At 47.8% G+C, this 197,741-nt stretch carries 182 protein-coding genes, 2 tRNA genes and 2 pseudogenes (1 of these 186 only partly in view); 71 read left to right on the top strand and 115 right to left on the bottom strand.

Annotated elements, in window-relative coordinates; genetic code table 11:
- The 19 genes from flhB to BFC18_RS18555 all read right to left on the bottom strand — a co-directional run.
- Nucleotides 1-329, bottom strand: partial view of a flagellar biosynthesis protein FlhB gene (gene flhB / locus BFC18_RS18465; RefSeq protein WP_070127025.1) — the beginning only. 796 nt of this gene lie to the left of the window's left edge; only the first 329 of its 1,125 coding nucleotides appear in the window; it begins with the start codon at nucleotides 327-329; its stop codon lies beyond the left edge, outside the window.
- Nucleotides 330-340: 11 nt separating this feature from the next.
- Entirely contained in the window at nucleotides 341-1,123 is a 783-nt protein-coding gene (gene fliR, locus BFC18_RS18470; protein WP_083273211.1) for a flagellar biosynthetic protein FliR, read from the bottom strand.
- Between the two features lie 13 nt (nucleotides 1,124-1,136).
- Nucleotides 1,137-1,406, bottom strand: coding sequence for a flagellar biosynthesis protein FliQ (gene fliQ, locus BFC18_RS18475; protein WP_070127026.1), 270 nt, complete (start codon nucleotides 1,404-1,406; stop codon nucleotides 1,137-1,139).
- Nucleotides 1,407-1,415: 9 nt separating this feature from the next.
- Nucleotides 1,416-2,153 carry a flagellar type III secretion system pore protein FliP gene (gene fliP / locus BFC18_RS18480; protein WP_139139056.1) on the bottom strand — a complete coding sequence of 246 codons (738 nt, stop codon included), beginning with the start codon at nucleotides 2,151-2,153 and terminating at the stop codon, nucleotides 1,416-1,418.
- Between the two features lie 13 nt (nucleotides 2,154-2,166).
- Nucleotides 2,167-2,487: a flagellar biosynthetic protein FliO gene (fliO, locus tag BFC18_RS18485; RefSeq protein WP_342670049.1), complete on the bottom strand. Its 321-nt coding sequence runs from the start codon at nucleotides 2,485-2,487 to the stop codon at nucleotides 2,167-2,169.
- 124 nt (nucleotides 2,488-2,611) lie between these two features.
- Entirely contained in the window at nucleotides 2,612-3,019 is a 408-nt protein-coding gene (gene fliN, locus BFC18_RS18490) for a flagellar motor switch protein FliN (RefSeq protein WP_070127028.1), read from the bottom strand.
- A gap of 28 nt (nucleotides 3,020-3,047) precedes the next feature.
- Nucleotides 3,048-4,106, bottom strand: a complete 1,059-nt coding sequence (gene fliM / locus BFC18_RS18495; protein ID WP_070127029.1) for a flagellar motor switch protein FliM — start codon at nucleotides 4,104-4,106, stop codon at nucleotides 3,048-3,050.
- A 12-nt stretch (nucleotides 4,107-4,118) separates the two neighbouring features.
- Nucleotides 4,119-4,679 (bottom strand): flagellar basal body-associated protein FliL, encoded by a 561-nt coding sequence (gene fliL, locus BFC18_RS18500; RefSeq protein WP_070127030.1) that lies wholly within the window; start codon nucleotides 4,677-4,679, stop codon nucleotides 4,119-4,121.
- Nucleotides 4,680-4,764: 85 nt separating this feature from the next.
- On the bottom strand, nucleotides 4,765-6,672 hold the full coding sequence (locus BFC18_RS18505; RefSeq protein WP_070127031.1) for a flagellar hook-length control protein FliK: 1,908 nt from the start codon (nucleotides 6,670-6,672) through the stop codon (nucleotides 4,765-4,767).
- A 137-nt stretch (nucleotides 6,673-6,809) separates the two neighbouring features.
- On the bottom strand, nucleotides 6,810-7,259 hold the full coding sequence (fliJ, locus tag BFC18_RS18510) for a flagellar export protein FliJ (RefSeq protein ID WP_070127032.1): 450 nt from the start codon (nucleotides 7,257-7,259) through the stop codon (nucleotides 6,810-6,812).
- 5 nt (nucleotides 7,260-7,264) lie between these two features.
- Nucleotides 7,265-8,599, bottom strand: a complete 1,335-nt coding sequence (gene fliI, locus BFC18_RS18515) for a flagellar protein export ATPase FliI (RefSeq protein ID WP_070127033.1) — start codon at nucleotides 8,597-8,599, stop codon at nucleotides 7,265-7,267.
- Nucleotides 8,592-9,374 (bottom strand): flagellar assembly protein FliH, encoded by a 783-nt coding sequence (gene fliH, locus BFC18_RS18520; protein WP_070127034.1) that lies wholly within the window; start codon nucleotides 9,372-9,374, stop codon nucleotides 8,592-8,594. Before fliH ends, fliI begins: the two co-directional genes overlap by 8 nt.
- Before the next feature lie 14 nt (nucleotides 9,375-9,388).
- Entirely contained in the window at nucleotides 9,389-10,420 is a 1,032-nt protein-coding gene (gene fliG / locus BFC18_RS18525) for a flagellar motor switch protein FliG (RefSeq protein WP_070127035.1), read from the bottom strand.
- Between the two features lie 11 nt (nucleotides 10,421-10,431).
- Complete coding sequence (gene fliF / locus BFC18_RS18530; protein ID WP_070127036.1) at nucleotides 10,432-12,135, bottom strand: flagellar basal-body MS-ring/collar protein FliF; 1,704 nt, start codon at nucleotides 12,133-12,135, stop codon at nucleotides 10,432-10,434.
- A 14-nt stretch (nucleotides 12,136-12,149) separates the two neighbouring features.
- Nucleotides 12,150-12,485, bottom strand: coding sequence for a flagellar hook-basal body complex protein FliE (gene fliE / locus BFC18_RS18535; RefSeq protein ID WP_070127037.1), 336 nt, complete (start codon nucleotides 12,483-12,485; stop codon nucleotides 12,150-12,152).
- Between the two features lie 217 nt (nucleotides 12,486-12,702).
- On the bottom strand, nucleotides 12,703-14,049 hold the full coding sequence (locus BFC18_RS18540; protein WP_070127038.1) for a sigma-54-dependent transcriptional regulator: 1,347 nt from the start codon (nucleotides 14,047-14,049) through the stop codon (nucleotides 12,703-12,705).
- Nucleotides 14,046-15,191: a sensor histidine kinase gene (locus tag BFC18_RS18545; protein ID WP_070127039.1), complete on the bottom strand. Its 1,146-nt coding sequence runs from the start codon at nucleotides 15,189-15,191 to the stop codon at nucleotides 14,046-14,048. The genes BFC18_RS18540 and BFC18_RS18545 overlap by 4 nt, the downstream gene beginning before the upstream one ends.
- Before the next feature lie 116 nt (nucleotides 15,192-15,307).
- Nucleotides 15,308-16,789: a sigma-54 dependent transcriptional regulator gene (locus BFC18_RS18550; RefSeq protein WP_070127040.1), complete on the bottom strand. Its 1,482-nt coding sequence runs from the start codon at nucleotides 16,787-16,789 to the stop codon at nucleotides 15,308-15,310.
- A gap of 158 nt (nucleotides 16,790-16,947) precedes the next feature.
- Entirely contained in the window at nucleotides 16,948-17,751 is an 804-nt protein-coding gene (locus BFC18_RS18555; protein WP_070127041.1) for a flagellin, read from the bottom strand.
- A 257-nt stretch (nucleotides 17,752-18,008) separates the two neighbouring features.
- Between BFC18_RS18555 and BFC18_RS18560 the strand changes: the two genes are divergently transcribed.
- The 11 genes from BFC18_RS18560 to BFC18_RS18610 all read left to right on the top strand — a co-directional run bounded on the left by BFC18_RS18560 (nucleotide 18,009) and on the right by BFC18_RS18610 (nucleotide 28,143).
- The gene (locus BFC18_RS18560; RefSeq protein WP_070127042.1) at nucleotides 18,009-18,464 is read left to right on the top strand and encodes an adenylyltransferase/cytidyltransferase family protein; all 456 of its coding nucleotides are present in this window, start codon (nucleotides 18,009-18,011) and stop codon (nucleotides 18,462-18,464) included.
- Nucleotides 18,465-18,599: 135 nt separating this feature from the next.
- Nucleotides 18,600-19,601: a UDP-N-acetylglucosamine 4,6-dehydratase (inverting) gene (gene pseB / locus BFC18_RS18565; protein ID WP_070127043.1), complete on the top strand. Its 1,002-nt coding sequence runs from the start codon at nucleotides 18,600-18,602 to the stop codon at nucleotides 19,599-19,601.
- Nucleotides 19,598-20,767 (top strand): UDP-4-amino-4,6-dideoxy-N-acetyl-beta-L-altrosamine transaminase, encoded by a 1,170-nt coding sequence (gene pseC, locus BFC18_RS18570; protein WP_070127044.1) that lies wholly within the window; start codon nucleotides 19,598-19,600, stop codon nucleotides 20,765-20,767. Before pseB ends, pseC begins: the two co-directional genes overlap by 4 nt.
- Before the next feature lie 55 nt (nucleotides 20,768-20,822).
- A complete protein-coding gene (pseF, locus tag BFC18_RS18575) occupies nucleotides 20,823-21,524 on the top strand; it encodes a pseudaminic acid cytidylyltransferase (RefSeq protein WP_070127045.1) in 702 nt (233 codons plus the stop codon).
- On the top strand, nucleotides 21,525-22,616 hold the full coding sequence (gene pseG / locus BFC18_RS18580; protein WP_070127046.1) for a UDP-2,4-diacetamido-2,4,6-trideoxy-beta-L-altropyranose hydrolase: 1,092 nt from the start codon (nucleotides 21,525-21,527) through the stop codon (nucleotides 22,614-22,616).
- A gap of 17 nt (nucleotides 22,617-22,633) precedes the next feature.
- Nucleotides 22,634-23,683 carry a pseudaminic acid synthase gene (pseI, locus tag BFC18_RS18585; RefSeq protein WP_070127047.1) on the top strand — a complete coding sequence of 350 codons (1,050 nt, stop codon included), beginning with the start codon at nucleotides 22,634-22,636 and terminating at the stop codon, nucleotides 23,681-23,683.
- The gene (gene pseH, locus BFC18_RS18590; RefSeq protein WP_070127048.1) at nucleotides 23,684-24,337 is read left to right on the top strand and encodes a UDP-4-amino-4,6-dideoxy-N-acetyl-beta-L-altrosamine N-acetyltransferase; all 654 of its coding nucleotides are present in this window, start codon (nucleotides 23,684-23,686) and stop codon (nucleotides 24,335-24,337) included.
- Complete coding sequence (locus tag BFC18_RS18595) at nucleotides 24,330-24,590, top strand: acyl carrier protein (RefSeq protein ID WP_070127049.1); 261 nt, start codon at nucleotides 24,330-24,332, stop codon at nucleotides 24,588-24,590. Before pseH ends, BFC18_RS18595 begins: the two co-directional genes overlap by 8 nt.
- On the top strand, nucleotides 24,583-25,884 hold the full coding sequence (locus BFC18_RS18600; RefSeq protein ID WP_070127050.1) for an AMP-binding protein: 1,302 nt from the start codon (nucleotides 24,583-24,585) through the stop codon (nucleotides 25,882-25,884). Before BFC18_RS18595 ends, BFC18_RS18600 begins: the two co-directional genes overlap by 8 nt.
- A gap of 60 nt (nucleotides 25,885-25,944) precedes the next feature.
- Nucleotides 25,945-26,688: an SDR family NAD(P)-dependent oxidoreductase gene (locus BFC18_RS18605; RefSeq protein WP_070127051.1), complete on the top strand. Its 744-nt coding sequence runs from the start codon at nucleotides 25,945-25,947 to the stop codon at nucleotides 26,686-26,688.
- Between the two features lie 6 nt (nucleotides 26,689-26,694).
- Nucleotides 26,695-28,143: a CDP-glycerol glycerophosphotransferase family protein gene (locus BFC18_RS18610; RefSeq protein ID WP_070127052.1), complete on the top strand. Its 1,449-nt coding sequence runs from the start codon at nucleotides 26,695-26,697 to the stop codon at nucleotides 28,141-28,143.
- A 53-nt stretch (nucleotides 28,144-28,196) separates the two neighbouring features.
- On the opposite strand, the gene BFC18_RS18615 is transcribed toward BFC18_RS18610, so the two are convergent.
- The 15 genes from BFC18_RS18615 to BFC18_RS18685 form a co-directional block, all read right to left on the bottom strand.
- Nucleotides 28,197-29,075: a GSCFA domain-containing protein gene (locus BFC18_RS18615; RefSeq protein ID WP_070127053.1), complete on the bottom strand. Its 879-nt coding sequence runs from the start codon at nucleotides 29,073-29,075 to the stop codon at nucleotides 28,197-28,199.
- Between the two features lie 74 nt (nucleotides 29,076-29,149).
- Nucleotides 29,150-29,902, bottom strand: a complete 753-nt coding sequence (locus tag BFC18_RS18620) for an acylneuraminate cytidylyltransferase family protein (RefSeq protein WP_083273183.1) — start codon at nucleotides 29,900-29,902, stop codon at nucleotides 29,150-29,152.
- Entirely contained in the window at nucleotides 29,859-30,737 is an 879-nt protein-coding gene (locus BFC18_RS18625; RefSeq protein WP_070127055.1) for a sugar phosphate isomerase/epimerase family protein, read from the bottom strand. Before BFC18_RS18625 ends, BFC18_RS18620 begins: the two co-directional genes overlap by 44 nt.
- Entirely contained in the window at nucleotides 30,734-31,354 is a 621-nt protein-coding gene (locus tag BFC18_RS18630) for a NeuD/PglB/VioB family sugar acetyltransferase (RefSeq protein ID WP_070127056.1), read from the bottom strand. Before BFC18_RS18630 ends, BFC18_RS18625 begins: the two co-directional genes overlap by 4 nt.
- Nucleotides 31,347-32,396 carry an N-acetylneuraminate synthase family protein gene (locus BFC18_RS18635; RefSeq protein ID WP_070127057.1) on the bottom strand — a complete coding sequence of 350 codons (1,050 nt, stop codon included), beginning with the start codon at nucleotides 32,394-32,396 and terminating at the stop codon, nucleotides 31,347-31,349. Before BFC18_RS18635 ends, BFC18_RS18630 begins: the two co-directional genes overlap by 8 nt.
- Nucleotides 32,397-32,399: 3 nt before the next feature.
- Nucleotides 32,400-33,515 (bottom strand): DegT/DnrJ/EryC1/StrS family aminotransferase, encoded by a 1,116-nt coding sequence (locus BFC18_RS18640; protein WP_070127058.1) that lies wholly within the window; start codon nucleotides 33,513-33,515, stop codon nucleotides 32,400-32,402.
- Nucleotides 33,508-34,635, bottom strand: a complete 1,128-nt coding sequence (gene gmd, locus BFC18_RS18645; RefSeq protein WP_070127059.1) for a GDP-mannose 4,6-dehydratase — start codon at nucleotides 34,633-34,635, stop codon at nucleotides 33,508-33,510. Before gmd ends, BFC18_RS18640 begins: the two co-directional genes overlap by 8 nt.
- A gap of 11 nt (nucleotides 34,636-34,646) precedes the next feature.
- Complete coding sequence (locus tag BFC18_RS18650) at nucleotides 34,647-35,723, bottom strand: hypothetical protein (protein ID WP_070127060.1); 1,077 nt, start codon at nucleotides 35,721-35,723, stop codon at nucleotides 34,647-34,649.
- 108 nt (nucleotides 35,724-35,831) lie between these two features.
- Complete coding sequence (locus tag BFC18_RS18655) at nucleotides 35,832-36,782, bottom strand: stealth family protein (RefSeq protein ID WP_070127061.1); 951 nt, start codon at nucleotides 36,780-36,782, stop codon at nucleotides 35,832-35,834.
- Between the two features lie 39 nt (nucleotides 36,783-36,821).
- Nucleotides 36,822-40,193, bottom strand: a complete 3,372-nt coding sequence (locus tag BFC18_RS18660; protein ID WP_070127062.1) for a motility associated factor glycosyltransferase family protein — start codon at nucleotides 40,191-40,193, stop codon at nucleotides 36,822-36,824.
- Between the two features lie 2 nt (nucleotides 40,194-40,195).
- Complete coding sequence (locus BFC18_RS21960; protein ID WP_245680432.1) at nucleotides 40,196-40,345, bottom strand: hypothetical protein; 150 nt, start codon at nucleotides 40,343-40,345, stop codon at nucleotides 40,196-40,198.
- A gap of 161 nt (nucleotides 40,346-40,506) precedes the next feature.
- A complete protein-coding gene (gene fliS, locus BFC18_RS18670; RefSeq protein WP_070127064.1) occupies nucleotides 40,507-40,935 on the bottom strand; it encodes a flagellar export chaperone FliS in 429 nt (142 codons plus the stop codon).
- 22 nt (nucleotides 40,936-40,957) lie between these two features.
- Nucleotides 40,958-42,388, bottom strand: a complete 1,431-nt coding sequence (gene fliD / locus BFC18_RS18675) for a flagellar filament capping protein FliD (RefSeq protein WP_070127065.1) — start codon at nucleotides 42,386-42,388, stop codon at nucleotides 40,958-40,960.
- Between the two features lie 12 nt (nucleotides 42,389-42,400).
- Complete coding sequence (locus BFC18_RS18680; RefSeq protein ID WP_070127066.1) at nucleotides 42,401-42,880, bottom strand: flagellar protein FlaG; 480 nt, start codon at nucleotides 42,878-42,880, stop codon at nucleotides 42,401-42,403.
- A gap of 91 nt (nucleotides 42,881-42,971) precedes the next feature.
- A complete protein-coding gene (locus tag BFC18_RS18685; protein ID WP_070127067.1) occupies nucleotides 42,972-43,811 on the bottom strand; it encodes a flagellin N-terminal helical domain-containing protein in 840 nt (279 codons plus the stop codon).
- Between the two features lie 375 nt (nucleotides 43,812-44,186).
- On the opposite strand from BFC18_RS18685, the pseudogene BFC18_RS22195 reads away from it, so the two are divergent.
- A pseudogene (locus BFC18_RS22195) lies at nucleotides 44,187-44,261 on the top strand (hypothetical protein); the annotation flags it as partial.
- A 231-nt stretch (nucleotides 44,262-44,492) separates the two neighbouring features.
- Here BFC18_RS22195 and BFC18_RS18690 read toward each other — a convergent pair.
- Both BFC18_RS18690 and BFC18_RS18695 read right to left on the bottom strand, forming a co-directional pair.
- On the bottom strand, nucleotides 44,493-45,338 hold the full coding sequence (locus tag BFC18_RS18690; protein WP_070127068.1) for a flagellin N-terminal helical domain-containing protein: 846 nt from the start codon (nucleotides 45,336-45,338) through the stop codon (nucleotides 44,493-44,495).
- Nucleotides 45,339-46,306: 968 nt separating this feature from the next.
- Complete coding sequence (locus BFC18_RS18695) at nucleotides 46,307-47,158, bottom strand: flagellin N-terminal helical domain-containing protein (RefSeq protein ID WP_070127069.1); 852 nt, start codon at nucleotides 47,156-47,158, stop codon at nucleotides 46,307-46,309.
- Nucleotides 47,159-47,385: 227 nt separating this feature from the next.
- Here BFC18_RS18695 and BFC18_RS18700 point away from each other — a divergent pair, with 227 nt between their 5' ends.
- A complete protein-coding gene (locus BFC18_RS18700; protein ID WP_070127070.1) occupies nucleotides 47,386-48,357 on the top strand; it encodes a hypothetical protein in 972 nt (323 codons plus the stop codon).
- Here the strand turns inward: BFC18_RS18700 and flgL are convergent.
- From flgL to BFC18_RS18765, 13 genes are all read right to left on the bottom strand, one after another.
- Entirely contained in the window at nucleotides 48,334-49,563 is a 1,230-nt protein-coding gene (flgL, locus tag BFC18_RS18705) for a flagellar hook-associated protein FlgL (RefSeq protein ID WP_070127071.1), read from the bottom strand. The two genes, BFC18_RS18700 and flgL, sit on opposite strands and share 24 nt — an antisense overlap.
- Before the next feature lie 8 nt (nucleotides 49,564-49,571).
- The gene (flgK, locus tag BFC18_RS18710; RefSeq protein WP_070127072.1) at nucleotides 49,572-51,695 is read right to left on the bottom strand and encodes a flagellar hook-associated protein FlgK; all 2,124 of its coding nucleotides are present in this window, start codon (nucleotides 51,693-51,695) and stop codon (nucleotides 49,572-49,574) included.
- Nucleotides 51,696-51,713: 18 nt separating this feature from the next.
- Nucleotides 51,714-52,667, bottom strand: a complete 954-nt coding sequence (flgJ, locus tag BFC18_RS18715) for a flagellar assembly peptidoglycan hydrolase FlgJ (protein WP_070127073.1) — start codon at nucleotides 52,665-52,667, stop codon at nucleotides 51,714-51,716.
- The gene (locus BFC18_RS18720; protein WP_070127074.1) at nucleotides 52,667-53,779 is read right to left on the bottom strand and encodes a flagellar basal body P-ring protein FlgI; all 1,113 of its coding nucleotides are present in this window, start codon (nucleotides 53,777-53,779) and stop codon (nucleotides 52,667-52,669) included. Before BFC18_RS18720 ends, flgJ begins: the two co-directional genes overlap by 1 nt.
- Before the next feature lie 11 nt (nucleotides 53,780-53,790).
- Entirely contained in the window at nucleotides 53,791-54,471 is a 681-nt protein-coding gene (gene flgH / locus BFC18_RS18725) for a flagellar basal body L-ring protein FlgH (RefSeq protein WP_070127075.1), read from the bottom strand.
- 11 nt (nucleotides 54,472-54,482) lie between these two features.
- Entirely contained in the window at nucleotides 54,483-55,271 is a 789-nt protein-coding gene (flgG, locus tag BFC18_RS18730) for a flagellar basal-body rod protein FlgG (protein WP_070127076.1), read from the bottom strand.
- Nucleotides 55,272-55,318: 47 nt separating this feature from the next.
- The gene (locus tag BFC18_RS18735; protein WP_070127077.1) at nucleotides 55,319-56,062 is read right to left on the bottom strand and encodes a flagellar basal body rod protein FlgF; all 744 of its coding nucleotides are present in this window, start codon (nucleotides 56,060-56,062) and stop codon (nucleotides 55,319-55,321) included.
- A gap of 130 nt (nucleotides 56,063-56,192) precedes the next feature.
- Nucleotides 56,193-57,578, bottom strand: coding sequence for a flagellar hook protein FlgE (gene flgE / locus BFC18_RS18740; RefSeq protein ID WP_070127078.1), 1,386 nt, complete (start codon nucleotides 57,576-57,578; stop codon nucleotides 56,193-56,195).
- 14 nt (nucleotides 57,579-57,592) lie between these two features.
- Nucleotides 57,593-58,282, bottom strand: a complete 690-nt coding sequence (locus tag BFC18_RS18745; RefSeq protein ID WP_070127079.1) for a flagellar hook assembly protein FlgD — start codon at nucleotides 58,280-58,282, stop codon at nucleotides 57,593-57,595.
- Nucleotides 58,283-58,306: 24 nt separating this feature from the next.
- Nucleotides 58,307-58,729, bottom strand: coding sequence for a flagellar basal body rod protein FlgC (gene flgC, locus BFC18_RS18750; protein ID WP_070127081.1), 423 nt, complete (start codon nucleotides 58,727-58,729; stop codon nucleotides 58,307-58,309).
- On the bottom strand, nucleotides 58,729-59,136 hold the full coding sequence (gene flgB / locus BFC18_RS18755) for a flagellar basal body rod protein FlgB (RefSeq protein WP_070127082.1): 408 nt from the start codon (nucleotides 59,134-59,136) through the stop codon (nucleotides 58,729-58,731). The genes flgC and flgB overlap by 1 nt, the downstream gene beginning before the upstream one ends.
- A 95-nt stretch (nucleotides 59,137-59,231) precedes the next feature.
- Nucleotides 59,232-60,065 (bottom strand): CheR family methyltransferase, encoded by an 834-nt coding sequence (locus tag BFC18_RS18760; protein WP_070127084.1) that lies wholly within the window; start codon nucleotides 60,063-60,065, stop codon nucleotides 59,232-59,234.
- Nucleotides 60,066-60,083: 18 nt separating this feature from the next.
- Nucleotides 60,084-61,004, bottom strand: coding sequence for a chemotaxis protein CheV (locus BFC18_RS18765; protein ID WP_070127085.1), 921 nt, complete (start codon nucleotides 61,002-61,004; stop codon nucleotides 60,084-60,086).
- Between the two features lie 145 nt (nucleotides 61,005-61,149).
- On the opposite strand from BFC18_RS18765, the gene flgA reads away from it, so the two are divergent.
- The 3 genes from flgA to flgN all read left to right on the top strand — a co-directional run bounded on the left by flgA (nucleotide 61,150) and on the right by flgN (nucleotide 62,786).
- Nucleotides 61,150-61,905, top strand: a complete 756-nt coding sequence (gene flgA, locus BFC18_RS18770) for a flagellar basal body P-ring formation chaperone FlgA (protein WP_245680433.1) — start codon at nucleotides 61,150-61,152, stop codon at nucleotides 61,903-61,905.
- Nucleotides 61,906-62,008: 103 nt separating this feature from the next.
- Nucleotides 62,009-62,344: a flagellar biosynthesis anti-sigma factor FlgM gene (flgM, locus tag BFC18_RS18775; RefSeq protein WP_070127087.1), complete on the top strand. Its 336-nt coding sequence runs from the start codon at nucleotides 62,009-62,011 to the stop codon at nucleotides 62,342-62,344.
- Nucleotides 62,345-62,354: 10 nt separating this feature from the next.
- Nucleotides 62,355-62,786, top strand: coding sequence for a flagellar protein FlgN (flgN, locus tag BFC18_RS18780; RefSeq protein WP_070127089.1), 432 nt, complete (start codon nucleotides 62,355-62,357; stop codon nucleotides 62,784-62,786).
- A 106-nt stretch (nucleotides 62,787-62,892) separates the two neighbouring features.
- On the opposite strand, the gene BFC18_RS18785 is transcribed toward flgN, so the two are convergent.
- Nucleotides 62,893-63,369 carry an LPP20 family lipoprotein gene (locus BFC18_RS18785; RefSeq protein ID WP_070127091.1) on the bottom strand — a complete coding sequence of 159 codons (477 nt, stop codon included), beginning with the start codon at nucleotides 63,367-63,369 and terminating at the stop codon, nucleotides 62,893-62,895.
- A 226-nt stretch (nucleotides 63,370-63,595) separates the two neighbouring features.
- Between BFC18_RS18785 and BFC18_RS18790 the strand changes: the two genes are divergently transcribed.
- The 4 genes from BFC18_RS18790 to smrA all read left to right on the top strand — a co-directional run bounded on the left by BFC18_RS18790 (nucleotide 63,596) and on the right by smrA (nucleotide 68,217).
- Nucleotides 63,596-64,762: a flagellar assembly protein T N-terminal domain-containing protein gene (locus BFC18_RS18790; RefSeq protein WP_083273184.1), complete on the top strand. Its 1,167-nt coding sequence runs from the start codon at nucleotides 63,596-63,598 to the stop codon at nucleotides 64,760-64,762.
- Nucleotides 64,763-64,880: 118 nt separating this feature from the next.
- Nucleotides 64,881-64,955 (top strand) — tRNA-Arg (locus tag BFC18_RS18795).
- Nucleotides 64,956-65,106: 151 nt separating this feature from the next.
- Nucleotides 65,107-67,425 (top strand): acyl-CoA dehydrogenase, encoded by a 2,319-nt coding sequence (locus BFC18_RS18800; RefSeq protein WP_070127092.1) that lies wholly within the window; start codon nucleotides 65,107-65,109, stop codon nucleotides 67,423-67,425.
- Between the two features lie 204 nt (nucleotides 67,426-67,629).
- Nucleotides 67,630-68,217: a DNA endonuclease SmrA gene (gene smrA / locus BFC18_RS18805; protein ID WP_070127093.1), complete on the top strand. Its 588-nt coding sequence runs from the start codon at nucleotides 67,630-67,632 to the stop codon at nucleotides 68,215-68,217.
- 169 nt (nucleotides 68,218-68,386) lie between these two features.
- On the opposite strand, the gene BFC18_RS21770 is transcribed toward smrA, so the two are convergent.
- Both BFC18_RS21770 and purL read right to left on the bottom strand, forming a co-directional pair.
- Entirely contained in the window at nucleotides 68,387-68,524 is a 138-nt protein-coding gene (locus tag BFC18_RS21770) for a hypothetical protein (protein ID WP_170826628.1), read from the bottom strand.
- 1,076 nt (nucleotides 68,525-69,600) lie between these two features.
- Nucleotides 69,601-73,497, bottom strand: a complete 3,897-nt coding sequence (purL, locus tag BFC18_RS18810) for a phosphoribosylformylglycinamidine synthase (protein WP_070127095.1) — start codon at nucleotides 73,495-73,497, stop codon at nucleotides 69,601-69,603.
- Nucleotides 73,498-73,667: 170 nt separating this feature from the next.
- On the opposite strand from purL, the gene BFC18_RS18815 reads away from it, so the two are divergent.
- Together BFC18_RS18815 and BFC18_RS21775 are read left to right on the top strand one after the other, a co-directional pair.
- A complete protein-coding gene (locus BFC18_RS18815; RefSeq protein WP_070127096.1) occupies nucleotides 73,668-74,687 on the top strand; it encodes a membrane-bound lytic murein transglycosylase MltF in 1,020 nt (339 codons plus the stop codon).
- A gap of 207 nt (nucleotides 74,688-74,894) precedes the next feature.
- Entirely contained in the window at nucleotides 74,895-75,047 is a 153-nt protein-coding gene (locus BFC18_RS21775; protein WP_170826629.1) for a hypothetical protein, read from the top strand.
- Nucleotides 75,048-75,049: 2 nt separating this feature from the next.
- Here the strand turns inward: BFC18_RS21775 and tadA are convergent, their stop codons facing one another.
- On the bottom strand, nucleotides 75,050-75,604 hold the full coding sequence (gene tadA / locus BFC18_RS18820) for a tRNA adenosine(34) deaminase TadA (protein WP_070127097.1): 555 nt from the start codon (nucleotides 75,602-75,604) through the stop codon (nucleotides 75,050-75,052).
- 290 nt (nucleotides 75,605-75,894) lie between these two features.
- On the opposite strand from tadA, the gene BFC18_RS18825 reads away from it, so the two are divergent.
- On the top strand, nucleotides 75,895-76,128 hold the full coding sequence (locus BFC18_RS18825; RefSeq protein ID WP_070127099.1) for a hypothetical protein: 234 nt from the start codon (nucleotides 75,895-75,897) through the stop codon (nucleotides 76,126-76,128).
- A gap of 89 nt (nucleotides 76,129-76,217) precedes the next feature.
- Here the strand turns inward: BFC18_RS18825 and BFC18_RS18830 are convergent, their stop codons facing one another.
- A complete protein-coding gene (locus BFC18_RS18830; RefSeq protein ID WP_070127543.1) occupies nucleotides 76,218-78,155 on the bottom strand; it encodes a monovalent cation:proton antiporter family protein in 1,938 nt (645 codons plus the stop codon).
- Between the two features lie 230 nt (nucleotides 78,156-78,385).
- Here BFC18_RS18830 and BFC18_RS18835 point away from each other — a divergent pair, with 230 nt between their 5' ends.
- A complete protein-coding gene (locus BFC18_RS18835; protein WP_070127101.1) occupies nucleotides 78,386-79,291 on the top strand; it encodes a GGDEF domain-containing protein in 906 nt (301 codons plus the stop codon).
- A gap of 48 nt (nucleotides 79,292-79,339) precedes the next feature.
- Here the strand turns inward: BFC18_RS18835 and tilS are convergent, their stop codons facing one another.
- The 17 genes from tilS to rpsB form a co-directional block, all read right to left on the bottom strand.
- Nucleotides 79,340-80,671 (bottom strand): tRNA lysidine(34) synthetase TilS, encoded by a 1,332-nt coding sequence (tilS, locus tag BFC18_RS18840; RefSeq protein ID WP_070127103.1) that lies wholly within the window; start codon nucleotides 80,669-80,671, stop codon nucleotides 79,340-79,342.
- Between the two features lie 28 nt (nucleotides 80,672-80,699).
- Entirely contained in the window at nucleotides 80,700-81,656 is a 957-nt protein-coding gene (gene accA, locus BFC18_RS18845) for an acetyl-CoA carboxylase carboxyl transferase subunit alpha (RefSeq protein ID WP_070127105.1), read from the bottom strand.
- A gap of 33 nt (nucleotides 81,657-81,689) precedes the next feature.
- Nucleotides 81,690-85,154: a DNA polymerase III subunit alpha gene (dnaE, locus tag BFC18_RS18850; RefSeq protein WP_083273185.1), complete on the bottom strand. Its 3,465-nt coding sequence runs from the start codon at nucleotides 85,152-85,154 to the stop codon at nucleotides 81,690-81,692.
- Nucleotides 85,155-85,165: 11 nt separating this feature from the next.
- Nucleotides 85,166-85,741, bottom strand: coding sequence for a ribonuclease HII (gene rnhB, locus BFC18_RS18855; protein ID WP_070127108.1), 576 nt, complete (start codon nucleotides 85,739-85,741; stop codon nucleotides 85,166-85,168).
- Nucleotides 85,734-86,888 carry a lipid-A-disaccharide synthase gene (lpxB, locus tag BFC18_RS18860; RefSeq protein WP_070127110.1) on the bottom strand — a complete coding sequence of 385 codons (1,155 nt, stop codon included), beginning with the start codon at nucleotides 86,886-86,888 and terminating at the stop codon, nucleotides 85,734-85,736. Before lpxB ends, rnhB begins: the two co-directional genes overlap by 8 nt.
- Nucleotides 86,889-87,659 carry an acyl-ACP--UDP-N-acetylglucosamine O-acyltransferase gene (lpxA, locus tag BFC18_RS18865; protein ID WP_070127111.1) on the bottom strand — a complete coding sequence of 257 codons (771 nt, stop codon included), beginning with the start codon at nucleotides 87,657-87,659 and terminating at the stop codon, nucleotides 86,889-86,891.
- A gap of 1 nt (nucleotide 87,660) precedes the next feature.
- A complete protein-coding gene (fabZ, locus tag BFC18_RS18870; RefSeq protein ID WP_070127112.1) occupies nucleotides 87,661-88,110 on the bottom strand; it encodes a 3-hydroxyacyl-ACP dehydratase FabZ in 450 nt (149 codons plus the stop codon).
- Between the two features lie 195 nt (nucleotides 88,111-88,305).
- Nucleotides 88,306-88,821 carry an OmpH family outer membrane protein gene (locus BFC18_RS18875; protein WP_083273186.1) on the bottom strand — a complete coding sequence of 172 codons (516 nt, stop codon included), beginning with the start codon at nucleotides 88,819-88,821 and terminating at the stop codon, nucleotides 88,306-88,308.
- 50 nt (nucleotides 88,822-88,871) lie between these two features.
- A complete protein-coding gene (gene bamA, locus BFC18_RS18880) occupies nucleotides 88,872-91,349 on the bottom strand; it encodes an outer membrane protein assembly factor BamA (RefSeq protein ID WP_070127114.1) in 2,478 nt (825 codons plus the stop codon).
- A 91-nt stretch (nucleotides 91,350-91,440) separates the two neighbouring features.
- Nucleotides 91,441-92,796 (bottom strand): sigma E protease regulator RseP, encoded by a 1,356-nt coding sequence (gene rseP, locus BFC18_RS18885; RefSeq protein WP_070127115.1) that lies wholly within the window; start codon nucleotides 92,794-92,796, stop codon nucleotides 91,441-91,443.
- Entirely contained in the window at nucleotides 92,796-93,977 is a 1,182-nt protein-coding gene (ispC, locus tag BFC18_RS18890) for a 1-deoxy-D-xylulose-5-phosphate reductoisomerase (protein WP_070127116.1), read from the bottom strand. Before ispC ends, rseP begins: the two co-directional genes overlap by 1 nt.
- Nucleotides 93,977-94,840 carry a phosphatidate cytidylyltransferase gene (locus BFC18_RS18895; RefSeq protein WP_070127117.1) on the bottom strand — a complete coding sequence of 288 codons (864 nt, stop codon included), beginning with the start codon at nucleotides 94,838-94,840 and terminating at the stop codon, nucleotides 93,977-93,979. The genes ispC and BFC18_RS18895 overlap by 1 nt, the downstream gene beginning before the upstream one ends.
- 58 nt (nucleotides 94,841-94,898) lie before the next feature.
- A complete protein-coding gene (gene uppS, locus BFC18_RS18900; protein WP_070127547.1) occupies nucleotides 94,899-95,618 on the bottom strand; it encodes a polyprenyl diphosphate synthase in 720 nt (239 codons plus the stop codon).
- Between the two features lie 63 nt (nucleotides 95,619-95,681).
- Nucleotides 95,682-96,239, bottom strand: a complete 558-nt coding sequence (frr, locus tag BFC18_RS18905; protein ID WP_070127119.1) for a ribosome recycling factor — start codon at nucleotides 96,237-96,239, stop codon at nucleotides 95,682-95,684.
- Between the two features lie 16 nt (nucleotides 96,240-96,255).
- Nucleotides 96,256-96,996 carry a UMP kinase gene (pyrH, locus tag BFC18_RS18910; RefSeq protein ID WP_070127121.1) on the bottom strand — a complete coding sequence of 247 codons (741 nt, stop codon included), beginning with the start codon at nucleotides 96,994-96,996 and terminating at the stop codon, nucleotides 96,256-96,258.
- 195 nt (nucleotides 96,997-97,191) lie between these two features.
- Complete coding sequence (tsf, locus tag BFC18_RS18915; RefSeq protein ID WP_070127122.1) at nucleotides 97,192-98,064, bottom strand: translation elongation factor Ts; 873 nt, start codon at nucleotides 98,062-98,064, stop codon at nucleotides 97,192-97,194.
- Nucleotides 98,065-98,191: 127 nt separating this feature from the next.
- The gene (rpsB, locus tag BFC18_RS18920) at nucleotides 98,192-98,923 is read right to left on the bottom strand and encodes a 30S ribosomal protein S2 (RefSeq protein WP_070127124.1); all 732 of its coding nucleotides are present in this window, start codon (nucleotides 98,921-98,923) and stop codon (nucleotides 98,192-98,194) included.
- 364 nt (nucleotides 98,924-99,287) lie between these two features.
- Here rpsB and map point away from each other — a divergent pair, with 364 nt between their 5' ends.
- The 3 genes from map to dapD all read left to right on the top strand — a co-directional run bounded on the left by map (nucleotide 99,288) and on the right by dapD (nucleotide 103,739).
- Nucleotides 99,288-100,082 (top strand): type I methionyl aminopeptidase, encoded by a 795-nt coding sequence (map, locus tag BFC18_RS18925; protein WP_070127549.1) that lies wholly within the window; start codon nucleotides 99,288-99,290, stop codon nucleotides 100,080-100,082.
- 184 nt (nucleotides 100,083-100,266) lie between these two features.
- Entirely contained in the window at nucleotides 100,267-102,918 is a 2,652-nt protein-coding gene (gene glnD, locus BFC18_RS18930) for a [protein-PII] uridylyltransferase (RefSeq protein ID WP_070127125.1), read from the top strand.
- Nucleotides 102,915-103,739 (top strand): 2,3,4,5-tetrahydropyridine-2,6-dicarboxylate N-succinyltransferase, encoded by an 825-nt coding sequence (gene dapD, locus BFC18_RS18935; protein WP_070127127.1) that lies wholly within the window; start codon nucleotides 102,915-102,917, stop codon nucleotides 103,737-103,739. Before glnD ends, dapD begins: the two co-directional genes overlap by 4 nt.
- A gap of 77 nt (nucleotides 103,740-103,816) precedes the next feature.
- Here the strand turns inward: dapD and BFC18_RS18940 are convergent, their stop codons facing one another.
- From BFC18_RS18940 to BFC18_RS21660, 3 genes are read right to left on the bottom strand one after another with little or no spacing between them, the layout of a single operon-like run.
- Nucleotides 103,817-104,269, bottom strand: a complete 453-nt coding sequence (locus BFC18_RS18940) for a flavodoxin domain-containing protein (RefSeq protein ID WP_070127129.1) — start codon at nucleotides 104,267-104,269, stop codon at nucleotides 103,817-103,819.
- 21 nt (nucleotides 104,270-104,290) lie between these two features.
- Entirely contained in the window at nucleotides 104,291-105,052 is a 762-nt protein-coding gene (locus BFC18_RS18945) for a pseudouridine synthase (RefSeq protein WP_070127131.1), read from the bottom strand.
- The gene (locus BFC18_RS21660; RefSeq protein WP_070127133.1) at nucleotides 105,042-105,356 is read right to left on the bottom strand and encodes a YqcC family protein; all 315 of its coding nucleotides are present in this window, start codon (nucleotides 105,354-105,356) and stop codon (nucleotides 105,042-105,044) included. The genes BFC18_RS18945 and BFC18_RS21660 overlap by 11 nt, the downstream gene beginning before the upstream one ends.
- A gap of 150 nt (nucleotides 105,357-105,506) precedes the next feature.
- On the opposite strand from BFC18_RS21660, the gene BFC18_RS18955 reads away from it, so the two are divergent.
- From BFC18_RS18955 to BFC18_RS18970, 3 genes are all read left to right on the top strand, one after another.
- Entirely contained in the window at nucleotides 105,507-106,559 is a 1,053-nt protein-coding gene (locus BFC18_RS18955; protein WP_070127134.1) for a DUF3549 family protein, read from the top strand.
- Nucleotides 106,560-106,561: 2 nt separating this feature from the next.
- The gene (locus BFC18_RS18960; protein WP_070127135.1) at nucleotides 106,562-106,864 is read left to right on the top strand and encodes a DUF3301 domain-containing protein; all 303 of its coding nucleotides are present in this window, start codon (nucleotides 106,562-106,564) and stop codon (nucleotides 106,862-106,864) included.
- A 901-nt stretch (nucleotides 106,865-107,765) separates the two neighbouring features.
- The gene (locus BFC18_RS18970; RefSeq protein ID WP_070127138.1) at nucleotides 107,766-109,025 is read left to right on the top strand and encodes a DEAD/DEAH box helicase; all 1,260 of its coding nucleotides are present in this window, start codon (nucleotides 107,766-107,768) and stop codon (nucleotides 109,023-109,025) included.
- A 4-nt stretch (nucleotides 109,026-109,029) separates the two neighbouring features.
- Here BFC18_RS18970 and BFC18_RS18975 read toward each other — a convergent pair whose 3' ends face one another.
- Complete coding sequence (locus BFC18_RS18975) at nucleotides 109,030-109,677, bottom strand: GNAT family N-acetyltransferase (protein ID WP_070127139.1); 648 nt, start codon at nucleotides 109,675-109,677, stop codon at nucleotides 109,030-109,032.
- Nucleotides 109,678-109,821: 144 nt separating this feature from the next.
- The gene (locus BFC18_RS18980) at nucleotides 109,822-110,181 is read right to left on the bottom strand and encodes a DUF3192 domain-containing protein (protein ID WP_070127141.1); all 360 of its coding nucleotides are present in this window, start codon (nucleotides 110,179-110,181) and stop codon (nucleotides 109,822-109,824) included.
- Between the two features lie 216 nt (nucleotides 110,182-110,397).
- Here BFC18_RS18980 and BFC18_RS18985 point away from each other — a divergent pair, with 216 nt between their 5' ends.
- Nucleotides 110,398-110,682 carry a hypothetical protein gene (locus tag BFC18_RS18985; protein WP_070127143.1) on the top strand — a complete coding sequence of 95 codons (285 nt, stop codon included), beginning with the start codon at nucleotides 110,398-110,400 and terminating at the stop codon, nucleotides 110,680-110,682.
- Here BFC18_RS18985 and syd read toward each other — a convergent pair whose 3' ends face one another.
- Complete coding sequence (gene syd, locus BFC18_RS18990; protein WP_070127145.1) at nucleotides 110,683-111,231, bottom strand: SecY-interacting protein; 549 nt, start codon at nucleotides 111,229-111,231, stop codon at nucleotides 110,683-110,685. It lies immediately after the preceding gene.
- A 110-nt stretch (nucleotides 111,232-111,341) separates the two neighbouring features.
- Between syd and queF the strand changes: the two genes are divergently transcribed.
- The 7 genes from queF to BFC18_RS19025 all read left to right on the top strand — a co-directional run bounded on the left by queF (nucleotide 111,342) and on the right by BFC18_RS19025 (nucleotide 118,930).
- On the top strand, nucleotides 111,342-112,181 hold the full coding sequence (gene queF / locus BFC18_RS18995; protein ID WP_070127147.1) for an NADPH-dependent 7-cyano-7-deazaguanine reductase QueF: 840 nt from the start codon (nucleotides 111,342-111,344) through the stop codon (nucleotides 112,179-112,181).
- A 28-nt stretch (nucleotides 112,182-112,209) separates the two neighbouring features.
- Nucleotides 112,210-113,718 (top strand): GGDEF domain-containing protein, encoded by a 1,509-nt coding sequence (locus tag BFC18_RS19000; RefSeq protein WP_070127149.1) that lies wholly within the window; start codon nucleotides 112,210-112,212, stop codon nucleotides 113,716-113,718.
- A 9-nt stretch (nucleotides 113,719-113,727) separates the two neighbouring features.
- A complete protein-coding gene (gene ppnN, locus BFC18_RS19005; RefSeq protein ID WP_070127151.1) occupies nucleotides 113,728-115,086 on the top strand; it encodes a nucleotide 5'-monophosphate nucleosidase PpnN in 1,359 nt (452 codons plus the stop codon).
- Nucleotides 115,087-115,176: 90 nt separating this feature from the next.
- Nucleotides 115,177-115,551: a DUF3192 domain-containing protein gene (locus tag BFC18_RS19010; RefSeq protein WP_070127153.1), complete on the top strand. Its 375-nt coding sequence runs from the start codon at nucleotides 115,177-115,179 to the stop codon at nucleotides 115,549-115,551.
- Nucleotides 115,552-115,561: 10 nt separating this feature from the next.
- Entirely contained in the window at nucleotides 115,562-117,181 is a 1,620-nt protein-coding gene (locus BFC18_RS19015) for an HDOD domain-containing protein (protein ID WP_070127155.1), read from the top strand.
- 225 nt (nucleotides 117,182-117,406) lie between these two features.
- Nucleotides 117,407-118,414: an isocitrate dehydrogenase gene (locus BFC18_RS19020; protein ID WP_070127157.1), complete on the top strand. Its 1,008-nt coding sequence runs from the start codon at nucleotides 117,407-117,409 to the stop codon at nucleotides 118,412-118,414.
- Nucleotides 118,415-118,609: 195 nt separating this feature from the next.
- Nucleotides 118,610-118,930, top strand: coding sequence for a ComEA family DNA-binding protein (locus BFC18_RS19025; RefSeq protein ID WP_070127159.1), 321 nt, complete (start codon nucleotides 118,610-118,612; stop codon nucleotides 118,928-118,930).
- A gap of 64 nt (nucleotides 118,931-118,994) precedes the next feature.
- On the opposite strand, the gene galU is transcribed toward BFC18_RS19025, so the two are convergent.
- The 4 genes from galU to wecA all read right to left on the bottom strand — a co-directional run bounded on the left by galU (nucleotide 118,995) and on the right by wecA (nucleotide 123,354).
- Entirely contained in the window at nucleotides 118,995-119,888 is an 894-nt protein-coding gene (gene galU, locus BFC18_RS19030) for a UTP--glucose-1-phosphate uridylyltransferase GalU (RefSeq protein WP_070127161.1), read from the bottom strand.
- 557 nt (nucleotides 119,889-120,445) lie between these two features.
- On the bottom strand, nucleotides 120,446-121,303 hold the full coding sequence (locus BFC18_RS19035) for a glycosyltransferase family 2 protein (protein WP_070127162.1): 858 nt from the start codon (nucleotides 121,301-121,303) through the stop codon (nucleotides 120,446-120,448).
- Nucleotides 121,300-122,190, bottom strand: a complete 891-nt coding sequence (locus BFC18_RS19040; protein WP_342670050.1) for a glycosyltransferase — start codon at nucleotides 122,188-122,190, stop codon at nucleotides 121,300-121,302. The genes BFC18_RS19035 and BFC18_RS19040 overlap by 4 nt, the downstream gene beginning before the upstream one ends.
- An 87-nt stretch (nucleotides 122,191-122,277) precedes the next feature.
- Entirely contained in the window at nucleotides 122,278-123,354 is a 1,077-nt protein-coding gene (gene wecA, locus BFC18_RS19045) for a UDP-N-acetylglucosamine--undecaprenyl-phosphate N-acetylglucosaminephosphotransferase (protein ID WP_070127163.1), read from the bottom strand.
- 387 nt (nucleotides 123,355-123,741) lie between these two features.
- On the opposite strand from wecA, the gene BFC18_RS19050 reads away from it, so the two are divergent.
- The 8 genes from BFC18_RS19050 to galE all read left to right on the top strand — a co-directional run bounded on the left by BFC18_RS19050 (nucleotide 123,742) and on the right by galE (nucleotide 131,616).
- Nucleotides 123,742-124,095, top strand: coding sequence for a hypothetical protein (locus BFC18_RS19050; RefSeq protein ID WP_070127165.1), 354 nt, complete (start codon nucleotides 123,742-123,744; stop codon nucleotides 124,093-124,095).
- 13 nt (nucleotides 124,096-124,108) lie between these two features.
- Nucleotides 124,109-125,950 carry a polysaccharide biosynthesis/export family protein gene (locus BFC18_RS19055; RefSeq protein ID WP_245680434.1) on the top strand — a complete coding sequence of 614 codons (1,842 nt, stop codon included), beginning with the start codon at nucleotides 124,109-124,111 and terminating at the stop codon, nucleotides 125,948-125,950.
- Nucleotides 125,950-126,732 (top strand): ABC transporter permease, encoded by a 783-nt coding sequence (locus BFC18_RS19060; RefSeq protein WP_070127167.1) that lies wholly within the window; start codon nucleotides 125,950-125,952, stop codon nucleotides 126,730-126,732. The genes BFC18_RS19055 and BFC18_RS19060 overlap by 1 nt, the downstream gene beginning before the upstream one ends.
- Entirely contained in the window at nucleotides 126,729-127,382 is a 654-nt protein-coding gene (locus BFC18_RS19065; RefSeq protein ID WP_070127169.1) for an ABC transporter ATP-binding protein, read from the top strand. The genes BFC18_RS19060 and BFC18_RS19065 overlap by 4 nt, the downstream gene beginning before the upstream one ends.
- A 17-nt stretch (nucleotides 127,383-127,399) precedes the next feature.
- Nucleotides 127,400-128,506: a KpsE/RkpR family capsule polysaccharide export protein gene (locus BFC18_RS19070; RefSeq protein ID WP_245680435.1), complete on the top strand. Its 1,107-nt coding sequence runs from the start codon at nucleotides 127,400-127,402 to the stop codon at nucleotides 128,504-128,506.
- 207 nt (nucleotides 128,507-128,713) lie between these two features.
- Nucleotides 128,714-130,219, top strand: a complete 1,506-nt coding sequence (locus tag BFC18_RS19075; protein WP_083273213.1) for a peptide MFS transporter — start codon at nucleotides 128,714-128,716, stop codon at nucleotides 130,217-130,219.
- A 78-nt stretch (nucleotides 130,220-130,297) separates the two neighbouring features.
- A complete protein-coding gene (locus BFC18_RS21965) occupies nucleotides 130,298-130,600 on the top strand; it encodes a DUF6170 family protein (RefSeq protein WP_070127173.1) in 303 nt (100 codons plus the stop codon).
- The gene (gene galE / locus BFC18_RS19085) at nucleotides 130,597-131,616 is read left to right on the top strand and encodes a UDP-glucose 4-epimerase GalE (RefSeq protein WP_070127174.1); all 1,020 of its coding nucleotides are present in this window, start codon (nucleotides 130,597-130,599) and stop codon (nucleotides 131,614-131,616) included. The genes BFC18_RS21965 and galE overlap by 4 nt, the downstream gene beginning before the upstream one ends.
- A 103-nt stretch (nucleotides 131,617-131,719) precedes the next feature.
- Here the strand turns inward: galE and BFC18_RS19090 are convergent, their stop codons facing one another.
- Genes BFC18_RS19090 through ccmA form a run of 10 tightly spaced genes read right to left on the bottom strand, consistent with a single transcriptional unit; the run spans nucleotide 131,720 to nucleotide 139,562 of the window.
- Nucleotides 131,720-132,541, bottom strand: coding sequence for an MlaA family lipoprotein (locus tag BFC18_RS19090; RefSeq protein WP_070127555.1), 822 nt, complete (start codon nucleotides 132,539-132,541; stop codon nucleotides 131,720-131,722).
- Between the two features lie 5 nt (nucleotides 132,542-132,546).
- Nucleotides 132,547-133,797, bottom strand: a complete 1,251-nt coding sequence (gene ccmI / locus BFC18_RS19095) for a c-type cytochrome biogenesis protein CcmI (protein ID WP_070127176.1) — start codon at nucleotides 133,795-133,797, stop codon at nucleotides 132,547-132,549.
- Nucleotides 133,794-134,237 carry a cytochrome c-type biogenesis protein gene (locus BFC18_RS19100; protein ID WP_070127177.1) on the bottom strand — a complete coding sequence of 148 codons (444 nt, stop codon included), beginning with the start codon at nucleotides 134,235-134,237 and terminating at the stop codon, nucleotides 133,794-133,796. The genes ccmI and BFC18_RS19100 overlap by 4 nt, the downstream gene beginning before the upstream one ends.
- Nucleotides 134,237-134,839: a redoxin family protein gene (locus BFC18_RS19105; protein WP_070127180.1), complete on the bottom strand. Its 603-nt coding sequence runs from the start codon at nucleotides 134,837-134,839 to the stop codon at nucleotides 134,237-134,239. The genes BFC18_RS19100 and BFC18_RS19105 overlap by 1 nt, the downstream gene beginning before the upstream one ends.
- A complete protein-coding gene (locus tag BFC18_RS19110; protein ID WP_070127182.1) occupies nucleotides 134,836-136,833 on the bottom strand; it encodes a heme lyase CcmF/NrfE family subunit in 1,998 nt (665 codons plus the stop codon). Before BFC18_RS19110 ends, BFC18_RS19105 begins: the two co-directional genes overlap by 4 nt.
- Nucleotides 136,834-136,835: 2 nt before the next feature.
- On the bottom strand, nucleotides 136,836-137,300 hold the full coding sequence (ccmE, locus tag BFC18_RS19115) for a cytochrome c maturation protein CcmE (protein WP_070127183.1): 465 nt from the start codon (nucleotides 137,298-137,300) through the stop codon (nucleotides 136,836-136,838).
- Nucleotide 137,301: 1 nt separating this feature from the next.
- Nucleotides 137,302-137,532, bottom strand: coding sequence for a heme exporter protein CcmD (gene ccmD / locus BFC18_RS19120; protein WP_070127186.1), 231 nt, complete (start codon nucleotides 137,530-137,532; stop codon nucleotides 137,302-137,304).
- Nucleotides 137,522-138,277: a heme ABC transporter permease gene (locus BFC18_RS19125; RefSeq protein WP_070127188.1), complete on the bottom strand. Its 756-nt coding sequence runs from the start codon at nucleotides 138,275-138,277 to the stop codon at nucleotides 137,522-137,524. Before BFC18_RS19125 ends, ccmD begins: the two co-directional genes overlap by 11 nt.
- Nucleotides 138,277-138,933 (bottom strand): heme exporter protein CcmB, encoded by a 657-nt coding sequence (gene ccmB, locus BFC18_RS19130; RefSeq protein ID WP_139139058.1) that lies wholly within the window; start codon nucleotides 138,931-138,933, stop codon nucleotides 138,277-138,279. Before ccmB ends, BFC18_RS19125 begins: the two co-directional genes overlap by 1 nt.
- A gap of 8 nt (nucleotides 138,934-138,941) precedes the next feature.
- A complete protein-coding gene (ccmA, locus tag BFC18_RS19135; protein ID WP_245680436.1) occupies nucleotides 138,942-139,562 on the bottom strand; it encodes a cytochrome c biogenesis heme-transporting ATPase CcmA in 621 nt (206 codons plus the stop codon).
- Between the two features lie 196 nt (nucleotides 139,563-139,758).
- On the opposite strand from ccmA, the gene fliK reads away from it, so the two are divergent.
- On the top strand, nucleotides 139,759-141,852 hold the full coding sequence (fliK, locus tag BFC18_RS19140; RefSeq protein ID WP_070127193.1) for a flagellar hook-length control protein FliK: 2,094 nt from the start codon (nucleotides 139,759-139,761) through the stop codon (nucleotides 141,850-141,852).
- Between the two features lie 12 nt (nucleotides 141,853-141,864).
- Nucleotides 141,865-142,173, top strand: a complete 309-nt coding sequence (locus tag BFC18_RS19145) for an EscU/YscU/HrcU family type III secretion system export apparatus switch protein (protein WP_070127194.1) — start codon at nucleotides 141,865-141,867, stop codon at nucleotides 142,171-142,173.
- A 188-nt stretch (nucleotides 142,174-142,361) separates the two neighbouring features.
- Here the strand turns inward: BFC18_RS19145 and recA are convergent, their stop codons facing one another.
- Both recA and BFC18_RS19155 read right to left on the bottom strand, forming a co-directional pair.
- A complete protein-coding gene (gene recA / locus BFC18_RS19150; protein WP_070127195.1) occupies nucleotides 142,362-143,399 on the bottom strand; it encodes a recombinase RecA in 1,038 nt (345 codons plus the stop codon).
- A gap of 208 nt (nucleotides 143,400-143,607) precedes the next feature.
- Nucleotides 143,608-144,123, bottom strand: coding sequence for a CinA family protein (locus BFC18_RS19155; protein ID WP_070127196.1), 516 nt, complete (start codon nucleotides 144,121-144,123; stop codon nucleotides 143,608-143,610).
- 427 nt (nucleotides 144,124-144,550) lie between these two features.
- Here BFC18_RS19155 and mutS point away from each other — a divergent pair, with 427 nt between their 5' ends.
- The 9 genes from mutS to BFC18_RS19200 all read left to right on the top strand — a co-directional run bounded on the left by mutS (nucleotide 144,551) and on the right by BFC18_RS19200 (nucleotide 157,257).
- Nucleotides 144,551-147,103, top strand: a complete 2,553-nt coding sequence (gene mutS / locus BFC18_RS19160) for a DNA mismatch repair protein MutS (protein WP_070127557.1) — start codon at nucleotides 144,551-144,553, stop codon at nucleotides 147,101-147,103.
- A 152-nt stretch (nucleotides 147,104-147,255) separates the two neighbouring features.
- Nucleotides 147,256-148,887: a CTP synthase gene (locus BFC18_RS19165; RefSeq protein ID WP_070127198.1), complete on the top strand. Its 1,632-nt coding sequence runs from the start codon at nucleotides 147,256-147,258 to the stop codon at nucleotides 148,885-148,887.
- A gap of 59 nt (nucleotides 148,888-148,946) precedes the next feature.
- Complete coding sequence (eno, locus tag BFC18_RS19170) at nucleotides 148,947-150,239, top strand: phosphopyruvate hydratase (protein WP_070127199.1); 1,293 nt, start codon at nucleotides 148,947-148,949, stop codon at nucleotides 150,237-150,239.
- Between the two features lie 79 nt (nucleotides 150,240-150,318).
- Nucleotides 150,319-150,978, top strand: coding sequence for a hypothetical protein (locus BFC18_RS19175; protein ID WP_070127201.1), 660 nt, complete (start codon nucleotides 150,319-150,321; stop codon nucleotides 150,976-150,978).
- Between the two features lie 268 nt (nucleotides 150,979-151,246).
- Nucleotides 151,247-152,806: a 2-isopropylmalate synthase gene (gene leuA, locus BFC18_RS19180; RefSeq protein ID WP_070127203.1), complete on the top strand. Its 1,560-nt coding sequence runs from the start codon at nucleotides 151,247-151,249 to the stop codon at nucleotides 152,804-152,806.
- A gap of 1 nt (nucleotide 152,807) precedes the next feature.
- Nucleotides 152,808-153,905, top strand: a complete 1,098-nt coding sequence (gene leuB / locus BFC18_RS19185) for a 3-isopropylmalate dehydrogenase (protein WP_070127204.1) — start codon at nucleotides 152,808-152,810, stop codon at nucleotides 153,903-153,905.
- 8 nt (nucleotides 153,906-153,913) lie between these two features.
- Nucleotides 153,914-155,314 carry a 3-isopropylmalate dehydratase large subunit gene (leuC, locus tag BFC18_RS19190; protein WP_070127206.1) on the top strand — a complete coding sequence of 467 codons (1,401 nt, stop codon included), beginning with the start codon at nucleotides 153,914-153,916 and terminating at the stop codon, nucleotides 155,312-155,314.
- A gap of 3 nt (nucleotides 155,315-155,317) precedes the next feature.
- Nucleotides 155,318-155,920, top strand: a complete 603-nt coding sequence (leuD, locus tag BFC18_RS19195) for a 3-isopropylmalate dehydratase small subunit (protein WP_070127208.1) — start codon at nucleotides 155,318-155,320, stop codon at nucleotides 155,918-155,920.
- Nucleotides 155,921-156,078: 158 nt separating this feature from the next.
- A complete protein-coding gene (locus BFC18_RS19200; RefSeq protein ID WP_070127209.1) occupies nucleotides 156,079-157,257 on the top strand; it encodes a cyclic di-GMP phosphodiesterase in 1,179 nt (392 codons plus the stop codon).
- A 208-nt stretch (nucleotides 157,258-157,465) separates the two neighbouring features.
- On the opposite strand, the gene BFC18_RS19205 is transcribed toward BFC18_RS19200, so the two are convergent.
- Together BFC18_RS19205 and BFC18_RS19210 are read right to left on the bottom strand one after the other, a co-directional pair.
- Nucleotides 157,466-158,599, bottom strand: coding sequence for a general secretion pathway protein GspB (locus BFC18_RS19205; RefSeq protein WP_070127211.1), 1,134 nt, complete (start codon nucleotides 158,597-158,599; stop codon nucleotides 157,466-157,468).
- Nucleotides 158,592-159,503: an ExeA family protein gene (locus BFC18_RS19210; RefSeq protein ID WP_070127213.1), complete on the bottom strand. Its 912-nt coding sequence runs from the start codon at nucleotides 159,501-159,503 to the stop codon at nucleotides 158,592-158,594. Before BFC18_RS19210 ends, BFC18_RS19205 begins: the two co-directional genes overlap by 8 nt.
- A gap of 136 nt (nucleotides 159,504-159,639) precedes the next feature.
- Between BFC18_RS19210 and BFC18_RS19215 the strand changes: the two genes are divergently transcribed.
- From BFC18_RS19215 to hemW, 5 genes are all read left to right on the top strand, one after another.
- On the top strand, nucleotides 159,640-160,752 hold the full coding sequence (locus tag BFC18_RS19215; RefSeq protein WP_070127214.1) for a tRNA nucleotidyltransferase/poly(A) polymerase-related protein: 1,113 nt from the start codon (nucleotides 159,640-159,642) through the stop codon (nucleotides 160,750-160,752).
- Between the two features lie 61 nt (nucleotides 160,753-160,813).
- The gene (locus BFC18_RS19220; protein WP_070127216.1) at nucleotides 160,814-162,766 is read left to right on the top strand and encodes a RecQ family ATP-dependent DNA helicase; all 1,953 of its coding nucleotides are present in this window, start codon (nucleotides 160,814-160,816) and stop codon (nucleotides 162,764-162,766) included.
- 66 nt (nucleotides 162,767-162,832) lie between these two features.
- Entirely contained in the window at nucleotides 162,833-164,041 is a 1,209-nt protein-coding gene (srmB, locus tag BFC18_RS19225; protein ID WP_070127218.1) for an ATP-dependent RNA helicase SrmB, read from the top strand.
- Nucleotides 164,042-164,064: 23 nt separating this feature from the next.
- Nucleotides 164,065-164,667, top strand: coding sequence for an RdgB/HAM1 family non-canonical purine NTP pyrophosphatase (rdgB, locus tag BFC18_RS19230; RefSeq protein ID WP_070127219.1), 603 nt, complete (start codon nucleotides 164,065-164,067; stop codon nucleotides 164,665-164,667).
- Nucleotides 164,660-165,799 (top strand): radical SAM family heme chaperone HemW, encoded by a 1,140-nt coding sequence (gene hemW, locus BFC18_RS19235; RefSeq protein WP_070127221.1) that lies wholly within the window; start codon nucleotides 164,660-164,662, stop codon nucleotides 165,797-165,799. Before rdgB ends, hemW begins: the two co-directional genes overlap by 8 nt.
- Nucleotides 165,800-165,853: 54 nt before the next feature.
- Here the strand turns inward: hemW and BFC18_RS19240 are convergent, their stop codons facing one another.
- The 7 genes from BFC18_RS19240 to BFC18_RS19270 all read right to left on the bottom strand — a co-directional run bounded on the left by BFC18_RS19240 (nucleotide 165,854) and on the right by BFC18_RS19270 (nucleotide 171,823).
- Nucleotides 165,854-166,648, bottom strand: coding sequence for a DUF2884 family protein (locus BFC18_RS19240; RefSeq protein WP_245680437.1), 795 nt, complete (start codon nucleotides 166,646-166,648; stop codon nucleotides 165,854-165,856).
- Nucleotides 166,649-166,743: 95 nt separating this feature from the next.
- Entirely contained in the window at nucleotides 166,744-167,250 is a 507-nt protein-coding gene (locus BFC18_RS21665) for an Lcl C-terminal domain-containing protein (RefSeq protein WP_070127223.1), read from the bottom strand.
- 3 nt (nucleotides 167,251-167,253) lie between these two features.
- Nucleotides 167,254-168,969: an Lcl C-terminal domain-containing protein gene (locus tag BFC18_RS19250; RefSeq protein ID WP_070127225.1), complete on the bottom strand. Its 1,716-nt coding sequence runs from the start codon at nucleotides 168,967-168,969 to the stop codon at nucleotides 167,254-167,256.
- Between the two features lie 68 nt (nucleotides 168,970-169,037).
- On the bottom strand, nucleotides 169,038-169,511 hold the full coding sequence (locus BFC18_RS19255) for a PAS domain-containing protein (protein WP_070127226.1): 474 nt from the start codon (nucleotides 169,509-169,511) through the stop codon (nucleotides 169,038-169,040).
- On the bottom strand, nucleotides 169,511-170,503 hold the full coding sequence (locus BFC18_RS19260) for a response regulator (protein ID WP_070127227.1): 993 nt from the start codon (nucleotides 170,501-170,503) through the stop codon (nucleotides 169,511-169,513). The genes BFC18_RS19255 and BFC18_RS19260 overlap by 1 nt, the downstream gene beginning before the upstream one ends.
- A 199-nt stretch (nucleotides 170,504-170,702) precedes the next feature.
- The gene (locus BFC18_RS19265) at nucleotides 170,703-171,452 is read right to left on the bottom strand and encodes an LrgB family protein (protein ID WP_245680438.1); all 750 of its coding nucleotides are present in this window, start codon (nucleotides 171,450-171,452) and stop codon (nucleotides 170,703-170,705) included.
- Complete coding sequence (locus tag BFC18_RS19270) at nucleotides 171,449-171,823, bottom strand: CidA/LrgA family protein (RefSeq protein ID WP_070127230.1); 375 nt, start codon at nucleotides 171,821-171,823, stop codon at nucleotides 171,449-171,451. The genes BFC18_RS19265 and BFC18_RS19270 overlap by 4 nt, the downstream gene beginning before the upstream one ends.
- Before the next feature lie 365 nt (nucleotides 171,824-172,188).
- Here BFC18_RS19270 and BFC18_RS19275 point away from each other — a divergent pair, with 365 nt between their 5' ends.
- The gene (locus tag BFC18_RS19275) at nucleotides 172,189-172,659 is read left to right on the top strand and encodes a hypothetical protein (RefSeq protein WP_139139052.1); all 471 of its coding nucleotides are present in this window, start codon (nucleotides 172,189-172,191) and stop codon (nucleotides 172,657-172,659) included.
- Here BFC18_RS19275 and BFC18_RS19280 read toward each other — a convergent pair whose 3' ends face one another.
- From BFC18_RS19280 to BFC18_RS19295, 4 genes are all read right to left on the bottom strand, one after another.
- Nucleotides 172,660-172,989, bottom strand: coding sequence for a hypothetical protein (locus BFC18_RS19280; RefSeq protein WP_070127233.1), 330 nt, complete (start codon nucleotides 172,987-172,989; stop codon nucleotides 172,660-172,662).
- Nucleotides 172,990-173,096: 107 nt separating this feature from the next.
- Nucleotides 173,097-173,909 (bottom strand): MbnP family protein, encoded by an 813-nt coding sequence (locus tag BFC18_RS19285; RefSeq protein WP_083273190.1) that lies wholly within the window; start codon nucleotides 173,907-173,909, stop codon nucleotides 173,097-173,099.
- 232 nt (nucleotides 173,910-174,141) lie between these two features.
- A complete protein-coding gene (locus tag BFC18_RS19290) occupies nucleotides 174,142-176,406 on the bottom strand; it encodes a xanthine dehydrogenase family protein molybdopterin-binding subunit (RefSeq protein WP_070127236.1) in 2,265 nt (754 codons plus the stop codon).
- Nucleotides 176,407-176,417: 11 nt separating this feature from the next.
- Nucleotides 176,418-176,873: a (2Fe-2S)-binding protein gene (locus tag BFC18_RS19295; protein ID WP_070127238.1), complete on the bottom strand. Its 456-nt coding sequence runs from the start codon at nucleotides 176,871-176,873 to the stop codon at nucleotides 176,418-176,420.
- 343 nt (nucleotides 176,874-177,216) lie between these two features.
- Here BFC18_RS19295 and BFC18_RS19300 point away from each other — a divergent pair, with 343 nt between their 5' ends.
- Nucleotides 177,217-178,263, top strand: coding sequence for an NAD(P)-dependent alcohol dehydrogenase (locus BFC18_RS19300; RefSeq protein ID WP_070127239.1), 1,047 nt, complete (start codon nucleotides 177,217-177,219; stop codon nucleotides 178,261-178,263).
- A 162-nt stretch (nucleotides 178,264-178,425) separates the two neighbouring features.
- Here the strand turns inward: BFC18_RS19300 and BFC18_RS19305 are convergent, their stop codons facing one another.
- The 4 genes from BFC18_RS19305 to BFC18_RS19320 all read right to left on the bottom strand — a co-directional run bounded on the left by BFC18_RS19305 (nucleotide 178,426) and on the right by BFC18_RS19320 (nucleotide 184,334).
- Nucleotides 178,426-178,971 carry a flavodoxin family protein gene (locus BFC18_RS19305; RefSeq protein ID WP_211481051.1) on the bottom strand — a complete coding sequence of 182 codons (546 nt, stop codon included), beginning with the start codon at nucleotides 178,969-178,971 and terminating at the stop codon, nucleotides 178,426-178,428.
- A 103-nt stretch (nucleotides 178,972-179,074) separates the two neighbouring features.
- The gene (locus BFC18_RS19310; RefSeq protein WP_070127243.1) at nucleotides 179,075-179,980 is read right to left on the bottom strand and encodes a LysR family transcriptional regulator; all 906 of its coding nucleotides are present in this window, start codon (nucleotides 179,978-179,980) and stop codon (nucleotides 179,075-179,077) included.
- A gap of 11 nt (nucleotides 179,981-179,991) precedes the next feature.
- Nucleotides 179,992-181,161: an efflux RND transporter periplasmic adaptor subunit gene (locus tag BFC18_RS19315; RefSeq protein ID WP_070127245.1), complete on the bottom strand. Its 1,170-nt coding sequence runs from the start codon at nucleotides 181,159-181,161 to the stop codon at nucleotides 179,992-179,994.
- Between the two features lie 2 nt (nucleotides 181,162-181,163).
- Nucleotides 181,164-184,334 carry an efflux RND transporter permease subunit gene (locus BFC18_RS19320; protein WP_070127246.1) on the bottom strand — a complete coding sequence of 1,057 codons (3,171 nt, stop codon included), beginning with the start codon at nucleotides 184,332-184,334 and terminating at the stop codon, nucleotides 181,164-181,166.
- Nucleotides 184,335-184,630: 296 nt separating this feature from the next.
- Here BFC18_RS19320 and BFC18_RS19325 point away from each other — a divergent pair.
- From BFC18_RS19325 to BFC18_RS19340, 4 genes are all read left to right on the top strand, one after another.
- A tRNA-Ile gene (locus BFC18_RS19325) sits at nucleotides 184,631-184,707 on the top strand.
- Between the two features lie 265 nt (nucleotides 184,708-184,972).
- Entirely contained in the window at nucleotides 184,973-186,163 is a 1,191-nt protein-coding gene (locus BFC18_RS19330; protein ID WP_070127247.1) for a cytochrome b/b6 domain-containing protein, read from the top strand.
- An 82-nt stretch (nucleotides 186,164-186,245) separates the two neighbouring features.
- Nucleotides 186,246-187,133 (top strand): LysR family transcriptional regulator, encoded by an 888-nt coding sequence (locus BFC18_RS19335; protein ID WP_070127248.1) that lies wholly within the window; start codon nucleotides 186,246-186,248, stop codon nucleotides 187,131-187,133.
- 128 nt (nucleotides 187,134-187,261) lie between these two features.
- On the top strand, nucleotides 187,262-187,975 hold the full coding sequence (locus BFC18_RS19340) for a 3-keto-alpha-glucoside-1,2-lyase-like domain-containing protein (protein WP_070127250.1): 714 nt from the start codon (nucleotides 187,262-187,264) through the stop codon (nucleotides 187,973-187,975).
- Between the two features lie 82 nt (nucleotides 187,976-188,057).
- On the opposite strand, the gene BFC18_RS19345 is transcribed toward BFC18_RS19340, so the two are convergent.
- From BFC18_RS19345 to BFC18_RS21780, 3 genes are all read right to left on the bottom strand, one after another.
- A complete protein-coding gene (locus tag BFC18_RS19345) occupies nucleotides 188,058-188,825 on the bottom strand; it encodes a methyltransferase domain-containing protein (RefSeq protein ID WP_070127252.1) in 768 nt (255 codons plus the stop codon).
- Nucleotides 188,826-189,033: 208 nt separating this feature from the next.
- Complete coding sequence (locus tag BFC18_RS19350) at nucleotides 189,034-189,927, bottom strand: alpha/beta fold hydrolase (RefSeq protein ID WP_070127254.1); 894 nt, start codon at nucleotides 189,925-189,927, stop codon at nucleotides 189,034-189,036.
- A 129-nt stretch (nucleotides 189,928-190,056) separates the two neighbouring features.
- Nucleotides 190,057-190,218, bottom strand: a complete 162-nt coding sequence (locus BFC18_RS21780; RefSeq protein ID WP_170826630.1) for a hypothetical protein — start codon at nucleotides 190,216-190,218, stop codon at nucleotides 190,057-190,059.
- 182 nt (nucleotides 190,219-190,400) lie between these two features.
- Between BFC18_RS21780 and BFC18_RS19355 the strand changes: the two genes are divergently transcribed.
- Entirely contained in the window at nucleotides 190,401-191,801 is a 1,401-nt protein-coding gene (locus BFC18_RS19355; protein WP_070127255.1) for an aminotransferase-like domain-containing protein, read from the top strand.
- A 13-nt stretch (nucleotides 191,802-191,814) separates the two neighbouring features.
- Here BFC18_RS19355 and BFC18_RS19360 read toward each other — a convergent pair whose 3' ends face one another.
- Together BFC18_RS19360 and BFC18_RS19365 are read right to left on the bottom strand one after the other, a co-directional pair.
- Nucleotides 191,815-193,896 carry a bifunctional diguanylate cyclase/phosphodiesterase gene (locus tag BFC18_RS19360; RefSeq protein WP_070127257.1) on the bottom strand — a complete coding sequence of 694 codons (2,082 nt, stop codon included), beginning with the start codon at nucleotides 193,894-193,896 and terminating at the stop codon, nucleotides 191,815-191,817.
- A gap of 162 nt (nucleotides 193,897-194,058) precedes the next feature.
- Nucleotides 194,059-194,976, bottom strand: a complete 918-nt coding sequence (locus tag BFC18_RS19365) for a LysR family transcriptional regulator (RefSeq protein WP_070127259.1) — start codon at nucleotides 194,974-194,976, stop codon at nucleotides 194,059-194,061.
- Between the two features lie 150 nt (nucleotides 194,977-195,126).
- Between BFC18_RS19365 and BFC18_RS19370 the strand changes: the two genes are divergently transcribed.
- Both BFC18_RS19370 and BFC18_RS21785 read left to right on the top strand, forming a co-directional pair.
- Nucleotides 195,127-196,020, top strand: coding sequence for an MBL fold metallo-hydrolase (locus tag BFC18_RS19370; RefSeq protein WP_070127261.1), 894 nt, complete (start codon nucleotides 195,127-195,129; stop codon nucleotides 196,018-196,020).
- Between the two features lie 303 nt (nucleotides 196,021-196,323).
- Nucleotides 196,324-197,741 (top strand): annotated as a pseudogene (locus BFC18_RS21785) (hypothetical protein); the annotation flags it as partial.

Here is a 197,741-nt window from a genome sequence, read left to right on the forward strand (position 1 = left end):
CCTAGTGCGATTGAACCGTATATTCCCGCAGCCATGGCTACAATCATGTACAGCAACACCGGCCCTGCCACTGCAGAAAACCCCTGTGCCCAGGCATTAAACATGTGAGTCATGTCGTAGGTTTCATCGCGGGACAGCGTAAACATATCTTCCATCATGCCGAAGATTGCTTTCGCAATGGTGCCGCCAAGCAATAAAAACATGATGCCACTGGCCACCAGCACCAATGCCGTAGAGAGTTCTCTCGATCGGGCGAGCTGCCCTTTTTTTCGCGCGTCTTCGAGGCGTTTGCTCGTGGGGTCTTCTGTTTTATCCTGTTGATCAGCCATGGCTTACCTCATCAAGTGGGACAAATCAGCAGCAACTCACACATAAACTGCTGTGCTCGCTGCCATTGTGTGGCGAAATGGGAAACAAAGTTCTCTAACGTAACCCAGATAATAATTAACCCGGTTATCTGAGCAATAGAGAAACCAATACTAAAAATATTCAACTGTGGCGCAGCTTTGGTCATAACACCAAAGGCCAAGTTCACTATCAGTAGCGACACAATTGGGGCTAAGGAAAGCGTTACCGCGGAAACAAACATCCAACTTGCCCACTCGGCGATGTCCCGGAACTGGGCTGCGGTCCACCAGGCTTCACCGATGGGAAAAGCATCGAAGCTGGTTGTAATCATTTGAATCATTGCCAGGTGGCCATCTAAGGTCCAGAACAGCAAGGTTGCAAGAACAAGATAAAACTGACCCACGGCCGGAACATTAATACCGTTCACCGGGTCGACTATCGATGCAAAACCAAGCCCGGTCTGCATTGCCACTATCTGGCCTGCCAGCACGAAGGTATTTAATACCATCATGGAAATGAAGCCGATGGCGACACCAATAATAATTTGCTGAATAACTTCAACAATGGCGCCCACCCCAACTAAGTTGTCGAATGGAACAGGTTTTATAACTGGCATAATCACTAAGGTAAGAAACAGCGCGAGCAATGTTCTCACCGTCACCGGGATCGATTGAGCACTTAGACCAATCATCGCAGCAAACAGACCACTGATGCGCATAAAAGGCAGCATCAGGTCGGCCAAAAACTCATTGATGGTATTGAGATCGACGTTCACTAACGGAGCCTGCTTATCCCACAACCTGCGGGATTTGCTCAACCATATGGAAGGTAAAATCCATCAGTTGCTCCACTAACCAATTCCCGCCCCAAGCCAGCGCCAACAACGTGACGATAAGACGGGGCAAGAAACTCATGGTTTGTTCGTTAATGGAGGTTGCTGCCTGGAATACGGCAACAATCAAACCCACAATCATGCTAGGTACGATAACCGCGGAAACCAGCAGAATTACCATAAACATGGATTCCCGCAATATTTGTACAAACACCTCTGGTGACATAGTGCTCTCCTAGACGCCCATACCAAAACTGGTGGCTAGCGTACCGAAAATCAGGTTCCAGCCGTCTACCAACACAAACAACATCAACTTGAAGGGCAATGAAACGATCATCGGCGATAGCATCATCATACCCATTGCCATCAATATTGAGGCGACAACCAAATCGATGATCAAAAACGGAATGAACAGCATGAAACCAATCTGAAAGGCAGTTTTTAACTCACTGGTGATAAAAGAAGGGATGAGGATAGTAAGCGGCACATCTGCAGGTTCATCATACTTCCCTTCGTCACCGGCAATGCGAACAAATGTTTCTAAGTCTTTCACCCGGGTCTGCGACAACATAAACGCCCGCATAGGCTCGGCGGCTTCTTCTAGCGCCTGACGGGAAGTCATTGCTTCGTTTAAATAAGGTTGAAGTGCGCGTTCATTCACTTCTTCAAATACCGGCGTCATGATGAACATAGATAAAAACAAGCTCACGCCAATCAGGATTTGGTTGGAAGGCGCCTGTTGTAAGCCGATAGCCTGACGTAAGATAGACAACACCACAATGATGCGGGTGAATGAAGTCATCATCATAATGAACGCAGGGATGAGGCTCAGCGCAGACATGATAAACAGTGCCTGCAGTGTCATTGAGTAATCTTGCGAACCATCCGGATTACTGGTGACGGTAACGGCAGAAATGCCCTGTTGCGCCATTACCGGTAGGCTAAACAACATAAAAACGGGAAGCATCAGCATCAATAAGCGGTGTTTATTGTTTTTCATTGTCCGCTCCTTTTACGCCGGGGTTAATGGTGCCCGCCATAGCTTTGATCAGTTTTTGCTTAAAATCGGCACCACCGGTTTCATTGCTGTTATTGGTTTCCAGAGGCGTTTCAAGTTTGCTCAAATGGTTAATGTTGGTGGCTGTCACCCCAATGAGATGCTGCTCTTCCCCAACCTGAATAACAATAATACGCTCTCGCGTACCGGCTACCATGCTGGCCACCACTTTCATCTGACCACTACTGGCATGGGTGACATTAAACCGGCGCATCAGCCAGGCTAAAGAAAAAATAATGCCGACCACCACGAGAAGTGATCCGAAAATTGACAGTACAGAAACAGGATTGGAAAAAGATTGGGTGCCTTCGGCACGGGTTGTGAAGCTAAATAACAGGGGCAGCAGAAACCAACCCCCTGTTTTAGAAAGCGTTTTAGCGAAGCTTTTTGATTCTCTCGATCTGACTGATAACATCCGTTAACCGAATACCAAATTTGTCGTTGACTACTACTACTTCACCATGAGCAATCAACGTGCCATTTACCAGAACATCCAGTGGTTCCCCGGCAACCCGGTCTAATTCCACCACTGACCCCTGGTTCAATTGTAGCAGGTTCCGGATACTGATTTGGCTGCGCCCCACTTCCATGGAAATGGTCACAGGAATATCCAGAATGGTATCCAGTTTCTTTTTCTCTTCCTGCGTGATGGGGGCGTCGTCGGTTAGTTCATCTAATTCGGCAACCTGAACGTCCTCGCCACCTTCACCTTCGGCCGCTTCCGCATCGGCCTGCTCGGCCATAGCCGCAGCCCAGTCGTCCATTCCGTCATTATCACTCATGACAATACCCCTTTAACTAAGATCATAACTACAGATCTTCTTCAAGTACTTGTAGCTCAGCGTCGTTATCAATAACGCGCCCACCACGGGTTAATAATTGCAGTTCCGATTTCACCGACGTAGGCCGGGCGATTTTATCGGAAATTTTCAGTGCCAACGCATCACGGGAGCGACCCAGCTTCGCGCGAAACGTCGGTAAATCCTCAATAAGCACAGTAATGTGCTCCGGCATTTCTACCGGAATAATATCACCGGGCTTAAATTCCATTATCTGTCGAAGCGGTACATCCACGTCCAGCATGTGCGTGGTAAGCGCGACCTTCACATCCAGAATTTCATCCCTAAGTGCCTTACTCCACCGTAAATCGGTATCTTCCTTATCGCTTTGAACACCGGCGTCTAACAATTCCCGAATCGGCTCTAACATAGAATACGGGAGTGATACGTGAAAATCGCCACCGCCGCCATCAAGCTCAATATGGAAAGAACTGATCACCACCACTTCGGTCGGACTCACAATGTTAGCCATGGCCGGATTCACTTCTGAATCGAGGTATTCAAAGGAAACGTCCATAACGGGCGCCCAGGCTTCTTTGTAATCTTCGAAGATGATTTTCAGTAGCATCTGAATAATACGACGCTCTGTAGGCGTAAACTCACGACCCTCAATTTTGGCGTGATAACGACCATCACCACCGAAAAAGTTATCTACCAGAATAAAGACCAGACGCGCTTCCATGGTGATAAGTCCGGTTCCCTTAAGTGGGCGGAATCGCACCATATTCAAACTGGTGGGTACAAACAACGTGTGAATGTACTCACCAAATTTAATCATTTGAATACCGTTGATGGAAACTTCAGCAGACCGGCGCATCATGTTAAACAAGCTCACCCGCAAGTGCCTTGCAAAGCGCTCGTTCACAATTTCCAGCGTCGGCATCCGCCCCCGTACAATGCGATCCTGCGAGGAAAAGTCATATTCCAGCGCAGATCGGTCGGAGGGAGCGTCCGAGACTTCTTCTTCTTCGACATCATCGACGCCATGTAACAGCGCGTCGATTTCGTCTTGTGATAATAAATCGCTCACTGAGATTACCCGTTATTGCATCACGAAACCTGTGAACAATACCTGTTCGACCACTTCTGTTCCGGTATATTCCTTCATCGCGGACTGTACTTCTTCCAACGCTTTCTCGCGAAGTTCAATTTTCCCTGCTTCGGTGACCAGATCATCGGCGTTGCTGCTACTGAATACCTGCAACAGTCGGCCCTGAATGAGCGGCATATTCACTTTTGCCGTTTCTTCGTTGTCTGACCCACGTACCAAAAGCTGAATCTTTATCTGCACGGTGCGCTCGCGCCCACTGCCGGGAATATGAAACAGCAGTGGTTGTGGCATGGCAACATAAAGCGCAGTGCCTATTTCGGCGCCAGCACTGCCTGCACCTGCATCGGTGGCTTCGGCTTCAGCCTCTTCGCCACCTTCCGCGGCCGCTTCGCCTTCAACGCCTTCTTCTGCCACGGGTTCATCACCTGCAAACAAAAAGAAATACGCGCCTGCGCCGCCACCAAGTAACACCACTACGATGATGATAATGAGCATTAACTTACTCTTTTTACCACCACCCTCTTCTTCAATTTGTAACTCTTCATCAGCCATTGAAACAACCTCATCAATCAGAATGGCAAGTATTATGGGACTTTAACTGTAATTGGCAAGACGCTTCGCGTATGCGCAATTACGGTTAAGCATAGTCGTCTATTCCACCTTGCGCCTGTCGGGTCAAAGATTGTTCAACCACTTGAGTTTCTTCTTCGCCACCGCCAGCAAACTGACCATTGCCGCCATTACCTGAGCCTTCACTGCCCTGCTTATTCGCTTCACCCTGTTGCTGTTGGTTAACGAATGACTCTCCCAGACTGATGCCCTGCTCGGCCAGCATTTCGCGTAAGCGCGGCTCCGCTTGTGCCAATGCGTCCCGGGCCTGCGGAGATTGCACAACGAAATTGACTGATGCCGAATCGCCGCTCACATTAACCCTCACCTGCATACTGCCAAGTTCAGGCGGATCTAAGCGAATTTCTGCCATTGAATTTCTGGCATTCACCATCCAACGTACTTTCTCAGCCAGTTGTTGCTGACCTTCAGGTTGATGAATGTTCACCGCTTTGTCGGCATCGGCGGGCTGTTGAAGTACACGCTCCGCTTTCACTTGCTGAATATCAGCAAGGGCATTGTCTGCTCGGGTCTGCGCTCCCGCCATGATAGTGGGGTTCCCCGCGCCCGCCACTTGGGTGGCCGCATTCACCAGTAATGATAATTGCTGCATTTCGCCGGCGATGCGTTGTTCAATGTTGTCATCGGGTAAAATATCCGCCCCATCAATCACATCAGCAATCATGGCCTCTAGCGTTTGTGCGGGCTCCACGCCAGCATCAAGTTTGGTTTGATACTGCTTAACAGCATCCATCACGCCCTGTTTTACCTCAGCCTTTTGCGTTTCATTGCTACTGTCGGGCAAGAGCGCCACGACTTTATCTGCCAACGATTCCGCTACCAGTGTTTTAGTGGTGTCTTCGGTTACCGCCAGATTTTTCATCAAATCGTTTGCCGGCACCAAGGGTAATGCGGCGCTGCCGTCATCAGTTGTGTTTTTATCTGCTTCTTTGTCGCTCGGCTGCTGTTCTGTGTTGTCACCAAGTTCACTTTTTATCAGTGATACCAGTAGCTCTGCGTCGGTGACGATGATGTCTGCTTCAGCAGAAGTCTCGCCGTTAGCAAGACTTTCAGCAATGCGGTTTAGATCTTTGCTGCCATTTTTTGAAAGGCTTGCAAGCAGTGAGGCCGCCATTTTCATTACATCTTCAGTAACAACGTCGTCGGCCTTGCCCGGCTGCTCGCCGTCTTCTTCACTGGCCATGAGCTTTTTCACGGCTTCATTCAACGCTTCAACCAAGGCGGCTAATTCGGCGTTTTTATCTGTACTTTCAGTATTTTCGGCGTCAGTCTGAACTGTGCCTTTTAAACTCGCGATAAGTGCTTCGAGGTCGGTATCCGGCGAGACAACATCGGTGGTCAAGGCTGAGTCATCAACAATAACGTCGCCCTCGCCAGAAGCATCTATTACGATGTCTTGCTCAGACGCGGTTTCGTCACCACTGTTAAGCTTGCGGATGGCATCAACAAAGGCCAACCAGTCAGGCTGTATGTCGATATCAGGTTGGATGTCTGCCGTGTTCTCCTCAATTGCCGCTTCACCCTGAGCCAACAAGGCGTCATCGAGCTCGGTGTCGACATCCGCTGCATTTTCGCCATTATTCGCATTGCCACTACTTTGGGTTTTCTTGGTAGTGACATCATTGGCTGACTGTTCAGACTGCGACTGCGCTTCATTGCCTTCACCACGGCGAGATTGCTCATCCACCTTTTTCTCAACCGGTGTGTCACGTTTAACCGAACGATCAACCGTAATGTCATCTGCGTTTTTTTCCCGAGGCTTATTGTCACGCACAGGTGGGGATTGAGTCGCTTGCGTAAATACCTCTTCAAAAGCCTGATTTTGGCCTGAAGCATCTGCACTTGCCGTCGATGATTCTATATCAACTGGCAGAGCGGCAATATCTGAACGTTGCGTGGCAACTTGTTGCATCATAATCTCAATCCTCTTCCCGCAGACTGTGTGTTTTCGTCAAAAAACAGTAAATTGGGTGGGTTATTTTTCGTCACTGATAAGACTATTCAAATCCTGTTCCAATTGTTGAATTACTATGAACTTTACTTGAAAAATTGTTAGTAACCTGACTTGGACAACTGATTTCTATAGAATTTTTGTGACGCGAACTCATCACTCATGATTTGTTCCAGGCGAGATTCTTTTTGACGGGCTTCAAGGGCTTTTTTATCGATTAACATATCCACGGCTTTCCGACGCTTTTGCTGTTCCAGCCAGGCACGTTTACGCTGATCGGCCACCACAGTAGCTTGAGAGATAAGGTTCATTTGCTGTTGGCAGGCTTTATCCAGCTTACCTACAAACGAAAGGTGTTGATGATACGCTTTCGCACCCACACCACTCTTGCCTGTGGCCTGAATTTGACGCAGATAATCCAACCGATATTGCTGCAGGCTACTTAACTTTTGGCGTTGCTGGGTAACATGCTGCTGCGCGAGCTGAAATTGCTGCGCCGCCTTCTGTTCCTTCTCTAGTTCAAACTTAGCGACTAAATCAAGTTGACTCATGGCTGTTACCCTTTACCTAACCCACCTGCCAAGGCAGTCATGCCCTGAAGGCACTCACTGTAAGGCAAAATATTCTTCATGCCTTGCTGCAGGAAAGCGTTAATTGCAGGTTCGGCACGAATGGCCAAATCGATACGCGGATCTGAACCTTTGGCATACGCACCAATGGAAATGAGATCACGGTTTTGCTTGTACATTGAGTAAACCTGACGAATACGTCTGGCTTGCTCTACATGTTCGTCGCTGGTTACCATGGGCATTACCCGGCTGATAGAGGCTTCAATATCAATCGCGGGATAGTGACCACTATCGGCTAACGAACGTGACAATACAACGTGACCATCCAGTATTGCCCTTGCCGCATCGGCAATAGGGTCCTGAAGATCATCGCCTTCTGTCAGTACGGTATAAAATGCGGTGATCGAGCCCTGGTTTTCGCTACCATTACCCGCCCGTTCCACCAAAGCAGGCAGTCTTGCGAACACGGAGGGTGGGTATCCCTTCGTTGCCGGTGGCTCACCCACCGCCAATGCAATCTCGCGCTGTGCCATGGCATAGCGTGTAAGAGAATCGATTAATAGCAGCACATTCATGCCCTGATCGCGAAAATACTCCGCAATGGTCACTGCTGTTTCGCACCCTTTTAACCGCATAAGTGGTGAGGTATCAGCTGGCGCTGCTACGACGACCGCACGTTGGCGCTCTTCTTCGGTAAGAATGTCGTGAATAAATTCTTTTACTTCTCGTCCCCGCTCGCCAACCAATCCCACCACTACAACATCGGCCTGACATCCCCGGGTCATCATACCCAACAGCACGGACTTTCCGACACCGGAGCCGGCGAATAGTCCCATACGCTGACCCACACCCACCGTGTTCAGGGCATTAATAGCACGAACTCCCACATCCATAGGTTCAGATATTGGTCGACGACTTAACGGGTTTATCGGAGGCTTGTTCGTGGATACGCGGGTATCAGCTTTTACTGGTCCTAAACCGTCCAGCGGCTGACCATTTCCGTCGACCACGCGACCCAGTAATCCCATGCCCACTGCCAAACCACTTTGGCGATTTAACGGAAGTACCCGAGAACCCGGCACGATGCCACGTACCGCCTCAGTTGGCATAAGATAGGTAATGTTTTCACCGAAACCTACCACTTCCGCTTCTATCTCTCCCTCGACAGTCTGGACCATGCACTGACTGCCCACAGGAAGTTGGCACCCCACAGCTTCAAGCGTAAGACCGATACCCCGGACCAGTTTTCCCGCTGCCACAATAGGAGGCTGAGGAATATCGCCACAGAGGTTTTCGAAATAATTACCCCAGGGGCTAGTCATCAGACAATCCCTGGTCGAGCAGGAAGCGATTCAATACATCTCGGCAGCGACGCTCAACCGACACATCGACGGCATTTTGCTGAGTGGTAATATCGCACCCACCACGAGACATTGCCGGGGCTTCAATGAAATGCCACCCCTTCGCGGCAATCGTTTCATCACCATAGTGATTTTTAACAACTCGAATGTCGTCGGGATGCATGGATATATGAAATTGTGATTCAGCCACTGGCAGCGCTTTTAAACCTTCAGCCAACGCCTGCATCACCACATCTTCACTGGTTTGCACTTCCGTTCTGATAACTGCGCGGGCAAGAGACACCGCTAATTTCACCAGTTGCTTACGGGTGTCTTCGTTAACCTGAGATAACGGTGCTACTAAATTATCCGCTAGCGAAGACCAATGCCCACCCAAAGCAGCCATCTCTTCTTCAGCTGCATTTAAACCATCTTCTTTACCTGCCTGCAGTCCGGCTTCATAACCTTCCGTTTTGCCTTCTTCAAAGCCAGCAGCCTTGCCTTCGTCAAATCCGGTTTGCTTACCTTCGTTATACCCTTCGTCATAAGCAGACTGACGAATGGCTTCGATTTCTTCCGCCGTTGGCGGCAAAATTTCTTCTTCCTCAGCTTCGGGAGGCTCGTATTTCCAGTCGCTACGACGATTCAGCGCATTAGTGCGGGTGAGATCTTCAGTGGTCTGCGCTTCATCAAGAAATGGCAAATCCCAGGACTTCGCATCTGAAAATTCATCATTCTTTGGCAATTTATCATTCATGGCAGATTAGTCCGTTACAGGAACTCTTCGCCGCCACCGCCGCCCAGCATAATTTCACCGGAATCAGCAAGACGTCTGGCCACCGACAGAATTTCTTTCTGTGCAGTTTCCACTTCAGATAAACGTACCGGACCGAGCGCTTCAAGATCGTCCAGTAACATTTCTGCCGCCCGGGCCGACATGTTACCAGTGATTTTATTTTTGAGCTCTTCATCAGCGCCTTTAATGGCTTTCAGCAGTGAGTCCTGATTCACTTCGCGCAGGATTGCCTGTATGCCGCGGTCATCCACGTCTATGAGGTTATCGAATACGAACATCAGATCCTGAATTTGCTGGCTCATTTCTTCATCTTGTTCACGGATGGCATCCATTAACTGACCTTCAATGGAGGTATCGAGGTAGTTCATGATATCGGCGGCAGACTTCAGGCCGCCCATTTTGGCCGCTTGTGCACCTGCCTGACCGGCAAACTGCTTCTCCATGATTTCGTTCAGCTCCTGCAAGGCTGCGGGCTGAACTTCTTCTAAATTGGCGATACGCATCAGCAAGTCCAGACGCACTTTTTCAGCGAACTGCGACAAAATTTCCGCACTTTGCTCAGGCTCAAGATAAGACAATACGATGGTTTGAATTTGCGGGTGTTCGTTTCGAATAATACCGGCCACCTGCTTGGAATCCATCCACTTGAGAGAATCAAGCCCTTTGGCGCCACTGCCCATCAAGATTTGATCGATCAGGTTCGCCGCTTTATCTTCACCCAGTGCAGCAGTAAGCGCACGCTTCACAAAATCTTGGCTCTGGAAGCCGATGGTGCTGTAATTTTGAATTTCTTCAATAAAATGCTTATGCACGGCAGTAATTTTCGGTTGAGTCATATCGTCAACCTTCGCCATTTCACCGCCCAATTTTTGCACCTGCTTCGGTTCCAGGTGCTTGAGGATTTGGGCTGCATCTTCTTCTGACAAACTCAGCAACAGGATAGCGGCCTTTTCTACCCCTTCCAGTTTACTAATGTCATAAGTTTGTTGGTTATTATCTTCAGGCATTTTGTTGAACCTTAGTCATCCAGCGTCAACCAGCCCTTAACAACCTGTGCGGACAACTCAGGTTCATTCGCAACCAGCGCACGCACAGCTTTAAGAACATCTTCATCTTTGTGTAAATCTGGCAACATGAGCGAACCATCAGGCGCAAAACCTACCTGACCTTCATCAAATTCCTGACTCAGCATACTAATAGTATCATCACCCAGGTCTAGGCCCTCATCCGCATCGAAGTCGTCAGAGTCTTTGGTCTCATCAGGATTGATCAGACGGCGCAACATTGGGCGAATCACGAAAATGATCAGCACAATAATGATGAGTCCGCCCATGACCAGTTTAAGTATAGGTAAAATTTCCGGACGTTCCCAGAAAGGTAAATCTTCGACGCCTTCCTCATCCATACGGGTGAAAGGCACACTGACTACTTCCAGAGAATCTCCGCGAGCCACATCAAAGCCAATTCCACCTTGCAGTAAGCGACGGATATTAAGAAGTTGCTCCTGGGACTTCGGCGCGGTGGTGACACTGCCATCTTCAGCCGTTGTGCGGTCATGATCGACGGCCACCGACACGCTCAGACGACGAATAACGCCAGTCTGCTTTTTGGTGTGGCTGATGGTGGTATCCAGCTCGTAATTTTTTGTCGATTCGCGGTTGCTACGACCAGGCACCGGCGCTGATTGCCCGTCTGCGCCAATGGCGTTTTCCGGAATGTTAGAATCAAGCGGAGGCTGATTGGTGAGTGCGCCCGGAATACCACCGTTAAGCCCACCCACACTGTTCGACTCGATGGTCATTTCGCTGCGCACAGCGGGTAAGTCTGGGTTATAAGTGCGCTGGGTTTGCTCCATGGCCGTGAAGTCCATAGACACATCAGCTTGTGCTGTGTAGTTTCCTAAACCGAGTACCGGGATCAGAATAGCATCAATTTTTTCCAGATATTCCTGTTCGCGCTGACGCTCAATTTCATATTCTTTACGGGCCCGGGCACTCATAGAATCCTGAGAACCAGAATTCAATAATCGACCGTTACTGTCTGTCACCGTTACCCGCGCAGGTTCCATGCCTTGCACCGCAGAGGCCACGATATCCACTACGGCATCCACTTCTTCACCGGCAATAACTTTGCCGCGCTTGGCCGTTAACACAATGGTAGCGCTGGCCTTCTTTTCTCGACGGGCAAATACATTTTCTTTTGGCATTGCCAGCAGTACCCGGGCTTTCTGAATGCTGGTCATATCTTCTATGGTTGCAGCAATCTGTTGCTCACGCGCATGCTTCAATCGCTCCATTTCCACGCGTTGCGATACACCAAAGCCCATGTCTTGCATGATAATTTCAGTGCCATCATCGCCAGCACGGGTTAAGCCTTGGCGGGTCATACCAAGGCGAATGGTTTGAAATTCATCGGTAGGCACTAAAACCGTGTTACCTTCCAATTTATATTCAATTTGATTGGCATCAAGGTAGTCTAAGGTCTCGATGAGCTCTTCAGTTTCCAGCTTTGCCAACGGACGATAATCAGGCTCTTGCGCCCACAACAAAATAAAGATGGCAATGGCAACACAGATAACCAGCACCACAGCAAGGGCCATTTGACGCACCATGTCGGCACTACCAAGGGTGTCCATGAACCCGGATTTATTCTCTGCACCGGAATTGACGCTATCGTCGATTCCGTCGCTTACGGTTAAGTTAGTACCTGTTGCTTCAGCCATGACGTACTACCCCACTACACCGACATGTTCATAATTGTTTTATAGGCTTCCAGTACTTTGTTTCTCACCTGTACTGTTGCTTCAAAGGCAATACCTGCTTTTTCTTTTGCTACCATAACCTGCGCCAGGCTGAGAGAGGGATCGCCCATTTCAAACCGCTGTTGTAAATCCTTTGATTCCAACTGCATATTGTTTACCCCTTCCACTGCCTGCTTAAGCATGGCTGAAAACTCACTGCCAGAAGCATTCTTTACTTCTAATGCCTGCTCCGGCATTTCTGTGGCCTGCAGACGGGTCTGGCCGATCATAGATTGCATTTCCTGATACAAACTGTTGGCTTTAATGTCCATCGCTGACTCCTGAAAATTTACGGTTCGTCAGAATACTGTCTGACTTTGTTTCTTAAGTAGACAACAGCAAAAGCAATACCAACTTTTTTAAGTTATATAATTCAGAAGCTTAGAGGCAATGCCAAATAACTGACACAGAATTGACAAAAAAAGCCACGGTTGAATACCGTGGCAAGAGGCTTGTGTGAAACACGCACACATTGCAATGAATTGATTTTTACGCAGGTACGTCGATGCCTTCATCACGCATGCGTGCCAATTTATACCGTAACGTTCGCGGACTTATACCCAGCTTTTCAGCGACATCTTTTCGTTTCCCTTTGCATAGCTGAAGGGTATCAAGAATGATCTGGTGCTCTTGATGTCGTAATTCAGAGCCGAGTTTACTGTCGTCAATAACGGGGTCGTCGATACTTGCGGTATGGCTGACCAGTGTGGCGGTCATGTCGATCATCAGATCTGAAGATTCGATAACCTCACCGTCGCACAGTATTAACGCCCGTTGCATTACGTTCTCAAGCTCTCGCACATTGCCCGGCCAGTCATACTGCACAAGTTTATTGCGGGCAGCAGCAGAAAGCCGTATATCGCGATGTTGCTTGCTGTCTGCATGGCGGGACATCAGATGTTCCGCTAATGGCACGATATCACCAGGGCGCTGTGCCAACGGCAGCCAGATGATGGGGAAAACATTCAGGCGATAATATAAATCTTCGCGGAATTCGCCTGCCTCCACGGCTTGTTTGAGATCGCGGTTACTGGTTGCAATAACGCGAACATCCAGCTCAATGGTTTTTCGACCACCCAGCCGTTCGACTTCTTTTTCCTGCAAAACGCGAAGCAACTTAGCCTGTAATGCCAAGTCCATTTCCGTAATTTCATCGAGGAGAATGGTGCCGCTCTGCGCTTGTTCAAACTTACCCGGACACGCCTGCACAGCGCCCGTAAATGCGCCTTTCTCATAACCGAACAACGTCGCTTCGAGCATATTTTCAGGAATGGCGGCACAGTTGATAGCAATAAAGGCTTCGCCTGCCCGGGCTGACTGGTCGTGAATGTATCGAGACAGCACTTCCTTCCCTGAACCACTGGGACCAAGCACCATGACGGTTGCTTCAGAGCCCGCCACTTTGCGAGATAACTCTAATAACTTTAAACTTGAGGGGTCGGCAGCAATGGGCGTTCGGGATTCAATTTTATGCGACGGCGCATAGCGGCTAACCAGATTGAGCAACACTTCGGGCGCAAAAGGCTTGGAAAGGTAATCTGTGGCGCCATCACGCATTGCCTGTACCGCATCGTCGATAGTTGCGTAAGCCGTCATCAATAATACCGGTAACTGTGGATAGCGCAGTCTGATATTTTTGAGTAGTGTCAGCCCGTTCATCTCGCCCATTTGTATATCGCTGACCACCAAATCGATATTCTCTGACGCTAATTTAACCAGCGCGTCTTCAGCGGATGCTGCCGCCACTACACGATAATCTGCAAGCAGTAGCGTATCATTCAGTGCTTCGCGCAAACCGGCGTCGTCTTCGACAATTAAAATAGTAGAATGACTCATGACTTGGCTCCTGTGATTGCAGGGGAAAATGAAGGTGATGGTTTAACCGTTATCGGTAAGGTCATTGTGAAACAGGCACCCCGTCCGTCGAGGTTGGTGACACCCAACTGGCCTTTATGAGCATTCACAACAGATTTCACCACGGCTAAGCCCAATCCGGTTCCATGGGTTTTAGTGGTAAAAAACGGTTCGAAAATTTTCTGACGCATAGAAAGCGGTACGCCTGGGCCCTGATCAATCACCGAAATAGCAATATGCTCACCACTGCGAACCACCGACAAATTGATCACGGCACCTTGTGGACTGATCTGAGAACCGTTATGGATGAGATTTAAAATAGCACCTTGCAACGCAGTGAGATTTCCCGTTAGTGTGGATTCTCCATCGAAACCTTGAATGCTAAGGGTTTGCTCGGCTTGCTGAATAATGGTGCGGGCATTAGGCTCAATAGCGTCGAGTAGCTGTGACAAAGAAATCTCAGAAACAACCTGATCTTCACCAGACTTAGCAAACAACAGCATGTCGTTTACCTGACTTTCTAATTCTTTAAGGCGATCAGTGAGCTTACCCGCGAAATCCCGGGTAGCATGCTCACCTAAACCTTTGCGTTTTAAATTAGCGGCATACAGCATTGCTGCAGACAATGGTGTACGGATTTGATGTGCCAATGAGGCCACCATTTTACCGAGCGCAGATAAACGCTGCATATGACTCACCCGGGCTTGTAACTCACGGGTTTCTGTTAAATCGGTGAGTACAATTAGCTGGCCTGGTTCGTTTTCGAGGGGCGTAATGGATAATTTAACCCGACGGCCATCGATAAGCGATACTTCATGACCATCGTCTGCCCGAGGTTTAAAGGAGCGAGCAATGATGGTTCGCCATAACTCACCTTCTAGCGGCTCGCCCAGTAACTCACTGGCCTGGCTGTTAACCTGCCGAACAACACCCTGACCGTCCAGAACGATAACGCCAGCAGGCATCACTTGCAGAAGATGCGACAGGCGGCTTGCTTGCTTTTTGAGACTATCAATATCGTCAGCGACACCGGCATCATCAGATGCAGTGTTGTAACGGTATTCAGAAATTTGTACTGATGTGTCGCTATACAGTGAAGAATAGCTTTGTCCATCGTATGCCATAAACCCCTCGTCAAAAAGCAGACATTGTGCCTTACGGAGGTTTATGCATTTGATGTGCCAAAAATAAAACCCAATAAATACAAAACCTTATTCGCATTTACTGGCCGACTTTACAGTCAATTATCTGACGGGACGGACTCTTCTCGCTGAATTTCGTACTTGCGCATTTTTTCAACCAAGGTGGTTCTACGCATGCCCAGCTTATCGGCAGCACGGGCAACCACCCACTCTTGCTGATCCAGCGCCTGGATGATGAGATTGATTTCCAGTTCTGACAGGTATTCTTTGAGGTTCACACCGCCTTCTGGTAACTGAGAGTTATCAGACGATGCTTCCGGTGCAGCAGGTTCAGGCGTATTTTCGGCGTCGCGATCTGCTTCGCTGGCCGCAGCCTCAGCAAATAACTCGTTAAACGCATCACGCTCTAACAGTTCCTCTGGATAGTCAGGCTCATAAATCTGAATTTCGCCATATTGATACTTCACTGGCAAATCCTGAATATCCACAATCTGATTGGGATAGAGAATGCTTAAGCGTTCCACCAAATTGGAAAGTTCACGAACGTTGCCCGCCCAATCATGTTCCATCAGCGACGATATCGCCATTTCAGTGAATTTAACTACTGAAACGCCATCGCCCTGAATACGACTAATCAGTTCTTGTAACAGCAGCGGAATGTCTTCGCGACGTTCACGCAGCGCCGGGCTGTCGATGGGGAAAACATTCAGACGATAGTACAAATCCTCACGGAATTTATCGTCTTTAATCATGGTTTCCAAATTACGGTGCGTTGCCGCGATGATACGGACGTTTGCGCGGATCGGCGTGTGACCGCCTACCCGTTCAAAGGTTCTTTCTTGTAAAACGCGCAGCAGTTTTACCTGCATCTGCAATGGCATGTCGCCAATTTCATCAAGGAATAAAGTACCGCCTTCAGCCAATTCAAACCGCCCTTTACGCGCACTGATTGCGCCGGTAAAGGCCCCTTTTTCATGACCAAACAACTCACTTTCCAGCAGTTCACCAGGAATAGCACCGCAGTTTACAGGAATAAACGGGCCATCTTTACGCTCTGAAAGGAAGTGTACATTACGTGCAATCACTTCTTTACCGGTACCCGATTCACCAAGGATAAGCACGGTTGCATCAGTAGGAGCCACTTGCTCTACCAGCTTACGAACGATTTGAATTTGCTGACTTCGACCAACAAGACTACGGAACAAGCGGGTTTTGAGCCCGGCGGTTTTTACAGGGCCAGGACGATGTCGGGAATATTCCTGACAGCGATGGATAGCCTGAGTGAGTACCGGATAAGTAATAGGAAGTGTTGCAGTGCTGACCAGATTACAATTGGGCGTTACCTGGCCGTCTGCAGACTGTATCGCGACAAAAGGGATGTGGGGAAACTGCGCGACCAGATTTTGAACCTGGTCGGGTCTGGCGTAGTCAACCATCACTGCTTCCACTGAATGGGTATTTAAATAGCCAAGGCTATCTGCGAAAGATTGCCCAAAGCAAGCTTCCCCCATGAAAGTAATGACTGTCTCCAACTTTTGAATAAGTTCGCCGTTATCACTAACGAGCAAAATTTCCTTCATCGATTCCTCGAGAACGCGTTTTTATTATTTACAGTCTAGCGCATCTGTCTGATTGTAGCGGTAAAAAATCAGTTCGGAAACACTGATTCTCGTTTTGTAATAAAAAAAAGCAGTCCACACTGCTTTTTTTTGTTTAAAAGGTAACCGTTTAGGATTAATTAACTGAGCAGCGCGAGTACCTGACCCTGTTGCTGGTTGGCTTGCGCTTGGACCGTCGTTGCCGCTTGTCCACGCACATCATTCGCTACACTTTCAGAAACTGCCTGAGCATAATCGAGATCTTGAATACGGCCTCTTGCCTCGGTGGTGTTTACATCGGCCTGGGTCAAATTACGGGCTGTACTCGCCAGCGCGTTTTGTGTTGCGCCCAGGTCGGCACGGAAACCACCGACGGTTTCCAATGCCGCATCGGCGGCATCTAACGCATCAGTTAAATTATCGGAAGTGACGTCAATATTGAGTAAGCCCGACAGATTGCCAGCCACATCGCTGGTGTTCACTCCCACCTTCTGGTCTGGATTGGCACCAACTTGAAAACTGATTTCGCCATCGGCATTCAGTAACGGCTTACCGGCAAAGGTGGTTTGCTCTATGGTTTGCGTGATGTTTTCCTGAAGCTGCGTGATTTCAGATTGAATGGCCTGACGGTCGGCGTCGGACAAAATACCGCTACCCGACTGCAACGTGAGTTCTCGAATACGATTGGCGTCGTTATTAATGCCTTCAAGGCCACCCTCGGCGACCTGCGCCAGTGAGATGCCATCGTAGACATTGTTCACCGCCTGGCGATTGCCTTCGACCTGAGAAGTCAGGCGATCGATGATTTGCTGAGCAGCAGCCCCGTCGGCAGCGCTGTTAACTTTTTTACCAGAGGCGAGCTTCTCCATCAGGCTGGTTTGTTTTTCCTGAACCTGTTGAAGTAATGAAGTATTAGATGATGCATCACTATTAAAGTTGATCATTTGAGAAGTCTCCTCAGCATTACGCTAACTAGCATCACGGTAAGTTAATCGTGATTATCTGACTCAGGTTTAAATATAGCACAAACCCGTCATATTGTTTGATAGTATCAAAGCCAGTACAACGAATCACTTTTTGTTCAGTTCAAAAGGTCTCAGAATTGACACGTGAGTGTTAAAAACTATAACTAAAATTTCAGGTACAGGTAGCCGGGCTTTGGCCGATATAACAAGGACTGAACGAAAAAAGCATGATGAAAATGACCACTATTGTCACCTATGGCACTTTCGACCTTTTTCACATAGGCCATGTTAAGTTGCTAAAACGCTTACGTGCGCTTGGCGATCGTCTGATTGTCGGTTTGTCTTCTGATGAGTTTAATCAGCAAAAAGGTAAAACCACGGTCATCCCCTTTCATGATCGTCGCGAAATCCTGCTGGCTTGCCGCTACGTCGATGACGTATTTCAGGAAAACTGCTGGGAGCAAAAGCGGGAGGACCTCATTCGTCTGGATGCTGACATATTCGCCATGGGAGATGATTGGGTGGGTCAGTTCGATGATTTGCAGGATATTGTGAAAGTGATTTATCTGCCACGAACGAAAGATGTGTCGACCACTGAATTGAAAACTGTGATCCACGAAATACAAGATGAAAAAATCAGAGAAATTCAGAAAGTGACAAGGCACCTTCATGGGCTTATTGAAAATATCTGATGATTTTAACCTCTAAAATGCACCGTCGAGGTATAAGAATCAAACAGACAAAACACTGATAGTGTTAAGGTTTGTGGCAAAGCTACCGACACATGATATATTTAACTTAACAATCAAAAAAATAGCGGGCGTGATATGTTCGATGGAAAGTCTATATTAATCACCGGTGGCACCGGGTCTTTTGGTCATAAATATACCGAAACGCTCCTTTCTCGCTATAAACCTAAGCGCCTGATTATCTACTCACGTGATGAACTCAAGCAGTTTGAGATGCAGCAGCGGTTTAATGCCCCCTGCATGCGTTACTTTATCGGTGATGTACGTGACAAAGACAGACTGACCCGCGCGATGCAGGGCGTAGATTTTGTTATTCACGCTGCGGCGATGAAACAAGTGCCCGCTGCAGAATATAATCCCACTGAATGTATTCGCACCAACATCGACGGAGCGGAAAGCGTTATAAACGCCGCCATCGATAATGGTGTGAGTAAAGTTATTGCCCTTTCGACCGATAAAGCCGCCAACCCTGTAAACCTGTACGGTGCCACCAAGTTAGCTTCGGATAAATTATTCGTTGCTGCTAATAATATGGTGGGTGGACGCAAGCCGCGCTTTTCTGTGGTTCGCTACGGCAATGTGGTGGGTTCAAGAGGCTCGGTTGTGCCTTTCTTTGAAAAGTTGATTGATGAAGGCACAGACCATATTCCGGTTACCCATCAGAATATGACCCGCTTCTGGATTACTCTGCAGCAAGGCGTAGACTTCGTGCTCAAGAATTTTGAGCGGATGTTGGGAGGAGAAATCTTCGTACCTAAAATCCCTTCTATTCGAATCACTGATCTTGCCCAGGCGATGGCCCCTGAACTGCCAATCAAAATTGTAGGCATTCGCCCCGGGGAAAAACTTCACGAAATGATGTGCCCTGGCGACATGGCTTTCCATACCTTTGAGTTTGACGATCACTTCGTTATCGCCCCTGCTATTAAATTTTTCCATCGTAGTAATAACTTCACCAGTAATGCGCTTGATGAAAAAGGAAAGCCTGTCGACGAAGGGTTTGAATACGTGTCAGACACCAATCCGCACTTTTTATCGGTACAGGAAATCTGTGCTTTTAACGAGGAAGCGAAAAAGTGATTCCGTACGGTCGACAGCATATTGATGAGGACGATATCAACGCCGTTGTCGAAACGCTAAAATCAGATTGGTTAACGCAAGGCCCGGCTGTACCTCAGTTCGAACAAGCCTTAGCAGACTACTGCCAGGTTCAATTTGGTGTCGCGGTAAATAGCGCTACCTCGGCACTCCATATCGCTTGTCTGTCGCTAGGCGTGGGAGACGGTGACCGTGTTTGGACCTCGCCGAACTCTTTCGTAGCCTCAGCCAACTGCGCATTATATTGTGGTGCTGAGGTCGACTTTGTCGACATAGACATAACCTCAGGTAACCTCTGTGCAGCGGCTTTGGCCGACAAACTGGAACAGGCAGCATGCACTAATACGTTACCTAAAGTAGTGATTCCTGTTCACTTCGCCGGACAATCCTGTGACATGGAAGCCATCGCGAAGCTGGCACAAATGTACGGTTTTAAGGTTATCGAAGACGCATCACATGCTGTGGGGGCGAGTTATCAAGATAGCCGTGTGGGCTGCTGCCAATTCTCTGATATCAGTATTTTTAGTTTTCATCCGGTCAAGATTATTACCACCCTCGAAGGGGGAATGGCGATGACCAACAATGCTGAACTGGCAAGTACCATGCGATTGCTTCGAAGCCATGGCGTGACCAACCATCCGGATAGCATGAAAAAATCTTCCGACGGCCCTTGGTACTATGAACAAATAGCACTTGGCTATAATTATCGCATGAACGACGTTGAGGCCGCCCTGGGTGCTAGTCAGGTAAACAAACTCAGCGAATATGTAACACAACGAAATCGTGTTGCAGCCCACTACGATCAGCGGTTCAGCGGCGAAGGCAACATCGCCCCGCTTGTTGTTTCACCATCATGCGTAAGTAGTTTTCACTTGTATGTTGTGAGAATTAACGCCATCACGCCAGAACAGCAGGCTTGGTTAGTATCTTCACTGCGAGAAGCCGGCATTTTTGCCCACTTGCACTACATTCCCATTCATACGCAACCTTTCTATCGAGAGAAAGGATTCAACTGGGGCGATTTTCCCGCAGCGGAAAGCTACTACCGTCATGCAGTCACTTTACCCGTTTTTCCAGATTTAACGCCTTCACAAGTTGATTTTATTGCCGATACATTACTATCGCTCGTTAATTCTTTAACCAGGTAGCGATGCGTTTACTTTGGTAAACGCGGTTTAGCTTAACGGTAAAACATCGAACATTATGAATATTGCTATTATTCCAGCCAGAGGCGGCAGTAAACGGATACCCGGAAAAAATATTAAACACTTTTGCGGTAAGCCCATAATTGCTTATTCCATTGAAGCGGCCCTGGGTTGTGCGAATATCGACAAAGTCATCGTGTCTACTGACGATCAATCTATTGCTGAAATTGCTGAATTTTATGGGGCGGAAGTGCCTTTTCTCAGAGACAAGGCATTAGCAGACGACCACACCGGCACCACACCGGTGATACGGCACACGTTGTCAACGTTGATGGTCCAAGGCATGGCTGTGGAAGTTTGTGCATGCATCTATGCCACGGCTCCTTTCCTTACTAGCACCACCATTGACAACGCAATAAGCAAATTAGTCACTCTCAATGCAGACTTTGTGTTTACCGCCAATCAGTTTTCCTTTCCCATTCAACGGGCCTTGATAGAAGACACAGACGGCGGTGTACTCCCCTTCTCTGCACAGGATATTGGTAAGCGTTCTCAGGATTTAGCGGATACTTTTCACGATGCTGGGCAATTGTACGTGGCTAAATCAGAAACGTGGCTGAACAAGAGCAAGCGGGTATTTTCACCACGTTCCAGAATGCTCACACTCCCGAGCCACAAGGTGCAGGACATCGATACCCCCGAGGATTGGAAGCGTGCTGAAATTCTTTATAAGGTGCTACATGAGATGGGGGAAATATAGTTGCTGATCGCTTTTCGTGTTGATGCCAGTCATTATATCGGTGCCGGTCACGGCATGCGCTGCCTTACCTTAGCGAAGTCGCTAAACACCATGTTGCAGAACTGGGTACCCGATATTCAAATGACTTTTGTAGCAACAAAAGGGGCAGATATGTTGCTCGGTCTCATTCGCGAACAGGGTTTTGGCTATATTGAAGTTGACGATATAGCGAGTTCGGTGGCACATATCCCTGCTGACTTATGGATAATCGATCATTATCAGTTAGATCAACGTTTTGAAAGTGAGCTGGTCAATGCTGGCAAAAAAGTGATGGTTATCGATGATTTGGCTAACCGCGACCATCATTGCGACTTACTATTGGATTGCAATCTTACGGATAACTTTACGCAACGGTATCAGCACCTTATTCCAGAAAAATGCGAAGTGCTTTTAGGTCCACAATATGCACTTTTAAGAGAAGAGTTTTATCTCGACGGTTCGAGCCACCAGCAAACTCACAGTGCAGCACCACGGGTGCTGATATGCTTTGGCGGTAGCGACCCGGTTAATATGACGACAACAGCGTTAGATGCCCTGGAATTATGTAAAGAAAGCCGCCTTTCTGCCGATGTGGTAATAGGTTCGTCGCATCGAAATAAACAAGATATCCTCGAGCGCGTTAGCCATTGTCAGCATATTGACGTTCACATCGACTGTACCTATATGGCCGCGCTGATGCGTAAAGCCGATGTGATGATAGGTGCAGGCGGTAGTATGCATTGGGAACGATGTATATCCCAACTTCCCGGGTTAGTGGTGACCATTGCCGAGAATCAAATAGAAAGTACGGTTTGTGTGTCTAAACAGGAAGCATGCGTGTACGCCGGACATTACAACGAGGTAAGTGCAAAATGCATTGCCAGTTTACTCACTGCCATGCTATCAGATACCAATAAACTGGCCGCCATGGCACAGCAGGCCGGTGCTATCTTGCCTGCTAAAGCGGGAACACCAGAGGTGTGTCGCCAAATTATTCGTCATCTTCTGCCGGAAGTAAATCTGATGATACAGCAACGACAGCAACATCAACAACATCAACAACAGCAGCAATAACAAGCGAGAAGCAAAACGTGAAAACCATAGACATTGGCCCTTTTTCGATTGGCCGCAATCAGCCCCCGTTTATTATTGCGGAATTGTCCGGCAATCATAATCAGGATCTGGACTTGGCTTTGCGTATGGTTGATGCTGCCGCAGATGCTGGCGTTCACGCATTGAAGTTACAAACTTACACCGCAGATACTATGACCATTGACGTCAAGCATGGCGAGTTTTTCATCGATGATAAAAACAGTTTGTGGCAAGGGTCATCGCTATACGACCTCTATCAGAAAGCGCACACGCCCTGGGAATGGCACAGTGCGATATTCGAAAGAGCAAAAGCCAGAGGCATGGTGGCATTCAGTACCCCCTTTGATGCCAGTGCCGTTGATTTCTTAGAATCACTCGGCGTGCCTTGCTATAAAATAGCCTCTTTTGAAAACACCGATCATGCGCTTCTAGCCGAGGTTGCCCAAACCGGTAAACCCGTCATTGTGTCTACCGGCATGGCAAGCCTGACTGAAATAGCAGAAATTGTAGAAGTGCTGCAGAGCAACGGCTGTGACCAATATGTATTGCTGAAATGCACAAGTCAGTACCCTGCAGATCCCATTAATGCGAACCTTGCCACCATTCCTCATTTGAAACAGATGTTCCAATGCCACGTGGGCTTATCAGACCACACGTCAGGCTTAGGTGTGGCGATTGCTGCAACAGCAATGGGCGCCAGCGTGATTGAAAAACATTTTGTTATTGATCGCAATGCCGGTGGCGTCGATGCCGCTTTTTCACTTGAACCGGATGAATTTGCAATGCTGGTGAAAGAAACTGAGCGCGCAGCCATTGCCATTGGTACGGTGAGTTATGGATGTACCACCGCGGAAGTGAATTCGCGTATACATCGACGTTCTTTGTATATCTGTGAAGATTTATCCGCAGGAGAAGTGCTCACTGAAAAGAACCTAAGAGCAATTCGCCCCGGCCTTGGTTTACCGGTTAAATATTTAGCCCGACTGCTTGGCAAACAAGTAAAACACGATGTGGCAAAAGGCACCCCCATGTCTTGGGATCTGGTGTAAATGGAAAGAAAATACCCGTCCAGCCACTTTTCGCTGCTTAACCATACGCAGTTGGAACGTGTATTAGCATGGCGAAACAAGCCACATATACGCCAAAATATGCATCAGCAAGATACCATTACGCTGCATCAGCACCTTGCCTGGTTTGAGAACTTAACAAACGATCCAACCCGGGTTTTCTTTGTGATGGAACAAAACGAGCGCCCCATCGGTGTACTCAACTTCACATTGAAAAGTGAAAACCCGCTGACGCTGGAATGGGGCTGTTACCTGGGTGAAGATGATGTGTGGCCGGGTTCAGGATTGCTCCTTGAAATTGCCGCGCTGGAGTTTGCCTTTACACGAACCAGCGCTGAGCGACTATATGCCGAAGTATTATCGTTTAACACTTCAGTATTGAAGCTCCATAAATTATTTAATTACACTCCATTGGAAGACGGAGACACCATTACTCGCAGCGGGATAAGCCATACCGTCAAACGCTTTGAGTATACGAGAATGAAATGGCTCACATCGAAAGACGAATTATTGGCCCGTCTTCCAAAACAAATAGCTCAGGCAGCACACAATATCTCATTTGAAAATGAGATAGAATTCTTCAAGCGCGATGCCCCTTCGCCTACAGCAAAAAGAGATAATGAGCAGGATGACTGACTTACGAGACACCATATTAGACAGCATGCGTCAGGTAGCACTAATTTCTGACTGCACCCTTGTTGACGATATCGACGATGACACCGTACTACTTCAGAGCGGCCTGGATTCGCTTGGCTTTGCAATGCTCGTGGCTCAGCTCGAAGAAGAATTTAATGTCGATCCCTTCAGTGAAATGGAACTCGCTGTTTACCCAAGAACGCTGGGGGAATTCGTCAGCGTTTACCAGAGCGCACTGCAACCCAGTGAATAGTCTGCTAGCGCGCATTCAAACTTATTCAGGCCCGGCCGTTGTCACACATGATGGCCGGACAATTAGCTATGAAACGCTCAAAGCTAATGCCAGCTCTTTACGTGAAACTTACCGCAACGCCGCTATGGATTCGGATGATGGCCTTTCTGGTAGCGAAGCGATTACCGATCTCGCCCACTTCGTCACAACGTTGTTGGCGCTAGAAAGCGTTGCTGAACAAATCACCTTTACGCCGGATGCACTCAGTTACGAACTGCCGTCAAACGTCTCTCGTTCGACAATAGCAACAACCTGGTTCATTCAAACATCGGGGACTACCGGTAATCCTAAAAGAATCGCACATACCACATCGAGCATTTGCTCAGCGATACAGATAAAACCACACTTATCCGAATTGCGCTGGGCACTCACGTATCAGCCGCACCGGTTTGCCGGTTTGCAGGTTGTTTTACAGGGCATACTGAGTGGTGCGTGTACCATCGACTGCCTTCGCGGTGATATTGCAGATAAATCCAGACAAATGCTCAACGAGCAAGTCAGTGCGCTGTCAGCAACGCCGTCCTTTTGGCGACAATTCTTACTCACCGAACCCAGCCATCAATTGGCCTTTTCACGGGTTTCGTTGGGTGGTGAAATTGCTGATCAGCCGCTTCTCGATGCCCTTGTATCAAGATATCCGAAAGCGAAAATATTCCATATCTACGCATCTACCGAGGCCGGAGTGGGATTTGCCGTTAGCGATGGAAAAGCAGGTTTTCCCGAACAATGGCTGGAAACAGGTGTTAACGGTATTCGGCTTCGGGTGAAAGAGAATATTCTTTGGCTAAAACCGGCAATCACCGCCGACACAGTGAATCGGAATAATAGCGATGAAGCGGTGGTTCACACTGATGAAAATGGCTATATCAATACGCAGGACGCCGTGAGCATATCGCATCACCGCGTGTTCTTTAAAGGCAGGGACAATGGTGTCATTAATGTCGGTGGGCACAAAGTATTCCCAGAACAGGTTGAATCCGTGCTGCTTTCTGCAGAACAAATTGCACTGGCCCGCGTGTACAGCAAGCCACATAAAATTTTAGGTCAGATTGTGATTGCAGACGTGGTGTTGCTGGCACCAGAACTCGATGAACCCGTAGGTGAAGCGACGAGCAAGACATTAAGCGCGAAGCAGATACAAATGGCGTTGATGCTCCATTGCAAAACACATTTGAATAGGGCCGACATGCCGACGAAAATCAATATTGTTCCTACGCTCCCTTTGTCTGACAGTGGCAAAGTGTCGCGTCAGTGAACTATCGTGACAACAAAACAGATAAACCAGACTTAAAAATCAAAAAAACACGGAAACAACATGGATAAATCAGAACAAACAAAACCCCTGGTGGTTGTTACCGGAGCAGGACGAGGTTTAGGACTGGCCATTTGCAAACAATGTCTTGAGCAGGGTTATCGTGTGGTGGCCATTTCCAGAACCCTGTCTGCAGAATTGAAGGGGTTACAGGAAAGCAATTTTGATGACCTGTATTTTGAACCCTTTGATCTGATTGAACTGGATGACATTCATCACCTTTGCAAAACGATTATCGCCAATTATGGTCGGCCATACGGGCTGATAAATAATGCAGCAGTGGGTTTTGATGGCGTGCTTGCCACCATGCACAACAGTGAAATTAGTAGCTTACTGAATATCAATGTGCAAGCCCCTATCCTGCTGGCGAAATACCTGTCAAGAAGCATGATGCTCAATCGTGGTGGTCGCATCATTAATGTGTCATCTATTATTGCCAGCACGGGATTCAATGGACTAAGTGTTTATGCTGCAAGCAAAGCCGCGCTTGAAGGCTTTACCCGGTCGCTTGCCAGAGAGGTGGGCAAAGCGAATATTACCGTGAATTGTGTGGCACCAGGCTACATGCAAACAGACATGACTGAGTCGTTACAAGGAGAGAAACTGGAAAGCGTGAAACGTCGAAGTCCGCTAGGAAAACTGGCTACGCCCGACGATGCAGCTGCGGCAGTATTATACTTGCTAAGTCAGCACGCCAAATCGGTAACCGGCACCGTGTTGACCGTAGACGCGGGCTCCACGGCGTAACGCATCATGACATCGATTTCAAAACAAACGCCCCTACTCGTTGCGCCAGCAAACCCTGCGGGACGCGAACTCGCCAAGCAACTCTCTGCTCTGGGTTATCATGTAGTCGGCTTTGTGGATAATCTGAAGCAGGCGGAGGATATCGTAAACGCAGTAAATAATCTTCCGGCGGGCTCTCAAATCGTGTTGCATCAGGCGTCGTATACCTCAGAGGTTGCCGCGGGGCTACTGGATAAAGGTTTTGCTAAGTCTTCTTTAGTGATCAGTGAAAAACAGAGCGGCAATGAAGACGTTGTGTTTTCACGCTATCAGGTTCCCCTCGCCCACTACGTTAAGCGTTTTAAATTTACGTTACTGCTCACCCTCTTTACGTTTGTAAGATGCTTCACGCCTAAAAAACACTATCTGTATTATGCTGAAGGTTTTTTCGACACGAACATGCTACTTGCCTATCGCGAGCATAAAAGAAGCCATTCAGGTGAAGTATTTTTAGTGGGCAGAAACCTTAAGCAACACATTGCTGCCTTAGAGAACGACGCAGACTTATACAAGACGTTGAGCATACCGGCCTTACTTCGCTTGTGCTGTACCCGGCGCATTGTCGTTGATCATGAGTTTACCGGACAGACATTCTCTTTGTTACGCAAAGCCATTCCCGTCGTTCAGTTATGGCACGGACTGCCGTACAAAGCGTTGAGTGGAAACATACATTACCCGCATATCTGTGATGAGGCATTTATCTCCAGTTCCCGCTGGTTCAATTTGCACATCTTCCCAACCATATTTCGGGCAAAACAATATCTGGATCTGGGGTACCCGAGAAATGACGTGTTCTGTCAGACGCCGGAACAACGAGACTGGATAAATGCAGAGCCGCTAGACACCCTCAACCAAGTGCGATCCAGACATGGCGACATTGTGGTTTATGCGCCCACATACCGAGACTGGGGGGACAATGAATATCCTCTCGATTTGGATAAAATCAATCGCTGGTGTGAACAAAACCGGGTTGCTTTCATCCTCAAATTTCACCCGTTTATTTCACGTCTATTTGGCGAAGCCATGGGATTATCAGAGCAAAATTGTTTGCAGGCCCTCCCGGACCATCCAAATATCTATATCTATCCGAGCGGAAAAAATGTGTATCCCTGGCTGGCAGATGCTGCCGCACTGGTTACCGACTACTCCTCCATTGCCTACGACTTTCTGCTGGCGGACAAACCCATTGTTTATTTCCAGTACGATAAACAGCAATACCTACAACTTCGAGGCAACACGTTGGTGAGTGATGATGATTTTGTGGCCGGTGAAACTGTGACAACGGTTGAGTCACTTTTGGTGGCGTTGCGCAGCGAAAAAGAACTGTATGCTGCTCAGCGCGAAAAGCTACGCAATAAATTTGAAACTACGCCGCAACTCGCCTCTCCACAAATTGTCTCACTGGTCAGAGAATAAACTTAAACTTCAGGACACAAGCTGCAGGCAAAAAGCAGCGTTTCACCAATCACTTACTTTAAATAGTAGCGACCAAAGATAGACATGATGGTTTCAACGGCTTCGGGGGTGATGTGTCGATTATCTTCCTTCCACGGCTCATCAACATAGTGATTAATCAGCTCGTAAGACGGAAAATAAAATAAGTTGTCATCCACTTTTTGCGTCATGAATTCGTGCAATACTGCTCGCAAGGTTGCTTTAGAAGACGTATTCGCACAAATAACAGATTTCTTCTGATATGAGCCTAGCAACGGGATAGGAGACAAGGTAAACAGAATTTTTGCATCCGGTTTGTGACGCTTAATCAACGAATAGATTTTATTCAGGTTGTCGAGATTCTCAGCAAAGGAAACAAACCGGTTTTCGAATCTTTGCGCATCCAGCTTCTTATTCGGCACGAACTTCCAAAGGTACTGCTGATTTTCTTTGTCGAACCATGCTTCTGTTAAACCTAAGGTGATGATGAAAAAGTCTGTCTGCTTGATGATGTCTTTACAGATTTCAAGGCTGTGGTAGGTTTGCGCTTTCTCTTCATTGGTCCCAATGAAAATCGTATCCAATGACTTGTCTTCAAACGCCCACTCAAATTGCGCCAATAAAGCGGGTGTGTGAACCATAATTTCATCGATACGAATGAGATCGGAAAGATTATGGTCCCAGCTATGGGCATTCACTTTATAGCCATGTTTCAAGAGAAAGCGAGACACATTTCCCGCAAAACACGAACCGAACGCCGTTATGTTTGTCTCTTTGTCGATTATCGATTGAGTGGGCAGATAGCCGTGCATAAAGTAATCGAGAACAGCATCTTCTTGCGCGAGTTGCTCGTTGCCAGGCCAACGGTTTAAGCCAGCAAAGCCGTGTTTTTCAAGTACACTCATTTTTCTCATGCGCTATCTCTCCGGTTACTATGCGTCAACCACTGTATCGGCAATCTGTTGAAACACATTAGTAGAACGTGGGGTTAGCCTGCATCAACGCTCATCTGGCTCAACTGAACTTCAGCGCACTGAAAATCATCTACAGTATCAATATCAAGGGATGACGCTTCTGTCATAACATACGGGCAAGTACTGGGTTGATATTGTGCTGAAAGCGCCTGAGTCTGATAGATAAAAATCGCCCCATTAGGCATATACACAGGAGAATTAGACTGGCGATTAAATCCCCCTCCCTGATTGAGTTTGTCATCGACAAATCGCAGCTGTGATTCGTCATTGATGTTTAACAGCCATCGGTATTTTGCATTGACTTCGTAGACTGAGGCGAGGGACTTAGGTGACTGCGGCTTAGCAAGAAATAGATTCAGGGCTTCGCGAATATGATTTGCCGTTCTTAATGGCGAGGTGGGTTGTAGCACTACAACCACATCATATGCCTTGCCTTCTTTTGCTAGCCTGTCTAGCGTATGCTGTATTGACGACATGAGAGAAGCATCGTCTGTAGCGAACTTTGCTTCTCTGAGAAAGGGCACCCAAGCGCCATACTCCCTGCCAATTTGCGCATAGTGTTCGCTATCTGTAGACAACACCACATCTTGAATATCATCGACTTTTAATGCCGCTTCAATGGTCCACGCCAGCAAAGGTTTACCATGCAGCATCCTAATATTTTTATCGACAACGCCTTTTGAACCTGCTCTAGCCGGCACAATGGCGAGTACTTTTTGCAGCTTATCCATCAGCCATCCCAGGTTGAAGTAACGCCAACGTGGCATTCAAACTCGTTTGAATTGAGCCGTCATAAACTTCAAGGGTTATGGTTTTATTCGCAAGTTCGACTTTGCGCAATAAACTGAATAATGCTGTTCCCTCACGCACGCCATGATTTGTGTCGGCAGTCCCATCGTTGTCGCTAAAATGGAGGTAGTCAGACAGGCGGACTAATTGCGCTAACTCTGTTTCAAAAGAAAGTCCCAGGCTATTGCAGCTCACTTTTAAGTGGGCCACATCTAATAACAACGAAGCCTGACAGGCATCCTGTAAACGGGCTATTGATGCAGAATCTGTGGCTAAAAAAGGATTATCACTGCCAAAGGTTGTCCGGTTTGCTTTCGAAAGCACATTATTTTCTACATATAAACTTACGCCATGATCCTGGGCCTGTTTATTTAGCGCTTCCCAGGCATCAGCAAAAAGTGCGATAGCCTCATCTTCACTTTGAAGCTGAGCGCAATCAAACGCCTGCCCAAGTTTTTTGTGATCAGGCATAAATCGAAAGCCCGCATGCACACCATACTCTTTTGCCCCTAACTCAGCAGACAAGGTAATGGCTTGCTGAACATGGGCAATGGAGCGCGCCCGAACATCAATATCACTGGCTGACAGGTTAAGCACAAAGTGTTCTTCTGGCGGCGGAAAATAGTTATGACAGCGATATTGAATACCAAATTCTGATTGTAGATTCATAAGTTCCTGTTTCCAATTTGGATAAAGGTTGGTACCGCCTGATAGTTCGATATTGGTATAACCTTGCTCGGCGAGTTGCCGCACGCTGTCTGCGATTTTACGGTTGTTGACACAACTGCTGGAGATGTAAATCTGCCCATTCATCGGTTGAGTTTCCTTGCGGGGCTGCCGACGTAAACTCCCGGTTCATCAATAGACTTATTAACGAAACTGTTTGCGCCCACCGTCACGCCATCACAAATTGATCTTCCGTCTTTTATTACTGCGCCAGCACCAATAAAACAAGACTCGCCAATTCGCGTTCTACCAAGCAACTTGGCCCCCACAGCCACGTGAGAAAAGGCCCCTACACTGGCTTCGTGCTCTATCACAGCATGGGTATTTATTATGGCAAATTGTCCGACTTCGGCAAGCGGGCCAACATAGGCGCCCGCAAAAATTTGGCTGGCACAACCTAACAGCGCAGTTTCATCGATAAAAGAAGAAGGATGGGTCAGCGGCAACGTGTAACACTGGGCTTTTAGATCATTGGCTTTCGTTTTACGCAAGGCATTATCGCCAATGGCCAAGATGGTATTTATCTCATCTTCCAGATTGAGATGGTTGATACTCGTTACTACCGCAATGCCCATGATCATTTCACCTGGCGCGGCATGCGCATCTACAATGGCTTTGGGCTCAAGCTTATTGGCGCGCAACAAAGACACCAGGGAGCGAGCGTGTCCCCCCGCCCCCGCTATCACCAGATGAGCTTCAGACATCGATGATATCACCCAGGGCCAGGTCGCAATGCATTGGCTTGCCAATCACATCGTTGATGTATTTCGCTGGAATGCCATGACCACCGGTTCTTCTGGCAACCACATTGCGTGCAGTTAGATATTCGCCCTTCGCAATGGGCTCAGCTGCCACCAAACATTTTTGCAGAGATAAGCGGTTTTCTCGTTCACATAATTCCACACGCTTTACGCTGCGCCCCATCATGGTTTCTACTTTTCGGATTTCTTTTACCAAAGACGCTAATTCCTCAGGAGACAACGACGCTTGGTGATCAGGACCCGGAAGACTTTTATCCAACGTAAAGTGCTTTTCAATCACACTGGCCCCTGCCGCCACGGCATAAGGTGAAGCGCCAATGCCAGCAGTATGATCGGAGTAACCAACAATGACATCATAGTCAGACTGGTATTTATTCATCACACGCAGGTTGAGCTCTGCATCGGGCGCTGGATAACTTGAAGTACATTGCAATAAAATCAAGTCGTTACACTTACCCCGAAGCATTGCCATCGCTTCATCAACCTCAGACTGCTCACTCATGCCAGTGGACAGGATGAGTGGCACCTGCGCTTGAGCAGCCCGCTCAACAAAAGCAATATTAGTCAGGTCGGTGGACGAAATTTTCAGTGCTGATAGGGGCAAAGACAGTAAAAACGTCAGGCTAGGTTCATCGAAGGGAGTAACGATAAAATCAATTCCGCTGCTACGGGCGTATTCCGCCAGTGCTTCACATTGCTGAGGTGAAATTTCCAGCGCCTTTAGCATGTCATATTGGCTTTGCTGGTCGGTTGTATCCTGAACCTGGTAACTGGCCTTTTTTACATCGTTGCGGATTAACGCGGCGGTGTCGAACAATTGAAATTTTACTGCGTTTGCGCCGGCTTTCACGGCAACGTCGATCAGTTTATACGCGAGATTGATGTCACCACTATGGTTAACGCCGGCTTCTGCGATGATGTAGACCGGTTGCTCCGGCCCAATTACCGTGTCAGCGATGTTTATCTGTTGGGAAAATGTCGTCATGTTTTATGCTTCCTGACCCATATATCTTTTAATCAGCTCGCAAATGCGCGTTATCTGTTCGTTACTCAGGCCAATAAATGTGGGTAAAGATAATCCGCTATCCGAAAGTGTCTTCGTCGCTTTCAGCGCCGAACGTTCGTCACGGTATGGGGGTTGCTCGTGAAGCGGAAAGAAAAATGGCCGGGAATCCACTTGATGTTCAGCAAGCCAAGTCCGTAAGCTCTCGGCACTTTTGTTCTCGGCATCGACTCGAATAGACATTAGCCAGTTAACCGACGTCGCGCCGTTCAACACCGATTTAAACACAATGCCAAATACCCCTTCCAGATGCTGCCGATAAAGCCTCTCCTGTTCACCGCGCAAGCGAGTGAACTCATCAAGCAACGCTAACTGGGACACGCCGATTGCCGCCTGAATATTGGTCATCCGATAATTTAACCCGGCAAGGTCGTGCCAGTATTTTTTGCCTGGCGCCATGCCGTGATCCCGTAAAATTCGCAGTTTCTTAGCCAATTCAGCGTCGTTGGTGGTAACCATGCCGCCTTCACCAGTAGACAGCAATTTGTTAGCAAAAAAGCTAAAGCAGCCCATTTCCCCCATCGTGCCTGTGTACTGATCATCCACCGATGCGCCAAGGGATTCTGCGCAATCTTCAATGACAGTAATGCCATGTTCGCCAGCCAAATGGGTAATCGCTTTCATATCAGCAGGGTTGCCATATAAATGCACAGGAATAATGGCTTTGGTGTTGCTGGTGACTAACTGCTGACAATCCTGCACATCGAGGGTCCAGGTATCCTCATCGATAGCGCACAGCACTGGCTTGGCGCCACACAGCAGCACAGCATTCGCGGTAGCCGCAAAGGTAAGATCAGGTACGATAACTTCATCGCCCGGGCCGATGCCTATGGCAATGAGCGCTAAGTGTAGTGCTGCGGTTCCACTGGTGACACTAATAGCAAATTCTGCCCCTATGTAGGCTGCAAAATCATTTTCGAACTGAGTAACATACGCGCCCTGAGATGAAATCCAACCGGAGTCCAGACAATCCATGACCAGCGCCTTTGCGCTGTCATCGATAAAAGGTTGAGATACTGGTATGAAGTCGGTGTTAGTCATGTCTATGCTTATTCAAAATAGCTTCATCCCGAGATAACGCCAGATCATGGGTAACCATTTCGCTCACCATTTCCTGCAAACCAATCACGGGTTTCCAGCCCAAGACGCGCTCAGCCTTGCTCGCATCCCCCCACAACACATCCACTTCATTTGGACGGAAATAATAAGGATCGATACGTACCACAATGTCATCAATGCGAAGGGCCGGTGGAAAGCCTTTGGTCGATTCTTCCAACACACTTGCATCGATTTTTTCAACAACGCCGATCTCATCAACGCCACTGCCCTGCCATCGCAAGGTGATGCCAAGCAGTTTGAAACTCATTTCCACAAATTCCCGCACGGAGGTTTTTCTTCCTGAAGCAATAACGAAATCGTCAGGCTCTGGTTGTTGTAACATCAGCCATTGCGCTTCTACGTAATCTTTTGCATGACCCCAGTCACGCTGCGCGTCAATGTTCCCCAAGTACAAACAATCTTGAAGCCCGTAGGCAATACGCGAGATTGTTGAGGTCACTTTTCGGGTGACAAAGGTTTTACCTCTGAACTTAGATTCATGATTAAACAGTACGCCGTTACACGCGAACATGCCGTAAGACTCACGATAATTTATAACAGACCAGTAAGCGTAGAGTTTCGCTGTGGCGTAGGGAGAGCGCGGATAAAACGGTGTGCTTTCATCTTGTCGTGGAGATTGTATTTTTCCGTAAAGCTCACTGGTAGATGCCTGATAAAACCTCACTGAATCTTCCATTTTCAGCGTTCTTAGCGCATCCAGTAACCTTAGTGTACCCAGCGCATTGACGTCTGCGGTGTTCTCCGGCGCATTGAAAGAAACGTGAACGTGACTCTGTGCGGCCAGGTTATAAACTTCGGTGGGTTGGATTTCGTTGATCAATCTGACCAGCGACAATGCATCGCTCATGTCACCGTAGTGCAGGTAAAAATCGTTTTTAACCTGTTGCGGCGGTTCCACGAGATCATGCACTCTATCTAGATTTGGCAATGACGCACGGCGACGCAGACCATGTACCTCGTAACCTTTATCAAGTAGAAACCGTGATAAATATGCACCGTCCTGACCGGTAACGCCGGTAATTAATGCAACTTTCCTGGTCATTGTGTCCTCACTTAGTTCGCCAGCCTGGCTTCGATGTTAAATTCATCGAGGCGACGATAGATCGATTCTATGTGATCTCTTAACGTAAACTTATCGCTCCCCCAATGTTGCGTGGCAAATTGGGCAAGCCGCGTTTCATCCATCAGATAGCAGGTGGCAGAAATCTGCTCAGCAAACAGAATTTTCATATTAAATAAGCTGGTTGAATGCATACCTGCTATTTCTGCCGGTACCCTTCCCGCACTGGCGCACAGTAATTCATACGGTTCATCGTGTAACTCTACGGAAAACCCTAATGCTTCCAGCTTTTGCTTTTTACTCTCGAGTGCTTCCGCTCTGTGCGCGAAATAAACTGGCTTGTTATCAGCACGGCTACTTCTCAATGCATCTTCAATCATTTTGTAATAGTCGTCATCCCCGAGAATGCCTTTTTCCACCACAGGCGAACCAATAAAGTGAAATTCATCGTTTTTCTCAGTGTGCGTAAAGCGCGCACGCAATGCCGATAATTGGTTTAAGCGCGTGTGGTTATCATCGGGAAATGTAAAAATGGAAAAAAGCGTCATCGACTTTTCCACCACGCTTAACCCCAATGCTTGCTTTATATTTGCCGCTTCTTGTTTTCGTTCGGGGCACTGCGTGTGCATAGACACTGGCAACTTGAAATTCGCCGGTGCAATCAGTTTTTCCACAAACACATTGGTTGCGGCGCCATCATCCACCAAAACGATATTTTCGCAATCAAGACTACAGGCAATATCTTGCATCCAAATTTGCCGAAGATCACCCACTAAAATAAGGTCAAATTTTATGTGCTGAAGTTGCTTTGCTAAATCAGCATAAGGGGCAATCCGTGATGTTAACGATCCGGCTTTAGGTATTGTCAGAATGAACTCTTTCACCCGTGAGCAGTTTTCATGCAGCCGTTTTATCTGAACCATGGAGTGACGGCAGAAGGTGGCCGCGTTGATAACCGTAATATCACAGTGAAGTAGCGAAGCCTGGTACAAGTACTCTTGTGCACACCAATACTGAAATGGCGATGAGAGCAAAATGAGAACCTGTTTTCTATTATCAGTATCAGTCATAAATCTGAAGATCGCGCTGGAAAAGATAATCCATGCCGGTTTAGTTAAGTATTTACAAGGTTATCGGCACTAATAGAAAAACCATGAAATGATAACTTGATGAGACTGTCAATGCTCACTGAAAAGCGCTGGCCCACATAGCGTATCAAGCTCGCCTTCTACAAATGCCATGCGTTCAACCAATGCCTGATATTCGTTTATACACAGCATTTTTCGCTCGCCGGTTTTAAACAAATCCAGTAAAAAGCGAACCTTTTCCTCCGTGCCTTCACGGCATAGTTCAAAACTGAAGTGCACCATTGGCTCAGTACCCGCCACAGGACACATTAACTTGTAATAACAATAATGATTGTGCAGCGATTCAACCAAAAACTGGCTTCGGTGACGGAATTTGTGTTGCACATTATTAGCAAATGCATCGGTAAAACAAGACTTTAATTTACCAATGATATCTTTATCCATGGGTTGGAAGCCGTGACTAATGTGAATAAATTGCCCGGGATCCGCTTCCACCATTCTGACTGCATTGATCATTCCCTGCTGAAACAATGTAGTATCTGTGTCGGGTAACACAGGCTGCCAGTCCCCCCAGATAACCGGCTTATCTTCGTTAAAAAAGAAGTCTGGGCTAACAGCACTTCCGAACATAAAATCATCGTTGCCGTAAATAAACTGCGCTGATAAACCTTCAATAACATCAAGCTGACTGACTATTGCCCGCGTGTTAAAAGTGGGGAGTGCATCTGGGTGATGTTTAAAAAGTAACGTATGGTCTACGACAAATATTCTGTCTTCGGCTAACTTATCACTATCTAAAAATTCGGGGATTTGGTTGTCTGTCACCAACCAGATTTTTCTGTACCACGGCGCATGGTGCTTAATAGACCGAAGACAATAAATGAGCTCACGGTGCTGCACGAACCGTTTATCACTAACAGACTGTTCTACGTCTCTCGACTCACCTTGCCACACTCTGGACTGCCAGCGTTTGCGTTTGGCTTTATGGACAGGATCGTTGCCATCGACCCAAGTGATAACAAAGTCTATTTCGCTTTGCATTTCAATACTGGCCCCTGTACAGCGTTTTCGAATAAGCGCTTATTCTATGCCTCTGGCGACCATATCGAGCAACCGCGATTCATAAATATCCGCAGACAATTTCCGCCCCATAAGATCCAGTGCTTTCAACTCCGGCAAATAACACAGCCTGTCTCCACTATTAAGTAGTAACTGCGTTTCGCTAAGTGGCTTTTGACTCACAATGAGGAAATCCGCGCCTCCGTAGCAATGGTAGCCAGAAAGCGCTTGAAGCAAATATGCCACGCCAGCAGGCTCATAGTCTTCGCAGTAAATCAGTTTTGGCACGACAATGACACCCGTCAAGCCGCTTGCCACTCCAAGTACCGCAAAGTTCACGCAGGTTTCTTCGTTACATGACGACGAAGCAAACGGGGTTTTATAGCTCCCCGGTAGATAAACAGTATTACCGGTTTTCAGGAACAATGTGTCAACCTGTTCAACTTCCCTGCGTTGAATAAGGTGCTGATGCGGATAATCTGCTTTCTGTTCAGTAATGTCGGTGGCAACGTAAACCAACGGGGCCTTTTCTGTCGAAGTCTTATTCGCGATCTGAAGATAAACGCTGTACGAACAAAGAGCTTCACCGTCGTGCGTTTTCACTCGCACCGGATTCTCTTCGAACCATTGATTTAGCAGCAACGCTCTGCGTTTACCCATAAAACTGGTAATGTTATCGAACTCAAACTGCTGGTTATCAAAACTTTGACGAATATAAGAAAGGTAACGTTTCCAAACGCCTGCGAGTTGCTCACCTAATTCTACGGCGCGAGTCTCACTTTGCAAATTGACCACTTTTGTCAGAGAACTATTTATATAGTTAAGTGTGCCGTTCAAATAAAAGAAAAGTAGAGAGCGCTTTCTAAGCAGTGAGGCAACGAGAATATTTCTCTGCTCTTCTATGCATTCGGCAACGTCACTGCGCTGGGCAAAGTGCGCTGGTAATGCATGAATCAACTCATCAATTTCAGTAAGTAATTGCCCATGATTGAACCTTGCCGAAAAGTCGTTATCAAATTCAGTAAAATTCAATGCTGTAAAGCCGTTTTCCTTCAAGGCATCAACGGCTTGCTGCTTTATCTCTGGATTGCTGATAACAATGGCATCATCTGAATGCAAAGGTCGGGTGCCATTTATTTTTGCACCATCATTCAGGTTGTACACATCTACCCGCTTCCCTTGCAGCGTGGTTTCTAGCACGGATTTAGAAACTTTAAACTCATATTTGGTGTTAACAAACGGTCTGAAATTCCCTGGAATAACCAGGCTGGTATTGTTTTCCGTTGTGTAGTCGTAGAGATCCTGGCCTTTCTCGTCATAATACCCTGAGGTTTTGCTGTGATGGTGATTTTCATCCACAAAGCCTAAATCGGTACCGAAAAGATAAAACTGCGAAAAGCCAATTTCTGTGAAAAAATTAACTGCAAAATTGGTCACTGTTGGATAAGCATTGTCGAGCGCAGCGAAGATTTTCTGCCCCAAAACTTCCTGTATCGACACCGTAGAGGCCTCTCCTTGTTTAAAGGCAAGAAACACATCTCGGTACAGATTGCAGGTGTCAGGGTGTATACCATTACAACTTATCAGTGAAATTGATTTTAAATAGTCGGGGTCGTTAACCCGCACAGCCCAATCGTAAGTAGAACGATTAGCCTCAATTTCTGCATGAAAATCCGGGGTAATTCCATGCTTATGAAGCGTTTGCAAAGCCGTACCACAGGAAACGACAATGGCTTTGTCGGCTTCTTCTTTTAACAGTGGTAGTAATTGATCTAGCGATGGACCGTTGCCCACAACGAATACAGGCACATCTTTGTCATCGGTACTGAGCTTTTTGCTTACGCCTTTTCTCAGAAACGGCGTACCTTTTTTAATTGTGGCATAGGTATGAGATATACCGTATCTGGCATTGTCAAAGTAATCGCCCATCGCAATCATCACTTGTAGCTGCTCGCGCAGTTGCGATACAGCCTTCACCAAGTGCTCGTTGTAATAGCTCTGATAAAAATAGGTATTCGCCAGAACGTACGGCCCTATAGACTGGAACTGTACCAGTAAGTCGTTCGTCAGATTGGTACCGTCATCACCAATATTTAAATATAGGCGACGTTTTTTCTGTGAGAAATAGGTGAGGATCGCTTCCCAGTCGAGTGCATACAAGGAAGCGTAGAAAAAGTCTTTGTTGGGCTCACAGATGAACAGCTTTTCAACATCGTAGTGGTGAATTAAATGCTCAAGTTCAAAGCCAGCAGCCATGCCAAAGAAGATGATTGATTTTATTTGCTCCGGCAAATTACCGGTTTCATCTTCAACGCCTTTGAGTACCTTTTCGCATTCCATTACCATTTGATAATGCAAATAGTTTCGTAGCTTCTTCCCTTTATACCCCAGCACTATGCCATCTTTGTGCGGATGCTTTGCGAAGCACTGAAAGCTATCGGTCGACGCCGTTTCAGCGTCGTAATGGTAAAGCCAGGATTGGGTTTTGCGATGAACAATATTCAGCTTGTCTTGACTGTCATATCCCGCACTCCAGATATCCGGCTTGTAATCAGCAAACTCTTTATAAATATCTGGAAAATACTTTTTAAATGCCTGAAGGTTGGTGTCTCTTTTAGCAGTGTCAAACGCAAAATCATCGGCAGGCTTACACTGCCTGAATGTCCACTGAGGAACATAGTTCACAATGGGATTACGTTGGCTCACTGACGCGTTCCACTTTGTAAAAGCACTCCAACTATCTGTTCTTAATCGGTATTCTATTTCATCGAATACCGGATTGTTGAGGTGTTTGTAGAAATAGAAACCCGTGCAGCCTAAGTGCGTCTGCAGCTCTTCAATATTCTCGACAAGCTTTTTTCCATTCTCTCCAATCTGCAGAAATAAGCCGATACCGTTTTTCTTTGCCAGCGACAAAATATCCCGCCATTCAATGGCGGACAGAGAGCATACAAAGTGCTCTTCATTGGGCTCATAAATTACGATGTTCTTGTATTTGTTCTCTTCAATAACGTTCGGCAAATAGTAACCGAGCCCTAATCCCAGAATAACCAACACATCGGGATCTCGAAGCCTGTCCTCAACGAGATAAACCGGTTCAGCCAGTACCATAGCCTGCCTGAAGTGCTCGCCTACTTCCTCTACAGGATGCAATCCGTAAAGTACTTGCCCACTACTGACATTAACGATATTTATCTCACCAAACTTATTGCACAGAATGGTAGAGTTTGTGGTGGCTTCATTACTGATACACGACAATAACGACGGAATGTTTCGGCGAAAGGCGTCAATGCCTTCCCGGTGTCGACGTCTGATCGCCACCGCCGCCTCGACTTCTACCTTTTGTTGTTCTGCTTCGTCGCTATGAATATGTAATTGAATTTGGTTCAGCATGTTTACTTGTACTTGTTAACGGCAGCCCGACCCCGGGAATATTTAACCACTTCATCTTTTGCATTACCTAGCAACCCTTGCGCCAGCTCTTCAAGCTTACGATTAATCTCTAGTTCTTGTTTAGCAAAGTCAGTGCGTTGGTCAGGTGGCATTCTGCTTAATGCACGAAGAATAACTTTGTGGCGTATCTGGGATAAGTATCGAAATTGCTCAGAGGAAAAGTCGTCGCTGGAAAGCGTTAGACAAGCAGTCAACCGGGCGTTGACTGCTTTTAAGAATAGTGGAGTATCGCTATGATTTAGAATCGAATTTTTCAAATAGCTTGTCGGTTAAGACGTTGGGCCTCGTAAGCTTCCTGCTTAGCAGCTTCCGGAATTTGTACCCACGCATCGCGGATTGGTGTTAACAGGCTAGACACTTCACCTAACATATTCAAGTCATTATTGATGTGCGCATCATTCAGAAGCTGAACCATGTAATTGTAAAGTGCGAACATATTGTTTGCGACTTCACCACCAATTTCTAAATCAAGGGTATCGCGCAAGTGCATGATAATTGCGCTAGCTTTAGAAATATAATCTGCCTTGCTGACCAGATCTTTACGCTCCATTGCACCTTTCGCATAGGCAACGCGATCCAGTGCGCCTTGCAACAGCATCAGTGTCAATTTGTGTGGATCGGCATTGGCAACATCTTGTTTCAGGTTGCCTTTGCGATATGCGTTTATACCTTTAAGTGACATAGTAACTCCAACTCAATTTTACTTATAATGACGCGAGCAATGCAGAACCGGTTTGATTCAGTTGCGCCACTGTCTGGTCAAGGTTTAAATATTTATCTCGCAGCATACTTTCATAGCTGGCCATACGAAGTTCAAGGGTTTCTCGTTCATCGTACAATTCGTCGCGATCATCTTTCACGGCTCTCTCACGTAGGCTTATTAGCCCACTGTAAGAGGTATATTCTTTAGCAAAGTCGTAAAGACGTGTGGCAATGCCTTCATCGGAATCGGTAAATAAAGAAGCGATTTCATCGAAGTTATCTTCCATCGCATCTTCCAAACGATCTTCACCGGTACCCAAGCCATAATCAGTAGTGCCAATTTCCAGCCTTCCTTCGTCGTTAAATTCAATACCTATCTGGAACAAACCACCTAAGGCCGATGCACTTACGCTATCGCCGACGATGGAGGCTAATCCCGTTTGGATACTTCGAATTAACGAGTCACCTGCCAATGCGCCGTCTTCTTCCAGCTCAGACTCACCGTAACGGGTAAGTGTGCCGATTTCATCAATGAGCGCATTATAGTTATCGACAAAGTCACGGATTTTTTTATCCAAACCTTCTTTGTCATAACCAATATTTAATTTGGTGGCGAGGAAATCGCCAGCCGCGTCTTTAGGAGAAACTTCGTTAACCTCAAACGACACGTTCTGAATGGTGTTTTCGAACTCGTTTGAGCTACTTTGCACTTCAATGCCATCAATGGTTGCGATAGCATTTCGGGCACTCTCAATATTTGCGGCGCTGATGTTATTGGTACCACCGGTGGTAGACAATCTGTCCAGCTCTGCGGCACCGGTATCGTTGGTAATAACCAAATCATTACCGTCACCGGTTTCGCTTGAAGAAAAGACCAGACGAGGACCTGCACTGGTACCCGTGTCGATGATATTGGCCGTTACGCCAAAATTATCTTCCGCCTTATTAATTTTTTCACGAAGTTGGGTAAGTGTCATACCCGCCGTGATATCAACGGTAAAACTCTCGCTACCGCCTACATCAAACGTGAGTGAACCGGTACCTGAAGACAGTACCGAATCACTGCTAGAGGTAAAAGCGCCATCGTCAGTGGTTATACGACTTCCCGCTGCAAGCTGGGAAACGACAACTTCATACGTACCACGTAAAGCTGAGTTTGACGCATCTGCAGACAACACATCGTTGTCTTCCGACGGATTGGTGATGGTAGGTTCCCGCCCGTTAATGGCGTTATCACTACGCAATTCATCTACGGCGTCTTTGAAGTCGGAAAGTTTAGACTTAATTTGACCAAGTCCTGAGATTTCAGCCTCTATCCGCTCTTCTTTTGCATTCAAGCGCTCCTCTTTCGGCGTGCGCTCTGCAGCTAATAACTGTTGTACAAGATCGTCGAGTGCTAACCCTGATCCCACACCTAGAGACTGAATTGTCATAACCTACCCCATCTAAACCTGGTTGTTGATAAACACTCCTACGCTGTCACCAACATCCTGCTGTAAATCCTGAATACGTTCAGCAAGCTTCAACACTTCTTCCGAAGGTATTTGCCTGATGACTTCTCCAGATGTCGAATCTTTTACGGTCACCACCGAGCGGCTAGTATTTTCATCAACAGAAAATGCCAAATCTCGATTTTGGACTTTCAGGAAAGATTCAACCTTAGCTACCGCTTCCTGTAGCTCAACATCATTTTCCTCTCCTGACACTGTATCGGCTTGCGCTGAAGAAGCTTGAGATAAATTCTTTGAATTTTCTGTCGCCTTCTGCAATTCCGAAGAAGCTGGGAGAGTAGTCCGTTGTTTGTCGCTGGTTTGTGACGAACCGTCAGACGATGCTTCGGCAGCAGGTAGCGGACTCGCCTGAACGGGCGCAGCCTGAGTCTTCAAAGCAAATGTCTGGCCAACTTGAGTATTTTGAATTTCCACCTAATACCTCCTTACTGAAACGTCTTAACGGGTACTTGCTTATGTGCGAGTAACCCGTTTATCTCAATTAAGGTAATAACTATATTATAGCTTATCCGAGTAGAGATAGCGCAGTTTGCGGACGCTGGTTTGCCTGACTCAGTACAGAAACCGATGCTTGCTGAATAATCTGGTTACGGGTTAATTCAGCGGTCTCGGTTGCAAAATCTGTATCGCGAATTTGCGAACGAGCAGCAGACAAATTCTCACTGATATTACTCAGGTTACGAATAGTCGATTGGAAACGGTTTTGCAGTGCACCTAAGTCGGCGCGTACCGCCCCGATACCAGAAATAGCAGCATCAACATCAGACATCAGCGCAGACGCACCATTCGCTGTTGAAACATTATTGGTAGTAATGCCCAAGCCAGTCGCACTGAAGCCACTGATTGAACCCAAATTAGTAGAAGACAAGTTAACAGAGATAGTCTGACCGGCGTTGGCACCAACCAGAAATTTTGCTGAAAAATTACCATCAAGAATTTTCACGCTACCAAACTGTGTGGTGGTGGCGATACGTGAAATTTCAGTACGTAAAGCAGACACTTCTTTTTGCAGCGCCTGACGGTCAGACGACGAGTTGATGCCGTTCTGCGATTGAACAGCCAGCTGACGAATACGCTGCAAGCTGGTCGTAACCTCAGATAATGCACCTTCTGCTGTTTGAGAAAGCGAGATTGCGTCATTCGCATTACGTACAGCCATGTTCAAACCCTGAACCTGAGATGTCAGACGATCTGAAATTTGCAGGCCAGCAGCATCGTCGGCTGCACTGTTAATACGAAACCCTGATGATAGTCTTTCAAAAGACGTGTTCAGACGATCATTCACGTCAAAAAGCTGACGCTGCGCATTGATCGATGAAACATTAGTATTTACAAACAAAGACATAAATAACCTCCTAGGGATTCAATGGCCTATGTGGTATCATTAAACCCTTCCAGTTCAAATTAGACAGGTCACTACTCCCGTCTAATCCCTCTTTTAAAAGTAAAGTAAATTACCCCTCAACAATAGGTATCGGCAAAGTCTTTAGGATCTTTAGCTTTTTTTTGAATTTTTTTTCTCACCTCAAAAAAACACACTTAAGCAATTGTTTTAAAACAATTTTAAATTCATGTTTTTTTTAATTTTGCTAATAAAAAAGCAAGAAACGCCTGAAACTAGAGGTTGTTTGTTGAGCGACTCTGACATATAACAAAAAGCATTCAACCACCAAAACGCGATGTTTTGAAAAGTGGGCAGTAATTTGAAAACTGGCACGCGAAGTGCTTTAATCTAAGTGAACGTCAGATTTGCTCAATCTGTAGATTCAATTGGCAAGGTTTTCGGCAAGAATAAAAAAGGCCGAGACATAAAATCCCGGCCAATTTGCTCACGTTAGGAGATTGAGCAAATTCAGTTACTGTCGGCTGGCAGGTGTTTAGTAGGATAAACTGGCCTCTCAACCAACTCTTCTACACTCTTAGTCCTGTTAGTCGGCACTTTCTTCAAGGAGCGGCCTCTCGGCCGCTAACCTTCTTATCGGGGAATGGCCTCTCAACTCCGTCCCGAGAAAATACCTCTTTCAGATTATCCTAACAGTGATAAAGCTGCTTGTGGACGCTGGTTTGCCTGCGCCAGAATAGTGGTACTTGCTTGTTGCAGGATTTGGTTGCGGCTCAGTTCTGCCGTCTCGGTGGCAAAGTCTGCATCTTTGATACGTGATCTTGCCGCTGATACGTTTTCAGAAATGTTGCTCAGGTTTCTAATCGTTGATTGGAAACGGTTCTGAAGGGCACCTAAGTCTGCGCGTAAACCACCAATGGCAGACACGGCTTTATCAACTGCAATCAATAATCGCGATGCACCTTGCTCAGTTAACACATTATCACTCACGATACCTAAGCCAGTGGCGCTAAAACCATTTACGCCAGCACGTCCAAGCGCGTTAGTAGACAAATTCACTGAGATAGTTTGACCTGCATTCGCTCCGACCAAAAACTTGGCAGAGAAATCACCTTTCAGAATATCTACACCAGCAAATTGCGTGGTGGTTGAGATTCGAGAGATTTCTGTACGCAGTGCAGACACTTCTTTTTGAAGTGCAAGGCGGTCCGCAGAGCTATTGATACCGTTTTGAGACTGGATCGCCAGTGTACGAATACGTTGCAGCGCGGTCGTGGTTTCTGCCATTGCGCCTTCTGCTGTCTGAGCAAGTGAAATACCGTCATTGGCATTTCGAACAGCCTGGTTCAGACCCTGAATCTGAGAAGTCATACGGTCAGTAATCTGAAGGCCAGCGGCATCGTCTGCTGCGGAATTGATTCTAAAGCCTGAAGACAGACGCTCGAACGCAGTACTCAGATTGTTACCAGTGGTAAATAATTGACGTTGTGCATTTAATGATGACACGTTGGTATTAACAAATAGACTCATGGGGTCTCTCCTAACAGTTCAAAGTGTTTGCGCTATTATTTTTATAGGTTGCGCGATGTAAATTTGTTGGCACGGTTAGTGCTACCTTCAATGTGTCAGAGTTTCTCTGACGTTTTTCCGGCACACTACCGGTAAAACTTGCTAAGTAGAGAAGTCACTTCTCTATGCTGGCTGGCGGGATTGTCGTTCCAGACCTCAAACCTCTCACTACCTCCTGGCTTCATTCTCGCCTGTCAGCAGCTCCTTCTTTGATACCCGCCAATACCCTCTATTGTTAGCGTTTCAACTTTAAACCAGTCACAAACACAACAATTGTTAACTAAACATTTGAAAGTAAATAATTAAATTCCTAACAAATTAATATTAACCAGGTATTTAAGCTTAAAAAAACTTCTACCAGCATTACTTTTTAAGCTTTTACTAAATGAATAAACATCATTCATTCCCTTTGTAATAGTTATCGTCATAATCGGGAAAATCCTTTAGCTTTTTTTTTAATTTTTAAAGGAATATTAGAGGAGGATAATTTCATATTAAATTCAACAACTTAAAATACCAAGCGGAGACAAAGTGAAGAGCTTGGCTGATATTTTTTTGCAATTCAGTCGGACTCTATTTGCAGCAATTCCTGTTGGATCGGCCATTGAATAACGATTTTCGTGGTGAATGACAGCGCAGAAAGCATTACGGCTATTGCCACCTGCAAGAGGTTGTCGAATGTTGATGAGACTGCAAGCACGCTAAGCTGGTTACAAGTGAGCTAAGTAGATTTCATAGCATAGGGAGCGCACCTCGCATTCCGCCGCTATGAGTTTTAGGGTGTGGGGAGTGATGAGCGTAAAACCGCTTGTCGCATAATAAAAAAGCCCGATGAGAACCATCAGGCATTTTTGACGCCGATATATACCGACTCTTACTTGCTAAGGAATGCAGCTAGAGCACTACCTCCTGGCTTTTCCCGCTAACGCTTAACCCAGCAGCTGCAACGCAGCCTGAGGACGCTGGTTAGCCTGAGACAGTACAGTAGTACTTGCCTGCTGAAGGATCTGGTTACGGGTTAGGTTTGCGGTTTCAGTAGCGAAGTCAGTATCTTTAATCTGAGAACGTGCAGCAGAAACGTTTTCTGAAATGTTGCTCAGGTTACGAATAGTTGACTGGAAACGGTTTTGCAGTGCACCTAAATCAGCACGCAGACCACCGATAGCAGAAATAGCAGTATCGATTTTTGCCATCATGCCGGATGCGTTACTGGTTGTCAGAACATCGACATTAGAACCGGTAATGCCCAAACCTGTTGCGCTGAAACCTTGTACGCCAGCACGCGTTAGCGAAGGCGACGACAGATTTACAGAAATTGTCTGACCAGCGTTAGCGCCCACAAGGAACTTAGCAGAAAAGTCACCGCTAAGAATATTTACACCGGCAAACTGCGTTGTGGTAGAAATACGTGAAATTTCTGTACGTAACGCAGAGACTTCTTTTTGCAGTGCAACACGGTCAGCTGAGCTGTTGATACCGTTTTGTGACTGTACTGCCAGCGTACGAATACGTTGAAGTGCGGTGGTGGTTTCTGATAGTGCCCCTTCAGCAGTTTGCGATAATGAAATTGCGTCATTGGCATTTCGTACGGCCTGATTAAGACCTTGTACTTGTGATGTCATTCGATCGGTTATCTGAAGACCTGCGGCATCATCAGCAGCGCTGTTAATGCGGAAGCCCGAGGATAAACGTTCGAAAGACGTGCTCAGAGAATTACTAACATCAAAAAGCTGACGTTGTGCATTCAGTGAGGATACATTGGTATTCACGAACATAGACATAAAGTCTCTCCTACACTCTCAGTCCAGCAGAGCTGGCTGCCGGAACTACCGGCGATTACAAATAGTAGTCACCAAAACCTGAGGGGTAATTGATGAACTGGCTCTCTCAGTAGTGTTATCGACTTAGACTTTAATCCCTTTAATATAAATCACTAAAAATTGCCGTGGAGCGGCAGACTGTTGCCGCCTATACTTGGTTAACATATTGGTTTTATGAAAATTTTGATATGAGAAATATTTTACAAATCCATCAGCTTAAGTACGTTTCACCTCTTGCTGCTCACTGTGCTTTTACCGATTTAATCGCGCTGGATGATGGTTTTTTATGCTGTTACCGTCGTGCGACCAATCATGTGAGTGGCGACGGCAGCATTGATGTAGTGAAACTAAATGAAAACGGCAAACGCCTTTTCCGGCAAACACTCAGTTTCCCGCAGACAGACTTGCGCGATCCCAAACTGTCTGTCGACGATAATGGGAAAATTTGGCTAATAGCCTACTGTCGCCAAGTTGAAAATGACGGCTCGACGATAAAAACGTCTATGTTGAGTTGGTTTTCAGACAATGGCAGATATTGGTCATCACCGAACCGGTTTGGCGAACATGGTTGGTGGTTGTGGCGCATTGCCTGGCACAAGAATACGGCGCTGGGACTGGCTTATAATCGTAAAGCGGATCGACTGGACTTATTTCAGGGCCATCCGCAACGCCGATTTTACCGGCATCCGGTTGCCGCTCTTAGTTTGGAAAGAGACGGATTGGGCTATCCGAATGAAAGTGATTTGGTTATTGATAATCGCGGCGAAATAAACGCCCTTGTTCGTCGCGATGCCGATTCATTCAGTGCCCAGTTTGGCATCAGTAAACCGCCCTATCATCGTTGGCAGTGGCAGGATCTTGGTGAGTACATTGGTGGCCCTGCCATGTTGCCGCTCGGCCAAGAACACTTTTTGGTGGCAGGCAGGAAATGGACTGGTGACACTTTTGTCACCCAAATATGGTTATTGAATAAGTCTTATGTGCAATTAAGCGAGTGTCTCACATTGCCCAGCGCCGGCGACAATAGCTACCCCGGACTGGTATTACAGGGAGACAACCTGTTTATCAGCTATTATTCAAGCCATCAGGACAATCAAACACGGGTCTACTTCGCTCACATCACCGGAGTAGAGACATTAGCCAATATAATCAAACAGTGAAAGGCCGGATACTCTTGGGAAGGTTGCCAGAGCGGCGCTTAATGCCGCTTCTTGCTTAGCAAATTCCGTTGAGGCTTCAGCGTAATCGGTCTCAACAATGTTCGCTTTAGCATCTTTGGCGGTAAGTTCTAAATCAAGATTGGTTTCGTAGATAGACTCAGCAATATTTAGCCTGCCCCCGAGAGAAGAACGCTCCAGATTGATGGTTTCCATGCCATTATCCAACCCAACCAAAGCATCGGCCAGCGCACTTTCCAATGCATCACCATTTAACGAATCGTCCATGAGTTGGTTTGCAATGTCATTTAAGGTTTCAGCAACGTTCTTCTTTTCTGGAGTATTCAGTGAAAAGTCTACGGTTTCCCCTACCGTAGCATTAACCGTAAAAGTCATTCCTTTAATGGTAAACGGCTCGCCAGATGTAAAATCAACGGCGCCAACAACGGCAGAGGTACCTAAATTAGTGAGCTGCACCTGGCCCGAGCCCAACACCTCTAACTGATAATTATTGTTAGCCGGTGTTACGGCATCATAGTTATTGTCGAAGAACTGATCGAAGGTACCCTGCTCTGCCACTTTGGCCGTAGTTACGTTTGCCCCCGCACTTGAACCTGTCACTGAGAAGTTATGACGAGCAAAAACGTTCTCGAACACTTCCAGTCCCGACGAACTGCGCTGAACAGTAACGCTATCAGAAAGCTTCACGGATGTGGTGCCTGAATCACCTGAGAATGTAATGGCGTTACCGGAGGCGGCCGGGTTAAATGTAAACGCTTGCTGCTGTGATTGATAACCCGCAAAGATAAAATTGCCCGAGGCATCCTGGGTGTTCATCAAATCCAGCACTTCGTTGCGGATTTGCTCCAACTCTTTGCCGATGGCCCCTTGGTCTTCCTCAGATAATATACCGTTGCCCGCCTGTACCACCAGCGTTCTGGCGCGACGAAGCGACTCCGACATATTGTTGAGTACGGCTTCCTGCTCTTCTAATGCGTTGGTAAGTAAATCGTTGTTACGTTGATACTGCGTGATTTTATCGAGTTGCTCAGTAAGTCGCACCACACTGGCTGCGCCAACGGGGTCATCACTGGGTCGATTTAATTTTTTGCCCGTGGACAGCGATTCCTGGGTTGCCGTGAGTTGCTTTTGATTTTCCATGATCGCACGGATGTTTTGATCATAAATCTGATTGGTAGAAATACGCATTTTTTACACTACCTCACTACCGACAAAATCGTATCGAATAAATCTTGTGCCGTTGTCAGGATCCTTGCCGCTGCAGCGTAAGATTGCTGATAACGCACCAGGTTTGCCGCTTCTTCATCGAGACTAACGCCAGAAACGGAATCAAACCAGGTTTCAGACTGTACTTTCATGGCTTCGGCAGCTTCCAAAGAAATTTCTGCCGTGGCAGTTTTTTCCCCCACCCGACCAATCAAAGACGAATAAGCATCATGGAATGTCCGGGTTTTGTTACTGCTGTCGGCACTTAATTGAACCAAGCCTTCCCGTTGCAATCCGGCCAATACTTCCGCGTTGGTGTTGTCTGCCACACCATCTGTATTATAGGTGAGGTTGAAGCTATCGCCAGGTACGGGTACGCCTGACAAACTCACATCATAACCCGGGTAATCATCAAGTGCACTGAACGCTGCCGGCCATGCTGGACCGCTACCCGTCGCTTCCGCCTGAGCCAAAAGGTTATCGTAATCTGTAACGCCTGACACATTGGTGATAACCGCGCCAGCGGCATCAAGAACCTGAAAATCCGATGCCGACGTGAATACAATTTGCGCGGGTGCACCAACCGTACCGCCTGGCGCGTTGGCAGCATTATGAATACCGCCCGCACCATTAAATGCGGACGCCTCACTACCAAGCGCGGCGTCCACCACGGTATTAGACACGGTGACTTGTTTAACCTGTGCATCACCTAAGTTGGCTAAACTGGCTTCAGCACGTATTGGGGCTGCAAACGCCAGATCTTCAGGACGTTCGGTGACAAGCGCGATATCAGAAGCCACATACTTGGTGGGCTGGATCAGAAATTCATTCCCCACACTGTGTCCGGACGCAGACTGAAACTCAATTTGAATGCCACCAGGCAAGTCGTTATAGCCGGCATTAATGGCTATAGACGGGAAGATGGCATCACTGCCGTCAGCCAGCTTTTTCGGCGTACCGTCGCTGTTGATCATGGTGAGGGTGACAGAAGTGGGATAACCACTACCATTTACCGCATCAACGGTAATTTTATAATCGGCATCGGTAATGTCGCTGCCCTGCCCCGGAATGATTCGGCCACTAACGGGCAAATTATCAGGCGTACCGGTGTAGTTCAGTCCGGTAAACTCGGGAATAGCAAAAATATCACCACCGAGCTGAAGATCTAAATCCATTCCCAATTTATTTTGAGAGTTAACAGCATCAGCCATCGCCAGGGCTATTTGCCCTACATCCCGCTGGGCTGGACCCAAAATTTCATCGCGAAAACGAAAAAGCCCGCCCAACGAACCACCTACAGAAGCTTCGTTGATGTTTATCGCCGTTTCGGATTTGGTTTGAGAATTGAAATGGGTAGCCAACTGCAATTCTTTGAAATTAAGATCGGCGTCGTTCCCCAGCTCAAATACGTTGAAGTCACCATTCTCAAGAACCAGTGATTCGCCAGAGGATAGGTTAATTACCGAAGCGCCAAATTGATTTTCTCGCACCTCGATGGACATGAGTTCCGCGAGTTCGTTTATGGCCTTGTCACGTTCGTTTAGCAGTGCGCTTGGCTCAGAGTTACTGCCACCTTTCGCAGTGACAATGGCAACATTCAATTCACCGATATTTGTGATCAGGCTATTGGCGCGCTCAACCTGACTGGTAAATTCCAGATTCAGCTCTTCTTCTTTCGCTTCCATAAAGTCTGAAATGGAATTAAGCCGCGCCACCATGCTTGTTGCTTTACCTAGCACGGCCTCTCTGGACGCCAGATTTGTTGGGTCGTCAGAAGCGGTTTGTATGGCGGCAAAAAACTCGCTGAGCCCATTGGCAATAGAATTGGCTTCGCCGGCGAGCAAATTATCCAAAGACGCGGTTTTTTCAACGAAGGTTTCCAGCTCTCCCACCGAGGTAGTGTCACGACGCAGCTGATTTTGCGCAAAGATGCTGATAACCCGCTCGGTCGTTCCCCGACCAACGCCGCCCAGTGTCGTGCTTTCAAATACCGTTCTTTCTCGCACATAGCCTTCGGTATTCACGTTGGCAATATTGTTCGAGGTAGAGTTCAGTAGCTGACTACTGGCATTTACGCCGCTGGTAGCAATGTTGAAAAGATCAGCGCGAATCATTTATCTGCACTCCGGTAATTAAGGCTGGAAGCCCTGGACAATATCACTGCGATACACCGCCATGACTTTTTCGGTATATTGGGGGTCGGTGGCATACCCGGCCTGCTGTAATTCAGAGAAATACTGCGACGTGTCAGCGCCCTTTTCTACGGCTTGCTGATAGCGGGGCTGAGAACGAATGAAGTTCACGTAGTCGGCCAGGCCGGCTTCCAGACTGTCGTACTGCCTGAATGCGGCCTTGCGACGCTCGGGCACACCATTGCTAAATTCAAGGGTATCTACCACCGCTTGCTCACCTTGCCATTGACGATTCGCTTTAATGCCGAAAAGGTTGTGGGTGCTATTTCCTTCCTGATCGTGAATAACAAACTGCCCCCAACCAGTTTCCACCGCGGCTTGCGCGATAATGGCCTTAGCATCTGTGCCAAGCATCTCAGCCGCCTTTTCTGCATGGGGATACAAGGCTTCAACAAAACTTTCCTGGTTTTCAAACATGGCCGCCTTGTAGGCAGACTTTGTACCCTTCGACGCAGATTCCAATACCGCATCCTGTGCCTTGGTAACAGACTCGGCGCGAGCCTGGTTTAAAGTTTCAATGTTGCCATCAGCCCTAATGGTGCTGGCTGGGCGATAATTCGGATCGAGTTGACCGAGCTGCTTAACGATGAGATCCGCCAGACCAAGGCCGCCGTTGCTGGACAAATCAACGGCAAGCTGCTGATCATGCATATCACGGTAAAACTTCACTTGTTCCGAATTAAATGGGCTGTCTTCATCGGCAAGCGCATCTTGCGCTTTACGCATGGACTTCAGCATCATCTGCACAAATATCGCTTCAAACTGCTGAGCAGCTTCTTGCAACACTTCACCGTTGCCACTTGCCATGGCTTCACGCAGGTTGTTCAACCCGCCAATGTCGTTCGCATTGCGGGCCATTTCCAATTGGCTACGTGAAGTGTTTTGCATGTCCATCAGATAATGACCAGTTCGCCACGCAGGGCACCGGCCTGCCTGAGTGCCTCAAGAATAGCCATCAAATCACCGGGGGCTGCGCCTACTTCATTTACCGCGCGGACTAATTGATCCAGGGTAACGCCAGGCTGGAACTTGAACATTCTGCTGTCGGCCAGATCGACATCCACAATAGACTGTGTGGTGACGACCGTATTGCCATCGGCCAGCGCATTAGGCTGAGACACTTGTTGATTTTCAGCAATAGTGACCGTTAAACCACCATGGGTAATAGCAGCGGGCAGTAAGCGAACGTCCTGACCAATAACAATGGTGCCAGTACGACTATTAATCACCACGCGTGCCGGTGCATCTGCGGGCTCGAAATCAAAATTCTCAAGTACCGCCAGAAAACCCACTCGTTGACCTACGTCACGGGGCGCCGACACACGCACTGATGCTGCATCGATAGGTGTGGCGATGGCATAGCCCTGTTCAGGCTGCGCGCCAAGGCGTTCGTTGATGGTATCAGCTAATCGCTTAGCCGTTGAAAAGTCGGGATAATGCAAATTGAGTGTTAGCGTGTCGCCGTTTGCGAAGCCGGACGGCACGGTTTGCTCAACCATCGCGCCATTAGGAATTCTGCCAACAGTAGGCGTGTTCACCACAATCCGTGAACCGTCACCGCCCTGGGCACCAAAACCGCTTACCACTAAGCTTCCCTGAGCCACCGCATACACTTTACCATCAACCCCTTTAAGGAACGTCTGTAGTAAGGTGCCGCCCTGCAGGCTACTTGCTTCACCCACTGATGAAACGGTAACGTCAATCTTTTGTCCTGGTTTAATGAAAGCGGGTAGGTCGGCATGTACCGCCACGGCTGCCACATTCTTAATTTTAGGCTTGGTGTTCGGGTCGAGACTAATCCCAAAGTTGCTCAGCATGGTGCGGAAACTTTGTTCTGTGAACGGGCTTTGCTCACCAGTTCCCGGTAGACCCACAACCAATCCGTAGCCGATTAACTGGTTGCTACGCACCCCTTGAATGCTAGCCACGTCTTTAATACGTTGAGCACTGGCGATAACCGGCATGGCAGCCAGCAAAAAGGCTGTGAGGTAAGTCAAAAAACGCATACCGGATACTCCTAGAAAGGCCAGATTTCAGATGAGAAGAAACGGGTAAGCCAACCCTTCTCTTGTGCCCGGGCAAAACTGCCCGTGCCACTGTACTGAATGCGGGCGTTAGCGATACGGGTGGAAACAATTTCATTTTCCGGGCTAATGTCTGAAGGACGAATGATGCCGGTGAGGCGGATGTATTCATCCCCTTGATTCAGGGTTAACCACTTTTCACCGCGGATCACCAGATTTTGATTCGGCATAATGTCGACAACGGTAACAGAAATGGCACCTTGCAAACTGTTACTCTGATTCGCCTGGGCATTACCAGTGAAATCATTCGAGGCATTCAAACCAAGCTGAATAGATTCATTCCCGATATTGATGGGATTCCCCCCGAGACCGGTGATGGGCTGTACGTTCACACCCGTATTTTTCGCGGTGGTGGTGTCCGCGGTCTTTGATGCCGCCGTATTCTCACTTAGTGTTACCGTAATGATGTCGCCAACACGACGGGCGGTAACGTCAGAATACAGACTGTTCGCCATGTAAGGTCTGAACAGCGCGCCATCCTCAGTAATGTGCTCCTGAGGGATATCCGGGATCACCGGCGCAAAGGCCGGATCATTCGCCTGTACCGGTGGCTGCGGCGTACTGTTGCAACCAGCCAGTATCATACTAAGTGCGATAAAACCAAGGATCCGCATAATGTCACCTGTTAAAGCTGCTGAATCACCTGACCAAGCATCTGGTCAACGGAGGAAATGACTTTTGAGTTCATCTCGTACAAACGCTGACTTTCAATCAGGTTCACTAGTTCTTCCGTGACGTTAACGTTGGAGGTTTCCAGCGTGCCTTGTGAGATTGTGCCTAGCCCCTGCAATCCGGGAACACCTTGAATAGGAGCGCCACTCGAAGCGGTTTCCACAAACAAGTTTTGCCCGGTGGGTTGCAGGCCTGTAGGGTTAACAAAGTCTGAAATATTTAGCTGACCTAAGACCTGTGCATCGGCCTGGCCACGAATAGTGGCAGATACCTCACCGTCCTGAGAAATGGTGATTTGCTGCGCATCTTCAGGCACTGCTATTTCAGGCTGCAATAAAAAGCCAGCGCCAGAGGTGACAATCTGGCCCTGATCGTTAAGCGTAAATTGACCGTTACGGGTATAAGCAATGGTGCCGTCAGGTTGCAGGATTTCAAAATATCCACGCCCCTGAATGGACATGTCGAGAGCATTTTCAGTGGTGAGCATGTTCCCTTGGGTGTGCGCCTTCTGCGTGGCAACCACCTTGGAACCCGATCCCAACATGAGACCTGAAGGCATTTCCGTATCTGCAGACGAACGCCCGCCAGGTTGGTTTATATTCTGATAAAGTAAATCTTCAAAAATCGCACGATCTTTTTTGAAGCCTACTGTCGAGGCGTTTGCCAGGTTATTGGATACCGTAGCAACGTCGGTTTGTGCGGCGTCTAGCCCAGTTTTACTTATCCATAACGCAGGATGCATATCGACCTCCTGACCACTCGCATGTGCATGTGATCGTTAGTTAAAAATTAAATAATACGAAGCAACTGATTGCCACGAGTTGAGAGTTCATCGGCTTGCTTCATCATCTTTACCTGCATCTCATAGTGACGCTGTAAGCTGATCATATTGACCATCTCATCTACTGCATTCACATTTGAGCCTTCAAGCATGCCAGTGCGCACCATTACATTCGGGTCCGCGTCTGCGGGAACGCCATCTTTGGTTCGGAACAATCCGTCATACCCTTTTTCCATATTGTCTAAATCCGGGTTTACCAGTTTCAGACGACCCACTTCTTCAGATACGTTTTCTGGCGCGCCAACGGGGCGGGTAGAAATGGTTCCATCCATGGCAATATTCAGGTTATCTAACGGCACCGGCAAAAAGATGGGGCCGTTATCGCCCACCACGATATTCCCATGCATATCTGTCAACATGCCGTCGGGGCCCAGCTGAAAACTACCGTCACGGCTATACGCTTCCTGACCATCAGCCGCCTGAACAGAGAACCAGCCGTCGCCTTGGATGGCTGCGTCAAGGTCACGGTTGGTCTGCACCATGGCGCCGGACTCATAGTTATGAGAAGGGCTTTCGGTCATGGAAAATACCCGAGTCGGCAAACCTTCGCCGTAGGCCGGCATTGCTCTTGCCTGTTCAAGCTGAGTCCGGAAACCCGTGGTCTGCGCATTCGCCAGATTATTGGCACGTACACCCGTAGCCAACAGGTCTTGTTTGGCGCCGCTTGCAGCGATATAGAGTAATTTATCCATGACTGACTTTTGACGTTCTGATTAACAATACCAAGGTGATTGCAATTCAGATGCCAAAAGTAAATTGGCGTAAAGAGGTGATGATAGATAGAAAAAAGGCCGGCGATGCCGGCCTTCTAAGAGGTGTAAATTATCGGATATTCAGAATGGTCTGGTTCAGCTGATTGTTCACTTCCAATGCACGGGAGTTAGCCTGGAAGTTACGCTGAGCGATGATCAGGTCAATCAACTCTGTTGTCAGGTTAACGTTCGCCTGCTCCAGTGCTGAGGAATTGATTTCACCGTAGGTGCCTGTGGTTGCTTCCCCGGCGAGAGCTTCACCCGACGCAATCGACTCTTTCCATTGCGTACTACTTTGCTGCGTTAAGCCCTGCTCGTTAGAAAAGCGAACCAATGCCACGCGAACAATGGGCTCTGACGTACCGTTTGAGAAGGTCGCTCTTACCAGGCCGTCAGGGCCGATATCAATACCCGTCAAACGTCCGACTGGCAAACCATCCTGCTCTAACGATGTTACTTCAAAGGCAGACGCAAACTGCGTCGGCTCAAGGGTAGTTGCGCCAGCAGGATCGAGGTTGAAGTCGATACTGATTTGCTGCGTAGGATCAGAACCGTTAGAGAGAATGGTTCCCCCTAATGCTTCTGTCTGAATTTTAAAATCGGAACTCGATACACCATCCGCGGCTTGAATTGAAACAAAGTCACCGCCTTGGCTGAATGACATTTTTGCCGCAGTTACAGGAAAACCAGAAGCCGTACCCACGGTGTTAGTCGCGGTGGCAACGTCAGAATCGGTACCGTCGGAATTGACCATATCAACCAGGTTGTCATCGATAGCTGTGGCTACATACCAGTCATTCGTTGTCGCTGAAGCCGGATCTTTAATGAAATAGTAGGTCATTACATGACTGTCACCCAGTGAATCGTAAACAGTAACGGAAGTCGCTGCGTTGTAAGTCAGTGGATCATCTGGATTAAACTGGGTTGGGTCGAGTGCAGGATCACCCGCAGGCAGGTTCATGCGAATATCCACTTCACTGGTTTGCTGAGGCGAACCTGATGAATCTGGAATGCGTACCGGAACCGTTGTACTTAAAGCGACTGAAGAACTGGTGCCATCGGTATTTACCGGGAAGCCAAGTAAGTTGTCGCCGTTACTGTTAACCACGAAGTTATCTTCGTCCAGCTTAAACTGACCAGCACGGGTAAATGAGAAATCCCGGGAAGTGATCTCTGGTACTGTGGCGAAAAAACCATTACCGGTAATCGCTAAGTCCAATGCGGTATTGGTAAACTGCAAACTACCCTGAGAAAACTGCTGCGCCACTTCTTGCGTGAGAACACCATCACCCACTTTGGTTTTTGCTCCCGCCAGGAGTGACGATGCATAGACATCACCAAACTCTGCACGCGACTCTTTAAAACCAACGGTGTTGACGTTCGCAATGTTGTTGGCGGTGACGTCGAGATCTTTCTGCGCGGCAGAAACGCCACTAAGTGCAATATTAAAAGACATAACTCTTTCTCCTACTAACTGCCTATTTGGATGACGTCGCCAAGACTTATGCTCACATCACCCGCCAAATTCAAAATAATGCCCTGACTGCTGCCAGTCATACTTACGCTGCCTACCTGGCGGTTTACTGCGATAGGCACCGAGGTACCCTCGCCATCCACGCTGCCGTTGGCACTGATCACATACTCACCTGCCGGCATGGCATTGCCGCTATTGTCAGTACCATCCCAGGCAAACTGAATGTTGCCTGCAGCCTGCGTACCCACATTCATGGTTTTTACAATTTCACCGTACTGATTCTCAATGTTGATCTTGAGATCCTGTACCGTCTGCTCATTTACCAGCACACCGCTGAAACCAGCACCTTCTTCTGACATGTAACCTACGTTACCTTCAACCAGTACTTGTTGGCCGATAAGACTGGACGCCTGCAGAGCCTGATTCGAGGTCATAGATGCGGCGAAAGACTCAAACTTCTCATTCAGTGATGAAATACCGTCAGCCATAGTAAATGACGTCATTTGCGCCACCATCTGGTCGTTATCAACGGGCTTGGTTGGATCCTGGTTGGCAAGCTGTTCTGTCAGTAGCGAGAAGAAGTCTTCCTGAGAAAGTCGCTGTTCGCTACCATCAGAAACAGCGACGCCTTCTTCTTGCCAGTAGAGATCGGTATTCAGCCCCGGGGTATTAGTAATCGTACTCACGATAAAATCCTCTGCTTAACCGACTTACTGGCCACTGCCTAATTGCAGTACCTGACGAAATAATCTTTTCGTTGTGTCTGCCACCTGAACATTGGTTTCATAGCCTTTTGAGGCTGACATCATATTTGCCATTTCCTCAACAATGTTGACGTTAGGCTTGTAGATGTAACCGTTTTCGTCTGCCATAGGGTTGTGCGGTGCGTATTCAATTTGTAGAGGCGCATCACTCTCGACGATGCCTTTCACCTGAACACCAACCCCTTTGGTCTGATCTTCTGATGCACGAGCCAGCTCAGCGGCAAAAACCGGGTGTCGGGCTTTGTACGTTTCTTCGTAACTGCTACTCACACTGTTCGCGTTAGCAATATTACTGGCGGTGGTATTCAGGCGGACACTTTCTGCCTCCATGCCCGTACCCGAGATCGACATTACATTAAACAGGCTCATTAACTTTGCCCTCCACTCAAGGCTTTCTTCATACCCTTCAGCTTTCCTTCCAGAAATTTCAGGCTGGCCTGATATCTCATTCCATTATCAAGAAAGGCATTTCGTTCAGACTGTACCTCAACGGTGTTGCCGTCACCGGTATCTGGCTGATTTGGAATTCGGTAGTCGATATCGAAACTGCTTGTGCTCAGCGAGCCACCAATATGGTTATCGTGGGTGCGAGTAAGATTACCTTGCTGCTGAACATGGCGTGCGCTTTCCATTGCCTGTTTAAAATCAATATCACGGGCTTTGTAGCCAGGCGTGTTGGCATTTGCCAGATTTCCGGCAATGACTTCCATTTTTTCTTCACGGATGTTGATTGCTTTTTGATGAAAGCCAACGAGATTATCGAGGTTGATGGCCATTCAAAGACTCCGGTTGCACGTATTTCGACATTCCCGAAATCAATTGCAAATGAAGTGCCAAGTATTTTTTGACGCTGAATGAGTATGGGGGCAGATTATTTCTTGCGTTGGTAATAAAGGCCTGGACGGCACTTAACCATAGTAAACAATGAGGCTGCTTCACCAATGGATTCTGAAGCGCCGAGGAAAAGAACGCCTTCTGGCTGCAACTGGGCGGCAATTTGTTGCAGTATGCGTTGCTTGACGTCCGCCGGGAAGTAAATCAGCACATTGCGGCAAAATACGATATCGAATCGACCCAGGCCGGTATAGCTGTGCAGTAAGTTGAGGCTTTTAAATGTCACCATATCCCTGACTTCACGATTCACCTGCATCATGCCTTCGTCATTAGGGGAGAAATAGCGCTGACGACGCTCAGAGGATAAACCGCGGCCTAAAGATAATTCGTCGTAAACGCCTTTATTGCATTTATCGAGCATAGAAGACGAAAGATCTGTTGCGGTGATGTCGACGCCCCCACGCAATGTGCCAGGCTTCTGTCGCTGATACTCAAGAACAGACATGGCGATAGAGTACGGCTCTTGTCCAGACGAACAAGCCGCACTCCAAACACGAAGACGACGATTTTCTGTAGCAAGTTTGGGAAGGATCGTATTGATAAGTAGCTCGTAGGGATAGCCATCACGGAACCATAGCGTTTCGTTGGTGGTCATGGCATCCAGCACAGCTTGCAACAAACTGCGGTTTGCACCGCGAATAACAGCTGCAATTAACTCGTCAATACTATCAAAATTGAATTCGTACATTAACGAAGACAGCCGACTTCTTACCAGATATTGCTTGTTATCGCCCAGTGAAATGCCACACTGCTGCTGCAAAAACGCACCAAACTGACGATAACTATCGGCTGAAACTTCTTTATTTTTCAAACTTCCCTGCCCTCTCACTTAGCTCTTTAACCACTTACCCACGGCTGTGGCCAATTCGTCAGGATGGAATTTCGCAATGAAATCGTCGGCGCCAACTTTTTGCACCATGGCCTGGTTAAATACGCCACTGAGTGATGTGTGCAAAACCACCTTGAGCTTTTGCAACTCAGGGGTGTTTTTGATTTCAGCCGTTAAGGTATAGCCATCCATTTCTGGCATTTCGATATCTGAAACCAACACGCCAACTTTGTCAGTAACATCTCCGGTTTCAGCGGCAATTTCTTTCAAACGATTGAGCGCTTCAAGGCCGTTCTTAGCCAACTCCATCTTCAAGCCCAGTGCAGTGAGTGACTTCTTAACTTGGCTTCGAGCAACAGAAGAGTCATCAGCAATAAAGATAATTTTATCTTCACTGCCGGCAGTGTCCAGATTTTCAACAATGGAGTCGCTAACATCGGCTTTGAGGGGAGAAATCTCATGCAGAATTTTTTCTACATCCAGTATTTCCACTAACTCTTTATCCACCTCAGTCACCGCGGTGAGGTAACTGGCACGGCCGGTTCCTTGCGGGGGCGGCATGATTGCGTCCCAGTTTGTATTTATAATGCGTTCCACCGCACCCACCAGAAAGCCTTGAACGGAGCGGTTGTATTCAGCAATCACGATAAAAGCAGTATCGAGGTTTTCAATACGACGCCCCCCGGTAGCCATACTGAGATCAATCACAGAAATAGTCTGGCCGCGAATATGTGCGACACCACGAACCAAGGCATTAAGCTTTGGAATTGCGGTAAGAGGTGGACATTGCAATACCTCTCGCACTTTGAAAACGTTGATGCCAAAGCGCTGACGGCCATTGAGTCTGAACAGCAGAAGTTCAAGCCTGTTCTGCCCCACTAACTGCGTGCGCTGGTTAACGGAATCAAGAATGCCTGACATACATCACCTCTAATTTAAAATTGGGCACGAACATTGCGTTTCACCTTATCACTCTTTGTTTGAAAGCAGAATCGCCAAAAAAGTGACGATAGTGACTTTTCGTACCATCCGATCCTGCTCTTAATCATAGTCAAAATAAAGTGAAGTGAACACGAAAAAAGTCATCATGCATAAATTGTTATCGAAAAAAACAGTCATTACTTTAAGCAAGTTTCGTCTTCTTGCTTTCGTTTTGCTGCTTAACATAGTCGCAAACCCTGTATTTGCACAGTCGGGCAGCCAGTTGCGAGAAAAAATTGAACAGGGTGCAGAGCGTTATTTATTAAATGCTATCGGCAACGATTCAGAACAAGAAAATATATCGATAAATATGGTGGCCATTGATGATCGCATTCAAATTCCGGTATGCCATACGCCATTTAATTATCATGCAGAGCCTGCTTCTCTGCGCCAAAGTTACATTTCTGTACGTGTGAGCTGTGGCAATAATGATTGGTATTTATTTACTAATGCCCGGGTCTCACGAACACGAACCGTCGTGGTAACCGCAGGGCTCATCAGTCCCGGAAGCTTGCTTACTTCAGAAAATCTCCGGTTAGCCGAAGTCGATGTTAACCTATTACGTCATACCAGTTATTCGTCGACAGATGAGCTACTCGGCGCCAGAATGAAAAGACGAGTTCGCAATGGACAACCTATTCAGGCAAATATGCTATGCTTTGTCTGTAAAGGTGATCGAATAACCATCAGTGCCCAAGGTGGCGGCATGCAAGTAAAAACCGCCGGTATCGCTAGACAGGACGGAGTCATCGGCGATAATATTCAGGTTATCAATGCGTCTTCAAACAAAGCAATTATTGCCGAAGTGGCCAGCACGCAAACCGTCGTTGTAACCCTGTAATTTAGCCTTAGAAAATATTTTAAGAAATACGCTAAAAGGGTTAAAGAAGCGACAGGTTCAGCCGATAACGTGTATGAGGTGTTATTGGTAGTGGAAAAAATTTATGGCAATTAATAATGTAAACAATGGGGCCCCTAAGGCGCCCATCGACAATGCGAAGCTGAACAATCAGCAAGCACAGACCCAGTCTGCAGTGCAGCAAGAAGCTGCCGCGAAAACGGCGCAAACTGTTGCACCACGTCAGGATTCTGTTTCTTTGACTCAGTCAGCTCAGCAGTTGAGTCAGGTGCAGAAAAAAGGCACTGAGGCGCCAGTTAATCAGGAAAAGGTCGACAAGTTGAAGAAAGCCATTCAAAGTGGTGAGTATAAAATCGATGCTGATTCGCTTGCGCACAAAATCGCGCGATTAGAAGCGCAGGTCTTTGGCATCAAATCTTAGTAGGTAAATTATGTCGCAAAACTTGCTTTCAGGCTTACAACAACAGATTGCTAATTTAGAGCATCTGGCGTTGTTACTTGAGCAGGAGTTGCACCTTATCAGCAGCCGTGACGCTGAAGCTTTGATGAACTTGCTCAGGGAGAAAGAGCAGACCCTCGACACCATACAGCAGAGCGATATGAGCATTAGTAAGCAATATCAGTCGCTGGTTAATGAATCTTCGGTGCCAGACGACGTTTCAGAACTCATTGCAACAGCTAAAAAGCTGCTGGAAGAATGTAAGTACCGCACTTCAGTGAATCAGAAAGCCGTTGAGCAGGGTCAATTAAGACTCACGCATCTGCGCAATTTGATGTTGGAAGTACGCGCGAAAGAATCACTGACCTATGATAAAAGCGGAAAACCGAAAGGTTCAGGTTTGGGTCGTGGCGTAAGTGCCTAAGCACTTACAAGAAACAAGACAATTATTTATAACAAAGCCCGTGTAAACGGGCTTTGTTATATCTAAAGGGTAATAACCCTCATCAGGCTTTATTTCCGAAATCAAACTAGTAGTAGGTTACGTCTTTTATCCGTTTAGGCTTCGCCGTGGTCAGATAGATGTCGTATACCTTGCGCATATCTAACTCCAGCTCAGTCGCGTAGGTGTCTTCCCCTACCGGATAACTCTTCACTACACGCGCGCCACGGATCACACCCTCGACAGACGCTTTTAATTGGGAATTCTGCATGATCATATTCGCTACAGACTGCTCACCATCTAGGCGTTGACCATAAACCTGCTCGGCTAGCTCGCGATAAGCATCAAGCTTTGACGCTTTCATGGCCATCAAAGAACGATCGTTGTCTGTCTGCCCCATTTGTTGGGCGATTGGCGCGTAGCCGATAGCCGATAATACCGGATAGCTTTCCGGTTCAACCACTTCCCACTCGACATGTTTATCAATAAGGCCAGAGCAACCGGTAAGCGACAATGCCAAGCCCGCGCCGAAAGCCGTTCCCCATTTTTTGATTAATGTCCGCATAATTCACCTAACGTTACACTGGGTTTCTATTTTTGAGTGTCGATACTTTACGTTTCGAATGTTGGATAGGCAGGCAATAACTGTGCCTTATTAGTGAGCGTCAGATTTCAGACAGTATTTCAGGAACGTTTTTTGCTGAGTTTTGCTAAGAGATCATAATAACGCAGACAATTGGTTTGCAGTTAACTGTTCGCACCCATCAGGTGTTTGTAAAGGTAATGCCAATATGAATCAATTACTGTTCCGCTTTGTTAACACTGTGGCACTGACGGGCACCCTGGCCGTGCTGTCGTGGCAAAGTTCTGCCGCCTGGTACGAAGCAAGAGGACAGGCATTGATTCAACAAGGCAACCGCATTGCAGCTAAAGAAAAAGCCACCGAAGAGGCCATTCGACAGGCATTGATGTTTGCCGGCGCATCGGTACAAAGCGTACAAATGCTGACTAACGGTTTATTGCAGGAAGATCGACTTCAAATCAATGCCAGCGGTGAGGTGAATAACTTAGAGCTGATTGATGAGAAATGGCATAGCGACTACGTTACGGTAACGATTCGAGCTGATATCTTTCCTAAGGCGGTAACCTGTAACGCAGCCGGCTTTAAAAAAACGTTAGTCACCACCTGGTTTCCCATTGAACATCGGCAGCAAGCTGGAGACGGGCAAATCCATGCGCTGTCTGAACAAGCTCCCCGCTCTCTTCAGCAGCAGTTTGTCGCCAACTCTGATAATACCTCACTGCAGCAAATCGTTCCTAATACGGTGCGCTGGCGTCGCTCCAGCGTACTCGCTCAGGCACCCTCGCTGGCACGACAAAGTCGGGCACAATATGTGTTGGCAGCCACGATTACAGATTTAAGTATTGTACGCCCCCAACATTCCTCCTTGGCATTTTGGCAGAACGATGATGCACTGCGTCAGTTTTCGCTGGATCTGGCATTGGTTGACGGCATGAATGGTGCCACGCTCATGCAGAAAAATTACAGCACCGAGGCTTTATGGGAGTTTGATCGCTTTGAGCAAATTGATGTCAGCAGCTCCCGGTTCTGGCAGAGTGAATACGGCCAAGCCATTAACCGTCTTTTCAGTAACATCGTTGAAGACGTCGAGCACGAACTGACGTGCCAACCCGCCACAGGCCGTGTTTTGGCGGTTAACAGTGACCAACTTCAGGTATCGATTGGACGTGCTCATGGAATCCAACCCGGTGATGAGCTGACGCTTTATAAAACCAATGAAGTCATAGACCCTCAGGGCATGCACTTCTTGCAGTACAACCTTTATCCTACAAAAGTGAAAGTCGTCAGCGCCTCTGTAGACAGTGCCACCGTGGTGCCGGTAGACAATGGCATCATTGGCAATATCCAGCCCAATGACTTTGTGACTAAACGGTAAAGCAGACTAACCTGTGCCGGTCTCAGTAAATCTGCGAGTCAGCCTTGCTGGCTGACAGCACCATGAAATTTTACTATACTGGCGCGAACGCTTGATATTGAAGACAAAAGCGGTTCTGGTCCCTGTAGTTAAATGGATATAACGAGACCCTCCTAAGGTTTAGTTGCAGGTTCGATTCCTGCCGGGGACGCCAATTACCCCTCTTTAGATCCCCTTACCCAAATCATAACTCCTGATATTAAATTTCGACTCATCGCAAAAATTCTCTGCCTCCAACATTGCCGAAATTAAAACGCTCGTTTAAATTGTAGGTTATTAACAATTTATTCAATTCAGGATAACTCATGTGGTTCTTTATCATCGCACTCATTGCTGTCGGCATCGTGTTTAGCGTTCGCAATATTCGTCGCTCTGTGGTCACCGGCCCTATTTTCGAACTGTTTAAACGCATTCTTCCGCCGCTGAGCCAAACTGAACGCGAAGCCATGGAAGCTGGCAGTACCTGGTGGGAGGCAGATTTGTTTCAGGGTCGTCCAGACTGGGAAAAACTCCAGGCCTTTCCTAAACCGGAATTGTCGGATGAGGAACAAGCGTTTATTGACGTTCATGTGCCTAAATTGATGAGTCTGATTGACGATTTCGACGCCATTCATGAACGAAAAGACTTCTCGCCTGAAGCCTGGGATTACATGCGCCGACATGGTTTTTTCTCGCTGATCATTCCGAAAGCTTATGGTGGTAAAGAGTTCTCAGCCTTCGCTAACTCAACCATTGTTTCGCAAATTTCCAGCCGCTCGCTGAGTGCAGGTGTTACCGTGATGGTGCCCAATTCGCTTGGCCCCGGTGAGTTGTTAAGCCACTACGGCACCGAAGAGCAGAAAAACTACTGGCTTCCCCGTTTAGCCAGTGGCGAAGATATCCCCTGCTTTGCCCTTACTGCCCCTGAAGCCGGTTCAGATGCCGGCGCTATCCCCGATACTGGTGTGATTTGCATGGGTGAGCACGAAGGCAAGGAAACCTTAGGAATTCGACTCAACTGGGACAAGCGCTATATTACTTTAGCTCCCGTGGCCACAGTTCTGGGCCTGGCGTTCAAACTTTCCGACCCAGATAAGCTATTGGGCGACAAAGCGAACATCGGCATTACCTGTGCGCTGATCCCTACGTCGCACCCGGGTGTTGAAACCGGCGATCGTCATTTGCCTTTGGAACAGGCATTTATGAACGGTACCACACGAGGCAAGGATGTGTTCATCCCGGTAGACTGGATCATTGGTGGGCCAGATTACGCAGGTAAAGGCTGGAAAATGCTGATTGAGTGCTTATCCGCCGGGCGAGGCATATCGTTGCCAGCACTTTCAACCGGTAACTGCCAACTCAGCGCTCGTACCACAGCGATTTATGCCATGGTGCGCCAGCAATTCAATAGCCCATTGTACAAGTTTGAAGGTGTGGCTGAGGGCCTGGCGACATTAGGTGCCAATGCCTATATGACCGAAGCCGTGCGGCAGATGACCGCCATGGCCATTGACCAGGGCAACAAACCCTCGGTGGTAACAGCAATTGCAAAATACCACATGACCGAAGCCGCCCGAAGCAGCATCAATATCGCCATGGACATTCATGGTGGTAAAGGCATTCAAATGGGGCCGAATAATTATCTCGCATCACTTTACATGACCATGCCGGTTTCCATTACCGTGGAAGGTGCCAATATTCTTACCCGAAACCTGATGATCTTCGGTCAGGGGGCTACGCGCTGTCACCCATATGTCTTCGATGAATTGATTGCTGCCGCCAATCCCGACCAGGAACAGGCACTGTCTGACTTCGAAACATTACTTGGTGAACATGTGAAATTTGCTGTGGGTAATGGTTTGTTTTCATTTTTCCATGGCCTCACTGGCGGGCGGTTGATTAGTGCGCCAGAAACAGCCAATAAAAAGCACTACCGTCAACTAGAACGGATGAGTAAGGCATTGGCCCTTTACAGCGACATTGCTATGTTGGTTTTAGGCGGTGAACTCAAACGTCGTGAGCTGTTGTCAGCCCGATTAGGTGATGTACTCAGTCAGCTCTATCTCACTTCAGCCGTGCTGTATCATCACCACAAGCGAGGCTACCGTAGAGATGAACAGGTTTATGTAGACTATCTCGTAGCCCGCGCACTCAAACAATGCGAAGACGCTATGTACGGATTTACCCGTCATATTTCGAATCCGGTTACCGGTTGGCTACTGCGACGCATTGTGTTTCCGTTTGGCCGTAGTTATGCACCACCAGCCGATAAGCTCACGCTGGCAATAAGCGACTCGCTGTGTGAGAACAGCGAACTCCGTACCCGCCTCACGCCGCAAGTTTATACCGACAATGCCAGCGATCCCATCGCCGTATTACAACAGGCGTACGATGCAATACTTGCCCTCGAACCGCTCGACCGAAAACTGAGGAAGGCCCGTAAAAATGGCTCAGTAAAAGACAAAGGCTCACTGTTTCAGTTGTGCGATAAGCTACTTGAAGACGGCATCATCACCGAAGATGAAGCCGGTAAAATCAGGAATGCCGATAAACTCCGTTTGCAGGTAGTAAACGTCGATAGTTTTGACCGACATCTGAACCCACATGATTCTGCCTCTAATGTGACATCGCTAAAGACAGGATAAGTCCACGTTAAACCAAAAAATCAAAGCCGTGAAGCGAGTCTGTTCACGGCTTTTTTAATGACATTCCGGTAAGAGATGCTCAGTAAACCGGCAGTCGATAATCCCACATATTGCAGTTGCCGCTAAAATGCGGGCACAATGCTGTGAGTGAACAACGACGCCGTTTTCACGTATAAGTAAGAAGAGTTGATTAGGAGGTGAACTATGGACCATCACTTTGAAGATGACGATCTGCGTTCCTTTATGGAAGAAATGGGCGATGTAAAACCCATCACCTCTGATGACAAAGTGTTTAATCACGACAGTCAAGACAGCCTGGCAAAGAAAGCGCGACGAGCAGCTCTGGCTCAAGAGAACCCAGAAATCTTCAACCCACTGAGTATGGAGAATGTGAAGCCGATTAAACCTGATGATTTTATTGCTTATCAACAGCCCGGTATTCAGGATGGCGTGTTCAAGAATCTGCGATTAGGGAAATACGATATCGAACAGCGTGTTTCACTAAAAAACCTCACTTTGAAAGAATGTCGCGACCTACTCTATCAGAAGCTAAAAAAAGCCCATGAACGCGGCTCACGCGCACTGCTTATTCAACATGGAAAAGGTGAAAACAGTCAGCCCATTCCCGCGTTAAAAAAGAGCTATGTGAATCATTGGCTTCGGGAATTAGATTGGGTAATCGCCTGGCATACCGCCCAGCCAATGCACGGTGGTTTTGGCGCAACCTATGTTCTGCTTAAGAAGCATCCTCAGCAAAAGTTAATTAATCGCGAAAAAAATAGAAAAAAATGAAAAGTGGTCTATGCTTGAGATCCCGGCGTATGAATAGCGTACTAAAAAAGAATGATGTTTGTGGCCGGTAGACAGTGCGATGATGATTTTTCAGCAGACATGACTTTACCCGCCTGCCTTGCAGATGTGTTGATTAATCTGCACTTTACAACTAAGCCAAATGCACTTATTAGATGTCTTGTGAGCTTTGCTCAGCGACAGTTAATTCTGTAGATTTTGCGGAAGAACTGAATACTGCGGTCAGAATCATAAACAATACTGCTACAGCGACACCGGTTAAACCAAAACCTTTACCAGAACGATACATATTCGTCTCTTATTATCTGCGTTAACTACGGATCGTTAACGATCCTAACCAATATTTTGCATCCGATGCTGTTTTGTATTCGTCTTCCTGACGCACACTAATGTAAAACAGAGATTTACAGATCACAAGCGATCGATTCAAAATTTTGACGCTTTGATCACTGTTTTTTGGCACTCCTTAAGCTGACAACGCTTTTCTCGTTAAGTTTCAATAACGCGTAAAAATAATACATTTTTATGTAAACACCCGTCCTGGTTTTCGAAAGTCGTGTGTGACGGGTATGGTTTGTCGACGTGAAAAAGCTAAAAGATGACAACATCCGCATACCGTGATTGCGGGCGAGTTTGAAACTGAAAAGGCTGTAGATGCCAGCTCCCGCAAACAGCGAGTGCGCCCGGGGTTCAGAAATCGTCAGCGGAACAGGAACAGTTTGACTAGCCAGCGCTCGCACAAAAAAAGAGGGGCTGCGTTTTAAAAACCGTTTGCGGCAGGGACGCCGCAACCGAGCTTGAATTGATAGCCAGGGAAGGCTGGAGATGTGAGCTTCCGCAAACAGCGAGCGCGGCTGGGGTTCAGAAACCGTCTGCGGCAGAACTTGAAACCTGAAAAGGATGGAGATCTAAGATTTCGCAGAACGGATTCCGTTCGTCAGCGAAATCGGAACAGGTTGACTAACCAGCGCTCGCACAATAAAAGAGGCGCTGCGTTTTAAAAAACGTTTGCGGCAGGGACGCCGCAACCGAGCTTAAATTGAGAGCCAGAGAAGGCTGGAGATGTGAGCTTCCGCAAACAGCGAGCGCGGCCGGGGTTCAGAAACCGTCTGCGGCAGGGATGCCGCAGCCGAGCCCCATGGATGGGTGTATGCGTGTTTCTGAACCCCGGTCGTGCCGCGCAATGCGGAAGCGACTAAAGTGCTGAACAGTTTGACTAACCAGCGCTCGCACAAAAAAAGAGGGACTGCGTTTTAAAAACCGTTTGCGGCAGGGACGCCGCAACCGAGCCACCAGGGATGGTTTCTCGGCGTGTTTTTAAAACGCAGCCCCTCTTCGTGCGAGAAGCGGTATTACAACCTCAACCTAGCCGACGAAGACGCGGGCGTTGCGGAAGATGCGCATCCACGCACCGTCTTCTTGCCAGTCGTCTGGGCGCCAGGAGTTGGCTACAGTACGGAATACACGTTCCGGGTGAGGCATCATAATCGTTGCACGACCATCAGCAGATGTCAGACCCGTGATACCCGCTGGTGAACCGTTCGGGTTCGCAGGATACGTATCTGCTATCTGACCGTAGTTGTTCACGTAACGCAGGGCTACCTGATTCGCGCTCTGAACCGCACTCAGTGCGTCAGCAGAGGCAAACTCTGCCTGTCCTTCACCGTGAGATACCGCAATAGGCATCATCGAGCCTTTCATGCCCTGCAGCAGCACAGAGTTTGACTCCGTTACTTCTACCATAGCAACACGGGCTTCAAAGCGCTCAGACACGTTAGTCACAAAGTGTGGCCAGTTTTCTGTGCCAGGGATCAAGGATTTCAGGTTAGACAGCATCTGACAACCGTTACATACACCCAAGCTGAACGTATCATTGCGGTTAAAGAAAGCTGCAAATTGGTCACGGGCCTGAGCATTGAACAGAATCGACTTCGCCCAACCTTCACCGGCACCCAGTACGTCACCGTAAGAGAAACCACCACAGGCAGCCAAACCTTTAAAGTTATCCAGTGACACACGGCCGCTCAATATGTCACTCATGTGCACGTCGATAGCGGTAAAGCCAGCGCGGGTGAATGCCGCTGCCATTTCCAGATGAGAGTTAACGCCCTGCTCACGCAGAATCGCTACTTCAGGCTTAACACCCTTAGCAATATAAGGCGCAGCAACGTCTTCAGTAACATCATAGCTCAGCTTCGCGCTCAAACCCGGATCTGCCGCATCCTGCTTGGCAGCATGCTCTTCGTCAGCACATTTCGGATTATCACGCAGGCTTTGCATATTGTGCGTGGTTTCGGCCCACATGGTACGCAGGTTCACGCGAGTGTCAGTCAGTACAGCGACGTCACCACGGTTGAACTCAATCATGTCTGTCGCATTCAGCGTACCAATATCGTGTAACAGCGCGCCCAGACCGTGAGCTTCAGCAATCGCTGTCACCGCTTCAACGTCGCTTTCTGCTACCTGAATAACCGCACCTAATTCTTCGTTAAACAGTACTGCTAAATCATCGTCAGCCAGACCATCAAGAGAAACAGTCACACCGGTCTTACCGGCAAAGGCCATTTCAGCCACGGTTGTAAACAGACCACCGTCTGAACGATCGTGGTACGCGATGACCAGTTCTTTTTCTACCATCGCCTGTACAGCGTTGTAGAAGCCAAGCAGTGTTTCTGCGTTATCAACATCAGCCGGTTTGTCAGCCAGTTGCTGATACACCTGCGCCAGACAGCTTGCACCCAGACGGTTCTGACCCGCGCCTAAGTCAATCAGCATCAGGCGGGTTGCGCCTTTATCGGTACGCAATTGCGGTGTCAGTGTTTTACGAATGTCTTTTACTGCACCGAATGCCGTGATCACCAGTGACAGTGGAGACGTTACAGATTTCCCCGTACCATCTTCTTCCTGCCAAGCGGTTTTCATCGACATGGAGTCTTTACCCACCGGAATCGTCAAACCCAGCGCTGGACACAACTCTTCACCTACCGCTTTTACGGCTTCATAAAGACCCGCATCTTCGCCCGGGTGACCGGCAGCAGCCATCCAGTTTGCAGACAGCTTAATGCGCTTGATATCACCAATGTTCGATGCCGCAATGTTGGTCAGGGCTTCACCCACTGCCAGACGGGCAGAGGCGCCGTGAGACAACAAGGCTACAGGCGTACGTTCACCCATAGACATGGCTTCACCGTGATAGGTGTCGAACGCACTGGCGGTAACAGCAACGTCAGCCACCGGCACCTGCCACGGGCCAACCATCTGGTCACGAGAAACCAGACCGGTTACCGAGCGGTCACCAATGGTAATAAGGAAAGTTTTCTCAGCGACCGTTGGCAGGCGCAGCATGCGTTGAGCCGCATCAGCGAGCGTGATCTCTTCACGCTTCAGCGCTTCTGGCGCAACCGTTTCTGATTTCACATCACGGTGCATCTTAGGCGGCTTACCTAACAGTACATCCAGTGGCATATCGATAGGCTGGTTATCGAAGTCAGCATCGTGCAATGACAGGTGCTGTTCTTCCGTGGCTTCACCCACTACCGCAAATGGCGCGCGCTCACGGGCACAGATAGCCGCAAATTTTTCCAGGTTCTCAGGGGCAACGGACAGCACATAACGTTCCTGCGATTCGTTACACCACAGTTCCAATGGCGTCATACCCGCTTCGTCGGCCAGCACGTCACGCAGTTCGAATTTACCGCCACGACCACCGTCGTTAACCAGTTCAGGCAATGCGTTAGACAGACCGCCCGCGCCCACATCGTGGATAAACTGAATCGGGTTGTTGTCGCCTAACTGCCAGCAGGCATCGATAACTTCCTGACAGCGACGCTCCATTTCAGGGTTGTCACGCTGTACAGAAGCAAAATCCAGATCTTCGTTAGACTGACCAGACGCCATAGAAGACGCCGCGCCGCCACCAAGACCGATATTCATTGCCGGGCCACCCAACACGATCAGTTTCGCACCAACGGTGATTTCGCCTTTTTCGATGTGGGATTTACGGATGTTCCCCAAACCACCCGCCAGCATGATTGGCTTGTGGTAACCGCGTACTTCAACGCCGTTAAAACTAGATACTTCCTGCTCGTAGGTACGGAAATAACCCAACAGGTTTGGACGACCGAATTCGTTGTTAAACGCCGCGCCACCCAGCGGGCCTTCGATCATGATATCCAGCGCACTGACGATACGCTGTGGTTTACCGTAGTTAGCTTCCCACGGTTGCTCAGCACCCGGAATACGCAGGTTAGAAACCGTAAAGCCCACCAGACCGGCTTTAGGCTTCGAACCACGGCCTGTTGCACCTTCGTCACGAATTTCACCACCGGAACCGGTAGCGGCACCCGGGAACGGCGAAATGGCCGTTGGGTGGTTGTGGGTTTCCACCTTCATCAGAATGTCGATATCTTCATGATGATATTCGTACTGATGCGACTGCGGGTTCGGGAAGAAACGACCCGCCTGCCAGCCTTCCATCACAGCCGCGTTATCTTTATACGCAGAGTGAACAAATTCAGGGTGGGTTTCGAAGGTGTTTTTGATCATTTTGAACAGGGATTTGTCCTGCTCTACGCCATCAATAGTCCAGCTGGCGTTAAAAATCTTGTGTCGGCAGTGCTCAGAGTTAGCCTGCGCGAACATGTACAGCTCAACATCGTTAGGGTTACGACCTAAACGGGTGAAACTGTCAAACAGGTAATCAATCTCATCGTCGGCGAGAGCCAAACCCAGACTGATATTCGCATCAACCAGTGCCTGCTTACCGCTTCCTAATACGTCCACCGAAGTAAAGCTCTGTCCCTGCGCCTGCTCGAACAGCACCGCCGCATTTTCTGGCGCAGCAAATACCGACTCAGTCATACGGTCGTGCAGTTCTGCCGCCACCAGCGCTTTATCGGCATCCGATAATTCACCGGTTACGTCTACATAGTAAGCACAACCACGTTCGATGCGGTCGATGGCGGTAAGGCCACAGTTCTGCGCGATGTTAGTGGCTTTGGAAGACCAGGGAGAGATGGTGCCCGGACGCGGCGTAACGAAGAAACATTCGCCAGTCGGTGCTTTGGTCTGCGCTTTCGGACCATAAGTGAGGAGTTTATCTAAGACCTGACGAGCGTCGTCGGTCAGTGCTTGCGTTGTGTTCACCAGATGAACAAACTCTGCATAAATGCCATTCACGGTGATACCGGATTGACCCAGCCTTTCAATAAGTTTAGTTTGTCTGAATTCAGACAGGGCGGGTGCGCCTCTAAGGACCAACATATCGCTTTACCTGATTGTTTGGAAATAACGTCTGACAGCTCAAAACGCTATCTCTTGGATGGACGAGGATTTCGGCGCGGATTATAGAGGAATTCCGGCCTTTTGATAACCTAACATTCCAGACAAGTTTAATTTTTTTTCAAAATTCTACCAAAGGTTAAGATAAATACGTGCTGTACACAAAGCCTTCCGGTTTACTGCCCAGCGCCTCGCCGGTAAAGAAACTGCTCGTCGCAGTCTTTGTACTAACGGGTCTGAGCGGGTGCATTCCCCCTTCCCTGCCCGATATTCGCAGTGATATCGAAAACCGGGACCAGTTAAAAGTGGGCATTCAATACGCGCCCGCGCGGTATGAAATCGGACCACAGGGAAAGCAAGGATTTGATTACGAGTTAGTTGCCGGATTTGCCGAGTACCTGAATGTAGAACTGGTGCTAATTCCTTATTTCGACACCGTGGATATGGAAAAGGCCCTCAATAATAACCACATTGATTTCATTGTACCGGGCGGCGCTTATCAGACTTTTGCCACCAAACACAATAAACAGGGTCCCCACTATCTTGAAACCGCCTGGCAGTTAAATGCCACTCAGAACGACTCCTTACAGGCAGCGGTATTTGATTATTTCAACGACTCCCACCAGCATGGCATATTTGACGAACTTCACGCCCGCTATATGATTGCCAAACCACCTTTGACCGAGCCTGATATTGCGGCGATAGTCAATCAAGCAATCGAAGCCAAAGATGAACTGTACGCTCACTTCGATTCAGTTGCCGGAAGCGTCTCCAGTCAAATTTCTGAGCAAACGTTACGCACGTTATTAGCAGCACTGACTTTCCAGTTAAACCGCTGGCAGGATAAGACCAATAACCTCGCAGATGCGCAACGTTTCGCTACGATTATGGTATCGATACCGAATATTATTCCCCCTGAGGAAAGGCTATCGATGGCATTAGCCGCTTTTTATTCGGGCATTCCCCACTTGCTGGACGCTCGTAGGCTTACCCGGAAACAGGGTGGCAATGAAAATAGCTGGATTGATGTCCAGATGCGCTATCCGGCACTTGAAGATCCCGACATTTATCGGCATCTTAATGCTGGCTATGTTAACGGAACTAACACAATAAAGTTTGTGTCGAATGTTCATGATTATCAACGCGCCCTGGTTGCGCTGGAGGCACAATAACGATTCCTGGTTTTATTTAGGAATCACCTACTGACAAATGAAAATTGTAATAAAGTTTTCATCTTTGTCCGGTAAAACTAAATGCATACTTACAGCGTATTGGTGACTGCCCTACGCGTTATTGCCGCTGTAATGATGAATTTAGTGACAGGTAAGCACTGTGCCTGTTACATCAGCGCCCTGACTGTGATAAAAATAGGAGGGTGAATGAGAAGACTAAAAGCAAAAAAGAGAAAAATTGTTTTGAAAAATACGAACAGAAGAAAATTAATGTTAAAACGTGCCCATCAACGGGTATTACAACGCCGCCGTCATTTCAATACTGAGGAAATGTTCGGTAAACCTGAAAGCAATAATTAATCCTACGGGCATTCGCCCTCGCTAATATCTCCCCCAGGTCGCTCGGCCTGCTCTGAAAGCCTTTTCGCCTCCGCCTTTGCGGCTTTAATCTCAGCCCGGCGACGGCGAAAGAAGGCAGACAGTTTTTCGCCGCACTCATCCGCTAACACACCAGACGTTATCTCGCATTGATGATTTAACTGCGGATGCTGAAGCAACTGCATCACTGAGCCTGCCGAACCGGTTTTAAGATCGAACGCACCAAACACCACTCTGGCAATTCGAGCGTGAACTAACATGCCCGCGCACATTGCACAAGGTTCAAGCGTGACATAGAGGGTAGCGTCTATCACCCGATAATTTTCAACCTGCTTTGCCGCCATTCGCACAGCCTGCATTTCTGCATGCGCGGAGGGATCGTGGTCGGAAATAGGCGTATTCCAACCCTCGCCAATAATTTCTCCATTCGCGACAACAATGGCACCCACGGGGATTTCATTTACCGCTTCAGCACGATCAGCCCGCTTAAGCGCTTCCCGCATCCAGTATTCATCAGGCTGACTGACAACTTCACTCATTAGCTAATTTGACCAAATTTTATTTAACTTTCACATTTTGTTGGTTTTTCACAAAACAAGAAAAACCTAACCAACTGATAATTAATAGTATTCCACATTGGCAACGGACTTGCTTCTATAAAATTAAGATTAAGAGCAAGCGCAAAACCAAGGCGCTGCACACTGTATCGTTGGCAAATTTGTGGACACATAAAACAATGACACAGTTTGTGACGATTATATCGCCAATCGTTAACGACAAATCGCCGTTAGGGCGTTACACTTTAATTTTACTTTGTTGAGGGAACAAAATGAATACAACCGCCGTTGTCATTGTTGCTATCTGTGCCTGGGCACTGGTTTCTGTCGTAAATGCTGCAAAGGATAAAAGTAAATCAAAGAAGAATTCCAAAGTTGATGAAGCCATGCAGGCTGAAATGGCTGCGCTACGTGAGCGCATTGAAGTGCTGGAAAAAATCGTGACTGACGAAAACTACGATCTCAAAAGACAGTTCAAAGATCTGGAAAAAGACAGAGTCGCGTAATCGAGCACGCTCCGAAAAGCCGTTTGTTAGGCCAAGAGGCTTTTACGTATAAACGGCAATGACTTTCCCGTAGCAGCATAGGGGTAAATTTACGCCCCTTCAAGCAAACGTCGTTCGGCTCTTTCTACCCGTCGCGGTTTACCCGCAATAACTAACACATCACCTGCTTGCAGCACATCGCCCGGATTGGGCGCGTTAATTTCCTGGCCGTCCCGGCGTAATCCCTGCAAACGCACCCGCATGCGCTGAAAATCAATATCACTCAATTGTCGTCCAAGACAGGCCGCGTTGTTATTCAATACAACCGCATGCACAAACTCGAGTTTATCTTCTGTGCCATAGCTTATTTCAGTGGTTTCACCAGGATAAAAACCATGGAGGTGATCATAGCGCCCCTGACGCTCCTCACGCACACGTCGAAGTATTCTCGACATCGGCACGCCTGCATAGTGTAACACTTGTGAGATTAACATCAGGCTGCCCTCCTGAATCTCCGGTACTACCTGACTCGCGCCCGCTTTATACAAGGCGTCTAGCTGATAGTCCCTTTTTGTCCTCACCATCAGGTTGATTTCACCGGCTATCTGCCGAGCAGCATTGATAACCTGCTTTGCCTTTTCGGGTTCGTCAAACGTGACGAGGATTAGGCTGGCTCGTGCCGCTCCCGCATTTTCCAGAATATCTTTCTGGCTGGCATCGCCAAATAAAATCGGTTCGCCAGCATTACGACTCTCGTAAACCCGCACGGGGTCGGCATCGATGGTAATAAATGCGATTCCCTCCAGTTTTAGCAGTCGGGCCACAGACTGCCCCACCCGGCCAAATCCAGCAATGATGATGTGATTGTTGTATTCAGAGGCTTCAGGAATGGTGCTTTCGGGCTCAACATGGCGCATTTGTTTAGGCGAAAGCCGTTGTGCCCATGCAACGCTGCGATCCACCAGCATGGGAGTGAGCGCCATGCTGATAACCCCCATACTGATGATGATCGATGAGGTGCGCGCATCAATCACCCCTTCAGTGGTAGCCAGTGCCGCAATGACAAAACTAAATTCGCCAATCTGACACAACTTGATGCCGGTAGCCCAGGAATCAACCGAATCCCGCTTGAGCATTTTGGCGACCAACTGGAGCACTAATACTTTAAGCACCATTAACACCAATACCCCGGTGAAGATGAATAAGCCATCGGAAAACAGCACATCGAGCTTTAACTGCATGCCCACGGTGACAAAAAACAGTCCCATGAGAATATCGCGGAACGGACGAATGTCGGCTTCTAACTGATACTTGTACTGGCTCTCACCGAGCATCATACCCGCAAGAAATGCCCCCAGCGCCATGGACAAGCCAAATACATAGGTCAGGCCGCCAGCAAGAATGGCCACTAAAATGGTGGTGAGAACGAACAGCTCATCAGTGCGGGTTTTGGCGACTTCTCGAAATATCCAGGGTAAAATCCACTTCCCTGCCGACAGTAGCATAATAACAACCACCACGCCCTTCACGAGCGCCATGATCAATGCGCTGGCCAGGCTGACATCCTGTTGCGATGCCATCAGTGGAATAACAATCAAAAATGGCACTACTGCCAAATCCTGAAACAGCAGAATACTGATCGCCATTTCAGTACGCCGATGATTAAGGGCACCGGCTTCGGTAAGTTGTTTGATCACAATGGCCGTTGAGCTTAATGCCAGCATGCCACCGACAATGACTGCGGGCCCCCATTCAAAACCAAAGAAATGGGCGATCACCGAGAATGTCCCTGTGGTAAAGACCATTTGCCCTAGCCCCACACCGAACACCAGGCTACGCATAGACATCAATTTCGGCAAAGAAAATTCAAGACCAAGGGAGAACAATAAAAATACAATGCCGATTTCTGCCAGTAGATGCATGTCTTCAGGATGCAGAAATAACTTGAGTACCTCCGGGCCCGCGAGTAAACCAGCAAACAGGTAGGCGAGAATGGGGGGTAAATGCAGCTTGCGAAAAACCGCGACGCTGATAACAGCAAGGGCCATCAGGAAAACAATTTGTCCGAATCCACTCTCTACCACAACGACTCCTTGGTTTTTGCTGGCAAATACATTTCAGGCCAAATCGCTCAATCTACCGACAAGTCAATTTTAGCGATGGCACAGCGCTTGCAGAATCCTCTGCATCAACGATGAGGCGGCAACTTTTTGACTAGCATGATGACTTTCATGTTGCCGCTGGTAAGTATAACGCATGGTTCCTGAGGAGCACGGTTTTGGAATTTTCAACATCCGCTTTTGAGCACGCTTTACCAGACAGCTTTTATCCTTTGGCGTCGACAGGACCGCGACTAAGTGCAGAACAGAAGAACGCGTTCCTTGGTCGAATTTTATCTACCATCGACATTTCTGCCCTGGCGTCTTTGTACTTTCATCAGCTAAGACAACATGTTGCACTGGTTCATCTTAACCTGAGCGAAGCCGCCCGTCACCTGACGTATGGCCGGGCACCGGTTAAAAATCTACCGGGCACTACCCTATCGCTGCCGCTTAGCAATCGCTCGGCTCAAGGCCCGGCACCTTATGTTCACTATGTGTTCGCATCAGAACCAAGCCGTGAAGAGCGACAATGCCTGGGTGAACTGCACGTGTTATTCAGTCATCAGTTCAGCAACGCACTGGAGTTTGATCGCCTGAAAAAAATGGCGACAAAAGATGCGTTAACGAAACTGGGTAACCGCAATGCCTTTGATGAATCCTGTGACAGGCTCACCAGTCGCGCCCTTCGCCACAGTGAAACCTTCGGGCTGTTGATACTGGATCTGGACAACTTCAAGCATGTGAACGACAGCTTTGGTCATCAGGAAGGTGACAAAGTGTTGCTTACAGTGGCAACTGAAATCGCCGCGGTATTGCGTGCAGAGGATGAAGCGTTTCGTATTGGCGGCGACGAGTTTTGTTGTCTGCTGGATTGCTCAAAGAAAACATCGCTTAAACGCATCGCCGATCGTATTAGTTTGAAGATTGCTAACAATACCTTCCTGCGTGATCACGGTATTTCCTGTAGCATCGGCGGTGCAGTTTTCCGCCATGAAGACAGTATTTCTGACCTTATAGACAGAGCAGATAAAGCACTTTATCAGGTAAAAGGCGCAGGTAAAAACGCCTATCTAGCGGCATAGCTTGTCAGCCATTAAACCCATTAAGAGGCAAATTATTGCCTCTGGTTTTCATTCTGGCAGCGCGGTATCCACCAGGCGAATAATGTACTGCGCTTTCTGAGCTGCCGATAAATAAATGATTTTGTCGGTGAGAATTACTGCCACCGGGTGTTCTTTGTCGATGATCACCGGCACCTGATTTCGTAGCCAGGGTGGCACCTTCCACTCTTTGAACCACTTCCCAGGCGTTTTTGCTAACGGGTTATTCAGTACCTGAAGTCGTTTTATTTCATGTGCCGCTACCACAGAAAAATCACCCTGGCCTTCAATTTCGAAGGCAATTGGCCACCACGGTAACTGGATAATGGTACCGGGTGTCACTTTTTGCGGTTCAGGACGACTGAGTGACTCGGTAAGAAACAAGCTCTGATTATAACGCCGAATATCGTATCCACTCATAGAAACCACGGGATTTGCATCAACCCTGGCCCCCATCGTTTGCAGTATTTCCTCGAGTTGAATTCGACTTGGCATTGGTTTGCGGTGAAGCCGAATCCAATACCGAATAACAGCACGCTGCCAGGGTAAAGACAAAGCTTGAATACGCGCCACTGACAAGGTGTTGTCAGCGTTCCTTGAAGATAAAAAACGTTCTTTTGTCACTTCATCGAGCAGCGCATTCTGCTCTTGAAGTAACTCGGCGGATTTGCTGACACTGCCGCCAAACTGCTCCCACCGCGCTGTTATCATTGGCAATATGGTTTGGCGAAGATAATTGCGATCAAACCGAAGATCGGTATTTGAATCGTCTTCTACCCATTCAAGCGAAAGTGCCTTTGCTGCCTCTTCCAGGCTTGACCTTGATACATTCAGCATAGGCCGAAGTAAAGCCACATCACACTTTGTCGACACCGCAGGCATCGCAGCAAGTCCGGCAGGTCCGCTCCCCCGCTTAAGTGCTAGCAATAAGGTTTCCACTTGATCATCCTGATGCTGACCCAACACCAGCGCCCCCTGCTCACGTTTACAGATATCCAGAAGTGCATCATACCGGGCATCACGTGCTGTGGCCTCAAGGCTGGTACGGGGTAAATCAGGCACCTGCACTTTCACCGCTGAGAAGCGAATATTTCGCTGTTCACAGAATTCCTGGCAATGCAGTTGCCATTGGTCGGCCTGATCACTTAAACCATGGTGAATATATACGGCATGCAGAGGAGGTAATGATGTAGATGAACCGAGGGAGGAACAAGCTAGCGCATGGAGAAGAAAGGAAGAATCTACACCACCGCTGAACCCAACAATGAGTGTGGTAGGCGGTGATGTAAGCGAGGACAACAGCCGTTGAAGCGATTCGGTGATCTGCAACATCAATGATGTTGCATCGACCTTTAAAGACATAGCTGTTGTCCCAGATTGTACTGCGGGTTTAGCAGTAACCGAAAGACATCAGTCTTTGGTAACGCTCTTCCATCAGATTTTCAACGTCTAACGATTTAAGCTGACTTAACTGCTGTTTGATGGTGGCTTTCAAATTTGCCGCCATACTGTCGTGATCGCGATGAGCACCACCAAGCGGTTCCTCAACAATACTGTTAATCAAACCAAGCTCTTTAATTTGCGGCGCACTCACGCCCATTGCTTCAGCAGCCAGAGGAGCTTTCTCTGCACTCTTCCACAGAATAGACGCACAGCCTTCTGGTGAAATAACCGAATAGGTAGAGTACTGGAGCATATTCACGCGGTCGCCCACACCAATTGCCAGTGCGCCACCGGAACCACCTTCACCGATAACAGTACAGATGATGGGTACACGAAGCTGCGCCATTTCGAAAAGATTGCGCGCAATCGCTTCACTTTGGCCTCGCTCTTCCGCTCCCACACCCGGATAGGCTCCCGGCGTGTCGATTAATGTAACGATTGGCAGATTAAAACGCTCGGCCATCTTCATCAGACGCAGGGCTTTGCGGTAACCTTCCGGCTTCGGCATTCCGAAGTTACGTTTGATTTTTTCATGAGTGTCGCGACCTTTCTGATGACCAATCAGCATAATCGGCTGATCATCAATTTTTGCCAGACCACCAACAATGGCTTTGTCGTCGGCATAAGCGCGGTCACCGGCCAACTCATCAAATTCGGTGAAAATGCGACCCACGTAATCCAGCGTATAAGGACGCATTGGATGACGGGCCAATTGAGAGATCTGCCATGCACCTAAGTCAGAGAAGATCTTTTTTGTCTGCTCTGCACTTTTCGTGCGTAATTTGGTGATCTCTTCTTCGATGCCCACATCGAATTCACCACCTTGATTAACCAGCCGAAGCTCTTCGATTTTTGCTTCTAGTTCAGCAATCGGCTGCTCAAATTCCAAAAACTGTATACTCATTCTGTGTCCTATCTATACTACTTTTTACGCCTGTCAGTGATAACACATGGCGACTGACTGCTCACCCAGACACTGCTTTAATTCGTGTAACAATTGATCTTCCGGTGTCACGTACCATTGTGCACCGCAGGCCAGTACTGCCTCCGCATCCGGATGGACCACACGCATCTGCACCGGGCAACTGCCGCCGCGGTACGTCTGAAGAATTGCCTGTAGTGATGAAATTCGGTTTTCATCAATTTGCACTGTGTCTAATTCCAACATCAGTGCTCTTGCGTTCTGTTCTCTGGCCTGAACAATGTCCATTGCATCACGGGCAGAGATTGTATTGCCACCAGAGAAATCATCAAAGCTGACCTGTCCCTTTATTAGCAGGATACGGTCAGTTTCGAGAATACTCTCATATTTTTCGTACATATCCGGGAAGAAACGTACATCCATCCTTGCACTTTTATCGTCCAGGGTAACAATGGCCCAGCGACGCCCTTTTTTATTGGTCATCACCCGCACACCCAAAACTAATCCTACCGCAGAAGACATCTGGTCTTTTCCGGTAGGTTTAAGATCAACCAATCTGCCATCTGAGTAATGTTTAATCTCGTCGGCGTATTGGTTAATCGGGTGGCCAGTGAGATACAACCCAAGGGTATCTTTCTCGCCATCCAACCAAACCTTTTCCGGCCATTGTGGCACATCAGCAAAGGCTTGTTTAACGTCGTCTGGTTCTGTGGTCAGCAAGCCGAACATATCTGACTGTCCAAACGACTCGGCTTTTGCATGCTGTCCGGCTGCGGCAATGGCTTCTGGCAACGATGCCATGATGGCTGCTCGATGCGGACCCAAGTTATCCATCGCCCCGGCGAGCACCAATTTTTCTAGTACGCGCTTGTTAACCCGTTTGATGTCCACTTTAGCACAGAAATCAAACAAATCAGTAAAACTACCGTGTTGCTCGCGGGCTTCAATAATCGCTTCGATGGGGCCTTCGCCCACACCTTTGATTGCGCCAATGCCGTATACAATACGACCCTGATCGTCCACGGTGAATTTGTATTTACCCACGTTAAGATCGGGTGGCAGCATGGTCAGGCCCATGCGGTCAACTTCGTCAACCAGGGTGACGATTTTGTCGGTATTGTCCATATCTGCCGACATAACTGCAGCCATGAACTCAGCAGGATAATGCACCTTCAGCCATAGCGTTTGATATGACACCAAGGCATATGCCGCAGAGTGCGATTTGTTAAACCCGTATCCGGCGAACTTTTCCACCAGATCGAAAATTTTCATCGCCAGTTCGCCTTCGATGTTGTTATCTCTGGCACCATCTTCGAAGGTTGAACGCTGCTTCGCCATCTCTTCGGGTTTTTTCTTACCCATTGCACGACGAAGCAAGTCAGCGCCACCCAGGCTGTACCCGGACATTTCCTGGGCAATCTGCATAACCTGTTCCTGATACAGGATGATGCCGTAGGTGGGCTCAAGAATTTCTTTCAGGCACTCATGCTGGTATTCCGCATCCGGGAACGAGATTTCTTCCCTACCGTGTTTACGGTCGATAAAGTTATCTACCATGCCTGATTGCAGCGGCCCCGGTCGGAACAGGGCCACCAGTGCGATGATATCTTCGAAGCAGTCTGGCTTCAGGCGCTTAATCAGCTCTTTCATTCCGCGGGATTCAAGCTGGAATACCGCTGTGGTTTCTGCAGCTTGTAGCGAGCGGAAACTCTTTTTATCTTCAAGGGGAATGGCGCTAATGTCTACATCCTCGCCCCGCCCTTCCTTAATCATATCCAGCGCCCACTGGATGATGGTTAAGGTACGCAGACCCAGGAAGTCGAACTTAACCAGACCGGCAGTTTCGACGTCATTTTTATCGAACTGGGTGACCGGATTTTTCCCTTCGTCATCACAGTAAAGCGGCGCAAAGTCGGTGATAGTGGTAGGCGCAATAACCACACCACCGGCGTGTTTACCGGCGTTACGGGTAACCCCTTCCAGAATACGGGCCATGTCGATGAGGTCTTTCACTTCCTCATCGTCGTTATATAGCTCTGGTAACCGCGGCTCCACTTCGAAAGCTTTACCCAGGGTCATTCCAGGGTCTGACGGGATCAGCTTGGAAATACGGTCGACAAAACCGTAGGGATGACCAAGAACGCGGCCCACGTCTCGCACCACGGCTTTTGCTGCCATGGTACCAAAGGTAATGATCTGCGATACCGCCTGACGGCCATAGAGCTCTGCAACGTGATCGATAACTTCGTCGCGACGATCCATACAGAAGTCAACGTCGAAGTCGGGCATGGATACCCGCTCCGGGTTAAGAAAACGTTCGAACAGCAAATCGAATTCCAGCGGATCCAAGTCGGTAATTTTGAGCGCGTAGGCTACCAGTGAACCGGCACCGGAACCCCGGCCAGGACCAACAGGAATACCGTTGTCTTTACTCCACTGGATAAATTCCATTACGATTAGGAAGTAACCGGGGAATCCCATTTGGTTGATAACGCCCAGTTCGATGGCCAGACGCTCATCGTATTCAGGGCGCTTTTCTGCCCGCTCAGCTTCGTCCGGAAACAGAAACTCAAGTCGCTCTTCCAAACCTTCTTCTGACACTTTCACCAGAAAGTCTTCTGTGGTCATGCCGCCGGTTGGGAATTGCGGCAGGAAATACTCGCCCAGGCGAACGGTAACATTACAGCGTTTAGCAATCTCCACCGTATTTTCGATGGCTTCCGGTATATCGCTGAACAACTCAACCATTTCTTCGGCAGAACGAAGATACTGTTGATCACTGTAACGCTTCGGACGGCGGGGATCGTCGAGGGTGTAACCATCGTGAATGGCCACACGAATTTCATGGGCCTCGAAGCCCACTTTTTCGATAAAACACACTTCGTTAGTGGCGACCACCGGCAAACCTGTCTGTTCAGCCAGGTCTACGGCTCTATGCAAATAGTCTTCTTCTCCCGGGCGACCAGTACGAATGAGTTCCAGGTAAAAACGATCGGCAAAATGCTGCTGATAAAAGGCCAGTGAGGCGTCTAGTATCTTCTGGTTATTCTTAGTGAGTGCAATACCAATATCGCCATGCATAGCACCGGACAGAATAATCACGCCTTCTGCATGTTCAGCCAGCCATGCCTGATCAATAACAGCGCGGTGATGAACTTCACCACGCAGGTAGGCTTTGGAGATCAGCAAGGTGATATTTTTATAGCCCTCATTGTTCATCGCCAATAAGGTTAAACGGAAAGGCTCCTCGTCGAGCATTTCACTTTGCACCCAGAAATCAGTGCCAATAATAGGTTTGATACCGCGATTGTGGGCGTCGGAATAGTACTTCACCAGACCACACATGTTCATTTGGTCGGTGATCGCCACCGCGGGCATGTTGAAGGCTTCAACCTGCGCAAGGATGGGCTTAACTTTATTCAACCCATCCATCATCGAAAAGTCGCTGTGAACGCGAAGATGGATAAACGGCGTAGACATGCTTTGTTCTCTTATTTCTGGACAGCCAAACGCGCCTGAACAGGCTTAAAGGACATACGATAACACGGTAATACACCGTACGCTTCTAAAGCTTCAAAATGTGCTTTAGTGGGATAGCCTTTGTGCCCGGCGAAATTATATTGGGGATATTGAGCATGTAACTCTATCATGTCGTTATCACGCTCAACCTTAGCCAAAATTGATGCTGCAGAAATCTCGGCATGCAAACCGTCGCCTTTAACAATCGCCTCTGCTGCATACGACCAGTCTGGCAGACGGTTACCGTCTACACGCACAAATTCGGGCTGTAAAGCCAGCCCTTCTACGGCACGTTTCATCGCCAGCATAGTTGCGTGGAGGATGTTGAGATGGTCGATTTCCTGCGGCGTAGCGCGGCCGATTGCCCAACTCAGGGCTTTTTGTTTAATTTCTTCAGCCAGCGCCGTGCGCTTCTTTTCAGACAGCTTTTTCGAGTCGTTGAGTCCTTCGATGGGATTAGCAGGGTCTAAAATCACCGCTGCGGTTACCACGTCACCAACCAGTGGTCCTCGGCCTACTTCATCAACACCAGCAATCAGTTTATTCATTAATAACCTCTGCAATGGCCTGCGCAGCCATTTTATCTGCATCCAGTTTCAAGCTTTTGTGTAACGCAGTGAAGCGCTGAATGAGCGCGCAATTATCTTTAGAAAACATAGGTACTAAGTGTTCACACAGCGTATCTGGATTTACATCATCTTGAAGCAGTTCAGGGATCAGTGCTTTGCCAGCAAGCAAATTCGGTAAGGCAAAAAATGGCGCTTTGTACAGGCGCTGCATGATTTTGTAAGTGAGCGGCGCAAGTTTATAACAGGTCACCATGGGGCGTTTGCACAACATAGCTTCCAGCGTCGCCGTGCCTGATGCCAATAAAATGGTATCGCTGGCAATCATCGCTTCTCTGGCATTCCCTTTGGTGAGTAATAACTCGCCATCGCTAAACCAGTCTTTGCAGTTTTCCTGTAGATAAGCCTGAATACCATCGAGACGATATTGATTCGCAGCGGGTAAAACAAAGCGAATACCGGGAACCAGGGTTTTGATTTTACGCATGGTTTCAGTAAACACGGGTAACAACGCTTTTAATTCCCCACCCCGGCTTCCGGGTAAAACGGCAAGCACTGGCGCTTTCGCGTCTAGCCCCAGTGAAGCCCGTGCTGCTTGCGGGTCGGGATCAAGGGGAACTGCATCAGCCAGCGTGTGGCCGACAAAGGTGTAAGGTACCTGGTACTTGTCGTAAACCTGCTTCTCAAAAGGAAACAAGCCAAGCACGTGGTTGGTTGCCGCCTTTATTTTATGTATGCGTTTTTCTCGCCAAGCCCACACGGTTGGACTGACATAGTGCACCGTTTTAATACCCCGTGCTTTTAACGCCTTTTCTACACGCAGATTAAAATCTGGTGCATCAACGCCAATAAACACATCAGGGGGGTGAGCTTCGAAATGAGCAAGTAATTGCTTTTTTAATTTCAGAATGGCAGGTAAATGAGACAATACTTCAACCAACCCCATAACGGAGAGGGTTTCCATATCAAACAACGAGTGAAAACCCGCCGCTTTCATATTGTCACCGCCGATGCCTTCGATAATAGCATCGGGGTATCGCTTTTTCAGTTCAGCAACCATACCGGCGGCGAGCACATCTCCAGATGGCTCACCTGCCACGATGCCGATTCGCAACGTTGAAGCGGGCATTTAGCGTAGTATGCCCCGATGCGCGTTTTCCAGGAATGTGACCAATGCCTGGATATTTTCATCCTTCGCGGCAACATCCGCTAACTTAGCGATGGCTTCTTCAATGGTATTGTTATCGCGATACAGTGTGCGATATGCACGCTTCACTGCCATGATTTGCTCTGAGCTAAATCCGCGACGACGTAAGCCTTCAGAGTTAATCCCTGCCGTTACGTTCTTTTGGCCATTAACCATAACGTAAGGAGGAACGTCTTTCACCAGAATGGCACCGGCTCCGACGAAGGCATGACTTCCCACTTTACCGAATTGGTGAATAGCGGCGCCGCCACCAAAGATGACAAAGTTACCCATGTGGACGTGTCCAGCCAACGACACATTATTCGCCAGGATACAATCGTCACCCATCACCACATCGTGTGCTACATGGGCATTGATCATAAGCAGATTGCGGGAGCCAACACGTGTTATTGCATTGTCCTGTACGGTACCCCGGTGAACGCTGCTGGATTCGCGAAATACGTTGTCGTCACCAATTTCCAGATACGTACGCTCTCCCGCGTACTTCTTATCCTGACAATCTTCACCGATTGAACAGAACTGGAAAAAGCGGTTACGTTTACCAATGGTTGTCGGACCCTTAATCACAACGTGAGACTCAAGTACGCAATCGTCTCCGATTACCACTTCATCGCCCACATAACAAAATGGTCCAACCGTGACGTTTTTCCCAAGGGTAGCCTTGTCGGAAATCACGGCAGTAGAATGAATCACGTTATACCATCTCTCTTATTGCACACATGAATTCAGCACTACAAGCTTCTTCACCGTCGACGCTTGCGGTACCTCTGAATTTCCAAATCCCTCTGCGTTCTTTAATCAGGCTGACATCGAATTCCAGACGATCGCCGGGTGTCACAGGACGTTTGAACCGTGCACTATCAATACCTGCATACAAGTATAGCTTATCGGATTTACCCATGGTTTTAAAACCAAGTACGCCAGCTGCCTGTGCCATTGCTTCCAGAATAAGCACGCCAGGGAAAATCGGGCGTCCCGGGAAATGACCGGTGAAGCAAGGTTCATTCATGGTGATGTTCTTGTACGCCTTTATGGATTCGCCTTCGACATAGTCGGTAACGCGATCAACCAGCAGAAACGGGTAACGGTGTGGAAGTAGATCCAGAATTTCCTGGATATCAATTGTGTTGAGTGAGTTGGCCAAAAAAGCTCTCCTAATGCCAAAACAAGTCTGCATTTCACTTGCTGCAGACCGATTGCCGTATTTTATTTTTAAATGGCGGCAACCATACGCTTATATGCGCTAAAAACAAATCAGACCAACATCTCTCGACGTTAGTCTGTTTGCCGGGCAGATTAACTGCTCTGTGAAGTAAGCCGCCGTTAACCGGCGAAGGCATTACTTAATTTTCTTTACCTGCTCGAGCACTTGCTCAGAGATATCATGCTCATCAGCGGTATAAGCAACTGCACCAGCATTTAAAACCAGGTCGTATTTACCTTTAGCAGCAACAGAATCAATCGCTTGCTTGATCAGACCTAACAGCTTGTTACGCTCTTCGTTGCTACGACGTTGAATGTTTTGCTGTAACGGCTGACCTTTTTCTGCCAGTTGCTCACGAACGGCAAGGATTTTATCTTGCAGTTCTTTCTTCTCTGATTCGCTCATTGTAGCAGCATCGCGCTGAAGACGCTCTGCATAAAACTGGCCGTCTTTCTGAAGTTGATTCACCTCATCGATCTGGTCTTTAAATTCTACCTGGATGTTATTAGAGATCTCAGCGGCCTGCGGCATCGCCTGGAATACACCTTGCACATCTACTACGCCGATTTTCTGCTCAGCCATTGCAGATGCACTTACCAGTGCACTTCCTAACATCAGGGTTGCTACGAATTGTCTTGCCAACTGTTTCAAAAGGAACTCCTTTTTAAATTTTTAAAGCCCGGTTCACTTCCGGATTAGAATTAGAATGTTTGACCGATATTAAAGGTAAAGAATTTAGCATCGTCGCCTTCACGTTCTTGAATAGCGCGAGAGAAGCTAAAGACCATCGGCCCCATCGGTGAAATCCATTGTACAGAAATACCGGCGGAACTACGATACTGTGTCCAGTCGGAATAGTCTATCAATCCGCCAGAATTTGTACTGTACTGGGTTAAATCCTTGTACTTATCATAATCAAATTCAGTATCCCAAACGTTACCGACATCAATAAACATACTGGTACGTACTGAATTATCATATTCTGCATCGACAAATGGTGTGGGAACAATAAGCTCCAAGCCACCAAGGGCCATGGCATTACCACCAAGGCTTCGTCTTGAAATACTGATACCGTCGGTAGCGGAACCACCAGGATAAACCTGCCCATCCGGTCCAACAATACTGTTGGTGTTCCCGCGGATAATACCACGAGGACCTACCGTGTTGTTCTCAAATCCACGCAGGGTGTCAGCACCACCGGCGGTGAAGTTTTCGGTAAATGGCAGGATTTGCTCGTTACCGTTCGTTTCGCCGTAACCATTACCATAACCTAAGCGAAGACGGGCCAGTACGGTCCAGCGCGTATCACGAGACAGCGGGAAATAAAACTTGGTATCGAGTACCGCTTTAAAGTAGTTAACGTCTGAATTTGGTGTAGTAACCGACAAACTGGCGCGCTGTGACGAACCAGCTGTTGGGAACAAACCTCTGTTCAGCGTGCTACGGCTCCATGCCACACTCGCCTGGTAGCTGTCGTAATTGATTGGCGCTTCTGGATCGGTCGCATCACGGAACTGGTTATAGAACTGTTCTGTCTGCTCGTAGTAACCGGTGTTGTACAGTTCCACACTGGAATACGTCAGGCCAAAGTTAATCCGGTTTACTTCGTTAATCGGATAACCAATGTTGGCACCAACAGACCAGCGCTTGGAGTTATATTGAATAACGTTAAAGTCAGAACCATCGAATTCACTGTAACCGATAGTACCACCAAGGCTGATTCCATCTATGGTGAAGTACGGGTCGTTATAGGTAATTTGCGCAGAACGTTGATACGAAACAGTACTGACATTCAGGCCAACCTGTTTACCTGTACCAAGGAAGTTATTCTGCTGAATACCTGCCTGTAGGCTCAGTTTCGTCCGGTCACCATAACCAATACCGGCATTAAATGAACCTGAAGGCTGTTCTTTAACATTGAAGTCAACATCGACCTGGTCATCAAGTCCTGGCAATCGCGTGGTTTCGAATTCCACTTCTTCCATATAAGTCAGACGAGACAGGGATGCTTTCGACGTTTCGAGTGAGGTATTGGATAGCCAGGTCCCTTCCATCTGATTTACGTTCTGACGTAAAACAGAATCCGAGGTGACAGTATTACCTTCAAAGTTGATCCGGCGCACATAAATACGCTTGCCCGGGTCGACAGAAAGTGTCAGTTTAACGGTTTTATCTTCATCGTTAATTTCTGGCACCGTGGTTACTGTAGGATAAGCATAGCCAAAGCGGCCCAGATACTTACTGATAAACTCTTCGGTGTAGGTCACTTCCGCTTGGTTGTACAGCTCACCAACGTTAATCGGTAACACTAAACGGATGTATTCTTCGTTGCCTAATAAGTCACCGACCAGTTCAACATCAGAAACAGTATATTGCTCACCTTCGTTTACGTTCAGCGCGATATAAATGCCGTCTTTCTCTGGCGTCATTGAGACTTGCGTTGAATCGATGTTAAAGCGCAGGTAACCGCGGTCCATATAGTGACTGCGTAAGGTTTCCATATCGCCCTGCAGCGTTTGCTGCTGATAACGGGTTTCGGATAAGAAATCCCACCACGGCGTATCAAACTGAAGTTCGAGGTCTTTCATCAACTCTTCATCAGAGAACACCGAGTTACCCACGATGTTGATCTGTTGAATTTCGGCGGCATCGCCTTCTTCGAAGAGCAGCTTGAGATCGACCCGGTTACGAGGCAGCGGGGTAACAATCGCAGACACGTCAGCGTTGTATTTACCGATGCTGTAAAAGAAATCTTTCAGGCCATTTTCAATTGATGTTAGAACAGTTTTGTCCAACGGCTCGCCAATTCGAACGCCATTGCCATCCAAACTTTCCTGCAATTGTTCATCTTTAATATCGTCATTTCCTTCAAAGATGATGTTACTGATAGTAGGACGCTCTGCGACCTTAACCACCAATGTACTACCATCGCGAAGGATCTCAACACGCTCAAAGTGCGTAGAAGAGTATAGTGAACGAATTGCCTGGGTGATTCGGAAACTATTGAGTCGATCACCTACCTGTACCGGCAGATACGTCAGCGCTGCACCTAATGCAACACGTTGCAAACCGATGACTTTAATATCTTCAACAACGAATTCACTGTCAGACACTGCAGCATTGGCGAAGCTAGCACTGGACGCCATGAGTCCGGCTGCTACTAACTGATTTAACTTCATCTATTCTTTTGTTCCTGGCCGCGTTTTGCTGTTCTAATTTAAAATGGTCGTCTACATTTACTTGTGTCTGTTTATCAAACCAACAGACAAACTAAGAGGTAAAGCGACTTATATCGTTAAAAATGGCAATGCTCATCATCATAAAGAGCAATGCGCCGCCAATTTTAAATCCTGTTTCCTGAATCCTTTCAGGTACTGGCTTTCCTGTGATCCACTCGATGACATAAAACAGCAAGTGACCACCATCCAGCATAGGAATTGGCAACAAGTTGATAATGCCAAGACTGACACTGATCAACGCTAAAAAACTCAAAAAGTAAGTCAGGCCATAACCTGCACTCACCCCTGCACCCTGTGCAATGGAAATCGGGCCGCTGAGATTGTTCAACGACACATCACCGGTTACCAGCTTACCTAACATTTCAACACTGACAGCCGTTAAGCGCCAGGTTTTATCCGTCGCCTTTACAATGGCGTCGAACGGACCATACTGATGCACAAACACATAGCCCTCGGGCCAGGGTTCAGCCAGCGGACTAACGCCCAAAAAGCCAGTTTGACCATTTGGCGTGTCGCGGCGCGCGATAGTGGCATTAATTACCCGCGTCTGTCCATCGCGTTTTATGGTTAAGGCTACGTCTTCACCAGGCAACGCTTTAACCTGCTCTACCAGCGACTCCCAGCTTTCAATCTTAACATTGTTAAGCGCAACCAGAGAATCACCGACTAACAATCCGGCTTGCTCTGCCGGGCTATCTGCAGAGACAAGACCGATATTCAGTGTTATGGCAGGCCTGAATGGCACGATACCCAAACTGTTTAATGCAGACTGCTTTTCTGGATCAAAGTTCCAGTTACTGATGTTTAATTCAACCTGACTGGTTATTCCTTGCGCATTCTTTACAGTAATTGGCACAAAATCGCCACCGATAGCCGAAACCAGTTCCAGATTGACTGACTCCCAGTCCAGCGTGTCGTGCCCATCTACGCCTACAATTTCATCGCCACTATGCAGCTGAGTTTGCGCGGCAATACTTTGAGGTAGCACTTCACCCACTACGGGTTTAACTTTGTTCTGACCGATCAGAAACATGGCGGTAAGGGCAATAACCGCAAAAATAAAGTTTACCCCGGGCCCTGCGGCAATAATCGCCATTCGCTGTAATACCGGCTTGTTGTTGAAGGCCAGGTGACGTTTTTCTTCCGGTACGGTATCCACGCGCTCATCAAGCATTCGTACATAGCCACCAAGAGGTATAGCGGCGACGGCAAACTCGGTACCTTTTTTGTCTACTCGCGTCCAGAATGGCTTACCAAAACCAATGGAGAAGCGTTCAACATGCACCCCGCATAACCGGGCTACATAAAAATGCCCCCATTCATGTACGGCCACCAGAATACCCAGCGCCACAATAAATGAACCTAAACTCCATAAAAACGACAACACTACGCGATACCCCTTACCAATTCCCTTGCCACATCACGGGCTTTGCGATCTTCTTCAAGGATTTGTTGGAGAGACGAAACGCTAACAGGTTCCAATTTATTCAGTGTTTCTTCGTTAATTCGCGCAATATCAGTAAAACCCACTTCGCCGTCGAGGAACGCCGCAACGGCAATTTCATTCGCCGCATTCAAACGGGTGGTAGCGGCTTGCCCCGCATTACAGGCATCGATGGCAAGTTTAAGGTTGGGATAGCGTTCATAACAAGGCGAGGAAAATGATAAGTCTGCCATTTTTGCAAAGTCGAGGGGTGCTACACCCGCGTCAATTCTTTCAGGCCAGGCGAGGCCATAAGCGATAGGCGTACGCATATCAGGATTGCCAAGCTGAGCAATCACTGAACCGTCGTTATACTGCACCATAGAATGAATCACACTCTGTGGATGCAGCACAACGGTGATGTCATCTGATGTGGCGCCAAACAACCAGCAGGCTTCGATAAATTCTAGCCCCTTGTTCATCATGGTGGCGGAATCGACGGTAATTTTACGCCCCATCGACCAGTTCGGATGATGACAAGCCTCCTCCACAGAAATGTCGGAAAAAGTGGCTAGTGTACGCTCGCGAAACGGACCACCAGAACCGGTAAGTAGAATTTGCTTGATACCGGAAGCCGCGAGCTCGCCGTATTCAAAATTATCGGGCAAACACTGAAAAATAGCATTGTGCTCGCTATCGATAGGCAGGATTTCTGCGCCGGATTGACGTGCAGCATCAATAAACAGCGCGCCAGACATCACCAGGGCTTCTTTGTTGGCTAACAACACCCGTTTACCCGCCTTCACCGCAGCAAGAGTTGGTAACAGGCCTGCAGCACCGACAATCGCAGCCATTACTGACGTAACTTCAGGGGCACTCGCCACTTCTTCAAGGGCTTTATGGCCACAGAGAATTTCAGATTCAACCTGCATCTGGGCCGCCATTTCACGGGCTTTGTCGTACAGGTTGTCATCGGCAAGCACCACATATCGAGCTGCGCAGTCTTTCGCCTGTTGTAACAGCTTTTCAATTTGCTGATTACCCGTGATGGCAAAAACCCGGTACTTGTCCGGGTGGCGATTTATGACATCGAGTGTACTGCAACCGATGGAGCCGGTTGCACCAAGAATAGTAACGGTTTGCATCATGCCATCCAGGTTACATAACAGAAGGCAAATACTGGGAATGCCGCGGTCAGGCTGTCGATACGATCGAGAATACCACCATGACCAGGCAACAATTTACCGCTATCTTTAATGCCAGCACAGCGCTTGAGCATACTTTCATTTAGATCGCCCAGTGCTGAAACAGCAACGGTAATACCGCCAATGAGAAGGTGTAGCCAGATACGATCGGTAGCGACCTGGTAGTGCAAAGCGGCAAACGCAATAATCGCAAAAGAGGCGCCAATTCCGCCAATGAGCCCCTCCAGGGTTTTACCCGGAGACACATTCGGACGCAGTTTATGACGACCGAATTTAACACCACTGAAGAAAGCACCGATATCCGCCGCCCAGACAATACCCAGCACATAAAAAATAAGCGATGAACCATACAGGGTGTCTACATCGTGCAAGCTGGTACGTAAGCTGATAACGGCCACCCATGTAGGAATGAGCGTTAACAGCCCAAAGCCCAATCGAATAAGGTTGTTATTGCGCCAGAACGTGGAATAGCGTGGATAGAAGATGATCATCCAAAGCGAGAATAACCACCAGATGACAGAGATACCAAGAATGAAGTGATAGAGGCCATGTAACTGGCCCTGATACCAGATGTCTGATGCGTTCACTAAAGACGACAACACCAGACAGAGTGCAAAGACAAACGCCGCAAACATGGCTTTACGAGGACGGGCCTTAATGCCAGACATATTTGCCCACTCATAGCCACCCAGACCGATGACACCGGCAATGGCTACCTCAAACCACCAGACAGGCAGAAAAAGGATCGCGATAAGCGCCAGTGGCGCCAGAATTAATGCTGTTATTATCCGTTGTTTTAGCATAATTGGCGTTGTGCTCCTGATGACGGAAAGCGCTCCGTCTTAATGGCGCAGGCTCAGCTTAAGGAACGCTGACCTGCTCGCCTGTAAGACCGAACCGACGCTGACGCTGCTTGAAGTCATTGACAGCTTGCTGAAATACGTCTTCGGAAAAATCCGGCCACAGTACGTCGGTAAAATAAAGTTCCGCATAAGCACATTGCCACAGCAAGAAATTACTGATGCGATGCTCGCCCCCAGTACGGATAAGTAAATCCAGTTCCGGTAAACCCGCGGTAGAGATGTGTGAGTCGAACGTAGCTTCTGTGATTTCTGAAGACGTCATTTTGCCTTCGCTCACGGCCTCACTGATTTGACGGGCGGCATTGACAATATCCCAGCGACCACCGTAATTAGCGGCAATATTTAGCACTAACTCTTGGTTGTCTGCTGTCATCGCTTCGGCTTTCCGAATCTTTTCGGTAAGCTTGTCATCGAAAGCTGATACATCACCAATCACCTTGAGACGTACGCCATTTTTGTGCAAGCGTTTCGCCTCGTTGTTCAAAACCAAATTGAACAACTCCATAAGCACCGACACTTCTTCTTCGGGACGTTTCCAATTTTCACTGGAAAAAGCGAAAAGAGTCAGTGATTGAATATTATTCTGACGAGCAAAACGTACCACTGCACGAACAGATTCCACGCCGGCTTTGTGTCCGAACGTTCTGATTTTGCCCTTTTTTTGCGCCCATCGACCATTTCCGTCCATGATGATCGCAACGTGCTGAGGTCCTGGCATGGAGGCCAGGACATCAGTTTTTTCAGGCGCTGTGTTAGACCGCATTCCTAACATAGTAACTATTTAAATTTCCATTAGTTCTTTTTCTTTGTCTGCCAGCATGGCATCCACTTTTTTGATGAAATCGTTAGTCAGCGACTGAATATTTTCTTCCGCTGCACGACTTTCATCTTCGCTGATTTCTTTTTCTTTCAGCAGGTCTTTTACGTCACCGTTCGCATCACGACGGATGTTACGGATAGCAACACGACCACCTTCCGCTTCGTTACGTACAACGCGGATTAAATCTTTACGACGCTCTTCTGTAAGCGGTGGTAAAGGAATGCGGATTGAACCGCCCGCGCTCATTGGGTTAAGGCCCAGGTCAGACTGCATGATCGCTTTTTCGACGGCCTGAATCGCGCTCTTATCGAATACGCTCAGTGCCAGTGTGCGGCTGTCTTCTGCAACCACGTTAGCAACCTGCTTAAGCGGTGTGTCTACGCCGTAATATGGCACCATGATGCCGTCGAGCAGACTAGGGTGTGCACGACCTGTGCGAATTTTGCTTAGCTGACTTTTCAGTGCGCTGATGCTTTTTTCCATGCGCTCTTGCGCATCCATTTCTATCTCATCAATCACAGTTGTTTCCTATTTCTTACTTTAAATTTTCAGGATGGTCGATCAGTGTGCCTTCCTGCTCACCCATTACGACGCGCTTTAGGCATCCGGGTTTATTCATGTTGAATACGCGAATAGGCATACGATGATCACGGGCCAGGGTGAAAGCAGATAAATCCATTACTTTCAGCTCTTTCTCGAGCACTTCCTGATAGGACAGTGTCGGGTAAAGGGTCGCATCTGGGTTTTTCACCGGATCGTCGCTGTACACGCCATCAACTTTCGTGGCTTTGAGCACAGCTTCTGCTTCAATTTCGATACCACGTAAGCAAGCAGCAGAATCGGTGGTGAAGAAAGGATTACCGGTACCTGCAGAGAAAATAACAACGCGGCCGGATTTCAGCAGACTAATGGCTTCAGCCCAGTTGTAGGCGTCACATACGCCATTCAGAGGAATGGCTGACATTAAACGGGCGTTTACGAAGGCACGGTGCAAGGCATCACGCATAGCCAGGCCATTCATCACGGTGGCCAGCATACCCATGTGGTCACCAACAACGCGGTTCATGCCCGCTTTAGCCAGACCTTCACCACGGAACAGGTTACCGCCACCGATAACCAAACCCACCTGCACACCTAATTCAACCAGCTCTTTAATTTCTTGAGCCATTCTATCAAGAACTTTGGGATCGATACCGAACCCTTCTGAACCCATCAGCGCTTCACCGCTGAGTTTTAACAAAATACGTCGATAGGCTGATTTTGGTGTGATACTCATTATTTGAATAGTCCTTATGAATTCGGCTTGTCTCATGCCTCGTTATGCTCAACAAGAAATGACGCAAGCCGACTCGTTACAAGCGATATTTTTTATGATGGTTCGGGCTGTCTGCCCTACTCATAAAAAAGCACCCCCGAAGAGGTGCTCTGTAGTGTATCCGACATTGGCCGAATGAAAAAGCGAAACGCAGAATTATTTCTTCGCCGCTTCCATTTGTGCCGCAACTTCTGCTGCGAAGTCTTCGGTTTTCTTCTCGATACCCTCACCCACTTCAAAACGGATGAAGTTAACAACGTCAGCGCCTTTGCTCTTCAGCAGTTCGCCAACAGAAACAGAAGGATCTTTAACGAAAGGCTGACCTGTCAGGCTGATTTCGCCGGTGAATTTCTTCATACGACCAGCAACCATTTTCTCAGCGATATCGGCAGGCTTACCAGACTGGATAGCCAGTTCTACCTGGATTTCTTTCTCTTTTTCTACAACTTCAGCAGGAACGTCGTCAGGTTTAACGAACTGAGGGCTTGCCGCTGCAACGTGCATTGCTACGTCTTTAGCCAGTTCTTCGTCGCCACCGTTTAAGATAGCGATTACGCCGATACGACCGCCGTGCACGTATGCACCTAAGTTGTCGCCTTCAACGTTGATAACGCGACGAGGAGAGATGTTTTCACCGATTTTAGCAACTAGTGCGTCACGTACTTCGATTACTTTCGCGCCGTCTAATTCAGCTTCGTTCAGCTCTTCTACAGAGTTGATGTTGCCAGCGTGTGCAACGGCCAGAATTTTGTTACCGAAGCCCAGGAAACCTTCGTCACGAGCAACGAAGTCAGTTTCACAGTTAACTTCCATCATGGTTGCGCGGTTGCCTTCAACCTGAGTCAGGATTACACCTTCAGCGGCGATACGGCCAGCTTTCTTAGCGGCTTTAGCCTGACCAGACTTACGCATGTTTTCGATGGCCAGTTCGATGTCACCATCGGTCTCAACCAGCGCTTTTTTACAATCCATCATACCTGCGCCGGTACGCTCACGCAGTTCTTTAACAAGTGCTGCAGTCACTGCCATTTTTCAATTCCTCAGCATTAAACATTAATAAGGTAAAAGGGGCGTTGTATGCCCCTCTTCAGATATTCGTTATTTTTGATGACAGTGGCATGTCAATGCCATAACCACTGTCACCCATCAGGTCTGATTACTCAGCCGCTTCTACGAAGTCGTCTTGTTCAGCCTGAACTTCAAGGTTGCTTTCGCGACCTTTGTTTACTGCGTCAGCAGCTGCATCAAGATACAGCTGAACCGCACGGATCGCGTCATCGTTACCAGGGATGATGAAATCAACACCGTCAGGGTTAGAGTTAGTATCTACAACACCAACTACAGGGATACCCAGGTTACGTGCTTCAGTAATTGCGATGTGCTCGTGATCGGCGTCGATTACAAAGATCACGTCAGGCAGACCGCCCATGTCTTTGATACCGCCCAGGCTGCTTTCCAGCTTGTCCATTTCACGTTGCAACATCAGTGCTTCTTTCTTGGTCAGCTTCTCGAAAGTACCGTCTTGAGACTGTTGCTCAAGATCTTTCAGACGCTTGATTGACTGACGAACTGTTTTCCAGTTAGTCAGCATACCGCCCAACCAACGCTTGTTCACATAGAACTGGTCGCATTTAGCAGCAGCATCTTTAACTGCTTCGCCAGCTGCGCGCTTAGTACCTACGAAAAGGATTTTACCTTTCTTAGAAGCAACACCTGACAGGTAGTTCATTGCTTCGTTAAACAGAGGTACTGTTTTTTCCAGGTTGATGATGTGAACTTTGTTACGAGCACCAAAGATGAAAGGCTTCATCTTTGGGTTCCAGTAGCGAGTTTGGTGACCGAAATGCACGCCGGCTTTCAGCATGTCACGCATTGATACGTTTGCCATGATATTTTCCTCTTGGGGTTAGGCCTCCATATACCCCTTCCATCGATCCGCATTTAAGCCATTAAGACTTAGCAGACACCCCGATGTCAGTGTCGGTATATGTGTGTTATTTAAAAAGTTTATTTACGTTTACGGTGGCTTAAAAAATCGCTAAATTTAATGAGTCTTTCGAAACGCGGGCGCTTTATACCACAAAGCCCCGGCGCACTCAAGTTTTCGCGCACTCGCCTCACCTGACTATACAGCCGTGGCTACAGCGGTTACCATTGCTGTAATCATGCATCTTTATCATTCATTACTGCGTATAAACGTAGGAAAAATCGATGCATTAGTTTATTTATTGAAACCAGTTATCGAGGGTACAGTGGCAGCTATCATCAAAACCGCTGAAGAAATTGAAAAAATGCGCGTCGCCGGAAAACTCGCCGCCGACGTTCTGACTATGATTACGCCGCATGTGAAAAAAGGCGTAACCACTGACGAACTTAATACGCTTTGTCATGACTACATCGTTAATGAACAAGACGCGATTCCAGCACCGCTGAATTATGGTCATCCGCCGTTTCCAAAGTCGATTTGTACGTCGGTTAACCACTGTATCTGTCATGGCATTCCGTCTGACAAGAAACTCAAAGACGGCGATATTGTCAATATCGACGTGACGGTAATAAAGGACGGGTATCACGGCGACACCTCGAAAATGTTTATCGTGGGTAAGCCAAGCATTCTTGCTGAACGTCTGGTGCGAGTAACGCAAGAATGTTTATATGAAGCCATTAAAGCGGTTAAACCAGGGATGCGTTTAGGCGACATCGGCCATATTTGTCAGACACATGCCGAATCACACAACTATTCCATCGTTCGCGAATATTGTGGGCATGGCATTGGCGCGGGTTTTCATGAAGAACCGCAAATCGTGCACTATGGCAAACCTGGCACAGGCGACGAATTACTGCCTGGCATGTGTTTTACCATTGAGCCCATGGTGAATGCAGGTAAGCGCTACTCGAAAGTACTGCCAGACCAATGGACTGTAGTCACTAAAGACCGCAGCCTCAGTGCCCAATGGGAGCACACGTTACTGATGACAGAAGACGGTGTTGAAATCCTCACTCTGCGTGATGAAGAAACGCTGCCTCGCGTGATCAGCCACAGTTAAGTAGTTAACTAATAGATTAGGACGGACACCCTCTTTGTCCGTCCATCCTCCTGCCTTTTATAACTTTTTCGTCTACTTATTCGCTAATTAGCGCGTTTTCATCACTTTTGCATACTGCGCAAAGCCACTGATTCGTGTTATTGTTCGCCAGATTTTTCCTTCCAGAAGTAGGTAAAGGCATATTTTGAGCTTACAGACACTGATCGATCAGGCAGAAAACATCACCTCAGCCGATGATATCGCGGGAATAAAGGCTAGCATTACTGCCTCCGGCGAATGGCTGGAAAGCGCATTTGATAACACGCCGGTAGACGAGCTTGTCACTGGGCGCGCAAAATTTATCGATGCGCTGTTGGCGCGTATCTGGCAACTCATGGGACTGGATGCCGTGAGTGGGTTAGCGCTGTGTGCAGTGGGCGGCTACGGTCGCGGTCACTTACAGCCGCATTCAGACATTGACTTACTTATTGTCAGCCACAAATCACTGAAGCAGCCAGCACAAGAAAAAATAAGCCAGTTCATTACCCTGCTATGGGACATCAAACTGGATGTAGGACAGTCTGTTCGCACCGTCAAAGACACGCTTTCGCTGGCGAAAGAAGACATTACCATTGCTACCAACCTGGTTGAAAGTCGTTTACTGACGGGTGATGCCAGTGTATTCGAAACGTTGTGGGAAAAGCTTAATGGCCGTCGTGCCCTCTCCTCAAAAGAATTCTTTAAAGCGAAGTACGAAGAACAGTTAACCCGTCATGCCAAGTTCAATGGCACCTCTTACAACCTTGAGCCGAACATTAAAGAAAATCCGGGTTGTTTGCGTGATATCCAGTCTATTGGCTGGGTGGCGAAGAAACACTTCAAAGTCTCTGATGGCTTCGACCTGGTGGGTCACGGTTATTTTGCCCCAGAAGAGCATAGTGAACTCATTAGTTGCCGAATGCATTTATGGCGCATGCGATTTGCCCTGCATTTAATTGCTGGTCGCAGTGAAAACCGCTTATTGTTTGATTACCAGCCTGACGTTGCCGAGAAACTCGGTTATGGTCGCGATGGAAAAGCGTCAGTTGAGAAAATGATGCGCGACTTCTTCCGCGTGATTCGTCGGGTCAGTGAACTGAATAAAATGCTGCTGCAGCGCTTCCGCTACGATATGCTGAATCAAAGCGTACAAAACGACGTGCCGGTCAATGCCGACTTCCACCTGCTTGATGGCATGATCTCCCCCACACGAAGCAATGTTTTTGATAGTCCTGAAGCAGTACTCGATTTCCTGAACGTTATTGCTGATACCCCAGATGTTAAAGGGCTCGACACGGATACCATTCGTCAGTTACGTAACGCTCGCCGTAAGTTTGAAAATCAATATTACGTTGAACGGGAAGCCTGTCGTGGCAAATTGATGGATTTGTTCCGTCATCCCCATTTCTTTGATTTCGGCTGGAATATCATGCACGAGTACGGCATTCTTGAGTCGTACCTGCCTGAGTGGGACAAAATTGTCGGCATGATGCAGTTCGACTTGTTCCATGCTTACACCGTGGATGAACACACCCATCGGGTTGTAAAAAATGTGAATCGCTATTTCCAACCACAGAATATCGAGTTTCCTCGCTGTGGTCGCATCGTACGAAATTTAGATCATCCTGAGATCATCTATCTGGCGGCAGTGTTTCATGATATCGCTAAAGGTCGTGGTGGTGATCACTCTGAACTGGGTGCCGAAGACGTTGCTACGTTTGCCTTGCTTCATGGTATCGATGCCCGGGATGCCGATCTGGTGGCATGGTTGGTGGAAAACCACTTGCTCATGTCGGTGGTAGCCCAACGCCGGGACATTTATGATCCTGAAGTGATCAGCGAATTTGCTACTGCTGTGCGAAGTCATACGCATCTGAATCTGTTGTATGTGCTGACCCTCGCCGATATTCGCGCCACTAACGATAACTTGTGGAATGACTGGAAGTCGTCGCTCCTGCGGGAACTCTACCTGATGACCCAAAAAGCGTTAGACAATGGCTTGCAGTGTCAGGTTACCCTTGATGATCGGGTAAAAGAGCATAAACATACTGCGCGGATTATCCTGGAATCTCAGGGTATCGCTGAACAAGACATTAAGAGTCTGTGGAGCCGGATGGATGATGATTATTTCGTTCGTTTCAAACCCGCGCAAATAGCCTGGCACTCCCAGGTGATCCTCACCGCAGAGAAATCAGAACTGCGGGATGATGCCAATGCCCTGGTGGTGAAAGCGAATGACAACAGCGCCAAAGGCGGTACCGAAATCCTGATTTATGGCCGTGACCGTAAAGCGCTGTTTGCCCAGGTAGCATCGGTGCTCGACAGCCGCAACTGCTCCATACACGATGCACACATCACCATTACCCGTGACGGCTACGTATTCGACAGCATTCTGGTATTGGAAAACGACGGTTCACGCTTAAGCGGCGAAAACCGTACCCTCAGTCTTGAAAAGGCTATCCTCGACCAGTTGGAAAAGCCAGGCAGAGCACACGACAACAAGCGTAAACTATCCCGTCAGTTACGCCAGTTGGACGTACCGACCAAAATCCGCTTCTTTACCCTTAATGAAGAAAGCACATTGATTGAACTGGAAGCACTGGACGCACCGGGTATTCTGGCTAAAATTGGCCATGCCTTCGTTGACAGGAATGTCGTACTTAAACTGGCAAAGATTGCCACCATCGGTGAACGCGCCGAGGATATATTTATTGTCAGCAACGATGCTGGCAAATCGTTAACCCCTGAGCAACAGACTGCTCTCAAAAAGCAGATCCTGTTTAAACTCGATCAACTTGAAGACATCAACATATCATGACTGAATTGAAAACTATCATTGAAGAAGCCTTTGAAAATCGCGACAGCCTGTCACCTTCTTCAGCGCCAGACGAAGTACGCCAAGCCGTAGCCGACGCCATTGCTTTACTGAATAGCGGCAAAGCGCGCGTGGCTGAGAAAATCGCCGGAGAGTGGGTAGTTCATCAGTGGCTGAAAAAGGCGGTACTGTTGTACTTCCGTCTTCACAACAATGACATCATCGATGGTGCTGAATCTAAGTTCTTCGATAAAGTACCTCTGAAATACACAGATTACACTGCTGAGCAATTCGCCGCTGAAGGCGTGCGTATCGTTCCACCAGCGGCTGTTCGTACAGGTTCTTTCGTTGGTAAGAATGTGGTTGTTATGCCATCTTACGTAAACATTGGCGCATTCGTAGACGAAGGCACCATGGTTGATACCTGGGCGACGGTTGGCTCATGTGCACAAATTGGTAAAAACGTTCACCTGTCTGGTGGTGTGGGCATCGGTGGTGTATTGGAGCCGCTGCAGGCCAATCCAACCATCATCGAAGACAACTGCTTCATTGGCGCACGTTCTGAAATCGTAGAAGGTGTAATTGTTGAGGAAGGCGCGGTAATTTCAATGGGCGTTTACATTTCTCAAAGCACCCGTATTTATGACCGTGAAACCGGCGAAATCACTTACGGCCGTGTACCTGCAGGCTCCGTGGTTGTATCTGGCTCATTGCCAAGCAAAGACGGCTCTCATAGCCTGTACGCTGCTATCATCGTGAAGAAAGTAGATGCAAAAACCCGTGCAAAAGTGGGTATCAACGCTCTGCTGCGCGGCGTAGAATAAGTTTTTCATAAATAAAAAGGCGCTACCCGCAAGGGTCAGCGCCTTTTTTGTATGTAACGAAACAGGAGTTCGATACTTTATGCAGAAATAAGATCGTTTTTAATCGACTCCACGAACTCAACCACAGGCTTTTCCGGTTCAAAATGCTCGATAGCATCCACTTCCAACATATCCGCTACCGGCTTCCCCTGCAGTTCGGTTAGCAGTTCAAACCACTGTTTTCCACCCGCACAGTATGAATCGACATAGCTGCTGTCACCTAAGCCAATCACAGCGAATGGTTTTCTATTTAATTGCGGGAACTGATCTTTCAAATCGGAAAACAGAAATTCCAAGTTTGGCGGCACATCCCCCTGCCCGGTCGTCGACGTTATTACCAGTAACGCTTGTGCGTCGGTCACATCAGATACCTGAGGATCGCTGTTCACATCACACTCTATACCTTCAGCGCTAAGTTTTTCCGCTACCGTTTCTGCTGCGTGTTGTGAATTACCGTACACGCTGCCGACCAAAATAGTTAATGCTGTCATAGTTAACTTTTACTCTTCACTTTAATTGATGTGATCATCCAGCCGGTACTGTTCAATATTTTCGAGTAGTGCCGCAAACGCCTTATGCGGAGTTGTCTCAATTGACACCGATTCACCGGTAATCGGATGGATAAATTGCATTAATGTACAAGTGAGGGCTAATTGGTTAAAACCAAACCTGTCTCGGATAAATTTATTCTGCGTGCCATCACCGTGGGTGGTATCGCCGAGAATCGGATTTCTTAAGTGTACCAGGTGACGACGTAATTGATGCTTACGGCCTGTAAAAGGTCGCAGGGAAACCAATGAATACCGTGCACTTTCATATCGCCCCACGGCAAACGGCAGACTGTATTTTTTCATTACGCTGTATTCTGTTACCGCATGTTGAGGGGCTACTTCCTGCACGCGATGGGCATCAGCAAACTTGTCTCGCTTAAAGGTCAGCGCATAATCAATTAATCCACTCCCCTGCACCCAGCCGCGAGTAAGGGCTTGATAACCTTTAATAATACTTTTTCCCATCATCGCTTGTCCAAGCTGACTTGCGGTTTGTCTATCGAAGGCAAAAAGGAGTACGCCAGAGGTGGGGCGATCTAATCGATGTACGGGAAATACATGTTTCCCCACTGCATCACGAAGCTTTTGTACCGCAAATTCGGTTTCTCTTTTATCGATAGGACTACGATGCACCAACAACCCTGGCGGTTTATCCATGGCAACGATGTAATCATCCTGATACAAAACCGACACATCGTTATTGCGAATTACTTCATTTTCCACTGACTACCTCATCCAGTTGCTGCAAAACCAGGTGTATCGGCATTTCGCCGGGTAAACTCATTTGTGCCATGGGCAGAATCGCCATACTCTCAGGTAACCGCTTTTGCTGCTTAATGATCAATTGAAACTGTGGAATAAAGATAAATTGAAGCCATTGTTCAAAATCCAGCGTATCCCGGGCGAAGGGTTGGGTGCTTTTCAGCTTGTCAGGATGAGGCGATACCTGCGACCAGAGTTCGGCGGCTTTAAGCCCCAACTCCAGTTCATTTAGCAGTACCGCAATCTGCTCGTACTTTATCGACATTAACCATTGCTCTGTATGCTGTCTGCAAGCATGTATTTTTAGCGCCTGCTGTGCAAAAGGCGACAGTATACACGACCATAATTGCGGTAGTAAAAGGCCGTGCGCATCGCTATCATAGCGGCTTTATTTATTCTGGCGGAGAGAAGTACCATGGCAAACCCATCAGCACAGTCAATTCAGACACTCAGTGAGTTTTTGCTGCATGCTGGCACAAACTTTCAATTGTTTGATTTGGGTCGGGGTGTGCATGCTATGGATACCCAAATGTTTCTCGACCTGGAAAACGGCATGCTCCCCTGCCCTCGCCCACGACAGCAACATGCTTGGTTCGCGATTGTTTTCTGGTCTGGTAAGCCGGTAAAACAGCATTATGTTTGGTTTGTAAAGTTTCCCGTGGATGAGCGTGGCTTGCTGGTAGTGGCGGCTCGTAACCATTTTTTGCAAATCATTGTCGACGCTCTGGGTAGCAGCCTGAGCGAAGATGGCCAGGACGAACTGCCTGATAACCCATACTCTTTTGTACCACCCCAGTCTCAAATGGCGATCTTCAACGCGTTAACTCGTCGTTTGCTTCATCTGCCAGACAGCGTTGGTACCGATAAGGTTGAGCAATACGTGAAAGCACCAGCTATCAGTGACTGGCGCGAATTATCTGTGCAGGCTGTGGCAGATTTTGCAGTAAAGCTTGAAGCGCCAACCCTCGCTAAAACGGTTGCAGACAACCTGAAGTTATATCAACAGGATTTTCTTAAAACCCTGTTTGAATCCGCTGAACCGGTAACGTTAGACAATGCGTTGAATAATGCCATTGCAGACTTTTGTCAGGCACGCATAGACAGCGAACCCGCAGTCGGTTTAGCGGCACTACGCGCATTATCAAGCGAAACGCCAGAACCTCAGACAAAAACACTACTTGCAAACCTATTAGCAAAGGACTCGGCTGATATACATTTGCTCAGCGTTATTGCAGGCAGACTCTACAGCCAACTGGACGAATCCTTGCTGGTCGCGTTTTTTGAACGTGCCGCATTTATTGATGATAAAGAAGCGATGCAGGGACAACTGTTTGCCGGGTTCTTCTCTGACTTGGTACAACTGCCCATTCTCAGATTACAGGTGCTGAGCATGTTGCGCTCACCGGATCGCAGCGAGATTTTGGCCGTCGCGTTTGGTCGCCTGTTTAATCAGGCTCAGAAGCAATAGTTATGACACTTGCCGAACTTTGTTTATTTTTGCTAATAGGTTTCGCCGGTTTTCAGTTTTGGCGTATTCGAAGCATTTCTGAAGCGGCATTTGAGCATGCCAATAGATATTGCGATACCCATCAACTCCAACTGCTGACCCTTGCTCGCACTTCGACGCGTATCACCTTCAAATATGCGAAGCCGGATTGGCATTCTCATTTTCAGTTCGAGTTTTCAGGCAACGGGGAAGACAGATATACCGGAGAAATAGAATTGGTTGGTAAGCGAATACTTCGCACACAACTGCCGCCCTATAGGGTTTAATACAAAAAAAGCGATAGCCTCGGGGCTATCGCTTTTTCTGAATTTTGAGCGTCCATCTCTGCTATCCGTAGCAATTTTCACCGTCCAGATAAAAATCCGTTTCCGCCCCTTTCCATTTTTTCCTGCAAATCCTGTGCAGGCCACACAATCCTTGAGCGGGTCCCTTTTCCTTTGATCCTTTAAACGCTACACATCCATGATGTAGCACAACCCGTCCTTGAGTTTTTCCTTTGCAACACTCCGACTGCTATTCCTTTCCATCTTTCCTTTTTTACCACTCATCCTTGCAGTGGTATTCTCCGTTCCGTGGAGTTGTCCTTTACGTGCAAGCCTTGCACAGTCCTTTTCCTTAGAACCACGATCCTGTGGTATTCTTCATTCCGTGAAGTTGTCCCTGCGGCCACCCTGGCCGTAATCCCTTTTCCTTTGTCCCTGAAACCAACACATCCTATGTTGGTATTCCGTTCCATCGGTTGTCAAAAGTTCATCCTTGAGAATCTTCCTGACTCGTCGTGTTTCCCTGTGACGTGATTAATACTACTGATCCTAAAGATCTGTGCTACATGCTTTTTTTAAAAAAATACGTCGTCACCGAACTGTAATAATCAGTATTAGCAAAAAGTCTAACAAAAACATAGACTTTATACTTTGGTCTAATAAAAACGTCATAAAAATACTTTCAAAATCTTACACGTTTGTAAGACATGTCTTACAAACTTTTGGGTGATCTTTACACGACGAATAACGAGAGAAAAAGGATGAGTGTTCACATTTACGGGCAACTTTATGCGGATCTGCTTGTCGAATCGTATTAAATATGTGAACAGTGTATGTATTTAGGCTTAAATTCCTAATCGATGATAGACTCTACCGGATTCATTTATTGCGGTCGGTACCTTTCATGAGCTTTTCTTCCCTTGGACTCAATCCCACTTTATTAGCTACGTTACATTCCCTCGGATATGCCAATCCGACGCCTATTCAGGCTGCATCGATCCCAGAGATCCTCGCGAATCAGGATGTGATGGCAGGCGCCCAAACCGGTACAGGAAAGACAGCCGCTTTCGCCTTACCGTTGATTCAACGCGTTATAGAAACAACCGACACCACGGCTTCTTCAGATAAATCCATCCGCGTACTGGTGCTCACGCCAACAAGGGAACTTGCCCAACAGGTTTATCAAAGCTTTGTGAAGTATAGTGACGGGTTATCTGTAAACACAGTGGTTGCTTACGGCGGTGCCAGCATCAACCCACAACTTCAGGCACTAGAGCAAGGGTGTGATGTTCTGGTGGCAACGCCCGGGCGATTTCTGGAACTAGCCATCAAGGAACTTATCGACCCGACAACTATCGATAAGCTGGTGCTTGATGAAGCTGATCGCATGCTGGATATGGGGTTTATTACTGATATTAATCGAATCCTCAAACGCTTACCGGCACGCCAACAGACGCTTTTCTTTTCCGCTACATTTAACGATGACGTTTTTGCATTAAGCAAAACACTGCTGAACAATCCTAAACTTATTGAAGTGACAGCGCGCAATACAACGGTGGAAAAGGTCGAACAGCGCATTTACGAAGTGGATGCTAAGCGCAAAGCGGCATTAACGGCTTATCTGATTGGCTCGGGAAACTGGCAACAAGTATTGATTTTCACCCGTACAAAACAAGGTGCCGATGAACTGGCAAAAGAACTGGTAAAAGATGGCATTAGTGCGGTGGCTGTGCACGGAGACAAATCCCAGGGAGCCCGTGAAAGAGGCCTTGAAGAATTTAAGCTAGGTGATGTGCGCGCTCTGGTGGCTACAGACGTCGCAGCGCGCGGGCTCGACATTCAGCAATTGGGGCACGTGATCAATTTCGAGCTGCCCTACAACGCTGAAGACTACGTACATCGTATTGGCAGAACCGGTCGCGCAGGTAAGGAAGGAGTGGCGATTTCGTTGGTATCAGCGAAAGAAAAGTACTTGCTTAAAGAGGTAGAAAAGCTCACGAAGCAACATTTTTCATCTCAGTGGGTACCGGGCTTCGAGCCAGATATGAACGCCACTGAGGAAAGTCATTCATCTCGCAAACCGTCAAAAAAAGCACTACGGGCGCAAGCGCTGGGAAAAAGCGACAGCGGCAAAGCGCGAAACAACAAACGTCGCCGCCGTTAATGATTCAGGCCAGCGGTTTCGGCTTAAACAATATTTCTCCAGTCACCTCAGAAACGGTGATGGTTGAGATCTGCTGATAAAAACCGCCGCGAAAAAAAGCCAGATATTTCGGCACACTTACAAAAACGCCGACACCTTCGCTTTCTCTGTCTTCGTTCACGATACTGTCGATGGCACTCATTAAAATATGCCCCAACCCAAGGTGTTGATGGTCGGGATGGACGGCAATAAAAGAAACCATATGGTAGTGCTGGGCAGGCATGGCACTGCGGATTTTTTCCTCTTTTTCTACCATGGCTTTAGTACTGAAATATCCGGCAGTCAGCAGCATCTTCAGACGCCAATGCCAGAATCGCCCACTGGAAAAATCGCGGTTAGGCTTTGTCAAACAGGCTACCGCTAACAGGCGACTGCCATCGAACAGCCCAATCATGGGTTGCTCCGCATCCCAAAACGCTTCCAACTCCTCTCTAATAGCCGCTCTTAATCGTCCCTCAAAGCCTTCTTTCTCAGCCTGGAAAATATCCATGAATAAGGGATCGTCGAAATACGCGTTATATAGAATAGAAGCCGCCACTTTAAGGTTGTCGGCAGTAAGAAAAATGGCGCGGACATTTTCTGCCCGCACGTCTTGATCTAGTACAGTGTTCATAAAGCGATCCCCTGACAATGAGATCAGGCGGTATGGACTGCTGACGCCTGAATAACTAACCAGCTATTAGTTTAGTCACTGTACAGAAAATAGCCCCAAATGTTAAACCAAAGTTAACGATAATTAATTGGGCAGGATGAAATTTTATAACTGCTGGTAAGCCGCGTCACCCCATCCAGATAACACACCATCTCTGAATACTAACGGTGTACACTCGTCTTTGGTGGTTACGCCATCATCCATTGTTCGTTGCGTGCGGTAAAAGAGCACGCGATAGGCATGATCACTTTGTTCATGCATTTCACTGAAATCTGCAACGCCCATCTTGCGCACCACAGATTCGTAGGTCATGCCTTTTTCCAACTGCGCCACGTGTTTACGGTTATTGTATTCACGGTCTTCCCAATCTGAAGAGTAATGACCGTCGTCACCTCCTACAGAAATAACACAACCAGAAAGGGCAAACGGGGAAATCAATGCTATAGCCAGAACGAAACTTTTCATCATAATCCTTTTATTTTTGATGGTTTAACGACTTCATAATCAACTATTGGGCCAACCAGTAACCCTATGATAATTAGGCACTTGTTAAATTAAGCTTTAAAAAATCGTATCAACATTTAGCGCATTCCACTATTATTTCGTCGATTGAGCTACGTGGACATGAGTGATGTCTACGGCTCGCATTTTCAAACATCGCTTTGCTATGGAATTCAAATTATGTCGACGGCCGATCAGTCTCAACAGCTCATCCTGCTTTGCCATCAGATGCAGAAATCAGGTTTACAACCCAGTGTAGGCTTACTACGCAGTAAAGCGCCGTTTAAAGTATCGGTTACTGATGCCATCAACGCCATCAGGCTTTTTAACGCCAGTAGTCAACAAACCGAGCAACCCGCAGAGCCTAATGCCGACGACCGGGTTATAAAACTGGAAAAACGTGTTGCCGAGTTAGAAGCCGCGATGGTCATCCTTGAACAGCGGCTGGCAAATCTCGATGTGTGATTAAGCTTGGCGGGGAGAAAGCTGCTCGATGAACGCTGCCAGAGAAGGCGCAAGCACTTCCTGCGGCTCTTTCCCGACTCGTTCCAGAACCACTTCTCCGGTGTCGTTATCCACAGAGAGCAGGTAATCATCGTCATCCGTCAAAGCAAAAAACAACGTGATTTTCTGCCCTAAACGCTGTTTCATCATTATGTGGCCAATTAAGTTCTCTTGCAGTCGCTTAAAGTCCTCTTCACTGCATACCTGCAGTAGTTCGCAGTCTCCTCGCGCAGTTGTCGCTGGCAAGTGAAAACTGTAATAGCGGGTAAAAAACAAACAGAATTCTTCATCCAGGGTAAGTTCAAGCGCTGACTCCACCCCTTTGAAGGTGTTTTCATCTTGCTGCCTTACGGGTTGCCAGGACACGAAATCCCCGTCTTTAGCCGTTTGGTGGTAGCAAGGTGATGGCCAATCTTGCTCGTACGCAATGGAAAAATAGCTGTCTGCGTTGTTCTGATGATCGCAGCTTTCAAAAAAAGAATCTAAAGATTGTGCTAATTCAGCGGGCATTTACTTGGCCTTTTCGTTAAACTTTATGTCTGAGTAGCACCAGGAAATATCCCGGTCGACAGGTTTTATGGTCTCATTACGTCTGAGATTTTAAGGTTGATGTACACATTATGACAAATCCAATTAGTTTTCAGGTGCCTTCTGATCTGACACTTGGTAAAACGGTTGAATATGAAAGCCAGTATAACCCGGCGTTACTTCAAGGGGTTCCTCGATCGCTGAGTCGCGACACTATCAGCTTGAATGCTGATGCCCTGCCTTTTCATGGCTGTGATATCTGGACGGGGTACGAGTTGTCATGGCTTAATGCGAAAGGTAAGCCACAGGTGGCGATTATGGAATGTCGCGTTCCTATTACCTCATGCAATCTCATCGAATCAAAATCGTTCAAGCTTTATCTGAACAGTTTCAATCAAACTGCCTTCGATAGTACAACTCAAGTGAAAGAGCGTCTGGAAGCTGATTTGAGCAATTGTGCAGGTGAAGCAGTGACGGTGACACTTTATCTATCTAATGCATTCTCTAGTTTGTCGATGGCCGAATTTGACGGTGACGTTATCGACGATTTAGATGTGACCATCGACAGCTATTCACCGGATGCCACTTTACTGCAAACGTCAGCGAACAATGTCTCGGAGAAGCTGGTAAGTCATCTGCTAAAATCCAATTGTCTGATAACCAGTCAACCTGACTGGGCAAGTATTCAAATTGCTTATCAAGGCGAGCAAATCAACCGGGAAAGCTTGCTGAAATACTTGATTGGTTTTCGTCAGCATAACGAATTTCACGAGCAGTGTGTCGAACGTATTTTCAGTGACATCATGACCCACTGTAAACCTGAAAAATTAACCGTTTATGCGCGTTACACCCGCCGGGGCGGATTAGACATCAACCCATATCGTTCTAACTTCGAGCAGCCGGGCAAGAATGTACGCTCGGCGCGTCAGTAATTGTGATGCGAAGAATTTAAGGTTCAACATGGATTCTAAACAGTTAACAGCCCTCAAGACGCATAACGAAACGTTAGCCCAGTTCATTGTTAGGCTAAGTAGTTTCTATGAGGGACTGTCTGCAGAGACAGATAACGAACTCAAAGTCTTGCGAGGCCATTTATCCGCCAAACCTGATTACACCTTAGCCACAGCGAGTATCAACAAGCTGAATAATCATATTCAGCTTGCACAAAGCTCAGTTAAGCAACACACCCAGCTAACCATTCGAGAATTAGAAAAATCGATAAAGCAATTTCAGCAAAACTTTGCACAAGACCAAGAGTTAACCCGGCAATGTGCGCTAGTACTTAGTGCTGCCCAAATGCCTGTAAATAACTTGTTTGAGCTTCAGTCATTGTGTTTGCGTGCCATCAGATTATTTTCGAATGTTTCGCAACCCGTAGCGGCTGATAACAGTAAAAATATTCAAGCTGATACAGAAGGGCGTCAAAGTGGGACCTTATTCGAGGAAATTCAAAACGAGCTTAGCCAGTTAATTAACAGCTATGCGAAGAAGCAACCTGACGAGCCGCGAGTGCAAGATCTTAAAAAGCGCCTTGATAGCCCGCTCAGTGAAGACGATTTATTGCAAACCTGTTTAACGGTTATTCGGCTGGTAGTCACAGAAACAATGCATGAAGCCACCCTCTCCGGACGCATGATTTATCGGATTTACACTGCATTGGGCGGTATCCAGGAGAAAGTTGAGTCAAGTATTGAGACGTCCTCACAGTCTTTTGAAAAACGTCAAAAGAGTTCAGCGGATATCACTTCGCAGCTAAATCAAATGGATCAGACTGTTCAGGAATCAGACTCTCTGGAATTGTTGAAACAACAGGCCAAGACACACATCGCATCAATTTCTTCAGCAGTAGCAGATCGAAAAGCGGCTGACAATGAAGAGCAGCAAGCATTGATGAGTCTGTTTAATTCCATGCAAACGCAACTGGAAAATTTGCAGCGCCAAGCACAGCTCTACCGACGAAAACTAGCGGAACAGACGGCCTTTAGTCATACCGATCCCCTCACCCGTTTACCTAATCGTCTGGCATATAATGAACGTTTCAATCGCGAGTATGAAGAAGCCAAATTAGATAATCGTGCGCTTTCGCTGGCAGTTATCGATATCGACTTTTTTAAGTCAATCAACGACCGCTTTGGCCACCAGGCGGGAGATAAAACATTACAGGTAGTAGGCCATCACTTGAAAAAACACCTGCACGGTGATGAATTTATCTCGCGCTGGGGTGGCGAGGAGTTTGTTATGCTCCTACCCTTTATAGAGGTATCGGCGTTAGAGAAAAAGCTCGACGACATGAGACAATCTCTCGCTCGCTTACCGTTCAAATTTAAACAAGAAAAAGTCAGTATCACCGCCTCCTTTGGGGGAACATGCCTGCGAATGGACGACTTGCCGGAGTCAATGTTTGCCCGTGCTGACGAGTTACTTTATCAAGCCAAAAAAGGTGGCAGAAATCGCGTTGTAGTCGAATAGGACTGTGATATGAATAAAGTACAGCTAAACCCTGTGGGATGGATAAGTCAACTCTCACAGGTTGAAGTAAGTAAGCTTCAGGACATTACCAACAGCGAACTGTTTGGTGTATTCAAACGCTGTTGCCTGGCAGTATTAAATAGCGGTGTCGACGAAGACGATGCTGAACTACTTTTCGCCCCCTTTGATAATTTTGACATCCGCCTCATACGTCGCGAACGCGGTGTGAAGATTGAATTGATCAACCCGCCGGAAGTGGCCTTTGTCGATGGGCAATTGATGCGCGGCGTGCACGAACACATCTTTGCCGTTCTTCGCGATATCCTGTTCATGGGTAATAAATATGCCTTCGTGAACCAGAAAGCCCCATCGGAAAGTGCTGCTATTACCGACATGGTATTCGATATGCTGCGTCACGCCCAGGCATTGGAAGGCAACGACGATGTTAATACGATTGTGTGTTGGGGTGGCCATTCGATTAAACAGCACGAATACAAATATACCAAAGAAGTTGGTTATCAACTTGGGCTTCGGGAAATGAACATTTGCACGGGTTGTGGGCCTGGTGCAATGAAGGGGCCAATGAAAGGCGCTGCCATTGGCCACGCTAAACAACGATACAAAAAAGGCCGTTATATTGGAATTTCCGAGCCCAGTATTATTGCAGCCGAGCCGCCGAATGCTATTGTCAATGAACTCATTATTATGCCAGACATCGAGAAGCGCCTCGAAGCCTTTGTTCGTTTTGCACATGGCATTGTGATTTTCCCCGGTGGCGTGGGTACGGCTGAAGAATTGCTTTATCTGCTTGGCATTCTGATGAATGAAAGAAATGCGATGCATCCGTTTCCGGTAGTATTAACCGGGCCAGAAGAGTCTCGTCCTTACTTTGAAGCCATTGATGAGTTTGTTGGTGCTACCCTAGGAAAAGAAGCCCGGGACAAATATCAAGTTGTTATTGATGACCCACAAGAAGTGGCGCGGATCCTGAAAACCGGTTTAGCAAAAGTCGAAAATTTCCGTCGGGCTATGGGTGACTCATTCAGCTTTAACTGGTCGCTACGCATTGACGAAGCTTTCCAGACACCGTTTGAACCCACCCACGAAAAAATGGCGGCACTGGCATTACACAATGAGCAACCTGTCGGTGATATTGCGATGACGCTAAGAAAGGCGTTCTCGGGTATTGTAGCCGGTAACGTAAAGGCAGAGGGCGTCGCGCAAATTAAGGAAAAAGGGCCGTTTCGTCTTAATGGCGACCCGGAACTGATGACGCGCATAGACAATCTTCTGCGCTCGTTTGTGCAACAACAGCGCATGAAATTGCCAGGAAGTGAATATATTCCCTGCTATGTCATTGAAAAATAGCGCAGTCAATCCTTGTTACGATTTTATCGTTCCTTCAGGCGCCACTTTTAATGTACACTTATCGCAATTCGCAGTAAAAAGTGAAAAGGGATGAATAGCAAGGTTTTTAAACTGATTTTGCTCGGCATTGGTGCCTATGCATTGTTTGTATTTATGGTTATGTCTTTTTATCCGGACAAACCTGAAGATATGGACTGGCAAGATCGGGAAGAATATAACAAAGTACAGATCACCAAGCTGAAACTCGGTAGTACGAAGCAAGAGGTGTGGGCTATGCTTGGCTCACCTGATATTACCGAAGCAAAAATGGAATCCGGTACCCCTATTCAGGTCATGTTTTACCGCACACAACATGTTCGTGCAGATGGCCTGACTACACAGGATGAATGCACACCCTTGTTATTTGAAAATGATCAATTGATTGCCTGGGGCGAAGGGGCCTATCAAAGTTATCTGAAATCCTGATTGCAAAACCATGCTCCCTGCCACAAAAAAGATTCTTGTTTCAGATCTTCAACTTACCAAACTGTTTGATGCTTCAGATGACGATCTTTCTCTGACACAACAGTCATTGAAACAAGCCACAAACCTTATTCAGTCGGGGAAGCATTCACCCGATGGCTTACTTGCCATCGCTTTTCTTATCGATGATAAATCAAACGCCCCCAGCTTGGCATTGCGATGCAGTGCATTGCTGACTTTCGTGGGGTTGCGTCTTCAGTTTAATGAACATTATTTACAGCATTTTGTTGCTGGCGCCTATGCGGCCATGAGTTTTGCTAATGCCGAACGAAATCGGGTAGCGGCTTATCATCAGTTCTGTCAAAAGCGTCAACTTGATATCATTCAGTCATTATTGAAAGTAGCGAAAGTGGCAAGCAGTGCCACGCCAGAAAGGTACCTTCAAGAGAATAAACTAACGCGCGAGCAAATTTGGTTGATTATCATGTTTTGTGCGCTCAATAGTAAGGCATCTGCATTTGCCGAAAAAATACAGCCCGCCGTTAGCAGGCTGAGCTGCGCTTTCCATGCCGACCTAGGCACGCTTATCAATTATCCAGGAAAACTTTTACCTGGCACAGCCGTCAATGTGCCAGCCGGCGGTGGCTACTATCTTTATCGTCTTTCTCTTAATACCTCGGCGGTGTGGCTGACAGACACCAATCAAGTCGTGGAAACGCCCTGTCAGAAACTCGTCAAAACCGATGCGCCGACTTTAACATTACACCGCTGGCAAACGTTGACTGCGAGATACCTTGAAGAATTTAAGCCTACAACCAGGCAGCTCTTTCCTCTTCAATATCCAATAAGTCGTTTACCCACCGAGCTGCGGAGCATCATTACGGGGTTACAGGACAGCAATGCAGATATTAGCGCCCTCGCCCGTCGCATTGAGAATATTCCCGTATTTGCAGCCTATTTAAAAGAAACGGCCAGTACTGACAACCGCTTACAGCTTACGGTTAAAGATGTTAAGCAAGCCATGTTAACCTATGGAATGACGCGGGTTGCCGACATGCTCATACTACGTGCGCTATCGCAACGGTTACATCAACGTTTTTTCCCTCTCATGCCTGTTTTTGTCAGATTAAGTGAAGTGACCGCTGCGGTGGCATCAGAGCTCACTGTCCTTACCAAGAGTAAACAAACACCTCAAACTATGGCGCTCATCGCAACGTTTTCGACGGCCCCACTATTCACCGTGGCCGGTTTTAAAACCTTAAAGCGTTGGCCGAAGGTTGAACGTCAGCTTTATAATTTAAATTCGCTATGGAAAAGTGAACCGCAATCGTTTTCAGAAATGTCTACAGCGTTGGCCAGGCAGTGGCAGCAATCGCCTCTCTATCAAGGGATCATTAATCACTGTGGGCGCGAATTACGTGATATTCCTGGCGCACTCAAAGTCGACACGGCAATCATCAGTCTCGCTACAATGCTTGCCAGACTCTGGTTATTTGGCGAAACGCCTGATAGCGCCTCATCTAAATTTCAACAGCAAAGCTATGCAATGCTGGGGCTAAACCATAAGTTAATCGGTGATACTCAAGGCCAGTTATCACCGCTACTTTGGTTACCATACACTCAACGGCCATAACCAACATTCACCAAACTTATGGCGAGTGAGTTTGACTTTCCTGTTACACATCGCGTTCTTCATATAAAATACTACAGTAAGTCTTAGGCTGGTTTCGAAAAAATCAGCCTGGCGCATTTCTGGCAAAAACAGCAACGGCCTTTATCGCTGCCGTAAGTCGCTGTTTAAATCACGCCTGGCAACCTAACGAATTAATAAACAAGAATTACCAAAGGATTCCACAACATGACTCAGCAACGCATTACAGTCATTCGCGGCGACGGCATTGGTCCTGACATCATTGACGCCACTATCAAAATTCTCGATAAGGTGGGATGCAACTTCGCTTATGATTACGCAGATGCAGGTCTGGTAGCCCTTGAAAACCACGGCGAACTCCTGCCACAAGAAACACTGGATTTAATTGCGAAAAACAAAGTTGCGCTTAAAGGCCCATTGACTACGCCTGTGGGCGAAGGCTTTACTTCTATCAACGTGAGCCTGCGTAAACAATTTCAATTGTATGCGAACGTTCGTCCAGTACTGTCGTTCAAAGGCACCAAAGCCCGATACGAAGATATCGACATTATCACTGTTCGTGAAAACACGCAGGGGATGTATTCTGGTCTGGGACAGGTAGTTTCTGACGACGGTCAGGAAGCTGAAGCGAAGAGTAAAATCACCCGTGAAGGTGCTGAGCAAATCGTAGAATTCGCCTACGAGCTTGCCCGTCGTGAAGGCCGCAAAAAAGTAACGGCTGTACACAAAGCGAACATTCTGAAATCGACCTCTGGTTTGTTCCTGAAAGTAGCCCGTGAAGTGGGTGAGCGCTATCCCGACATCGAGTCTACCGAGATGATCGTTGATAACACGTGTATGCAACTGGTAATGAACCCACACCAGTTTGATGTGATTGTTACGACGAACCTGTTCGGTGACATTCTTTCAGATTTGTGTGCCGGCCTGGTAGGCGGCCTTGGTATGGCTCCTGGAGCGAATATCGGTAAAGAATGTGCTATTTTCGAAGCGGTTCACGGCTCTGCACCGGATATCGCCGGTAAGAACCTGGCAAACCCCACCTCAGTGATTCTGGCCGCGATTCAGATGCTTGAATACCTGAACATGGGTGATAAAGCGGAGAAAATTCGTAGCGCATTAAAAGAGGTTATTGAAACCGGTGACCGCACCACCCGCGACCTCGGTGGCCAGGCTGGCACAACAGAATTCACTGACGCAGTACTTGAGCGTTTGTAATACACAGTTGTATCAAGAAAGGCGGGTTTAATATCCCGCCTTTTTTGTGCCTGCTAATTCACTGCTTCCACCACATTCCTTCCCCAATACAGCCTTCCTACAATACTGTCCTGAAACTGGACTCCCCAAGCTATCTCCTTATGCGTAATCTACATCCGTACACGATGTACAACCCACTTAAAAGGATGAAGAATTATGTATAACCGTAAACTCGCAACTGCGGTAGCGTTAGCTACCCTGATATTTGGAAGCTCTATGGCATCAGCTGAAGTGATTGAATCCAGCGCCAGTGAGATGGCCGGCATCACCGCGGCTGACGCCATGGATCTCAATATGGTAACTGTTGAAGAACTCATGACATTGCCCGGTATTGGCAAGAGTAAAGCTCAGGCGATTATTGCTTACCGTACAGAAAAAGGCTATTTCCACGAAGTCGACCAACTTACAGAGGTTCGCGGAATTGGTGAGAAGTTACTTGAAAAAATGCGTCACAAGGTAAAGGTTGTACCGAAATAAGTTGCAGATAAAACAAAGCCCGCATGCGCGGGCTTCTTTTTATTTCTTTTACTGCTGACAATTATTAGCCATTCAGTGAAGCAAGGTATTCTTTGAATTCGTCACCTAAAGCTGGGTGACGTAGTGCGTATTCCACGTTTGCTTTCATATAGCCCAATTTGCTTCCGCAGTCATGACTCTTACCTTTCATGTAGTAAGCATCTACCTGTTCAATTTTCATCAATGAATCGATAGCATCGGTAAGTTGCACTTCACCGCCTGCACCAGGAGGCGTAAACTCAAGCAGATCCCAGATTTTTTCAGACAACACGTAGCGACCTACAACAGCCAGATCGGAAGGCGCATCTTCAAGCTCTGGTTTTTCTACCATCTGGTGAATCTTCGCCGACTCACCCGGTTTGATATCCACACCGCCAAGGTCTGCAATACCAAATTTGGTGATGTCTTCCTGCGGTACTTTTTCAACCATTACCTGGCTCACACGACTGGTGTTAAATTTAGCCACCATATCAGCAAGGTTATCTTTCTTCGGATTACTTGCTACGTCGTCGATAACTACGTCAGGCAGTACTACCGCAAACGGCGCGTCACCCACTAACGGATGAGCACAAAGAACAGCGTGGCCCAGACCAGCTGCGTGACCTTGACGTACGTGCATGATGGTTACGTCTTTCGGGCAAATAGACTGTACTTCTTCAAGCAGCTGACGCTTTACACGTTTCTCAAGCGTTGCTTCAAGTTCAAAAGAAGTATCGAAGTGGTTTTCAATACTATTTTTACTCGCGTGAGTTACCAGAATGATTTCTTTAACACCGGCTGCTACACACTCATTCACAACATATTGAATAAGCGGCTTGTCAACCAGCGGCAACATTTCCTTAGGAATTGCCTTGGTAGCTGGTAGCATTCTTGTACCCAAACCTGCAACAGGGATAACCGCTTTTTTCACTTGACTCATATTAAGTGTCCTTTTACTAAATTCCTCGACCCATGGCGTAATGCAATCCTTATTCCGCCATGCAGTTCGACATAAAATAATTTTGCTTTCACAAGCAATTTGATTGACGGTTTATGCCGTAACAACCAATCAATAAATCAGCCAATATCTTTTGGCTGAAGATAAACGGGCATACTGCTAAAGACTCTCTCCCTAACAATGTCCCAAAAACGGGCACGTTCCCAAACACAGGGCGTGCTACGCACCAAATTAGCTCAAAATCACCATATTAGTGCACTAGCAATGATGTTCTAAATGTAACCGAGTTCTGTTGGCAATCGATAAAACATCAACGCGTTTCAAATGTGATTACAGAGATTGTCATGTCTGCAAAAACTATCGTATTGACAAACACTATCTGGTCCACAGAGATTACTTACGCGCTTTCGGCGTAGTAAGTTCAGCAATTATGCTGAAGATAGCATCTTAATCTTTTAGAGCGCTTAATTGTCTTTCTAAACATTTATTTATCACCGGGCGGCGACTAGTATACCGAGTGCATCATGACGATTGTATGACTAATCTAACGCACCTGTTTTACCTTTGACACCATCTTTTAGCCCCTTAAGGAAGAAACGGCCTCGTATTTTGCCTTGTTCAAATACCCAGCGATTGATTAGCCAACGTACTGGCAATCCCATAAGGTTGCGACATTTCCAATATAGTGGAACGTAATCTCTTCGGCTTAGTATTAGAATATTTCTGGCTTGATAGTACAAGCGTATGGGAGCGCCACGTTTGAACGTCAAACCGAGAATTTTCTTTCGACCATCTCCTTGTCGATGTCGCATTTTTACATTCAGGAGTTTCACAATCTGATACCCCTTATCTCTAGCGCGCCAACACCACTCATGATCTACGCCATCGATAAAAAGTGACTCTTCTTTCTCACCAACCGTTTTAAAAATGTCGGCATTTAGCAACATTCCCGATGCAATAATCTGCTTAACAGAAGCAAAATCTTCGCTGATTTTTCGCTCATGCTGAATGGCAGGGCTAACAGCTTCAGCATTAAACTCACAAACGATTTGTGGCCCCACCGCGGCAATGTTCTCCACACTCTGTTGCGCTTTGGAAAACCCGTCGCAAAGACCCGTTAGTAGTGCTGAGGTTATGTCGCTATCTTGGTCGAATAGCGCGATGTGACTACAGCCACACTCAATAAGCACTTTAATCCCAGCGTTCTGAGCGGCGGCGATACCGATATTTGAAGGAAAATGAAGATAAGTAATTTCAGTAGAAAATGTGTCGACTAAGGGTTCCGGTGAATTGTCTACCAGGATGATAGGTAAATTCTCAGCCTCAATACCCGACAGCACCTTGTTGAGATGCGTTAAGTCGGGGTGAAAAAGTATAATAACGATGCCGGGCTTCACGATTTATTCCGCTTTTCCAGCATTTTACGATCCATTCGGTAAGCCATTTTCACAATTCTGGCCGGCATTAGCCGCATGGTAAGAACACCACAGGCATAAATCAGATTCCAGGGAGTTAATCGCCGTAACGCGCGCATAGCAAATAAACGCGCTCGGAATTCATTGAGCGACTTTGTGAGTCCGCGGCGTTTGTAGAAATTGTTTACCCGACGAAACTCCAGCAGTCGATCTTTAAGATTGCAAAAAACGATGCCTTCACTGGCGAGTTGAATCCACAAAAAGTAATCCTGCGTATTCTTCAATTCGGCATCGTAGCGAAATCCCTGACGAAAGACGTCATAGCGGAATGCAACGGTTGGGTGATTCATTGAACAACGTCGGGGTAATACACGCACGATCTGCGCGTGGGAGGCTGGCATAATACGAGCGCCAACCTTTTCACCTGCCTCGTTGATTTCCGTCAATGCAGCGCCTAACACGCCGACTTTCTCGTGATTATTCAGAAAGGAGACTTGTTTTTCGAGTCGCTCCGGCAGGGATATGTCATCGGCATCCATACGAAAAAAATAGTTCAGACTTAACGCCATCCCCCACTCTATCGCAAAGTTCATGCTCGCAGCCAAACCGACATTCTCGGCGTTTTTGGCTAGCACAATGCGACTGTCGTTAGCTGCGGTGTCGGTTAGGAAGGCTGTAATCTCGTCAGAGACGGGGCCATCGATCACAATGAGATAAATAAACGACTGATAAGACTGGCAAAGCACACTATCAACTGCTTGCTGTAACCATGCTAAACAGTCATTGTGATAAACGGCCATTGCAACGAGCGACTCTACATCTGATGCAATCGCTCCTTGATGAATAATTGTTGTATTGGCTTTGGACAAAGCAACCGCCGATATCGAAAGCAAAGCTGAAAATAAGAAGCAAACATAGCAAATTTATAACGCTGAGTCTGCACTAAATATGGGCAATCAGTTTTTCGCGGATGCTCTCATCGACTTCTTAATTGTTCTGATCATTCGCCAAACATTCTGGATCACGTAGCTGTAAATCATTAGCAACCCGATGAACGACCAAAACATGACGTATTCAGGAATGGCAAGAATTTCACCCACTATGCCTACGCCGGCGTAACACAGACCAAGGAATAAGATTGCAGCAAGGGCCTGTCTGCTTGTCAAACCCGCGCGCATGAAGATGTTATGCAAGTGCTTTCGGTCTGGACGAAGCATGGATTGCCCTTTTCGAGCGCGACGATACATAATTGCCGCCATATCCATAAGCGGGAGCCCTATCAACCAAACCGCTGTGATGGGTCTGAAAGCTGCCGCAGGACCTTGAGTGTGATCAACGAGCAACCAAACGATAGTGAGCCCGACGAACATACTGCCGGCGTCGCCCATAAATATTTTGTTGCCTTTGAAGCCTTTCCAACTCAGGTTAAAAGCCAAAAATGGCACGATGGCCGCCACGATTATAAGCGGCTCCATAATGGCACTACCATTACCAGTGAATAGCAATATGCCGACCACAGTAAGCAAAACAATCAGGCTCATGCCACCGGCAAGTCCGTCAATGCCGTCGATCATGTTGAACGCATTGATAACACCGACGACACAAACAATTGTAAAGAAGTAGCCAACGATACCTAGATAGGCTTCTCCGAAACCGAAAATGTTACCCAATGAGGTGATATAATTTTGCGCACTCCACGCCATAATGGCCGCCACACCGAACTGGCACAGCAAGCGCCCTTTAGCACTTAACTGAAAACGGTCGTCAAGCATACCTAACAGGACAATAAACGCAGAAGCAGTGAAGAATAGCGGGTTATTTCGCATCCACACATCAGTTGCGACACTGGCCACAAGCACGGCCATAAAAATAGCAACGCCGCCAGTGAGAGGAACCATACCGGCGTGACGTTTACGATAGGAAGGATGATCCACCAGGCCAAATTGATGTGCCAAAGGCGTCATCACGATCAATAGGATCAACGCGACAAAAAAAGCCGTAAACAGTGGAACAATTTGCAGATAATCAAACATACAAAAAACTATATCCGTTCAGAAATCTGAGTTTGCATTTTCGATTGCTTGAAAAGTGTTGAGAATTGATAGTCGTGATCCATGCTCTGGGTTACATCCTGAAAAGAATTGACAGTTATTTCGTCAATACCGCCATATGATAATAGACTAAAGGCGAAAAGACTACTGTCTGTTTTATTTCTTCTAAGAAAAACAACTTCAGCCTTTGATCCAAATAGTCACATCCAACCTATTTGTTGTCGTGTGGCAAGCAGGATTTGAGCCATTCCCTTCAAAACTATGTAATATTGCTAGTTGAATTTTTTAATCCCACAAGTGTCGGATAACTGCAAATGCGTTGATTTGTGTTATGCTACGGCCCCAGTTTTGACAAGGAATTATTAAGACATGTTTAGTATCAGAGGTTTGAGTACTGGTCTGGTAGGTCTGACGTTACTCCTCAGTGGATGTGCCTCCGCCCCCGAGCCGGTGAATGCAAACATTCCTTTAGTGTCTACAAAAAGTATTGAGTTGGTTAGCGCTGAAGTCGTATCCGTGCCACAAGGCCAAATTGCTTCCGGTAGCCAGGTTCAGATTAATGGCTCACTGTACCTTGTTGGAAACAGTTATCTATCTGCTTCTGGTATGAGTTGCAGAACATTAAAAGCAATGGCCATGACAGCGGCTCCGCGCTCTATGTGCCAGCGCGACGGGCAATGGCAAGTTCTTTCGCCACTCATTACTCATACTAACGTTCAATAAAATGGCAACATCTATGTCTGTATTTCGCTCACTCCTCACTTTAACTTCTGCATTAGCAACCACAGCGTTTCTTTCTTCTGTTGTTAATGCTCAGTCCATTGCTGATTTACAACAATTAAGAGAACAAGCACAGCAACAAGGTAACAATTCGTCTTCTACAGACAGTACCTCCTCGAATGTATCGGTTTCTCCAATGAACATTCCAACCAGCCGCACTTTACCCGGAGCCAGAGCGGAGAGCATGTCGACAAACGGACAATATAATCGTTCTTCAAGAGAAGGCATGGTACTGCCTGGTGAACCGACAATTGAAGATGTTTACCCTTATAGCGAGCCACTGAAAAGCCCACCTTTTGCAGCCAATTTATTTATCGGCGGGTTCGAATCTGAACGCGCTAACGGTTTAAATGAAAACTACCTGATTGCCCCTGGCGACAAAATTTCAATTTGGATGTGGGGAGCCGTTAACTTTTCCAATGTGGTGACCGTTGATAATCAAGGCAATATCTTCATCCCGAATATAGGCCCGGTGCAGTTAGCCAATACACCAGCGGGTTCAGTAAATAGTAAAGTTACGTCGGCTATAAAACAAATTTACACCAATGATGTAAATGTCTACGTTAACCTACTCACTTCGACACCTGTGGCAGTGTATATCACGGGCCCGGTAATCCGTCCTGGTCAATATGCGGGTTTGGCATCTGACAGTATTCTGTACTATTTGAAGCGTGCCGGTGGCGTAGATTTCACTCGTGGTAGTTTTCGTAATATCGACATCAGACGCAATGGAGAAATTGTCGCAACAGCCGATCTCTATGATTTCGTCAGGCTTGGCAAACTCCCCGGTATTTCATTCCAGGATGGCGACACCATCGTCGTTCGTCCTGTAGGGGACCGTATCACAGTCGCCGATGGTGCGAATAATAGCTTCACCTTCGAATTCAAAAAGGAAGAGCTCATTGGCCGCACGCTACTAGACTATGCCCATCCTCGCGACTTTATCAGCCATGTGTCAGTAGCAGGCTTACGCAACGATAGTCAGTTTGCTCAGTACCTTAATCTCAATGAGTTTGCAGAAATTACTCTCAATGCGGGTGATGAAGTCAACTTTATCAATGATCATGAAGCTAAGGTGTACCAAATCAATATTGAAGGCGGACATTCTGGCCCCTCAAAAATCATGGTCGACAGAGGAACAAGGCTTAAAGACGTGCTGAATTACGTGCAGGTTGTGCCGTCATTGTCTAACCCCGAGAATGTCTATCTGTTAAGAGAGACCGTCGCGGAAAAACAGAAAGAGCTTATCGAGCAATCACTCCAGAGGCTTGAACGAAGCATCTACACCGCGCCCATCAGTTCCACAGGTGAAGGTTCAATCAGGGTACAGGAAGCGCAGTTGGTCAGCGACTTCATTGCCAGAGCGAGAGATATCGAGCCTGAGGGCCGTGTTATAGTCTCTGAAAATGGGGAAGTCGCGAATGTTCTGCTCGAACCAAACGATACTATCGTTATTCCAGAAGCCACTGACCTGGTACAAATAGGTGGCGAAGTGATGATGCCTCAGGCCATTGTGTTCAATGATGATGCTACCACGGCAGACTATATAGCCTGGGCAGGTGGATTCACACAGCGCGCGGACGACGAAAGAATTTTGATTATTCGACAGAATGGTATCGTGGAATTTGACAGCATTCACCACAGCTTGTGGTCTGAAGGTGAAGGCAAGCTGGATATCAAACCTGGCGATCAGGTGATGGTATTGCCTTCTATAGATGTGAAATCCCTTCAGGCAATCAAAGATATTACCCAAATTATTTATCAGATTGCTGTAGCAGCTAACGTTGCCGTTAACTAATGGAGCTTTCGTTTAAAACGCAACTACGAGGATGGCGAACCGTTATCTTCGCGCTTTTTTTGCGAGAGATGCAGAGCAAATTCAACGATAAGCTCGGATTGGGTTGGGCTTTTGTTGAGCCCTTTATTTTCATTTTTGCGATGTCTTTTGCCCGAGGTTTTATCAGTGGGTCAGACGTCCACTCTGTGCCTATCTTTGTATTTATGATGATGGGCTTAATGGGCGTGCAATCCTTTATGACCTGCACAGGCAGTGTACCGAATGCAATAAAACAGAATAAGCCGCTTTATGCCTTCAGGCAGGTTCAACCTATAGCAGCTCTTATTACATCAGCGTTTATGGAATTTTCAATTAAATGCGGGGTAATTGTATTAATTGCTTTGGGTATTTATCTGCTTGATCTCGACTTTCAGTTAGCGGACCCATTGCTTCTAATAGCTTTGTTCCTTCTGCTATGGCTCTTTTCTATATCAATAAGCCTGATTTTCGCTGTGCTGATTGCCTTTGTACCGGAAATAAATAAAGTTAAAAATATGCTCAACCGACCCATATTTTTTATTTCCTGTACCTTTTTCAGCTTACAGGATTTTCCTGAAAGCACCTGGCACTGGCTAACATGGAATCCGCTGGTACATATTATCGAATTAAGCCGATACGCTTGTTATCCCTCTTATGGAGATGCCGGCGTTTCTGTATCTTTTATTGTTGAAGTGACTGCTGTATCTCTGTTTCTTGGACTGGCACTCTACCATATCACTTGGAAGAAGATTCTTGCCCGATGATTAGATTGGAAAACCTCACAAAGAGCTATCCCAGCAAACTGGGACCTCAATACATTTTCCGCAACCTGAATTTTGAATTTCCAACAGAGAATAGTGTTGCGATTCTGGGCAAAAATGGTGCTGGTAAATCCACGTTGTTCAGAATGCTGGCCAAAAGCGAATACCCGGACAGGGGACGCGTCTTAACCAATAAATCGATGTCATGGCCTGTTGCTTTACAGACAGGTATCCACCCACAAATGACAGGAAGAGAAAACACCCGCTTTATTGGCAGAATTAACCAGGTGAAATCCCTTACCAAGTATGAGAAGGCCGTGCAGGAATTTGCAGAAATAGGAAACCGATTCGACCTGCCTGTACGCACTTATTCATCAGGCATGCGCGCTAAGCTGGTTTTTGCTTGCTGTATCAACATAGATTTCGATATCTATCTGATTGATGAAGCTACCTCTGTTGGTGATCCCGCTTTTCGCAGAAAAGCCCGCCAGGCTCTGGTAGAGAAGAATACAACTGCTGGCATGATTATGGTCAGTCATGAACTGGATCAGATTCGAGAGTTCTGTACTTCAGCAGTTTTGATAAACAATGGCAGTCTCAAGTTTTTTCCAGACCTTGAAGAAGGCATCAGCGCCTACATGGAAGAAAAATAGTTAAGTGGTTATGACGAATGAATATTAAAGAAAATCTGAACAAGCTGAAAAAAAACAAGATTGTTTTTATTTTCGCTCCCTGGCTAATATACGCCCTTTACTTAATACTTATTGCTGCCCCCCAGTATGAAAGCGCAAGCAAATTGATTATTAAATCCACCGACGGGGGCAGTTCTTTTGACCCTACATCACTGCTTGGAGGTTCAATAGCAGGCGTCTCGGGATCCAACGACAGCCAGGTTATAGAGGCGTACATTCAGTCCAACGATATGCTTCAATTTCTGGAAAGGTCATTACACATCAGTGAACACTACTCATCAGACATGGGCGATATATTCAGCCGCCTCTCTGGTAATCACACTAAACTGGATTTTTTCGAATTTTATCAGCAGCATGTAACCGTTGAAGTCGACTCGGCATCGTCTGTTATCAGCCTCAGCGTGCGCGCTTTCAGCCCTGAGTTCGCACAGCAAATAAACCGCGCAATCATCGAACGCGCGGAAAACTTCCTGAATGAAATTAATAATAATCTTGCGAAATCGAAAATGACTTTCGCCCAAGGCGAGCATCAGATCGTTGAAGATAAACTTCAGAAGGCCAAACAGGATATTCTGGCGTTCCAGTCTGAATACAACGTGCTCGATCCTACCGCCGAGGGCGCGGTGAGTCAGCAGATTGCATTTTCTATGCAATCAACTCTGGCGCAAAAGCGTGCAGAGTTGAACACGCTGGAAACCATGATGTCGCCGAATGCATCCGAGGTTATTAGCCTCAAGCGTCAAATCTCAGCCATCGAAGAGCAGATGAACGAACAACGTGAAAATCTGAGCAAGCAAACCGGACAGCAATCGCTCTCGGTAACCCAGCAGATGGCGCAGTACAGCAACCTGCAAATTCAGCTGCAATTGGCTATTCAGGCATTCTCATCCTCCCTGGTATCGCTGGAGAACGCTCGTGTTGAAGCGTATCAGCAATTGCAACACCTTGTGACCATTGAATCCCCTACACTGCCAGATGACAATGCCTATCCTAAAATTGTCTATAATCTGGTGCTTTTCGGCGTCATTCTGCTTATCGTTTACGGTACTGTGCGTATCGTTATCGCGACCATCAAAGAGCTATAATCGGCCAAACGGGCTGGAACCACCCTGCGTTTCAGCCCGTTTATAGACTAATTATTTTCCCAATCCATTCTGTTGTGTATAGTGAATGGATTGGGTGCTAAAACCCATCACGCGTAGCGCTTTAGCCAGGCTTAAACACGTTTATGCAGACAAGGCAGGCTGCGCGATAACTATAACAATCAGTAAAAATGGAACGATATTGTGACAATAAAAACATCTAACGATTCCAGTTTCTTCGGCCATCCAGGGGGCTTGCAGACACTGTTCTTCACAGAAATGTGGGAGCGCATGAGTTACTACGGTATGCGTGCTCTTCTTGTTCTTTTCATGACAGCCAGTGTGCAAAAAGAAGGTCTTGAGTTCACTGTCGCAACCGCCGGCGCTATTTACGGCCTTTATACCGGTGCGGTTTATTTTCTTGGCTTGCCGGGCGGCTGGTTGGCCGACCGTCTTTTAGGTGGTAAACGCGCAGTTTGGTACGGTGGTTTAATTATCTTCGCCGGACACGTTGTTCTGGCCATCGATTTACAAAACCTGTTTTTTGTTGGTCTCATTCTGGTTGCAACCGGAACAGGTCTACTTAAACCCAATATTTCTGCCATGGTGGGCCAACAGTATGGCGACAACGATGCCCGTCGCGACAGTGGCTACGCCCTGTATTATATGGGCATTAACTTGGGTTCATTGATCGCTTATCTGGTCACCGGTTACCTGCAGGAAGGTTGGGGCTGGGATTACGCTTTCGGCGCTGCCGCTGTCGGTATGGCCTTGGGTCTGATTCAGTATCATTTCACTAATGGCTCACTGGCTGGAGCATCGGTAGAGCCCGCAAACCCGTTTATCGGTGAAGCTAAGCGCAAAGCGTGGATGGCAGTAGCTGCTGTTATTGCTGTATGTGCAGTGGTTATCGTGCTTGCTCACACAGGTACTATCGTTATAGAGCCGGTATCACTGGCACAGAAGGTTGCAATCTTCTTTACGCTAGTATTCTTCCTGTATTTTGGTTACATCTACTTTAAGGGTAATCTCAATGAGGATGAAAAGCGCAGAATGTGGGCGTTGTTACTGGTGTGTATTGCATCGGCCTGCTTCTGGTCTGGCTTTGAACAAGCTGGCTCATCATTGAACTTATTTGCGCAGAATTATACAGACCGTGCACTGTCATCGGGCTGGTTTGGCATGGATAGCATCCCTACCGTTTGGTTCCAACTGTCTAATGCATTATTCATTATTGTTCTTTCTCCGTTTTTCGCAGCGCTCTGGATTAACCTCTCTAAGCGCATGATCGACCCTTCCTACACCATCAAAACAGCCATAGGTATTGTTTTCATGGCCACAGGTTTCCTGGTTATGTTCCTGGCATCACAGTATGCTGCGCAGGGCTTGAAAGTTGCACCTATGTGGTTGGTGACGACTTACTTCCTTCACACAGTTGGTGAGCTTTGCTTAAGCCCGGTTGCCTTGAGCGCCGTTAGTAAGCTTTCTCCAAAACGTTTTGCGGGTCAGATGATGGGTGTATTTGTACTAACGTACTCTATCGGTAACATTATTGCCGGCCTGCTTTCGGGGAATTTCGATCCTGAAAATGTTGAAACGCTGCCTGCACTTTACATGCAAATTGCACTGTTCAGCATCGGTATTGCCATCGTGATTGGGTTGCTCAGCCTTAGATCACGCCACTGGGAAAAATCAGGTTTGTCAGAAAAGGCATAATCGGGTTTTCACCTGCAAAGCAATCCCATACAATAACCGCCATAACTCATTTGTTAAGGCGGTTTTTTTGTAGCTGCTATGAAAATATTTTTTTCCACTCGCAGTATTCCCGCATTGGCTACCCGCTCGCTTTCAGAGCGAGTTCGGATTATGGAGAATGCAGCCAAATGTCTCACCACGCCTGAGAAAACACTTCTCAATTTATTAAAATTGCTCGTTATTGTGCCTGTTTTCGTATTGATAATCAGAACAGCAAATGACTGGCATTCCCTGCTTTGGGCGTTAGTGGTATTTCTGTTGTACCCACTTATTGTGAAACCCATTCAATATTCGTTGTGTGCCAAGTATGTGCCACAAGTTTTATCAAAGGAGCGACAATGAAAACTATTCTGGTTACTGGCGGTGCGGGATACATAGGAAGTCACACCGTATTGCAGCTATTAGAGCAGAATTATGGCGTGGTTGTGCTGGATAATCTGGCAAACTCGAGTGCAGAATCTTTAAGACGTGTGGAGTCTATCACTGGAAAGTCCGTAACATTCGTGCAGGGCGATATTCGAGATACCACCGTGTTGGACAGTATCTTCAGTGAACACAAGATTGATTCCGTTATCCACTTTGCCGGCCTTAAAGCTGTAGGCGAGTCGGTGCAAAAGCCACTGGAATACTACGAAAACAACATGTACGGCACGCTGACACTGTGCAAAGCGATGCGCCAACACAATGTGAAGAATATCGTATTCAGTTCATCTGCAACGGTCTACGGCGACCCTGTTGCCCTACCTTTGCACGAGAAAATGGCTACCGGTCATCCCACTAATCCTTATGGCATGTCGAAACTCATGGTCGAGCACATGCTTACCGATCTCTATGCTTCCGACGAAGAGTGGAACATCGTTTTGCTTCGCTACTTCAATCCGGTTGGCGCCCATGAATCAGGTTTAATTGGCGAAGATCCTAACGGTATCCCGAACAACCTGATGCCTTATATTTCTCAGGTAGCTACCGGCAAATTAGAGCAGCTAAGTGTATTTGGCGACGATTACGATACCGAAGATGGTACGGGCGTTCGTGATTACATTCACGTTGTCGATTTAGCAGCCGGTCACCTTAAAGCGCTAGACCGACTCGAGCTCAACATGGGTCTCGACGTTTACAACCTTGGAACCGGGCAAGGTTATTCTGTGTTGGAAATGATTAAAGCGTTTGAAAAGGCGTCTGGCCAAACAGTTAACTATAAGATTGCACCGCGTCGTGGCGGCGATGTGGCAGCCTGCTACGCAGACCCGACATTAGCCGCCCAAGAGTTAAACTGGAACGCTGGCAAAACCCTGGAAGATATGTGTCAGGACGTATGGCACTGGCAATCTAAGAACCCGCAAGGCTATAACGCATAACGTTCAATATGGGGTTGGAGCTAAACGGCTCCATAGCACTCGAACAATAAAAAAGGCGAAGCTTGTTCAGCTTCGCCTTTTTTATATATAAATTTATGCAGCTTTATTCGTTACTGCTGTCTGTCTCATCTTCCTGGACATCACTTTCGTCAAGCATCATCTGGAATTGTTCGAACTCATCGAGCTCTTCTTGCTTAATGACCTTTTCACCACTCTTGCCATCAGTCACCCGATATTCCAGATTCTGGAAGTAGGCATTTTTAACGAAGGAGTATGGATCTAGCGACTGCTCCAATTGCCCTTCCTGATCGATCAGCGCTGCTCGTCCTTCCAACGCTGTAACGGCAAAGCGCACCACATTGTAAGTACCGGTGAGTACTGTCATCGGATAATAAACGTTGTCAACCACCCGTCCCGTTAAGGTGCGTGGATCATTTGGCCCCAGTACCGGCACCATCATATAAGGGCCAGTATCGACGCCCCAACGGCCGAGCACTTCACCAAAATTTTCACGCTGACGAGCAATCCCCATCTTTTCAGCCACATCAATGGTACCAAGAAGACCGACAGTCGAATTAATGATAAAGCGGGCCAAGCTATCCAAGCCTTCGTCGACTTTACCCTGGAAAAAGTTATTGAACATGTTACCCGGCTCTTCCAGGTTATTGGTGGCATTTAATAAACCGGTTCTAGCGAACTGCGGCATAACCGTGACGTAGCTGATTGTTACAGGCCGTAGGATATACTGGTCAAGCACTTCCCAGTTAAAGTTCCAGGCAACGCGGTTCAGCGGCTCCAGAGGGTCTTTCGGATCACCGTCTGGGATTTGCTGCTGTTCAGCCTGTTCGTTTGCAGCTTGTTTACTGGCACAACCAGACAATAGAGAAACGCCCACCATAAAACCGGCAAGCAGGATTTTCGACATATTTGTCACTTCAGTTCCTTGTTGATTTGTATTGCAATGGGGAGCACTTCGCCCGGTTTTACCGGTGCCGATAATACCCCCTGAAGATCTCCTGCTGCAGGCATGACATCATCATCGGAAGAAATTCGCGCTATAAGTTTCGCCTGAGTTAACGATGCCACTGTATAGGCAGGCATCATGGCATTATCAGTCGTTAACGACAAAGATACAGGGAAATTTTGTAACGGCATTTTAACCACTGCCGCAGGCATACGATTTTCGCTTAAATTGTCCTGGGCGTAAACAATCAGATATCCCGTTTCAGGTAGCATCGACCGCATTTCATCACTCACGGTAATGGCTATATCAAAACCGGTTCGGGCTGCGCTTTCAGACGGCGCTGGCACATCCTGCAGCTGCGCCTCCAGTTCGGCGATACGCTGTGCGATTCCGATTCGGGTTTCATTTTGCGGTGGCAGTTTATTTTCAATCTTAGCGAAATAAAGACGGGTGTTAGGCAGGTCACCCAATCGCGCAGACACCACTGCCATCATCAGTGCCAGGTTGTCATTATCCGGATTTTCATTGTTCAGCACACCCAGAACTGACTGAGCCTTCGCCAAACGCTGAGCATTCTCAGTTACCATAAGCGCCTGAGCGTAGGTGATACGAATGGTGGTGTCTTCAGGCTTAATCGACAGTGCTTTTTCGATGGCTTGAATCGCCTGGTCGTCCTCACCCACAGACATCCACAAACGCCCCAGATACATCCAGCCTGTGGCATCTTCGGGCTCATCACGCAAACGCTGACGAATAGCATACGCAAGGCTGGTGATATCCTGGGCAGTAAAATCCTGCCCATTTCCAGACGCCAGTTTTTCACTCAGTTCAGGTAAAGATTCAATGGCAGTGGTGGCCTGCTCCACCTGCTGGAGATGATTCACTGAAGAATATACTACCCCAGCGACGACAATCGCGATAACGGCTCCTAAAGCAAGTGGTATTGCGGCGTTGCGATGGCTTCCCTGCTTTTCTGCCACGGCCTCATCCACCAACGCGAGTTTTAATTCATCACTGGCTTTTTGTTTGTCAGACTCAGAAATTAATCCTTCTCGGGCTTCTCTATCGAGTTCAGCAAGACGCTGCTTAACAATCGAAATGTTTGACGCAACATCTCGTTGAGTAACTTGTCTGCGACGTAGCCAGGGGGTTGCCACCAAAACAATAACCAATGTTATGAGGCCCGACGCTATCAGCCAGAATTCCGCCCAACTCATGATTTATCCTGCTTTAACATTGCTTCAGCCTGTTTCAACTTCGCCCCCTGGTCGGGCAAAGGCGCTTTGGAAGGTCTGCGCATTACCAGAAATAACACCACAAAGATGAAAACCAGTGGCAAAGCCCAAAGCCATATAGTCGCCGCTGTGACGGGTGGCTTGTAATACACAAAATCGCCGTAGCGATCCTTCATGTAGGTAACGATTTCTTCTTCAGACTTGCCTTGCTTTAGTAGTGTATACACTTTTCGACGCATATCATGAGCAATCATGGCATCAGAATCAGCAATATTCTGATTCTGGCACATGGGGCAGCGAAGCTCTGCCGTCAGTTTTAAAAACAATACGCGCTGTTCCGGGTCATTAAACCCGTAGTTGTCCTCTACTGCGAGAACACTCACTGAAGCGAGGGCCAATAGGACGAACATCCAAGTACGCATCAACGACTCCCTGCTACGTTTGTCTGCTGCTCTGCCACGAGCTGGTCATAAAGCGGCCCAATTTTGTTCTCCCACACCCTGGGATTAATGTCGCCGATGTGATGCATACGCACTACACCACGGCTATCGATAAGGAAATGTTCCGGCGCGCCAGTGACCCCAAGATCTAATGAAGTATCCCGATATACGTCGAAAATATTATATTGGTACGGGTTACCATAACGGCTAAGCATACTGGTTACTTCTTCCTGCACCCGGGTCAATGTTTTAGTGCCGAAATCCGGGTCAAGATCCTGGTCAAAATACAGACCGACGAAGTTAACTTTCTGCTCTTCTTTCAATTTAGTCAGATAAGGCATCTCGACCGCGCAAGTTACGCACCAAACGCCCCATACATTGAGAATGGTCACATCACCTTTAAACACATCCTGCGTGTAAGTCACATCGGGCCGCATTAAATCTGGTAGCGAGAATGCCGGTACTTGCTTGTCCTTAACCTGAGAATCTAACTCTCGGGGATCAGAAAACAATCCCTGGAATAAAAACACCACGAGCACTAAGAAAATGACGAGTGGTATTAAGAAAAAACCGATTTTTTTCATCCCTGTTCTCCAGCAACTTCAGTGGATGTCCGACCCAGAATACGTTTCGCTGATGCTATCTTCGCCATGCGGTAGCGACGATCAGACACGGAGCAGATGCCGCCCAAAGCCATGATAACCGCGCCTGCCCAAATCCAGGTCACAAAGGGCTTAATATAAATACGCACAGCCCAGGCTCCATCGTCTAGTGGTTCGCCCATTGCAATGAACAAATCCCGGAACACCGTTGAGTGTATGCCTGCTTCCGTCATCGGCATCCGCTGCACGGTATACATGCGCTTCTCCGGCTCAAGATGCACCAGCTTGTCACCATCTACGTAAACATCGAACACGCCCACGTCAGCGGTATAGTTCGGCCCCTGATAGTCTTTAAGTTCATTGAATTTAAACGTGTAGCCACCAAGGGTCGCTGTCTCACCCGGCGCCATTCTGACATCCCGTTCAAGCGCATAATTCGATACCAGCGTGATGCCGATAATCGTCACAGCAAAACCCAGATGCCCCAAAACCATTCCCCAGTGGCTTGGAGTCAGTTTCCGCAGGCGACTAAAAAGCGTGTCATCAGGCATGGAATCAATTCGCTGCATGACCTCCCAAACGGATGAGACCAGAATCCAGGCAGCCAGCACCAGCCCCATAGCCGCCAGATACGTTGGCGTGTCGTAGGTAAAATTAATTAACACTCCGGCGCTGATACTCAAACCCAGTGCGATAAGCAATTGCTTCTGCAGTGCGCTGGCAGACTGTTGTTTCCAGCGAGTAACGGGCCCTAGCCCAAGAATAAGCACAAAAGGGACAATCAAGATGGTGAACATTTGATTAAAGAACGGCGCGCCAATGGAAATAGAGCCGAGGCCCAATTCTTTATGTACCAATGGCAGAATAGTACCGAGAAATACCACCAGTGTGGCGGCACATAAAAATACATTATTTCCCATCAGCAAAACTTCACGGGAAAACATGCTATACCGACCAGGCGATTTTAATTGCGATGCCCGCAACGCATACAGCAACAACCCAGAACCTGATAACACCACCAGGATGCCAAGAATAAAAAGGCCTCGTGAAGGATCACTGGCAAAGGAATGCACCGATACGATTACGCCGGAACGCACCAGGAAAGTCCCCAGCAGGCTCAGTGAGAACGCCGCAATCGCCAGCAATACGGTCCAGGATTTAAACACTTTGCGTTTTTCAGTCACCGCCAGCGAATGCATCAGTGCAGTTCCCACCAGCCAGGGCATAAAGGATGCGTTTTCCACCGGATCCCAGAACCACCAGCCGCCCCAGCCAAGTTCGTAATAAGCCCACCAACTTCCCAGCGCGATACCCACGGTAAGAAATCCCCAGGCGGCAATGACCCAAGGTCGTGACCAGCGAGCCCAGGTTGAGTCCATTTGTCCGGATATAAGCGCAGAGATAGCAAATGCAAAAGAAACCGAAAACCCCACGTACCCCATGTAAAGCATAGGTGGGTGGATAATCATGCCAAAATCTTGCAACAGCGGGTTCAAGTCACGGCCATCAACAGGAAAGAAAGGCAACATGCTGTCGAAAGGGTTAGAGGTAAGCAGCATGAACAGATAGAAACCGATGCCAACTAAACCGAGTACTGAGAGTACACGGGACACCATCTCATCGGGTATCCCGCGACTAAACAATGCAACGGCAACGGTCCAGATGGATAGCATTAACACCCAAAGCAGAAACGAGCCTTCATGCCCACCCCACACGGCAGTGACTTTGTAGTAAACAGGAAGCTGACTATTTGAATGTTGCGCGACGTAGGCCACACTGAAATCATCAGTAACGAATGCATAGGTAAGTGCAATGAATGCCATCGCGGTAAACAGGAACATGCCCAATGCCAGTGGCTTTGCGGTACCCATTAAAAAAGAATGATTAGTTTGTGCACCCCATAGCGGATACACCGCCAACAGAATCGCGCTGACCAGGGCCAGAGTTAGTGCAATATTACCTAGCTCAGGAACCATAATTAGCCTCCGTTATTCGCAGGCTTCACGTGTTTGATGCCTTTCATCTGCTCGGCCAGTTCCGGCGGCATATATTCTTCGTCATGTTTTGCAAGGACTTCGTGAGCTTCAATCACATTTCCCGCCAATAGCGTGCCAGTGGCAACAATCCCCTGCCCTTCACGGAACAGATCAGGCAAAATTCCCTGATAGCGCACAGTTATAGCCGGTCCGGTATCAACCAGGTCAAAGCTTACTGCGAGACTTTCTGAATCACGGTTAACAGACCCCGGTACAACCATACCACCGATCCGCAGTCGTTGGCCGACTTGAGGCTTAACCCCTTCGCGACCATCCACAATTTGTGTTGGTGTATAAAACAAGTCGATGCTGTCTGTCAGAGCGAACAACATCAAGCCTACTGCGCCCATAACAAGCGCACCAACAAGAGATACAACCAGTAATCGCTGCTTTCTGCGGGGATTCATCTTAATTACTCCTGTCAGGTTCAGTGGTGTCGTTAAGCGCTTGCTGCTGAGCTCGCTGAATACGTAGCTTTCGTTGCTGCTCAGTAACTACCTGTTTTATCAATCGCTTATGCTCAATTACACTGAAAATGGTAATAAGGGCCATGGCTCCCAACGCGACACCAAAAGAGAGCCAAACATAGAAGGCGTATCCGCCCATGGCCCAGAAGTCAGCCCAGGACTCAAACTGCATCATTGGTTTCCTTCTGTTTTACCAGCATTTGCACCCAAGGTCTGTGCATTTCCCGCCGGATGATTTCATTTTTAAGACGCATGGTGGTTACCAGCGCAATAAACAGTGCAAAACCGAATATATTCAGCAACAGCGGCCAAAGCATTTCTGTGGCGATAGAAGGCTTGTCGAATTTAGTGATGGTTGAGCCCTGATGCAGGGTATTCCACCATTCCACCGAATAGTGGATGATGGGAATATTGACCACACCAACCAGCGCCATTACACCAGCGGCTTTACCCGCCTGTTGTTTGTCTTCAAAGGCCGTATAAAGAGCGATAACGCCGAAGTACAAAAACAGCAGTATGAGTTCGGACGTGAGTCTTGCATCCCACACCCACCATGCACCCCACATGGGTTTACCCCATGCAGCACCAGTCAGCAGTGCAATAAACGTCATTACCGCGCCAACGGGGGCCATAGCAATCATGGCCATATAAGCGGTGCGCCATTGCCACACCATACCCACCAACGCCGCTATTGCCATTGCCACATAAGTGCTCATGGACAACATCGCGCTGGGTACATGTATATAAATGATGCGAAAGGAATCACCTTGCTGATAATCTTGAGGTGCATAGGCCAACCCCCAAATTGTACCGACCACCAGACATACCACAGCAGGCAGAGCAAACCACGGCAACAGAGTATTACAAAGCTGATAAGCCCGCTCGGGCTTTGCATAGGGATGTAACCACTTCCACATCAGTTCTGACTCACTTTAAGAGAATATGCAATGGCGGCAGGTGCCAGTGCCATCGCAATCAACAACATAGCGCCAATAATAGCAATTTGCGCACGGTATGGTAGCTGTAGCGCCGCAGCATCCACTGCTGAGGTAGCAAAAATTAATAGAGGAATAAATACCGGAATAAGCAGCAGAGCTAGTAGCACACCGCCCCGTTGAAGGCCTACAGTGAGCCCAACGGCGATAGCGCCAACCAAAGATAAAAGCGGTGTTCCTAACAAAAGTGTGATCACCAATGCGATATACATGTCCACGGTGAGGTTGAGGAACATGGCCAATAGCGGCGATAAAATAAGCAGTGGAATAAACGTAACCAGCCAGTGACAGAGCACTTTCATTGTCGCAACAGCATAGAGAGGCAGCCCAGACAATTGCAACTGCTCCAAGGAACCGTCGGCAAAATCGTCCCGGAATAATCTCTCCATTCCCATTAAGGAGGAAAGAATAGCCGCAATCCAGATAACACCCGGGCCAATTAGCTGTAAGGTATCAGGGCCGGGACCAACCCCAAGCGGGAAAAGTGTCACCACCATCAGTAAAAACATAAGCGGCTGCACCAGCTCGGCCTTCTGTCTGAAAGCCAACGCTAAATCTCGCTTGAATACTCCCCCCATCAAGCTACTCAAAACCGGTACTCCAAATCAAAGAAACGCACTGTTCCCGCACGCTCGCTGAGTGCCTGATGGGATGTGGTGAGTACTGCGCCACCGGCGTCTACATGTGCTTTCATTTTATCTTCAAGCTGCGCGACGCCTTTCACATCTAAGGCAGTGAAGGGTTCATCAAGGATCCAAACCTTCGCAGACTTGAGCCATAAGCGGGACAATGCCACTCGTCGCTGTTGCCCGGCGGATAATGTCCTACATGGTACATCTTCCATGCCTACCAGCCCCAGTTCGGCTAACACATGGTAAAGATGATCAAGAGAAGCAGAAACAGAATGCTGACGACACCAGAAAGCGAGATTTTCTATCGCGGTGAGCGCACCGTTCACACCAGGCTTGTGGCCAACATAGATTAAATCCTTGAACCAATGCTCTCCTAACGGCTGCGACTGCCAGGTAATAGTGCCACTTTCAGGTTGACTTAACCCGCAGAGAATTCGCAATAGACTGGTTTTGCCAGCGCCGTTGGGCCCACGAAGATACACCAGTTGACCAGACTGCAATGAGAACGACAATCTATCAAACAACACTCTGTCGCGTTTAATGCAACTTAGTTCACTGGCCACTAACCCTGACAACCAACACCTCATTTAAATAATTCGCTGTTTATTTTTGATGTTTGCGACCCAGCATTCTAGCATAGGCAAAAAGGATCACATCCCAACCATTGGCGTATTAAACCTTTTTATGACTTAGTTCAACCTGAAGGAGCATTGACATCGGTGAAAATCACAAAATGCTTGAATTTTTCAAATAGTTGCCGATAAATCTGTCATGAACTTGCAGATAGCTCAACTTTTTTCCGCTGCCAATGCATCGCTCTCTGCCGATGTAGCCAAATCACAACCTGAAATTCTGTCTCAACTCAGTTCAGCTTCGTTACAACGCACATCACACTCACAAATGCAGATATCTGCGCCCCAGTTACTTGCTTCAACGCTTTTAACATCAACCCCAGCCAGTAGTGTCACTGTCGATTCCGCCGCTACCGTTATTAGTGGTGAGAAGCAGATTACGTTATTCGATATGTTGCCGGTTAAGCAAATTACTCGCCTTACCCAGGCAGACACACAACGTTTAATAACAGCCTTAGCTGACGGCATGACATTGGCAGCACTGTCGCAATCGAAGTCTGGTTTCTCACTGACAGGCACAGTTGAAAATATAGCAAATCGTACAGTGAGTCTGAATTTGCAGATGCCAGGCAATCCTGGCGTAAAACTCGTTGTGCCCGACAGTATTGCCAGCCAATTAAAGTCAGGCGACAAAGTGACGTTGAAACTGCAACCAGATTCGGCACCCACCACTTTGGCAAACCAAGTTAAAAATAGCAGTGGGCAGCAATGGACAGCGACACTAAGCTCCACTGCATTACCAGAAAAAGAAGCATCATTTACGGTCCCGTCATCATCACCAACCGTTAAGCTTGCGGTTGCAAAAGTGATTGCAAGCGCGGGGATAACACTTGAGCAACCGCTTTCTACTGCATTGCAGAAAAACCTCAATATTTCCCCATCATCTTCAAATGGGAAACCGAACACGCCGGTATCCATGCACATTGTAAACGTGCAAGTTCGTGGTAACCAACTTGATGTCCGCGGCACTGAGCTAAAACCCATGTTAAACATTACCTTGCCGCAAAACAGTCCTAAACTTCAGCCTGTAGGTAATGACAGATTAGTCGAGCTTGCAAACCAAAATTCAATACCACGACAAACAGGAAAGCTCGCTTCAATACAAACAAATGTGACAACGCAAAACGTCGCGACACACCCATCACCTTTGTTATCAGCAAAATCTGATACGCTGCCGGATTCGGTGAAGTTGGCGGATAAGTTATCACCCGAATTGGGTATATCCGCAGAGGATGTGCCTGTTGTATTAGATAAAGTTCGACAGCTTTCACGACAACTCCTGGCGCAAACCGGTTCAACCAATCAAGCGTTAACAAAGCTTGTTAACGTGCTGCGCAATCCGGGTTTTGATATGCACACTGAAAGTAAAACGGTGTCGAAGCATCTGCTAACTCAACTTCTCGCGCTACAACCAGAAACGAAATCAACTTCCTCGTCGGGCTTACCACAAACGAATGTTGAACAGGTCAACAGTGATAGTGGAAAAACCGTCGAGAGTCAGGTTCGGCAATTGATTCAGTCACCGGCTCTGACTAGCACCCCTTCAGCGCTACTTAGTCAATCTGCGGCATCGGGTTTTATCAATGCACTGGTCAGCCTGCTGCAAATCAGCCTCGCTGGCAGGGCCGCCCGCGCCCAACCGGATCTAGCACGTATCATCGACAAAGCTGACTCGGTTTCAGGAAAAACCGTCAGTGCATCTGGAGGCTCAACATCTACGCCGCAAGCTGGGCGAGTGGCAAATGATTTTGCCCAACTTGATAGCCGGTCAAACCTGCTCGAACAGGTGCGGGCGTTACTCGCCAACCACCAGCAGCAGAAAATGCAGAATGTTGAATCGCGGCTTCAGGGGCAGGATACCTTATTTTATATTTTACCTGTTGCGAATGAAGACCAGCCACCGCCTGAACTACATATTCGAGCCGAAGAAAGAGATAGCAGAAACAACGCAGCAGAACGAGGAAAACAACGTATTTGGCATCTAACCATGAAACTCAGTGTGGGCGACGCCGGTGAGTTGCTAGCCAAAACAAAAATTAATAATGACACCATCGAATTGCGCATTTACACCTCTTCCGATGCTTTACTCACCTCGGTTATCGATACCTTGCCCTACCTGTTACGTAGACTTGAGAGTCAAGGCCTTACCGTTGAGCATCACAGTTGCCAAAGAGGGAAAATACCTAAAACAATGAAAGATATGCCCTATCAGTTGTTTGAGGCACTGGCATGAAGGAGCCCTTTTGTGAGTGATAAAACCCGAAAAGCTATCGGCCTGAAATATAACAGCGGTGAAGCGGGCGCTAAACCTAAGGTTGTTTCAAAAGGGTTTGGCGATTTGGCACAGGCGATTATTCAGCAAGCCGAAGAGGCTGGCGTACTTATTCATGAAGATCCTTATTTAACCGACATGCTATCAACACTGGATTTAGGGCAAGAGATACCAGAGTCACTGTACTACGTCATTGCCGAGCTAATTGCATTTTCTTACGTATTGCAGGGCAAGATCCCAGCAGGTTGGGAAGACAGCGGCCATCTGCCTCAACGTGTTTAAAGCGCGAACTAGCAACAGTGTAAGTGCTCTGCGCTTAACCACAATCAGAAACCCTATTATCTTCACCCACCAAAAAAAGACCGACATCATCGTCGGTCTTTTTCGGTCTTTTTCGGTCTTTTTTATCACTGCATGATTTGCATCATCTGCATGGATAGTTTGGCTCAGTGATGACCAAACTCTGCTTCTTACAGCGTATCTTCTGACTCACCTTCAGCTTCTTCAGGCTTAACGCTCTTCGTTGCCAGTAATTCAGCACGGATTTTCGCTTCGATCTCGTTAGCGATATCCGGATTTTCCTTCAGGAAGTTCATCACGTTCGCTTTACCCTGACCGATACGGTCGCCGTTGTAGCTGTACCAGGCTCCGGCTTTATCTACCAGCTTCTGCTTCACGCCCAGATCGATAAGCTCAGCTTCTTTGCTGATCCCTTCGCCATAGCGGATCATGAACTCTGCCTGTTTGAACGGCGGTGCGACCTTGTTCTTAACTACCTTAACGCGGGTTTCGTTACCCACAACCTCGTCGCCCTCTTTCACCGCACCGATACGGCGGATGTCCAGACGAACTGATGCATAGAATTTCAGTGCGTTACCACCGGTAGTAGTTTCAGGGTTACCGAACATCACACCAATCTTCATACGGATTTGGTTAATAAAGATACACAAGGTGTTAGATTTCTTGATGTTGGCAGTCAGCTTACGCAGTGCCTGAGACATCAGACGTGCCTGCAGACCAACGTGAGAATCACCCATCTCACCTTCAATTTCCGCTTTTGGTGTTAGTGCCGCAACCGAGTCAATGATTACCACATCGACAGCACCAGAGCGTACCAGCATGTCACAGATTTCCAGTGCCTGTTCACCAGTATCAGGCTGAGACACCAGCAGGTCATCGATGTTTACACCCAGCTTGCCTGCGTAGATAGGATCCAGAGCGTGTTCCGCATCAACGAAGGCACAGGTTTTTCCTTTTTTCTGTGCTTCAGCAATCACTTGCAGAGTTAATGTGGTTTTACCTGATGATTCAGGACCGTAAATTTCTACAACGCGACCACAAGGCAAACCGCCTATACCGAGCGCAATATCAATACTGAGTGAACCTGTAGAAATGGCTTCAATATCGTGGGCCTGATTGTCGCCCAGACGCATAATTGCACCTTTACCAAATTGCTTTTCAATCTGGCCTAAGGCTGCAGAAAGCGCTTTTGATTTATTGTCGTTCACGTTATATCCCCAATATAATGGTTGCCCGGTGATGTATTGTTGCTATCAGCGACGGTAGTCATTTTTCGACTCCGGCCTATTTATGCTGACCCGCCTGCACTTTTCTGTGCTTACATTCACGAAACGTTATTTCTGATGTTGACTGCATTCTATACTGTATAAGCATACAGTCAAGTGTAATTTGATGTTTAGTCTGGCAGACAGCGGTCTATTCAGCAACCAGTCGTTGGTACAGGGTATTGATAGCAAAATGAATTGCCTGCTCGCGTACCGCAGTTCTGTCACCAGAAAAAATCTGCTTTTCAGTGGTTAACGAACCTTTCACCGCAAAACCAAACCATACTGTTCCCACTGGCTTTTCAGCAGAGCCACCACCAGGACCGGCAATACCGCTGACAGAAATTCCCGCACTGGCACCACTGTTTGCCACCACGCCCTGCACCATCTCTGTAACGGTTTGCTCAGAAACCGCGCCAAACTGTTCAAGGGTGTCAGCTTTCACGCCCAACAGTGATTGTTTCGCTTCATTGGAATAGGTCACCCAGGACTGATGAAACCAGTCAGAACTACCAGATACAGACGTAAACGCATAAGCGATACCACCACCGGTACAGGATTCTGCACAAGAAACCGTCAGGCCCCGCTCGCGCAACAGGTTGCCCAGTGCAGAAACGTATTCTTCAAGAGGACTGTTCGCACAAACAGTTGAAAAATCCGTACTCATACTAATAATACTCACCAATGAATTAATTCCGTTGTACCATTTTACACATTTAGTCGCTGGTAAAGACAGAAAGTTGGCTGAATGGAGAAGCTGGCGGACCAGGTAGCGGACCGATATGGTGCTTCTGGACGGATTAGGGAACTGCAGCCTATTGCGAAGATGTAGCAGCCGAGTCCCCATTAATAGGTCTATACCGTGTCTTAAATACAGCGCCGTAATCATGTCGAGAAGCAGCTGAACGAGAAGGCGCGCGGACGGATTACGAGGACTGCATTTGAAACCGTCTGCCGCAGGGATGCGGCAGTCGAGGCCCCAGGGATGGGTTTACGCCGTGTTTCAAATGCAGTTCCGTACTCCGGCCATAAGCGCCTTCTCACTCAAGCAATATCAAAATAACAAAGAGGTTTTCTTGGAATCACATACGCCGATGATGCGCCAGTATCTGGCCATAAAAGCACAACATCCAAATATTTTACTGTTCTACCGGATGGGGGACTTTTATGAACTCTTCTATGACGATGCCAAGAAGGCGGCGCATTTGCTGGATATTTCGCTGACCGCGAGAGGCAAATCCGGTGGCGAGCCCATTCCTATGGCGGGCGTGCCTTATCACGCGGTTGAAGCTTATCTTGCCCGACTGGTAAAAATGGGCGAGTCGGTGGCTATTTGTGAACAGGTAGGCGATCCCGCTACCAGTAAGGGCCCTGTAGAGCGGCAGGTTCAGCGCATTGTTACGCCAGGCACCGTTACCGATGAAGCGTTACTCGAAGAGCGCCGTGATAACCTGCTCGCGGCGGTGTGCGGACATGCCATGCACTACGGCATTGCCACCCTGGACATTAGCAGTGGCCGTTTTCTGGTGATTGAATGCGACAGCGATGAGCAACTGCTGGCCGAGCTTCAACGCCTGAATCCTGCCGAACTGCTTTATCCTGAGGGCTTTGAAAGTTTGCCGCTGATTGAACGCCGTAAAGGTTTACGCCGTCGTCCCGAGTGGGAATTTGACGCCCAGACTGCCAGTGAGCAATTGAATCAACAATTCGGTACGCAATCGCTGGATGGCTTTGGCGTGAAAGGGCTGGATAAAGGCATAGGCGCCGCGGGTTGTGTTCTTCAGTATGTGAAAGACACTCAGCGCACTGCCCTCCCTCACATTCGCAGTATTCACCGTGAACAGCAGGAAGCCCGCATTCAACTGGATGCCGCTACTCGCCGTAACCTGGAGCTTACCCAGAATTTAGCCGGTGGCCAGGAAAATACACTTTTTAGTGTGCTCGATGCCACCGCGACGCCTATGGGAAGCCGTTTGCTGCAGCGCTATCTACACGCGCCAATCACTGATCACTATGAACTTACCCATCGTCAAAAAGCTATTGCTTCGCTGATCGAAAACGGTAACGAAGAGGTTGCAGACACACTCAAGCGCATCGGTGATATCGAACGCATCATGGCCAGGCTGGCGCTGCGTTCAGCCCGTCCCCGTGATTTTTCCCGTCTGCGAAACGCCTTCAATGAGTTTCCTGATTTACTGGCGCAGCTCGAAACGTTCAGCAATCCACTGCTGTCAAGCCTAGGTAAGGCCATTGGCACCTATCCTGAACTTCAGGAATTACTAAATAAAGCTATCGTCGATAACCCACCGGTGGTGATCCGCGACGGCGGCGTGATCGCGGAAGGGTTTAACGAAGAGCTTGATGAGCTGCGTAAGCTCTCGCAGGGTGCCACCGATTATCTTGACGCGCTGGAGCAGCGTGAGCGTGAACGCACCGGCGTATCTACGTTGAAAGTAGGCTATAACCGCGTTCACGGTTTCTTTATTGAACTAAGCCGTGCCAATAGCGGTGCTGCGCCAGCAGAGTATATTCGCCGACAAACGTTAAAAAATACTGAGCGCTATATCACGCCAGAATTAAAAGAACACGAAGACAAAGTGCTTACCAGTCAGGGCCGCGCACTGGCACTGGAAAAGCAACTGTATGAGTATTTATTCGATAATTTCCAGCCACATTTAACCGCGCTGATAAATACCGCAGAAGCGCTGGCCAAGCTGGACGTTATTCAAAGCTTCGCAGAGCGTGCCATTGCACTGGATTTACACTGCCCCACACTGACTGACGAACGGGAAATTACCTACGAAGCCGGTCGACATCCCGTCGTCGAGCAAGTCATGGAAGACCCGTTTATTGCCAACCCGGTAAAACTGAATGATGAACAACGTATGCTCATCATCACCGGCCCCAACATGGGCGGTAAATCGACTTACATGCGTCAAACCGCACTCATCGTCCTAATGGCTTATTTAGGTTGTTACGTGCCAGCCACCAATGCCCGCATTGGCCGGGTCGATCGTATTTTCACCCGAATAGGTGCATCAGATGATCTGGCTTCTGGCCGCTCTACCTTTATGGTAGAAATGACTGAAACCGCCAACATCCTGCACAATGCCACCGAACACTCGCTGGTATTAATGGATGAAATCGGACGCGGTACCAGTACCTATGATGGTCTTTCACTGGCCTGGTCCTGCGCCAGCTTCCTGGCCCGTGAGATCAATGCTTACACCCTGTTCGCCACCCACTACTTTGAACTCACCCAGATGGCAGAGTCTGAACAGGGTGTGGTGAACGTGCACTTAGATGCGATTGAACACGAAGACACCATCCGCTTTATGCACACGGTAGAAACCGGTGCTGCCAGTAAAAGCTACGGATTACAGGTAGCGCAGTTAGCGGGTGTTCCCCGCCCGGTCATTAATGCTGCCAGGGCAAAACTCCACGAACTGGAGAACCGCGAACCGGGCGAGGCGGTTTCCATGCAGGTTCAGGAAACGCCAAAATCCAGCAAAGGCCAGTCTGAAATGCACTTTTCCGATATGCCGGATCCTCTGCGTGACGCCCTTAACCAGTTGTCACCAGACGAATTATCGCCCCGGGAAGCTCTCGACCTACTCTATACCCTGAAGCGACTCAGTCAGGCATAAAGCGCAGGCAAAAAAATAACCCGCCTGACCAGCAGGCAAACAGATTGTTTGCCTGCTACTCTTTCGCTATAATGTTGCGCCGTCCAAGTGCTGAATCCCGTTTTGCCAACTCTCAGCACATTAGCCATACAATCCAACGCCTTAGGTTTCGCATGACAAATTATATTTTCGTCACCGGTGGTGTCGTATCATCGCTTGGTAAAGGTATTGCTGCCGCATCACTCGCAGCCATTCTTGAAGCGCGTGGTCTCACCGTTACGATGTTAAAACTGGATCCGTACATCAACGTTGATCCAGGCACAATGAGCCCAATTCAACACGGGGAAGTGTTTGTCACGGATGATGGCGCAGAAACCGACTTAGACTTAGGTCACTACGAGCGTTTTATCCGTACTCGTATGACCAAACGCAACAACTTCACCACGGGTCGTGTGTATGAAGAAGTATTGCGTCGTGAAAGACGTGGCGACTACCTGGGTGCCACTATTCAGGTTATTCCGCACATCACCAATGAGATCAAACGTCGTGTTATCGACGGTGCTGAAGGTCATGACGTAGCCATTGTGGAAGTAGGTGGAACTGTAGGTGACATCGAGTCACAACCGTTTCTCGAAGCAATCCGTCAATTAGGTACAGAAGTGGGTCGCGATCGCGCGATGTTCATGCACCTGACATTAGTACCTTACATGCCAGCATCTGGTGAGGTGAAAACCAAGCCTACTCAGCATTCTGTAAAAGAGCTGCGTTCTATCGGTATTCAGCCTGACATTCTGGTGTGCCGCTCTGTTGGCGCACTGCCAGCCACTGAACGCTCTAAAATCGCTCTGTTCACTAACGTAGCAGACAAAGCGGTTATCTCACTGAAAGATGTAGACAGCATCTATCGCATTCCAGCCGCACTTAAAGCGCAAGGTATGGATCAGCTGGTTGTTGACCGTTTCCGTCTGGACTGCAAAGAAGCTGACTTAACCGAGTGGGAACAGGTTCTATACGCAGAATCAAACCCAACGGCGGAAGTGAACATTGGTATGGTAGGTAAATATGTTGAACTACCTGATGCCTACAAGTCGGTAAACGAAGCGCTAAAACACGCCGGCCTGAAAAACCGTCTTACCGTGAATATTCATTATATCGATTCTCAGGATATTGAAAGCAAAGGCACTACGATGCTTGAGCAGCTCGACGCTATCCTGGTTCCGGGCGGCTTCGGCGAGCGCGGTATTGAAGGTAAGATCGCCGCTGCTCGCTATGCCCGTGAAAATAAAGTGCCTTATTTAGGCATTTGTTTGGGTATGCAGGTTGCTTTAATTGAATTTGCCCGCAATGTTGCTGGTATGGAAAACGCAAACAGCACTGAATTTGATCCGAAGACACCTTACCCGGTAGTTGGTTTGATCACAGAATGGCTGGATGCAGATGGCTCCACAGAACAGCGTGATGCAACCTCAGATTTAGGTGGCACCATGCGTTTAGGTAGCCAGCTTTGCCACCTGATCCCAGGCAGCAAAGTATGTGAGACCTATGGCAGTGAAGAAATTTATGAACGTCACCGCCACCGTTACGAAGTGAATAATAATCTTCGTGACCAAATCGAAGCAGCAGGTTTAAAAGTAAGTGGATTGTCCACAGATAAACGCCTGGTGGAAGTGATTGAAATCCCGGACCACCCGTGGTTCGTGGCAGGCCAGTTCCACCCGGAGTTCACTTCTACGCCCCGCGACGGACACCCGTTATTTAAGGGCTTTGTAGAAGCTGCTGGTCAATACCAGAAAGCTAATCACTGATTCTAAAAAAGTAAAAGGCCGCATTTTGTGGCCTTTTGCACAATCGTTGAGGAAAAAAAATGGCGAAGATTGCTCGCATTGTTGGACGCGAAATCCTGGATTCACGTGGTAACCCCACTGTTGAAGCGGATGTTTATCTTGATTCTGGCGCAATGGGTCGTGCAGCAGCACCCTCTGGCGCATCTACTGGTTCACGTGAAGCACTGGAACTGCGTGACGGCGATAAAAGTCGTTACCTGGGCAAAGGCGTAGAAAAAGCCGTTGCAGCAGTGAACGATGTAATTGCACCTGCACTGGCGGGCATGGACCCACTGGCGCAAACAGACGTTGATAACAAAATGCTTGAGCTGGATGGCACCGAGAACAAAGAAAAACTTGGCGCAAACGCAATCCTTGCTGTTTCTCTGGCAGTGGCAAAAGCGGCAGCTATTGAGAAAGGCGTTGCATTATACGAGCACATCGCTGATCTGAACGGCACACCGGGCGTTTACTCTATGCCAGTACCAATGATGAACATCATCAACGGTGGTGAGCACGCTGACAACAACGTAGATATTCAAGAGTTCATGGTTCAGCCGGTTGGCGCGAAAAGCTTCAAAGAAGCGCTGCGTATGGGTGCAGAAATCTTCCATAACCTGAAGAAAGTACTGTCTGCCAAAGGTCTGAACACCGCAGTGGGTGACGAAGGTGGTTTTGCGCCTAACCTGAGCTCTAACGCTGAAGCATTGGCAGTTATCGTTGAAGCCGTTGAAAATGCTGGCTACAAAATGAATGAAGACATCACGCTGGCTCTGGACTGCGCGGCATCTGAGTTCTATAAAGAAGGCAAATACGTACTGTCTGGCGAAGACAAGTCTTTCGACTCTGAAACCTTCGGTGATTACCTGGCTGATCTGGCCGAGCAATACCCTATCGTTTCTATCGAAGACGGTCTGGACGAGAGCGACTGGGACGGTTGGGCGAGCCTGACTAATAAGATTGGTAATAAAGTACAGCTAGTTGGTGACGACCTGTTCGTAACCAACACCAAAATCCTGTCTCGCGGTATCGAAAACGGTATCGGTAACTCTATCCTGATCAAGTTCAACCAGATTGGTTCACTGACTGAAACTCTGAACGCGATCAAGATGGCGAAAGACGCAGGTTTCACTGCCGTTATCTCTCACCGTTCAGGTGAAACTGAAGATGCCACTATCGCTGACTTAGCGGTAGGTACAGCGGCAGGTCAAATCAAAACAGGTTCTCTGTGCCGTTCCGACCGTGTTGCTAAGTACAACCAGTTACTGCGTATTGAGCAGGCGCTGGGCGATAAAGCGGTTTACCCGGGTCGCAGTGCAATCAAAGGTCAGTAATGACCAACAAACGGGTAGCACTGGCTACCCGTTCTTTTTAATGCTACTTTATTGATATATTTCATAAACCTTTGTAGCCATGTCGTCAGGTTCTTATTCGTCGTCCGATCAGTCCGATTTCTTCTCGGCCACTGGCGCTACTGACGGAAAACCCGTTTTTACCGAAATCTGTAACGCCCTCTACGAGCGCGAGTTACTGGTCCTTTCTCAGACCACCGGAAATCAGGTAAAGCTGCTACAGAGTCGGTTAGCCGCCCTTCCCCATCGAATTCAGCGTGCCGCCCATTATCTTTCCCGGCATAAAACCCCGCTCACTGTTGATAGCCATAACGGTACCTGGCAATACAAGCAAGCAGGACGCTGTCCAGCCAATAAAGTTGAATCGGAAATGACCCGCGTCTGGTATAGCGAACATGCTGCCTATGGCCTGGCTGTACCGGTACGGTTGCAACGATTTGATGAAGAACATATTGAACTGGACTCTATTGACCGGGTGCAGTTTGACAATGAGATGTTGCACACTAACAAATACGGCTGGTTTACCTTCGATGGCATTAGTCAATCAAGCAACGCAGAAACAGACTTTAAACTGATTAAGCCTACCAAAGCGATTATGGCAGCAGCGTGTTGTGGGCACCGTTGGAACCACAAAGGCAAACTCGCCCCCCGCACGGTGTCATTAAGAGAGTTATTGCTTTCTACCACCATAAAATGGAAGAAATTCACCCTTCTGGCCTGACCATTGAATGCAAATAGGATGAATATAACCATTATTTATAACCCAGAAGACAATCAAGGGTTGACCTGAAGGCGCTACATGGTTACATTGTCGGCTATCAACTGGGCAGGCAAATAAACGCTATTATTATGCAATCTGTTTTTCTATCTCTTCTACTCCTCATGGCAGCAAGACTGCACGGGTAGATTGCATCCAGTTATAGGAATCTCCATAAACCCGTGCATCGCACGGGTTTTTTTTTAATTGTTTTAACCATGAGTATTAAGCCATGACGAATCAGGTAAAGATCTTTGATACCACCTTGCGCGACGGCGAGCAGGCACTGCTGGCCAGTTTAAGTGCCAAAGAGAAATTACAGATCGCCCTGGCACTCGAACGCCTGGGCGTAGACATCATGGAAGCGGGTTTCCCGGTGTCCTCCCCAGGTGACTTCAATTCCGTTCAGATGATTGCCCGTGAAGTGAAAAACAGCATTGTTTGTGGCTTAGCCCGAGCTGTTGAAGCGGATATCGACGCCTGTGGTAATGCGCTGAAAGTGGCTGATCAATTCCGTATTCACACCTTCCTGGCAACGTCAGATATTCATATTGAACATAAGCTTCGCAAAACCCGCGACCAGGTTATCGATATGGCTGTTGGTGCTATCAAATATGCGCGCCGCTACACCGATGATGTGGAATTCAGCTGTGAAGATGCTGGCCGTACTGATATTGATTATCTGTGCCGTGTGGTAGAAGCCGCAATTAATGCCGGTGCCAACACAATCAATATACCAGACACTGTGGGCTACACCATTCCTACGGAATTTGGCAACATTGTTACCAACCTGATGAACCGCGTACCGAATATCGATAAAGCGACTATTTCTGTGCACTGTCACAACGACTTAGGCTTGGCGGTTGCCAACTCACTGGCTGCGGTTGAGCAAGGTGCGCGTCAGGTGGAATGTACCATGAACGGTATTGGCGAACGCGCCGGTAACACGTCGTTGGAAGAAATCGCCATGATTTTGCAAACCCGAGAATCGCTGCTTGGTCTTAAGTCCAACATCAACTCTACCGAAATTCACCGCACATCCAAGCTGGTAAGCCAGCTGTGTAACATGCCGGTACAATCTAATAAAGCCATCGTCGGCACTAATGCATTCAGCCATTCCTCCGGTATTCACCAAGACGGCGTATTGAAAGCACAGAATACTTACGAAATCATGACCCCAGAGAGTGTGGGTATCAACAAAAACAACCTGAACATGACATCACGTTCTGGTCGTCACGTTATCAAGCACCGTCTGGAAGAGCTGGGCTACAAGCCGGAAGATTACGATCTGGAAGCGGTTTACGCTGCATTCCTGGAACTGGCTGATAAGAAAGGCCAGGTGTACGACTATGATTTAGAAGCCTTATTATTCTTCGACCAACAAAAACACGATTCAGCCCACTACCAGCTGAAATATCTGCATGCGACTTCTGGTCGTGAAATTGTGCCAAGTGCAACAGTAACCCTGCAGGTTGGCGAAGAAGAAGTGACCAAAACCGCCATAGGAAATGGTCCGGTAGATGCCGCATTTAATGCTATTATGGAAGTGCTCGGTCACCAGGATCTGGTGGTTGTAGACTTCAAACTCGACTCCAAAGGAGAAGGGGCTGATGCCCTGGCCCAGGTTGGTGTCATCGCAGAATATAAAGGTCGCCGTTTCCACGGCATCGGTCTGGCTACCGACATTGTCGAAGCCGGCGTAAAAGGCCTGATTTTCGTATTAAATAATACCTATATCGCTGATCAAATCGATCAGCAAAAGAATCAACAAGAACGCGTTGCAGGAGTATAAAGTGAGCGAATTTAACATTGCCGTCCTCGCCGGTGACGGCATCGGCCCGGAAGTCATGCAAGAAGCCAACAAGGTATTGGATGCCATTGAAACCAAATTTGGTGTGACTTTTAACCGTACCGCTTACCCTGTGGGTGGCTACGCCATTGATACCGAAGGCGAAGCATTGCCGCCAAAGACTTTGCAAGGCTGTGAAACTGCCGATGCAATTCTGTTCGGCTCAATTGGCGGTCCTAAATGGGATTCCCTGCCACTGGAACAACGCCCTGAACGCGCCGCTCTGCTTACCCTTCGCAGCCACTTTGATTTATTCAGTAACCTGCGCCCAGCCAAAATCTACCCTGGTCTGGAAGGTCTTTCACCCTTGCGTGCTGATATTGCAGCCAGTGGCGTTGACGTATTGGTAGTGCGCGAACTGACCAGCGGTATCTATTTTGGTCAGCCAAAAGGCCGCGACGGTGAAGGCGAAGAAGAATACGCTTTCGATACCATGCGCTATTCCAAGCGTGAAATTCGCCGCATTGCCATTTCAGCCTTTGAAGCAGCGCAGAAGCGTCGCGGTAAAGTTACCTCGGTAGACAAAGCTAATGTACTGGTGTGCAGTCGTCTGTGGCGTGAAGTAACAGAAGAAGTTGCCAAAGATTACCCAGACGTTGAACTGGAACACATTTATATTGATAACGCGACCATGCAGGTAATGAAAAATCCTGCTCAGTTCGACGTCATGCTGTGCTCCAACCTGTTCGGTGACATCATCTCTGATGAGTGCGCTATGATGACGGGTTCTATGGGCTTGCTGGCATCTGCCAGCATGAATGAAGACGGTTTCGGTCTTTACGAGCCTGCCGGCGGCTCAGCACCCGATATCGCTGGCCAGGGCATTGCTAACCCAATCGCACAAATCCTTTCCGCCGCCATGATGCTCCGCTTCTCGTTAAACCAACAAGAAGCCGCCGATGCCATCGAAAGAGCGGTTGTTGCCACCTTAGAATCCGGTGTACTTACCGGCGAGCTGCTGCCTGCTGACAAGCGTGATCAGGCATCCACCACAGCACAGGTTGGCGACGAAGTTGTTAGACAAATTCTGAGTCAGGAGTAAGCACCACCATGGCCAAGACCTTATACGATAAAGTTTGGGAAGCGCACGTCGTTGACCAATTAGGCGAAGACAGCTTGCTGTATATCGATCGCCACCTAATCCATGAAGTTACCTCACCACAAGCCTTTGCTGGTTTGAACGAAAAAGCCCGTAAGGTCCGTCGTCCAGACCGCACTTTCGGTACCATGGACCACAGTATTTCTACCCGTTCACTGGCTATTGATGCCTGTGGCCCGCAGAATGCGCTGCAGCTAAAAACGCTGGCGACAAACTGTGAAGAGCACGGTGTTAAACTGTTCCCGGTAGGTCACCAGAAACAGGGCATCGTGCACGTAATGGGTCCGGAACTGGGACTCATCCTGCCTGGTATGACGGTAGTATGTGGAGATTCTCACACGGCGACTCACGGTGCATTCGGCGCATTGGCGTTCGGTATCGGTACCTCTCAAGTTGAACACGTTCTCGCCACCCAGACCCTGAAGCAAAGCAAAGCGAAAAGCATGCTGATCAATGTGAACGGCAAGCTGGCAGTTGGCATTACCGCAAAAGACATCATTCTTGCCATCATTGGTAAAATTGGTCACGCCGGAGCCACTGGCCACGTGATTGAATACGCAGGTGAAGCGATTCGTTCTTTGACTATGGAAGAACGTATGACGATTTGTAATATGAGTATCGAAGCGGGTGCCAAGGCGGGTATGGTTGCACCTGACGATACCACGTTCGAATACGTAAAAGGTCGCGAATACGCCCCAACAGGAAGCGATTGGGATGCAGCGGTCGCCTACTGGAAATCGTTACACAGCGAAGACGGTGCCACTTTCGACACCGTGGTAGAACTGGATGCTGCTGACATTGCACCGCAAATCACCTGGGGCACGAACCCGGGTCAGGTAATTGGTGTGGATGCGCCGGTACCGGCTCCGGAAGATTTCTCTGATGCGGTTGAAAGAGAAAGTGCCAGAAAAGCGCTGGCTTATATGGGGCTGTCTGCGGGTGACAAACTCGATGCAGTGCCAGTAAGTCACGTGTTCATCGGTTCCTGTACCAATGGTCGTATTGAAGATATGCGCGCAGCCGCATTCATCGCTAAGCAAGGTAAAGTAGCTGACACCGTAACCGCTATTGTGGTGCCAGGCTCTGGTGCGGTGAAGCGTCAGGCGGAAGAAGAAGGCCTGGATAAGATTTTCACCGATGCTGGTTTTGAATGGCGTCTGCCAGGCTGCTCTATGTGTCTGGGTATGAACGACGATATCCTGCAGTCAGGAGACCGTTGCGCCTCTACCAGTAACCGTAACTTCGAAGGCCGTCAGGGCCGTGGTGCTCGCACCCACCTGGTTAGCCCGGCAATGGCTGCGGCCGCCGCGCTGAAAGGCCGTTTTGCTGACGTTCGCGAATTTCAGGAGTAAGTCATGAGTCAGGGTTTTACAGTACACACCGGCCGCGCTTGTCCTCTGGATCAGGCCAATGTCGACACCGATCAAATCATTCCAAAGCAGTTTCTGACTGGCGTTACCCGCACCGGTTACGGCAAGCACCTTTTTCACGACTGGCGCTACCTTGACCTTCACGAGCAAGAGCCAAACCCGGATTTTGTGGTGAATAAACCGGAATACGCCGGCGCCAGCATTCTGCTGTCGCGGGAAAACTTCGGTTGTGGCTCAAGTCGTGAACACGCACCTTGGGCATTGGCAGATTTCGGTTTTGATGTTGTTATTGCAACGTCATTCGCAGATATTTTCTACGGCAACTGCATCAATAACCAGTTGCTGCCTATTGCGCTGTCATCATCGCAAATGGATGCACTGTTTGGTGCAGTAAAAGCTAACGCAGACCTTGAAATCGTGGTTGATTTACCCGCGCAAACCGTTATTGCTGGCGACCTTACCTTCAGCTTCGACATCCTGGCCCACCATAAAAACAACCTGATTAAAGGGTTGGATGCCATCGGCCAAACACTCGAACTGACCAGTACCATTGAAGAATTTGAAGCAAAGCAACCAGCCTGGCTTTAATTTCTGAGATTTGTTCTATACTAAAAAAAGGCGGTGTTTGTACATCGCCTTTTTTATATTTCGCGGTTTTTAGTTAGGAGCAAATCGGACTGGCTAAGCAGGTACAAACCCGGCCCCACTTCGGTTTAGGACATTTATTTTTAAAGCATCGAGGCATTATGCTTAAACACGTGTCAATAAACGACCTCATTCCCGGCATGTTTGTGAGCCAAGTCGTGGAACAAACGGGCAATACCCGGGTAAGAACGAGTGGTGTTGTGAAAAGCACCTTATCGGTTGAGAAACTTCGGGAAATGGGGATAACACTGGTTGAAGTGGATTACGCTCGCAGCCAGGTTACAGAGCCCCAGCAAGAGTCAACCAAAGTTTCTGAAGATTCTCCAAAGCCCAAAAGTAATAGCGATGTCCTGTCTTCTGCGAACCAGCTTTACGACGAAGCCCTAACGCTACAGAAATCATTTATCAGTGCGTTACAACGGGGCGCCCCTAATGATTTGACGAAAGCCTCTGAACTCTCCTCTAGCATCATCGAAGGGGTATTTGACAATAAAGATGCGATGTCGTGTCTGACGATGATCAAAAACTCAGACCAATATTTGCTTGAGCACTCCATAAATTGCGCCATTCTGATGGCAATGTTTGCCGACCATCTTGGCTACGACAGAGACACCATTGATGAAGCCTGCATGGGATCTTTGCTGATGGATGTGGGTATGTCTCAGGTACCTGAAGAAATTCGTCATAAAACAGATAAACTTTCACCTGCTGATTGGTCGGTGCTACGCCAGCACGTGGCGATCAGTCTGGAACTGGTAGAACAAGGAGAACAAATATCTGACCTTGCTTTATCGATCATTTCACAACACCACGAGCGTGAAGATGGCTCCGGCTACCCAAATTCACTGGCCAGCACTGAAATTGCGCCGTTGTCGAAAATGGCCGCAATTATCGACAGCTACGATGCAATGACATCGAACCGGAAGCATAAGGACAGTATCACCCCCACACTGGCGTTAAAACGTTTGGCGAAAGACCCCAGTCTCGACAGTCACTTAGTAAAACAATTCGTTCAGTGTGTAGGAGTTCACCCCGTCGGCTCATTGGTTAAGTTGAAAAGTGGCCGGTTAGGCATTATTGCCAAACCCCACCCGGAAGATTTACTGGCACCGGTGGTAATGACCTTCTACAGCATCTCCGGCGGTCATTTCAGCGAAATTAAACGGGTGGACCTTTCTCAGGTAGACGATGAAATTGAATCCGGCGTGCGCCCAGACGATTTCGGCATCAATCTACCGAAATTCTTCAAAGACGTGTTTATTAATCAGGTACCGGATTAATAAATCCGGTCTACTGCAAGTTTCGTCTGACCACCCAGACAATCCCTACCGTCATAATTACCGCTGGAATAAACCATAAAAAGTCCATCGTGTATTTTTCCTGTCATCCAAACAAAAGCAAAATAATTAGCCATCAGGTGCTGGGTGCACGCCGTGTTTCGAATGATTGTGCACCTGTCAGCCCAGCACATAACGCACGTTGCTCGCGCTACCAGTCGGTGAGCGCTGCCATGGAAAACTCTTTGCCTTCAAAGCTGAGAATTACCCGTTGCGCCTCGATTTTAACGATTTGTACTTCGTCTTCAATCCAGTCACCCTCGCCTAATTGCGTACCATTCACCCTTACCCAGCGGTCAGACGGACGGCTTGCATACATGTGGGCGTTGAATGCCATGCTCGGTAAGCGAGTGAGCATACGCACCGGTAGTTGATCTACGCGAGGCATGCTATCGCGCACCGTGACTTTGGTTTCAGCTCTTGGTTCGGTGGCACGGTTGTCCAGTTCGTCGATAGCTCTATTAAAACGTGCCATCAATTCCGGGGAGACTTCCACGTCACTTTCCTGAGGCGCATTGATCACTTCACCGCCTAAATCCACCTGAGCCTGAACCGAATTTTCTGCATAGCGCTGCGCAGTCTCTGCCTGAGTTTCACTTTGCTGAACGGGTGTCTGAGCGGGTGCCTGTTCAGGTGAAACAGCACCAGGTTGCAACTCTGACGGCACCGCGATGGCAACTTTTGCACTTTGCGCCACCTCAGCTTCCGTATCCAATGCTGCCAGGTCACCGGAATTGTTGGCATCTGTAACCACATCTACTTCAGCGGGGCTATTCTCCTTTTCAGGTTCATTAACCGCGCCCGGCTTCGTCTCATCGGCCACATCATCTGGAGCCGTTGCCACCACATTTTCAGCCTGTGGCCACCAGGCAGGATAGCTCCCCGCAGCGCCACCAATCGCAAGTCCAACGATTATCACGCCCGCAAAAGACATTACCTGACGAGAATACACCTTCCACATCGACGGTAGCCCCTGCACAGTAGGCAGAAACAAACTACGATTAAACTGTTCTGAAATAGCGTTATCCAGCTTATTCACGCTGGTATCGTGGTCACCTCGAATCAATTTTTGGGTTTGTGTTCGATGATGTACAGGCTTTTCAATTTCGACGGTTTGCGCGGGATCAACCTCCACTTCCAGCACGCCCATTTCTGCAAGCCCTGTTACCATAGCATCACTGGTCACCAACCCTGACTTTCGAATTTTTACCGGGCCGTTCTGTTCGGTAATGCGAACAATCACCATACCCGGTTTAAGTTCGGCAATTTTCATCAGTTCAGACATACAACCTCCCGATGCCAAAGCCCACCAGCAATGCTAATACAAAGGCCGTACCCAGCATCCATTTGCGCTGACTTTGAATACGCTGACTGACCACGTCATCACCGAGAATTTGTTCTGCTGCCGCCAGAAAAATAGGCTTTTTCACCACCGCATGTTGTTTCGTAAAAGATAAGGTCAGCGCGCGGTCGCATAAAAGATTAATGACCCGGGGAATACCACCGGTAATTTGATGAATCGCTTTTAATGCCTGTGGGCTGAAAATACTGATATCGCCATTCGCGACGCTAAGACGGTGGGCCACGTAAGACGACACTTCCGGTGCTGTTAATGGCAATAAGTGATACCGCGCGGTGATCCGCTGTGCGAGCTGACGCAGTTCATTCCGCTTCAGCAATTGTTGAAGTTCCGGCTGCCCGATGAGGACAACCTTCAGCAGTTTTTCGCGATTCGTTTCCAGGTTAGTGAGCAATCGCAGTTGCTCTAACACTTCAGGCATTAAATGCTGCGCTTCATCAATCATCAACACTGTGTTCACGCCTGCCTGATGATTGTCAGCCAGCTTGGCCAATATGCGGTCAGTAAAATACTTCAAACTGGCCTTATCGGCGTCGTAAGCGATACCCAGTTCATCACACACCGTGGCCAGCAATTCAAGGGCCGACAGCGTAGGGTTCAGAATCATCGCAACTTGCGTATTGTCAGGCAGTTGCTGCAGTAATTTTCGTGATACCGTTGTTTTACCTGTACCCACCTCGCCGGTAAGCATGACAAATCCACCGCTTTCCCTCAGGCCGAATGTCAAATGCGCCAACGCTTCTTTATGGCGTGGACTCATGTACAGGTAATCAGGGTTTGGAGCAATTGAAAATGGGTTGTCCGTTAGCCCAAAATAATTCAGATACATATGCTTGTCAGAGTTAGCAATTCACCGCGACTAAACTACCTAGCCGCTTGCAATAAGTCAAAATCAAAGCGATTCGAACACCAATTTAATGAATGGTTCAGGCATAATAACGAAAAACACAAAATGCGATGGTTTTATGGATGTTTATTTAGTGGGTGGCGCGGTGCGCGACGAATTACTCAATCGGCGGGTTACCGAACGTGATTGGGTGGTAGTTGGTGCGACTCCAGAAGAGATGCTCGCCAAAGGCTTCGAGCAAGTCGGCAAGGATTTCCCGGTATTTCTGCACCCGAAAACCAAAGAGGAATACGCCCTCGCCCGCACCGAGCGAAAGTCTGGCAGTGGTTACACCGGCTTTGTTTGTTACGCTGCACCAGATGTCACCTTAGAGCAAGATTTAATCCGTCGCGATCTTACCGTGAATGCTATTGCCAAAGACAATGATGGCAACCTTATTGACCCTTATCACGGTGTGAGAGATCTGAACTCTCGAATATTACGGCATGTGTCAGAGGCTTTCAGCGAAGATCCGCTTAGGGTATTTCGTGTAGCGCGTTTTGCTGCCCGCTACGCGCACCTTGGGTTTAAAGTTGCTGAAGAAACGCTTTCGCTGATGCGCAATATGGCTGACAGCGGTGAATTGGCACACCTCACTGCCGAGCGAGTGTGGAAAGAAACGATTCGCGCGTTGGGTGAAAATAACCCGGAAGTTTATTTTCAGGTCCTTGAACGTGCTGAGGCACTGAATGACTGGTTTCCCGAACTTATTGCATCGCTTAAAAATAGTGATTCGCGGCTTGAGCGCGCGGTATCAGCCAAGGCTAGCGACGATATTCGCTGGGCGCTGCTTTTCGCGAATACTTCAGCTGAAGGTACAGAAACCTTATGCAAAAGAGTAAAAGCGCCCAACAAATACGCTCAACTCGCTATGCTGGTTAGCCGTTTCAGCAAAGCATTCACTCCCTCAAACACCGCTGATGACTGGTTGAAACTCTGCAATCAGTGTGATGCCTGGCGCAAGCCAGAACGCTTCACAGACTTTATCACTGCATGTACGTTGATAAATGACAATGCCGATATCAGCAGCTCTTTGGCAACGCCGTTACATGAAACCGTAAAAGAGGCCAGCAAACTCAGCGCAAAAGCGTTTGTCGAGCAAGGATTGCGCGGCCCGCAGATTGGCGAGGCGATGAACCTGGCCCGAAGGGATATCTTTGAAAAGCGTTTCCGTTTAGATCTGTTCTCCTAGCCAGGAGGAAAGTAACTGGTTAACAAGTAACCTGAATTAAAACAATTTACTGAATTTTTCGATGCAAAATCTAACACAACAACTTCAGCAGCTTTTTGGCTTTGACGATTTTCGTGAAGGTCAGCAGCAGACCATTGAGCAGCTTTTAGCGGGGCATTCATCGCTGGCGGTATTTCCAACCGGCTCTGGGAAGTCGTTGTGTTATCAGTTTACGGCTACTCAATTGCCTCACCTTACACTGGTGATTTCACCGCTGATCGCCCTAATGCACGATCAGTTGGCATTTTTGCGCAGTAAGGGAATTGCCGCGGCCAGCCTGGATTCCACCCTCAGCAAAGATGAAAGTCAGCAGGTGATGCAACAAGCCCGGGATGGCAAGCTCAAAATTTTAATGATTTCCGTGGAGCGATTCAAAAATGAACGCTTCCGCCGTTTTATAGAAAATATCCCCATCTCCATGCTGGTTGTCGATGAAGCGCACTGTATTTCAGAATGGGGGCACAATTTTCGCCCTGATTACCTGAAACTCCCGCAATATCAACAAGCACTGAATATTCCCCTAGTGCTCTTACTTACCGCCACAGCGATGCGCCGTGTGCAGAAAGACATGGCACAAAAATTCAACATTGGCTTTCAGCATATTGTACAAACAGGATTTTATCGCGCAAATCTCGATATAGACCGGATCCCCGTCCACCACACGAGTAAATTAGTGTTACTAACGCAGGTGCTGGATGAAACGGCCGGTGCCGGTATTGTTTACGTTACTCAGCAAAAAACGGCTGATGAACTCGCGGCTCAACTTCAGGAAGCTGGCTATTCGGCGACTTCCTATCACGCGGGGTTAGGTAACGACGCGCGAGCAAGTATTCAGAACCGTTTTATGGCGGGTAAAACCCGTATCATCGTGGCAACAATTGCATTTGGCATGGGGATAGATAAATCAGATATCCGCTTTGTGGTGCATTACGACCTGCCCAAATCCATCGAGAACTACAGTCAGGAAATAGGCCGTGCCGGCCGCGATGGTCAACCTAGCCGCTGCGTACTGTTGGCAAGTTTAGATGGGATAAATGTGCTGGAAAACTTTGTATATGGCGATACCCCTGAAGCGTATGGTATCGACAAGCTTTTAACAGAAATTACCAGCAGCGCCGAAAATAATGAATGGGAAACGCAATCTTATTCACTGTCACAAGCCACCAACATTCGTGCTTTGCCACTAAAAACGTTGCTGGTGCAGATGGAGCTGGCTGGCGCTATTGAGCCTAAATACAGTTACTATGAAGATGTAAAAGTGAAATGGCTGGTCGCCTCGGAACAGATTGTAAAAGCGTTACCCGCAGAGCAGCAACCGCTTTTCAACGCCATTGTCGGCCAGACTACATTCAAAAAGATTTGGGGCGTGCCGAATTTCGACGGGCTTCACCAACAGGGTTTTGAACGCGGCACTGTGTTGAGCCTGTTAGAGCAACTTGCCGAACACGATTACGCCGAGTTAGAAATGAAAAAGCTCACCGACGTTTATCGCATCGCGCCGAACTTACTGACACCAGAACTTGCGCAAAACCTGCATCAGTATGCCGCCCGTAACGAACAATCTGAAATAGCCCGCATTGCCACCATGCTGCGATTTTTCAATCTCGACCGTTGTCTGAATCACAATCTCGCTTTGTACTTTGGCGACCAACACGCCCCAGAGCGCTGCGGTCACTGCTCGGTTTGCCGCGGGCATTCACTCAGTCTCAGTCGCGAGAACGACAGCGACGACGCCAGCGCGATTATAAACGATATGCAACAAGCGCTTGCGTGGCTGAACGAAAAACTGCCAGAAGGGCAAGTTTCCCCTATTTTACTCACCCGTTTTATGGCTGGACTGACTCAACCGGTGTTTACAAAAATAAAAGCCCGTCAGCAAGCGCTGTTCGGAAAATATGAAGAGACCGCCTATCACGTGTTGCTGCAGTGCTCTCATTCCATAATGGATGAACCAACAAGCAAACAATCGGGATAATTGTTATCAAAAAGCGGCAGTGAGGTGCTACAATACGCCTTTACTTTCGCGACATAAAAACACCGCATGACCTTTGAAGAATTAGAGCTTGATGACAGCCTCTGTCAGGCTGTCACGGAGATGGGTTTCAAAAACCCAACTTCGATTCAGTCTCTCGTGATCCCGCCGGCAATGGACGGCAAAGACATCCTCGCATCCGCCCCTACCGGGACCGGTAAAACAGCGGCATTTTTGCTGCCAGCTTGTCAGTACCTGCTTGATTTCCCACGCCGGGAACCAGGTTCATGCCGAATACTCATTCTCACGCCAACCCGTGAGTTGGCTATTCAGGTTTACGAACAGGCCAAGGTTATCACCCGATACACCGAACTGGTTTGCGGTGTAATAACCGGCGGTATCAATTACGGTACTGATCGGGAAATTCTAAGTCAAAACCTGGATATTCTGGTGGCTACCCCGGGCCGTCTTTTCGAACATATCGAGAAAGAATCTGCCGACTGCCGCAATATTGAATGTCTGATCCTGGATGAAGCTGACCGCATGCTTGATATGGGCTTTGGTGCTATTGTGGGGCAAATCGCTTCGGAAGCGCGCTGGCGGAAACAGAACATGTTGTTCTCGGCTACCCTTGAAGGCCCGGGCGTTAAGTTCTTCTCAAGAGACATTTTGAATGATCCGGTAGAAGTAGAAGCCAACCCTTCTCGCAAAGAAAAAGCCAAAACCCATCAGTGGTATCACCTTGCAGACGATATGGCCCACAAACAGGCCATGCTGGTGCATATTCTGAAAAACGATATCACTAACGCCGTGGTGTTTGTAAAAACCCGTGAGCGTCTGCAGGCACTGAAAGATTTCCTCATGTCAGAGAAAATCGAGGTGTGCTGGCTACAGGGTGAAATGCCACAGGATAAGCGCATCGCCGCACTGCAACGGTTTAAATCCGGTGCCGTACCTGTGCTCCTGGCCACCGATGTTGCTGCTCGCGGGATTGATGTGCCTAACGTCAGCCACGTGATCAACTTTGATATGCCGCGCAAGGCAGACATTTATGTTCACCGCATAGGCCGGACCGGTCGCGCTGGTGCCAAAGGCACGGCGATTTCGCTTATCGAAGCCCATGATTTCGAGATGGTTGGCAAGGTTGAGCGTTATACCGAAGAACCGCTTAAAGCCCGGTTTGTCAAAGATCTGCGACCGAAGCACAAAGCGCCAAAGAATACCGCGAAGAAAAAGGCCAAAAAGAAAAAAGCCGCCACAGCGAAAAAGAAAAAGTAAGTAATCAGTAAGGACGTTTTGTTATGGCATTTCCAGAAAAAATCGTACTGGCCTCCGGCAATGCCGGTAAGGTGAAAGAATTCGCCCGACTTTTTGCACCGCTCAATGTGACTGTGGTGCCACAGAAAGAATTAGGTGTTAAAGACGTACCAGAAACCGGCACCACGTTTGTCGAAAACGCGATTATTAAAGCCCGCCACGCTGCAAAATGTACAGGTTTACCCGCTATTGCCGATGATTCTGGTTTAGTGGTGAATGCTCTTGATGGTGCGCCAGGTATATATTCAGCCCGGTACGCCGGTAAAGGTGCTGCCGACAGCGATAATATTGAAAAATTGCTTCACGCCTTAGATGGCAACCCAAACCGCCGAGCGCATTTCTTTTGTATGTTAGTTTTTATGCGACATGCAGACGACCCTGTGCCTTTGATTAGTGAAGGTTACTGGCACGGCACCATCACCACCGACCAGGCTGGTCATGGAGGGTTTGGCTATGATCCAGTGTTCTATGTACCATCACACGAATGTACCGCTGCTGAACTCGACAGACAGGTGAAGAATCAAATCAGTCATCGTGGTCAGGCAATGGCGTTCCTATTGGAACAAATGAGACAAACTTTTGCGTAATCCCCCATTAGGCTTGTACATCCACATTCCCTGGTGTGTGCAAAAATGTCCTTATTGTGACTTCAACTCTCACGGGTTGAAGTCTGACCTCCCCCAACAAGAATATGTCAGCCATTTACTCGATGATTTAGCCATTGATGCCACCCGCGTTGCTGGCCGGGAAGTGACCAGCATATTCATCGGTGGCGGTACACCCAGCCTTTTTGAGCCTGCTTTCATTGGCAATTTACTAGCAGGTGTAAAGCAACGTATCGCGCTTTCAGATAATGCTGAAATCACCCTGGAAGCCAATCCAGGTACCGTAGAAGCGGCACGATTCGACGGCTATGCACAGGCGGGTGTCAATCGTATTTCCATGGGCATTCAGAGCTTTGAAGATAAACACTTAAAAGCCCTCGGAAGAATCCATGATACGACGCAGGCAACCAAGGCCATCGACTTCGCCCGCTCAGCGCCGCTGAAGAGTTTCAATGTTGATTTAATGCATGGCCTACCGGATCAGAGCATTGAAAACGCATTAAGTGATTTAGCAACCGCTATCGCGCTGTCGCCTGCGCATTTGTCCTGGTATCAGCTTACCATTGAGCCCAACACCCCCTTTTATTCTAAACCTCCAGCACTTCCCGACGACGACATTCTGTGGGAAATACAAGATCAAGGCCATGCAATGCTGGCCAAAGCGGGCTATCAGCAATATGAAATTTCGGGATACAGCCAACCCGGTTTTCAATGTCAGCACAATTTGAATTACTGGCGCTTTGGTGATTACTTGGGGATCGGCTGTGGCGCACACGGCAAAATAACTGATATCCGCACCGGCAACATTCACCGTACCGTGAAAGTTAAGCATCCAAGGGGTTATATGGATATTGCGCGCCCCTATCTCGACACAGAGTCAACGGTTGAAAAAGACGATCTCGCTTTCGAGTTCTTTATGAACCGGTTTCGCTTAGTTGAACCTTGCCCAAAACAGGATTTTACTGATTTTACCGGCCAGGTATTGTCTGCGTCTGAGCGACAAGAGTTAGATAAGGCCATTACGCAAGGCCTGCTGACCGAAACAACGCGTCATTGGCAGGTTACACCTAAAGGTAGGCGCTATCTAAATTCACTGCTCTCTGCGTTTGTTTGAAGAGGTTTAAACAAAACAGCCCGCTAATGCGGGCTGTTTTATTAACTGTAGATTTTAGCCAGACACGATTACGTCGAAAGGCTTTAATGCAACAACGTGCTTGCGAAGTTTATCTTCCAACACATTTAGTCGTTGGAGCTTGTCACAGAACCATTGCGCTTTGTTGTTAAGCGACGCAGGGCTCGTTTCGAGGTCGAGATGCTCCCCCACCGCTTCGAGCTGCCGGGTAATCGCCTCTACCCGCTCATCACTCAGCTCTACTCGAGATTCGTCCATCCCTGCAATTGCAGACAAGATACCGCCAATTGACATTGAAATGGCTTCTTCCAGCTCCGCCTCTATTCCGCTATCGACAAAATTGTCCACGCTCTCTAATGATCCCGGCCCGATAAAATAGTGGTCGCTGGCGTGGCGAAATTTATCCTTTACCCGATTACGTACCCGCTTCATGGCACTTTGCAGCTTGTCGTAGCTGTCGTGGTCTGCGCCCACCAGCCCTTGATACACGTTGTCGACAGTATCCGCTGCTAAATCAACGCCTTCAGTGGCCAGAATAATCATTTTCGGCACAACATAGTGCAGGCCACGAGAATATTCTCGTAACCAACGACGCTGTTGCACAGAGAGATCCTGCCAGCGCCCTTTAACGAACAGCTGCTCCTGGTCGTTGATCTGAATGACAGTTCGGTTATTGTCGAGGATTCGGAGTTGATGTTCATTCACCACCAAACCATACGCAAAGTCGATATCGCACGAATTTCCCGCAGATGCGAAAAATGGGATCGTCGCTAAAAAGACAAGCGTATTTCTGACTACATTGATGAGATTTCGCATTTTCATGCGTTGCATTGTGGACGGCTTAGGGGCAAATAAAAAGTCGCGACAAGTTCAACAGACTAAAATTCAGGTTGAATATATCGCGACCTGAAAGAAGCAGATAGACGCTAATCGACACTCGTTCGCACAAGTCTTACGTAAATGAATCGATCTTTTTCTTTGATTGAATGGCTCGCATTAAAAAATGCCACTACCCAAGAGCGAAGTGGGTCTTGCAAAGACGGCGTTGAAGTCCAGAAATCATCCGGTGGCGTGTTGGGAAACACTGTTTCGTTGATAGCGGGACGTACACACTCACGTTCAGTGATAGTAGTCAGTTCTTTGATATTGGGTAAACGCCACCCCGCAAGCAAGGTTGCATCGGCCTCTTGCGCAGCAATAAGCGCTTCTTGCCAATTGTATTTTACCGCTGTGCCAGTGCACGTTGTGCCATTCCAGGTTTGACCAAGTGCACAACGCTGCCAAATCAGGTTGCTTGGCGTGTGAAGTACCTCGCCATCACCCAAATCCTCAAATTCATCGTCACCTGCCGTTTTAATGCCTGAACCCAGACAAGTTTGCGCCGCCACGGACGCGGTTAACAACCACAAAAATAAAGCTACCAGTACTTTCACCTTTTACCTCCCCGCTCTGACCAAGCGCACACTACCCGGCGTGGCTTTGTTCAAAAAGTTATCCAGGCCAGAGGCAAAATCCAGCGCCCATGCATTCTGAGCCGCATCTTCGGCAACACCATCAGCACTGGGAATTCGAGTCCAGTACCAAAGCCGACCATCACCGTCTACCGTGCCCGAGTTAGGGAAATAGTCATCATCAACCCTTACACCACTGGCAAGACCAAAATGAATCAGCGACATCATTTCTTCGTAAGTCGGCATTCGCCAGTCATAAAATCCGCACAGTCCCACCGCATTGACGGCACTTACATACGCAGTGGTGTTACAGCTTGTGAGTGTACAGCTTGCATCGGTACCTGACTGAACGCCCTGATATCCGCCGTTTTCATCGAAGAAAAACCAGGTGTAGGTATGATTGGCATCGCGTACGCCACCGTCTGTCGTTTTCTTTTCCCACACCAGCCCGGTGACATTATCACGCACGCAATCCCAAGCTTGAGCGGTATCGTCTTCTTCGTCACCGTTGGCATTTAATTTGGTAAAGTCAAAGCCAGCCTTACCACGTCCTGCTTTTTCCAATAAGTTGGCAGCATGAATTACATCACTGCCTCGTTGACCATCTTGCCCTGGAAATGCGTTTTGCTGTGTATTTGCATAGGCCGTATTGTTGGCCTGTACCGTGACTCCAGTATCGTTGATCAGCGGTACCGGATAAGGACGCACCGTAATGTCTACCTCATCGGTAACAACATGCCCGTAGGCATCGGTTACGCTTAACATATAAGTAAACACGGTTTCGTTTTGTACCTGAGGTGCAATCGCATAGGTAGAGAGTGAGGATGGGCTTACCACACCGTCCAACATACCATCCCACTCGCTAATGAGCGGTAAACCGGACGCGACCGTGGTGGTGGCAGTGCCATTCAACACTACACGTTCACCGCTAAACACAGCTTGGTCGGCCCCGGCTTCTACCAAAGGTAACGTCTGACTTTCTGACAACGTATTTAACGAAAGCGAAGCAGTATCAGTGGTACCTTCCGCATCGGTTACGGTGAGGGTAAATGTGAGCGTTTGTGCTTCAGCTTCAACCGGCATGGTAATGGTGAGTGTTGAAGCATCTGTGGTGACATCGTTCAACACACTGTTGCCGGCGGTTTGTTGCCACTCCCAGGCCGCAATGGGGTTGTCGGGATCGGGGGCATCGTCGTCAATACTGGCTCTACCATTCAGCGTCACACTGCGCCCCGCAGAATAGGTATTGGCAGGCTGCCCCTCTTCCGGCTCAGCTTCGATAACGGCAACAGGTGCAATGTTTTGCGGCCGCACGAGAATATTGAGGGTATCGGTATCACTATTTCCGCTGGAGTTGGTGACCACAACCGTGATGACGAATGCCGTATCTGTGGTCACTGTAGGCGCGGTGAACTCTGCTTCTGAGGTAGTATTGTCTGCTTGGGTGATAGTGGCAGCAGGCGATGCACTCCAACGCCAGGTAGCACCGTCAGTATTGCCTGTAACACTGCCTGAAAGTGTAGACGTAGCACCTTCAAGCATTTCAATGTCTGCACCGGCATTGACATATAAGGCATTAGGAGAAGCATTGCCGCCGGTGTCACCATCGTCGCCGCCTCCTCCGCCACCGCAGCCAAAAAGCAGAAATGATGCACTTAACATCAGAAGAACTTTTACCGCAAAAAACTGAATTCTCACCATTACATGCTCCAAACGAAGGCATTTAAATTCGCCAACTTTATAACGACGTATCAGGTAAACGCTTTTTGCTAGGCTCTTTCTTCCGTACTGACCTGTAAAGCTTCGAGTTGCTTTTTACCAGAAGCGATATCCGTCATGTCATATACCATGACACTGATAAAATCCGTTTTTCCGTTAGCAGAGGTCAATGGCGCTAAAGTTACGTTTTGATACATATAAAGCTCATTGCCTGTAATCGGCCGATAATTGTGAAACTTGAATAAGTAGGGGCGTTGCTCCCAAGTCATGAACGCTCGCGTATTGAGTTCGAAAACGGGTTTGCACTTTTTAGTAAACCACTTCTCTTCAACATTGGGAAAAATGCTAAAGAGGGTTTTATCGCGCACCTCACTGGGAAGCAGGCCGCTGTGACTTTCCATAAAACCGTTCCAAACCTGTACGCGGAAATTCTTATCAAGCACCACAATGCCCACATCTACACTCTGGAGCATATCCATCATCCAGTGAAACGACTGCATTTGCTCTAATTCACTACCCTGCATTAGATGTCCTCCAGTAAATGCGCCAATTTGGCATTCATAGTCTGCATGGAGTCTTCAGTAAACAGGATCAGCAAGTCGCATCGCACGTTGTATCCCTCCAGGCCGTAGCTTAGCTCGATTGCCAGGGTACGTTTCCACTTAACCTGGTTCGTTTTTATGATTTCACTGATGGCCCTGTGCTGACCCAGAACAATGGGTTGGCCCTGTGCAAAAGTTACATCCATCTGTTGAGCCAGTCCGGTGAGGCAGGTACCGATAAGAATACTGGCCGCATCCATGAGTAATTCCAGTTGCAGCTGATCGTCCACTTCTTCCTGTACATCGAGAATTTTCGCAACGTCACCAAAGCTAGAATCGCTAAGAATACAAAGTACTTCTCCGCGGATCCCAGAGCCAATAAAACCCTGGCATACCGCTGTTACTTGCTCTTGGGAATCGATATCAGACAACATCATGCGCATCTCAGAGGCTTCTATCAGATTCACATTGGGTATAGGCAGGTGAACAAAAACATTCATGGTACGGGCCAGGTGATCACCCGCACGTCCCATGGCAATGTTGGTGATTTCCTGATAACAATCGCGGATGTCGGGATCTAATTCAACCGTCTCTTCAACGGGAGCTTCGCTTTCCATCAACTGATGTTTAATCAGCACTTGTTCAAGAGTAGTCGGATCGACGGGTTTGCGAATAAATTCAACGGCACCGAGCTTGGTTACGCGCTCGTGGGCTTCAGGCTGTACATCCCCTGAAATAACGACCACCTTAGTCTGCAAATTTTCATCGCGAATGGCCTGTAAGGTTTCGTAGCCATCCATCACTGGCATGTTAAGGTCGAGTAGAAGCAGTTGCCCTTTACCTTGCCGTAAAAGTTCTACGGCTTCTTTGCCGTGTTTGGCAAAGTGAATCGCCACTTCCCAGTCTGGGGGCAAACACTTGGCAACCTGCTTTCGTGCAACCATTGAGTCGTCACAAACCAAAACCGATATCATGTGAAAAGGTAACCTTCCTATAGCCGTTACAGAGATGAATGCCGCTCAAAACAAACACAAAATGCCGCAAAAATACGCAGAATTCTAATGAATAGACGGTGTCCGTTAACCTATTAACTAATAGCAGGATTCCAGAAAAAAGCCATTGCACTTATGTTTAAATCTGCAGAACATTCGCCCTTAAACGAACCAGGATAATTCAGGAAATAGAGGAAAACAGTAACGGTAAAATAATCGCCGTCATTATACCGTTCAGACACAATCCTAATGTAGCCAGTGCACCGGTTCGCTCGCTCATTTGCAGCGCTTTAGCCGTTCCTACCGCGTGGCAAACCGCGCCGAGCGCCATCCCCTGGGCCTGTGGCAAAGTAACATTTAACAGCTTATACATAACCGGCGCGATTACCGCACCAACAATGCCGGTAGCAATAACGAAAACCGCAGCGAGTGCAGGAATACCGCCAATATGCGCTGTCGCCTCCATAGCCAGGGGTGTGGTAATCGATTTTGCCAACATGGTCATTTGCAATGCAGTAGGCGCATCGAAGTACCATACCGTGAACCAGGCAGTAAGCGGAGCAATGACACCGGCAATAAAAACAGAGGCAACTAATCGCCAACCAAGTTCACGTATTTTTTCCCATTGCGCATACATCGGGATAGCCAGCGCCACGGTTGCCGGCCCAAGCAGCCAATGCACGAGTCCGGCGAATTGCTGATATTCTCTCGCACTGGTTCCAGACACCATTAACATCACGCCCACGAGAACGGCTGTTACCAACACGGGATTTGCGAGGGGATTGCCTTTCGTTCGACGTCCAATATTTAACGCTAGCAGATAAGCGATTACCGTGAGTAATATCCATAATCCTCCCTGCCAGGAAAACGACAACTCCGTCAGGCTTACAATGGATTTTGCCCAGTCATCAAAGGCTTCTGTAATCGTCACGAATCATCCTTCACCACAACAGATTGCAAGATTTTCTGTGCAATCCAGGCCGATATCCCAAGACTTATCGCCGTACTGACAATGATAGCCAGCGCAATACCGGTGATATTTTCACTGATCTCTTGCCAATACACACCCACACCCAAAACTGCCGGTACAAACAGCATCGCCATGTGCTTGAGAATAGGCGTGCCTCCAGCAAGCAACAACATAGGCGTCTTACGACGAAAGAATTGCCATGCTAACAACATCAGTAAGCCCATCAATGTGCCTGGTAGCGGGATTGACGCCACGCGAACCAGCATTTCTCCAGAGAAATAGAAAAAGCAGATAAGGCTGAAACCAATCAAAAAACGAAAGAAAAGAGACATGCGAGCCCAAGAATGAAATAGAGAGCCCAGTGTATCTGAGAGCAGGCTTAGGGCTCAACCGACCATGGTCTTATAAGTGCATACCAAAAACGGCTATTTCTGATATATTTATCATCACTTAACGTAATAACAGGGAAGTTATGCGGACTGCAGCGTTTTATAACGATATTAAGGACAGTATACGACCGGGCGATCTCATCGCTTTTGGCGGCAATAGTCTGTTCTCCAAATGGGCCAAGCTCACGACGCGCTCCAATGTGACACACGTTGGCGCTGTCACACACTGTCACACATGCCCAAATACCAATAATCTCCTACATCACGATGTTTTCGAAGCCACAGTGAGAAACAAAAAACGGGGAGTGATGATAACCCCTCTGCATGAAAGATTGGACGAATATGAAGGTGACATTTGGTGGCTACCTCTACACCGTTCGCCTCGTTCACGCTTTTTAAACGCTTTACACACCATGCAGGATTTCATCGATTCTGAAAGCGGTAGAAATTACGATATATGGCAACTTTTCGCCTCTACCGTGGATTTCTTTGACAACCACCCCTGGCTTTGGCGATTAACTCGTAATCTCAAATGTGAGCATGAGTGGTTCTGCTCAGAACTGATTGCCGAACTGTACAATCGTACTGGCGTAATAAAGCAGGTATGTGCAGCGGAAACTACACCGATTGATTTGTGTAGATTCAAAATTTTCCAGCATGGGTACGTGCAGTTGAAAGGGGAAGAGAAAGAAATTCGAAGGTTTAATTCGTTTTTGCCCGATAACTGGGGGCAATGGCTCACCGAAGATGATGAGCACGTTGATGAGCTTATTCGCTAATTAAAAAGCGCTGTCCTGGTGGACTTTAATAAACATCTGCGTTTCAGCTTTGCTGTAATCGATTTTATATTCTTTGCCGTTCAGCGTTTGAATAAACACCAATGTTTTTTCATCGCCAAAGATATCACCGGAAGTAAGATCAACCAGTTCCATATCCATCATTTTAGCTTCGCGCTTGTTATCAGGAATTTTTCCCTCATAGCGCTTAATACCTTTGTGAGTGACAATCACCGGTGGATTGTCGTCGCCGTTCACGACAAGCAGGTCAAATTTTCGAACTTTGTGTATCAGCGTATTACGACCGCTTACCAGGTAAGGCTTCTCAGTCATTATTGTCTCCGTGCTGGCAGGATAATTTAAACTAAAAGAAAGATAGCAAACAAAACAGATGCTTGCACTACAACACCCTTATTATTCACAGGGTTTTGTTCATACCGTCAGGATTTCAGATATACCTTATCTGGCGCATCCCACTTAAGCCAATCCCTACCTGTAAGATTTTTCATCACTTTTTTACAGCTCTCATCAGGGGCTTTCGCCATATTGCATTCTGCGACTTTATCTAAGTCTACTCTAAATAAAATTTGTTGTAGCTTGGCCAGCAAATTTAAGTCAGAAACATTCTGCGCCATAGGTAAGGTAACGGTAACGCGATTAGGTTTTGCACACGCAGATGGTGTGGTTTCTGGGGTACTGCCGTTGCAGCCGCCACTTGCCAGAAGAAAAGACCAAATTGATGATGGTTCCCGGGTATTTTGCAATTCAACTCTGAAAAAATTGTGCCCGATATTAACCGACTGAAACATAGTTGGCTTATCAAGAGGCGCTACCTGATCAGCTTGCGCGGTATGATTTTCACCGAAATCTAGCCCCAGAGTCAGACGTAACTCAGTTACCCGGTCGAGTAACGCCTCATTGATATCCAGCATGATGTGATCGCGGTTTTGCTTATCGTCACAGGCGTTCTGAAAATGCATAAAAGCCACATCTTTCGATTGCCAGTCATTCACTTTAAAATCCAGCGGGATCCAACGCCCTTCGACTTTCACTTCCGGATTACTTAAATAAAAAGCGAGGTAATTTACTTTCCAGGATGTTTTATCAACTGTTACCTCATAGGCACAATCTTCACCTCGGGTTAAGTCGGTAAATGTAACAGGGATATCGCCGGGAGCGCGATCATTGCCAAAAAAGCCGCAGCCAGAAAGCAACGCGATAGCCGGAACAAAGCAACACCATTTCAAGTTCATAGGTATCAAATTCAACTGGGTAAAAAAACTAAAGTAAGTGTGAGGCGCGTGACAGGTTACAGTCAATACAGCCTAGACTAACGGGGCAAAGAATCAGTTACTTGGAGAATCATGCAATAATTGAAGAGAAATTACAAAAGCGACGCAGTGACAAATGTGGAAAAGAAAAAAGCCCGCAACTCGTATGCGGGCTTACCTGTTTAATAAACGAATAAACAGCGCTGATAACTTCTTAGGCTGATTTACTTATTTTCTCTAGTTGATGAATAAACGGTTGCTCGTAAAACCGTTCACCCGTTTGCTGATACAACGCGTTGGCAAGCGCCGCAAACACTGGCGGGAACGGCGGCTCACCAAGACCAGTCGGATCGATGGTGTTTTTCACGAAACTCACGTCGACTGAAGCAGGAATTTCATTCATCCGAATCATCCGGTAACGGTCGAAGTTGTCTTTATCTGGCTTACCATCGGTAAAGGTCATTTCACCGTACATGGCATTACCCACGCCATCAATTACCGCGCCCTGCACCATATTAGAAGCGGCAATCGGATTCACCACAATGCCACAGTCCATGGCACTGAAAACCTTGTCAGCTTTTGGTAGTCCGCCTTTTTCTGTCACCGTAATCACCTGCGCGGCATAAGAATTATGACAATAGTACGCAGCGACGCCTCTTTTCACATCGTCGCCCATATTGTCCCAACCAGACTTTTCCCGAACTTCCTTAAGCACGCCGGCATAGCGAGACGCATCGTAATCGTAGGCTTCTCCAACGGGATCTTTTAAGGCCTTGTCGAACAGTGCCAGTCTGAAGTCGATAGGATCTTTCCCTGCCATTTCAGCCACTTCATCGAGAAACGCTTGTTCTGACGCGCCCATAAAGTTGGAACGCGGAGCACGGAATGCGCCGGTTGAAATATTCGACGCGACTGCGGCCCCTCTGGCGAGATAATTGGTTACTGCACCTGCAGGATAACGATTATGTGCAACACAATGCTCTGGCACGCCAACGCCATCCACCTGATAAGCGGTGAGCTTATTATTTTCATCTAATGCAGCACGGAATCGCACCATGTAGGTAGGGCGATACACGTCCATGGTCATATCGTCCTGGCGGGTGTACAACAGCTTTACTGGCTTTTTCACTTTGGCCGAAATCGCTGCTGCTTCCACCAGATAATGGGAATACGCCCGTCGGCCAAAGCCACCGCCCATACGGGTCATTTCAATGTGCACTTTGTCTTCGGGCACGCCGACCCTTTTAGCAACCGAGCCAACAATGAAGCCTGGTGCCTGCAACGGGCCAGCAACGTGAACGCCCACGTCAGTGACGTTAGCAAAGAAATTCATTGGTTCCATGCAGTTATGCGCAAGATACGGTGCAAAATATGTGCGTTCAATCTGGCGTTCCGCCGGAGTATTACTAAATATTGCAGCCACGTCGCCATCTTCGCGAAGTACCGGTAAGTCGGAGTCCAACAGCTTTTCCATTTGATCTCGGTGCCATTCGGTACTTTCCAGGCCAGCGGGCACAGTCACGTCTGTAAGTGAACCGAAACGGTCCATCTTGTGAGTAGATGCCTCTGCCGCTTTCCACTTGGCCTGCAGCGCTTTTTTCGCTTTCAGCACCGACCAGGTTTTGTCGCCCACAATGGCAATCAGGTGAGTAAATCCGATGGTGTCGAAATAGTTACGGGTATAGTCGTCTTCCATGGAATCGAATACAAACGCATCGACGATGCCCGGCATTGATTTGATGGCATCTAAATCGGCGGTTTCCAGAGTAGTACCGTAAGCAGGCGGATGCACAATACCCGCCGTTAGCATCCCCTCAGCCTTGTAATCGATACCAAACATGGGTTGGCCGGTTACCACTTTGTTGCCGGTCAGATTCGTTTTAGACTGCCCGATAACCGTGAAATTTTCTGGATTTTTAAGTGCTATCTCTTCTGGCAGTGACATCAATGCTGCATCAGCAGCCAATTTCGCAAAGCTGGCTGATTTACCCGAGCCGTGAGAAACCACACTGTTTTTAACCGTTATTTCAGACGTAGGCACTTGCCATTTTGCCGCAGCCGCCATCACTAACATGGTTCGAGCGCCCGCGCCCGCCGTACGCAGTGGTTTCCACCCCTGACGCATAGACTGACTGCCGCCGGTGAACTGGCGGTCATATTCTTCAGGCATAAAGTCGGCTTGTTTAGCTGTGATGTGATGCCAGTCGGCATCCATTTCTTCAGCCAAAATCATCGGCATAGACGTCATCACGTTCTGACCGAATTCGGGATTAGGCACCATTGCAGTTATGCTGCCATCGGTATCCACTAACAGATAGGCGTTCAATTCGGTGGCACTGTCGCTATGGCTTTTAACTTCATGATGAGCGGCCCTGCCCGGCCAGCTGAAACTGATCATCAAACCGCCCGATGCCGCAACGGAGGCTTTAAGAAACTGACGGCGGCCAGTGGAAGTCACGTTATTTTGTTGTGTTTTCATAGCTACTTCCTCTAGGCCTTCGCTGCCGTTTTGATGGCTTCTTTAATGCGCAAATAGGTACCGCAACGACAAATGTTACCGGTCATTGCCGCGTCGATATCTTCATCTGAGGGATTCGGGTTACGCTTTAACAACGCTGCGGCATTCATAATTTGGCCCGTCTGGCAATAACCGCACTGGGCGACGTCTTGTTCAACCCAGGCTATCTGCAACGGGTGGTCGCCTTTTTCTGAGAGTCCCTCAATCGTGGTGACAGCATTGCTGCCTACGGCAGAAACCGGCACCGAGCAGGAGCGCACCGCATTACCCGCTAGATGCACGGTGCAAGCACCGCACATCGCAATGCCACAGCCGAATTTTGTGCCGGGCAAATCCAGATCGTCCCGTAACACCCAAAGTAATGGAGTGTCAGCGTCGGCTTCGACTTCCCGGGACTGGCCGTTTACATCAATTTGGTACGTAGGCATTACTCTCTCCTCTGAGGGATTTTCTATTCGTTATTTATCTGTAGCGTGATTGGCTTTTAAACCTTTTGTGAACCTATCATGGTCTACGCTTCAGAAACGCATCTAACAGTGTAGTGTAAAGTTCTACTTTATCGCGCTGCCATTGCCCAACAATGCATAAAATCAGTAAAGGCTTATGATAAATCCTCATTAATGACCGGAAAGTGTTAAGTTGATGACATATCGAGAAAAAAGATCGCTTTTGTTTGATGATTATTATTCATTAGCGAATCAGTTTTAATATGATTAATGGGTTGAACACAGGCTGGTAATGTTATCGGAGTCAAATCTATGAGGAAAATAAATGACAACGACAATTAAAGCCATTGCCACGAAAGAAGCCGGCGTGAAACTTTCACCGATAACTATCGAGCGTCGGGAATTAAACGCTGATGACGTGCAATTTGACATACTGTACTGTGGAATATGTCATTCAGACCTGCATCAGATAAAAAATGATTTTGGCGGTAGCCATTTCCCAATGGTTCCGGGCCATGAAATTGTTGGCCGGGTAACGGCAGTCGGTAGCGATGTCACACAGTTTAAGGTTGGCGATTTGGCTGGCGTAGGCTGCATTGTGGACTCTTGCGGCCACTGTCCTTCATGTGACAAAGATCTAGAAATGTTTTGTGAGAACGGCACGACGTTATCCTTTAACACGCCCGACAAAAAACTCGGCGGTATGACATTCGGCGGCTTTTCCGAGGCTTATGTGTGTAAGGAAAGCTACACATTAAAGATGCCAGCCTCACTCGATCTCGCAGCATCAGCTCCCTTGCTGTGTGCAGGTATTACCGTATATTCCCCGCTAAAGCACTGGCAGGCTGGGCCAGGTAAAACCGTAGGTATAGTCGGGGTTGGTGGTTTAGGTCATATGGCTATCAAAATTGCCAGCGCTATGGAAGCGAAGGTCGTGGTTTTTACCACCAGTGAAAATAAGGTTGAAGATGCCATTCGTCTGGGCGCAGATGATGCTGTACTGTCCACCGATGAAGAACAAATGAAAAAATATCAGGGTAAAGTCGATCTCATTATTGATACCGTTTCGGCTAATCACGATGTTAATGCTTACCTGAATCAACTCGCCGTAGATGGCAGTGTTGTTTTGGTTGGATTACCTAACAAACCTATCGAAATCGGTGCATTTAACGTAGTGCACGGACGCCGGAGCTTTGCTGGCTCAAATATTGGTGGTATTGCTGAAACCCAGGAGATGCTTAATTTCTGTGCAGAGCACAATATTACGGCGGATATTGAAATGGTTGATGCTGACGAAGTGAACACGGCCTTTGAGCGGTTGGAAAACAATGACGTGAAGTACCGTTTTGTCGTTGATATGGCAACACTTTAATTAGTGAATAAATTTCATAACGCTCTCTGATTTAAAGCATTTAACTATTGCTTCAAAGGATGACAGATTTGTAAATGCGGCTATCAACAACAGGGCATGTGAGCGATACCGCAACCCCAGATGTTGCCCTCCCTTTTAGGGCAACATTTTTTAAACTACATCTTAATTTACGGTTTTATCAACGGCGCAATATTCTGTTTCAAGCCATGCCTTAACTTCACCACGCACTTCCACTTCACGTTTCCCTTTAATTGCCAGAAGTATACCGTCCCGTTCAATTCCACCTTTTGCAGAAAATTCAAACATCACATTACAGCCAACACAAAGTTCACGAAACGTTTTAATACTGCTTCCCAGGCCATAACCGGCGTTGGTATTAAAAGGAAACACGGTTTTATCGCGAAGTTCAGTGCTTCTAAGAAGTGCTTTCACCGGTGGGGGCAACGCCATACCCCATGTTGGAAAACCAATGAAAATTTCTGAGTAGCGCTCTGGGTCATTTTTTAGTGACACAAGCTCGGGCAAGAAACCACTTTCGTTTTCTTCCCTGACTTGCTCAACAGTTTGCTGGTAGTTTTCCGGGTAAGGTTCAACAAGGGAAAGCGCTTCTGTATCTCCCCCTGTAAATTGTTTAATCATTTCCCCCACTGCAGCCGTGTTGCCTGTTCTGCTGAGAAATAGTATGAGTGGCGCTTCTTTTTGCTTCATACAGCTCACCATCTCAATCTCAGACGCGGCTGCAGTCATTGCACTCAGGGCTGTTATTGCGCTAAAGGCCGTTAAACCGGCCAGTATTATTTTTTTCACCTGTTTATTCCTGCTCTCCAGACAAGGGCTGGCGCATCGCTTCTACGAACAGTGAAAACGCCGGTGAATACTGACTCCGGTTAGGAAAATAAAGATAATAACCCGGAAACACGTCGCACCAGGGTTCCAGTACCCGTTCGAGCTTTCCTTCACGAATATCTTCAAGCACCATATCCTCGGGCACGTAGGCAAGGCCTATACCTTGTAGGGCAGCATCACGAATAAAGCTGGATTTGTTCGCGGTGAACTGGCCCTCTACCCGCACATTCACATCGTGGCCGTCTTTTTCGAAATCCCACACTAAAAGCCGCCCATAAGTAGGCAAACGTAAGTTAATGCAATTATGCTCAGACAGCTCCCGGGGTTCCACCGGCTTGCCGAATTTTTCAAAATACGCCGGCGTAGCAACCACAGCCATACGCATGGTGGGGGAAATGCTCACGGCAATCATGTCTTTTTCAACACTTTCACCTAGGCGAACACCGCCATCGTATTTGGCGGCAACGATATCGGTTAATGAGTAGTCGATTGTCATCTCAATATTGATATCCGGGTATTCGCGCATAAACGCAACGATTTTCGGCCACACAAATGCCCGGGCAGCATGCTCGGCAGTAGAAATGCGAATGGTACCCGCCGGAGAATCTTTCAATGCATTTAGCGAATCCAGCTCACTTTCAATTTCGGTGAGTCTGGGCGCGACTGAATCATAAAGTTTGCGACCAATTTCAGTGAGCGACACACTACGGGTAGTGCGAGTAAGCAAACGCAAACCCAGCCGCTCCTCAAGGCCTTTAATGGTATGACTTAATGCAGACTGCGACACCGACAGGCGCGCAGCTGCACGAGTAAAGCTTTCTTCCTCTGCCACCGCGATAAAAGCGATGAGGTCGTTCAGTTTTGTTTTCATTTTACTAATGCTTATGACTGACCGTTATTATTACTCACTACCCTGACTTCATCGCCAGTTTTAATGCCATCAGGGGGATTAGAGATGACATCGGCGTTATTTGTTATACCCCGGGTAATTTCAATATTCCGCCCGAGATCACGGGCCACCGTTACCGGCACCACTTTCACCCTGGCCGTTTCCGCTGTGCCGTCGATGACCGCTACCGACAAACCTTCTGCGTTAAAAATAAGCGCACTGGCTGGTACCGTGATCATCGGCTCAGCACCGGCTAGCGGTAGGCTAACTCTGGCATAACTACCTGGTAAGAGATGTCCTTCGGCATTATCCACCAGAAGCTGCACCATCATTGTACCCGTTTGCGGCTCGACGGCGGAATTAGAGCGAACAATTTTGCCTTCGTACTGCGCGCCAGGATCTTCAGGAACGGTAATTGTAGCAGCAACACCGGATGACATCTGGCGGGCAAATTTCTGTGGCACATCAACATTTAAGCGCAGTGTTTCTGTTGCCGCCAGACGAAACAGCGGAATAATGTCGTCGGAACCCGCGTTAATCAGATCGCCTGTGTCTTTGTTTCGTGCAACCACTACACCATCAAATGGTGCAGGAACACTGGCCAGATTTTTCTGTACTTCCAGTCTACGCAAGTTCGCTTCAACGGATTCCAGGGCTGCTGCTGCAGAACGATAGCTATTTTCTCGCTGTTCCAGTTCCTGCGCGGTTACCGCATTGGTTTCAACCAGCTTGCGCCAACGCTTAACAGTAGAATCTGCCAACTCCATATCTGCTTTTGAACGGGTTACGTCGGCCCGCGCCTGCATCATCTGTTCGTCCAATTCCGGCGTATCCAGTTCAGCCAGAATATCACCCGCTTTAACCAAAGCGCCGATATCGTGATCCCAGGACTTAATGTAGCCATCGACACGGGCATAAATCGAGGCCTGCCTGAACGGCTGTAAACGTCCGGCCAAATCTAATTGTTCCGTGTTAACCCCATAGGTGGGTTTCACCACGGATACGGTTGGGATAAGCCTTTCCTGTGTCCATGTGGCAACTTCTTCACTGTCAGCCTGACGGGATAAGACCCCAGTAATAACGACGGCAACGGCAGCAACGCCTAAACACGCCAGTGCCAGTTTGCCCCGGCGAGAGCCTGATTGAATGTGTGGTTCAGACATAATTATTCCTCTACCGGTTTGTTTAAGTTAATTTTACTGTCATTACGATGAAGTACGCTGAAGATCACCGGAACAAAGAACAGTGTTGCCACAGTGGCAAACAGCAGGCCGCCAATAACCGCACGGCCAAGTGGCGCGTTTTGCTCTCCACCTTCACCAAATCCTAATGCCATTGGTAACATGCCGACAATCATCGCTAATGCTGTCATAAGTACCGGGCGAAGACGGGCAAACCCAGCCTCAAGCGCCGCCTGTACAGCATTGCCTGTCGCTTCAAGACGCTCTCTGGCAAAGCTGACAACCAGCACACTGTTGGCAGTTGCCACCCCCATACACATAATGGCACCGGTTAACGCGGGTACACTGAATGTTGTTCCAGTGGTAAACAGCATCCATACGATACCGGCGATGGCAGCCGGTAACGCCATGATAATAATGAACGGATCACGCCAGGACTGAAAATTAATCACAATGATGAAGTACACCAGGCAAACCGCCCCAATCAACCCGGTGAGCAAGCCCGTGTAGGCGCTCTGCATGGTGCTCACCTGCCCTTTCATTTCCACTGTCGCGCCCCGTGGTTTATTGGCTTCAAACTTATCGATTACAGCCTGAATGTCAGCCGCAACGGCCCCCAGATCCCGCCCCTGTGTGGTGGCAAAAATCTGGACCATTGGCTCGATGTTATATTCTGAATACACACCGTTTAACTGGGTGCGTGAAAACGTAGCCATACTGCCAAGCACAGAGGGTTCAGCGTCACCTCCTGACGCGCTGACTGGCACGTTATTCAGCTCAGTGAGCGAGTCGATACGATGTTGGGGCGTTTGCATGACGATAGGATAAGAAACGCCATTGGCCGGATTCAGCCAAAAGGTTGGTGCAACCTGAGCTGACCCTGCCAGATTCACCACCAAAGAGTTACTGATATCGCGCTGAGAGATACCGGCAAAAGCGGCCTGATTACGGTCGATATTGATCTTGATGGCAGGCGCCTGTCTGGACTGTTGAATGCGCGCATCTGCGACGCCGGGGATCGCTTTGATCTCCCGAAGCATCCCGTTGGCAAAATCGAAACTGGCGTTCAGATCGCGCCCGCGAATTTGTATATCAATGGGGGAAGGCGCCCCGAAATTCAGAATTTGACTGACAATATCTGCAGGTAAAAACGAAAATGTCATATCCGGGAACCGTTCCGGCAACACTTCACGTAATCGCTTGATGTAATCTGCCGTAGGCGCATGCTCTGCACTAAGCGATATACTGATATCACCATCGGAACTGCCTATCATACCGGTGTTGGAATAAATGGTGTTCATACTGGAAATGTAGGTGCCCACATTATCCACCATGGCACTGATTTCCTGCTGCGGAATCACTTCGCGGATCACGTCCTGAATTTCTGCAAAACGGGCGGCGGTCTCTTCTACCCGCATTCCCACCGGCCCTCTTGCATGCAGAGCAATCTGGCCACTATCTACATCCGGGAAAAAGTTACGGCCGATGAAAGGGAGTAATGCAAACGAGGCAATCACCACCAACATAAAGAAAATGATGAAGACCTTTCTGGCGTGCAACGCACGGCCCAGCGTAGCCTGATAGCGTTCGCGCATACTGTGAAAGCGCTTTTCAAAGCCGCCTTGAAAGCGACTGAAAAAGCCTCGCTTCGCCATCGATTCATCATGTGGTTGATGTGGCTTCAGCATGTATTTCGCCAGTGTGGGCACGAGTGTGCGCGACAACAGAAACGAAAACAGCATAGATAACATTACCGCTTCTGCCATAGGCACGAACAGATAACGTGGTACACCTTCGAGGAAGTACATCGGCACAAACACAATACAGATACACAATAATGACACGAATGCCGGTACGGCTATCTGCCGGGCACCATCTAAAATCGCGTTTTCTACCGGTTTTCCCTGTTCCAAGTGATAATTGATACTTTCTATGGTTACCGTGGCTTCATCAACCAGAATTCCCACAGCCAGGGCCAGTCCGCCCAAAGTCATGATATTCAGGGTATGTCCGAGCAAGGACATCACTAGAATGGCTCCCAATATTGATAGCGGAATGGATAGCGTAACAATGAGGGTGGAACGCCAACTGCCGAGAAACAGCAAGATCATCAAACTGGTGAGCAACGCGGCAATCACACCTTCGACAACAACACCGTGAACGGCATTGAGCACGAACATAGACTGATCGCCAATTTGCTTCACTTCAAGGGACTCAGGCAACGCGTCCCGTACTTCTTCGATTCGCGCTTTAATCCCGTTTATCACATCCAGCGTTGAGGTGTTCCCGCCTTTAAAGATGCTCATCAAAACAGAACGACCGCCGTCCACATGCACAATGTTAGTCTGTACAGCGCTGCCGTCGTACACATTCGCCACATCACGAATATAAACGATAGTCCCGCCTACGGTTTTTACCGGTAGGTCGCCAATTTCTTCCATGGTGGCAGGCGCGTTGTTAATTTGAATAGCGTATTCAAATTCTCCGATTTTCTGGGTGCCAGCCGGAATAATGACATTTTGATCTGCCAGTGCATTGGCGACATCCTGCCCTGACAAGCCTCGGGCCCTTAAGGCATCGGGATCCAAATCGATTTGAATTTGTCTTGATTTACCACCAAATGGCCAGGGAATGGATGCCCCCTGCACAGTGACCAACCTCGAACGAAGCTGGTTCATCGCCAGGTCCGCAAGCTGTTGTTCGGTGAGCCCTTTGCCCGATAAAGCCAGTTGCAACACAGGTACAGTAGAAGCGTTATAATTCATGATGAGTGGCGGCTGAGTTCCTTGCGGCATTTGCCGTAGCAGCGTTTGAGCGACACCGGTGACCTGCGCGTTCGCCATATTGATATCCACCGAATCGTGAAAGAATATTTTCACGATGCCGAACCCCGTATAGGACGTCGCTTCGATATGCTCCACATCGTTTACGATACTGTTCAGCGCCCGTTCAAATGGTGTGGTGATCCGCCCTGCCATTTCATCAGGCGGCAGCCCTCGCCACTGCCATGCAACGGCAATAACAGGAATATCTACATTAGGGAAAATATCCGTTGGCGTGCGCATAGCAGACAACGGGCCGAGAATAAGAATGAGCAACGCCAGCACAACAAACGTGTAGGGCTTACTCAAAGCAATGCGGACGAGCGCGAGCATAGATTTATCTTATTTGTGAATAATGAAGTTTAATTTATCACCGGGGTACACTAATGATTAGAGGTCATAACCTGCATACACTTATTAGAAAAACAGATAAATGTGCTGGCTAATGCGTGAATTTCATTAATAGCGGAAGAGTCTTAAGAAGAGCCCTAGTGATAACGGCATAAAGAAATGCTGTTTATTTACTCGCCGATTGAAAGATGATGTATGAATTCAGGGATGACTTTGGCGAAGAAGATGCATATACTACGCGGCAATCTTAGCTTGCCGTCCGGCAGGCCAGTTCGGAAGGCCCTATAGCTCAGTTGGTTAGAGCACACGACTCATAATCGTTAGGTCCCTGGTTCGAGTCCAGGTGGGGCCACCATTTCCTCTCTACATTTCTCTTGAATAACTCCGCTGTACAGATCATTAGATTCATTTGTTCCATACAGATTGACATAAAGGCAACCACCGGAAGACAAAATCGGTTTGAATTGATTGATGACCCCCACTCTTTTGTAACCCAGCATCAACATTCACATTCTAAAAATCAGTATAAATTGTTCTCAAAATAGACATGCCCCAGATTCGCAGTTCATGAACAACGAAGGTAATCTAACTGCAGGTTCAAACTGATTTTAGAAATACTAATGACAACAACACCATACAATCTGGTTGCCCGCATTCTACATTGGGCAATAGCAATACTAATATTCTGGGCAATCGGTCTCGGCTTGATTGCAGAAGATATGCCCAACTCACCGGATAAAATTGAGTTATTTGTACTGCACAAATCTGCAGGCTTTACCGTTCTGGTGCTGGCAATCATTCGCCTGTTCTGGCGCTTAATGCATCCACCAGCGCCGTTAGGACTCCCTCCCCTGCAAGAAAAAATGGCTGCTGCGGGGCACTGGGGTTTGTATCTGTTGATGCTGGCCGTACCATTTAGTGGCTGGCTGTTAAATTCTACCGCGGGCTATCCGTTTGCCTGGTTCAATTTAGTTTCAATTCCGCATATTCCCGGGTTAGAAGGCGAAAGCCGGGATCTGTATTCGTCACTGCATGTTTACCTGTTTTACGGCATCGCATTAATGGTGGCGGGCCATGTCGCCATGCTGGTAGTTCATAAGCTTTTTGATGGCGTTAATCTGCTACCGCGCATGCTCCCGGGCAAGGTCTTTGTTGGCGCAAGCGCACTGATTATCACACTGGCTGTATTGCTCGGCTTCAGCTTCTATAAAGCGGAAAGAGCCACGCCTGAATCCACTGATTCGCCCCAAGCGGTTGCACAATTACCGGCTGCTCATGAAGCAGTAGCTGACGCCAGTCAGACCGCTACCGAGACAGACAGTCCCCTTTGGCAACTGGTCGCCACCCCGGATAATTTTACTTTCACCAACAGCTACGCGGGCCAACCATTTGTTGGTGCTATTCGTGAGTTCACGCCAAAGATTTACTTCGACCCGGCTAACCCTGCCGATGGCGTTATCGATGTGACAATTAACACGCAGAGTATTACCACCAATAATAAAGACTGGGACGGCACCATCAAAGGCGGGCAATGGTTCTCGACTGACGCTTTCCCTCAAGCCCATTATATTAGCCGTGATATTCGCGCTGAAGACGGCAAGTTTGTGGCAAACGGCGACCTCACGTTGAAAGGCATCACTAAACCAATCGCAGTCACCTTCGAGTGGCAGGAAGAAAACAGCACTGCGAAATTTGTTGGTTCAGCGACGATAGACAGACGTGAATTTGAAATTGGTAGCGGTAGTTGGGCTACCAACGACAGCGTAGCTTTTGAGGTTGTACTGGATATCGATTTGCAGTTGAAGCGGTGAATCAACTAACGTAGCTATGCATTTCCGACTCAGTTGAGTAATAATGTCCACTCAACTTATTTAAAACCCAAAGTTTCAAATTATGGACAGACTTACCAGCATCGAGATTTTTGTCAAAGCGGTAGAATCGGGCTCTTTTACCGGTGCTGGTGAGTTATTGAATATGTCATCTCAGTTGGTCGGTAAACATGTTAAAGCCTTGGAGCAGGATCTAGGCGTAAAACTACTTAACCGCACAACCCGCCGCCAGCACCTTACTGATGTGGGTCGTAATTTTTATGACCGGGCCCGCAATATTTTGGCCGAAATGGAGGCTGCAAAGAACCTTGCTCATGAAGTGAGAGCCATCCCTACCGGTACATTGAGGGTGAGTGCTTCTGTCTCTTTCGGTGTTAATGCGCTGGCTAAAGTCCTCCCCCTCTATATGAAGGAAAACCCGGAAGTTAATGTGGAGATGTCGTTAACCAATCGCACAGTAGACATCATCGATGAAGGGTTCGATATTGTATTTCGCGTCGGGGAACTGTCTGACAGTGGGTTGATTGGGCGAAGCCTCAAACCTTATAAATTAGTACTGTGTGCTTCACCGGGCTATCTGAAACGCTACCCAGCAATTCGTCACCCTGAAGACTTGAGAAAACACGAGTGCCTTGGTTTCTCGTTTACTGAATTACGGAGTCGTTGGACATTCCAATCAACAAATGAACTAATCACAGTGCCTGTGACAGGAAAGCTAATGGTAGACAGCGGTGAGGTTCTTCTTGAAGCGGCAAAAGCCGGTATGGGTGTCATGTTGCAACCATCAGAACTGGTTGAAAGAGAGATTGCTTCAGGCGCATTGGTTGAGGTACTCCCCGATTACCCGGTTCCAACCCGCCCCATGCATCTGGTCTATGCGCCGGATAAACGGATGACACCCAAAATGCGCAGTTTTATTGACTTTGTAATGCTTCACTTTGGCGCCTCATAAACCCTACCTTTTCAACTAACTTCCAAGCCATTTTTTGAAACCGCGTGTTTTTAATGTTGTATTAAAGCGCGTATTTATCCTTTCATCTGTTTGCTTACACTCTCTTTAAATTAAACAGGAGCGAACACATGAAAAAACTCATTCTTCCACTTACTTTACTTAGTTCGATAGCCGCTGCAGACACCCTGAACTGGGATGGTCGCGTATTCGAGCCCGTTAACGTCAAAGCCGAAATCGTCGATTTTCAGGGCGAAAAAGTTATGAAGGTTGAACGTGATTTGGAGGCATTTCCTTTCGAGAAATCAATAGAAGTAGAAACTGTTGATGACCGACATTTCCTTAAATTGAAAAATTTCGAATTTCGTGATGGCACCTTTGAAGTAAAGCTATTATCCCGGATTCAACAGCCTACACCGATGGCATCATCGCAAGGGTTTATAGGCTTGTATTTCCGCGTAAACGACGATAACTCAGCGTTTGAGTCGATTTACCTGCGCCCCAATGCCGGACGTTCAGACATTCAGGCGATGCGCAATCATACGGTGCAGTACTTTGCCTTTCCAGGATACAAGTTTGCAGATCTTCGAGATGAAGCACCGGGCTTGTATGAAACCTGGGCTGATATTGGTCTTGATGAATGGATCACCATGCGAATACAAGTGACCGGCGAAAAAGCAGAGCTATATCTTAACGATGCAAAATATGCCTCTTTTATCGTCAATAAAATGAAAGGCACATCAAAAGCCGGAACGTTAGGTTTATATGTCGACATAGGTACCGAAGGCTATTTCAAAGATTTAAAGATAATTTCCTCGATTCACCCGGATACTGGGGATATATAAATGGAAAAAAGCCACTGATCTTACTCAGTGGCTTTTAACAATCAGGTTTAGGGTTCTGAATTTCAGAAACCGCTGAACTTGCTTATTCAGGCTTCATCGCTTTAATAAACAGCTTATCGGTATTACCACGAATACTGCTATCAAAAACCGATATGGCATGTGAGTCGCTTGCATTGTGATAAAGCGAAGAAGACTCGATGTGAGTAAATCCGGCTTTCTTCAACATGGGCGTTAATACTGTCGGATCTAAGCGATGAAGCTCGCTATTATTCTGTCCTTTCACACCAACATGATCGGTTAAAGCCAGCGTGCCGCCTGGCTTAAGTGCTTTGAACAGCGTATTGATGATGGCCTGTCCGAGTTCAGGATCCCGGTTATAGTAATCATGTAAATTGTTACCCCAAAACGCCACATCGACAGATGAATTCAGAGGGATTTCTGTCATTTCCCACACCTGCATTTCTACATTCGATAAACGGTCTTCATCAGTGCGGGCGATTAACGGCGCCACATATTTACCGTCCATCAATTTCATCGCAAAGCCATCGTTTTGTGCAATGACATGGCCGCTTTGACCTACCGCAGCGGAAAAGATCTCAGTGGCATAACCGCCGCCAGCGCCCACATCTAACACGGTATCGCCTTGTGATATACCCAAAAACGCCACCATTTTAACGGGTTGCCGCTGTGCATCCTGTGCTTTATCTGCCGCTGGCCGACTCAGCGATTGCAATGCCGTTTGTAACTGCGTAGCAACCAATGTGTTATCCGATGTCGTTACTGCTATGCCTGGGGTGGTGAAACTGGCTAATAGTGCTGTTGCCAGCAATGTGTGTTTAAGCTTTTTCATGTATCGCTCCTCATTAGTACTAAATGCATAGTAACGGGCATGAATCAGAAGATTGAGAGGGCTATTTATTCAGCTTATGAAACGCTTTGTTGTTAATAAATCAGGTCGAGGTAAAAAAGACTAATTGGAGGGCATCGGGTTGGAACAGATTTAAAGCTTGAAATGACATCACCCGAAGTACAATGACTTCGGGTGAGCTGATGCGGTATTACTGATCAAGAAATGGTTCAATACAGGCCCACACAGCATCAAAATTAACAGCGAAGACTGGGTGAGGTGTATTGGGAATAATGGCTAGCTGAGCATCCGGCAGCATTTTATATGCAGCTAGCACAGTATGTAGTGGTGCGTTCATGTCATTTTCGCCTGCGAGCACAAGTACCGGAGCGTGTATGGATTCAAACAGTGGCTTTTCAACTGTTGTCCGATCATACTGTTTGTTGGCCTGTTTAAACCATTGCTCAGTTTTTGCGGGCTCCGGCCGGATTTGCGCCTGTTGAGCCCAATAACGGGGATCTATATCGACAAGAATCTGAAATGGTGTACTTCTGTCTTTTCTTCCGCCCTGAACAAACCCTTCTTTCCACTCACCTGCGCCTATTGCCACCAGTTTATGAACCGCATCAGGATAGTCTGCTGCAAATTGATAGCCCGTATAGGCGCCGTCACTAAAGCCGATAACATCAACTCTTTCCACGCCAAGTTCAGTCAGTACAGCTTTAAGATCTTTGGCCTTTTGCGCATAGTCAGGTGCCACTGAACCAATATCTGATTTACCGTGACCCCGTGTATTCACAAGAATAACCTGATGATCATTTTTCAACTTATCAGCGAATTGCCCCATCTCAGCAAGAGAACCAACTAAGCCGCCATGAAGCAATACGACAGGTGAGCCCTCACCATACACTTCGAAATAGATATTAGCGTCTCCTGACCGCACAAATCTTCCTGTTGCAATGTTATTTCCGTAAGGTGTTTCACTTACGTAACTGCTCGGAGTTTGTCCAAACCAGCGTAAGACCTGATTCGGTTTCACCTCGGTGGCGTGCAATGTTTGAGTGGCAATGGTAAGAGTAAGGGTCAGTAGCGCAAGCAGCTTCATAAGTAAAATAGTGGTGGTTAAAGATGCATAAATATTAGCTCCATCCTGGATGGTAGATAAATGTTAAACGAGTACACACACTTGAAATGTTTATTATCAAATGAATTAAATATGTCTACTACATTCTATTCAACGCTTATCTTTATTCCCCACTTCAGCGACAACCATCCAGTACAGCACTAACATCACTACAACAAATACTACTGTAAATATCATTCCTAACACCGTGCCGCCGCTTGCTTGCGCAGGTGCAGCGAGGAATAAGGTTAAAATAAGTAGATACAGTTTCATGCGACACCCCACGTTTATTTTCACGCGCTTCCTTTTTTACAGATGGAAGGCTTGGTAGTTGACGATATCCACAATATCCCGACTGCATGCTTTCAAACAGATACAAACCAAAGGCACTTTTATATAACAGATCATAATCACAGCTGTTATAGTTCAATTCGCATCTGCATGAGGGGCGATATGTGGCAAAGTACGAGACCTTAGCGAGTCAAATTAAGCAGCAAATTGAACGTGGGATCTGGCAGGAGAATGAGAAACTGCCATCTTTACGCAAGCAAGCGCAAATCAGTGGCTATAGTTTGATGACAGTGCTGAATGCTTATCAGCTTCTTGAAAGCCAGGGCCTTATCAGTTCCCGGGAACGCTCCGGTTTTATCGTTACCGCCCCCACGCGCCCTTCTTCGATGAACAACGTGCAAGCGGCTGACGCAGTAAGTATTAATGACTTTGTTTATGAGGTAGTCCAGGCCTCCCGAGATCCACACATGTTTGGCCTCGGATTTGCGTACCCCGATCCCACGCTGTACCCCAGGCAGCAACTCAACAAATCCATCGGCGCTGCCGCGCAGCAAATATCACTTACCAGTGCCATGGATAACTTTCCGCCGGGCAACGAAGAGTTACGAAAAATTATCGCCAAAAGGTATGCCGCCAGAGGCATGAATATTTCGCCAGACGAAATTGTCATTACCGCTGGGGCGCTCGAAGCGCTGAACCTGAGTTTGCAATGTTGCATTCGCCCTGGCGATTGGGTTGTTATTGAATCACCGGTATTTTATGGCGCGATGCAGGCGCTGGAAAGGTTAGGATTAAAAGTGATCACCGTCGCTGTCACGCCAGAAAATGGACTGGATATTGCGGCACTGGAGCGCGCTTTTCAGAATTATCCGGTAAAAGCCTGCTGGCTTATGAGTAGCTTTCAAAACCCCATTGGGTATTCATTATCGGATGAGAAAAAACAGCGCATTGCACGATTATTGGAAACGTATGACGTCGCCCTCATCGAAGACGATGTTTATGCCGAATTGTACGCGTCATCCGCACCACCACTCCCAATAAAGCACTTTACGACGAACGGGAATAGCATGCTGTGTTCTTCGTTCTCGAAATCCCTTGTTGCAGGATACCGCATTGGTTGGGTTGCCGCTGGCCGTCATTGTATGACTATTCAAAAGCAACAACTCATGACCACATTAGCAACGAGTGCTCCAATTCAAATGGCTCTGGTTGATTACTTAAAAAGCAGAAATTATGAGTCTCACCTGAATCAGCTCCGAAAAAAACTGATTATCCGTAAGAAAGCGATGGCTGCATTCTTAAAAGAGAACCTGCAGAATGTCGCCACAATTCACATCGATGACGGTGGTTATTTTCTGTGGATAGAGTGCCAACCTCAGGTAGACACCATAGACATCTATCGTGAAGCGCTTCGCATGCATATTACGATTGCGCCTGGAAAGCTCTTTACCCTGAACAACGAGTTTGCTCACTGCTTCAGGCTAAATGCTTCGTTTGAATTAACCGATACCCGCCGGGCGCTTTTATCAAAATTAACGCGCTATATCCAAAAGATCAGCGTATAGCGCTTAGGGTTGATTAGGCTGTGAGATCCATAGACTGTAATTTCTCTACCAGCAGGTCGCGAAGATCATCCGCTTCCAATGCTTTGCTATAGTAGTACCCCTGATATTCCTGGCCCTTCAACGAGCGCACAAATTCGAGTTGTTCTTCGGTTTCAATGCCTTCTGTTGTGACCTGAAGATTGAGGATCTGCGCCAGTGCAATCACCGACTTCACGATAGCTGCATCCTGCTCGTTCACCACCGCCTCAGACATAAAGCTTTTATCAATTTTAAGTCTGTCGATAGGGAAACGTCGCAGCTGTGCCAGATTTGAGTAACCCGTTCCAAAATCATCAATGGATATCGACACGCCAATATCACGAAGCTGAAACATCACTTCCTGGGCATATTTAGGGTCTTTAACCAACGTGCTTTCAGTTAATTCAAGTTCCAACCTACGGGGATTCAATCCTGTATCTTCAAGTACCTGACGAACACTATCAATGAAACCGCGATGGCTTAATTGCATTGCAGAGATATTCACAGCAATCGGCAGCGGCTTGCCATTCTCATGCTCCCATTTCGCGGAAAACTGACACGCCGTTTTCAGAACCCAGTCACCAAGCGGCAAAATCAGGTTAGAGTCTTCAGCGAATGGAATAAGTTCGTCGGGCGTTACCACACCAAGCTCTTCGTCCTGCCAGCGGATAAGTGCCTCAACCCCAGTAACCACACCGGTTAATACATCCACTTTAGGCTGGTACGCCAGATGAAGGCTGCCGTTTGCTAAAGCCAAACGCAGGCGTTCATCCATTTTTGCTCTTCGCTCAGTGCCGCTGGTCATATCTTGTTGATAAAACACATAGCTGTTTCGCCCTGATTTTTTCGCGGCATACATGGCTGCATCGGCATAAACCATCAGCTCGTGCATTTGCTCTGCATGTTCAGGATACATACTCACGCCAACGCTGCTCGACACATTCACCATCACATCTTCAATTTGAAACGGCTGCTGCAAGGTTTCGACAATACGGAAAGCCAGGCTTTCAGCGGTCTTTTTGGAGGGATTTCCCTGAATGAGAACCATAAATTCATCACCCCCTACCCGGGCGACAAGATCGGTATCACGCACCGCTGCACTCAGTCGCGCCGCAGATTGTTTAATAAGAATGTCGCCAACATGATGACCGAGCGAATCGTTTATCTTCTTGAAGTGATCAAGGTCGACAAAGAAAACACTAAAAGAATCGCAGCCTTCGCTGAGCAATTCCGTGATCTTCTCTTCAAAGAATAACCGGTTAGGTAATTTTGTTAGCGGGTCCCGGTACACCATACCCTTAAGCTCGGTATTGGCTTCGCTTAACGACGCCGCCAGTTGCGCATTGGCCGAAGTGAGGTGTGTATCGTAAATAGAAAGCAGCAATGCACCAAGCATGATGATGACAGAAACCGTTGCCACATAAATCGCTAGCAGCGCTGGCGATAAGCCATCGTCATTGTTCATCATTGCATGCTCAGGATAAATGGTCGCAGCCATGCCGGTATAATGCATACCGGTGATACCCAGCGCCATTACCAGCCCTGCGCCTGTGCGATACCACAATGATGGACGTTGCTTTGAAGTTGGGTTAAGCCTGAAAACCAGCCACAACGCGGCGCCAGATGCAGTAACGGCAATTAGCACGGAAAGCGCGAAGATAAACGGCTGATAACTGAGTTCACCGTGAATTTGCATTGCCGCCATCCCGATATAATGCATCAGGCAAACCCCCGCTCCCATAAGCGCAGCCCCGGAACATAAACGAGTCGCAGTTAACTTGCCGGTTTTCACCACCGTTAGTGCCAGTGCGGAAGACAGCACAGCAGCGGCAAAGGAGATAACGGTGAGAGGAATGTTGTAAGCAACGGCTGAAGACATGTCCATGGCCAGCATGCCCACGAAATGCATGGCCCAGATCCCGACTCCCATTGAAAATGCACCACCTCCAAGCCACAACTTTGATGCCAGACCTTTCGTTGCTCTAAGGCGTCCCGCCATATCCAACGCGGTGAGTGAAGCGATAAACGCAACTCCCAGCGATAACGCCACGAGTCCAATGTGATACTGTGCTTCCATTTCTTTGCCCTTTCGTTAGCAACTGTGCATGCCATTTCCCTTCAATTTTTAAAAGACAGGAAGTATAGACAGTGACAAAACATCAGCCTTAAATATTAGACTTAAGTCTAATTAGTCGAATTTCATTTTAAAATCACTGCAATACAACGAGGATATGAAAAGTTATACCTGAGCGGTAAGTATGTCGATAAAGGCATTGATTCTTGCTGGTCGGAAACGGGCATAGGGAAGCACGGCGTACACATGCCCCGATGGCAAATGCCAGTTTGGTAAAACGCTTATCAATGTGCCTGCATCAAGTTCAGATTTCACCGAATAGTCTGGCAATACAGAGAGCCCCGTCCCTGATAATAATGCTGTTTTCACAGCCAGTGTTTTGTCCATCGATATCCTAGACTCAAACGCAACAAGCTGTTCCTCCTCGAATTGACTGACAAAGCGCCAGTCTAACGGCTGCTTCAAAACCGTATTTGCAATAAAGGGAAGATGCGCTAATTGCTCCGGTGTAGTGAGCTCCTGAACTTTCGGTTCGAAGGCCTTTGAGGCCACCAGCAACTGTTTAAAATCACCAATTTTGCGCGCCTGAACATTATGCTCTTTCAACCAGCCAACGCGAATACCCAATTCCAGGTTTTCTTTTGCTAAATCAAGAGCGCAGTCTTCCAGCACAAGATTCACTTTACAAAGTGGGTAGCGCTCAGTGAACAGCTTTATGGCAGGTACAACGCGATCAATACCAAAATCTAACGGTGCGGTAAGATTAAGCGTGCCTTCTGGCGTACTATTATATCGGTGCAACTCTCCAAATGCGTCCTCAGCCTCTTTTAGAATTTTTGTACATCTCTGGTAGAAACTCTCACCGATAGGCGTGAATTGAATTCTGCGCGTGGTTCTAAGTAGCAGCGTGGTCTGAAACTCACTCTCTAATCGGGCAATTTGCTGGCTCACCACAGCCTTACTGATCCCCATTTTATCAGCAGCGGCGGTGAATGAACCGGTTTCATAAAGGGCCACAAAGTATGAAAGCCTTCGAAGATTATTCAGAGACTCGCCGCCAGATTGATTGTTAGTTTTTAACATACAATTGATTAGCTATAGGTGAATTTATCAAATAATAGTATTGAATTAGCATCGGGTAAATAGTATCCACAGGGCTGGTAGCGAGTGTTTAAGAACCGTTTTCCTCCCTTATCGTTACCCAGGCAACTTGCCGTTAAAACGGAAATCCAAATGAGAAAACGCGCTCTATTCAACCAGGCCAATCGATTATTGCTTTGCATCGCCATAGCTTTATCGACCTTTGCCGTTCATGCCGCAAATCTTGATTTAACCTACTTACCCAGTGGTCAAGCCGGTTTTTCTCGTGCTCCAACACTGATAAGCAATGGCGAACAAGCCATTCTTATTGATGGTGGCTTTACCTATTCTGAAGCGCAGAAAACTATTCAGGCCATAAAAGATGCGAATAAACAGCTAAAAGCGATATTTGTTTCTCACAACGATCCCGATTATTACTTCAATTTAAAGCCAATCACCGAGGCATTTCCACAGGCAGAAATACTTGCAGCACCCGATACCGTCGCCGCCATAATGCGAACCGTAGAGCTTAAAATAAAAGTGTGGGGCGATATGCTGAAAGATAACGGCCCTCAATCACTGGAAGATATGGTGATTCCTAAGCCCTACTCTTCTTCGTCACTTAAATTAGGTAATGATGTTATTGAAATTAAAAATGCGGAAACGGGACTATCAGATAGGCACTATCTTTGGATCCCCACGTTGAAGGCAATTGTAGGTGGTGTGTTGGTATTCAGTGACATGCATGTTTGGGTGGCAGACACACAAAAAGACGCTGAACGTCATGCATGGATTAACACACTAAACAATATGATTGCATTACAACCTGAGTTGGTGGTGCCAGGACATATGCTTCCTACCTCAGCGACAGACGCATCAGCCCTGATGTTCACCAGAGACTATTTATTAGAATTCGAGAAAGCATCGCAAGCGCAATCGAGTGAAAAAATTATCAGCCAGATGCAGAAATCTTATCCTCAACTTTCTGGACTGCCCTCGTTGGAACTTAGCGCGAAAGTCATTGCCGGTGAGATGCAGTGGCCGTAATAAATAATACGTAATGTTAGCCAGTGTGGCCTTTCGAGCCACGCTGGTCATAAGCAATACAACAATTCAGACTGAATTATTGACGCATTTAGTGCAAAAAGTGTTTCACTTAGTCTCACTTAACCATGGGAAATTCCAGTTAGCGTTTTTCTCCGGTTATAAAATTTCCTTTCTTTTTTCATAGTAGAAAAAGCCATTTCCGGCCTCGAGACCGCGATGGATGTTCCAGGGTTTTACTCCCTACGAACGACGTACCAGCCCCGGTCGCACTATAAACTCTGATTGAAGAAAGGACTGTTGATAATGCGATCTACACTCTTTTACAGATACCTGTATGCGACACTAAAAGAAACATGCGTCTGGCGGTTTGTCTCTGTCGGTAAATCATTAAAACTACTGTGGACCGTTTTCGCGGTCTCAGCTATCACCTTCCCCGCTACCGCTAATGAACTCAATAATGGGGGCTACGTTGAGGGCGAAATTGCGGTTGCCCAAGAAGTTGATACTTGGACGTTTGAGGGTGATGCGGGGGATATTGTATCGCTCCAGATGACTGATGAAAACCAAGTCGAATTTGCGCCTCTACTTCGTGTTTATTCACCATCAGGCACACTTCTCAGTAGTGCCTATGCTCACAACGTGCCGCGTATTGATCGGTTGGAACTCCCTGAGTCTGGCAGTTATACCGTGACTGCCCAGGACGCAGATATTAGTGGTTCCAGCGGCGATGATGACACAGGCGCTTATCGCATCTATTTCGTAAAACCACCTGTTAGCGAGCATGGCGCTTTACTTAACGGCAGCTACGTAGAAGAAACCATCGAATTGGGTGACATCGATAGTTGGCAATTTGATGGTGATACAGGCGATATTATTTCCATGCAGATTACTGATGAAGATTTAGCAGGGCTAGCTCCGCTGGTTAGGATCTATACCCCTTCTGGCGCATTTCTGCAGAGCGCCTTCGATCACAATGTTGCCCGCTTCGACCGTCTCGAACTCCCCGAATCAGGCAGCTACACCGTGGTCGTGCAAGATGCAGATATATCAGGTTCGAGTGGCTACCATCAAACCGGGAACTATCGCATCTACTTCGTCAAGCCGCCAATCAATGAACATGGCTTTCTGATTAACGGCGGTTATGTAGAGGAAACCATCGAATTAGGTGATATCGATACCTGGCAGTTTGATGGTGACGCAGGCGACATTATTTCCATGCAGATTACTGATGAAGACTTAGCAGGGCTGGCGCCGCTGGTTCGAATTTATACGCCTTCAGGTGCATTTTTACAGAGTGCCTACGATCATAATGTTGCTCGATTCGACCGTCTCGAACTCCCCGAATCTGGCAGCTATACCGTGGTCATGCAAGATGCAAACATTTCCGGTTCCAGTGGTCATTACCAGACCGGTGACTATCGCATCTACTTCGTTAAGCCGCCAGTCAATGAACATGGCTCCCTGATTAATGGCGGCTATGTGGAGGAAACCATCGAATTAGGTGATATTGATACCTGGCAGTTTGATGGTGACGCAGGCGACATTATTTCCATGCAGATTACTGATGAAGACTTAGCAGGGCTGGCACCGCTGGTTCGGATCTATACCCCTTCAGGTGCATTTCTGCAAAGCGCCTTCGATCACAATGTTGCTCGGTTCGACCGTCTAGAACTTCCTGAATCTGGCAGCTACACCGTGGTCATGCAGGACGCAAACATTTC

The sequence above is a fragment of the Alteromonas confluentis genome (genome assembly GCF_001757105.1).
In the GTDB taxonomy this organism is placed as follows: domain Bacteria; phylum Pseudomonadota; class Gammaproteobacteria; order Enterobacterales; family Alteromonadaceae; genus Alteromonas; species Alteromonas confluentis.

Coding starts and splice junctions, on each gene's coding strand:
- BFC18_RS18660 (WP_070127062.1), bottom strand. CDS start 40,193: ATGCTGAACCAAATTCAATTACATATTCATAGCGACGAAGCAGAACAA.
- rnhB (WP_070127108.1), bottom strand. CDS start 85,741: ATGAATAAACTGATTGCTGGTGTTGATGAAGTAGGCCGAGGACCACTG.
- bamA (WP_070127114.1), bottom strand. CDS start 91,349: ATGAAGTTAAATCAGTTAGTAGCAGCCGGACTCATGGCGTCCAGTGCT.
- BFC18_RS19090 (WP_070127555.1), bottom strand. CDS start 132,541: ATGTCGAAAATCCTGCTTGCCGGTTTTATGGTGGGCGTTTCTCTATTG.
- BFC18_RS18560 (WP_070127042.1), top strand. CDS start 18,009: ATGACCACTATTGTCACCTATGGCACTTTCGACCTTTTTCACATAGGC.
- flgM (WP_070127087.1), top strand. CDS start 62,009: ATGGCAATTAATAATGTAAACAATGGGGCCCCTAAGGCGCCCATCGAC.
- flgE (WP_070127078.1), bottom strand. CDS start 57,578: ATGTCTTTTAATATTGCACTTAGTGGCGTTTCTGCCGCGCAGAAAGAT.
- BFC18_RS19365 (WP_070127259.1), bottom strand. CDS start 194,976: ATGTTAAAAACTAACAATCAATCTGGCGGCGAGTCTCTGAATAATCTT.
- BFC18_RS18980 (WP_070127141.1), bottom strand. CDS start 110,181: ATGAAAAGTTTCGTTCTGGCTATAGCATTGATTTCCCCGTTTGCCCTT.
- BFC18_RS19320 (WP_070127246.1), bottom strand. CDS start 184,334: ATGCTCGCGCTCGTCCGCATTGCTTTGAGTAAGCCCTACACGTTTGTT.
- BFC18_RS19345 (WP_070127252.1), bottom strand. CDS start 188,825: ATGAAAAAGCTTAAACACACATTGCTGGCAACAGCACTATTAGCCAGT.
- flgH (WP_070127075.1), bottom strand. CDS start 54,471: ATGCGGATCCTTGGTTTTATCGCACTTAGTATGATACTGGCTGGTTGC.
- BFC18_RS18620 (WP_083273183.1), bottom strand. CDS start 29,902: ATGCCACGTTGGCGTTACTTCAACCTGGGATGGCTGATGGATAAGCTG.
- BFC18_RS18985 (WP_070127143.1), top strand. CDS start 110,398: ATGTCGACGGCCGATCAGTCTCAACAGCTCATCCTGCTTTGCCATCAG.
- BFC18_RS19285 (WP_083273190.1), bottom strand. CDS start 173,909: ATGAACTTGAAATGGTGTTGCTTTGTTCCGGCTATCGCGTTGCTTTCT.
- BFC18_RS19240 (WP_245680437.1), bottom strand. CDS start 166,648: ATGCAACGCATGAAAATGCGAAATCTCATCAATGTAGTCAGAAATACG.
- dapD (WP_070127127.1), top strand. CDS start 102,915: ATGACTGAATTGAAAACTATCATTGAAGAAGCCTTTGAAAATCGCGAC.
- BFC18_RS19270 (WP_070127230.1), bottom strand. CDS start 171,823: ATGTCTCTTTTCTTTCGTTTTTTGATTGGTTTCAGCCTTATCTGCTTT.
- srmB (WP_070127218.1), top strand. CDS start 162,833: ATGACCTTTGAAGAATTAGAGCTTGATGACAGCCTCTGTCAGGCTGTC.
- BFC18_RS19260 (WP_070127227.1), bottom strand. CDS start 170,503: ATGATATCGGTTTTGGTTTGTGACGACTCAATGGTTGCACGAAAGCAG.
- lpxB (WP_070127110.1), bottom strand. CDS start 86,888: ATGCCCGCTTCAACGTTGCGAATCGGCATCGTGGCAGGTGAGCCATCT.
- BFC18_RS18825 (WP_070127099.1), top strand. CDS start 75,895: ATGAATACAACCGCCGTTGTCATTGTTGCTATCTGTGCCTGGGCACTG.
- BFC18_RS19290 (WP_070127236.1), bottom strand. CDS start 176,406: ATGAAAACACAACAAAATAACGTGACTTCCACTGGCCGCCGTCAGTTT.
- fliI (WP_070127033.1), bottom strand. CDS start 8,599: ATGACTAGCCCCTGGGGTAATTATTTCGAAAACCTCTGTGGCGATATT.
- BFC18_RS19315 (WP_070127245.1), bottom strand. CDS start 181,161: ATGTCTGAACCACACATTCAATCAGGCTCTCGCCGGGGCAAACTGGCA.
- BFC18_RS19220 (WP_070127216.1), top strand. CDS start 160,814: ATGCAAAATCTAACACAACAACTTCAGCAGCTTTTTGGCTTTGACGAT.
- rdgB (WP_070127219.1), top strand. CDS start 164,065: ATGGCATTTCCAGAAAAAATCGTACTGGCCTCCGGCAATGCCGGTAAG.
- BFC18_RS21960 (WP_245680432.1), bottom strand. CDS start 40,345: ATGCCACCTGACCAACGCACTGACTTTGCTAAACAAGAACTAGAGATT.
- BFC18_RS18640 (WP_070127058.1), bottom strand. CDS start 33,515: ATGACTAACACCGACTTCATACCAGTATCTCAACCTTTTATCGATGAC.
- rpsB (WP_070127124.1), bottom strand. CDS start 98,923: ATGGCAAACGTATCAATGCGTGACATGCTGAAAGCCGGCGTGCATTTC.
- BFC18_RS19305 (WP_211481051.1), bottom strand. CDS start 178,971: ATGAAGCAAAAAGAAGCGCCACTCATACTATTTCTCAGCAGAACAGGC.
- BFC18_RS18610 (WP_070127052.1), top strand. CDS start 26,695: ATGACATCGATTTCAAAACAAACGCCCCTACTCGTTGCGCCAGCAAAC.
- BFC18_RS18720 (WP_070127074.1), bottom strand. CDS start 53,779: ATGCGTTTTTTGACTTACCTCACAGCCTTTTTGCTGGCTGCCATGCCG.
- BFC18_RS19330 (WP_070127247.1), top strand. CDS start 184,973: ATGACAACAACACCATACAATCTGGTTGCCCGCATTCTACATTGGGCA.
- BFC18_RS19215 (WP_070127214.1), top strand. CDS start 159,640: ATGGATGTTTATTTAGTGGGTGGCGCGGTGCGCGACGAATTACTCAAT.
- fliN (WP_070127028.1), bottom strand. CDS start 3,019: ATGAGTGATAATGACGGAATGGACGACTGGGCTGCGGCTATGGCCGAG.
- pseH (WP_070127048.1), top strand. CDS start 23,684: ATGGAAAGAAAATACCCGTCCAGCCACTTTTCGCTGCTTAACCATACG.
- fliK (WP_070127193.1), top strand. CDS start 139,759: ATGAACTTGCAGATAGCTCAACTTTTTTCCGCTGCCAATGCATCGCTC.
- BFC18_RS21660 (WP_070127133.1), bottom strand. CDS start 105,356: ATGTCGATAAAGTACGAGCAGATTGCGGTACTGCTAAATGAACTGGAG.
- fliF (WP_070127036.1), bottom strand. CDS start 12,135: ATGGCTGAAGCAACAGGTACTAACTTAACCGTAAGCGACGGAATCGAC.
- fliS (WP_070127064.1), bottom strand. CDS start 40,935: ATGTCACTTAAAGGTATAAACGCATATCGCAAAGGCAACCTGAAACAA.
- BFC18_RS18635 (WP_070127057.1), bottom strand. CDS start 32,396: ATGACGACATTTTCCCAACAGATAAACATCGCTGACACGGTAATTGGG.
- BFC18_RS18960 (WP_070127135.1), top strand. CDS start 106,562: ATGACACTTGCCGAACTTTGTTTATTTTTGCTAATAGGTTTCGCCGGT.
- leuC (WP_070127206.1), top strand. CDS start 153,914: ATGGCCAAGACCTTATACGATAAAGTTTGGGAAGCGCACGTCGTTGAC.
- BFC18_RS19350 (WP_070127254.1), bottom strand. CDS start 189,927: ATGAAGCTGCTTGCGCTACTGACCCTTACTCTTACCATTGCCACTCAA.
- queF (WP_070127147.1), top strand. CDS start 111,342: ATGACAAATCCAATTAGTTTTCAGGTGCCTTCTGATCTGACACTTGGT.
- ccmD (WP_070127186.1), bottom strand. CDS start 137,532: ATGCAGTTTGAGTCCTGGGCTGACTTCTGGGCCATGGGCGGATACGCC.
- BFC18_RS21965 (WP_070127173.1), top strand. CDS start 130,298: ATGAAAATATTTTTTTCCACTCGCAGTATTCCCGCATTGGCTACCCGC.
- BFC18_RS18540 (WP_070127038.1), bottom strand. CDS start 14,049: ATGAGTCATTCTACTATTTTAATTGTCGAAGACGACGCCGGTTTGCGC.
- mutS (WP_070127557.1), top strand. CDS start 144,551: ATGATGCGCCAGTATCTGGCCATAAAAGCACAACATCCAAATATTTTA.
- BFC18_RS19295 (WP_070127238.1), bottom strand. CDS start 176,873: ATGCCTACGTACCAAATTGATGTAAACGGCCAGTCCCGGGAAGTCGAA.
- fliQ (WP_070127026.1), bottom strand. CDS start 1,406: ATGTCACCAGAGGTGTTTGTACAAATATTGCGGGAATCCATGTTTATG.
- BFC18_RS19175 (WP_070127201.1), top strand. CDS start 150,319: ATGTCGTCAGGTTCTTATTCGTCGTCCGATCAGTCCGATTTCTTCTCG.
- pseB (WP_070127043.1), top strand. CDS start 18,600: ATGTTCGATGGAAAGTCTATATTAATCACCGGTGGCACCGGGTCTTTT.
- BFC18_RS18970 (WP_070127138.1), top strand. CDS start 107,766: ATGAGCTTTTCTTCCCTTGGACTCAATCCCACTTTATTAGCTACGTTA.
- BFC18_RS19340 (WP_070127250.1), top strand. CDS start 187,262: ATGAAAAAACTCATTCTTCCACTTACTTTACTTAGTTCGATAGCCGCT.
- ispC (WP_070127116.1), bottom strand. CDS start 93,977: ATGCAAACCGTTACTATTCTTGGTGCAACCGGCTCCATCGGTTGCAGT.
- BFC18_RS18650 (WP_070127060.1), bottom strand. CDS start 35,723: ATGACTGATACTGATAATAGAAAACAGGTTCTCATTTTGCTCTCATCG.
- BFC18_RS19200 (WP_070127209.1), top strand. CDS start 156,079: ATGCTTAAACACGTGTCAATAAACGACCTCATTCCCGGCATGTTTGTG.
- BFC18_RS21770 (WP_170826628.1), bottom strand. CDS start 68,524: ATGTATCGTTCTGGTAAAGGTTTTGGTTTAACCGGTGTCGCTGTAGCA.
- BFC18_RS18830 (WP_070127543.1), bottom strand. CDS start 78,155: ATGGCCCTTGCTGTTATCAGCGTCGCGGTTTTTCGCAAGCTGCATTTA.
- BFC18_RS18940 (WP_070127129.1), bottom strand. CDS start 104,269: ATGACAGCATTAACTATTTTGGTCGGCAGCGTGTACGGTAATTCACAA.
- dnaE (WP_083273185.1), bottom strand. CDS start 85,154: ATGTCTACGCCGTTTATCCATCTTCGCGTTCACAGCGACTTTTCGATG.
- purL (WP_070127095.1), bottom strand. CDS start 73,497: ATGTTGGTCCTTAGAGGCGCACCCGCCCTGTCTGAATTCAGACAAACT.
- tadA (WP_070127097.1), bottom strand. CDS start 75,604: ATGAGTGAAGTTGTCAGTCAGCCTGATGAATACTGGATGCGGGAAGCG.
- BFC18_RS19020 (WP_070127157.1), top strand. CDS start 117,407: ATGACTCAGCAACGCATTACAGTCATTCGCGGCGACGGCATTGGTCCT.
- BFC18_RS18505 (WP_070127031.1), bottom strand. CDS start 6,672: ATGATGCAACAAGTTGCCACGCAACGTTCAGATATTGCCGCTCTGCCA.
- BFC18_RS18800 (WP_070127092.1), top strand. CDS start 65,107: ATGTGGTTCTTTATCATCGCACTCATTGCTGTCGGCATCGTGTTTAGC.
- BFC18_RS19205 (WP_070127211.1), bottom strand. CDS start 158,599: ATGTCTGAACTGATGAAAATTGCCGAACTTAAACCGGGTATGGTGATT.
- galU (WP_070127161.1), bottom strand. CDS start 119,888: ATGAGTCAAGTGAAAAAAGCGGTTATCCCTGTTGCAGGTTTGGGTACA.
- BFC18_RS18625 (WP_070127055.1), bottom strand. CDS start 30,737: ATGAATGGGCAGATTTACATCTCCAGCAGTTGTGTCAACAACCGTAAA.
- uppS (WP_070127547.1), bottom strand. CDS start 95,618: ATGCCAGGACCTCAGCACGTTGCGATCATCATGGACGGAAATGGTCGA.
- BFC18_RS18895 (WP_070127117.1), bottom strand. CDS start 94,840: ATGCTAAAACAACGGATAATAACAGCATTAATTCTGGCGCCACTGGCG.
- flgB (WP_070127082.1), bottom strand. CDS start 59,136: ATGGCCATCAACCTCGATAATCTCGTTGGCTTTCATCAAAAAGCAATC.
- BFC18_RS19070 (WP_245680435.1), top strand. CDS start 127,400: ATGAATATTAAAGAAAATCTGAACAAGCTGAAAAAAAACAAGATTGTT.
- BFC18_RS19055 (WP_245680434.1), top strand. CDS start 124,109: ATGTCTGTATTTCGCTCACTCCTCACTTTAACTTCTGCATTAGCAACC.
- fliJ (WP_070127032.1), bottom strand. CDS start 7,259: ATGAGTCAACTTGATTTAGTCGCTAAGTTTGAACTAGAGAAGGAACAG.
- leuD (WP_070127208.1), top strand. CDS start 155,318: ATGAGTCAGGGTTTTACAGTACACACCGGCCGCGCTTGTCCTCTGGAT.
- BFC18_RS19015 (WP_070127155.1), top strand. CDS start 115,562: ATGCTCCCTGCCACAAAAAAGATTCTTGTTTCAGATCTTCAACTTACC.
- pyrH (WP_070127121.1), bottom strand. CDS start 96,996: ATGAGTATCACACCAAAATCAGCCTATCGACGTATTTTGTTAAAACTC.
- BFC18_RS18690 (WP_070127068.1), bottom strand. CDS start 45,338: ATGAGTCTATTTGTTAATACCAACGTGTCATCATTAAATGCACAACGT.
- BFC18_RS18545 (WP_070127039.1), bottom strand. CDS start 15,191: ATGGCATACGATGGACAAAGCTATTCTTCACTGTATAGCGACACATCA.
- BFC18_RS19360 (WP_070127257.1), bottom strand. CDS start 193,896: ATGGAAGCACAGTATCACATTGGACTCGTGGCGTTATCGCTGGGAGTT.
- BFC18_RS19335 (WP_070127248.1), top strand. CDS start 186,246: ATGGACAGACTTACCAGCATCGAGATTTTTGTCAAAGCGGTAGAATCG.
- BFC18_RS18655 (WP_070127061.1), bottom strand. CDS start 36,782: ATGCAAAGCGAAATAGACTTTGTTATCACTTGGGTCGATGGCAACGAT.
- pseF (WP_070127045.1), top strand. CDS start 20,823: ATGAATATTGCTATTATTCCAGCCAGAGGCGGCAGTAAACGGATACCC.
- BFC18_RS19250 (WP_070127225.1), bottom strand. CDS start 168,969: ATGGTGAGAATTCAGTTTTTTGCGGTAAAAGTTCTTCTGATGTTAAGT.
- BFC18_RS18790 (WP_083273184.1), top strand. CDS start 63,596: ATGAATCAATTACTGTTCCGCTTTGTTAACACTGTGGCACTGACGGGC.
- ppnN (WP_070127151.1), top strand. CDS start 113,728: ATGAATAAAGTACAGCTAAACCCTGTGGGATGGATAAGTCAACTCTCA.
- BFC18_RS19025 (WP_070127159.1), top strand. CDS start 118,610: ATGTATAACCGTAAACTCGCAACTGCGGTAGCGTTAGCTACCCTGATA.
- BFC18_RS19060 (WP_070127167.1), top strand. CDS start 125,950: ATGGAGCTTTCGTTTAAAACGCAACTACGAGGATGGCGAACCGTTATC.
- BFC18_RS18605 (WP_070127051.1), top strand. CDS start 25,945: ATGGATAAATCAGAACAAACAAAACCCCTGGTGGTTGTTACCGGAGCA.
- flgN (WP_070127089.1), top strand. CDS start 62,355: ATGTCGCAAAACTTGCTTTCAGGCTTACAACAACAGATTGCTAATTTA.
- ccmI (WP_070127176.1), bottom strand. CDS start 133,797: ATGAGTTGGGCGGAATTCTGGCTGATAGCGTCGGGCCTCATAACATTG.
- BFC18_RS21780 (WP_170826630.1), bottom strand. CDS start 190,218: ATGAAACTGTATCTACTTATTTTAACCTTATTCCTCGCTGCACCTGCG.
- BFC18_RS19210 (WP_070127213.1), bottom strand. CDS start 159,503: ATGTATCTGAATTATTTTGGGCTAACGGACAACCCATTTTCAATTGCT.
- wecA (WP_070127163.1), bottom strand. CDS start 123,354: ATGTTTGATTATCTGCAAATTGTTCCACTGTTTACGGCTTTTTTTGTC.
- fliE (WP_070127037.1), bottom strand. CDS start 12,485: ATGGACATTAAAGCCAACAGTTTGTATCAGGAAATGCAATCTATGATC.
- BFC18_RS19100 (WP_070127177.1), bottom strand. CDS start 134,237: ATGCGTACTTGGATGTTCGTCCTATTGGCCCTCGCTTCAGTGAGTGTT.
- BFC18_RS19255 (WP_070127226.1), bottom strand. CDS start 169,511: ATGCAGGGTAGTGAATTAGAGCAAATGCAGTCGTTTCACTGGATGATG.
- flgK (WP_070127072.1), bottom strand. CDS start 51,695: ATGATTCGCGCTGATCTTTTCAACATTGCTACCAGCGGCGTAAATGCC.
- BFC18_RS18630 (WP_070127056.1), bottom strand. CDS start 31,354: ATGTCTGAAGCTCATCTGGTGATAGCGGGGGCGGGGGGACACGCTCGC.
- tilS (WP_070127103.1), bottom strand. CDS start 80,671: ATGTCTTTAAAGGTCGATGCAACATCATTGATGTTGCAGATCACCGAA.
- BFC18_RS19065 (WP_070127169.1), top strand. CDS start 126,729: ATGATTAGATTGGAAAACCTCACAAAGAGCTATCCCAGCAAACTGGGA.
- BFC18_RS19050 (WP_070127165.1), top strand. CDS start 123,742: ATGTTTAGTATCAGAGGTTTGAGTACTGGTCTGGTAGGTCTGACGTTA.
- BFC18_RS19165 (WP_070127198.1), top strand. CDS start 147,256: ATGACAAATTATATTTTCGTCACCGGTGGTGTCGTATCATCGCTTGGT.
- BFC18_RS18975 (WP_070127139.1), bottom strand. CDS start 109,677: ATGAACACTGTACTAGATCAAGACGTGCGGGCAGAAAATGTCCGCGCC.
- BFC18_RS19105 (WP_070127180.1), bottom strand. CDS start 134,839: ATGAAAAAAATCGGTTTTTTCTTAATACCACTCGTCATTTTCTTAGTG.
- BFC18_RS18615 (WP_070127053.1), bottom strand. CDS start 29,075: ATGAGAAAAATGAGTGTACTTGAAAAACACGGCTTTGCTGGCTTAAAC.
- BFC18_RS18785 (WP_070127091.1), bottom strand. CDS start 63,369: ATGCGGACATTAATCAAAAAATGGGGAACGGCTTTCGGCGCGGGCTTG.
- ccmB (WP_139139058.1), bottom strand. CDS start 138,933: ATGGGGGGAGTATTCAAGCGAGATTTAGCGTTGGCTTTCAGACAGAAG.
- BFC18_RS18765 (WP_070127085.1), bottom strand. CDS start 61,004: ATGTCAGGCATTCTTGATTCCGTTAACCAGCGCACGCAGTTAGTGGGG.
- gmd (WP_070127059.1), bottom strand. CDS start 34,635: ATGACCAGGAAAGTTGCATTAATTACCGGCGTTACCGGTCAGGACGGT.
- BFC18_RS18955 (WP_070127134.1), top strand. CDS start 105,507: ATGGCAAACCCATCAGCACAGTCAATTCAGACACTCAGTGAGTTTTTG.
- accA (WP_070127105.1), bottom strand. CDS start 81,656: ATGAGTATACAGTTTTTGGAATTTGAGCAGCCGATTGCTGAACTAGAA.
- leuA (WP_070127203.1), top strand. CDS start 151,247: ATGACGAATCAGGTAAAGATCTTTGATACCACCTTGCGCGACGGCGAG.
- tsf (WP_070127122.1), bottom strand. CDS start 98,064: ATGGCAGTGACTGCAGCACTTGTTAAAGAACTGCGTGAGCGTACCGGC.
- BFC18_RS19310 (WP_070127243.1), bottom strand. CDS start 179,980: ATGAAAACAAAACTGAACGACCTCATCGCTTTTATCGCGGTGGCAGAG.
- smrA (WP_070127093.1), top strand. CDS start 67,630: ATGGACCATCACTTTGAAGATGACGATCTGCGTTCCTTTATGGAAGAA.
- BFC18_RS19370 (WP_070127261.1), top strand. CDS start 195,127: ATGAGAAAACGCGCTCTATTCAACCAGGCCAATCGATTATTGCTTTGC.
- syd (WP_070127145.1), bottom strand. CDS start 111,231: ATGCCCGCTGAATTAGCACAATCTTTAGATTCTTTTTTTGAAAGCTGC.
- fliG (WP_070127035.1), bottom strand. CDS start 10,420: ATGCCTGAAGATAATAACCAACAAACTTATGACATTAGTAAACTGGAA.
- BFC18_RS19300 (WP_070127239.1), top strand. CDS start 177,217: ATGACAACGACAATTAAAGCCATTGCCACGAAAGAAGCCGGCGTGAAA.
- BFC18_RS19155 (WP_070127196.1), bottom strand. CDS start 144,123: ATGAGTACGGATTTTTCAACTGTTTGTGCGAACAGTCCTCTTGAAGAA.
- BFC18_RS19280 (WP_070127233.1), bottom strand. CDS start 172,989: ATGACTGAGAAGCCTTACCTGGTAAGCGGTCGTAATACGCTGATACAC.
- galE (WP_070127174.1), top strand. CDS start 130,597: ATGAAAACTATTCTGGTTACTGGCGGTGCGGGATACATAGGAAGTCAC.
- BFC18_RS18595 (WP_070127049.1), top strand. CDS start 24,330: ATGACTGACTTACGAGACACCATATTAGACAGCATGCGTCAGGTAGCA.
- BFC18_RS19125 (WP_070127188.1), bottom strand. CDS start 138,277: ATGTGGAAGTGGTTACATCCCTATGCAAAGCCCGAGCGGGCTTATCAG.
- flgC (WP_070127081.1), bottom strand. CDS start 58,729: ATGAGCCTGTTTAATGTAATGTCGATCTCGGGTACGGGCATGGAGGCA.
- fliP (WP_139139056.1), bottom strand. CDS start 2,153: ATGCTGATGCTTCCCGTTTTTATGTTGTTTAGCCTACCGGTAATGGCG.
- flgG (WP_070127076.1), bottom strand. CDS start 55,271: ATGCATCCTGCGTTATGGATAAGTAAAACTGGGCTAGACGCCGCACAA.
- ccmE (WP_070127183.1), bottom strand. CDS start 137,300: ATGAATCCCCGCAGAAAGCAGCGATTACTGGTTGTATCTCTTGTTGGT.
- fliH (WP_070127034.1), bottom strand. CDS start 9,374: ATGAATGATAAATTGCCAAAGAATGATGAATTTTCAGATGCGAAGTCC.
- BFC18_RS18735 (WP_070127077.1), bottom strand. CDS start 56,062: ATGGATAAATTACTCTATATCGCTGCAAGCGGCGCCAAACAAGACCTG.
- BFC18_RS18555 (WP_070127041.1), bottom strand. CDS start 17,751: ATGATCAACTTTAATAGTGATGCATCATCTAATACTTCATTACTTCAA.
- eno (WP_070127199.1), top strand. CDS start 148,947: ATGGCGAAGATTGCTCGCATTGTTGGACGCGAAATCCTGGATTCACGT.
- flgL (WP_070127071.1), bottom strand. CDS start 49,563: ATGCGTATTTCTACCAATCAGATTTATGATCAAAACATCCGTGCGATC.
- BFC18_RS18550 (WP_070127040.1), bottom strand. CDS start 16,789: ATGAAGGAAATTTTGCTCGTTAGTGATAACGGCGAACTTATTCAAAAG.
- BFC18_RS18685 (WP_070127067.1), bottom strand. CDS start 43,811: ATGTCTTTGTTTGTAAATACTAATGTTTCATCGATCAATGCGCAGCGT.
- fliL (WP_070127030.1), bottom strand. CDS start 4,679: ATGGCTGATGAAGAGTTACAAATTGAAGAAGAGGGTGGTGGTAAAAAG.
- flgJ (WP_070127073.1), bottom strand. CDS start 52,667: ATGGACATGCAAAACACTTCACGTAGCCAATTGGAAATGGCCCGCAAT.
- BFC18_RS19000 (WP_070127149.1), top strand. CDS start 112,210: ATGGATTCTAAACAGTTAACAGCCCTCAAGACGCATAACGAAACGTTA.
- fliD (WP_070127065.1), bottom strand. CDS start 42,388: ATGACAATTCAGTCTCTAGGTGTGGGATCAGGGTTAGCACTCGACGAT.
- BFC18_RS18695 (WP_070127069.1), bottom strand. CDS start 47,158: ATGTCTATGTTCGTGAATACCAATGTATCCTCACTGAATGCACAACGT.
- BFC18_RS19275 (WP_139139052.1), top strand. CDS start 172,189: ATGATAACCCCTCTGCATGAAAGATTGGACGAATATGAAGGTGACATT.
- BFC18_RS21775 (WP_170826629.1), top strand. CDS start 74,895: ATGAGAAGACTAAAAGCAAAAAAGAGAAAAATTGTTTTGAAAAATACG.
- BFC18_RS19110 (WP_070127182.1), bottom strand. CDS start 136,833: ATGGTTCCTGAGCTAGGTAATATTGCACTAACTCTGGCCCTGGTCAGC.
- BFC18_RS18700 (WP_070127070.1), top strand. CDS start 47,386: ATGAGAAATATTTTACAAATCCATCAGCTTAAGTACGTTTCACCTCTT.
- BFC18_RS19010 (WP_070127153.1), top strand. CDS start 115,177: ATGAATAGCAAGGTTTTTAAACTGATTTTGCTCGGCATTGGTGCCTAT.